This window comes from Brevibacillus choshinensis, assembly GCF_001420695.1.
GTDB classification, from domain to species: domain Bacteria; phylum Bacillota; class Bacilli; order Brevibacillales; family Brevibacillaceae; genus Brevibacillus; species Brevibacillus choshinensis.
Genome location: NZ_LJJB01000010.1, coordinates 1,132,631 through 1,363,316, shown reverse-complemented (window position 1 = coordinate 1,363,316; position 230,686 = coordinate 1,132,631). Strand labels below are relative to the sequence as shown.

At 47.9% G+C, this 230,686-nt stretch carries 201 protein-coding genes, 5 tRNA genes, 1 other RNA gene, 3 pseudogenes and 3 riboswitches (2 of these 213 cut by a window edge); of the genes and pseudogenes, 179 read left to right on the top strand and 31 right to left on the bottom strand.

Annotated features, from left to right (window positions below; all coding sequences use genetic code 11):
• A protein-coding gene (locus AN963_RS16600; RefSeq protein WP_152985684.1) for a hypothetical protein crosses the window boundary here: on the top strand, nt 1-4,798 show its 3' portion. The gene continues 1,568 nt to the left of window position 1, outside the view; the window shows 4,798 of its 6,366 coding nt (coding positions 1,569-6,366); its start codon lies beyond the left edge, outside the window; the stop codon is at nt 4,796-4,798.
• 297 nt (nt 4,799-5,095) lie between these two features.
• Nucleotides 5,096-5,341 (top strand): hypothetical protein, encoded by a 246-nt coding sequence (locus AN963_RS16595; protein ID WP_055745645.1) that lies wholly within the window; start codon nt 5,096-5,098, stop codon nt 5,339-5,341.
• 264 nt (nt 5,342-5,605) lie between these two features.
• Here AN963_RS16595 and AN963_RS32585 read toward each other — a convergent pair whose 3' ends face one another.
• On the bottom strand, nt 5,606-5,686 hold the full coding sequence (locus tag AN963_RS32585) for an IS3 family transposase (RefSeq protein ID WP_152985699.1): 81 nt from the start codon (nt 5,684-5,686) through the stop codon (nt 5,606-5,608).
• A gap of 60 nt (nt 5,687-5,746) precedes the next feature.
• Here AN963_RS32585 and AN963_RS16590 point away from each other — a divergent pair, with 60 nt between their 5' ends.
• From AN963_RS16590 to csrA, 27 genes are all read left to right on the top strand, one after another.
• Nucleotides 5,747-6,094 carry a hypothetical protein gene (locus AN963_RS16590; RefSeq protein WP_152985683.1) on the top strand — a complete coding sequence of 116 codons (348 nt, stop codon included), beginning with the start codon at nt 5,747-5,749 and terminating at the stop codon, nt 6,092-6,094.
• A gap of 280 nt (nt 6,095-6,374) precedes the next feature.
• Nucleotides 6,375-7,040, top strand: coding sequence for a tyrosine-type recombinase/integrase (locus AN963_RS16585; RefSeq protein ID WP_236708003.1), 666 nt, complete (start codon nt 6,375-6,377; stop codon nt 7,038-7,040).
• 20 nt (nt 7,041-7,060) lie between these two features.
• The gene (locus AN963_RS31980; RefSeq protein WP_236708002.1) at nt 7,061-7,291 is read left to right on the top strand and encodes a tyrosine-type recombinase/integrase; all 231 of its coding nucleotides are present in this window, start codon (nt 7,061-7,063) and stop codon (nt 7,289-7,291) included.
• 113 nt (nt 7,292-7,404) lie between these two features.
• Nucleotides 7,405-9,162, top strand: coding sequence for a methyl-accepting chemotaxis protein (locus AN963_RS16580; protein ID WP_055745643.1), 1,758 nt, complete (start codon nt 7,405-7,407; stop codon nt 9,160-9,162).
• A 117-nt stretch (nt 9,163-9,279) separates the two neighbouring features.
• Nucleotides 9,280-9,369: riboswitch (cyclic di-GMP riboswitch) on the top strand.
• Between the two features lie 643 nt (nt 9,370-10,012).
• A complete protein-coding gene (locus AN963_RS16575) occupies nt 10,013-11,863 on the top strand; it encodes an Ig-like domain-containing protein (protein WP_055745642.1) in 1,851 nt (616 codons plus the stop codon).
• A gap of 18 nt (nt 11,864-11,881) precedes the next feature.
• On the top strand, nt 11,882-14,809 hold the full coding sequence (locus AN963_RS16570) for a coiled-coil domain-containing protein (protein WP_055745641.1): 2,928 nt from the start codon (nt 11,882-11,884) through the stop codon (nt 14,807-14,809).
• Nucleotides 14,810-15,065: 256 nt separating this feature from the next.
• Nucleotides 15,066-17,336, top strand: coding sequence for a S8 family serine peptidase (locus AN963_RS16565; protein ID WP_055745640.1), 2,271 nt, complete (start codon nt 15,066-15,068; stop codon nt 17,334-17,336).
• Nucleotides 17,337-17,809: 473 nt separating this feature from the next.
• Nucleotides 17,810-18,745, top strand: coding sequence for an accessory Sec system S-layer assembly protein (locus AN963_RS16560; RefSeq protein ID WP_055745639.1), 936 nt, complete (start codon nt 17,810-17,812; stop codon nt 18,743-18,745).
• A 97-nt stretch (nt 18,746-18,842) separates the two neighbouring features.
• On the top strand, nt 18,843-19,787 hold the full coding sequence (locus AN963_RS16555) for an SLAP domain-containing protein (RefSeq protein ID WP_055745638.1): 945 nt from the start codon (nt 18,843-18,845) through the stop codon (nt 19,785-19,787).
• Nucleotides 19,788-19,833: 46 nt separating this feature from the next.
• The gene (locus tag AN963_RS16550; RefSeq protein WP_055745637.1) at nt 19,834-20,826 is read left to right on the top strand and encodes an SLAP domain-containing protein; all 993 of its coding nucleotides are present in this window, start codon (nt 19,834-19,836) and stop codon (nt 20,824-20,826) included.
• Nucleotides 20,827-21,008: 182 nt separating this feature from the next.
• Nucleotides 21,009-23,573, top strand: a complete 2,565-nt coding sequence (locus AN963_RS16545) for a S8 family peptidase (RefSeq protein ID WP_055745636.1) — start codon at nt 21,009-21,011, stop codon at nt 23,571-23,573.
• Between the two features lie 24 nt (nt 23,574-23,597).
• A complete protein-coding gene (locus AN963_RS16540) occupies nt 23,598-24,047 on the top strand; it encodes a hypothetical protein (RefSeq protein ID WP_236708001.1) in 450 nt (149 codons plus the stop codon).
• 53 nt (nt 24,048-24,100) lie between these two features.
• Nucleotides 24,101-24,201, top strand: a riboswitch (SAM riboswitch).
• 134 nt (nt 24,202-24,335) lie between these two features.
• Nucleotides 24,336-25,547, top strand: coding sequence for a methionine adenosyltransferase (gene metK, locus AN963_RS16535; RefSeq protein ID WP_055745635.1), 1,212 nt, complete (start codon nt 24,336-24,338; stop codon nt 25,545-25,547).
• Nucleotides 25,548-25,689: 142 nt separating this feature from the next.
• Nucleotides 25,690-26,706 carry a polysaccharide deacetylase family protein gene (locus AN963_RS16530; RefSeq protein ID WP_055745634.1) on the top strand — a complete coding sequence of 339 codons (1,017 nt, stop codon included), beginning with the start codon at nt 25,690-25,692 and terminating at the stop codon, nt 26,704-26,706.
• Nucleotides 26,703-27,845, top strand: coding sequence for a sensor histidine kinase (locus AN963_RS16525; RefSeq protein ID WP_055745633.1), 1,143 nt, complete (start codon nt 26,703-26,705; stop codon nt 27,843-27,845). Before AN963_RS16530 ends, AN963_RS16525 begins: the two co-directional genes overlap by 4 nt.
• A 32-nt stretch (nt 27,846-27,877) precedes the next feature.
• Entirely contained in the window at nt 27,878-28,585 is a 708-nt protein-coding gene (locus tag AN963_RS16520) for a response regulator (protein WP_055745632.1), read from the top strand.
• 69 nt (nt 28,586-28,654) lie between these two features.
• The gene (locus AN963_RS16515) at nt 28,655-29,029 is read left to right on the top strand and encodes a hypothetical protein (protein WP_055745631.1); all 375 of its coding nucleotides are present in this window, start codon (nt 28,655-28,657) and stop codon (nt 29,027-29,029) included.
• A 111-nt stretch (nt 29,030-29,140) separates the two neighbouring features.
• Complete coding sequence (locus AN963_RS16510) at nt 29,141-31,084, top strand: DEAD/DEAH box helicase (protein ID WP_055745630.1); 1,944 nt, start codon at nt 29,141-29,143, stop codon at nt 31,082-31,084.
• Nucleotides 31,081-31,851 (top strand): ComF family protein, encoded by a 771-nt coding sequence (locus AN963_RS16505; RefSeq protein WP_055745629.1) that lies wholly within the window; start codon nt 31,081-31,083, stop codon nt 31,849-31,851. Before AN963_RS16510 ends, AN963_RS16505 begins: the two co-directional genes overlap by 4 nt.
• An 86-nt stretch (nt 31,852-31,937) precedes the next feature.
• Nucleotides 31,938-32,366, top strand: coding sequence for a TIGR03826 family flagellar region protein (locus AN963_RS16500; protein ID WP_055745628.1), 429 nt, complete (start codon nt 31,938-31,940; stop codon nt 32,364-32,366).
• 116 nt (nt 32,367-32,482) lie between these two features.
• Nucleotides 32,483-32,758: a flagellar biosynthesis anti-sigma factor FlgM gene (gene flgM / locus AN963_RS16495; protein WP_055745627.1), complete on the top strand. Its 276-nt coding sequence runs from the start codon at nt 32,483-32,485 to the stop codon at nt 32,756-32,758.
• A 45-nt stretch (nt 32,759-32,803) separates the two neighbouring features.
• Nucleotides 32,804-33,295, top strand: coding sequence for a flagellar protein FlgN (locus AN963_RS16490; RefSeq protein WP_055746342.1), 492 nt, complete (start codon nt 32,804-32,806; stop codon nt 33,293-33,295).
• 12 nt (nt 33,296-33,307) lie between these two features.
• Nucleotides 33,308-34,786 carry a flagellar hook-associated protein FlgK gene (gene flgK, locus AN963_RS16485; RefSeq protein ID WP_055745626.1) on the top strand — a complete coding sequence of 493 codons (1,479 nt, stop codon included), beginning with the start codon at nt 33,308-33,310 and terminating at the stop codon, nt 34,784-34,786.
• A gap of 16 nt (nt 34,787-34,802) precedes the next feature.
• Nucleotides 34,803-35,705 carry a flagellar hook-associated protein FlgL gene (flgL, locus tag AN963_RS16480; RefSeq protein WP_055745625.1) on the top strand — a complete coding sequence of 301 codons (903 nt, stop codon included), beginning with the start codon at nt 34,803-34,805 and terminating at the stop codon, nt 35,703-35,705.
• 21 nt (nt 35,706-35,726) lie between these two features.
• Entirely contained in the window at nt 35,727-36,305 is a 579-nt protein-coding gene (locus AN963_RS16475; RefSeq protein WP_055745624.1) for a DUF6470 family protein, read from the top strand.
• 13 nt (nt 36,306-36,318) lie between these two features.
• Nucleotides 36,319-36,735, top strand: a complete 417-nt coding sequence (gene fliW, locus AN963_RS16470; protein WP_055745623.1) for a flagellar assembly protein FliW — start codon at nt 36,319-36,321, stop codon at nt 36,733-36,735.
• Nucleotides 36,736-36,746: 11 nt separating this feature from the next.
• The gene (csrA, locus tag AN963_RS16465) at nt 36,747-36,998 is read left to right on the top strand and encodes a carbon storage regulator CsrA (RefSeq protein ID WP_055745622.1); all 252 of its coding nucleotides are present in this window, start codon (nt 36,747-36,749) and stop codon (nt 36,996-36,998) included.
• A 74-nt stretch (nt 36,999-37,072) separates the two neighbouring features.
• Here csrA and fliB read toward each other — a convergent pair whose 3' ends face one another.
• The gene (fliB, locus tag AN963_RS16460) at nt 37,073-38,317 is read right to left on the bottom strand and encodes a flagellin lysine-N-methylase (RefSeq protein ID WP_055745621.1); all 1,245 of its coding nucleotides are present in this window, start codon (nt 38,315-38,317) and stop codon (nt 37,073-37,075) included.
• Between the two features lie 231 nt (nt 38,318-38,548).
• On the opposite strand from fliB, the gene AN963_RS16455 reads away from it, so the two are divergent.
• From AN963_RS16455 to AN963_RS16370, 18 genes are all read left to right on the top strand, one after another.
• Entirely contained in the window at nt 38,549-39,367 is an 819-nt protein-coding gene (locus AN963_RS16455; RefSeq protein ID WP_055745620.1) for a flagellin N-terminal helical domain-containing protein, read from the top strand.
• 131 nt (nt 39,368-39,498) lie between these two features.
• On the top strand, nt 39,499-40,065 hold the full coding sequence (locus AN963_RS16450) for a hypothetical protein (protein ID WP_055745619.1): 567 nt from the start codon (nt 39,499-39,501) through the stop codon (nt 40,063-40,065).
• A complete protein-coding gene (locus tag AN963_RS16445; RefSeq protein WP_055745618.1) occupies nt 40,052-41,923 on the top strand; it encodes a motility associated factor glycosyltransferase family protein in 1,872 nt (623 codons plus the stop codon). Before AN963_RS16450 ends, AN963_RS16445 begins: the two co-directional genes overlap by 14 nt.
• Before the next feature lie 18 nt (nt 41,924-41,941).
• Nucleotides 41,942-42,952, top strand: coding sequence for an NAD-dependent 4,6-dehydratase LegB (locus AN963_RS16440; protein ID WP_055745617.1), 1,011 nt, complete (start codon nt 41,942-41,944; stop codon nt 42,950-42,952).
• Nucleotides 42,949-44,121 (top strand): LegC family aminotransferase, encoded by a 1,173-nt coding sequence (locus AN963_RS16435; RefSeq protein ID WP_055745616.1) that lies wholly within the window; start codon nt 42,949-42,951, stop codon nt 44,119-44,121. The genes AN963_RS16440 and AN963_RS16435 overlap by 4 nt, the downstream gene beginning before the upstream one ends.
• Nucleotides 44,122-44,142: 21 nt before the next feature.
• Complete coding sequence (locus tag AN963_RS16430) at nt 44,143-45,177, top strand: DegT/DnrJ/EryC1/StrS family aminotransferase (RefSeq protein ID WP_055745615.1); 1,035 nt, start codon at nt 44,143-44,145, stop codon at nt 45,175-45,177.
• Entirely contained in the window at nt 45,174-45,854 is a 681-nt protein-coding gene (locus AN963_RS16425; RefSeq protein WP_055745614.1) for a WbqC family protein, read from the top strand. The genes AN963_RS16430 and AN963_RS16425 overlap by 4 nt, the downstream gene beginning before the upstream one ends.
• A 24-nt stretch (nt 45,855-45,878) precedes the next feature.
• A complete protein-coding gene (locus AN963_RS16420) occupies nt 45,879-46,541 on the top strand; it encodes a class I SAM-dependent methyltransferase (RefSeq protein WP_055745613.1) in 663 nt (220 codons plus the stop codon).
• The gene (gene neuC, locus AN963_RS16415) at nt 46,538-47,710 is read left to right on the top strand and encodes a UDP-N-acetylglucosamine 2-epimerase (RefSeq protein WP_055745612.1); all 1,173 of its coding nucleotides are present in this window, start codon (nt 46,538-46,540) and stop codon (nt 47,708-47,710) included. Before AN963_RS16420 ends, neuC begins: the two co-directional genes overlap by 4 nt.
• A gap of 22 nt (nt 47,711-47,732) precedes the next feature.
• Entirely contained in the window at nt 47,733-48,401 is a 669-nt protein-coding gene (locus tag AN963_RS16410; RefSeq protein ID WP_055745611.1) for a PIG-L deacetylase family protein, read from the top strand.
• A gap of 2 nt (nt 48,402-48,403) precedes the next feature.
• A complete protein-coding gene (gene neuB, locus AN963_RS16405) occupies nt 48,404-49,477 on the top strand; it encodes an N-acetylneuraminate synthase (RefSeq protein ID WP_055745610.1) in 1,074 nt (357 codons plus the stop codon).
• Entirely contained in the window at nt 49,474-50,106 is a 633-nt protein-coding gene (locus tag AN963_RS16400) for an acetyltransferase (protein WP_055745609.1), read from the top strand. The genes neuB and AN963_RS16400 overlap by 4 nt, the downstream gene beginning before the upstream one ends.
• Before the next feature lie 2 nt (nt 50,107-50,108).
• Nucleotides 50,109-51,158, top strand: coding sequence for a nucleotidyltransferase family protein (locus tag AN963_RS16395; protein ID WP_055745608.1), 1,050 nt, complete (start codon nt 50,109-50,111; stop codon nt 51,156-51,158).
• A complete protein-coding gene (locus AN963_RS16390) occupies nt 51,155-51,850 on the top strand; it encodes an acylneuraminate cytidylyltransferase family protein (RefSeq protein ID WP_055745607.1) in 696 nt (231 codons plus the stop codon). The genes AN963_RS16395 and AN963_RS16390 overlap by 4 nt, the downstream gene beginning before the upstream one ends.
• A 69-nt stretch (nt 51,851-51,919) precedes the next feature.
• Nucleotides 51,920-52,279, top strand: a complete 360-nt coding sequence (gene flaG / locus AN963_RS16385) for a flagellar protein FlaG (protein ID WP_083496962.1) — start codon at nt 51,920-51,922, stop codon at nt 52,277-52,279.
• 12 nt (nt 52,280-52,291) lie between these two features.
• Nucleotides 52,292-53,821 carry a flagellar filament capping protein FliD gene (gene fliD, locus AN963_RS16380; protein ID WP_055745605.1) on the top strand — a complete coding sequence of 510 codons (1,530 nt, stop codon included), beginning with the start codon at nt 52,292-52,294 and terminating at the stop codon, nt 53,819-53,821.
• Between the two features lie 15 nt (nt 53,822-53,836).
• On the top strand, nt 53,837-54,214 hold the full coding sequence (fliS, locus tag AN963_RS16375; RefSeq protein ID WP_055745604.1) for a flagellar export chaperone FliS: 378 nt from the start codon (nt 53,837-53,839) through the stop codon (nt 54,212-54,214).
• Nucleotides 54,215-54,223: 9 nt separating this feature from the next.
• Nucleotides 54,224-54,583 carry a flagellar protein FliT gene (locus AN963_RS16370; RefSeq protein ID WP_055745603.1) on the top strand — a complete coding sequence of 120 codons (360 nt, stop codon included), beginning with the start codon at nt 54,224-54,226 and terminating at the stop codon, nt 54,581-54,583.
• 45 nt (nt 54,584-54,628) lie between these two features.
• Here AN963_RS16370 and AN963_RS30400 read toward each other — a convergent pair whose 3' ends face one another.
• Complete coding sequence (locus AN963_RS30400) at nt 54,629-54,802, bottom strand: putative motility protein (RefSeq protein WP_083496961.1); 174 nt, start codon at nt 54,800-54,802, stop codon at nt 54,629-54,631.
• A gap of 154 nt (nt 54,803-54,956) precedes the next feature.
• Between AN963_RS30400 and AN963_RS16365 the strand changes: the two genes are divergently transcribed.
• The 5 genes from AN963_RS16365 (at nt 54,957) to cspD (ending at nt 58,714) form a co-directional block, all read left to right on the top strand.
• Nucleotides 54,957-55,766, top strand: coding sequence for a motility protein A (locus tag AN963_RS16365; RefSeq protein ID WP_055745602.1), 810 nt, complete (start codon nt 54,957-54,959; stop codon nt 55,764-55,766).
• A complete protein-coding gene (locus tag AN963_RS16360) occupies nt 55,759-56,562 on the top strand; it encodes an OmpA family protein (protein ID WP_055745601.1) in 804 nt (267 codons plus the stop codon). The genes AN963_RS16365 and AN963_RS16360 overlap by 8 nt, the downstream gene beginning before the upstream one ends.
• A 301-nt stretch (nt 56,563-56,863) precedes the next feature.
• A complete protein-coding gene (locus tag AN963_RS16355) occupies nt 56,864-57,664 on the top strand; it encodes a basic amino acid ABC transporter substrate-binding protein (protein ID WP_055745600.1) in 801 nt (266 codons plus the stop codon).
• 79 nt (nt 57,665-57,743) lie between these two features.
• Complete coding sequence (locus tag AN963_RS16350) at nt 57,744-58,424, top strand: amino acid ABC transporter permease (RefSeq protein ID WP_055745599.1); 681 nt, start codon at nt 57,744-57,746, stop codon at nt 58,422-58,424.
• 92 nt (nt 58,425-58,516) lie between these two features.
• Complete coding sequence (gene cspD, locus AN963_RS16345) at nt 58,517-58,714, top strand: cold-shock protein CspD (RefSeq protein ID WP_055746341.1); 198 nt, start codon at nt 58,517-58,519, stop codon at nt 58,712-58,714.
• 53 nt (nt 58,715-58,767) lie between these two features.
• Here the strand turns inward: cspD and AN963_RS16340 are convergent, their stop codons facing one another.
• Nucleotides 58,768-59,820, bottom strand: coding sequence for an HD-GYP domain-containing protein (locus AN963_RS16340; protein ID WP_055745598.1), 1,053 nt, complete (start codon nt 59,818-59,820; stop codon nt 58,768-58,770).
• 212 nt (nt 59,821-60,032) lie between these two features.
• On the opposite strand from AN963_RS16340, the gene hpf reads away from it, so the two are divergent.
• From hpf to argH, 18 genes are all read left to right on the top strand, one after another.
• Nucleotides 60,033-60,593, top strand: coding sequence for a ribosome hibernation-promoting factor, HPF/YfiA family (gene hpf / locus AN963_RS16335; RefSeq protein ID WP_055745597.1), 561 nt, complete (start codon nt 60,033-60,035; stop codon nt 60,591-60,593).
• Between the two features lie 213 nt (nt 60,594-60,806).
• A complete protein-coding gene (gene secA / locus AN963_RS16330) occupies nt 60,807-63,326 on the top strand; it encodes a preprotein translocase subunit SecA (protein WP_055745596.1) in 2,520 nt (839 codons plus the stop codon).
• Between the two features lie 244 nt (nt 63,327-63,570).
• Entirely contained in the window at nt 63,571-64,038 is a 468-nt protein-coding gene (locus tag AN963_RS16325) for a hypothetical protein (protein ID WP_152985681.1), read from the top strand.
• A gap of 116 nt (nt 64,039-64,154) precedes the next feature.
• Nucleotides 64,155-65,268, top strand: a protein-coding gene (gene prfB / locus AN963_RS16320) for a peptide chain release factor 2 (RefSeq protein ID WP_152985680.1) whose coding sequence is annotated in 2 segments (ribosomal slippage) — nt 64,155-64,235 and nt 64,237-65,268 — 1,113 coding nt in all. Because the reading frame shifts where the segments join, the coding sequence is not laid out codon by codon here.
• Nucleotides 65,269-65,384: 116 nt separating this feature from the next.
• On the top strand, nt 65,385-65,780 hold the full coding sequence (locus tag AN963_RS16315) for a VOC family protein (protein WP_055745593.1): 396 nt from the start codon (nt 65,385-65,387) through the stop codon (nt 65,778-65,780).
• A 121-nt stretch (nt 65,781-65,901) separates the two neighbouring features.
• A complete protein-coding gene (locus AN963_RS16310; protein WP_055745592.1) occupies nt 65,902-66,171 on the top strand; it encodes a YciI family protein in 270 nt (89 codons plus the stop codon).
• A gap of 82 nt (nt 66,172-66,253) precedes the next feature.
• Nucleotides 66,254-66,646, top strand: a complete 393-nt coding sequence (gene cccB / locus AN963_RS16305; protein ID WP_055745591.1) for a cytochrome c551 — start codon at nt 66,254-66,256, stop codon at nt 66,644-66,646.
• Nucleotides 66,647-66,937: 291 nt separating this feature from the next.
• Nucleotides 66,938-67,981, top strand: a complete 1,044-nt coding sequence (argC, locus tag AN963_RS16300; protein WP_055745590.1) for an N-acetyl-gamma-glutamyl-phosphate reductase — start codon at nt 66,938-66,940, stop codon at nt 67,979-67,981.
• 15 nt (nt 67,982-67,996) lie between these two features.
• Nucleotides 67,997-68,797 carry an acetylglutamate kinase gene (argB, locus tag AN963_RS16295; protein ID WP_055745589.1) on the top strand — a complete coding sequence of 267 codons (801 nt, stop codon included), beginning with the start codon at nt 67,997-67,999 and terminating at the stop codon, nt 68,795-68,797.
• 13 nt (nt 68,798-68,810) lie between these two features.
• Nucleotides 68,811-69,995: an aspartate aminotransferase family protein gene (locus tag AN963_RS16290; RefSeq protein WP_055745588.1), complete on the top strand. Its 1,185-nt coding sequence runs from the start codon at nt 68,811-68,813 to the stop codon at nt 69,993-69,995.
• A gap of 149 nt (nt 69,996-70,144) precedes the next feature.
• A complete protein-coding gene (locus AN963_RS16285) occupies nt 70,145-71,251 on the top strand; it encodes a carbamoyl phosphate synthase small subunit (RefSeq protein ID WP_055745587.1) in 1,107 nt (368 codons plus the stop codon).
• Nucleotides 71,244-74,486 (top strand): carbamoyl-phosphate synthase (glutamine-hydrolyzing) large subunit, encoded by a 3,243-nt coding sequence (gene carB / locus AN963_RS16280; RefSeq protein ID WP_055745586.1) that lies wholly within the window; start codon nt 71,244-71,246, stop codon nt 74,484-74,486. The genes AN963_RS16285 and carB overlap by 8 nt, the downstream gene beginning before the upstream one ends.
• On the top strand, nt 74,431-75,402 hold the full coding sequence (gene argF, locus AN963_RS16275) for an ornithine carbamoyltransferase (RefSeq protein WP_055745585.1): 972 nt from the start codon (nt 74,431-74,433) through the stop codon (nt 75,400-75,402). Before carB ends, argF begins: the two co-directional genes overlap by 56 nt.
• Nucleotides 75,403-75,831: 429 nt before the next feature.
• Complete coding sequence (locus tag AN963_RS16270; protein WP_055745584.1) at nt 75,832-76,383, top strand: DUF5317 domain-containing protein; 552 nt, start codon at nt 75,832-75,834, stop codon at nt 76,381-76,383.
• Nucleotides 76,367-77,701, top strand: a complete 1,335-nt coding sequence (locus tag AN963_RS16265; protein WP_055745583.1) for an HD-GYP domain-containing protein — start codon at nt 76,367-76,369, stop codon at nt 77,699-77,701. The genes AN963_RS16270 and AN963_RS16265 overlap by 17 nt, the downstream gene beginning before the upstream one ends.
• 117 nt (nt 77,702-77,818) lie before the next feature.
• Nucleotides 77,819-78,250: a DUF4760 domain-containing protein gene (locus AN963_RS16260; RefSeq protein WP_055746340.1), complete on the top strand. Its 432-nt coding sequence runs from the start codon at nt 77,819-77,821 to the stop codon at nt 78,248-78,250.
• Nucleotides 78,251-78,430: 180 nt separating this feature from the next.
• A complete protein-coding gene (locus AN963_RS16255; protein WP_055745582.1) occupies nt 78,431-79,690 on the top strand; it encodes an argininosuccinate synthase in 1,260 nt (419 codons plus the stop codon).
• Nucleotides 79,687-81,141, top strand: a complete 1,455-nt coding sequence (gene argH, locus AN963_RS16250) for an argininosuccinate lyase (RefSeq protein WP_055745581.1) — start codon at nt 79,687-79,689, stop codon at nt 81,139-81,141. The genes AN963_RS16255 and argH overlap by 4 nt, the downstream gene beginning before the upstream one ends.
• Before the next feature lie 155 nt (nt 81,142-81,296).
• On the opposite strand, the gene AN963_RS16245 is transcribed toward argH, so the two are convergent.
• The gene (locus AN963_RS16245; RefSeq protein WP_055745580.1) at nt 81,297-83,378 is read right to left on the bottom strand and encodes a sigma-54 interaction domain-containing protein; all 2,082 of its coding nucleotides are present in this window, start codon (nt 83,376-83,378) and stop codon (nt 81,297-81,299) included.
• Between the two features lie 199 nt (nt 83,379-83,577).
• Between AN963_RS16245 and AN963_RS16240 the strand changes: the two genes are divergently transcribed.
• Together AN963_RS16240 and AN963_RS16235 are read left to right on the top strand one after the other, a co-directional pair.
• Complete coding sequence (locus tag AN963_RS16240; RefSeq protein ID WP_055746339.1) at nt 83,578-84,717, top strand: M20 peptidase aminoacylase family protein; 1,140 nt, start codon at nt 83,578-83,580, stop codon at nt 84,715-84,717.
• Between the two features lie 31 nt (nt 84,718-84,748).
• Nucleotides 84,749-86,164, top strand: a complete 1,416-nt coding sequence (locus tag AN963_RS16235; protein ID WP_055745579.1) for a YfcC family protein — start codon at nt 84,749-84,751, stop codon at nt 86,162-86,164.
• Between the two features lie 929 nt (nt 86,165-87,093).
• Here AN963_RS16235 and AN963_RS16230 read toward each other — a convergent pair.
• Nucleotides 87,094-88,251: an iron-containing alcohol dehydrogenase gene (locus AN963_RS16230; RefSeq protein WP_055745578.1), complete on the bottom strand. Its 1,158-nt coding sequence runs from the start codon at nt 88,249-88,251 to the stop codon at nt 87,094-87,096.
• Nucleotides 88,252-88,573: 322 nt separating this feature from the next.
• On the opposite strand from AN963_RS16230, the gene ftsE reads away from it, so the two are divergent.
• The 6 genes from ftsE to AN963_RS16200 all read left to right on the top strand — a co-directional run bounded on the left by ftsE (nt 88,574) and on the right by AN963_RS16200 (nt 96,440).
• Complete coding sequence (gene ftsE, locus AN963_RS16225) at nt 88,574-89,260, top strand: cell division ATP-binding protein FtsE (RefSeq protein WP_055746338.1); 687 nt, start codon at nt 88,574-88,576, stop codon at nt 89,258-89,260.
• Complete coding sequence (gene ftsX, locus AN963_RS16220; protein WP_055745577.1) at nt 89,250-90,146, top strand: permease-like cell division protein FtsX; 897 nt, start codon at nt 89,250-89,252, stop codon at nt 90,144-90,146. The genes ftsE and ftsX overlap by 11 nt, the downstream gene beginning before the upstream one ends.
• 25 nt (nt 90,147-90,171) lie before the next feature.
• Complete coding sequence (locus AN963_RS16215) at nt 90,172-91,371, top strand: murein hydrolase activator EnvC family protein (protein ID WP_055745576.1); 1,200 nt, start codon at nt 90,172-90,174, stop codon at nt 91,369-91,371.
• Between the two features lie 89 nt (nt 91,372-91,460).
• Entirely contained in the window at nt 91,461-92,936 is a 1,476-nt protein-coding gene (locus AN963_RS16210; protein WP_055745575.1) for a S41 family peptidase, read from the top strand.
• A gap of 102 nt (nt 92,937-93,038) precedes the next feature.
• Entirely contained in the window at nt 93,039-94,307 is a 1,269-nt protein-coding gene (locus tag AN963_RS16205) for a PDZ domain-containing protein (protein WP_055745574.1), read from the top strand.
• A 432-nt stretch (nt 94,308-94,739) separates the two neighbouring features.
• The gene (locus AN963_RS16200; protein WP_055745573.1) at nt 94,740-96,440 is read left to right on the top strand and encodes a hypothetical protein; all 1,701 of its coding nucleotides are present in this window, start codon (nt 94,740-94,742) and stop codon (nt 96,438-96,440) included.
• 52 nt (nt 96,441-96,492) lie between these two features.
• Here the strand turns inward: AN963_RS16200 and AN963_RS16195 are convergent, their stop codons facing one another.
• Complete coding sequence (locus AN963_RS16195) at nt 96,493-97,425, bottom strand: flagellar hook assembly protein FlgD (protein WP_055745572.1); 933 nt, start codon at nt 97,423-97,425, stop codon at nt 96,493-96,495.
• A gap of 177 nt (nt 97,426-97,602) precedes the next feature.
• On the opposite strand from AN963_RS16195, the gene uvrB reads away from it, so the two are divergent.
• From uvrB to AN963_RS16175, 4 genes are all read left to right on the top strand, one after another.
• Nucleotides 97,603-99,579 (top strand): excinuclease ABC subunit UvrB, encoded by a 1,977-nt coding sequence (gene uvrB, locus AN963_RS16190; protein WP_055745571.1) that lies wholly within the window; start codon nt 97,603-97,605, stop codon nt 99,577-99,579.
• A 15-nt stretch (nt 99,580-99,594) separates the two neighbouring features.
• Entirely contained in the window at nt 99,595-102,462 is a 2,868-nt protein-coding gene (gene uvrA, locus AN963_RS16185) for an excinuclease ABC subunit UvrA (RefSeq protein WP_055745570.1), read from the top strand.
• Between the two features lie 94 nt (nt 102,463-102,556).
• Nucleotides 102,557-103,186 carry an HD domain-containing protein gene (locus tag AN963_RS16180; protein WP_055745569.1) on the top strand — a complete coding sequence of 210 codons (630 nt, stop codon included), beginning with the start codon at nt 102,557-102,559 and terminating at the stop codon, nt 103,184-103,186.
• Between the two features lie 33 nt (nt 103,187-103,219).
• Nucleotides 103,220-103,582: a phage holin family protein gene (locus AN963_RS16175; RefSeq protein WP_055745568.1), complete on the top strand. Its 363-nt coding sequence runs from the start codon at nt 103,220-103,222 to the stop codon at nt 103,580-103,582.
• Between the two features lie 223 nt (nt 103,583-103,805).
• Here AN963_RS16175 and AN963_RS16170 read toward each other — a convergent pair whose 3' ends face one another.
• Together AN963_RS16170 and AN963_RS16165 are read right to left on the bottom strand one after the other, a co-directional pair.
• On the bottom strand, nt 103,806-104,414 hold the full coding sequence (locus AN963_RS16170) for an accessory gene regulator ArgB-like protein (protein ID WP_055745567.1): 609 nt from the start codon (nt 104,412-104,414) through the stop codon (nt 103,806-103,808).
• A 32-nt stretch (nt 104,415-104,446) separates the two neighbouring features.
• On the bottom strand, nt 104,447-105,790 hold the full coding sequence (locus AN963_RS16165) for a sensor histidine kinase (RefSeq protein ID WP_055745566.1): 1,344 nt from the start codon (nt 105,788-105,790) through the stop codon (nt 104,447-104,449).
• A 236-nt stretch (nt 105,791-106,026) separates the two neighbouring features.
• Here AN963_RS16165 and hprK point away from each other — a divergent pair, with 236 nt between their 5' ends.
• The 34 genes from hprK to AN963_RS15995 all read left to right on the top strand — a co-directional run bounded on the left by hprK (nt 106,027) and on the right by AN963_RS15995 (nt 135,300).
• Nucleotides 106,027-106,962: an HPr(Ser) kinase/phosphatase gene (hprK, locus tag AN963_RS16160; RefSeq protein ID WP_055745565.1), complete on the top strand. Its 936-nt coding sequence runs from the start codon at nt 106,027-106,029 to the stop codon at nt 106,960-106,962.
• A 21-nt stretch (nt 106,963-106,983) separates the two neighbouring features.
• Complete coding sequence (locus tag AN963_RS16155) at nt 106,984-107,490, top strand: acyltransferase (protein ID WP_055745564.1); 507 nt, start codon at nt 106,984-106,986, stop codon at nt 107,488-107,490.
• Between the two features lie 208 nt (nt 107,491-107,698).
• The gene (locus AN963_RS16150) at nt 107,699-108,874 is read left to right on the top strand and encodes an ATP phosphoribosyltransferase regulatory subunit (protein WP_055745563.1); all 1,176 of its coding nucleotides are present in this window, start codon (nt 107,699-107,701) and stop codon (nt 108,872-108,874) included.
• Nucleotides 108,875-108,877: 3 nt separating this feature from the next.
• Nucleotides 108,878-109,525: an ATP phosphoribosyltransferase gene (hisG, locus tag AN963_RS16145; RefSeq protein ID WP_055745562.1), complete on the top strand. Its 648-nt coding sequence runs from the start codon at nt 108,878-108,880 to the stop codon at nt 109,523-109,525.
• Between the two features lie 25 nt (nt 109,526-109,550).
• Entirely contained in the window at nt 109,551-110,849 is a 1,299-nt protein-coding gene (gene hisD, locus AN963_RS16140) for a histidinol dehydrogenase (protein WP_055745561.1), read from the top strand.
• Nucleotides 110,846-111,445, top strand: coding sequence for an imidazoleglycerol-phosphate dehydratase HisB (gene hisB, locus AN963_RS16135; RefSeq protein ID WP_055745560.1), 600 nt, complete (start codon nt 110,846-110,848; stop codon nt 111,443-111,445). The genes hisD and hisB overlap by 4 nt, the downstream gene beginning before the upstream one ends.
• 1 nt (nt 111,446) lies before the next feature.
• Nucleotides 111,447-112,064 carry an imidazole glycerol phosphate synthase subunit HisH gene (hisH, locus tag AN963_RS16130; RefSeq protein ID WP_055745559.1) on the top strand — a complete coding sequence of 206 codons (618 nt, stop codon included), beginning with the start codon at nt 111,447-111,449 and terminating at the stop codon, nt 112,062-112,064.
• On the top strand, nt 112,061-112,798 hold the full coding sequence (gene hisA / locus AN963_RS16125) for a 1-(5-phosphoribosyl)-5-[(5-phosphoribosylamino)methylideneamino]imidazole-4-carboxamide isomerase (protein WP_055745558.1): 738 nt from the start codon (nt 112,061-112,063) through the stop codon (nt 112,796-112,798). The genes hisH and hisA overlap by 4 nt, the downstream gene beginning before the upstream one ends.
• A 1-nt stretch (nt 112,799) precedes the next feature.
• Nucleotides 112,800-113,558 carry an imidazole glycerol phosphate synthase subunit HisF gene (hisF, locus tag AN963_RS16120; protein WP_055745557.1) on the top strand — a complete coding sequence of 253 codons (759 nt, stop codon included), beginning with the start codon at nt 112,800-112,802 and terminating at the stop codon, nt 113,556-113,558.
• Complete coding sequence (gene hisIE / locus AN963_RS16115; protein ID WP_055745556.1) at nt 113,555-114,199, top strand: bifunctional phosphoribosyl-AMP cyclohydrolase/phosphoribosyl-ATP diphosphatase HisIE; 645 nt, start codon at nt 113,555-113,557, stop codon at nt 114,197-114,199. Before hisF ends, hisIE begins: the two co-directional genes overlap by 4 nt.
• A 151-nt stretch (nt 114,200-114,350) precedes the next feature.
• Entirely contained in the window at nt 114,351-114,920 is a 570-nt protein-coding gene (locus tag AN963_RS16110) for a GNAT family N-acetyltransferase (protein ID WP_236707999.1), read from the top strand.
• Between the two features lie 73 nt (nt 114,921-114,993).
• Nucleotides 114,994-116,928: a transporter substrate-binding domain-containing protein gene (locus tag AN963_RS16105; RefSeq protein ID WP_236707998.1), complete on the top strand. Its 1,935-nt coding sequence runs from the start codon at nt 114,994-114,996 to the stop codon at nt 116,926-116,928.
• Nucleotides 116,903-118,270, top strand: coding sequence for a sigma-54-dependent transcriptional regulator (locus tag AN963_RS16100; RefSeq protein ID WP_055745554.1), 1,368 nt, complete (start codon nt 116,903-116,905; stop codon nt 118,268-118,270). Before AN963_RS16105 ends, AN963_RS16100 begins: the two co-directional genes overlap by 26 nt.
• Before the next feature lie 174 nt (nt 118,271-118,444).
• Nucleotides 118,445-119,461 (top strand): TAXI family TRAP transporter solute-binding subunit, encoded by a 1,017-nt coding sequence (locus AN963_RS16095; protein ID WP_055745552.1) that lies wholly within the window; start codon nt 118,445-118,447, stop codon nt 119,459-119,461.
• Nucleotides 119,462-119,508: 47 nt separating this feature from the next.
• Nucleotides 119,509-120,024: a DUF1850 domain-containing protein gene (locus AN963_RS16090; protein WP_055745551.1), complete on the top strand. Its 516-nt coding sequence runs from the start codon at nt 119,509-119,511 to the stop codon at nt 120,022-120,024.
• Nucleotides 120,025-121,992, top strand: a complete 1,968-nt coding sequence (locus AN963_RS16085; protein WP_055745550.1) for a TRAP transporter permease — start codon at nt 120,025-120,027, stop codon at nt 121,990-121,992. It abuts the gene before it with no gap.
• Nucleotides 121,993-122,223: 231 nt separating this feature from the next.
• Nucleotides 122,224-122,511, top strand: coding sequence for a helix-turn-helix domain-containing protein (locus AN963_RS32375; protein ID WP_083496959.1), 288 nt, complete (start codon nt 122,224-122,226; stop codon nt 122,509-122,511).
• 174 nt (nt 122,512-122,685) lie between these two features.
• Nucleotides 122,686-123,702 carry a TAXI family TRAP transporter solute-binding subunit gene (locus tag AN963_RS16075; protein ID WP_055745552.1) on the top strand — a complete coding sequence of 339 codons (1,017 nt, stop codon included), beginning with the start codon at nt 122,686-122,688 and terminating at the stop codon, nt 123,700-123,702.
• Nucleotides 123,703-123,749: 47 nt separating this feature from the next.
• On the top strand, nt 123,750-124,265 hold the full coding sequence (locus AN963_RS16070; RefSeq protein ID WP_055745551.1) for a DUF1850 domain-containing protein: 516 nt from the start codon (nt 123,750-123,752) through the stop codon (nt 124,263-124,265).
• Nucleotides 124,266-126,233, top strand: a complete 1,968-nt coding sequence (locus tag AN963_RS16065; RefSeq protein WP_055745550.1) for a TRAP transporter permease — start codon at nt 124,266-124,268, stop codon at nt 126,231-126,233.
• A 645-nt stretch (nt 126,234-126,878) separates the two neighbouring features.
• Nucleotides 126,879-126,955: transfer RNA gene (locus tag AN963_RS16060), tRNA-Asp, on the top strand.
• Nucleotides 126,956-126,989: 34 nt separating this feature from the next.
• A tRNA-Phe gene (locus AN963_RS16055) sits at nt 126,990-127,065 on the top strand.
• Nucleotides 127,066-127,070: 5 nt separating this feature from the next.
• A tRNA-Lys gene (locus AN963_RS16050) sits at nt 127,071-127,146 on the top strand.
• Nucleotides 127,147-127,187: 41 nt separating this feature from the next.
• Nucleotides 127,188-127,263 (top strand) — tRNA-Gly (locus AN963_RS16045).
• A gap of 147 nt (nt 127,264-127,410) precedes the next feature.
• Nucleotides 127,411-129,054, top strand: coding sequence for a tetratricopeptide repeat protein (locus tag AN963_RS16040; RefSeq protein ID WP_055745549.1), 1,644 nt, complete (start codon nt 127,411-127,413; stop codon nt 129,052-129,054).
• A 66-nt stretch (nt 129,055-129,120) separates the two neighbouring features.
• Nucleotides 129,121-130,080, top strand: coding sequence for a thioredoxin-disulfide reductase (gene trxB / locus AN963_RS16035; protein ID WP_055745548.1), 960 nt, complete (start codon nt 129,121-129,123; stop codon nt 130,078-130,080).
• A gap of 223 nt (nt 130,081-130,303) precedes the next feature.
• Nucleotides 130,304-131,185: an RNase adapter RapZ gene (rapZ, locus tag AN963_RS16030; RefSeq protein ID WP_055745547.1), complete on the top strand. Its 882-nt coding sequence runs from the start codon at nt 130,304-130,306 to the stop codon at nt 131,183-131,185.
• 88 nt (nt 131,186-131,273) lie between these two features.
• The gene (locus tag AN963_RS16025) at nt 131,274-132,284 is read left to right on the top strand and encodes a gluconeogenesis factor YvcK family protein (protein ID WP_055745546.1); all 1,011 of its coding nucleotides are present in this window, start codon (nt 131,274-131,276) and stop codon (nt 132,282-132,284) included.
• A gap of 6 nt (nt 132,285-132,290) precedes the next feature.
• Entirely contained in the window at nt 132,291-133,238 is a 948-nt protein-coding gene (gene whiA, locus AN963_RS16020) for a DNA-binding protein WhiA (protein WP_055745545.1), read from the top strand.
• A gap of 50 nt (nt 133,239-133,288) precedes the next feature.
• Entirely contained in the window at nt 133,289-133,546 is a 258-nt protein-coding gene (locus AN963_RS16015; RefSeq protein WP_055745544.1) for an HPr family phosphocarrier protein, read from the top strand.
• A 110-nt stretch (nt 133,547-133,656) separates the two neighbouring features.
• Complete coding sequence (locus AN963_RS16010) at nt 133,657-133,839, top strand: hypothetical protein (RefSeq protein ID WP_055745543.1); 183 nt, start codon at nt 133,657-133,659, stop codon at nt 133,837-133,839.
• Between the two features lie 23 nt (nt 133,840-133,862).
• Entirely contained in the window at nt 133,863-134,051 is a 189-nt protein-coding gene (locus AN963_RS16005) for an H-type small acid-soluble spore protein (protein WP_055745542.1), read from the top strand.
• Between the two features lie 173 nt (nt 134,052-134,224).
• Nucleotides 134,225-134,548, top strand: coding sequence for an antibiotic biosynthesis monooxygenase (locus tag AN963_RS16000; protein ID WP_055745541.1), 324 nt, complete (start codon nt 134,225-134,227; stop codon nt 134,546-134,548).
• The gene (locus AN963_RS15995) at nt 134,548-135,300 is read left to right on the top strand and encodes a metallophosphoesterase family protein (RefSeq protein WP_055745540.1); all 753 of its coding nucleotides are present in this window, start codon (nt 134,548-134,550) and stop codon (nt 135,298-135,300) included. The genes AN963_RS16000 and AN963_RS15995 overlap by 1 nt, the downstream gene beginning before the upstream one ends.
• A 71-nt stretch (nt 135,301-135,371) precedes the next feature.
• Here the strand turns inward: AN963_RS15995 and clpP are convergent, their stop codons facing one another.
• Together clpP and AN963_RS15985 are read right to left on the bottom strand one after the other, a co-directional pair.
• Nucleotides 135,372-135,968: an ATP-dependent Clp endopeptidase proteolytic subunit ClpP gene (gene clpP / locus AN963_RS15990; RefSeq protein ID WP_055746336.1), complete on the bottom strand. Its 597-nt coding sequence runs from the start codon at nt 135,966-135,968 to the stop codon at nt 135,372-135,374.
• A gap of 137 nt (nt 135,969-136,105) precedes the next feature.
• Nucleotides 136,106-136,321, bottom strand: coding sequence for a hypothetical protein (locus AN963_RS15985; protein WP_055745539.1), 216 nt, complete (start codon nt 136,319-136,321; stop codon nt 136,106-136,108).
• Between the two features lie 244 nt (nt 136,322-136,565).
• Between AN963_RS15985 and AN963_RS15980 the strand changes: the two genes are divergently transcribed.
• Together AN963_RS15980 and AN963_RS15975 are read left to right on the top strand one after the other, a co-directional pair.
• Nucleotides 136,566-137,030, top strand: coding sequence for a copper amine oxidase N-terminal domain-containing protein (locus tag AN963_RS15980; RefSeq protein ID WP_236707997.1), 465 nt, complete (start codon nt 136,566-136,568; stop codon nt 137,028-137,030).
• Between the two features lie 377 nt (nt 137,031-137,407).
• Complete coding sequence (locus AN963_RS15975; protein ID WP_055745538.1) at nt 137,408-138,637, top strand: branched-chain amino acid ABC transporter substrate-binding protein; 1,230 nt, start codon at nt 137,408-137,410, stop codon at nt 138,635-138,637.
• A gap of 249 nt (nt 138,638-138,886) precedes the next feature.
• Here AN963_RS15975 and AN963_RS30390 read toward each other — a convergent pair whose 3' ends face one another.
• Entirely contained in the window at nt 138,887-139,021 is a 135-nt protein-coding gene (locus AN963_RS30390; protein WP_083496958.1) for a DUF4023 domain-containing protein, read from the bottom strand.
• A gap of 35 nt (nt 139,022-139,056) precedes the next feature.
• Nucleotides 139,057-140,928, bottom strand: coding sequence for a PAS domain S-box protein (locus AN963_RS15970; protein WP_055745537.1), 1,872 nt, complete (start codon nt 140,926-140,928; stop codon nt 139,057-139,059).
• A 190-nt stretch (nt 140,929-141,118) separates the two neighbouring features.
• Here AN963_RS15970 and AN963_RS31530 point away from each other — a divergent pair, with 190 nt between their 5' ends.
• Complete coding sequence (locus AN963_RS31530) at nt 141,119-141,271, top strand: hypothetical protein (RefSeq protein WP_169791927.1); 153 nt, start codon at nt 141,119-141,121, stop codon at nt 141,269-141,271.
• Nucleotides 141,272-141,333: 62 nt separating this feature from the next.
• On the opposite strand, the gene AN963_RS15965 is transcribed toward AN963_RS31530, so the two are convergent.
• Nucleotides 141,334-141,897, bottom strand: a complete 564-nt coding sequence (locus tag AN963_RS15965) for a TetR/AcrR family transcriptional regulator (RefSeq protein ID WP_055745536.1) — start codon at nt 141,895-141,897, stop codon at nt 141,334-141,336.
• A gap of 236 nt (nt 141,898-142,133) precedes the next feature.
• On the opposite strand from AN963_RS15965, the gene AN963_RS15960 reads away from it, so the two are divergent.
• Entirely contained in the window at nt 142,134-143,129 is a 996-nt protein-coding gene (locus AN963_RS15960) for an ABC transporter substrate-binding protein (protein WP_330218839.1), read from the top strand.
• Between the two features lie 66 nt (nt 143,130-143,195).
• Here the strand turns inward: AN963_RS15960 and AN963_RS15955 are convergent.
• A tRNA-Arg gene (locus AN963_RS15955) sits at nt 143,196-143,270 on the bottom strand.
• 171 nt (nt 143,271-143,441) lie between these two features.
• Nucleotides 143,442-144,443, bottom strand: coding sequence for an ABC transporter substrate-binding protein (locus AN963_RS15950; protein ID WP_055745534.1), 1,002 nt, complete (start codon nt 144,441-144,443; stop codon nt 143,442-143,444).
• Between the two features lie 172 nt (nt 144,444-144,615).
• Between AN963_RS15950 and AN963_RS15945 the strand changes: the two genes are divergently transcribed.
• The 11 genes from AN963_RS15945 to eno all read left to right on the top strand — a co-directional run bounded on the left by AN963_RS15945 (nt 144,616) and on the right by eno (nt 157,067).
• Entirely contained in the window at nt 144,616-145,626 is a 1,011-nt protein-coding gene (locus AN963_RS15945; protein WP_055745533.1) for a FecCD family ABC transporter permease, read from the top strand.
• On the top strand, nt 145,619-146,659 hold the full coding sequence (locus tag AN963_RS15940) for a FecCD family ABC transporter permease (RefSeq protein WP_055745532.1): 1,041 nt from the start codon (nt 145,619-145,621) through the stop codon (nt 146,657-146,659). Before AN963_RS15945 ends, AN963_RS15940 begins: the two co-directional genes overlap by 8 nt.
• A 161-nt stretch (nt 146,660-146,820) precedes the next feature.
• Nucleotides 146,821-148,194, top strand: a complete 1,374-nt coding sequence (rpoN, locus tag AN963_RS15935; RefSeq protein ID WP_055745531.1) for an RNA polymerase factor sigma-54 — start codon at nt 146,821-146,823, stop codon at nt 148,192-148,194.
• A 3-nt stretch (nt 148,195-148,197) separates the two neighbouring features.
• Nucleotides 148,198-148,470 (top strand): glutaredoxin family protein, encoded by a 273-nt coding sequence (locus AN963_RS15930; RefSeq protein WP_055745530.1) that lies wholly within the window; start codon nt 148,198-148,200, stop codon nt 148,468-148,470.
• Nucleotides 148,471-148,654: 184 nt separating this feature from the next.
• The gene (locus AN963_RS15925; protein ID WP_055745529.1) at nt 148,655-149,674 is read left to right on the top strand and encodes a sugar-binding transcriptional regulator; all 1,020 of its coding nucleotides are present in this window, start codon (nt 148,655-148,657) and stop codon (nt 149,672-149,674) included.
• A gap of 27 nt (nt 149,675-149,701) precedes the next feature.
• On the top strand, nt 149,702-151,063 hold the full coding sequence (locus AN963_RS15920; RefSeq protein ID WP_055745528.1) for a Na+/H+ antiporter NhaC family protein: 1,362 nt from the start codon (nt 149,702-149,704) through the stop codon (nt 151,061-151,063).
• A gap of 15 nt (nt 151,064-151,078) precedes the next feature.
• A complete protein-coding gene (gap, locus tag AN963_RS15915; protein WP_055745527.1) occupies nt 151,079-152,083 on the top strand; it encodes a type I glyceraldehyde-3-phosphate dehydrogenase in 1,005 nt (334 codons plus the stop codon).
• 99 nt (nt 152,084-152,182) lie between these two features.
• The gene (locus AN963_RS15910; protein WP_055745526.1) at nt 152,183-153,367 is read left to right on the top strand and encodes a phosphoglycerate kinase; all 1,185 of its coding nucleotides are present in this window, start codon (nt 152,183-152,185) and stop codon (nt 153,365-153,367) included.
• An 11-nt stretch (nt 153,368-153,378) separates the two neighbouring features.
• Nucleotides 153,379-154,137 (top strand): triose-phosphate isomerase, encoded by a 759-nt coding sequence (gene tpiA / locus AN963_RS15905; RefSeq protein WP_055745525.1) that lies wholly within the window; start codon nt 153,379-153,381, stop codon nt 154,135-154,137.
• Nucleotides 154,138-154,149: 12 nt separating this feature from the next.
• Nucleotides 154,150-155,691 (top strand): 2,3-bisphosphoglycerate-independent phosphoglycerate mutase, encoded by a 1,542-nt coding sequence (gpmI, locus tag AN963_RS15900; RefSeq protein WP_055745524.1) that lies wholly within the window; start codon nt 154,150-154,152, stop codon nt 155,689-155,691.
• A gap of 89 nt (nt 155,692-155,780) precedes the next feature.
• A complete protein-coding gene (gene eno, locus AN963_RS15895) occupies nt 155,781-157,067 on the top strand; it encodes a phosphopyruvate hydratase (RefSeq protein ID WP_055745523.1) in 1,287 nt (428 codons plus the stop codon).
• 179 nt (nt 157,068-157,246) lie between these two features.
• Here the strand turns inward: eno and AN963_RS15890 are convergent, their stop codons facing one another.
• From AN963_RS15890 to AN963_RS15880, 3 genes are read right to left on the bottom strand one after another with little or no spacing between them, the layout of a single operon-like run.
• A complete protein-coding gene (locus AN963_RS15890; RefSeq protein ID WP_055745522.1) occupies nt 157,247-158,074 on the bottom strand; it encodes an ABC transporter ATP-binding protein in 828 nt (275 codons plus the stop codon).
• A gap of 19 nt (nt 158,075-158,093) precedes the next feature.
• The gene (locus tag AN963_RS15885; RefSeq protein ID WP_055745521.1) at nt 158,094-159,131 is read right to left on the bottom strand and encodes a FecCD family ABC transporter permease; all 1,038 of its coding nucleotides are present in this window, start codon (nt 159,129-159,131) and stop codon (nt 158,094-158,096) included.
• On the bottom strand, nt 159,128-160,138 hold the full coding sequence (locus AN963_RS15880; RefSeq protein WP_055745520.1) for a FecCD family ABC transporter permease: 1,011 nt from the start codon (nt 160,136-160,138) through the stop codon (nt 159,128-159,130). The genes AN963_RS15885 and AN963_RS15880 overlap by 4 nt, the downstream gene beginning before the upstream one ends.
• A gap of 209 nt (nt 160,139-160,347) precedes the next feature.
• On the opposite strand from AN963_RS15880, the gene AN963_RS15875 reads away from it, so the two are divergent.
• Nucleotides 160,348-161,361: an ABC transporter substrate-binding protein gene (locus AN963_RS15875; protein WP_055745519.1), complete on the top strand. Its 1,014-nt coding sequence runs from the start codon at nt 160,348-160,350 to the stop codon at nt 161,359-161,361.
• A 111-nt stretch (nt 161,362-161,472) separates the two neighbouring features.
• On the opposite strand, the gene AN963_RS15870 is transcribed toward AN963_RS15875, so the two are convergent.
• The 5 genes from AN963_RS15870 to AN963_RS15850 all read right to left on the bottom strand — a co-directional run bounded on the left by AN963_RS15870 (nt 161,473) and on the right by AN963_RS15850 (nt 165,327).
• Nucleotides 161,473-162,717 (bottom strand): YjgB family protein, encoded by a 1,245-nt coding sequence (locus AN963_RS15870; RefSeq protein WP_055745518.1) that lies wholly within the window; start codon nt 162,715-162,717, stop codon nt 161,473-161,475.
• Nucleotides 162,707-163,231: an RNA polymerase sigma factor gene (locus AN963_RS15865; protein ID WP_055745517.1), complete on the bottom strand. Its 525-nt coding sequence runs from the start codon at nt 163,229-163,231 to the stop codon at nt 162,707-162,709. The genes AN963_RS15870 and AN963_RS15865 overlap by 11 nt, the downstream gene beginning before the upstream one ends.
• A 107-nt stretch (nt 163,232-163,338) precedes the next feature.
• Complete coding sequence (locus tag AN963_RS15860; protein WP_055745516.1) at nt 163,339-164,088, bottom strand: ABC transporter permease; 750 nt, start codon at nt 164,086-164,088, stop codon at nt 163,339-163,341.
• Nucleotides 164,085-164,846 carry an ABC transporter ATP-binding protein gene (locus AN963_RS15855; RefSeq protein WP_055745515.1) on the bottom strand — a complete coding sequence of 254 codons (762 nt, stop codon included), beginning with the start codon at nt 164,844-164,846 and terminating at the stop codon, nt 164,085-164,087. Before AN963_RS15855 ends, AN963_RS15860 begins: the two co-directional genes overlap by 4 nt.
• An 82-nt stretch (nt 164,847-164,928) precedes the next feature.
• On the bottom strand, nt 164,929-165,327 hold the full coding sequence (locus AN963_RS15850) for a YqzM family protein (RefSeq protein WP_055745514.1): 399 nt from the start codon (nt 165,325-165,327) through the stop codon (nt 164,929-164,931).
• Between the two features lie 291 nt (nt 165,328-165,618).
• Here AN963_RS15850 and secG point away from each other — a divergent pair, with 291 nt between their 5' ends.
• The 4 genes from secG (at nt 165,619) to ssrA (ending at nt 169,639) form a co-directional block, all read left to right on the top strand.
• The gene (secG, locus tag AN963_RS15845) at nt 165,619-165,861 is read left to right on the top strand and encodes a preprotein translocase subunit SecG (protein WP_055745513.1); all 243 of its coding nucleotides are present in this window, start codon (nt 165,619-165,621) and stop codon (nt 165,859-165,861) included.
• 144 nt (nt 165,862-166,005) lie between these two features.
• On the top strand, nt 166,006-168,513 hold the full coding sequence (gene rnr / locus AN963_RS15840) for a ribonuclease R (RefSeq protein WP_055745512.1): 2,508 nt from the start codon (nt 166,006-166,008) through the stop codon (nt 168,511-168,513).
• A gap of 118 nt (nt 168,514-168,631) precedes the next feature.
• Complete coding sequence (gene smpB / locus AN963_RS15835) at nt 168,632-169,105, top strand: SsrA-binding protein SmpB (protein ID WP_055745511.1); 474 nt, start codon at nt 168,632-168,634, stop codon at nt 169,103-169,105.
• A gap of 178 nt (nt 169,106-169,283) precedes the next feature.
• Nucleotides 169,284-169,639, top strand: a transfer-messenger RNA (tmRNA) gene (gene ssrA / locus AN963_RS30385).
• Between the two features lie 76 nt (nt 169,640-169,715).
• Here ssrA and AN963_RS15830 read toward each other — a convergent pair.
• Nucleotides 169,716-170,546 carry a CPBP family intramembrane glutamic endopeptidase gene (locus tag AN963_RS15830; RefSeq protein ID WP_055745510.1) on the bottom strand — a complete coding sequence of 277 codons (831 nt, stop codon included), beginning with the start codon at nt 170,544-170,546 and terminating at the stop codon, nt 169,716-169,718.
• Between the two features lie 661 nt (nt 170,547-171,207).
• Here AN963_RS15830 and AN963_RS15825 point away from each other — a divergent pair.
• From AN963_RS15825 to AN963_RS15740, 18 genes are all read left to right on the top strand, one after another.
• A complete protein-coding gene (locus AN963_RS15825; protein WP_055745509.1) occupies nt 171,208-172,347 on the top strand; it encodes a saccharopine dehydrogenase family protein in 1,140 nt (379 codons plus the stop codon).
• A 248-nt stretch (nt 172,348-172,595) separates the two neighbouring features.
• On the top strand, nt 172,596-174,194 hold the full coding sequence (locus AN963_RS15820; RefSeq protein ID WP_055745508.1) for an amidohydrolase: 1,599 nt from the start codon (nt 172,596-172,598) through the stop codon (nt 174,192-174,194).
• Nucleotides 174,195-174,226: 32 nt separating this feature from the next.
• Nucleotides 174,227-175,357 (top strand): ABC transporter ATP-binding protein, encoded by a 1,131-nt coding sequence (locus tag AN963_RS15815; protein WP_055745507.1) that lies wholly within the window; start codon nt 174,227-174,229, stop codon nt 175,355-175,357.
• Between the two features lie 14 nt (nt 175,358-175,371).
• Nucleotides 175,372-176,268 (top strand): ABC transporter permease, encoded by an 897-nt coding sequence (locus AN963_RS15810; RefSeq protein ID WP_055745506.1) that lies wholly within the window; start codon nt 175,372-175,374, stop codon nt 176,266-176,268.
• Nucleotides 176,269-177,051 carry an ABC transporter permease gene (locus tag AN963_RS15805; RefSeq protein WP_055745505.1) on the top strand — a complete coding sequence of 261 codons (783 nt, stop codon included), beginning with the start codon at nt 176,269-176,271 and terminating at the stop codon, nt 177,049-177,051.
• 35 nt (nt 177,052-177,086) lie between these two features.
• Entirely contained in the window at nt 177,087-178,154 is a 1,068-nt protein-coding gene (locus AN963_RS15800; RefSeq protein WP_055745504.1) for an ABC transporter substrate-binding protein, read from the top strand.
• A 20-nt stretch (nt 178,155-178,174) separates the two neighbouring features.
• A complete protein-coding gene (locus AN963_RS15795; RefSeq protein ID WP_055745503.1) occupies nt 178,175-179,611 on the top strand; it encodes a gamma-aminobutyraldehyde dehydrogenase in 1,437 nt (478 codons plus the stop codon).
• Between the two features lie 309 nt (nt 179,612-179,920).
• Nucleotides 179,921-182,305, top strand: a complete 2,385-nt coding sequence (locus AN963_RS15790; RefSeq protein WP_055745502.1) for a toxin Cry1Ac domain D-VI-related protein — start codon at nt 179,921-179,923, stop codon at nt 182,303-182,305.
• A gap of 59 nt (nt 182,306-182,364) precedes the next feature.
• Entirely contained in the window at nt 182,365-183,243 is an 879-nt protein-coding gene (locus AN963_RS15785) for a GNAT family N-acetyltransferase (protein WP_236707996.1), read from the top strand.
• Between the two features lie 193 nt (nt 183,244-183,436).
• Complete coding sequence (locus tag AN963_RS15780; RefSeq protein WP_055745501.1) at nt 183,437-188,170, top strand: helix-turn-helix transcriptional regulator; 4,734 nt, start codon at nt 183,437-183,439, stop codon at nt 188,168-188,170.
• Nucleotides 188,171-188,287: 117 nt separating this feature from the next.
• Nucleotides 188,288-192,307, top strand: a complete 4,020-nt coding sequence (locus AN963_RS15775) for an Ig-like domain-containing protein (protein ID WP_055745500.1) — start codon at nt 188,288-188,290, stop codon at nt 192,305-192,307.
• A 254-nt stretch (nt 192,308-192,561) separates the two neighbouring features.
• A complete protein-coding gene (locus tag AN963_RS15770; RefSeq protein WP_055745499.1) occupies nt 192,562-193,470 on the top strand; it encodes a DUF4097 family beta strand repeat-containing protein in 909 nt (302 codons plus the stop codon).
• Between the two features lie 322 nt (nt 193,471-193,792).
• Entirely contained in the window at nt 193,793-195,433 is a 1,641-nt protein-coding gene (gene nikA, locus AN963_RS15765; protein ID WP_055745498.1) for a nickel ABC transporter substrate-binding protein, read from the top strand.
• Between the two features lie 17 nt (nt 195,434-195,450).
• On the top strand, nt 195,451-196,401 hold the full coding sequence (gene nikB, locus AN963_RS15760) for a nickel ABC transporter permease (protein ID WP_055745497.1): 951 nt from the start codon (nt 195,451-195,453) through the stop codon (nt 196,399-196,401).
• A gap of 2 nt (nt 196,402-196,403) precedes the next feature.
• The gene (locus tag AN963_RS15755) at nt 196,404-197,279 is read left to right on the top strand and encodes an ABC transporter permease (RefSeq protein WP_055745496.1); all 876 of its coding nucleotides are present in this window, start codon (nt 196,404-196,406) and stop codon (nt 197,277-197,279) included.
• 10 nt (nt 197,280-197,289) lie between these two features.
• A complete protein-coding gene (locus AN963_RS15750) occupies nt 197,290-198,096 on the top strand; it encodes an ABC transporter ATP-binding protein (RefSeq protein ID WP_055745495.1) in 807 nt (268 codons plus the stop codon).
• A 13-nt stretch (nt 198,097-198,109) separates the two neighbouring features.
• Nucleotides 198,110-199,300, top strand: a complete 1,191-nt coding sequence (cntE, locus tag AN963_RS15745) for a staphylopine family metallophore export MFS transporter CntE (RefSeq protein ID WP_055745494.1) — start codon at nt 198,110-198,112, stop codon at nt 199,298-199,300.
• Nucleotides 199,297-200,064, top strand: a complete 768-nt coding sequence (locus AN963_RS15740; protein WP_055745493.1) for an ATP-binding cassette domain-containing protein — start codon at nt 199,297-199,299, stop codon at nt 200,062-200,064. Before cntE ends, AN963_RS15740 begins: the two co-directional genes overlap by 4 nt.
• A gap of 111 nt (nt 200,065-200,175) precedes the next feature.
• Here the strand turns inward: AN963_RS15740 and AN963_RS15735 are convergent, their stop codons facing one another.
• Entirely contained in the window at nt 200,176-200,610 is a 435-nt protein-coding gene (locus tag AN963_RS15735; protein WP_055745492.1) for a DUF488 domain-containing protein, read from the bottom strand.
• Between the two features lie 395 nt (nt 200,611-201,005).
• On the opposite strand from AN963_RS15735, the gene AN963_RS15730 reads away from it, so the two are divergent.
• The 14 genes and pseudogenes from AN963_RS15730 (at nt 201,006) to AN963_RS15675 (ending at nt 214,928) form a co-directional block, all read left to right on the top strand.
• Nucleotides 201,006-201,368: a DUF805 domain-containing protein gene (locus AN963_RS15730; protein WP_055745491.1), complete on the top strand. Its 363-nt coding sequence runs from the start codon at nt 201,006-201,008 to the stop codon at nt 201,366-201,368.
• Nucleotides 201,369-201,522: 154 nt separating this feature from the next.
• On the top strand, nt 201,523-201,867 hold the full coding sequence (locus AN963_RS15725) for a metal-sensitive transcriptional regulator (protein WP_083496996.1): 345 nt from the start codon (nt 201,523-201,525) through the stop codon (nt 201,865-201,867).
• Between the two features lie 164 nt (nt 201,868-202,031).
• A complete protein-coding gene (locus tag AN963_RS15720) occupies nt 202,032-202,232 on the top strand; it encodes a copper ion binding protein (protein WP_055745490.1) in 201 nt (66 codons plus the stop codon).
• 32 nt (nt 202,233-202,264) lie between these two features.
• A complete protein-coding gene (locus AN963_RS15715) occupies nt 202,265-204,706 on the top strand; it encodes a heavy metal translocating P-type ATPase (RefSeq protein ID WP_055745489.1) in 2,442 nt (813 codons plus the stop codon).
• 15 nt (nt 204,707-204,721) lie between these two features.
• Nucleotides 204,722-205,573, top strand: coding sequence for a hypothetical protein (locus tag AN963_RS15710; protein ID WP_055745488.1), 852 nt, complete (start codon nt 204,722-204,724; stop codon nt 205,571-205,573).
• Nucleotides 205,574-205,599: 26 nt separating this feature from the next.
• Nucleotides 205,600-206,220 (top strand): NAD(P)/FAD-dependent oxidoreductase, encoded by a 621-nt coding sequence (locus AN963_RS15705; RefSeq protein ID WP_055745487.1) that lies wholly within the window; start codon nt 205,600-205,602, stop codon nt 206,218-206,220.
• Nucleotides 206,221-206,285: 65 nt separating this feature from the next.
• Nucleotides 206,286-206,630 carry a heterocycloanthracin/sonorensin family bacteriocin gene (locus AN963_RS32580; RefSeq protein WP_152985675.1) on the top strand — a complete coding sequence of 115 codons (345 nt, stop codon included), beginning with the start codon at nt 206,286-206,288 and terminating at the stop codon, nt 206,628-206,630.
• Nucleotides 206,631-206,765: 135 nt separating this feature from the next.
• Nucleotides 206,766-208,667 carry a putative thiazole-containing bacteriocin maturation protein gene (locus AN963_RS15695; protein ID WP_055745485.1) on the top strand — a complete coding sequence of 634 codons (1,902 nt, stop codon included), beginning with the start codon at nt 206,766-206,768 and terminating at the stop codon, nt 208,665-208,667.
• Nucleotides 208,664-210,607, top strand: coding sequence for a TOMM precursor leader peptide-binding protein (locus AN963_RS15690; protein WP_055745484.1), 1,944 nt, complete (start codon nt 208,664-208,666; stop codon nt 210,605-210,607). The genes AN963_RS15695 and AN963_RS15690 overlap by 4 nt, the downstream gene beginning before the upstream one ends.
• A gap of 22 nt (nt 210,608-210,629) precedes the next feature.
• Nucleotides 210,630-212,213: a SagB family peptide dehydrogenase gene (locus AN963_RS15685; protein WP_055745483.1), complete on the top strand. Its 1,584-nt coding sequence runs from the start codon at nt 210,630-210,632 to the stop codon at nt 212,211-212,213.
• A gap of 116 nt (nt 212,214-212,329) precedes the next feature.
• Nucleotides 212,330-212,437, top strand: coding sequence for a YHYH domain-containing protein (locus AN963_RS30910; protein WP_152985674.1), 108 nt, complete (start codon nt 212,330-212,332; stop codon nt 212,435-212,437).
• Nucleotides 212,438-212,594: 157 nt separating this feature from the next.
• A pseudogene (locus AN963_RS15680) lies at nt 212,595-212,852 on the top strand (VOC family protein); the annotation flags it as partial.
• Between the two features lie 104 nt (nt 212,853-212,956).
• Nucleotides 212,957-213,106 (top strand): hypothetical protein, encoded by a 150-nt coding sequence (locus AN963_RS31965; RefSeq protein ID WP_236707994.1) that lies wholly within the window; start codon nt 212,957-212,959, stop codon nt 213,104-213,106.
• A 193-nt stretch (nt 213,107-213,299) separates the two neighbouring features.
• Entirely contained in the window at nt 213,300-214,928 is a 1,629-nt protein-coding gene (locus AN963_RS15675; RefSeq protein WP_055745482.1) for an ABC-F family ATP-binding cassette domain-containing protein, read from the top strand.
• A 381-nt stretch (nt 214,929-215,309) separates the two neighbouring features.
• Here AN963_RS15675 and AN963_RS31960 read toward each other — a convergent pair.
• The 3 genes and pseudogenes from AN963_RS31960 to AN963_RS31210 all read right to left on the bottom strand — a co-directional run.
• Nucleotides 215,310-215,597 (bottom strand): annotated as a pseudogene (locus tag AN963_RS31960) (DUF6262 family protein); the annotation flags it as partial.
• A 408-nt stretch (nt 215,598-216,005) separates the two neighbouring features.
• Nucleotides 216,006-216,956: a hypothetical protein gene (locus tag AN963_RS15670; protein WP_055745481.1), complete on the bottom strand. Its 951-nt coding sequence runs from the start codon at nt 216,954-216,956 to the stop codon at nt 216,006-216,008.
• Between the two features lie 103 nt (nt 216,957-217,059).
• Entirely contained in the window at nt 217,060-217,200 is a 141-nt protein-coding gene (locus tag AN963_RS31210; protein ID WP_161827290.1) for a hypothetical protein, read from the bottom strand.
• Nucleotides 217,201-217,502: 302 nt separating this feature from the next.
• Between AN963_RS31210 and AN963_RS15665 the strand changes: the two genes are divergently transcribed.
• Nucleotides 217,503-218,063, top strand: coding sequence for an NADPH-dependent FMN reductase (locus tag AN963_RS15665; RefSeq protein ID WP_055745480.1), 561 nt, complete (start codon nt 217,503-217,505; stop codon nt 218,061-218,063).
• A 44-nt stretch (nt 218,064-218,107) separates the two neighbouring features.
• On the opposite strand, the gene AN963_RS15660 is transcribed toward AN963_RS15665, so the two are convergent.
• Nucleotides 218,108-219,358, bottom strand: coding sequence for an ATP-binding protein (locus AN963_RS15660; protein ID WP_055745479.1), 1,251 nt, complete (start codon nt 219,356-219,358; stop codon nt 218,108-218,110).
• 190 nt (nt 219,359-219,548) lie between these two features.
• Nucleotides 219,549-219,667: riboswitch (SAM riboswitch) on the top strand.
• 108 nt (nt 219,668-219,775) lie between these two features.
• On the opposite strand from AN963_RS15660, the gene AN963_RS15655 reads away from it, so the two are divergent.
• From AN963_RS15655 to AN963_RS15625, 7 genes are all read left to right on the top strand, one after another.
• The gene (locus AN963_RS15655; RefSeq protein WP_055745478.1) at nt 219,776-220,795 is read left to right on the top strand and encodes a sugar ABC transporter substrate-binding protein; all 1,020 of its coding nucleotides are present in this window, start codon (nt 219,776-219,778) and stop codon (nt 220,793-220,795) included.
• Between the two features lie 72 nt (nt 220,796-220,867).
• Entirely contained in the window at nt 220,868-222,358 is a 1,491-nt protein-coding gene (locus AN963_RS15650) for a sugar ABC transporter ATP-binding protein (RefSeq protein WP_055745477.1), read from the top strand.
• A 1-nt stretch (nt 222,359) separates the two neighbouring features.
• A complete protein-coding gene (locus AN963_RS15645) occupies nt 222,360-223,358 on the top strand; it encodes an ABC transporter permease (protein WP_055745476.1) in 999 nt (332 codons plus the stop codon).
• Nucleotides 223,359-223,514: 156 nt separating this feature from the next.
• Nucleotides 223,515-224,312: an alpha/beta fold hydrolase gene (locus AN963_RS15640; protein WP_055745475.1), complete on the top strand. Its 798-nt coding sequence runs from the start codon at nt 223,515-223,517 to the stop codon at nt 224,310-224,312.
• A 122-nt stretch (nt 224,313-224,434) separates the two neighbouring features.
• Complete coding sequence (locus tag AN963_RS15635) at nt 224,435-225,097, top strand: TetR/AcrR family transcriptional regulator (RefSeq protein ID WP_055745474.1); 663 nt, start codon at nt 224,435-224,437, stop codon at nt 225,095-225,097.
• Between the two features lie 241 nt (nt 225,098-225,338).
• The gene (gene map, locus AN963_RS15630; RefSeq protein ID WP_055745473.1) at nt 225,339-226,082 is read left to right on the top strand and encodes a type I methionyl aminopeptidase; all 744 of its coding nucleotides are present in this window, start codon (nt 225,339-225,341) and stop codon (nt 226,080-226,082) included.
• A gap of 58 nt (nt 226,083-226,140) precedes the next feature.
• Nucleotides 226,141-226,338: an acetyl-CoA carboxylase biotin carboxyl carrier protein subunit gene (locus AN963_RS15625; protein ID WP_055745472.1), complete on the top strand. Its 198-nt coding sequence runs from the start codon at nt 226,141-226,143 to the stop codon at nt 226,336-226,338.
• 110 nt (nt 226,339-226,448) lie between these two features.
• Here AN963_RS15625 and AN963_RS31205 read toward each other — a convergent pair whose 3' ends face one another.
• Entirely contained in the window at nt 226,449-226,613 is a 165-nt protein-coding gene (locus AN963_RS31205; RefSeq protein WP_161827289.1) for a hypothetical protein, read from the bottom strand.
• A 176-nt stretch (nt 226,614-226,789) separates the two neighbouring features.
• Between AN963_RS31205 and AN963_RS15620 the strand changes: the two genes are divergently transcribed.
• The 3 genes and pseudogenes from AN963_RS15620 to AN963_RS15610 form a co-directional block, all read left to right on the top strand.
• Nucleotides 226,790-228,202 (top strand): sigma-54 interaction domain-containing protein, encoded by a 1,413-nt coding sequence (locus tag AN963_RS15620; RefSeq protein ID WP_055745471.1) that lies wholly within the window; start codon nt 226,790-226,792, stop codon nt 228,200-228,202.
• Nucleotides 228,203-228,387: 185 nt separating this feature from the next.
• Nucleotides 228,388-229,651: pseudogene (locus AN963_RS15615) on the top strand (CitMHS family transporter).
• Between the two features lie 10 nt (nt 229,652-229,661).
• Nucleotides 229,662-230,686, top strand: the 5' portion of a protein-coding gene (locus AN963_RS15610; protein WP_055745470.1) for an acyclic terpene utilization AtuA family protein. The gene runs 292 nt beyond the window's last position; 1,025 of the gene's 1,317 nt are visible here — the first part of the coding sequence; the start codon lies at nt 229,662-229,664; its stop codon lies off the right edge, out of view.

Here is a 230,686-nt window from a genome sequence, read left to right as displayed (position 1 = left end):
AGGCGTAACGGATACAATCGAAGTGATCGATCTACTAGCTGGAGACAGTATCAAGGTCTATGATGCAGCAGGAACGCGAGTATTGGGAACCGCGACTGTACCAACCGGAAAAAGCGTTGCGGTAGTAAGTGTAGCTCAATTAGGGCAAGCAGCAGGGAGAGTACAAGTAACCCTCACACGCAGAGGTTACTTAGAGAGCGAGAAAACTACAAAGGCATATGCAGCTGAAGAAAAAGCACCGGCAGTAAAAGAAGAATCCATTTCGATTAAAAACCTAGTGGGTGTGACGGATACAATCGAAGTGACAGATCTCCAAGCAGGAGACAGTATTAAGGTCTATGATGTAGCAGGAACGCGAGTATTGGGAACCGCGACTGTACCAACAGGAAAGAACGTTGTGGTAGTAAATATAGCTCAGTTAGGTCAAGGAAAGGGATCGGTACAGCTAACACTTACGCGAAGAGGATTCCTGGAGAGCGATAAGACGACCAAGGAATATGCTGAAGAACAAAAAGCCCCATCCCCCAGCCTAGATAAAATCATGATTACGAATAATGTAGCATTGGCAGATACGGTAGAAGTTCTAGACCTTCAAGCAAACGATGTAATTAAAGTATATAGCCAGGACGGCACAAAAGTATTGGGAACTGGAACTGTAGCCAGTGGAAAGACCAGCGTCATCGTTACAGTATCTCAACTGGGGCAAACATCTGGAAAAGTATATATTACTATTACTAGAAGGGGCTATGTAGAAAGTCTACGTGTAGAAAAGGATTACGATGGAGAAGCCAAATCTCAATCTTTGTCCGTGGACGTAATTTCCATCACAAATAAGAAAAATCAACCAGATGTGATCGATGTAAAAGATCTCGAGTTCGGTGATGTAGTCAAAGTGTACAGTGCATCCGAATTAACAGCTAGGTTATTAGGATCTGCCACTGTGCCAAGTGGAAAAACATCTGTTTCTATTGTAGTTTCACAACTTGGCCTGGAAGCGGGAACGGTTTATCTCACACGGACGCAGAAAGGAAAAATAGAAAGTGATCGAGTCCCTAAAGCTTTTACGGGAGAAGGACAACTCATTGAGGCTATAGCAAAAGTGAATGCAGCAGTTGTTTATGATAGTCAATCTGACGATGACTACTTTTCTGCTGTTGAAGCAATGAAAAGAGCATTAGAGAATCCTATTTTGGCGTTGGATTTTGGACAGCTGTATCCGGCATTCAACGATCGACAAAAGAGATTGGTCTACTCACGTATGGGTGGAAAGGCATATACAAAATCCTTTGCTACAAAAGAAGAGATCCAGGTAGCATTGACCCAAATTATTCAGATAATCTTTGATCGAGAGCCAGCGTATCAAGAAGCACAGAAATACGTAAAATTTGTAACAGTAGATTCAGATTTGGAAGCGGGAACAATCCTAAATCAACTTGTAATCAAGCTGCAAGATGGTAAGCAGTCCGATATAGCCGTTAAGATGACGGTTAGCGGAGTTGAAGGTGGAACAGAGTCAAGTCCCCGTCCGGCACAATATTTGGCAGTGGACTCAAAAGGCACATTAAAGCTGAGACAAAAAAATAATACGAATCAAGCAGTATTAGAACGCGTAATTGTAAGGTTTGCTAATCTTACGGGCACTTACGATTTGTACATTAATGTTCGTATATTGCCGACTCAAAAAGATGAAATGTATGCAGCAATCGAAAAAATAAACAAGGCGGTCTATGCGGACGGATCAGATTACATGGAACAGGAAGCTGCAGCATATGACATGCTGGAAGCCATTCAATCAGATATCCTTGATCTTAACTTTGGAACGCTATTTGAATCCTTTAGTGAGTCTGAGAAGAGATCCGTAGCAAGTAGTCTGATTACAAGAATCAAATATGTGAACCCATTTGTTTCAAAAGAAGAAATACAAATGGAGCTCACGTCAACTATTCAACAAGTATTTGACAATCGACCAGTTAGCGCAGAAACAGAGAAATATGTGAAATCAGCAAGAATAGATAGCACAATCGAGATAAATACGGATATAACCCATACGATTATCCAATTGCTCAGCACTGCTAAGCCAGATCCCTCGATAAAGGTTGAAATTGATCATATAGCAGACGCTGACTATCAAAAACTCAAGACATCCGAGTATTTAACTTTGTACTCAAACCATCGCATACTTCTGAAAAAGAAAAATACAACAGGAAAACTGGTTGTGGAGCGAGTGGTTTTACATTTCAGTAGTGGAAGTGGAAAAGCAAATTCATATCTATATATCGAAGTAAAAATCCTCCCCGAAATGAGTTCCGAAGTGGCGGAAGCCATAGCTCGTATTAATGCAGTGACTTTGAGCGATGATGCTAACTACGAAGAGCGTGTCACAGCTATCGAGAATATGCTTGAGGCTCTACAATCGCCAATACTAGGGTTAGATTTTGGAGACTCATTCAAGAATTTTACAGAAGATCAGAGAAATGATGTTGTTTCATTTATGATTAGTCAAGTGAAATACAGTCCATTTAATACGAAGGATGAAGTGCAAGAAGCCCTTACGCAAAATATTCAAGAGATAGTAGAAATGCAACCACTTCTTGATGAAAGAGATAAGTATCAGACTAATATCGGACTTGGTAACGAAATATTGGCGGGGACTGATGTAACAGATCAAATCATTCAATTATACGATGGGGAAATAAAGAACCCTAATATAATCGTCGAGCTAACCTCGGCAAAAGGTAAAGGGAATAAACCAGCACAATACTTATCCCTTTCAAATGGGAGAATCCTTTACGGTAATAGAAACGAAACGGGGGAGGTCGTCTATGAGTATGTAACGGTCCGCTTGCGTACCCAACAACGATCCGCTGGATTTGTGGTAACCGTAGGAGTTTCTCCTTCACTCAGTCCGGAGGAAGCAGTAGTAATAGCAAAAGTAAACGGTACTAAATTTACTGGAAGAGAGACACCTGAGGAACGCGAAGCAACCATTAAGCAAATGAAAAACGCTCTATCAGATCCGTTACTCCAGTTAGAAGTAAACGATTCGAGATTGACCAACTCGCAGTTACAGGAAATTCTGGGGCTCGTGATTGATCGAGTAAGTAGTTTTCCGCCATTTAAAAGTATGAGAGAAATACGTGATTACTTTAATCAGCAAGTCGTATATGTCATCGAAAGAGAATTTCTTTATGATGAAATGCTCAAATATTATTTTGCAGTTACTCTGAAACAACAAATAGGATCAGGAACAGACGTAACTAAAAAAGTAATACAAGTACGGGAAGGTCTAGAAGTGAATCCTGAGATCGAGGTTACAATAGTCAGCGCCTTTGGAGGCACGTTTGAACGTAAAGTCCCTTCTGAATACTTAAAAATTAGAAATGGTAAGGTAATCCTAGAAAAGCAAAATACGACGGACAAAATCATAAAGGAATACGTTCAACTGAGTGTAATAAAGAAGGGAACAACGACAAGTACAGGACCAGTAATTGAGGTTAGTATTAACCCAAACATAATCTCCGAGGAACTAGAGGCATTAAACAAGATTAATGCTATCCAAGTAAAAGATTACTCAAACGAAGAAGAAGTATCAGCGGCACTAGAAGCGTTGCAGCATGCCTTAAGGTCGCCCGCACTTGGATTGAACTTTGGGGAAGAGTTTGAGCGATTCTCTCAAGATGCAAAGCAGATTTTTTATTTGAATCTTGCTTTGCGATTAAAGTACGAATTATTCAGTAGCAAAGCTGAGCTGCAACTCTACCTGGATAGCGCTATTGGACGTATGGTTAATGCAGATGCTGTTAATAATGAATCTCGGAAATATTACAGACAATCGATTTTATCTAGGACATCTCAACTCGGAGACGATGTAACGAATGACATCGTACGCTTGATGACAGGTGAAGTGATCAATCCGGATATAGCGGTAACAGTCCAAAGCATCGAAGGAACCGGCGGGAATAACAAGCCAGCTGAGTTCTTGGGGCTAGATGATAACGGAAGGATCATTCTTTTAAAGGAAAATGGAACAGGGTCTGAAGTTGTCGAGCATGTTCAATTGAGGTTTGCAAATAGCAAAACGGGTACAGGCTCTGTCACTGTTGGTATACGTATCGATGTAACCATTCAACCTAAGCAAGAAAGCAGTGAAGGCGGAGAAGTAGAAGCTGTCGCAAAAGTAAATGCAGTGACAATTAGCGCTAACCCAAGTAAAACAGAACTGTCGGATGCTATCCACGAAATGAAGGAGGCCTTAGCAAATCCATCTTTAGAATTACGTTTTGGAGAGGTATTTGCCGGGTTCTCAGCGGAACAACAGCAGGATACCTATTCTCGTATGGTGTATCACGTAAAGTCTCTTCCGTTTGAAAGTCGGGAAGATATCCAGCGAGGACTTGAGGACTCGATTCAACGAACAGTTAACCTTTACATCGCGTTCGAAGAAATGGATAAATATGCTACGAATGCAGAGATATCTGGCGAACTACAAGTGGGGGATGATGTAACCGACCAGATCATACGAATGACAGATGGTGAAACCGAAAACCCAAATGTGGTGATTATGGCCTCTGATATGAAAGGTGATGGAGGTAACGAGCGGCCAGCTAAATACTTAGCTGTAGATGAGCATGGACGTATTACGTTAAAGCAGGTCAATAATAGTGATAAACCGGTTATAGAGTATGTTTATCTATGGTTTACCGTTGGTACTACGAGTGCAATTACGCGAGTGGATGTACAAATAGAACCAGCGATCTCTTCCTTGTCTACTGAGGATGAGGTATTGGAAGAAGCGTAGTAAAAAGGAGGGCGGTGAAAACCGTTCTCCTTTATTTTATTTTTTAGGCGTTCGAGCTCTGTAAATAACTGTAGGATTTTTGCTGATAAATCAATCGCGATTGTTGTTATTGAAGGAAATATGTGATGAATCAGGAAGCACATGTCCAGTGACTAGTAATGATTCCTACTCTCTAGATAATAATTCTATCTATTCAAAAGACAATCTAAGTCATAGGCAGTAAACTAGATTGGAAAAGAAAAGTACAGGAGTATATGATTCTAGCTAGCATCATCAAACAGAAAAGGAGAAGGAGAAATGGAAGCAACCGCTGCCCAAAAACGGTACGCCAAAATGCTACTAGCGCTAACCCTCTGCGGGATGTCTATACAAACCTGGCTGACACCTGCCCATGCCTTTTCAAAAGAAACAACCAGCCAGCCTGCTATCACCAAAAGCGAAACAGGAGAATACATAGTAAAGTTCAGTAACGGAGCCCCTCAGAAAACAACCAAACTACGCGCAGCCGACAACGGAGCCACTCTCGCAGACAGCTCCGACTAGCACATGCTGATCCGCCTCCAAAAGAAGGTAAGCCGTTGTTCCAGCATGTAAACCAGTTTGGTCTTTCACTTGTAGAGTCAAAAGCCTTCCAATCTGGTAATGTGGTGCTCCATTACGAGCTCAAGAAATGAACGCTTAAGCACGCTCTCGGGCAAGAGAGTTCAAGAAACCGTTATTGCGCTAACGGGGATCGATAGCTCAAAAAGCAGCGGCAGTCTAAGATGAAGTTACCCCAGTCAAGTAGACAGATATGAAAAAGGCAGTTTAAACAACCTTAGTTCGGTAATCGACCGGACTAAGGTTGTTTAGTTTCTTTTGAAAACGTTGGTGGTTATTAAAGTGAATGTAACGATGGAAGCAAAAAAGTGATAATAAAAGGGATCATGGGGCCGATGTTTAATACGTTTGTGGAATGCCGGTATCACCACCCGTCATGTTGAAGGGAATAGCACAGTAAATATACCAACAATGGTTTTCCAAGCTTCCCGTATAAAAGAAAAAGTAGAACGCGCGAACGTCCTCCCCATCAAAGGTACTAAAGTAGCAAGCGGTATTACAATCGCTACTACAGCTGGTACACCAGCAACTAAAGTTGTTGTAACAATTGGTGGTAAAGCTTTGGCTACTCAAGATTTTACTGATGGTGTTGAATTGAGAGCTCAGAAAAATGCTTCTGGCGTTCCAACAATTGACATCGTTGATGGAAATAACAACCTGATCGATATCACTAACCCAATTCGCGTTTCCCTGTAAGGATTGTCTAGAGATATGAATAAAGAGGCGAATGGCTTTTGCCTTCATCTCTAATGATGAAGAGCCTACCCCTTTCGGGGTAGGCTCTTTCTCCAGCCAATCTCCTCCACTGCAAACTACAGCATCCTTGACCATGAGAATGTCCGTCAGGCTCGGAGCAACGATGAGGTAGAGATGTGGTATGACTTTTCGGAAGTTCACGTCTGGAAGTATAGAATAACAAGCCCTGCGCCAATCAAAAGGCTGCAGGGCATTTTTGTTTTTCAGGAGGGAGATAGGAATGAACCCGATCGAAGAGTTTGAGCAGTACTTAGTAGAGAACGGGATGGCGCCAAAAACGATTGAATCTTACGTGGGCGACGTGAAAGGGTTTTGTGTGTACCTGGAAGGAATGGGCGTAGGGCCACCGACCGATCTGAAATGCTTCTACGTTTTCAACTGCAAAAACCGCCTCACGGAAAACAAGTACGCGGTGGCGACCATCAAGAAAAAGACCAACTCCCTACAAGCATTCAATCTGTTTCTGATCGACCGCAAGCTGACCACTGAACACGTCGTCACGCTGCGAATAGACAGGATCAAGGTGGCTGCTGGTAGTGAGGGTGAGGTGGAAGTCTTCTCAGAGCAGGAGGTCAACCAGCTCTTGTTTTTCGTCCAGGACAGGAGCAAAGTCAGCCTTCGCAATCACCTAATCGTTTGGCTGCTTTTGTACACAGGAGTTCGTGTAAGTGAGCTTTGCGGGATCCAATTCAACGACCTAGACTACCTCACAAACACGCTACGGGTAACAGGGAAAGGTGGCAAGTACCGAGAGATTCCGCTTCGACCTGATCTTGTCGATCTGATCAAAGAGTACATTAGATCAGATCGGCAGGAGAATAGACATCGGGACAGTCCCTACCTGCTTCTCAGTCAACGTGCAGAGAAGATGCACAAGAGGACGTAGTAAACACGCTGCTGGAAAGCTTGGAAAAGCACCTCGGTTTCAAGCTGTACCCGCACAAATTCCGTCACACCTTCTGTTCCCGTCTGCTCAAGAGAGGTGTGCCACTCACAACGGTAATCAAGTTAGCTGGTCACGCCCACATTCAGACGACTTTTCAGATAACAATAAGGAATCCGTATGTATGCCCTTCCTTCAATATTTTGGAATGTGCATTAAACAGGCTATCTAATCACAATAGTGAACGAGAATAACTCAAGAATATGTAGGAAGAATAACATTCCTTCTATTGGAAAAGTTCAATTTCATATAAAATAAATTCTATTGTCAAAGTGAATGAATATGAGGGGTATGGTGAGCTAGTTATATGAAAAGTTTGCAAGCAAAGATATTCATCGTTTTCAGTGTACTGATGATTATCACCGGCTTGATAGTCAGCTTTGTCATTTATTCCAGTACTAAGGATTTGATTATGTCCTCGATTGGAGCGCAAGCGAGGTCAATTGGGGAACATGTAAGCACGCAAATTGATGCTGCTGATTTCCAAGCAGTGTTGAATCAAGTGAAGATGGAATCTGCAAGCGAAGCGAGTCAACACAAGATTATGGCAATGACTGAATATGAAAAAATTCGCCAACTGCTGACCTTCTTTAAAAAATCCAATGGTTTAAAGTATTTGTACACGATGGCTAAAATGGAAAATGGGCAATTCATGTATATTGTAGACGGATACGAACAGTCAGAGATCAATGACGCTTCGCTACCGGGCACTGTTGAGCATAATACATATGACAATTTGACAAATATCTTTGCTACCGGACAAACACAGGTAGGAGAGTTGAATGTTAATGAACAGTATGGTGCTACCATCACAACATATGTTCCTCTTAAAGATGCGTCTGGACAGATGATTGGGATTGTCGGAGCAGATTTCGATGCAACGACTATCTATCAAATGCTTGAGGGTAACAAACGTACAGTCATTATGATTACTTCCGCGATCCTCGTGATGACTTCACTCATTAGCATCTGGTTCTCCAGAATGTTGATCAAACCTCTGCGTCAGCTTACTCAAACGGTTAAAAAGGTGCAGCAAGGAGACTTGACCGTATCCATTGATATTTGGACAAAGGATGAAGTAGGTGTACTCGGACGGGCTTTTTCAGAAATGGTGACTGATTTGAACAGAATGATTCGGGTGATTAACGCAAACTCTCATACACTGGCTAAATCCTCTTTTGAACTAGGACAAACGATGGATTCGATTGCGGGTGATACGCACGTACTGATGGAGAAAATCAATCGTGTCAGGGATGGGGCTAAGGAACAGGTTACCCATGTGCATAATACCGGAACAACGATGAAAAGAATGGACAACGATATACACAACATTACAGAAAAAGCACAAGAAGTGTACAGGAATTCTGAAGAGACTACTGCATTTTCCGAACAGGGCAAGTCAGACATGGAAATAGCAGTGAAGCAAATGCAGGATGTGAAAAAAGCACAGGATCAAGCCTTCCATGTCATCAATGATCTTCATCTCAAATCCAGGCAAATCGACAGCATCATCGGAACGATATCCGAGATTTCTTCTCGCACAAACCTTCTTGCCCTCAATGCGGAAATCGAGTCCGCCCGAGTTGGAGAGGCAGGGAAAGGATTTGCTGTCGTGGCCGATGAAGTGCGGAAGCTTGCTTTTCAGTCAACTAAAGCCACCGAAAATATTGCCAAGCTTATTATCGATGTGCAAAAGTATACAGAGATAGCTGTTCATTACGTCACAGAAGCGACTGAACTCATAAATAACGAAGGGGTTCTCTATACGCGGTCTGGTGAAGCCTTTAGTTCCATTTACGGAGCGTTCCAAGGAGTAAGCAAACAGATTGAAAGTGTTACCAAAGCTACAGAACAATTGGCTATCGGCAGCGAAACGATTGTTAATTCCATTGCCAATGTGGAGATTATCGCTTCCCGTTCCTACGAGGCAACTGATGATTTCCTGGTTATGATGGAAAAGCAGTACGCAGTGATCGAAAAGATAAACGCAACTGCCCAGGAATTTTCCGTGATGACAAGTGATCTGCATGATTTAACCCGTAAATTTAAGGTAGAGGTCGACTAACTCCCTACAGCTTTGTCTTAACATGGTAATGTCCCTGCATCCACATCAGGGTGTGGGGATTTTTTGAATCACCTTCTATATGAGTTGGGATATCCCTTAACCATATAACTCAACTTCCGTTCGAAAGAGCAAATCTATTGAAAAGTGGAGACGCAAAGCTAGAGGGGCTTCGATGCATCAAAGGCAACATGCCAGCCTGTTGCCGACAGAACTGAGCTTTTTTTTGGTAAAACGCGCCTTTGCGTTTTTCTCGAAAAGTGAATGTGGCCGCAAGCGGTGAACATAATGAATCAAATTGAACACAAATGGCCAGTTAAAATTGATACAAAAACGTGCTAAAAAGGCGCTAGCCCGTCCTGATTTGGCACGTTTTTATCATTAATATTAGTCATATAATAACGAAAATTATGATAATATAAAATTTGTATTTTCTTACTTGACATGAGAAGCCAACATTATTGGTAAAGCCAATTTTGTTGTAAATACAAAACCCACAGAAGAACTTAATAAAGACATGAGAATTTAGGTAGTAGAACGAAAGGGGAATGGGCTCACTGAATATTTTGCGCCGCAAAATTAATTAACTTTCGATAATAGCCAATCTCAAAACATCCTATTATACTAACAAAGCATTTTCGAAAAATTTGGCATCTCTCCAAGCAGCTCTGTACCAGATGTAGACTATTTCATAGTACTCTTATTATATATCGATATATACTTATGCAACCCATTACATTTTCATTAAAAGAATATAATTGCAAAAGACCAAATTCATAGAGTACATTAATAATCAATAGTAAAACACTACCTATTTTTCATATCTCCCACTAATAGAAAGGAAGTGAGCCCATTGTCTCTAGGACCAAGCAAACTCAAAAAGCTATCTATGATGTATCTAGCAATCATCATCCTACTCTTCTCGATCAGTCCACAGGCCTTGGCCGAAACTGCTCCCGCAGGCAATTCTCAGTCTAACTCAGACACAGTGGAGGAAATCTCAGACTCCACGGAGGCTACAGAGGCCGCCATTGAGTCTCTGAAGGTTACCAACGGAACAATCTCCCTGATACTTTCAGATCCCCCGCAAAAAACTCCAACCAGTAAAGATTTTGCATTCACCCAAAAAACAGATGCCGGAAAAAAACAGAAGCTTTCCGTAAGAGATTTCAAATGGGATAAAGGTTCCCATACAGCCTTCTTCTCCTTTTCACCGATCTCAGCAAAAAAAGAGGCACAAGAAGTAGAGATTGAAGCTGTCTATGAGGAATCGCATACGACCGAACAATATACGATCGCAAAAAAAGGTGCGAAGGTAGAGGCTATCTCCATATTTGTCGTTGGCCAGAACCGAGAATTAACGTTAGGCTCTAAGGATAATACGACCCTGAAGCTGGTTGCGGTCCCTACCGACGAAAATGGTTACTTCGTTTCCGGAGAAAAAGAGACCTGGAAATCCAGCAATACAAAGGTAGCAAGAATTTACAGCGGCGGAATCGTGAAAGCCGTTGGCGTTGGGACAGCAGATATTACGGTCACAATTGGCGGTAAAAAGGATACCTTCGATGATATTAAGGTATTGCCAGCACCAGCAAAGCTGAAGAGTGTAACGGCCGTAAATGGGCTTGCAACCGTTCTTTTGGATGGCACACCTTCATCCGAACCACAGAGACAAGATTTTACCCTCCGTGTAGAAGACAGTGAAGGAAGCGATGAGCTAGACATTACCGATTTTCGCTGGGACGATAAAAAGAATAAGGCCCTGCTCCAATTTGAGCGTATATCCCCATCCACTTCGACTCGGTATGCAAAAGTGTCGGTAGAGTACAAAGGGATCACGAAAAAATCCAGATCCTTTAGCATTCCCAAAATAAGCAGTGATGTGAAAACCGTAGAAATAGTGAATCAGGCTGACGATGCTGACCTGGTCGTCGGTTCGAGTGATGATGACACGCTCCAATTGGAAGCAATCGCGAAAGATAAAAGCGGAAATCCGGTCAAAGGCACGTATGTGCAATGGACCTCTAGCAACAAGAAGGTAGCTGTCGTGGATCCATCCGGGAAAGTGACAGCTTTAGGTAAAGGAACGGCTACGATCTCGGTGACGATCGACGGGAAAAAGGATAGTATCGAAGTCGATGTAAAAGCATCTGGGAATCAGCCGCTTCTTCAACTTGAGGTATTGAGTATTCCGGAGGCGTCTGCCAATGACGGCAGTATAAATGGTAAGCAAACTGTAACGGTAGAAAACGGCAAGCTCGCCAAGGATCTTTCAGCGGCTGACGTGACGATGAAGAACCTGCCAAGCGGATTGGACATCCAGCTGGATCGTATCAGTGACACCACTTTTACGATTTCCTTTACCGGACGTGCAAAAAATCACGCTGCACGAGATAGCGGGAATGATCTGCAAATCATTATTGCAAAGAACAAAGTCTTGGGTGCAGAAGCCGATGTTGTTTCGCCGAAATTTGGCATTGCTTTCTCAGATCCTGTCATTTCCGTCCCTTCCATTCCTTCCGCAACATTCGGATCGAGCCTAGATGGCCAAACGGTTTCAGGGAAAACCTTTCTAAACGTTAAGATAACCGCGACGAACTTCACATTAAAGGATTGTCATATTAAAGGCACACTCACGATCAGCGCATCGAGTGACATCACGTTGGAAGATGTAGTGATCGATGGGCCGATCATTATCGAATAGACGGGGAGGAAAGAATTAATGAAAAGAAAATCATTGCAAAAAAGCCTCTCTGTCAGTCTGTTGGCTGTCCTGGCGATCCAGCCATTCGTATCTGTCGTGCATGCAGACTTGAACATCAAAGGCAATACCACTTCAACAGGTGGAATTCAGGTAAAAACCCCTGCTACCATTCAGGTAATCGGTTCTCCCACCGTGGAGGGAACCATAACCGTGACAGGGGCGCTCACGATCGTTCCTAAACCGGAAAACATTCATTCGACCTTTCAACATGCCTCTTATCTATTGAAACCGACTGCGGCTAATCCGGTCATTGATTTTGGAGGCGTGACCACGGGCCTCGTAACGATTGGCAACACAAATGTGGGGACGATTTTAAGGGCGGATGGCATCAGCCGTATTGAGTATGCAAAAAATGTGACTCCAGGAAACGCCGAGCTGCGTGGCACACAGCTGGATGCGGCGAGAACGGGGCTAACGAATGCCGTGGTTCAAGTGGATGTAGCCACAGCATCAGCTTCCCAGACAGCTTTTGTGAGTGCAAAAGGAAATCCGGATCACCCTGTTTATAAGGATGTCACTACAGGTTTGGTGACACTCCAGAATGCAAAAACGGCAGCAGAAACAACCCTTGCGAACAAAATTGCCGTGTTGTCTGATCTAACTTCAGCAACTACGGTACTCTCCAACGCTCAGGATGCCTTGGATGCGAAAGTCGATCTTCTGGACGTGGAGACGAAGAGACTAAAGGATGAGGCTGCTGCACTCGCGCAAGCGCTAACCTTGTTGAATGACACGATTACGGGGCTGGATCTTTCCTCAGCAAATGCGGCTTTGACTGCTTATACCAATGTCCAAGGTGATGTGGAAAAGGCTGTTTACAAAGATGTGGCCAAAGCAATCTCGGATCTGGAGGCTGCACGGACTAGTGGACAAGCCGTTTATGCCAAATCGGATGCCACTTTACAAGAAGTAGTAGCAGCAACGACAGCGATTACAGACGGAAAAGCTCTGCTGGCAGACAAGCAAACCTTGCTGGTAGCCGCAACCCAACAACTAGTGAACGAGCTGATACAGGCAAAAGCGGATCTCTCGTCAGCAATGGCATCCTTTAACAAGACAGAGGTGGATAACGCCAAAGCAAGCTATCTGACGGCCGGAGGTCTTGTTAGCGATGTCGTGTACAACAATCTGGTAGTAGCGCTTGCAGTATTGGATAGCGCGGAGACGGAAGCTAACGGGTTCCTTGCAAGTTCGTCATCGACATTGGTACAACTGAAGGGTGCACGGGACAAGGTACTATCGGCGCAAACAGAAGTAACCCTTAAAACAAATGACGTAAAAACGGCCACACAAGCCTTGAAGGAATGGAATCAAGCAAAAACAGCGTTGACCGATGCCATTTCTTCCGTGAATACCACTGCGGCAGTGAACGCACAATCCGACTATAAGGGTGCCAACGGAAAAGATACCGCACAAGTGTATGCAGATGTGACGGAAGCCATAAACGCGCTCAATGATGCCAAGTCATCTGGAGAGACACTCATCGGGAAGGCGTCTGCTACCAAGGAAGAATTCCTGAATGCGAAGGATGCTATCACTGCAGCCCAAGGTGTGCTGAATGAGAAGGTAGACAAACTGAAAGTTGTCACCCAGGAGTTGAAGGATTTGGCGCAGGCCAGAGCCTCTTTGAGCGCTGAGATTACAGCAGCCGAACCACAGTTGGCAGGTGCAGCTACCTCTTTGACCAACTATGAGGCAGCACTGGGAGATAAGGCGGCTGTAGTGTATACAGATGCAGTGGCAGCCAAGCAAGATTTGAATGCGAAAGTCGACGCCGGAAAACTTGCGCATGATGAACCAGCATCCACTGTTGCTGACCTGAATGCAGCCAAGTCTGCTATTACGAATGCCAAGACTGTACTGAGCACGAAGCTGACCGCTCTCGACTCAGCTACAGAAGCGTTGGTCATTGAGAGGAACAACGCCAAGCAGGCCCTGGCGAAGGCGATCGCCGATGTGGATGTGACCAAAGCTCAGCAAGCGCAAAGTGCATATGTCGACAAGGGCGGAAACCTCACACTGGCTGTGTATAAGGATGTGACCGCCGCCATAACAGCTGTGCAGCAGGCAAAAACAGCAGGGCAAGCAATCAATCCGACTTCAGATCCCGTATCTTCTATAAAGGATGCAACAACGGCGATAACGAATGCCCAAGTTGATATAAACGGAAAAGTGACTGCCCTGAAGAGCGCTACGGACTCTCTTGTCATGCCGACGCTTACCAGTAAAGAACTGGACAAGTTTAATTTCTCTACAGTTTACTCCGGGCAGATTAATGCCGTGAGCAAAGCAATGAATACGTCCAGTTTTAAAGGCAGTAAGAAGCATTTCACGATTGATGACGGCAAAAATAAGGTCAATATCGATTTGACATGGGATATTCCGCAAAATGAGTATGCCACCACATTTGCTGCGTCCATTGGATCAGCAGTAGAGAGCGAGATTCAGCAGCATTTTTTAGACACTGGTGGAGTAAATGGGCTCATGAACCGCACGATGGGGGCCACTGTAATCTGGGATGGATCCAACCAAGGGAATACCTTTAAGATCTTTACCTTTGGTCAGCCTGGAATCGAGAAATTAACATTGTATGGGACGGACTGGCAGTATTTCTTTGATACAAATACATTTGATGCACCGAATCAAGACAAGAGCGCCAATCGGGAATTCACGATTAGCGATGGTACGAAAACGGCAACCTTCAAATGGGATTCCGATCTGGTCGATATGGCTGGTGTCCTGAAGGCCCTCAATGATAATTTGAGTGCCAATGGTGTCAAAGTCGTCGCTGTACAAGTCAATGCCTCCACCTTCCAGCTGGTTGGTACGAGGGCAGATATCACAATAAGCGTTGGGGGAACAAACAAGGGAGATTTGTTTCCCTAATAATTGAATCCCCGCAGTTTTTCCAGCCTGGAGAATTCGCGATGCAAAAGAAAGCAGGAGTGTCTCTACCATTAGGAGACTCTCCTGCTTTTCTATCTTCTCATTTCCCTTGTTTTTCAAAAGCGAATCTAAATCCCTGATATTAAAATGGAATGGATGTAAGAAATAGAATAAATTTTAAAGCTCATACACGGTTTGCAAACCCGCGAAAAAGGGAACGCAAACCATAAAATAGAGAATAGAAGGAGAAGGAGACATGAGAGAAACCGTTGCCTCATCACGTTGCACCAAAATTCTATTGGCCTTAACGCTTTTCGGGCTATCCCTTCCAGCCTGGCTGACACCAGCCCATGCCTTTTCAGACGATACAACTACAAAATATACAAATATTCCCAAAAACGAAACAGGAGAATACATCGTCAAATTCCGTAACGGAGCCTCGCAGAAAACAACCAAACTGCGCGCAGCCAACAACGGAGCCACTCTCGCAGACAGCTCCGACCAGCACATGCTGCTCCGCCTACAAAAGACATCTGATGAACAAGCACTACAATCACTAGCAACAGACCCCAATGTGGAGTACATAGAGCCCAACATCCGCATGTATGCCACTGCATCGATCGAGGATGCTTACTATTCAGAACAGTGGGGCTTGGATCAGATACAAGCTCCTGCGGCATGGGAAGCGGCGAGTGGCGATTCGCCAGTGACGGTTGCGGTGATCGATACCGGAGTCGATTACACGCACCCCGATCTAAAGGGTAGAGTCGATACGGCAAATGACATTGACTATGTGAATAATGACCGTGATGCCAAGGATGACGAGGGGCATGGTACACATGTCGCGGGAATTATTGCAGCCAAGCTCAACTCACAGGGCATTGCAGGAGTGGTGGGAAACCGAAACGTCAAAATCCTCCCTTTAAAGGCATTGGACCGAAAAGGTGAGGGCGATATGTATGATGTAGCGACAGCCATCATGGACGCGGCTGACTTGGGCGCAGATGTCATCAACCTGAGCCTGGGAGCGGAGCTGGAAAGTGGACAGAAGGCACCGAGAACATTGACAGACGCCGTCCAATACGCAATGGACAAAGGTGCCTTGGTTGTGGCAGCAGCAGGCAATGAAGCGGCCAACACTGATCGTTATGTTCCTGCATCGATTCCAGGTGTCATTACGGTGAGTGCAGTAGGCGCAAACATGAAGCTGGCCAACTTCTCCAATTACGGCTCTAGTGTTGAGCTGACGGCCCCTGGCGAGAACATCCTGAGTACCTATCCAGGAGGCAGATATGCGTATATGAGCGGTACCTCCCAAGCGACACCACTTGTCTCCGGGGTAGCCGCACTTCTCAAGGCAAGTGATCCAGGCATGAGTGTAAAAGAGCTGACGAATCGCCTTCTGGAGACAGCGACTGACTTGGGCAAGACGGGGCGGGATGACCAGTTTGGGTATGGCTTGGTCAATGCTTATCTGGCGATACAGTCCGATTCTTCCAGCACTGAGGATCCCGAGCCAACAACGGTTACTGTAAGTAGCCTGAAGGCAGACCAAAGCAAACTGTCCTTGCCTCCGAATGGGAGCGGGACCATTACCCTTACTGCCTACCTGACAAATGGCACTAAGTCAGCTGTGGCTGCCAAAGACGTCGAATGGCAAACGAAAGATAAAAAGGTCGCTGTCGTGGAAAACGGGGTCGTAACGGCTGCAGGTTTTGGGAAAACGACCATCTCTGGAGCGTATGGAGGCAAAACGGTATCCATACCGGTAGAGATTACCGTCACGAAGCTAGCTGCGTCTAAGACTTCATTAACCATGAAGCCTGATGGGACAGCGACGGTAGAGCTGACAGCTACGTATGGCGATAAATCCAAGGGCACCGTAGCAGCAGGAGACGTTACTTGGAAGTCGCAAAATAATGAGGTTGCCGAGGTACAGGACGGTGTCATCACGGCAAAGAATATGGGCAGTACGTACATCGTAGCTACGTACGGAGACAAGACGGTAAAAATCCGAGTCAACGTGAACATCACGAAGCTAGTGGCGAGCCCGAGCAAAATTCTGTTGAAGCCAGGTCATTTTTCTTCTATTAATATAGCGGCAATCTATGGGGAAGAAAATGAAGTGGTGACCTCAGGAGTGGATTGGAAGTCAAGCGATGCCAAGGTGGCGATCTATAAAGATGGACAGATCGTCGCTAAAGGCTTTGGGACGACCACACTGACTGCTACGTATCGAGGGAAATCCGTCAGAATCAGTGTGGACACGCGATTAAAGCAGCTGCAAGCAGATGTGACCCGCAAGGCACTGGAGACCGACGAAGTCTATATGCCAGAGATTAAGGCGACGTATAGCGACGGCTCCATCGAACAGGTCGAGGAAGGAATCACTTGGACATCTTCCAATGCAAGCGTGGCAAGTGTGGAGGAAAACGGAGTAATAACAGCAAAAGCAGCGGGCAGTGCTACGATCTCGGCTCAGTATGGTGGTAAAACGGTACGAGTATCCATTACAGTAGCGCCATAGAAACAAGAAAAACGCCAGACAGCAGCAAGCATGTCTGGCGTTTGGCGATTGATCCGGCTGGGTACTATTTTGTAAAAAAGGTGGCCAGCTGAGGAGGTCAGCTGGCAAGTAGATCCCCAAGAAATTCATTCAACACCATTATTTTAGCAATAGAGAGCATTTATGTAAACCTTATCTGTATATGGTAAATAATTCATATTTAATCTTACTTGTCTCCGTTAATGAAGCGGAAATGCTTCTATATAAAGGAGGGAGCTTTGCCATTCCTTGACATCGCCTATGCTTACAGGTATCCTAACAAATATTACCCATCGGTCAGAGGCGATAGCGAAGGGGCACCAGTACCATGCGGATTAGCGGGGATAACCGCGGGATTATCCCAAGTTTTCGAGGTTGCAAACGGGTGTCACTGTGCTATAGTGAATGACGAACAGAACTCTATATAGATGTAGAGAAAAGTTGGGAGAGACGTTATGCTATCCTTCTTGAAAAACTTATTGGGGAATACTCCCACACCTGAAGAGGTCAGACAGCAAGTGCAGGAAGAATCCATTCTGCCCGCTGCTACCGAACAGCAGGATCAACCACAAACGCAGAACACGTCCTCTGGAGTCGTGACAGCACTTTCTCTGCATGAATCTTGGGAATCAAAGCTCAGCACACAGGAGAGATACGCGCTATCCTTCATGGCACAGGAACTGGAACCATTAGCAGAGGGCAATATTTCCCTCGCTGGTACATCGCTTGTTCCGCATGATGCTGGGATTGAAGTGACGGCATTTGTCCGCAATAGCTCAGATCGTCCCGTAAATTTGGGTGAGACGACACTCGTGGTATTGTTTGGGGATCAGCAATTGTTTACCCGCCAACTCTTTGATTTGGCTGAAATAGGTGAGATTCCGCCGCGTTCTGCAAGACCGTGGTCGTTTGTATTTAAACGGGAGCACTTTTTACAAGTGGATGTCCTGTTGGTGAATTGGAAAATCGCCTTTGAAATGGCGCAAAAGAAAATGGTCTTGCCTCAGCAACTAGAGCTGGAAGAGTCCTGGATCAAAGCGTTGTCGGATGAGCAGAAAAATTCACTGATCGAGCTGGCTAAAGGACTCCCTTCTATTAAAGAAGGAGAAGTGAACATTCAGAGTGTGCAGATTCGTCGTGACGATACAGGGGCACTGAACGCTATGCTGTTGATTCGAAACGGTTCTGCCCAGTCTCTCTCTTTTGAAAAGCTGCCGCTAGAGCTTTATGATGCGACGGGTGAAAAAGTGGCAGAAGGTTTGTTTGAACTGGAAAGCCTGACCGTAAACGCAAATACGAGCAAGCCTTGGCTATTTATCTTTCCACCGGAGAGTATTCACAAGCAAGAGCCTGATTTTTCTCGATGGAAGGTTGGCGTGCCACAGGGCTAAGCCGCAAGGGCAGGCAAGGAGATTTGATCGGGTTTATCGAAAAGGTTATGATAGTAATGTAGCATCGTTCGCGTCCGGACGTTTGAGGAGGTAACACATGTTTTCATTCTTTAAGAACTGGTTTGGAAAAGATCAAGGCGAGCTGAAAAAGGAGCTCCAGGAAGAAGCGACGATCGACTTCAGTGAACTGAGTGATATTGAAGCCGATGTAGAAAAGGGTGCGAGTACCGCAAAACCTGCGGTAGGTAACACCGTTCATACAGAGCTGTCCTTGCACCCGATGTGGGAGCAAGAGCTTGATGCTGAGAAAAAGTACACACTGCGCTTCCTGCAGGCTGAGTTGCCTGATATGGCTCGAGGGAGTATTAGTGTGACCGGATTTAGCATGATTCCTGGACCGAGCGGACTGACGGTGACGATGTTCTTCCGCAATTCACTGGATCATCCGGTGCGCTTTAAAAATTTACGCATGGCTATTTTTTTGGACGATAAGCCTTTTGCACGGATGAAAGTGGATTTGTCTGAGATGGGAGCGATCCCGCCACATACTAGCCGTCCATGGGAGATGTTGTTCCCGGAAGAGTCCTTCCTGCATGACAATTTCACTTTCAAACGCTGGAAAGTGGTCATGAAGGCTGGTAAGAGTACACATGTATGGCCGGATCTTTTGGAGCTGGATCCAGAGATGGAAAAGCGCATGACAGAACGGCAAAAAGATCGTCTGGAATCACTGTCTCATTCGTTGCCGCCAATTCCGGCAGACACTGTACAAGTGACCGGATTTGATATTGCTATGGCAAATGACGGTAGACTCGTAGCGGGCATGCTGTTCCGCAACGGCATGAGGAACATGTACAACCCAGAGAAAATCAAAATTACCATTACGGATCAAGACGGAGATGTGGTGGCAAAAGGTTCTGTGGATGCGAGTACAGTCCGCGTCAAACCTGGTCACAGCCGCCCATGGATCATTGTATTCCCACCGAACGTTGTAAAAAAACCAAATGCTAACCTGCGCAGATGGGTGCTGAATGTAGAGTAGCACGGTAAATGAGAAACTTCTGTCGTAGGGCTGAGGAGGTTGACATATGAGTTGGTTATTGGAAAATTGGTTTGGATCGAAAGAAAGCCTGGAGCAAGTGCGTGAGGATATTCACGAGCATTTGCACAAGGAATTTTATTTGGGTGTTTCGGGGATTGATAATCCTGAGCAGTCTTCTACACGTATCGCTTCCAAAGAACTGGATCTTATGATGAACGGTCCATGGGATAACAAATTAGAAGAAGCGGAAACAGAGCTCTTGCAATACATTCACGACGAACTGCCTCCAGTTGTGCGTGATGAGATTGGGATCGTTCCTTTCTTTACACAGGTAACAGATGAGGGATATGTGGTTCTCACTTATATTCGAAATGCTACGGATCGAAGTGTGTTGCTGCAGAAGCTTCCACTGACCCTGATGACAGCCGAGGGTGAAGTCGTGGCGAAGAAGACCTTTGACTTGATTCCGTCGGGTCCAATCGGAGATCTGTGCAGCCGTCCTTTCGAATTCATGTTTCGCTGGAATGAGTTTAGCAAACTGCCAGAACAAGAAGTGCCATTGACACTTACTTATCAAAAGCCAGCATCTCCAAAAGAGGAAGGCGGGCAAGAAATGAGCCAAGGACTCTCTCAAGAGGAAACAGAGAAATATCTGAAACAAGCTAATCAGCCGACGCCTGTTGAATCCGGTCAGGTTGATCTGCAAGTACTGGATATCATGCCAGGTGAAGAAAATGGAATCAGAGTGGTTGTGGCATTCCGCAACGGTCTGGAAAAGCGCTTGGAATTCACGGAAGTACCGATCATCGTAAATGACGAACTAGGGAACAACGTAGCTCGTGTACAATACACGATGCAAAACATGAAGGTTGAGGCAAAAAGCAACCGAGTGTGGGCGTTTGACATCCCTGCTACATCCATTAAACAGGATGATGTGGATTTGACGAAGCTCTCAGCTGTCATTCCAAAAGCAAAACAAAGTAAAAAACAACCTTCTGCCAATAATGCAGTGGAGAACAACAAAGGTTTGTTGCAATAATGAAGAGACCCTTTTTGCCCACGGTGAAAAGGGTCTTTCTACCGTTCGAACATTCCAAATATTGGATATTCGAGCTTGCAAGTCCCCCTTTTGTTCCGCTATGCTAAGAAAAGAAGTCAATCACCTGAATTCCTTTTAGACTGCACAATACAGGCAGGGGAGAGAAGGAAGGACTGTTTTTCATGAGGAAATGGATACCAGCAGTATTCGCAGTTGCTGTAGGCGTCACGATGACGATCGCTGATGTCCAGCCGACGATGGCTGCAGACGCGACAAATGACCGCTACATCGACAACCAGCAGCATATATACCAGATCAGGGCAGACAAGGCATGGAAAACAGTGAACAGCAATACCTCGACGACCATTGCCGTACTGGATACAGGAGCTGACTACAACCATCCAGATCTGAAAGGAAACCTGTTGCCCGGGATTAATCTGGTCCCATCTGCGCGGTCGGCACAGGATGACAACGGACATGGAACGGAAGTCATTGGTGTACTGGCTGCCAAGGGGAATAACGGGATAGGGGTCTCGGGGGTTCTTTGGAATGCCAAAGTATTACCGATCAAGGTTCTGGACAAAAAAGCGGTTGCAGATCTCGATCTCGTAGCACAAGGGATTAATACTGCCTTGGACAGAGGTGCCAAGGTCATTCTCATGTCTGTGAGCAGTATGTCCTACTCCAGAGCGCTGACTAATGCCATTAATCGCGCAGAGGCAAATGGAGCTGTCTTGGTTGCGGCGAGTGGTAACGAGGGAAACCGGGTGGCTTATCCGGCTGCCTACCCGACTGTCATTGCGGTTGGGGGAGTGAAAAGCAACAACGAACCAATCTATGAGTCCAATTCAGGCCCAGAGCTGAATCTGATGGCGCCAGGCTTGAATGTGTATACGACGAAGCTAGGGGGTACATACGGATCGTTTAGCGGAACTTCTGCAGCTGCTCCCCAGGTCGCTGGTGCAGCTGCTCTGATCATGGCGAGATACCCCAAGCTAAAGCCGATTGATGTGCGGCAATTACTCTACCAGACGGCGACGAATCTGGGTGAGAGCGGATGGGACAAGCGGACAGGATATGGCTTGCTTAATGTGGAAAAAGCGGTCACTTCTCCGATGTCCAATGATTTTCTGGAGCCAAACAACGTGTTGTCGCGTGCCAAAGCGTTCCCTATCGAGTCGCAAATTCGTGGGAATCTAGGACCGAACGACACGGATGATTGGTTTAAAATGGAAGTCCCGTACGACGGAAGAGTAAGTCTAACTGCGTCTGTGAACTCCACCGTATCTTCTCCAATGGCTGCTACTTTTTATTCGGAGAATCGTACACCTGTTACCCATTACATCGGGAATGGAGATACGATTACGGTATCTGCAAAGGCTGGGCGAATGGATATCAGGCTGGTGCGTAACGGGGGCGTGAATGCCTTTTCCTACGTGCTGACTAGCAAGTTTAGTATTAACCCAGACCGCAATGAACCGAACGATACCATGGGCACTGCCAGACCGCTTGTGGGCAATCAGATCAGTGTAAACGGCAGCTTCCATGATGAAGGAGACCAGGACTGGTTTTCCTATTACGTCCGTGAGTATGGGCATCTGAATGTGAGTGTGACACCTGATAACAAGCGCATGGATCCTGTTTTGGCAATCGGAAAACAGGAACAAGGAAAAAGCACGACGTGGGATCCGCTGTATGACAACGGTGATCGCGATGATCCGACAGAGCGGGCACAGAAAGAAGTCTCGCCAGGAAAGTATTTTCTCCGCGTCAGCGAATATGAGCAAAATGCGGTAAATGGGGAATACCGGTTGGACTTGAGCTTTACACCGGTGAAAAAAGATGTAAATGAGCCTAATGATACCTATCGTCAGGCATCACAGCTAGCCGGCGGTACCGTAATGACAGGAACATTACCGACCGCTACCGATTCTGACTGGTTCCAATTTACTGTCAGTACGGAATCATACGTCTATATTCGAGCTCCCTTTGTTCCGGTCTCATCCGGCGTGAGAATTGCCTTGTACAATGAGAATAACTTCAACTACGCTCTGGCTTCGACCAATGAGGTAGCAGAGCTGTCCGATCAGGGGAAGGAAATTTTAGGACTTCGTCTGAAACCTGGTAAGTATTACATCCGTCTAAATAGTGGAGTTCCCTTTAAATACGATGCGTATCGTTTGACGGTGAACCAGCAAATTCTGGTTGGCGGATATCGAGATATTTCCAGCCACTGGGCACGTCCAGAGATCGTTCGCCTGAGCAATCGAGGCATTGTCAAAGGCTTTGATGATGCTACATTCAAGCCGAACCAAGCTGTGACCCGTGCGCAATTTGCGACGATGCTCATTCAAGCGATGCGTTCAGATGGGTTGCCTGTTGCCTCGTCTTATACAGGCAAAACGACCTTCCGCGATTTGTCCAAGAAGCACTGGGCTTACAACAACATGGGAATCGCCTACCAGGTAGGCATTATGAAGGGCTACCCGAACAAGCAAATGAAACCAGATCAGCCGATTACTCGTGCTGAGATGGCTTCGATGATCGCTCGTGCGCATAATGTGCTGTTGTACAAGCGCAGCACGTCCAGCTATCGAGATGTATCCACTAGTCACTGGGCATCGCCAGCGATTGAAGCACTCACATCCAGAAACTGGCTAAACGGTTACGGTGCGACGTTCAAACCGCAGGGAATCGCCACACGGGCAGAGGTAGTGGTCCTGATTACGAAAGCTTATAAATTTTAAAAGCGATATCCGGGGAGGTAATCGATGATGAAACCAGTCACAAAAGGCTTGCTGGCAGCAGCAATCGGAGGAACGGCACTGTTTGCCTCTCAGGCAATGGCAGACGGCGTAGGAGGCGTGCCAGGGTCGGTAGACGATCCTGTCGTAACGAAGAGCTACGTGGATCAGCAGATCCAGGCAGCAGGCGGTGGAGGAAGCACGCTGACTGTCGTGGAGGTAAATTCTGGACAGACCCTGTACGGTTTCGAGGGAACAGAGTTTATCGTTCGTACAGGAAAAGTACAAGCAGTAGCAGGGAACAAAGGCGACGGTCTGACTGACCTGACCGCTGGTGTAGACCTCAAAGGAGGAGCGGTTGTCGGCACGAATCATCTGCTGCTGATTGCTCGCTCTGACAACCGTGGACTGCGTCTGGCATCCAATTACGATGGCGTTTCTCACGTAATGGTGCGCGGCAAATATGAGCTCCGTTAAAAGTCTATTGACACCATAGAGAAAAACAATTATTCTATATTCCGTAATGGATACTCTTATCCAGAGCAGGCGGAGGGACTGGCCCTATGAAGCCCGGCAACCGACTAGAGCGGTGCTAACCAGCAGAACGGACATCTGTTCTGGCCGATAAGAGGATGAAGGAAGCATAAAGCGCTCAAACCTTTTCCTCCCACTTGTTGGAAAAGGTTTTTTTATTGCGTTTACGTCGATAAAATCCTGACTCGGCTACCACACTATTTGTATGAGGTCAAAGGAGGTAATTTTCTCATGGCTTTGCAAAAAGGTCGTCGTCTGTTCACATCTGAATCCGTAACCGAAGGACATCCGGATAAAATTTGTGACCAAATTTCCGATTCCATTCTTGATGCCATCTTGTCCAAAGATCCAAACGCGCGTGTCGCTTGCGAAACGTCCGTAACGACTGGTCTCGTACTGGTTGCTGGTGAGATCACCACAAACACTTACGTAGACATCCAAAAGCTCGTTCGCGGTACGATTCGTGAGATCGGCTATGATCGTGCGAAGTTTGGCTTTGACGCTGATACTTGCGGTGTAATCACTGCAATCGGCGAACAGTCTGCTGACATTGCTCTTGGTGTTGACCAAGCTCTGGAAGCGCGCGAAGGCAAAATGACCGACGCTGAGATCGAAGCGATCGGTGCTGGTGACCAAGGTCTGATGTTTGGCTTTGCTTGCAACGAAACACCTGAACTGATGCCACTGCCAATCAGCATGGCACACCAACTGGCTCGCCGTCTGACTGAAGTGCGCAAAAACGACACTCTGTCCTACCTGCGCCCGGATGGTAAAACACAAGTAACCGTTGAATACGATGGTGACAAACCAGTTCGTATCGACACGATCGTTATTTCCACCCAACATGCTCCTGAAACAACTTTGGAGCAAATCAAGAAAGACCTGGTTGAACACGTAATCAAACCTGTAGTTCCAGCTGAATTGCTGGATGCAGAGACCAAATACTTCATCAACCCAACGGGCCGTTTCGTAATTGGCGGACCACAAGGGGACGCTGGTTTGACTGGCCGCAAAATCATCGTAGACACCTACGGCGGTTATGCACGTCATGGCGGCGGTGCGTTCTCCGGGAAAGATCCAACCAAAGTGGACCGTTCCGGCGCTTACGCAGCTCGTTATGTAGCGAAAAACATCGTGGCTGCAGGTCTGGCTGACAAATGCGAAGTCCAAGTGGCTTATGCAATTGGGGTAGCACAACCTGTTTCCATCGCAGTAGATACATTTGGTACAGGAACCGTTTCCGAAGAAGATCTCGTGAAACTGGTTCGCAAACATTTCGACCTGCGTCCTGCTGGTATCATTAAGCAACTGGACCTGCGTCGTCCGATTTACAAGCAAACTGCTGCTTACGGTCACTTTGGCCGTAACGACCTGAATGTTCCTTGGGAGCAAACAGACAAAGCAGAAGCGCTGAAAAAAGATGCTGACGCACTGGCGAAATAAGTAGTAGCCGATGAAAGAGCCTAGTTTACATGCTAGGCTCTTTTTTGTACGATAAAGTCTGTCCATTTATTGGGGAAGGGCCTACAAAGGATTTTGTAGGACTATGTCGAATCTTCTTATGGGGAAGTAAGGAGGGGTTTTTTTGCCGAACAAGAGGCTCTTCCTTTTTGTGTTTGTAACCTTTTTATTTATGATTGTGACTGCTGGAATCATGGGGAATGTGTCTGGAGAAAAAAAGAATGTGCCAGAAGTGCAACCTTTTCCCCATGTTGATACGTCTAAGAGCATAAGCGTAGAGCAGAATGCTGAGCCAAACGTCACGCCCTTAAAAAAAGCAACAACAAAACCGAAACTATGGTATAGACATTTTGTGGTTGTATTCAAGTATCACCACGTCGCAAAGGGATCCGATCAGCATTATGCGATCACACCCGAGCAGTTTGCCGGGCATATGTCCTTTCTGCATGAGAATGGCTTAAATCCAATATCGTTGGATGAGTTTACACGATTTATGGAAACTGGCGATCTTTCTACTGACAACGCTGTATTGATTACATTTGATGACGGTTATGAGAGCTATTACACAGATGCCTTTCCGATCTTAATGAGCTACGGCTATCCCTCCGTCAATTTTGTCATTGCGGACCGATTGCGTGATGCTGCGGATCGAAAACGGGAGAAGATGACAACACCGCTTACTCGTCAACAGGTAAAAGAAATGCAAGGTTCAGGACTGGCTGCTTTTGGATCTCACACGTACAGTCTCCATGACGAGCAAGAACAAAACGAATGGGGAGAGCTGGGGCCAGAGACGGCTCCTGTATACCGGGAGGATCTGCAACGATTGGAAGTCGAGCAGGAGTACAGGGATCGTCTATACGTGGACTTTAGCATGTCCCGAGTCGGTCTAGGCGAATGGACAGATCATCAGGTAGACACGATTTCACTGCCGTATGGTTACACCAGCAGCATCGTAAGGGAGACTGCCCAGCAAGCTGGTTACCGCTATGTATTTACGTCCACTCCAGGAGTCGTGAAAAGTGGAACGAATCCGTTTGCCATTCCCAGGTTTGATGTGGGAGTGAGAGATGTGGATGTAACAACCCTCCATCAGCTGTTCACGAAAGCGAAAAATGAGTTTGAAGGAGAGCAATCATGAACAAGGCGATTGACATTAGCATGCTCGATGGAGTTATTAAACGAACGATTGAAACAGTGGAGACAAGTAAAACCCAAATATTTGATATAGCTGAAAATGCAAGACAGCAAGGAAACTCGTTGAAGCTGGATCTTCATGAACTGCGTCAGGAGATTTCCAAAGTCATTCAAAAGGTAGATGCGCTGGAACTGGCGTATCGCAAGACTCGTAATCGCCTGGTGTTGGTGAGTCGTAATTTTCATATGTACACGGAGGAAGACATCCGGATCGCCTATGAGGAAGCGAGTCGTATTCAGGTCGAGCTATCGATTTATCGGGAGCGGGAAAATAACTTGAAGCGCAGACGTAATGATCTGGAGCGTCAATTGCGCACGTTGGAAGTAACAATCGATCGCGCGGAAAAGCTGGTGTCCCAAATGGGTGTCGTATTAGGGTATTTGACTGGCGATCTAAGCAAGATTGGAGAGGCACTGGAGTCTGCCAAGCAGCATCAATTGATGGGGCTAAAAGTCATTCAGGCTCAAGAAGAGGAACGCAAACGTGTAGCGCGGGAAATTCACGATGGTCCAGCGCAATCGATGGCCAATGTGGTGTTGCGCTCGGAGATCGTCGAAAGAATGCTGAAAAATGAACGCATTCTGGAAGCGCAAATGGAATTGCATGAGTTGAAAGAAATGGTTCGGATGAGCTTGTCCGACGTAAGAAGGATCATTTTCGACCTGCGCCCGATGGCATTAGACGATCTGGGACTGGTACCAACCCTGCAAAAATACATACAAACATGTGAAGAACGTATCGAGTCTTCCATAGATCTGGTAGTATTTGGTGTGGAACCTCCTCTGCGCAGTTCGGTAAAGGCCGCTATTTTCCGGTTGGTTCAGGAATGTCTGAACAATGTGGAGAAGCATGCACAGGCCAATTCCGTACAAGTGAAGCTGGAATTTGTCCAGGATTCGTTGAGTCTCGTAGTAAAAGACGACGGTGTCGGGTTTGATCTGGAGAAACGATTGGCGAATGGAGGTTCATTCGGTTTGCTAGGTATGAAAGAACGCGTCCAGCTGCTGGAGGGATCCGTGGATCTGCAATCGGCTCCAGGCGATGGAACAAAGGTCATTTTCCAAATACCGCTAAAAATGTGAAAAAACATAGAACATGTACAGGGGGATGAACCATGGATAAGAGACAGCAAGAGCTCCGCATCGTGATTGTGGACGACCATCAATTGTTCCGTGAAGGCGTTAAGCGTATTTTAGAAATGGAAGACGATTTCAAGGTCGTCGGAGAAGGTGCCGATGGAGGCGAAGCTGCCGTGTTGGCAGAAGAGCATAAGCCAGACGTATTGCTGATGGATATCAATATGCCACACATCAATGGCGTCTCCGCAGCAGAAAATGTGATTACGGCGAGTCCAAACACCCGCGTAATTATGCTCTCCATTCATGACGACGAAGGATACGTATACCGCACGCTCCGCTCTGGTGCATCCGGCTATTTGCTCAAAGAGATGGGAACGAGCGATCTAGTGGATGCTGTGCGTGTCGTAGCGAGTGGTGGCGCCTACATCCATCCCAAAGTAACAGGCAAGCTGATCGAGGAATTCCGTCGTTTAAGCGAGCAAGAGGGCGCAGCAGAGCGCAGCTTTTCGATTGATGAATCGCAGGCGATTGATCCAAAAGTGATCGAATCGTTGACGCGCCGTGAGCGTGAAGTACTGCAGCTGATGGCTGAAGGAAAGAGCAACCGTGCAATCGGCGAATTCCTGTTCATCAGTGAGAAAACGGTCAAAAATCACGTCAGCAGCATTTTGCAAAAGCTGAGTGTACAAGACCGTACGCAGGCTGTTGTCATCTCCATTAAAAATGGTTGGGTGAAGCTGTAAGAAAACAGCGAAACTGCACCGTGGCCAAGCTATCCGGCATACCTTGTTACTAGAGGAGGTATGACCGTGATGGAAGAACTGGTTATTTGGTTGTTGGCGGCATATGGCTGCTCCTCTTTACTCGTGATGCTGGCTGACAAATGGGCTGATCGGATGAGTAGCAGCAATGAGCCCCCACTTGAGCACTATCGGTTATTGGTACGGGATTCCGAGCAAGTATTGGAACGAGTCATTCGACGACTCCTGTTCCGTTCTTATTGGAGTGGCAAGGCTATCCGCATCTCTTTGATTGATTTAGGTTCTTCGGATGAGACCAAGCGGATCTGTAGTACGTATGGACGCTATCCGTACTCCTTCTATTTGCTTGACGATGAGCAAGAGGGGTATTCTCAGACGGACATCATCATCGATTTGCGGCAAGAAACAAACGTGCAGAAAACGTAAGAGCGCATCCCGCGCTCTTTTTTCTTTTTCAGAAAGGATTGAAATATTTGCGCCACCTCTCTTTCTTTTTGCACACTAAGGGCAACAAGAATCGATTGGGAGGGAAGCCGTGTGTGTGAGTATTTGCTCTATATCAAAGTGGGGGGCGAGCCCATTCGATCGGCTAAGGCGTACGTCACACCATGTTTTTCTGTAGATCAATCGTTTTGGCAGGAGCGGGAAGGGTGCCAGTTGCATGTGATCGGAAAGAGCCCGTCGCTCGCCATAGCCTTTTCGTTGCGGGAGGTCGTAAATGCACGTTTGGCGGATAGGCAGGGGAGCTCAAGGGCGATGAGTGAGGAAGGACTGGCAGAATTAAGGGAGCTGGCTGTTTCGACCGTGAGAGAGACGGCTGCGTTGTACGGTCGTGAAATGATGGGAGAAAAGCCATTACAGCGAGAGTGGTTTGAGTGGGTCGTTGAAGAACGGTCTGTTGCTGTCAGCCGTAGGGGCGTTGAAGGAGCTCGGACTGGGGGATTAGGGGCTCACGAAGACGTAGGTATCAGTTCCCTCCTCGAAGGTCGAGCGCTTCTATGGGAAGAGGTAGAGACATTGCTGATGAAAAGAGATGTGTCTGGTCCTGATTTGACCCCGATCTTGCACAGGATGGTGTTGGCAGAGTCGGCCGATTGGCGACCGGGAGTGCGTTTCTCTGTGAAGAAAAGCTGGTGGAAGCACCAATTGGAACTGACATGCGACAGATGCGGTAGCAAGCGAAAGGAAATAGAGCTAACGATTTGCCATACCTGCGGACAAGGATGTGCCTACTGTACAGTTTGCCTGGGGATGGGCCGGAGCAAATGCTGTACACCGTATTTGCTGGTGCCTAGCCGCTCCGCAATCGCTAGAGAAGATGCAGAGAGTCGGCTGCGGGCTTCTCAATTACGCTGGACAGGTAGCTATTCCGCCGATCAGGCAGTGGCAGCAGAGCAAGCACGTAGATACGTTGTGAATGATCGTCCGGGTGCGACACAGTTTTTGATCTGGGCTGTGTGTGGGGCAGGCAAGACGGAGCTGCTGTTTCCCTCTATCTCAGAGGCGTTGGCAGCAGGTGGACGAGTCTTGATCGCGACTCCACGCAAAGATGTGGTGCTGGAGCTTGCTCCTCGTTTGCAGCGTGTCTTTCCTCAAGCCCGTGTCATTGCTGTTCACGGCTCCAGTACAGAGAAGTGGGAGGAAGCAGATGTTACGATTGCTACGACCCATCAGGTCATGCGGTATTATCAGCGGTTTCCACTTGTCGTTTTGGATGAAGTGGACGCGTTTCCGTACCACAACAATCCGATGCTCTACAGGGCAGTATCCCGAGCGGTGCAACCAGAGGGCAAGCTGCTCTATTTGAGCGCGACTCCTCCGCGCTATCTCCAAAAAAGCTTGGTAGCCAAACGAAAGGACTGGTTCAGGTTCGGTGCTCGTTTCTCGCTTCCGACGCTGAGTTCTTACACGCACGTTTTGTTGCCGGGACGTTACCATGGATCGGCGCTACCTGTGCCACGTGTCGTTACCGTCCAAGGACTACACAAGCGTTTAAAAGCCAGTCGCCCGATTGCTCCGTTACTCGAGTTGGTCCGGACCTCTCTTCAGTCTGAACGGCAACTGTTTTTGTTTGTCCCACGTATTGATGATGTGGAAAAGGTGATCGGCTACCTGACGAAGTTCTTTCCTGATGAGGCGTCCCAGTTGGCTGGGGTACATGCAGCAGACTCATTGCGTGAAGAAAAGGTACGGGCTTTCCGGGAAAAACGATATCGGCTTATGGTGACGACGACGATCCTGGAGCGGGGAGTGACGATTCCCCGAAGCGATGTAGTTGTGATTGGAGCAGAGGCTCCTGTATTTGATGAGGCATCCTTGGTCCAGATCGCAGGGCGAGTAGGAAGGTCTGTCGATGATCCTGCGGGAACCGTCCTGTTTCTGCAGGCAGATCGCGCTCCATCACCGCGAGCGGCAGTCAAACAGATCAGGCATATGAATCAGTTGGCACAGACGATTCGATCCCAAGTGGGCCAGACATGAGAGCAGACTCATGCGTAGCTTGTGCAGGCCGTATCGTATTGCAGGCCAAGGAGTCAGCAGCTCGTAACCTGGCCCGTCGGCTATCCAGCCGATCGCGCTACCCTGTCATGTATCGCTTGGTTGCTGGACTTTCTTTGTGTGCTGCTTGTCTGGAGCGATTGCCGGTCATCGGGGATGAGATTTGTCAGCAATGCGGACGGGAGTATATAGCAGATGGATTGTGTCAGGATTGTAATAAAATAACAGGAGAAACGCTTCAAAGTAATCGCAGTTTACTCCGATATAATGAATGGGGAAAAGAATTGCTCGGCACGTACAAATATCGTGGCGAGGAACGACTAGCTGCTTTTTACGCTAAGCTTCTGACGATAGCGGTGTATCACTATCATGCAGGGACCTCCTTTGACTGCATTGCTACAGTTCCTCTTCATGAGCAACGTTTGCAGGAGAGAGGCTTCAATCAGGTTGATTTGTTGGCAAAAAGGCTGGGTGCCAATATTGGAGTTCCCGTTCGTTCTTTGCTCCTCCGAACGAAGAGGACGGCCAAGCTCAGTCAACAGGCGGGTCGTTCAGCTCGAGAGGAAAGCATGGATGGGGCGTTTTCATGGGCAGGTGAATGTCTGGGACAAGCCGAGGCAGGATCGTACAGGATTCTGTTGCTGGACGATATCTACACGACAGGCTCCACTCTGCGGTCATGCGCCAAAACGATAGGTGAGAATGTAGGGCCTCATAGCCACATCTATTCCGTAACGATCTATCGATAGCCAGCATGCAAGATTTGAGTTATCATGGGAGCATCAACAAGTAGAGAACGGAACGAAATATAGAAGGTAAGTGAAGGGGTGTCATTATGTCTTTGGGCAAACTGGCAAACTGTTCACGTTGTGATGCACTATATGTACAAGCTGTCCGCGACATTTGTCCGAAGTGCTATCAAACAGTGGAACAGGAATATGAGCTATGTGCGCGTTTTTTGCGCAAGCGGGAAAATCGTGGCTCCAACATCCATCAGGTGAGCGAAGCGACTGGTGTAAGTATTAAGCAAATTACGAAATTTATTAAAGAAGGTCGCATATCTGTGGCTGGGAATCCAAACCTTGGGTATCCTTGCGAGAGTTGTGGTTTTATGATCCGGGTCGGAAATATTTGCGAATCCTGTATCAAAGGTCTGAAGCATGATATCACGCAGCAGCTCGAAGTGGATCAACGTCTTGAAGACGACAAATTGTCAGGATTTGCGACAGCAGCGTATCGAAGAAAGCAGGATGCTGACGAATAGTTTTGTACAAAAAAACTAATCGCGGACAACAAAATTGCCGATGATACTACTAAGAGGTATCATCGGTTTTTTTTAGACACAATTCATGTCCGGTGGTTTGAGAGGATGGTTTTCACATGCGGATTAATGAACCCAATCGAGTCGGAATGATCAATGCCTACAACAAGACGGGCAATGCTCAGGTAGGGAAAACAGGCAAGATTCCGATGGGTAAAGATGAAGTAAATATTTCCACAGAAGCGTTGGAAATGCTGAAGCAAGTGGAAGATCCGGATTCGCCGCAGCGTCGGGAAAAGGTGGATCGGTTGAAAAAGCAAGTAGAGGAAGGAACCTATCGAGTCTCTAGTGACAAGATCGCAGAGAAATTCCTGTCCTTTTGGCAAAAGAAATAAACAAGCTCTCTAGGGAAGACGAGGGAGAAACCCAACATGACGAAAATGGAAATGCTCTACGAGCTGCTCGACAACTTGATCCAGCTTCACAAAGCCATGTACACATTGTCCACGCACAAGAAAGATGTGCTGATCAAAGGGAATGTGGATGAACTGGTGGCGATCACGCGCCAGGAGCAAAAGCTGATCAAGGGCGTCACGGCAGCTGAGACAGCCCGTCTGAATGTAGTGAGAGAGCTGACGGCCGAAAAAGGCTTGACGCTGCAGGAAGGCACACTGGCTGAATTGATCAAGTTGACGACCAGTGCGGAAGAGAAGACGCGACTGACTGCCCGTCGCAATGAACTGAACCGGATTGTTTTCGAACTGCGAGATGCGAACGAACTGAATCAGCAGTTGCTAAAGCAATCCCTTTCTTTTGTAAACATGACGCTCGACCTGATCACAGATACACCGGAGGACGACTTCATTTACGGCAACCCATCCTCCGAAGGGTATCGTCAGGCAAATCGAACTTTTTTTAATAAAAAAGCGTAAAGAGGTGTCAACATGCGTTCAACCTTTCATGGCATTGAGGTAAGCAAACGCGGTCTGTTCGCACAACAGTCCGCCTTAAATACGACAGGCCACAACATCGCCAATGCAAACACCGAGGGCTACAGCCGCCAGCGTGTGAACATGGAGACGACAACAGGACTTCCATACGTGGGGATGTTTGCAGGCATCGAGCCAGGTCTCCTCGGTACAGGGGTACAAGCGGATAGCATTCAGCGTCTACGCGAAGAGTTTCTGGATATTCAGTATCGCAACGAGTTCAAGCGTCAGGGCTATTGGGATGCCCGTGCGGAAACCTTGGAAAAGGTAGAAGGCATCATGAACGAACCTTCCGATACAGGCTTGCAAAAGGTCATGGACCAAATGTGGCAGGCATGGCAGGACTTGGCGAAAGACCCCACAGACACCTCCGCACGTGCGGTTGTTCGGGAACGAAGCAAAGCTGTCGCGGATACGTTTAATACGACTTACAAGCATTTGCAGGAAGTTCGAACCGATCTGGACAATGTCGTCAATGTAAAGGCGATGGAAATCAACTCGCTCGGTCAGCAGATCGCCAGCCTGAACAACCAGATTTCCAATATCGTGCCACACGGCTATCAGCCAAATGACTTGTACGATCAACGTGATGTCTTGGTAGACAAGCTCTCCAAGCTGGTCGACATCAAGGCTACACAGTCTACGAACGGCATGGTAAACGTTACGATCGAAGGCAGGGATTTCGTTACAGGAATCACCGCGCAGCCTTTTGCTGCTGTACAAAACCCGCTAACCGGCATGAGTGATTTGACGTTGGGCGGAGGAGCATTCGTTCCGACTTCCGGTTATATGGCGGGTACGCTGGAATCACGTGATCAGATCGTTCCTAACATTTTGAAGCGCCTGGATGTTTTAGCGGTGAACTTGACGAAGGAAATCAATGATATCCACCGCACTGGTGTGAGTCTTGCTGATATTAATAATGGTACTGCTCAGGGACTATCTTTCTTTGTGGACTCTAGCACGCTTACTGCCAACGGTGATTATCCGAAAGGTGCCGCTACGATTGCCATCAACCCGGAAATCACAAAGAGCTTGGATGCCATCGCAGCTGCAAAGCCGGAAGCGGGTTCTACACCAGTGGGTAACAACGAGACGGCACTCGCGATTGCCTCTGTTAAATTCAAGACTCTCGCTGCGGGAACAGGTCCAAACGATCTTGCGGAGAGCTCCACACTAGATAACTACTACCGTTACACGATCAGCCAATTGGGTGTTGATGCCCAGGAAGCGACTCGTAATCAGGCTAACTCTGAAATGCTCGTAGGGACTGTAGATAACCAGCGCCAGTCCGTATCGGGTGTCTCCATCGACGACGAGATGGCGGAAATGGTGAAATACCAGCACGCCTACAGTGCATCCGCACGCGTCATGACAAGCATGGACGAAATCTTGGACAAAGTCATCAACGGCATGGGCCGTGTTGGCCTCTAATCGGGAGGGATAGGTCGTGTCAGTACGTGTAACGCAAAACATGTTGAATAGCAACATGCTGAGAAACTTGCATAAATCGATGAGCCATATGGATAACTTGCAGCAGCAGCTGTCGTCTGGCAGCAAGATCTCCAAGCCCTCGGATGATCCGGTTGTCGCTGCTCGGGGGATGTTCTATCGGTCTTCTTTGATGGAGAATGACCAGTACAAGCGGAATGTGGATGAGGCTCAGTCCTGGATGGATATGACGGATACGACGATGGATGAGATGGGGAGTATCATGAAGCGGGTAAAAGAGCTTCTGGTGTACTCTGGTGATGGAGCTGTTTCGCCTGATGACCTGAAAACGATGGCGTCAGAAGTGGAAGAGTTGAAAAAGCACATGGGTACATTGGCTAATCAGCAAATAAATGGTAAGTATATTTTTGCAGGTACGGATACGAATAAGGCCCCTTATGATGCAACTGCAAAAGCTGGTGCAGGAGACTTCGTCAGCACAAATAGTTCGCCTATTAATTTGGAAGTCAGTCAAAATGTGTTTGTGACTTCGAATACGAATGCACAAAACATTTTTAACTATCCTGATAATGCCAATAATATGTTCACGGTATTGAATAATATCATTACGGAATTAAGTAACGGTAGATCAGCAACTCAATTCCAGACAGCAATGAATAATCAATATGACAAACTCCTGGCTGAACGGGCTTCGCTGGGGGCAAGTGTAAACCGAGTAGAACTGATTGCAGAGCGCTTGAATACTTCAGAAGTAAGCATTACGGGCCTGATGTCTAAAAATGAAGATGCTGATATGGCAAAAGTTATGACTGATTTGAAAACGCAAGAAAGTGTGCATTCCGCTGCATTGGGTTCTGGAGCGCGTATCATTCAGCCGACTTTGTTGGACTTCCTACGTTAAAAAATAGGAGGAGGTAGTCTTATGCATATCCCGCAACTTCGGATGGAGAGTACTTTTGCTCAGTTAGGTCTTAACATCAACAAGCCTGTTCAAGAAATCAAACAGCCCCAAGCGGAAATGAATTTGAAGCAAGTGCCAGCTACGTTGAATATTGAACAAGCACGAACCATACTGCAAATTGATTCCAGTCAGGCGCGAGCCAATATTGGCATCATGACCTCCATGCAATTTAGCGACAGCCTAGCAGCCTATGGGAAGCAAAAAGCTCTCCAGGCAATCGCTGAGAAGAGTCAAGAAGGCGATCGTTTGATGAGGATTTATACCAAAGAGAACGCTATAGCCGAAATTGGACGGGAAAAAGGGTTGCGGGCACTTGAAGGAGGTTACACTCCACCAGCTGCCTCTGATGATGAAGGGGTCGATATCAGCATTGAACTCAAGCCCGTAGTGATTAACGTGCAGCGTAACGGGATGAGTATCAATCCTGTAACGAGACCTCCTGAATTATCCTATACTCCGGGCAAGGTCGAGCCATATATGATACAATACAATAGTCTGAAAATAGATGTGGTAGGCAGTCAACTGGATCAAATGATGTGAGCGAGGGGAAAACATGAACGCAAGTCAACAAGTGGAATTGGGCAAGCTATTTTTTGAAGATGGCATCCCGGGGTTTTCTCATTTGCAGTTTTTTCAGTTGATGCAGGAAGAGGAGAGTCCCTTTTTTTTGATTCAGTCGACGGAAGAGAAAGATGTGGGATTTTGGGTCATTGATCCCTTTTCCTTTTTTCCTGAGTACAAGTTTGAAATATCAGATGTGGCAAAAGGTGCGCTGCGCATAGAGGAACAATCCCAGATAGCGGTGTTCTCAATTGTCACGATACGCGGAAGCAACCAGGCAACAGTAAACCTGAAGGCCCCTATCGTGGTGAATCTGTCCAACCGTATGGGCAGACAAGTCATCCTGCAGGAAGATACATATTCCATTCGTCAGCCGTTGTTTGAGCAACAAGCTGCCGGCCGAAGGTAGGTGGTGTTTGCATGCTGGTCCTTTCTCGTAAGAAGAATGAATCTATCATGATTGGTGACGCCATTGAAATCAAGATTATCTCCGTTGATGGAGATCAAGTAAAGATCGGCATCGATGCACCACGAAGTTTGGATGTGTATCGCAAAGAGATTTTTGATGCGATTCAGGAAGAGAACCGGCTGGCGACGCAGAGTCAAGGGGATTGGGCGGCGGTGAAGGGGCTTATCCTGAACGGTCATACAGCAGTCAAAAAAGATAAATAAAGTGGGTAACGTGGCAAAGTGTACATACATTTTGCCACGTTTTTTATTGTCTTGAACTATAAGTGGAAGAACACTTAGTTTTTCAGAAAAATAGCCATACCTGCGATTGATGAAAATTCTCTTATTTTCAAGTAATCGAAAGCAAATTGGAGATACCGGTTATTGTGCTCAATTGTTTTTGCAAGTGATTGAATTAACGTAAGGATATGATCAACCTTTAAATCAGCTTTGTAGTATCCAGCAATCCCTATTAGATGCATTTTTATTAGGCTGTAATGCAAGCCAAGCAGGATATAGTTGTCCAGAAAACTGATGTTGTTCCCGTAAAAAGGAAAGGTATTTTTGTAAATGTAGTTAACAAGATAATTTTCAAGAATATAGAAGTGTTTCTGCATAAAAGGTTGATAGTAGGTATCGTGAGCATTCTGATAGTGAGTAGCTATTGTCTCAATATCGGCTGAATCATCATAATGAATTCCTTCTAGAAAAGCCTCAAAGCTTTTCAAGTAACGTTGGTTTGCACCTCCAGCATGAATACGAACATCAATGAGTTCTTTTAAGAGGCGAATTTGAGCTGTTGCTTCAATTGGAATTTGTCGTAAAGAATCACGTAAAGATCCAGCCTTGACTAGTTTTCGATAGTTTTCAATGAGTTGAGGAACATCAGAAGCTTTGTTTTGCTCTACTAGTTCTTGCAGATTCTGATAAAACAATCCCAGGACTAGGACACGATCTGTTATTGAATAGCTTCTGTTTTGTATTAGTTCGATCGAAAATATGCGTATATCCCAAAAATAGAATGGAAATTGAGTAGAGTTGTATTTTTCTGGGTCAAATTGAGAGAAGACTGAGAATTTACGGTTACCATTTCTCTTGATTTCAAAAAACTCCATGGGCTCGGGATTCAACAAGGCGAGTCGGGCAGCTTCTGGACATGACAGGTTTGCAGACATTTCATAGTTTCCGTTTACAATATTCGTTACACGCGGATAAGAGGCACAGGTTGACGAAAGGTACTCCTCACCTAGTTGTAACTGTATTTCACAAAGGAGATCAGGAGACAGCATGGGACAGCTTTTGCAATCTGACATAGACATCCTGGCATAGTTGTTATCAGTTGGATTCATTCGATTTCTTGTTACAACCTTATCCAGCTTTTTTGCCATACCAGGGACTTTTATTTTTTTGTACTTTTTATAGGTTGCCTTGTCTATTGTTACGCTCCAACCTGCACAACAAGTGTCTTCACAGGACGATCCAATACACTGAAACTGATCCATATATTTGGGGACGAGGATGAAATCGTTTGAATGAGACAAATTAAGTCCTCCTTTGAGCTATTTCACTATATGAATCGGTGATTCTCGAAAAATACATAAGAAATCGGGAAGAATTTTAAGAGAAAGAGTAAAAAAGTACTAAATAAAATGATAAACTCGGCCGATATTAAAAGTGTAAGGACATAATTGCAAACGCGCGGTTGTGATGTGTCCCATCTAATATACAGCAGTCACATGGACGTGACTGTCACACTCAAGGAGGAATTGTACATGATTATCCAACACAATATGTCTGCTCAAAACACACACCGTCAAATGGGTGTAAACTCCGGCAACCTGGCTAAAAACGTTGAGAAACTGTCTTCCGGCTACCGCATCAACCGTGCGGCTGACGATGCAGCTGGTCTCTCCATCTCCGAGCGTATGCGTGCACAAATCCGTGGTATGGAGCAAGCTTCCCGTAACTCCCAAGACGGTATCTCCTTGATTCAAGTAGCTGAGGGTGCACTGCAAACAGTGAACAACATGCTCGTTCGTATTAAAGAATTGGCTACTCAATCCGCGAACGGAACTTACAGTGATGCTGATGACCGTGCTCGCCTGGATGAAGAACTGAAAGAGCTCTCCAAAGAGGTTACTAACATTAAAACCAACACCAAATTCAATGGGATCACTTTGTTGAATGGTACCGCTTCTGTAGATATCCAAATCGGTCAAGAAGCAGGTCAAAAATTGACTCTTTCTGCAGTTGAGTTTTCCATTGTTGATGTAGAAACTGCTGTTGCAGCATGGGACCTCAATAGTGCGACTGGAGCTTCTAAAGTATTGGGTAGCATTGACGCTGTAATCAACCTGGTGAGTGCTGCGCGTTCTTACCTGGGTGCGAACCAAAACCGTCTGGAAAACACAATCAACAACCTGAACATTACTTCCGAAAACCTGACAGCTGCAGAATCCCGTATCCGCGACGTAGATATGGCGAAAGAGCAAATGGCGTTCACTAAGAACAACATTCTGACTCAAGCATCCCAAGCAATGTTGGCTCAAGCTAACCAATTGCCACAAGGTGTTCTGCAACTTCTCCGCTAATAGCAAGTAAGATGAAAGCATGGAATTCCGTAAGGATGCCCATGCTTTTTTTTATTTCTATGTATATCATATAAACGTAAGAATTTGATTAGCCGATACTAGTAAAGAAGAATGCGGAGGTGGCCAGGATCATGAGACTGTATGCAGCTGGGCAAGAATATGTTTTGGAAAATAATTCAGGTGTAGTTGAAACTGTTTTGGATATCATCAATCAGGCTGTAGAGGAGCAATCCTTAGTATTTTGTGGATTTCAGATAGATGGAGAAGAATATTATGGTGAGTTAGCTGATCTCGTTACTGAGAGAGGCGACTCTATTGAAACAATGGTGGCCATTATGCTAACGGAAGAACAACTGAAGGAGGACACATTACTCTCCGTTGAGCAGTATTTGTGTAACGCTTTGCCATTGCTCGAGACGCTTTACCATGATTTTTACAATGGTCCATCCGCGGAAACGTGGAACGACTTAGGGAAGCTTATTGAGAGTATCGAATGGATCAGTAAAGTTGCAGAATATACGGACTCTCACTCTATTTTGGAGTATCGTGAAGAGGTCAGTAATCTGGAAATGGCTGTGAATCAACAAGATACAGGACTGATTGGGGACATTATACAGTTCGAGATCATCCCGCGTTTTGAAAAAGCACGAGATGCTCTGTCGCCTGCAAAGGGAGGGAAGAGTATTGATACTAACTGAAAATATACAAGTTCTGAAGGCTCATTATCCTAGTGTTTGGAATCAGATAACAGAAAAAAAAGAGAATGAAGATCATGTTCGCATAGAAGTGACAAGAAATCAATTACCTACGCTTTCAGTACAAATCGAATCCGGTTGGAACTATATCCACAGCAAATATGATCCAGTAGCAGATGCAGAGAGATTTGTGAACACCATACAAGATGTTGACCAAAGTCAGCATGTTTTGTTTTATGGTGTTGGTCTGGGATACCATATTGAGGCATTTCTAAAGCAATACCCCGATGTTACTTTCTCTCTTTATGAACCAAATATCTCGATTTTCACTAAGTTTCTATCCGTTTTTGATCTTAGCATGTGGCAGCCAAGTAAACGATTGCTGAATGTGATGATCGAGAGAAGTGATGAAGATTTAAAATTGAATTTACGTAAATACACGCATCTTTTAGATAAGGAAGTAAAAATTATCATACTCAATAGCTATGATAGGATATACCCGGAATCAACCCGACATTTTGTAAAAGTATTCCGTGAATCTGTGTACGAGAATAAAGAGATGATAGCGACTCGTTTAATCTTTTCAAAAAGGGAAGCAATAAACGGACTGAAAAATCTACCTTATATGATAAAATTACCCAATATTTTACATGGGCATAAACAAATATTCAAGGATAAACCAGCGATTATAGTTGCAGCAGGACCGTCGCTTAATGATGAATATGATAACCTCAGAAAAATCAAGGAAGAAGGATTGGCATACATATTCTCTGTTGGTTCGGCTATCAACTCGTTGGTTGCACATGGAATTTATCCAGATGCTGCTTTCTCCTATGATGGAAGTGTAATGAATGCGAAAGTATTTGAAAAAATAATAGAGGACAACATAACGGAGATTCCGCTTATATTTGGATCAACGATCGGTTATGAGACACTGGGAAAATATCCGGGCAAGCTAGCGAACTTTTTTGTTCTTAATGATTCCATCGTGGATTTATTGATAAAGAGACAAAATGAAGGAGAACTACTAACATCACAAAGATTGAGGACAATATCGAGCATTACCATGAATGTATTACATGATATAGGATGCTCTCCAATAATCCTTGTGGGGCAAAATTTTGGATATTTGGGGGACGAGTATTACGCAAAAGGAATCGCATATATCAACCCTGCAACAACGAAAGAACAGAAAGAAACAGCGGTTGAAGTTGAAAATGTCTACGGCAATATCATTTTGAGTAGCCGTGGTCATGCAGAAATGAGAGTAGAAATGGAAGATTTGATATCCTCCATTCAGCCAGTTAATATATTGAACGCGACAAAAGGCGGTGCTCGAATTGCGGGAACAACCTTTATGCCACTTGAAGAGATTATTTCTGAAAAGCTATTGGAGCAGGAAACGTTAAATCGTAATTGGTTAAGAGACTTAGAACCTAATATAGATTATGATCAATCATATTTAATGCAACAGTTTCGGCAACTTGAGGAATCTTGCAATGATTTAAGTCGCATTTTTAATCGCTTTCGTGATCTCCTTGACGAAATGGAAGCTTACATATCTACGGGCAACGTAGTTCAGTTGGAAAAGGCATTCAATAAATTCGACAAATTATTTGACCGTTTGCAGCAAAACCAATTCAACTTGAAGATTATCCAACGAATGAACAGTTTAGGTTTTGCGATTGTTATGAAATTATTCGAGGAAGTTAGATTCCATACGAGTCCCCTGGAAAAAGCCAAGAAAGTAGTACATCAATTCTCGAAATATGTTGAGAGTTGTACGAATGATACAAAGATCATGAAGATAGTTCTAGAAGAGACGTATGGTCGCATCTATGCAGAGGAAACAGTAGTCTAACAGATTGGTGGTCGAATAATGAACCTCAAGGGTAAGAAAATACTGGTAACCGGCGCAGACGGATTTATAGGCTCTCATTTAACAGAAGAGCTTGTGAGACAAGGGCACGAAGTACGTGCGTTTGTTAACTATAATTCCTTCAATTCTTGGGGATGGCTAGATCACGCCGCATTTGAAATAAAGAATCAAGTAGAAATTTTTTCAGGCGATATTCGTGATCCACACGGTGTGAAGAAAGCGATGCAGGGTTGTGACGTGATACTTCATCTTGCTGCATTGATTGCAATCCCTTTTTCCTACCATTCACCTGATACGTATGTAGACACGAATATCAAAGGGACATTAAACATTTTGCAAGCAGCGCGTGAGCTGGAGACGGAAAAGGTAATTCATACTTCAACAAGTGAAGTATATGGCACTGCCAAGTATGTTCCTATTACGGAAGATCATCCGCTTCAAGGGCAATCGCCTTACTCTGCGAGTAAAATAGGGGCAGATCAAATGGCGATCTCCTTTTATAATTCTTTTAATCTTCCGGTCTCGATTATTAGGCCCTTTAATACGTATGGACCACGTCAATCGGCTAGGGCTGTCATCCCTACGATTATCACACAAATTGCAAGCGGCCAAAGGCAAATTAAATTGGGATCGGTTCATCCTACTCGTGATTTTAACTATGTGTTGGACACTGTGCGTGGATTTATCTCAGTTGCTCAATCTGATCAATCGATCGGAGAAGTGATTAACATCGGAAGCAACTACGAGATTTCAATTGGAGAGACAGCTCAGATCATCTCCGAATTGATGGGAGCGGACCTCGAGATCATCACGGAAGATCAACGATTGCGTCCAGAAAAGAGTGAAGTGGAACGACTATGGGCAGATAATAGCAAAGCCCAAAAACTACTGGGCTGGTATCCTTTGTATGGAGAACGTGACGGCTTCAAAAGAGGGTTGCAAGAGACGATCGACTGGTTTACCACACCGTCAAATCTGCAACAGTATAAATCGGGGATGTACAATATATGACGAAAACAGTGCAAGCCGAAACTATAGTTGAAATGTTGCAAAGTGTTTTAACTGCTCAGACAAATACGATACCGCTTCATGAGCCAAGTTTCCAAGGTAATGAATGGGCGTATGTAAAAGATTGCATTGATACCGGGTGGGTTTCTTCTGTTGGAAAGTATGTAAACAAGTTCGAATCAATGCTAGAAGATTACACTGGAGTAAAGCACGCGATAGCAGTAGTGAATGGGACAGCTGCATTACATATTTGCCTCAAGCTGGTTGGTGTCGAACGCAATGATGAAGTGTTGGTACCAGCATTGACTTTTATCGCCACGGCTAATGCTGTCTCTTACTGTGGAGCGATTCCCCATTTTGTAGATAGTTGTTACGATACATTAGGGCTTGACCCGAAGAAGCTGGATCAGTATTTACAAGAGATTGGGGAAGTACGCAAGGACGGTTACTATAACAAGATGACCGGTCGAAGAATTAAGGCTGTAATACCTATGCATACATTTGGGCACCCAGTTGATTTGGACCCGCTTTTAGATATTTGTCAACGTTACTATATAGAGATGGTAGAAGATGCTGCTGAATCACTAGGTTCTTTCTATAAAGGACTTCATACAGGGAATTGGGGTAAAGTTGCTGCTGTTAGTTTTAATGGTAACAAGGTAATCACAACAGGAGGAGGAGGAGCAATCCTCACCAACTGTGATGAATTAGCGAAGATGGCCAAGCACATCACAACGACAGCTAAAAAACCGCACGCGTGGGCTTTTGATCACGATCAAATAGCATTTAATTATCGATTGCCGAATATAAATGCCGCTTTAGGTTGTGCCCAACTCGAAGTCCTTCCCGAATTCATCAAACAAAAGCGCGCGTTAACTGATATATATGCAAATGTCATTGATCCATTGCAGGGAGTCGAGTTATTTAAAGAGCCATCGTTTGCAAAAAGCAATTACTGGTTGCAAGTGCTATTGCTAGATGAGACATATGCTGATAAACAGGAAGAAATCCTGAAGCTCACCAATGAGAAGGGGATAATGACGAGACCGATATGGACACCCCTTCACGAGATTTCCATGTATAAAGATTGTCCAAAAATGACGTTAGAAGTGGTCGGAAGTTTAGCAAAGAGAATCGTAAATATCCCGAGCAGTCCAGGTTTGGCTAAATAGACAATCAACGGGGGAACAAATATGAGCCAGATAATCAGCCATAGTTATCCTGGTTTTAATGATATAGCTATTGAATCAGCAATAAGTGCCATAAGAACGGGCGATTTTTCCGGTCGTCAAACAATGAAGTTAGCAGAGAGTAAACTCGCGTCTTTTATGGGCGGGGCTTATTCAAAACTTACAAACACGGGATTTGCGGCTCTACAAGCTGCTCTCGTTGCTGCCAATGTAAATTGTAACGACAACGTACTGATACCAACAGTTACTTGCCCATCTGTTTACCACGCAGTTCGTTCGTTAGGGGTAACGCCGATCGTTGTAGATGTGGAAAAGGAAACTCCATTAATTAGTCTTGAACAAGCAATAAGGAAAAAATCTACAAGTGGAAAAAATGTAGTGATTATTCCACAGATGTTTGGTCTCACCCAAAACGTAAAGCCTTTTTTTGAAAGTGACTTTCTAGTAATTGAAGATATTGCACAAAGATTTTCGCCAACGATCAGCCAACACGTTGATTTGACTGTGATGTCCTTCTCTCCTACAAAGCTATTTACAATGGGGTATGGTGGAGGGATTGTTACTAGACAGGAAGATTATTATGCTCGGCTTTCTGTTTTTCTAGACCCGGATCACTCAGATCATTCTTACGAGCGTGAGGTTCCATTTCGAATACATTCACCAGTATCTGACTATCAGTGTGCAATGCTAATTTCGCAGTTAGAGAGATACCAAGAGATTTTAAGTTACCGAAATAAATTAGTGGAGAAGTATGACCAAGAATTAGGCTATCCTGCAAGGCTTCAGCCAGAGGTGCCCTTTAGATATCAATTAATACTAGAGCATCATTCTGCAAAAAAGATTTCTGAAAGTTTAAGAGAAAGTGGTATCGGGGCTTGGGCGTTAGGTTCTCATTTATTACATCAGCTCTTTGAAATAGAAGGGGATTTTGAGAATGCTGAATGGTGGAGTAATAGGGTACTTTCCTTGCCACTCCACGAAAAACTAACCTTGGATAATATTTGCTATATTAGTGACGTTGTTCGGAGGTATAGATGACTAAAATATCCATACACCAGAGCCAATATATACCTTGGGCACCGTACTTTAAGAAGATCGCAATGTCTGACATATTCGTTGTGATGGACAGTGTTCAATACCAAAAAAATGGTGTGCAAAATCGAAATAAAATAAGAGATAAAAACAGTGACTATTGGTTGACGATACCAGTCACCGGGCAATTAACTGACTTCATCTCGGAAAAAAGAATGGTATCGGATAGATGGATGATGAAGCATTGGAAATCCATTCAAAGCTCATATCGCTCAGCACCAAAGTGGGGAAATTATGTCGATCAAATAGCGTTCCTTTTTGAACAAAAATATTCTACTTTATTTGAAGTAAATCAGGCTTTTTTTACGTTTTTAATGGATAGTTTAAAGATTGAGACTCAGGTTGTACTTTTATCAGAACTTCAAGTTAGCGGAGAAAAGTCAGATTTAGTGCTTAATATTTGTAAAGAGCTGTGTGCTACTGAGTATATTAGCGGATATGGCTCTAAAAGTTACCTAGATGAAAAAAAATTTGCCGACTCGGGTATCGAAATTAATTATCTTGAATCAATACCACCTGTATATCCACAAGTTCATGGTGAGTTTATCGCGGGACTGTCAATGATTGATATGTTAGTAAATTCATCTGATGACGTAATACAGGAGTATTTATTTTCTACTTAAGATATAGGGATGGAGAGAAGTTATATGAACGCCAGAGAGACAAATGTGAAGTTGTGGGATGACATCTATCACTCTTCAAACATTGGAATGTCCTATCCCAATGATGTCCTAGTTAGAGTTTCACATCGACTTTTGAATAGTGAGAAACACAAGGAAATTTTAGATTACGGATTTGGTGGTGGAGCTGATTTTATTCACTTTTGTAGAAAAGGCTACCAGGTATCCGGTGTTGAGATTAGTGAAAGTGCAATCACGCAATTGAAAAGCAAATTGGAATCTATGGGAGTTTCTCCTGATTTGCAGCTACTAACCGATGGGAGAATTCCTTTTCCAGACAATTCATTTGATGTAGTTGTTGCGTGGCAAGTTCTTTACTATAATGACTGGCCTGGTTTTTTCGCTGCCATGAAAGAAATTAATAGGGTACTCCGAAGTGGCGGAATATTTCTTGGAACCATGGGAGCGGTAGGCGACTTTTCACATACCCACAGTCGTGCATTAGGTGATCATTTATACGAATCTACTGTACCTGGCCAAGAGGGAGCAGTCGTCATCATCGTTGATAAAGACAATCTCTCCAAATGCTTCCCCAATGAAAAGTTGACCATAGGTGAATTTGGATATGATTTTGGCCAATATCACGGAAAGCATTGGATCATTAGTTACGAAAAGGGTGCCAATCTATGAGTGGCAATAAAAAAATGAATATACTTGCTCTTTCTGGGATTCGGTCTGAATACGATCTTTTGTATCCATTATTGAAAGGAATTGATAATCACCCTGACTTCAATCTAGGTGTAATTGTTTCTGGGGCTCATTTGTCCCCTTTGCATGATTATTCTGTCCGGCAAATAGAAAAGGATCAGTTTCGAATCGTAGATAGAATAGAAAACTTGCTGTACGCCGATTCTTTTTCGAGCAAAGCAAAATCGTCTTCCATCTTAATGCAATCACTTGTACAGACTTTCGTGAGAGAACAGCCTGACTTACTGCTAATCCTTGGAGACCGAGAGGAAGCAATTATCGGATCTTTAACTGCTTCTTATATGAATATACCTGTCGTCCATTTAGCTGGAGGGGACAATACGAATCCAGAAGGCGGAAATGTCGATGAGCAAATTAGGCACGCCACAACGAAACTAAGTCATATTCATCTGACCATGATGGAAGAGCATTCGGAACGAATCCAAAAACTTGGCGAAGAGACTTGGAGAGTTTTTACGGTAGGGAGCGCAGGTATCGATCGCTTACGGACAGAGCCAACTCTAAGTGTTGAGGAGATAGCTGGCCAATTAGGAGAGGGCGTCACGAAGGATTATATCGTGCTAATCTATCATCCATTAAATTCAAATGTGACGCAAGCCGTGGCAGAATTAAGAATATGCATTGAACAATGTATACAAACAGGCCTAGATATCTTCATTGGTTCTCCAAACAGCGATCCCGGCTCCCAAGATATCGTAAAAGTTCTACATGAGTATACTCATCATCCTCAAGTACATCTTTATAAGAATTTAGAGCGTAATCTATTTGTCAATTTACTGAGAAATGCAAAGTGCTTGGTTGGAAATTCTTCATTGGCCGTGCATGAGGCTCCGTTTCTTTGTTTACCATCCGTAAATGTAGGAGAGCGTCAAAAAGGAAGAATTTCCGGGAAGAACGTCCAATTTGTACCTGCGAATGAGAAAGAAGTATGGAATGCATTGCAAAAAGCATTGTACGACCATGAATATATAAGTGAACTTGAAAAGGATCAGTTTATATACGGTGATGGGTTTATGGTCGAAAAATCTTTGCAAATCTTATCGTCGCTACCTCCTCGAGAAAAATTGCTGGCGAAGAAAATTACCTATTAAGGAGAAGAGGAGACGCTCAAATATGAAAAAGGTACTTGTTATTGCTCCACATCCAGACGATGAGACCCTTGGTTGCGGGGGAACGTTGCTCAAACATATCGCTAATGGAGATGAAGTAGACTGGCTCATTGTTACTGGGATGCATGCTAAATTAGGGCATACCGAAGAGCAAATCAATCGAAGAGAACGGGAAATAGAACAAGTTAAGAGGATGTACGGTTTTAAAAATGTATACAACCTTAAACTCCCGACGACGAACCTCGATACAATTCCTATGCAGAGTATTGTCTCTGAGATAGGGGCTGTAATTAATGAAATGAAACCGGAAATTATGTACTTGCCTTATCGCGGAGATGTTCATACAGATCATAAAGTAGTATTTGATGCAGTTGTTTCATGTAGTAAATGGTTTCGGTACAGTTCTGTAAAAAGAGTGCTCGCTTACGAAACATTGTCCGAGACAGATTTCGGGATCAATCCAGATAATAATGGATTTCGGCCAAACGTGTATATCGATATCAAGCCTTATTTACATAAAAAGCTGGATATATTAAAGGTTTTTCAAAGCGAAATGGGTGCCTTCCCCTTCCCGAGAAGTGAACAAGCTGTACAAGCGCAGGCGATGGTTAGAGGAGTAGCTGCGGGATGTGAAGCGGCCGAGGCATTCATGTTACTAAAGGAGATATTGTAAAAATGAGGGCATACATCATTGCAGAAGCAGGAGTGAATCACAATGGTTCGCTAGAGATGGCCATAGAGTTAGTCAATGTTGCTTCTGCTGCGGGTGCGGATGCAGTGAAATTTCAAACCTTTAGAGCAGAGTCTTTGGTAAGCAAAACTGCAGAAAAAGCTGAATATCAAAAGGTGAATACCGGAAATTCTGAATCCCAATTTGAAATGCTGAAAAGACTAGAATTAAGTCATCAAGCCCACCAAGTATTGATACAACATTGTCTTTCTAAACAAATACAGTTCCTTTCAACTCCATTTGATAAATTAAGCTCTGATTTTCTTATTAAGGAACTTGATGTACCCGTTATCAAAATATCATCTGGCGATTTGACAAACGCACCACTTCTACTTCATGTTGCTCAATCTGGAAAACCTATTGTTCTTTCAACTGGCATGAGTAAGCTGGGTGAGATTGAAACGGCTTTAAGTGTATTGGCCTTTGGGTATACCAGATCCAGTGAGCCTACTTCCATTAGTGAATTCGATCAAGCCTATTTCTCAGAGCAAGGTCAAGAAGCGTTGAAAAAAAACGTTACGCTGCTCCATTGCACTACTGAGTATCCTACGCCTTTTCGTGATGTGAATCTTAAATCTATGGATACCTTAAAAGATGCGTTTCATCTGAGAGTTGGTTTATCTGATCATACGAGTGGTATTTCGGTTGCAATTGCAGCAGTGGCTCGAGGGGCATGTTTAATTGAAAAACATTTTACTCTAGATAAAGAATTGCCTGGTCCGGATCACAAGGCTTCATTAAATCCAACAGAACTTTTTGAGATGGTAAAGTCTATTCGCGAGGTTGAAAGTGCATTGGGATCGGTAACGAAAATCCCTACAAGTTCTGAGCGGAAGAATAAAGAAGTTGCCCAAAAAAGTCTCGTTGCAGCTTGTGATATTCGAGAAGGTGAAATATATTCTGCCAAAAATTTGACGGTTAAGCGTCCAGCAGGAGGGATTTCACCAATGCAGTTTTGGTCTTGGTTAGGCAAAAAAGCAACACGTTCTTATCAAGAGGACGAGATGATCAGAGAATGAGAGTACCTATAATTGTATTAGGGGGAGGAGGGCATTCAAAAGTAATTATGAATACCCTCCTGATGACCAGTTGTAATGTAAAAGGATTCACGACACCGGATACGCTAGACCAAATCGATTCTATTTATGGGATTATAAGATTAGGGACAGATGATGTAGTTCGTTCCATTGACCCTACTCAATATAAATTGGTAAATGGAATTGGTTCAGTTGGATATCCAGGTATTCGAAAGGATATCTTTTATTCATTTAAAAATATAGGATTTCATTTCGAAAATGTAATTCATCCCTCAGTTATTTTACCTAAAGACACTGTGCTTTTAGAAGGTGTACAGCTAATGGCGGGGGTAATTATACAGCCAGGATGTAACATTGGTGCTAACACCATCATTAATACGAGGGCTACGATCGAACATGATTGCCGTATAGGAGATAACGTTCATGTAGCTCCGGGCGCTGTCATCTGTGGTGATGTGACAATAGGAGATAACGTACATATTGGTGCAGGTGCCATAGTAATACAAGGTGTACGTATCGGAAAGAACAGCGTCATCGGGGCTGGCTCAGTAGTCATTCGAAACGTTGCAGAAGGCGTAAAAGTAGTCGGTGTTCCTGCAGAGGAGGTATAGCCATGTTGAATTGGGAAAAAATCTTAGTTACCCCTACAACGATAATCTTAAAAGCCCTTGAAATCATAGACTCAGGAGCTAAGCAAATAGGTATTGTTGTAGATGATAAACGGCGACTTCTGGGGACAATTACAGATGGTGATATTCGTAGAGGGTTGTTAAAAGGTAAAACGCTAAACGATCCTATTGAAAGTGTAATGAATCCGTTCCCAATCGTGGCTTCAGTATATGATACAAAAGAAAATATTTTGCAATTGATGAAATTTAAGCAGTTAAGAGCAATACCCGTGCTAGACGAAGATGGCTGTGTCATTCAGGTTGAGACGCTGGAAGAATTGATGCAGCCGGATAAGCGGGATAATATTGTCGTTCTAATGGCTGGTGGACTTGGTTCACGGCTTCGTCCGCTTACAGATGAATGTCCAAAACCATTGTTAAAGGTGGGAGAACGTCCTGTTTTAGAAACGATCCTAATGAACTTTATTGAATATGGATTCTATCATTTCTATATTTCTGTCAATTATAAAGCAGAGATGATTCGTGATTATTTTGGAGATGGCTCCCGTTGGGGGGTTCAAATTTCATACATTGAGGAAAACAAAAGATTGGGCACAGCAGGTGCCTTAAGTTTACTACCTCTTCGTCCGACTAAACCTTTCTTTGTAATTAATGGGGACTTATTAACCAAAGTAAATTTTGAACAATTATTAGACTTTCATACCTCTTACCAGTCAAAAGGGACCATGTGCGTAAGGGAGTTTACCCACCAAGTCCCATACGGCGTTGCTCTATTGGATAGACAAAAGCTTATTGGTATTGAGGAAAAGCCTGTACAGAAATATTTTGTTAATGCAGGAATTTATCTGCTGGATCCTACTACTTTAGATTATATTCCCAACAATGAGTTTTATGATATGCCTACTCTATTTGATAGCCTAATTAAGCAAAAATTATATACAACTGCTTTTCCAATACGAGAATATTGGCTGGACATTGGACGATTATCCGATTTTGAGAGAGCCAACATGGAATTTGCGGAGGTATTTGGATGATAGATAATAAATCTGTGTTGGCAATTATCCCTGCTCGTGGTGGATCGAAGGGAGTCCCGAGGAAGAACATCCGAAATTTATCAGGGAAGCCTTTGATTGCTTGGACGATTGAGGCTGCAAAAAAATCTTCGTACATTGATCAGTTGATTGTTTCCACAGATGATGAGGAAATTGCAGAGGTTGCAAGGGAGTGGGGTTGCGAGGTTCCGTTTTTGAGGCCTGCGGAGCTAGCTCAAGACCATACGCCAGGGATGGATCCAGTTCTTCATGCAATGGAAATGTTACCTGGGTATGATTTCACATTGCTGCTTCAGCCAACTTCCCCACTTCGTATTACAGAAGATATTGATGCTTGTCTCGAGCAATGTGTGAGAGAGGCTGCAAATGCTTGCGTATCTGTAACACATTCAGATAAATCACCATTTTGGATGTACCAACTTTCGGATTCTGGTAAACTGCTGCCTATTCTTGAAGCAGAACAGCCCGTGCTGAGAAGGCAGGATGCTCCTGATGTCTTTGTGTTGAACGGTGCAGTATACGTAGCGAAGTCATCCTGGTTGCAGCAGCATCGTACGTTTTTACATGCTGAGACAACTGGTTATGCTATGCCAAAAGATCGTTCGCTAGATATTGATACTAAACTAGACTTTACCATTGTAGAAACCATAATGAACGAAAAATTGCACCAGTAAGAAAAGTAAACTCTGTCATATATTTTTCCGATAATAATGGTAAAGGTAACCATTAGGGGAGGGAAAGTTGTGAGTATTCAAGGGAGTAACATGGCTGGGAACGGAAAAGTTCCGTATACAGACAAATTTGTAGGGGGAACTGGAAACCAACCTGGAGTTCAACCGAGTGAAACAAAGGCTCCGATTCAGGGGGAGAAAAAGCTTTCTAAGGAAGATATGGAACGGCAAGTAGAGAGTTTGAACAAATTTATGCTGTCGAGCTCCACACATCTCAAATTTACATTGCATGAGAAATTAAACGAGTATTATGTTCAAATCGTCAGTGACACGGATAACACGGTTGTACGAGAGATTCCATCCAAGAAGATGATGGATATGGTAGCGCAAATGCATGAGATGATCGGATTGCTTGTTGACGAGAAAAGATAGGAGGAGGAAACAATGGGTATTCGCATTAGCGGCATGGCATCAGGGATGGATACAGAAAAAATCGTAAGTGACTTAATGAAAGCACAACGGGAACCAGTGAACCGTTTGCAGAGAAGCAAGGCGACTTACGAGTGGAAACGTGACGGCTACCGGGAAATGAACACGCTGTTGGCCGATTTACAAAACTCAATTAAAAATCTCCGTCTTTCCAGTACTTTCAATAAAAAGACAGTATCCTCTGACAATGAAAGTATCGTATCGGCAAAAGTAGTTGGAAGTCCGAAGTTTTCGTCGTATTCTATCCAGGTTAATAGTTTAGCAAAAGCAGAAATGCCTGCAGCTGCCAGTTTTACTACCACAGGTGTGACGAATTCCTCTTCCAGTATTAACGGGAATGGTTTTGATCTCACCATCAACTCTACTACGATTTCAGTATCAAGCAATGACTCAGTAGATGCTATTAATAAGAAACTAAAGGAAGCGAATGCAGGGGCAGGGGTAGGAGTAGAAGCAAAGCTTGTGAATGGGCAAATAATTTTTAATTCCATTCAAGGTACAGACAAACTACTTACTGATTCCACGGATCCAGCTAACCCTAAAAAATATTTTACGATTAGTGCCAGTGCCAGTAACAATCTGGGCATTCCTACTGCTGCTAAAGATTCAACTTTCCGAACAGAAGGTCAAGATGGCCAAGTTGTCATTAATGGTGTTACGCAGACGTTAAAGGGAACGAATACCCTATCTTTTGACGGCGTCGAATTTACATTTAAGCAAGTAAATACAGGTACACCTATTAGCGTAAACACCAAAACAGATGAAGAATCTGTTTTTAATATGGTTAAAGATTTTGTAACAAAATATAATGAAGTTATTGACAAGATTAATACGAAAATCTCCGAACCTAGATACAGAAGCTACCAACCATTGCTTGACAGTGAGATAGAGGCATTACCTGAAGCGACAGCTGAAAAAATGCAGGGGATGGCTAAAAGTGGTCTTCTTTTACGTGACCCTATCCTTTCAAATGGGTTGACTGAACTGCGCCGTGCGATCAGCTCTCCGTTAAAAGTGTCAGGTGTAAATACTGCGTTTGATACCCTTTCAGAGATTGGAATCGGTGGACCACCAAGTGGTAAAAATGCCTATCAAGAAAACGGAAAACTTTACATTGATGAGACAAAGCTTCGCGAAGCCATCCGAAACAATGGCGACGATGTAGTGAAACTGTTTGCAAACTATAGTAGCAATACTGATCCAGCTACGAAGTATAATGAAACCGGTATCGCTCAACGTCTCTATACAAAACTGGATGACATCATGAACAAGGTCATTAAAGAAGCAGGGGCAACAGGAACCCTCTATGACGACAGTAGTATTGGTAAGAAAATTAAACAAACCAATGATGATATTGAGACATGGGAAGACCGTCTAAAAGTAATTGAAGACCGCTATTATAAACAGTTTACAGCAATGGAACAAGCGATGTCGAAATCCCAATCTCAAGGTTCCTGGTTCACCCAAATGCTAGGCAAGAGCTAACAAGGAGTGATGCAGATGTTGCAAAATGCTGCTCAGACATACCAATCAAATCAAGTAACAACCGCGACTCCTGCCGATTTGACATTGATGCTGTACAACGGTGCGCTTAAGTTCATTAAGCAGGCGAAAAGCGCAATTGAAGAAAAAAATGTAGCAAAAGCTCATGAAGCATCTCTCAAAGTACAAAACATCTTGTACGAGTTAATGTCCACCTTGAATAACGATTACCCGATCTCCAAAGAATTTGCCAAGCTCTACGAGTACATGCTCCAGCGCACAATTGAGGCGAATGTGCGAAAGGATCTTGATATCCTTACTGAAGTAGAAGATCTGTTCGTCCAATTCCGCGACACGTGGAAAGAAGCCATACAACTGGCTAAAAAGCAAGGATAAGGTATACAAATGGAAAAGATGATAGATTCTCTCATAGACCGTATGCTTGAGGCAACTCAGCGTCTCGAGCAAGCGGTGACGTTGAAGGATTCGGACCCTGAAGGATGGCTCACGATTTTGGACGAGCGTGAAGAGCTGATCGGGCAGATGCGGGAGAGCTCTATCGATGGTGCGGCACTCACCGCCTCCCAGCGACAGCGGCTGACCCAAGTCTACGAGATCAATCAGCGCCTGCTCCCTCTCATGGACGGCCGAAAGCAAGGTGTGCAAAAGCAGTTAAACAATGTTCAGCGCAGCAAGATGGCAATGAACACGTATCAAGACATGGGACCAAGCGGGTACGGGGCGTTTTTTGACCGTAAAAAATAAAAAAACGGCCGGGAAACCGGTCGTTTTCTTTTCGAGGCTCAATTCTTATGCACGAATATCAATGGTTTTGCCCAAAGACGGATGGCTAGCCTGCGCCTGAACGCTCTGCGTCGTATTCCCAAGACTCTCCAGCAGGATGGACGCTTGCGCTTGGGCAGTATCCTGCACCTGTTTCATGACACTGACGTTAACAGCTTGTTGCAATTGAACTGCATTCATAGTTGTTCACCTCTTTGCTAGATTTGCCTTTCACTCTTGTTATCGTCATTTCCTATCTTTTCCTTCACTGTCGCGACTTTTAGCCTCTGCCTTGCCGTTTCCATGTTCTGCTATACTGGAAACATCTGTTGAAAACACTAGGAAGGTGACACCATTGTCCACAAAACGCCGCTCGCTCCTCCTGATCGGAGCCGTCCTTCTCATCTTCATCCACGCGGTCTACCTGAACGGCAGTCTCGCCGATCTGTTAAACCCGACAGCCCTCGAGCTCGTAGCGCTGTCTGTCGTGATTTCCTACGCGATCAAACGCAAACACTTGGACTTGAAAAAAATCACGCGCCTGCTCATCCACGGACGGGAGAGCAACGTCGAGGACACGATCAAGCGCTTCTACTATTACGCGCTGGTTCAAAAAGAACAAGGCTACATCGCTCTCGAAAAAGAGCTCCAGCAAGAAAAGGACTCTTTCGTGCAACGCGGCAGCCTGTTGGCAATCGAGGGAGTGCCTGAGGACGAACTGCGTCTCATCATGGAAAACGAGCTAAAAGGGGAGCAGTATCGCTACCAGCAATCTGCTGGCTTTTTCCGTTTAATTAGCTTGCTTGCACCAGGAATGGGGCTCGTGGGTACCTTGCTCGGGATGACGGGGGTACTGAAATCTCTATCCGACTTCACCGTAACGGGACATAGCCTGAGCGCGGCAGTCGTTGCGACGCTGTATGGTGCCTTGCTGGCCAATCTGTTTGCCTTGCCATGCTACTACCGGATGATGGATCTGTACGACCGGGAGATGTTTGAAAAGCGTCTCTATATCGAAGGGTGCATTGGCTTGCAACGGATGGAGACACCACGTCTGTTGTTTGAAAAACTGAATTCGTTCCTGCCGGGTGACCAGAAGCTGGTGTTGATTAAAGAGTCAGGTAGCATGAAAGGAACGATTGAAAGGCAGGATCACTATGCATGACGATCGGCTGTACGATGAAAAGGAGCTAGAAAAGAGCTGGCTGCTCAGCTATAGCGACTTGATTACTTTGCTGTTCGTCATCGTGGTGATTATTGCGGCTTCTCAGACGACCAATATTCAGTCCCAGCGCGAAGAGGCTAAAAAGGAAACCGCGAAGCAGCAAGCGACGCTGCAGCAAGTCCACGAGAGCCTGGATCTGTTGAATCTACAAAAGCTGGAGCTACAGAGGGAAGTGCACGAGCTAGAAGCACAGAAAAAGTCGCTGACAGGCTCTGAGAGCGAGAAGCCAGCAGTACCAGATGCGATTAAGCCTCCGCCGCCGGTAGGGTCCGCGGAAAACGACGCAGCCATGCGAGACATGGAGACGGTCCGTACACAGCTTTCCTCTGCTTTGGCAGAACTGAATCTCGATTTTGAAGAAACGGAAGAAGGATTGCGCATCCGCCTGCCTGTTAGCATCCTGTTCTCCAGTGGTTCGGCAGATTTGAAGAAGCAAGGGCAGCAGGTCGTAGGTACTGTAGCGGGAGTGCTGCAGAAGTTTGGCAACCGAGTGCGAATTGAGGGTTACACGGATGATGTGCCGATTGCCCGTAGTCCATACAAAACGAACTGGGAGCTGTCCACAGGGCGCGCTATTGCGGTAATGCGGGAAATGGTTGATGCGTATACTTTACCTTCCTCTCGATTTACAGTAGCGGGTATGGGAGAATACAAGCCACTCGTGGATAATTCGAACGAAGAGAACCGTACGCGCAATCGTCGAGTGGAAATTATCATTTTAGCGGAAAAAGAATAATTCTATTTTTCTGCAAATAGTCCGGTTAGTAAGAAGGATTCCTGTGTATCAGATAGAAGTATATCTGACAGGAATCTTTCTTTTTTTTCTAACAACTTTTTGTTCGACATGGTCTTGTTATCTGTATCCGGATGCAAAAAAAGCCGTGTAATGAGCAAGGAATTGTTATGCCCAGCTTGTGCACAATTCCATGTGGATAATGTGGATAACTCTGTGGAGAACGCCATAAACACATGATTATGTTGTGGATATCACTGGGGATAAACCAAAATGCAGAGATAGAATCAAGGGGGTTTTTCAGGTGAAGATCGGGAAAAAGTGGTTAGCAACACTTGCGTTGACCGTAGGGGTAGGACTTTTGGTCTCAGCCTGTGGAGCGGGTGGTCAGCAAGCTTCGGGAGGCGGTTCTGGAGCGGCAGCAGGGGATAGCAAAGTGTATGTAGTAGGTACGGACGCTGCTTATCCACCATTTGAAAAAATGGAAGCGGACAAAATCACTGGTTTTGACATTGAGGTAGTTCAGGCTGTGGCGGATGCTGCCGGCTTCAAGATTGAAGTGAAGAATACCGGGTGGGATCCGTTGTTTGACGGCATTGACAAAGGAAATGTTGATTTGGGAATTTCCGCAGTTACGATTACAGATGAACGCAAACAAAAATATGATTTCTCGGATCCTTACTTTGAAGCAAACCAGTTGATTCTGTTACCGGAAGGGACCTCAGTCACCAAATTGGCTGATCTCAAAGGCAAGAAAATCGGGGTGCAATCTGCTACGACTGGTGAGCAGGTAGTGAAAAAGGCATTTGGCGATACGTATGAAGGCATCAAAGGATACGACGATACTCCGTCTGCTGTTGACGATTTCTTCGTTGGCCGTGTAGATGCTGTAGTAGCTGACAACGCAGTACTGCAGGACTATGCGAAAAAAATGAAAGACAGGAAGTTCAAGCTGATCAAGGATGATTCCTTTGAAGTCGAGCATTACGGAATCATCGTGAAAAAAGGTAACGCTGACTTGCTGAACAAGATCAACCAAGGCATGAAAACCATCAAGGAAAACGGCAAGCTGAAAGAAATCAACGACAAGTACTTTGGTCAATAACGACAGCTGCGTGAGGCAGGGCGGGTGCGTCTAATGACGGACCCGTTCCTTGTGCCTTACCTGAGTATCGAAAGGAGGTATGGGCTTGGATTGGAGCGTAGTCTATGATTATCGGGAATTATTTATTCGAGGTGTGTGGAATACGGTTCTCCTGACGACGGTAGCCGTCATCTGTGGGACCATTCTGGGACTATTTATCGGGTTGGGTAAGCTGTCGGATAAGATTTACTTGAAAGCACCGGCAGCCATTTATGTAGAGCTGTTTCGCGGTACGCCCTTGTTTTTGCAAATCTTGTTGATTCATACGGCCGTTATCCCAGGTATCTGGGGGCTATTTTTTCCGGAAGCCAAAGTACCGGAAGCTCTCTTTTCCGGCTTTGTTGCCTTAACCTTGAATGCCGCAGCGTATATCGCAGAGATCTTTCGTGCAGGGATTCAATCGATTGATCCGGGTCAGATGGAAGCCGCACGATCTTTGGGGATGACCAAAGGGATGGCGATGAGGCTGATTACCATACCTCAGGCCTTTCTACGCATGCTCCCTGCATTGGGGAACGAGTTTATTGCTCTCTTAAAAGATTCTTCCTTATTAGCAATTATTGCGACGCCAGAGCTAGGATATGCTGCATTTAACGTTGCTAAAAACACGTTTGAGCGGTTCCCGCCGTACCTCACCTCCGGAGCGATTTATTTAGTGCTGACCCTATTCCTCTCGCGGGTAGTCGTGAGAGGGCTGGAGAAACGATATACTCCTAAATAAAGGGAATGGGTTTCTGTGTTTTGGGTACACTAGAATCGAACATGCAGGATACATATCCAAATTTTTTGCAAAAGAAAGGGTTGTGCTGTTTCATGCAAGGCAAAGTGAAATGGTTTAACGCAGAAAAAGGTTTTGGTTTCATTGAGCGGGAGGGTGGCGATGATGTATTCGTCCACTTCTCAGCCATCCAGTCAGACGGATTTCGCAGTCTGGAAGAGGGACAAGCTGTAGAGTTTGATATTGTGGAAGGCGATCGAGGTCCACAAGCAGCTAACGTCGTCAAATTGTAGAAAAACATGAAATCCCCCTTGCCCAATGAAACGGGTACAGGGGGATTGGTATGTTAACTGATCATTTTCTGGATGCGTAGATGGCGATGCTGGCGCAAATCGAGGAATTGCTCGCCGCGCCGTACGAGAGGCCTCATTGGCTCGTCATTATGGATCATGATGATTTCCACATCGTCGCCACTGTTGAGAACGGCTTTGGAACCGACGTACAACAGAACGATGTAGTGTATGAAGCGGGAGACGATTAAAGGATTCAATTTTCCCGTGCAGGCTTGCTCCCACAAAACGTTGGCAGCCTCAAAAGGGGATGATCCTCTTCGATAGACCCGATCTGTGCAAATGGCATCAAAAACATCGGCCACGCTAATAATCTGGCATTCAAAAGGGATCGTATCTTTCGTGCGACCTTCCGGATAGCCAGTGCCGTCCAAGCGTTCATGATGAAGCAATGCACACAATGCCATCAGCTCGTCAGCATCTTCCATGGATCGGAGCAATTGGTCCCCGTATTGTGTGTGACGCTTCATAATGGTGTACTCTTCGTCCGTCAAATGCCCCGGTTTGGAAAGAAGCTCATCCGGAATCATCATTTTGCCTACATCATGCAGCAATCCGATTTGTCCCAGAAGATAGATCTCTTGCTCGGATTTCCCCATAATCTTGCCGATTAGTGCAGCAACTATACCGACATTGAGAGAATGACGATACGTATAGTTATCAGTGCCTTCCTTTATGTATATGAAGCGAAGAAATCCCCAACGCTGAAGCACTTGATCCAGTAAGGGGTAAAACGCATCATTAAATTGCTTTAAAGGCGGGGTCGAACCGGAAGCGATCTGCTTGAACAATCCCTCCGTTTGCTGTACAGCCATCACGTATTCGCGTGCGGCTTGCGCTTCGTTCCAATGAAGAATGGGTGTGGGCATCTCGGGCGCTTCATGGGTAGCCGCGATATGGACCTTATTGACTTGATGGGCTTCTAGTAGCCGTATATCACTCTGATGTAATTGTGCTCCAGTAGGCAAGAGCAGCAGGCCGTACTCATTGTATACGTCTTGTGCGAGTGTTGTTCCGATAATAGAAAGGGAAGGTTTCACCTCTGGCATGAGGATTCCTCCTGTGCGATATACGACCGCGGAATATGGTTGAGTGAGTGACTACTAGGGTATTATATCATAGGGAAACTAGTAAGTATTGGTAAAATTCTGTCGATTGTTGTTTGTTTGTAAAAATTTAGTATCGTTTTTTTGAAGAGAAATAGGAGGATTATTTACATTTGCGGCGAATATCTTTAAATAGACGGAAGGAGGTTGGAACCATGAAATTTAACATTCGTGGAGAAAACATTCAAGTCACCGCTGCACTTAGAGAGTATGTGGAAAAGAAAGTCGGCCGTCTCGAAAAATATTTTGAAACACCACAGCCTACCGATGCACAAGTAACGATGCGCGTTCATCGGGCAGAGGGCACGATCGAGGTAACGATCCCACTTGGCGGGGTCATTATCCGGGCAGAGGAAACACACGAGGACATGTATGCTGCTATCGATCTGGTGGTAGAAAAACTGGAGCGTCAAATTCGCAAGCACAAAACGAAACTGATGCGAAAATTGAGAATCGATTCTACTAGTAAGGTCGCTGGACGTGATAGTCAACCAGTCGCAGTGGCGCTTGCTGAAGAGAGCGATGAGGAAGATGTGGACATCGACATCGTCCGTACCAAACGATTTGATCTAAAACCAATGGATACTCACGAAGCAGTCATGCAGATGGATATGCTGGGACATAACTTCTTTGTCTTCCAAAATAGCGACACCAACGATGTAAGCGTGGTGTACCGCCGTAATGATGGCCGCTATGGTTTGATTGAACCAAAATAACGAAACTTTATAGCCTATCACTCGTATAAGACTAGGGAGTTGCTATTTGGCAACTCCCTTTACTTGTGTAGATGTGAAATGATTTGTTAAAATAGATTTTTAGAGAGAGTTTATTTTCGGAGAATCTGTATCCCTATTTGGGGATATGTGGAGCACTCTCATGAAGGGGCAGGGTATTGCCGCTTCTTGTGAGCATATGGAAGGGGTGTCCTCATGTTAGGACTCGTTAAAAAGATCTTTGGCGATAGCAATGAGCGCGAAGTCAAAAAAATGTTTAAGCGCGTGGAAGCGATTAATGCGCTGGAGACAGGCATAGCGGCACTCTCCGATGAGCAGCTGCGGGAGAAGACTGAAGAATTCAAAGCCCGCCTGCAAAAGGGAGAAGATCTGGACAAAATTTTGAATGAAGCGTTTGCCGTCGTTCGGGAAGCATCCAAGCGGGTTCTCGGTATGAGGCACTTTGACGTTCAGCTCATCGGTGGTATGGTCCTGCAAGAAGGACGCATCTCCGAGATGAAGACTGGTGAAGGTAAAACGCTGGTAGCGACACTGGCCACTTATCTCAATGCTTTGCAGGGAAAAGGGGTTCACGTCGTTACTGTGAACGAATACTTGGCGGAGCGCGACTCGACCATCATGGGTCAGCTCTACAACTTCTTGGGACTCACTGTGGGTCTGAACAAGAACGGATTAAACGCAGAAGAAAAACGCGAAGCATACGCGTGCGACATTACTTACGGAACCAACAACGAATTTGGTTTCGACTACCTGCGTGACAACATGGTGCTGTACAAGGAGCAAATGGTACAGCGTCCACTTTTCTACGCAATCATTGACGAGGTAGACAGCATCTTGATCGACGAAGCGCGTACGCCGTTGATCATTTCTGGTTCTGCAAATAAATCGACAGAGCTATATTACATCTGCTCCCACTTTGTAAAACGTTTGGAGCTGGAAAAAGATTTCACGATCGATGAAAAGCTGAAGATCGTTTCCTTGACCGATGACGGCGTGAGCAAGGTAGAACAAGCATTCAATGTCGAAAACTTGTACGATACCGCGCATATGACCCTGAACCATCACATTACGGCAGCACTGAAAGCACAAGTCCTGTTCAAGCTCGATGTAGACTACGTGGTTCAGGAAGGCGAAGTCGTGATCGTCGATGAATTTACGGGCCGTCTGATGGTAGGTCGTCGTTACAGCGATGGATTGCACCAGGCGATTGAAGCCAAAGAAGGTCTGCGCGTTCAGAGCGAGAGCATGACGCTGGCTACGATTACACTGCAAAACTACTTCCGTATGTACCAAAAGCTGTCCGGTATGACCGGTACGGCGAAAACAGAAGAAGAAGAATTCAAAAAGATTTACGGACTCGATGTTGTCGTGATTCCTACGAACAAGCCAGTGGCTCGTTTGGATCTGCCAGACTTGGTATTCAAAACCGAAGCGGCCAAGTATCGCGCGGTTGTAAACGACATTGTGGAGCGTCACAAAAAAGGTCAACCGATTCTGGTGGGTACCATTTCGATCGAAAACTCCGAACGCCTGTCTCAAATGCTGAAGCAAAAAGGCGTTCCACACAACGTCTTGAATGCGAAACAGCATGAGCGTGAGGCGGAGATCGTGGCACGTGCTGGTCAATATGGAGCGGTTACGATCGCGACGAACATGGCGGGTCGTGGTACGGACATCCAGCTGGGTGAAGGCGTAGCCGATCTGGGTGGCTTGCACATCATCGGTACAGAGCGTCACGAGAGCCGTCGGATTGACAATCAGCTGCGCGGTCGTTCTGGCCGTCAAGGGGACCCTGGTTCTTCCCAGTTCTTCCTCTCCATGCAGGATGAGCTGATGCGCCGCTTTGGTGCTGACAATATCATGAATATGATGGACCGTCTCGGTATGGAAGAAGATATGCCGATTGAGAGCCGTCTCGTTACACGTGCTGTCGAATCTGCTCAGAAACGGGTAGAGGGCTCCAACTTCGACGCTCGTAAAGGCGTACTCCAGTACGACGATGTCATGAACCAGCAGCGTCTGGTTATCTACAAGCAGCGCCGCGACATTCTAGAGCAGGAAGACCTGAGCGCGATTGCACTGAGCATGCTAAACAGCGTGTTGGAACGCAACGTCGAGCTGCATTGTCCAAAAGAAGAGGTACCAGAGGATTGGGATCTGCAAGCTCTGGCGGATGCAGCCAACAATATGTTCCTGCATGAAGAAACCATTACCGCAAAAATGCTGAAAGGCAAAGAAGCGGAAGAAATTATGGAACTGTTGAAAAGCGAAGTCTCCAAGCAGTACGCACAGCGTGAAGCTGAGATTGGCGATATGATTCGCGAATTTGAAAAAGTGGTTATCCTGCGTGCGGTGGACAGCAAGTGGATGGATCACATCGATGCGATGGATCAGCTGCGCCAAGGGATTCACCTGCGCGCCTACGGTCAAAACGATCCGTTGCGTGAATACCAGTTTGAAGGCTACGAAATGTTCCAGTCCATGGTTGCTTCTGTTGAAGAAGAAGTGGCTATGTACATCATGAAAGCAGAAGTCAGCCAAAACCTGGAGCGTCAGGATGTAATCCGCGGTCAAGGTATGGATCCAGATCAATTGCAGACCTCTGGACCTTCCGAGCGCCCGGACGAAGACACTTCCGGTGACGCAGATCCGAAAAACCGCGCACAACGCCGTGCCCAAGAGCAGGAGCGCCGCCGCAACAATAAACGCAATTAAAAACGCATGATGCGTCAAACATCCCTTCTGGCAGCGAGAGCTGTTGGAAGGGATGTTTTTTTTCTTGTTGATTCCTTTTGCGTAGACAGCGTTCGTCCCTTTCCTGTGTTCCTCGTCGGCATAGTCGCGTCGATTTGTCTAACACTGGAAAATGCCATCGAACGATTCTAGTGGAAATGATTTGAAAAAAACATAGAATCGTAAGTACAACACTTTTTCCAAATACACGATGACGGGGGAATGAATGATGAAGACGACAGTCAACGTGATGGGCATACAAGCAATAAGCATCCTGGAACGAATTGCAGTTACTTTGAAAGCAGTGCTGAGAGTCGGAAAAGAAAATAGATCCATTCAAATTATCAACGGAGATAAAGGAAAAGCAAATGAGACCCAATTGGAAGTATTCACAGCACGAGATCCGGTCTTTCCAGAAGAGCGTCTCGTATCGGAAATACCGCAGACGCTATGGATGAACGCATTTGTCGTAGATCCCAAGTCGTTGATTGATAAGGGGAAAAGAGAAGGAATCACAGAAGTGAATAATAAATACAAAAAAGTGAATAAAAATACAAAGGTTCGTAAGCGAACGATTGATTCACGTGGCTCGCATCTGACGCTCGTCAGTGCCGCCCAAGTGAAAGGAACACCCTCTCGCGAAATCCGAGACTTCAGATCGTCACCCTCACCACCAAATCTGACCTCATTTTGAAAGGGCAAGTATAATAAATAGATCACCTTCGCCCAGCCTGGCACTCTGTCTGGTTGCGGATCTGGCAAATTACGATACAATAAACATAGCTTACAGAAGAGAAGGTGATTCGCAACATGGCATTAATCGATATTGCGGACATCAAACAAGAGATGTCCAGTATGGCTAAGCGTTTAGCAGATATCAGGGGGTCTCTTTGACCTCCCTGTAAAAGAGGAGCGGATCGGTGAACTAGATGAACGCATGCTGGCACCCGACTTCTGGGATGACAACGATGCTGCGCAACAAACAATCAGTGAACTGAACGCCGTGAGAAGCCTCGTGGAGACGATGGGCAAGCTTGATTCCCAATACGAAGACCTGCAATTGATGCTCGAGCTGGTCATCGAAGAAGGAGATCAATCCCTCATTCAGGATGTGTACGACAGTACTCAAGAGCTGAAAAAAGCATTTGAGAGCTTTGAGCTGGAACTCTTGCTGAGCGATCAGTACGATAAGAACAATGCGATCCTGGAGCTGCACCCTGGCGCGGGTGGTACGGAATCTCAGGATTGGGCATCAATGCTTCTGCGCATGTATACACGCTGGGGCGATGCCAAAGGCTTTAAAGTGGAAACCTTGGATTATCTGCCGGGAGACGAAGCGGGAGTAAAAAGCGTGACGCTTTTGATCAAAGGCCATAATGCGTACGGGTACCTAAAATCAGAAAAGGGGGTCCACCGACTCGTACGGATATCGCCGTTCGATGCTTCCGGACGTCGTCATACTTCCTTTGTCTCCTGCAACGTCCTGCCAGAGATTGAAGACGATAATTCGGTCGACATTCGGACGGAAGATCTCAAGATTGATACGTATCGTTCCAGTGGTGCAGGTGGTCAGCACATCAACACGACCGACTCCGCTGTCCGGATTACTCACTTGCCTTCTGGAATTGTCGTGACGTGTCAAACAGAGCGCTCACAGATCAAAAACCGAGAGCGTGCTATGAAAATGCTGACAGCGCGATTGTTTGAACGCAAACGCGAGGAGCAGGAGAAAACAATGGCAGCTATACAGGGCGAACAAAAGGACATCGCCTGGGGCAGCCAAATTCGTTCGTACGTCTTTCACCCGTACAGCCTGGTCAAAGACCACCGCACCAACGTGGAGATGGGCAACGTGCAAGCGGTTATGGACGGGGAAATCGACGTGTTCATTGACGCTTACTTGAGAGCACAGATCAATCGATAATGAATAGGACAACGACGGCATGGGTTATCCATGCCGTTTTTTCTTTGTACACATGTATGGGGGGCAAATGATAAAATTCGAATCAAACGGAGAAGCGTCGAGGAGGAGAGAAGGATATGATTAGAAAAGCTGAGCATGTAGCCATGATTGTAACCGATATGGACAGATCCATTGCGTTTTACCAAGAAATGTTTGGCTACCAGGTACGACTCAGAGGTCAAGGACCGACACGAGAAATGACATTTTTATTTCATGACAACCAGCCTGGCTTTGAAATCGAGCTGATCCGCGATTTGACGCCGATGGGGGATTACTCTGAGCAAGGACTCGTCAATCATTTGGCGTTTACCGTAGATAATATCGATGAAGCGCTTGCGTACTATCGAGAAAAAGGGATTGAATTTAAAACAGAAAAACCCAACTCTTCTCTCGATGGCGGAAGAACGATTTTCTTCTATGGGCCAGATCGGGAACTGCTGCAATTCGTAGAACCAGGCAAGGATAGAAAATAAACAACAACCCCAAAACCAAATGCAGTCGGATATGCAAGGAAAAAGGTTTACCGGCTGATCAACAAAATGGTACCTTGGAAAAAGGGTTGTAAATAAAAGTACCTTCAAAGGGGAGAGCCACATGCTGTATGTTGCGTTTTTACCGATCATCGACCAAGAACTGAATGCGAAAGTAAGACCTGCTCACCTGGAGTATCTCAATGAGCTGTACAAGCAGGATAAAGTGTTCATGGCAGGCCCTTTCACAGATAAGGAAGGCGGTCTGGTCATTTACAAAGCAGCGTCACTCGGGGATGCACGAAAATTGGCAGAAGCTGATCCGGTAGTGGCCGAAGGAGCGCGAACTTTGGAACTGCGTGAGTGGAGCCCTCTGGAATTTCCTTTGTCCTAACTTCCTGCTTTCCCGAGGAATGAGTTTGGCGCACATGAGGCATACTTAGCGAAGAATTATCTAGTAAAGGAGGAAACAGCCCATGAAACGTTTATCACTCTCCGTGGTTGCGGCTGTACTCGTATTCTCGCTAAGTGCCTGTGGTGGTGGCAAGACAACGCAGCCGCCAGCAAACCAGCCGCCAGCAAACCAGCCGTCCGCGGAAAACCCTTCAACGGGAACGCCGTCCACGACTGCTCCGTCGGGTAGCTACGACGCCGCGACTGCCGAAGCACTGTTTAAGAACACGTGCGCAGGTTGCCACGGTCAAACGCTGGAAGGTGCAGTAGGCCCGAATCTGCAAAAGGTCGGCGCCCAATTGAACAAAGATCAGATTTTGGAAGTCTTGAATAAAGGTAAAGGCGCCATGCCCCCAGGTTTGGTAAAAGGTGCCGATGCTGAAAACATTGCAGCATGGCTCGCTGATAAGAAATAAGCGGGTTTGGCAAGGGAAAGCGTCCGAGATAATCGGGCGCTTTTTCGTATTTGAACGTGTAAGAATTTATAAGCGCAACGCTTATGAATTCTGGAGCGCATGTCAGAGTACCTTAGCGTCCGCTCCTGGCATCTCTTCGGTAAAAGCCTTCCGCTTAAACGCGGTCGCCCATCCTTGAGCAATTCTCGATAAAGGTTTTCTTACAGGTTTTTAGGGTTGTATTCTCCATGAATTTTTATTATTATTCATGTATAAAAATACAGAACATTCATTGGAGAAGGGGAGAGATCTATGATTCGGGTCGGGATAGTTGGAGCTACCGGTTACGGCGGTGCGGAATTGATACGCCTACTGGTGGGTCATCCACAAGTTCAAATCGCCAATTTGTATTCAAGTTCAGCCGAGGGGGATGCGTTAGAAAAGACATTCCCTCACGTCTCCGGTCTGGGTCTGCCAAATTTGTCACCTATCGACGCAAAGAGCATGAGCGCGGACAATGACGTTGTTTTTCTGGCTACGCCTGCAGGTGTAAGTGCTGGACTTTCCCCACAATTAATGGAGCTCGGTGGAACGAAAGTCATTGATCTGTCCGGAGATTTTCGCTTGGAGAGCGGGGAAGCCTATCGCAGCTGGTATAAACGAGAGCCGGCTCCAGCGGAATGGGTACAAAAAGCGGTGTACGGTTTGACCGAGTGGAATCAGGAGCAGGTAGCGGGAGCCTCACTCGTAGCCAACCCTGGATGCTATCCGACAGCAACATTGCTCGCGTTGATCCCAATGATGCGGAGCGGATGGGTAAAACCGGGCAGCTGGATCGTCGACGCCAAGTCTGGAGTATCTGGGGCGGGTCGCGGCATGTCTCTGGGTGTTCATTATAGTGAGATCAATGAAAGTATTCATGCATACAAAGTATCCAAGCATCAGCATACTCCGGAAATCGAGCAAGAGTTGGCGAAGCAATCCGGGGTGGAGTCATTCGTACAATTTACCCCTCACCTCGTTCCGATGACGCGGGGGATACTGGTGACGGCATACGGACAACTGGAAGCCGATGTGTCTCAGCAGCAAATTCAGGAGATGTTGGAAGCGACCTACGCGGATAAGCCTTTTGTAAGAGTACGTCCAGCTGGGAGTCATCCTCATACAAAAGAAGTACTCGGCTCCAACTACTGCGATATCGCGGTACATGTCGATGAACGTACAGGAAGAGTCATTCTGTTGTCCGTTATCGATAACATGGTAAAGGGAGCTGCGGGTCAAGCGATTCAAAATATGAATGTCATGTTCCAGTTGCCAGAGAAAGCCGGATTGCCACTCGTGCCGGTGTTCCCGTAAAGAGGAGGAGAGCGGATGCAAGGGATTGTAGTCATCAAATGTGGCGGCAGCACGATGGATCAGCTGCCGGACACTTTTTTTCAAGCCATCGCCACGCTGCAAGCAGATGGCAAGCAGATCGTCATCGTTCATGGCGGGGGACCAGCAATTAACGGAATGCTGGATCGGGTGCAGATCACACCTCAGTTTGTAGATGGATTACGAGTGACCTGCGAAGATACGCTACGTGTGGTGGAGATGGTACTGTGCGGGAACATTAACAAGGCATTAGTGCGACGACTGACACAGGCAGGAGCAAAGGCGTGGGGAGTCAGTGGCATTGACGGCCAGACCTTGATCGCTGAAAAGACGACCAAACCGTTGGGCTGGGTAGGCGAAGTGAAGCAGGCTGATACGACCATTCCGCTGGCGATCTTGGGCCAAGGCTACGTTCCGGTCATCGCTCCACTATCTGTGAGTGCGGATGGATCAGATGCGTTTAACGTCAATGCAGATGTTGCAGCTGGTGCGATCGCGGCAGCTCTGTCGGCTCAAAAGCTGGTGATGGTGACAGATGTTCCTGGCATTCTACGGCCACAGCCAGATGGAAGCAAGGCTCTCGTACAGGAGACAAGTGCAGAGGAAATCGGGCAAATGATTGAGGAAGGCATCATTACTGGTGGAATGATTCCGAAGGTTCAGGCGGCTTTGGACTCGCTGGGTCAAGGAGTCAATCAGGTCGTGATTTGTCGCGGTACTGCCGAGGACCTCTTGGCTGTAAGTGCAGGTGAGGCAGTAGGCACAACTGTTCGGACGAATGTAAAACAATCACAATAAGGAGGGGATTTTCATGAGTACAGTTACAGCTCCTGTGCATCTCATGAATAACTATGCAAGATGGCCAATCAGTCTAGTAAAAGGTCAAGGAAATCAGGTCTGGGACGACCAAGGCAAGCAGTATCTCGACTTTACTTCTGGTATCGCGGTGACATCGTTGGGGCATGTCCCTTCAAAGGTAACTGCTAAGCTGCATGAGCAACTAGATACGCTGTGGCATTGCTCCAATCTGGTGCATGTTCCCCAGCAAGGAATCCTGGCTGAAAAGCTGAGCCGCTTGTCTGGACTGGATCAAGCATTCTTTTGCAACAGTGGGGCAGAGGCGAACGAAGGGCTGATCAAAATCGCTCGCCGCTACGCACAAAAAGTAAAAGGAACGGATCGCTTTGAAATCATTACCTTTGAACAATCCTTCCACGGCCGGACACTGGCGACGCTGACTGCTACTGGACAAGAAAAGGTGAAAGATGGGTTTGGTCCACTCCCACAAGGATTTGTGACCGTGCCATATAACGATTTGGAAGCGGTAAAGGCAGCGATCACGGATAAGACATGTGCGATCATGCTGGAATTGATTCAGGGCGAGGGTGGCGTGCATCCAGCTGAAGACGCGTGGGTGAAAGCACTGCGTGAATTGTGCGATACGCACGGCCTGCTCCTGCTGGTCGATGAGATTCAGACGGGAATCGGTCGTACGGGCACATGGTTTGCTTTCCAACAGTATGGAGTGAAACCAGATGCGATCTCGCTTGCAAAAGGCTTGGGAAGCGGCTTCCCGATCGGCGCGGTCGTAGCAACCAAGGAAGTAGCGGAAGCCTTCGCGCCAGGAACACATGGAACCACATTTGGCGGGAATCCATTAGCGACAACTGCGGGTATTGCAACTCTCGATACGATGGTAGAAGAAAATATTCTAGGTCAAGTGGCGAAGATTCACACGATGATTATTCAAGAGCTGGAGCAGCTCAAATCGGCCCATCCTGACAAAGTGGTAACCGTCCGCGGAAAAGGCTTGCTGTTAGGTGTAGAACTGTCGATTCCAGCAGCAACTGCCGTCACGTATGCTCGTGAACAGAAGGGCGTCATCTTGCTGACAGCAGGACCAAACGTCGTCCGTCTACTCCCTTCCTTCATCACCACAGAAGCGGAAGTGAAGCAGGCAGTAGCTGCTCTCGGCGAAGGCTTGTCGCAGTCGTAAGAAGCAAATATTGTGTGCATTGGAAAAATGCAACGAGTGGGAAAGGACAAAAAACTCGTTGCATTTTTATAATTACGAATGTATATTAATACAAAGAGTTGCATAAATTCTCGTTAAGTGTGCCCTTTGGAGAGGAGTGGCTTTCATAGATGAGTAGAGAGAAAAAAGAAATAGGTGTAGGTTATCTCACGCTGGAGAGCGGGGAAGTGTTCACAGGAACCTTGTATGGTGCTCCGATTACCGGCTTTGGCGAAGTGGTTTTTCATACAGGAATGACAGGTTATCAAGAAGTGATGACAGATCCCTCCTTTGCAGGGCAGATCGTTACGTTCACATATCCATTGATCGGGAATTACGGGATCAACGAAAGAGATTATGAAGCAGCACAACCAGCATTGACTGGGATGGTAGTTAGCGAACTGAACTTGGAACCGAGCCACTACGAATCAACCAAAACATTGGCGGAAGCAGCAGAGGACTTCGGCTTTCCGATCCTGGCTGGCATCGACACGCGGACGATTACCAAGCGAGTTCGTCAAAATGGTCCTGTGTTCGGAGTGATGTCCGACCGTCCACTCGAGGTAGAGGAAGTCGTGGCTATGCGTTACAAGCACGCCAAAAAATCGCTGGTGGCCAACGTATCCTGCCAACAGATCGAGCGTTATCCAGGAACAGGAGAGCATGTCGTACTGGTCGACCTGGGCATGAAGCAATCGATCCTGGATTCGTTGCTCGAGATGGGATGCCGCGTGACCGTGGTTCCGTTTGACACGACGTTTGCTCAAATCAAGGCACTGCAGCCAGACGGCCTGATGTTCTCCAATGGCCCTGGTGACCCGGAGCACTTGCTTGCTTATTGCAGTGAATGGCGCAAAGCGGTAGAGCAGTACCCGACTTTGGGTATTTGCCTGGGACATCAAGTGCTGGCCCTCATGTACGGTGGCAAGACCGAAAAGCTCGCTTATGGCCACCGCGGCAGCAACCATCCGGTCAAAGAGCTGACAACCGGTAAAGTGTACCTGACTTCACAGAATCACGGGTATGTAGTCAAAGAAGAGGCGCTGGATAAGCGATACCTGGCTGTGTCCTATCGCAATGTCAACGATGGCTCGGTCGAAGGACTCCGTCATCTCAGCCTGCCCGTTTTCAGTGTGCAATTCCATCCGGAGGCACATCCCGGACCTAGCGATACATCTCACATTTTCCACCAATTCTTGCAGTCGATGCGCGTAGTAGGAGCGAAGAATTATGCCTAAATTGTCCCACATCCAAAAAGTATTGGTTATCGGTTCAGGCCCGATCGTTATCGGTCAGGCCGCAGAATTTGACTATGCGGGCGCACAAGCATGCCTCTCTCTGAAGGAAGCAGGCGTGCAAGTCGTCTTGGTGAATAATAATCCGGCTACGATCATGACAGATGAGCAAGTAGCCGACAAAGTCTATTTGGAGCCGCTGACAGTGGAATCCGTGACAGCGATTATCGCGAAGGAGCGTCCAGACGGCCTCTTGCCCACTCTGGGCGGTCAAACCGGTCTGAATCTGGCTGTTTCCTTGTCAGAAGCAGGTGTTCTCGAAAAGTACAACGTAGAACTGTTGGGTACACCACTCGCTGCTATTCAAAACGGGGAAGACCGTGAGCTGTTCAAACAATTGATGCAACAAATTGGAGAACCTGTCCCTGAAAGTGACACGGTGGAATCCGTGGAAGCAGCAATTGCTTTCGCTAATTCGATCGGCTATCCCGTCATCGTACGTCCTGCCTACACGTTGGGTGGTGCAGGCGGTGGAATCGCGGAGGATGAAGTGACTCTGCGTAAAGTGGCAGCAGGTGGTATCGCTGCCAGCCCAATCGGCCAGGTATTGATCGAACGTAGCGTAAAAGGCTGGAAAGAAATCGAGTACGAAGTCATGCGGGATGCCAATGATACCTGCATTATCGTTTGTAATATGGAAAACCTGGACCCGGTCGGAATTCATACGGGAGACAGTATTGTCGTAGCTCCTTCCCAGACGTTGACGGACCGCCAGTATCAAATGCTGCGCAGCGTTTCGACCAAAGTGATCCGTTCCTTGGGCGTTGTTGGCGGCTGCAACATTCAGTTTGCACTTGACCCGCATTCTGATCGTTATGTGCTGATTGAGGTAAACCCGCGTGTGAGCCGTTCCAGCGCGCTCGCGTCCAAAGCGACTGGTTATCCGATTGCTCGTATCGCAGCCAAACTGGCTCTTGGCTACGGCTTGGATGAGGTGTTGAACCCGATTACGGGGTATACGTATGCGAGCTTTGAACCGGCATTGGACTACATCGTCGTGAAAATTCCGCGCTTCCCGTTTGACAAGTTCCCGCTGGCTGATCGCAAGCTGGGCACGCAAATGAAAGCGACTGGCGAAGTGATGTCCATCGCTCGCAACTTGGAAGCGGGACTTTTGAAGGCGGTGCGTTCTCTTGAGCAAGGGTGCACACATTTATCCCGTCCTGAGCTTGCTACTTGGTCCCGTGAGGAGCTTTCCCTTTCTTTGCAAGAAGCTACAGACATTCGCTTGTTTGTATTTGCCGAGGCGATCCGCAAAGGCTTCACGGAGCAAGAGCTGCACAGCCTGACGGGTGTTGATCCGTTCTTCCTGCGCAGTCTCCGCAAAATCATTGATCTGGAAGTAGAATTGGCTTGCTGCGAAGGCAACGAGCTTCCAATGGATTTGCTCATGGAAGCAAAACGTCGCGGCTTCGCAGATGAGACAATCGCTTCGTTGGCAGGTCGCACATCAACAGATATCAAAGGATTGCGCAAACAGGCAGGGATTACGCCAACCTACAAAATCGTAGATACATGCGCGGCAGAGTTTGACGCGCAAACACCTTACTACTATTCCGACTGGCAAGGCGTCGATGAAGTGGCTACCTTGGCTGGTCGCAAAGTGATGGTACTCGGCTCCGGCCCGATCCGTATCGGACAAGGGATTGAATTTGACTACTGCTCCGTTCATGCCGCCAAATCACTGCAAAAGAATGGGATCGCCGCAGTTGTCGTAAACAACAATCCGGAAACAGTGAGTACGGACTATGAAACAGCAGACCATCTGTATTTTGAACCCCTGCATGTAGAAGACGTGCTGCACATCGCTGAGCGAGAGCAGGTAGAAGGTGTGATGGTGCAATTCGGTGGTCAAACAGCCATCAACCTCGCTGCCAAGCTGGAAAACGCGGGCCTGAAAGTAATGGGAACGTCTTTGACCGCAATCGAGCGTGCAGAAGACCGCGAGCTGTTCTACGAAATGCTGCGCAAGCTGAACATTCCGCATATTCCGGGGAGAGGTGTTTCCTCACTAGAGGATGCTACGGCCATCGCGGAGGAAATCGGTTTCCCCGTTTTGATGCGGCCATCGTACGTCATCGGTGGTCAAGGGATGGTCGTTGTACACGATCTCGAGGAGCTCGAGGCGACGATCAACGGCTGGTTGAATCACCCGGACAGCAAAACGTTCTTCCCGTTGCTCGTGGATAAATACGTTCCAGGCAGTGAAGCAGAAGTGGATGCGGTCTGCGACGGAGAAAACGTCATTATTCCAGGAATCTTTCAGCATGTCGAAAAAGCGGGTATTCACTCTGGCGATAGCGTGGCTCTGTTCCCAGCACCAGGTCTTTCTGACGAAATCAAACAAAAAATCGCTAGCTATACGGAAGCGATCGCGAAAGAAATGGGAGCAGTCGGCCTTATCAATATTCAATTTGTGATCGATGGCAGCACCGTATACGTGCTGGAAGTGAATCCTCGCGCATCCCGTACCGTTCCGATTACGAGCAAAGTAACTGGCATCCCGATGGTTCAGCTAGCAGTTCAAGCACAGCTGGGCGAAAAGCTGGCGGGTATGGGGTATGGAACAGGATTACTGCCAGAAATCCCGTTTGCGGTCGTGAAAGCTCCGGTATTCTCGACTGTAAAGCTCAATGGTGTCGATCCTGTATTGGGACCAGAAATGAAATCTACTGGCGAAGTGCTCGGCTTGGGACGCTCATTTGCTGAGGCGGCAGGAAAAGCTTTCGCGTTTAAAGATAACTTTTACGGTGACTGGCAAGCAGGCCATTCAGTCATCGTGTCACTGAAAGACAGCGACAAACAGGAAGCGGTCAGCAAGACCTTGGCGCAGCTTCAAACCGAGGGTGCAGCTCTGGTGGCAACATCAGGTACAGCAGACTGGCTGCAATCAAATGGGGTAGCTGTCAGCCATGTGATCGAAAGCGAACCGGAGCTAGTCGAACTGCTGCAAAAAGAAAAAGCAGCCTTTGCGTTGATAACAGCGACAATCGGAAACCGTCAAGGCCGCACAGGCTTTGCGATCCGTGGTCGTCTGGTGCAACACGGTGTACCGCTGTTTTCCGCTGTCGAAACATTTGACTTGTACGTGAAATCTATTCTGGAGAAAAGAGGTGGCTCGCATGCAGCCAGTGAAGATATTGGAACACTTACCAAACTTGCCGCTCAGCAAGCATAAAGGAAAAGATTTGCTCAGAATCGACGAGTTTAACGGTGAAGAATTGATGGAGCTGCTTCATCTGGCTGCTCACATCAAACAATTGCAAAAGCTGGGACAGCCGTTCCAGCCGTTGCAAGGCAAGACGCTCGGCATGATTTTCGACAAGGCTTCGACACGTACGCGTGTGTCTTTTGAAGTAGGTATGTATCAGCTGGGGGGCATGGGCATGTTCCTCAGCGGGAAAGAACTGCAGCTGGGACGCGGTGAGCCGATCAGCGATACTGCAAAAGTGCTCTCCCGTTATGTCGATGCGATCATGATCCGTACATTCTCTCACTCTTATGTAGAAGAGTTGGCAGAGCATGCATCCATCCCGATCATCAATGGACTGACAGATCTATATCACCCTTGCCAAGCATTGGCTGACATGCTCACGATCTGGGAGCATAAAGGAAAGCTACAAGGAATCAAGCTGGCTTACGTCGGCGACGGAAACAACGTGGCCAATTCACTAGTACTGGCAGCTGTCCTGCTGGGCATGGACGTACGTGTGGCTACTCCCGCTGGCTATGAAATGGACAGTGAGATCGTACAAAAAGCAAACGAATATGCACAACAGAGCGGCGGCAAAATGATGGTGACCCTCGATCCGGCCGAAGCAGTAACAGGTGCTGATGCGGTATACACAGACGTATGGACCAGCATGGGCTTTGAGGCAGAGAACGAAGTGAGAATGAAGGCATTCGAAAACTATCAGGTGAACGAAAATCTGGTAGCTCACGCGGATCCAAACTACCTTTTCCTGCACTGCTTGCCAGCTCATCGCGGGGAAGAAGTGACCGCAGGAGTGATTGATGGAGAGCGTTCCTTTATTTTTGATCAGGCAGAAAATCGTCTCCATGCTCAGAAAGCGATTTTGGCAGCTCTGGTGTGAAGATGGTGCTAGTTCTTTGGAACTATTTAGGAATTAAATCTAATAGACTATGAATATATGATTGCCGAATTTTGTCACTTATGTGTAAAATATAGGTAAGAAAGTCGCAAAGAAGTACGGACTGTATTTGGTCGCTTGGTCCGTATGGAGCCAGTAGCGAATCCGCCCTTTTCCACTAGAAAAGGAAAGATGCGCAGGGGCTGTAAATGGTCGCTTGGCCCCTGGGTTAGACCAGTAGCGAATCCAGCTTTCTCCACAATGCTCGAAGGGGGGAAATAGATATGAAAAAATGGTTCGCAGCAATCTTGATGGTGGTTGCTATCGTAGCGGCTACTTCCGCAAATTACAACATTGGGTAATATTGGATGAAATAAAACACCGCTTGTATTAAGAGTGGTGTTTTTTCTTCAATATATGGAGGATTGCTATATGCTACTGGATGTAATTTGTTTGTCGTTTATTGTCGCGCTAATAAGAGGCGGTAGAATTAGAGAATTTCCTAAATTCAGAAATCTTGCGTTTCTTTTTGTGAGTATCGGGTTACAGATTTGCTCCGCAATTTACCCTCCAGCTGGTGGGGTACTTATTTCAATTGCATACTTATTTATTTTGCTGTTCCTAATATTTAATCGTCACTATGAAGATATACGCATTTTCATGGTAGGATGGTTCTTAAATGCGATTGCTATTTGGTCAAACCAAGGTAAGATGCCAATAGATATAGAACAAGCTAAGAAACTTCCCTATGACTTAACTCCTGTCATTAATGGGACAAACTTTAAGCACAGTGTATTAACTGAAAGCACTAATCTGCCTTTTCTAACAGATGTTATCTATATGCCTTCTATTATCCCGAGAGTAATTAGTATCGGAGACATTTTTATTATGTTAGGTGCATTCTTGTTGGTGCAGCGTTTTATGAATAAACCAATCTCGCTATTACAACTCCGAGAAGGAAAAAGCTATGCGACTAAAAGTTGAGACCCGGTCCAAAATAAAAGCATTAATAGTACCAATTGGATTTCCTATTGCAGCAATCCTGATCTTTGCTTCATTAGTGCCAGAATGGGAACCGCGTGAGCACTGGGGAATTCTGTTTGCTTATACTTTACTAACTATTTTTTCTACGTTCGCTCCCATTCGGACCCTTAATACCATTCTTACATTAAATAATGCTGTCATTTTTTCAGGGATATTACTTTTTGGAGCATGGGTAGGGGTTTGGTCTGCAGTTGTTGAAACTTTGACGCTTGCATTTCTAATGCGTTTTAATCCGGTAAAGGCATTTGCAAATATAGGTCAATTAGTCATAACAATATGGGCTGTAGATTATTTGAAGAATGCGTTGGATTACTTATCAATATCTCCTATGATTAGTGATCTGATTATCGCTGGTGCTTACTGGTTTATTAATATTGTGCTCTGTGCCTTAGGAATATCCTATTTTTTCCAGACCGGTTGGTTTTCAACCGTAAAAAACATGGCAAAAGGAACGACTCTGACTTACTTGTTATTAATGGTAATGGCGGGAATTGGATCTCGTCTTGTGGAGCTCTATGGAATTTATACAGTAATTCCCATGATGGCTGCCTTTACTACAATGAGTTTTGTCTTCCATCAATACTACGATAGCCTCAACAAACTTCATCAAAAAGTAGAAGAAGTGAAATCCTTTAACCACCGATTCCTGACCACTATGGCCGCTTCCATTGACGCGCGTGATCGTTACACGAGCGGCCATTCCCAGAGGGTGGCGCATTGGGGTAGAGAAATTGCAAAAGATATTGGCTTGTCATCAGAGAAAGTTGAAGAAATATACGTAGGCGGCATCCTGCACGACATCGGCAAAATCGGTATAGAAGATGAGATTTTGAATAAAAAGGGAAGATTAACACCGGAAGAATACGACAAAATCAAGCAACACACGGTGATTGGATACGAGATTATTTTGCAGGCTGGCATGTTTAATGAATTGTTACCAGCGATTCGCTCCCACCACGAGCGGATTGATGGGAAAGGGTATCCGGATGGACTGGTAGGCGATGAGATTCCGTTGATGGCCAAGATACTGGCGATTTCCGACGCATTTGATGCGATGGTAGCGGATCGTCCTTATCGAAAAGGGCTGCCTGTCGAGGAAGCTCTCAATGAAATCAGACGTGGATCGGGTACGCAGTTTGATGAGGAATTGGCAGGTCACTTCATCGAAATCATCCAGCGAATGCCTCGAGAAGAATTGGAAAGTATAATTCAGCAAGAGACTCAAAGCCAAAAACAGTTACAGGAGGCGATCCACTAACGGTGCCCCTGTACCTGTTTTTTGTTTTGCGTCCTATCTGATGATGTTTGCTTGCATCTCGAGATTCAACGAGACATACTGGAAGGGAATGGTATTTTTCTGAGGGGTGAACGATCCATGATTCCAACCTATCAAGATGCTGACATGATCCTCAAACTATATGATCAATATGAATCGGAGAGACTGAGGGAAGCAAAAGCTTGGTTCACGGCCGTATTGGGACAAAAGGAAGCGATGGCACCAGGCAATTTTTGGGAGAGATTTCCTCGTGGTAGCGAAGGATTCACTCAATTTACGACGCTGTACGGATTTTTTGAAATGGTAGGTGTCTTGCATAAAAACGGTCTTATTCATCCGGATCTGTTGTTTGATATGTGGTATATCAATGGCTTCTTCAGCCGGATGTATCCGATCATCGCTTCCTGGAGAGAGGAAGGCGACATCCATATCGCTGAGAATTTTGAGCGTTTGGCGTTAGCCGAGCTGGATTGGATTCGTAAGCACAAAGGCGCAGAGTTCGTGCCGCAAGTATCGTATGCAAAGCATTGAATAAGCGAGGATGGAGCGGCCGGATGAGTTATCTTTCTAATCCGGCTTTTCTGTTTATCTCCTTTCCTTAATTTGCACGGGGAAAAAGTAGAGGGGAAAGAAGAAAAGTAGTTGTATTTTTATTAGTTCGTTTGTATAATTACTCACATAAATAAATCTTCGGAACAGGGAGAGAGAACGATGGCAAAAGATAAAATTGTGTTGGCCTACTCGGGCGGCTTAGATACATCCGTAGCAATTAAATGGCTCCAAGAAACATACAACTACGACGTAATTGCAGTAGCATTGGATGTAGGAGAAGGGAAAGACCTGGACTTCGTTCAGAAAAAAGCGCTGCAAGTGGGTGCATTGAAATCGATCGTGGTAGATGCGAAAGAAGCATTTGCCGAAGAATTCGTACTGCCTGCATTGAAAGCAAACGCGATGTATGAAGGTAAATATCCTCTGGTATCAGCACTGTCTCGTTACCTGATCTCTCGCGTACTGGTAGAGATCGCGGAAAAAGAAGGCGCAGTTGCTGTTGCTCACGGTTGCACAGGAAAAGGAAACGACCAAGTTCGCTTCGACGTGTCCTTCACAGCTTTGAACCCGGACATCAAAATTGTGGCTCCTGTACGTGAGTGGGGTTGGACTCGTGACGAAGAGATCGAGTATGCGAAAAAGAACGATATTCCAATTCCGATCAATCTGGACAATCCATACAGCATCGACCAAAACCTGTGGGGCAGAAGCTGCGAGTGCGGCGTCCTGGAAGATCCATGGGCAGCTCCACCAGAGGGTGCATACGATCTGACGAAATCCATCACAGACGCGCCTGATCAAGCGGAAGAGATCGAAATCACTTTCGTACAAGGTAAGCCGACAGCACTGAACGGCGAAGAGCTTTCTCTGGCTGAGCTGATCCTGAAATTGAACAAAATCGCAGGTAACCACGGAGTAGGCCGTATCGACCACGTAGAAAACCGCCTGGTTGGTATCAAATCCCGTGAAGTATACGAGACTCCTGCTGCGACTACCTTGATCCTGGCTCACCGCGAGCTGGAATTCTTGACGCAGCCTCGTGAAGTAGCCGCGTTCAAACCAATCGTGGAACAAAAATTGGCACAAGTGATCTACGAAGGGCTCTGGTTCTCGCCGATCCGAAATGCCGTTCAAGCGTTCATCGAAGAAACACAAAAACACGTAACGGGTATCGTTCGTGTGAAACTGCACAAAGGTCATGCGATCGTAGTGGGCCGCAAATCCGCTTCCTCGCTATACAGCCATGAACTGGCAACCTACAATGCAGGTGACCAATTCGATCACAAAGCAGCACTCGGCTTTATCAAGCTGTGGGGTCTGCCAACAAAGGTATACGCGCAAGTCAACGAAGGTGTCTTGCATGAGAACATGAACACAGACATCAAGATTTTGGACGAAAAGGATGCGATCAAGCAATGAAACTCTGGGGAGGACGCTTCACGAAGCCGACGAATCAGCTCGTAGAAGAGTATACTGCTTCTATCTCTTTCGACCAGAAGATGTGGCGCCAGGACATCGTCGGTAGCCTAGCTCATGTAGCCATGCTGGGTAAGTGCGGTATCCTGCCGATGGAGGAAGTAAGACAGATCATTGCTGGCTTGAAAAAGGTAAAAGAGAAGATCGAACGTGGGCAGGTAGAATTCCTCGTGGCTCACGAAGATGTTCATATGAATATCGAAAAGATGCTGATCGAAGAAATCGGTCCGGTGGGGGGCAAGCTCCACACGGGCCGCAGCCGTAACGACCAGGTCGCAACGGATATGCACCTGTTCCTCAGAGAAAAGCTGATGGAAATCATACAGCTGGCGATGTATCTGCAGGAAGCGATGATCGAGCAGGCAAATCAGCATCTGGATACCGTCATGCCAGGGTACACCCATCTTCAACGTGCACAGCCGGTCCTTTTCGGCTACCACCTGATGGCGTATGTATCCATGCTGCAACGGGATATCGAGCGCATGACAGAGACCTGGAACCGGGTGAATGTACTGCCGCTTGGCGCTGGTGCACTGGCAGGGACTACGTTCCCGATCGATCGTGTATTTGTAGCGGAATTGCTGCAATTTGACGGCGTCTATCAAAACAGCATGGACGCTGTAAGCGACCGCGACTTCATCGTCGAGTTTTTGGCGGATGCGTCCCTCCTGATGACTCACCTCTCTCGTTTGTGCGAAGAGCTCGTCATCTGGAGCAGCCAGGAGTTTTCTTTTGTGGAGCTGGACGATGCGTTCTGCACAGGATCGAGCATCATGCCGCAAAAGAAAAACCCGGATGTCGCCGAGCTGGTACGCGGAAAAACAGGTCGCGTCTACGGCAATCTCTTTGGTCTGTTGACGGTACTCAAAGGTTTACCGATGGCGTACAACAAAGACATGCAGGAAGACAAGGAAGGTATGTTTGATACCGTATCGACCATTCATGGTGCTCTTGCTCTTCTGACACCGATGATCCAGACCATGCAAGTCAAAACCGAGCGCATGCGTCAGGCTGTGACCAATGACTTCTCCAATGCGACTGACCTGGCTGATTACCTCGTTCGCAAGGATATGCCTTTCCGTCAAGCTCACGAAGTCGTTGGCAGAACTGTCCTGTACTGCATCGAGCAACAAAAATACTTGCTCGATCTGACGTTGGATGAATTCCAGAGCTTTTCCGACGTGATCGGTGAGGATGTATACGAAGCACTCGCCGTCGAGACAGTAGTCAATGCCCGTAACGTATTGGGTGGCACTGCCCGCAATCAAGTCGAGTCACAGATCGAATGGTACCGCAAAAAGCTGGTGGATACCCATGCGTGGGTGGATAAAAACAGCCAAAAGGTCATGATTGAATCGTTGATCGACATCGGTTCTCCGGTGCAACGAGCATAGAAAAAGAAAAAAGCGGATGGGCAAATGCCTGTCCGCTTTTCGTACAGATAGGAATTTATATTTTCCTATCCAGTATAAGTGCAGCTAAGGCTCCGCCAAAAAGCTTGGCGTAGCCAAGTTTTCTAATATGTGGGTGGTCTGAGGCACCGGCTGCCTTACCCTCTAGCCTTCAGCTTCTCCACCACCATGAATCCAAATGCGGTGAGTCGAGTTCCTTGCTTTTTAATCCCTACCTCTACACATCCCGTGCGACTGAGATAGTGTAGCTTTTGGCGTATTTGGGCGTCCGTCATGGGAACAGGGAGCATGGCATTTAACGACTGGCGTCCGATCCGTTCCTGACGTTTGGTACAGGAAGCGAGGATTTGCAAAATCGATTCGTATTCGTGCACAGAGCCATGGCGCGACAAGAAATCGATCGCATCCTCTATATCTTCTTGCTCCGTTGAGTGGAGTGGGGAAGTAGAAGCTCGGAGTATCTGTTCCGGTAAGTGGCACAGCTCCACTCGATTGCCCCCAGCAATAACGACTGCATAATGAATGAAGTTCTCCAGTTCACGAATATTGCCGGGCCAGCTATATTGCAGGAGAAGATCCGCAACTTCCGGAGCAAACGTCAGGACCTTGTTCTTCTTTTGCAGGAAATAGTTGATCAACACCATGATATCCTGGCCTCTGTCTCGCAAGGGCGGAATCTGCAGCGGCAGGACATTCAGGCGATAGTACAGATCCTCTCGAAAGGTGCCATTTTGAATCATAGCAAAGAGGTTTCGATTGGTAGCAGCAATTACCCGTACATTGACCGGGATGACCCGATGACCGCCAACTCTCATCACTTGACGCTCTTGAAGAACACGAAGCAGAGCGGCTTGAATACTGAGCGGAGCATCACCAATCTCGTCCAGAAAAATGGTCCCGTTATGAGCGAGTTCAAATAGCCCCATCTTGCCGCCTTTGCGCGCCCCTGTAAAAGAGCCTTCCTCGTACCCGAACAATTCACTCTCGACCAAGCTCTCCGTCAGTCCAGCAAAATTAACAGGAACAAAAGGCCCGTCCCGACGAATGGAATGATGGTGGATGGCTTGAGCGAACACTTCTTTTCCCGTTCCATTTTCACCAGTGATGAGGATAGTAAAGTCACTTTCGGCTAGCTTGATCGCCACTTGCTTATTTGCCTGTGTGGAGGGGCTGGAACCAATGATGTGATCAAAGGAATATTTAGTCATGAGCCCTAATTGGGTGCTCTTTTTGCGGATCTCCTGTTCCATCTGCTGTACCTTGGTGACGTCCTGAAAGGTGATGACCAAGCCCAAGACCTGCCCATCCAACATCATAGGAATTTGCGTGACGAGCAAAAAGAGATTACGGAACGGAGTCAGTTGGTTCGCTGCTTCGCCATTTGACTCTAATACGGCATTCACTTGAAATTCGGGTAGGACGTCCTGTACACGTCTCCCAATATTCTCTATGGCAGGTAGCTTCAGAATCTTTTCAGCTTCTTCGTTCATCAACGTGATATTTCCAAAGGCGTCCGTGGCGATAATTCCCTCATGAACCGCATTCAAAATCGATTCGAGCTTTTCGTTCAAGTGCCGCTCATTATTAACGGAGTCGGTCAATTTCCGTCCCATGCGTACAAAGTCGCTAATGAACTCGGCTGTGTAGAGGTTTGCCTTTTCCGGGGATAAATCCAGCAAGCGAGCGATGTCAAAGATCGTCGTCAAATCAAGCGGCCGATGTCCCAGTTCAATAATCTGATCAAAATGCGCAGGAACAAGCTCCGGCAATCCGTGGCAAACGGCGAAGTCTACCTGCTCCTTTTCAGGCAGGGGAGTACAAGCCCCGGGAACATAGGGGATGAAAATCAGATGGGAAAACCCGAGATGTCGCAGTAGCTCGATCGCACCTTCGACCATATCGATCGTATTGGAAACAAATAGACATCGGGTACCTGGTCTCAAGTCCATCAGCCGATCCAGGTTGTTCAAGTCAATTGTGCGCCTCGCTACCAGGACAGGGATATGCTCTGGGGGTTCGGGCTGGTCCGTCAAAAGCTTGATGTCCGAGAGCAGAATGAGGTCAGCTTCTTCAAATCGCTCCTTTTCGATCGCGCATAACCCAAAATGGGCATCTATCTCGATCCGGTTACCAAAAAACAGCTTTAGGCTATTTACAAAGAGATGGGATACGGTCTCCATATTGTTGATTAATAAAATACGTGGTTTTCCTTTGGTCATATGAAAAACTCCTCTATGATGCAAAAATAAGCGGTTATAGGCGGAAATATTGGATGTCACAAAATAAAAACCACCTAAATTATATCCTAAAAATACGGAATATTGTTTATCAATACTGAAAATAGAGAATAATTTTTTTGGCACAAATCTTGCTTAAATAATTCTTACCATACATCGAAGGGAGATGACAGAAACGGTGATGGATCTGAAAAAACCATTGGCGTACTTGGGTGAGCAACGTGAAAGCATTCTGCAAACGTATCAAGAGCTGCACGCATTAGCGGAGCCGAGCTGGCAGGAGGAAAAAACGGCAGCGTATCTTCGCGAAAAGCTGTTAGATGCAGGCATTCCCGTGAAACGGTTTGACGGACATCATGGCTTTATCGCAGAAATAGCTGGGTCAACTGAAGAAGTGGTGGCATTACGAGCAGATATGGATGCTCTCGTCCAAGAAGTAGATGGCGTGGTAAAGCCAAACCATTCATGTGGACACGACGCCCATTCGACGCTTGTCTGCTATAGTGCTTTAGCGATTGCGGCGAGTGGTGTGAAGCCTGCCAAAACGATCCGCTTTCTTTTCCAGCCTGCAGAAGAAAAGCTGGGTGGCGCGCTGCAAATGATGAAGGACGGAGCCCTGCAAAATGTCACGAAGCTCATGGGAGTCCATTTGCGGCCCGAAAATGAAGTGCCGTATGGAAAGGCAGCACCAGCGATTTTACACGGTTCCTCCACTTCTTTAACCGGAACGATCACAGGGGTGCAGGCTCATGGAGCACGTCCAGCTTTCGGGCGCAATGTCATCGAAGCCGCCTCGTTTTTGGTTCAGGCATTGCAAAATATCCGCTTGGAAGCAAGCTGCCCGTTTTCTGTGAAAATGACTCAACTGCAGGCAGGCGGAGATACATCCAATGTGATTCCGGATCGCGGGACGTTTACGCTGGATTTGCGAGCCCAAACGAATCAAGGGATGGACGAGTTACGCAAAAAAACAGAGCATGTGATGAAGCAAACGGCAGAGCTCATGGGTGTAGGTATAGAGTGGAACTGGAGGGGAGTAGCTCCGGCAGCGACTTCTAACGATGAGATGATCGCCATTGCCCAAAAGGCCATCGCCCACGTTCTAGGATCGGAGCAAGTGGCAAATATTTGTGTGACACCAGGGGGAGAAGACTTCCACTTTTATTCTCTGCATCATCCTTTAGTGGCCTCTACGATGATCGGACTAGGGTGCGGTCTAAAGCCTGTCTTGCACCATCCAAAGATGTCCTTTGATACAGAAGCATTAGTTTATGGTGCAAAGATCCTGACAGCCGCTATAGTAGAAGCAGCCCATTCCTAGAGAAGATTTTGAACAAGCAGGGGGAACGATCATGGAAGGCAACAAGAATCTGTTGAAGAAAAGCTTTGCGCGCTTAGATGCATACGTCCTACTATTTTGTATCCTATTGGTGTGCGCCATCGCTACTTATTTCGTACCGACGGGCGAGTTTGATCGTGTGAAAAATGGCAGTGTGACGGTCGTCGTACCTGGAAGCTATCACGCTGTTGAATCCAATCCAACCGGATTCATCGACTTTTTTACCGCGATTCAGACAGGGATGGTAAAGGGAGCACCGATTATCTTTTTGGTGTTGTTTACAGGCGGTGCTTTGGCTGTTTTGGACAAGACAGGGGCACTGAATGCGGCTATATTGACCTTGGTTCGAAAACTGGGGAATAAAGAGTGGTTATTGATCATTTTAATCACTGCGGTGTTCTCCGTGCTAGGAACGCTCGGCGTCATTGTCAACTCAGTGATTGCCTTCGTACCACTAGGAATCATGATTGCGAGAGCCATGAAATTGGATGCCATATTTGGTGTGGCATTGATCTATATTGGGGTGTATGCAGGATTCAATACCTCGATTGCGTTTCCAGGTACACTCGGCTTGTCTCAGCAGATCGCGGAGCTTCCGTTGTTTTCTGGAATCGGCTATCGGACCATCATCTACCTTTCCTTTGTGCTCGTGACGATTCTGTATATCATCCGCTATGCTCGCAAACTCCGTAAGGATCCTGCCCAAGGCATATTGGGAGATGTCCCGTTCCCGTCTGATAGCGGCTCAGCTGCTGGGGATCTGGACAGTCAGGTTCTCTTTACGTTACGTCATAAGTTGACCTTGGCTTTTACCGGGATTGTGCTGATTGCTTTTATCGCGTGTACCATCCTGTTCAAATGGGATGTCAACGAAATGGCAGGGATCTTTATCTTCATTGCCATTGGAGTCGGACTGATCAACAAAATGAGTGGAAATGACATCGCGAAGACGTTCTTGAAAGGATGTCAGAGCCTTGTTTACGGAGCGTTGATTGTCGGGATGGCCCGCTCCATTACAGTTATTCTGGAGGACGGAAAGTTCCTAGATACGATTGTCTACGGGCTTGCCACCATTCTAGAGCCGCTTTCTCCAATGGCCGGAGCAGTTGGCATGTTCTTGGGTAGTGCGGGACTGCACTTCCTGATCTCGTCCGGTTCGGGTGAGGCTGTCATGCTCATGCCACTATTGGCTCCGCTATCTGATCTCATGAACATTACCCGTCAGGTCGCAGTAGAAGCCTTGATGCTCGGAGAAGGTGTAGTCAACTGTATCAACCCTACGTCCGGAGTATTGATGAGTATCCTTGCCATCAGCGGAATCTCCTATGGCAAATGGCTGAGGTTCATGCTTCCGTTGACAGCGATATGGACCGTTCTCTCGATTGTTTTTATCATGATCGGTGTCATGATCAACTGGGGACCGTATTAAGAATTCATGCGAAAAAGCCGAACTCCTGAAAAATGGAGCTCGGCTTTTTTACTGAATCAGAAAGTATAAAACTTCTAAGCCTATCTACCAGATTCAGCAAGAACAACATTCCGCCAAAGCGCGGTCGCTCCCCTGTGAACATGCCTCGATAGTGGTTTTCTTACAAGATAGGAATTTTATCATTTTTTTTACGTGCTATGGTGGTGGGAGAAGCAGGTTTCAGATCTTCGCTCCGGTCTTTACCCACCGAACACAAGCTATCGCTCGCGTTCGGCGGGGCCCAGTTTCACCCAGCAAAGGAGTAAAGACTGTCCGCTGCACAACGATTCACGGGAAAGCGGTAAAGTAGTAGCCGCTCCGCCTGGAAACCTGCTTCTCCTGCGAGCTGTTGTGGTTTCTAGCTACCTGGTATAAGAAGTTCAAAGGATCAAAAGCTTAATTTCCCAATCGTTGCGCTTCGAAGGACATGGGTGAATCATGAGAAGAACGAAGTCGTCAATTATGTCTGTTCGGCATGTCAAGAGAGCAATTGAATAAGGAGAACCAAGCTTTCGTTCTTCTTCTTAGGCATTGTCCCGCGAAGGGTTTCCCTCAAATAAACATCGTGGAAAGCTCCCAAGAAAAGGCACGTGGAAGATCCAAAGCTGGCCGAGGAAAAAGGGGGAATAAGCGGAAGATCTTTGGAACACCAACCAAGGCGCAATGGAAAAAACGAAACACGCCTTTAAGCGTCCACCTCTGATAAGCTCCCCGAGACGACTGCTTTGGACGCGGTTTCGTTTTTTACATGTAGCCGGACAGGGATGACCCCAAATGAGTGTTCCTATGAAGCTGGAGCGTTTTCCCCTTTTTCCTCTCCTCCACTACAGTCTGATCTAATGGGAAAAAAGACGCGAATGCATTTTCGCGTATTACTTAATTCAGCGAGCTTACAGCGACATTCGGAGGATTTGAGCAACATCTTCGCTAGTGAGCTTTTTGAAGTTACCGATCGGTCCGAATGGCGTTGCTTTTTCTGCCATGACTTGCAGATGCTCGTCATTGATTTGATAGTCTGCCAGACGGGTAGGGGCTCCGATACGAGCAAAGAACGCTTCGGTAGCTGCGATTCCTTCCAAGGCTACTTCATCGTCTGTTTTGCCAGCTGGATCTACATTCCACACTTCGACTGCAAAACGAACAAAGCGAGACACATTTTCGCGGTATACGTAGCGCATCCATTTCGGGAAGATGATCGCAAGTCCTCCGCCATGCGGGATGTCGTACACTGCACTTACTGCGTGCTCGATCGAATGGGTAGCCCAGTCTGTTTCAACACCGACAGGGAGGGTACCGTTCAATGCCATCGTACCGGAATAGAGGATATTCGCACGTGCGTCGTAATCTTCCGGATTGGCAAGAACTCGCTCTGCGTTTTCAATCACGGTCTTCAAGATGGATTCTGCAAAGCGGGTCTGCAGCGGAATTTCTGGTGTATGGCTAAAGTATTGTTCAAACACGTGCGACATGATGTCGCTAATGCCGTAAATCGTCTGATCACGCGGGACGCTGAACGTGTTCTCTGGATCGAGGATGGAGAAAGTGGGGAAGGTCGTGGTACCTCCGTGCTTTTCTTGCGTTTCCCAGTTGGTTACCACGCTGCCTCTATTCATTTCAGAGCCAGTAGCTGCCAAGGTCAGAACCGTGCCAAGTGGCAGAGCAGCTGCTGGAGTCGCTTTGCGTGAATAAAAATCCCACACGTCCCCTTCGTACGGCACTCCGACAGCCACCGCTTTGGCTGCATCGATGACACTTCCGCCACCAACTGCGAGAATCCAGTCGACGCCTTCTTGTCTGCTTATCTCAATCCCTTTTTTAACGGTGCTAAGACGCGGGTTGGGCTCTACGCCAGCTAGCTCGAGCACTCGGCAACCTGCTTCCTGCAACAGAGACATTACGTTGTCGTACAGGCCTGAACGCTTGATGCTACCGCCACCGTATACCATCAGGACTGTGGAACCAAGTTGTTTCGCCTTGTCATGCAATTGGGACAGCTGTCCCTTACCGAAAATTAGTTCCGTAGGATTATGGTAAACAAAGTTATTCATCGTTCATGCCCCTTTCCAAAAATCATTCTTTACTATTGTAGCCAACCGCATGAATGTAAGCTAGCCGCGGATGTGCTGGCGGTCACTTTGGATAAAAACATGTCGGAAGAAAGCGAAAGAGAAGCTGTTTCGACAAGAAATGAGAGATTTAGTGGATTCCATCAGCGAAACAGGGTGGTATAATAGTTAGGATGGGAAATCCCGCTATTTTTGTCGATTACCGTTTTTCGAAAAATAGTCGGGTAGAGGGATAGGGGCTTTTTGTCGATTAAATAAGGATCAAGAGATATAGATGGATCTGACAATGTGGGATGTGATTGGCTTGATCGAGATGTTTGATGTATGGAAAACGTACCCCAACGGCACGAGTGCGTTGAAGGGTGTAAACATTCGAATTGAAAAAGGCGAATTCGTGTATGTCGTGGGTCCCAGCGGTGCAGGGAAATCCACGTTTATTAAGTTGATGTACCGTGAAGAGAAGCCGTCCAAGGGCCAGATCTTTCTGGGCGGTTTCAACGTAAGCCGAATCAAGGAGCGACAAATTCCCTTGGTGCGCCGCAGTATCGGCGTTGTATTCCAAGATTTCAAACTGTTGCCGACGCTCACGGTATTCGAAAATGTGGCATTTGCCATGGAAGTGATCGAGAGCAATCCAAAGCAAATCAAACCGCGCGTGATGGATGTGCTGGGCCTAGTGAAGCTGAAGCACAAGGCAAAAATGCTGCCGAATGAGCTCTCAGGCGGTGAACAGCAACGTGTGGCTTTGGCGCGTGCACTGGTCAACAGCCCTGGAATCATCATCGCGGACGAACCGACTGGTAACCTCGACCCGGAGACATCCTGGGAGATCATGAAGCTGTTTGAGGAAATCAATCAGCGAGGGACGACTGTCGTGATGGCGACGCACAACCGAGAAATTGTAAACACCATGAGAAAGCGGGTCATTGCGATTGAAGCGGGGCAAATCGCCCGTGACGAGCAGAGAGGGGAATACGGTTATGAAGATTAGAACGCTAGGGCGCCACGTCCGAGAAGGGGTCAAAAACCTCGGGCGGAACGGCTGGATGTCGTTCGCTTCAATCAGTGCCGTTGCCATTACTCTTTTCATTCTAGGGGTTTTCCTCGTCCTGGCGATGAACGTCAACTACTTTGCTCAATCGGTGGAAAAGCAAGTGGAAATCCGCGTATTCCTCGATGTGTTGGCTACCAAAGAAAACGTTACCCAAGTCGAGCAAAATATCAAGACAATCCCGAAAGTGGACACGGTGACGTTTATCCCGAAAGACGAGGGACTCAAGCAGTTTAAGGAGAGCCTCGGGGAAAAGGCGTACTTGTTTGAGGGACTGGAAAAGGACAATCCTTTGCCAGACACCTTTGTAGTCAAGACCAAAGAACCGCAGGACACATCTGTAGTCGCAGCACAGATTAAGAAATTACAGTACGTGAAAAACCTTAACTATGGAGAAGGAACCGTTGAAAAGCTGTTTGCTTGGACAGGTGCAGTCCGCAATGTCGGGATTGCCTTTATTATCGGGCTGGGCTTTACCGCGATGTTCCTGATCGCAAATACGATCAAGCTGACGATTGTGGCACGACGACGTGAGATTGAGATCATGAAGCTGGTTGGCGCCACGAACTGGTTTATTCGCTGGCCGTTCTTTGTAGAAGGGTTGCTGATGGGGATTCTCGGTGCATTGATCCCTACTGCGATGCTGGCCATTGGCTACTACTATCTGTTGGATGGGATTCAGTCGAGCTTTGAGGCTGCCCAACTGTTCAAATTGTTGCCACTGTTCCCGCTGGTTTATCAAGTGGCACTCGCTTTGCTTGCGATTGGCGCGTTTATTGGCATCTGGGGAAGCTTGGTGTCTGTCCGCCGTTTCTTGCGGGTTTAATACACGAGAATATGGGAGGAGTATCATGAGGAAGAAGATTATACTAGCACTCTTGATAACCGGTCTGGTGGCCGGATCTGCAATCCCGACGAATGTGAGCTGGGCAGCAAGCAAAGCATCTCTAGATAAAATCAATCGGGAACTGAAAGAGATTCAAAACAAGAAAAAGAGTCAACAACAGCAGGTGAAACAGGTCGAGGCAAAGATCAACGCCGTGCAGAAAGAGCAGAAAGACCTGCAAACCGAGCTAATGCAGATCGATTTGCGTCGAAACGAGACGCAGAGAAAATTGGACAAGCTCGAAAAGCAAATGGATGATACCAAGGAAAAGGCAGCCGAGGCGCAGGACAAGCTGGATGAAGCCAAAGATCGCGTGGCCAAGCGGGAAACTCTTTTGAAAACACGTGTGAAATCCATGTATGAGCGCGGAAACGTCTCCTATCTGGACGTACTGCTCGGCTCGTCGGATTTCGGTGATTTTCTCACTCGTATGGAAGGCCTGCAATTGATTCTGGAACAGGATACGCGAATTCTGGAAGATAACATGCGGGATAAGGAAACGATTGAAACGAAAAAGAAAGAAATTGATCATCAGCTGACAGTGTTCGTCGACATGTTTGACCAAGCAGAAGGTCTCAAAGCCGAATTGGACAAGCAGTACAAGCAAAGTCTGGTGGTAAAAGCGGAATTGAAGAAAAAAGAAGATGCGCTCGAAGAAGATTTGGAGCAATACGGACAGCAACTGTTGGCTTTGACCAAACAGGAGTCGGCCAAGTACGCAGAGCGTGTGCGTGCGATGAGTACTAGCTCCAGTGGCTATAAAGGTGGTAAACTGGGTCTGCCAGTTGCCGACGGAAGTTTCCGTTTCACTTCAGGGTTTGGAATGCGCTCTGACCCGTTTACCGGTCGTTCAGCTGGGCATAATGGTGTAGATATGGCAGCGCCAAAAGGTACCACGATTATGGCGGCGGCAGCAGGGGTAGTCATCTTTGCAGGCTATTCGAATGGCTTCGGTAATACAGTCATGATCAAGCACAACTCAGAAATTACCACTCTCTATGGACATATTAGGGAGGGCGGAATTAAGGTTTCTGTGGGACAATCAGTAGCGAGAGGGCAAAAGATTGCTGAGGTTGGTTCTACTGGTCGTTCTACGGGTAATCACGTACACTTTACCGTTTACAAAAACGACGTTGCTGTCAACCCGATGCCGTATCTCAAGTAGGTGGTCCGGCCTGACAAATATCGCTAGCGGAATTGGCATACACTAGCAGCATATCTTTTTGCCGGTAGCACAAAGGATGGTGACGCGAAGTGAAATGGAAAGGACGTAACGTATTTGCGCTTGTACTCGTCTCGATGGTGGCCAGCAGCTTTTTGACCATGTCCATGATGAAAACATCGGCAAATGCCAACGCGAATCAAAGTGGGGCACTCACTGCATCAAGCAGTACCATGTTCAGCGGTAAATCCGAGTATCCCCAAGAGTTCAAGAAGCTGTACGAGGCTTTTTCAGCAATCAAGAAAGATTACATCCAAAATGTCACCGCGGACCAGTTGGTAGAAGGAGCGATTGGGGGCATGGTGGGTTCACTGGAGGATCCATACAGTGATTACATGGACCCAAAATCTGCTGAAGAATTCACTTCTACTTTGCACTCGACGTTCCAAGGGATTGGGACGGAAGTAACGTTGCAAAACGGACGGGTAACCGTCGTTTCTCCATTCAAGGACTCACCTGCTGAACGTGCAGGATTGCGCCCGAATGACCAGATCATCAGTGTAAACGGTGAATCCCTGGAAGGGCTTGACTTGCATGAGGCAGTAACGAAAATTCGTGGGCCTAAAGGAACGAAAGCAGTATTGAAAGTCGTCCGTGCAGGTGTAGCGGAACCGCTGAACATCGTCTGCGTGCGTGATGATATCCCGATCGAAACCGTGAATAGTCAAGTGATTGATAAGAACGGTGTAAAAGTCGGTGTAATTGCTATTACCCAATTTTCTACGGATACAGCCAAGCATTTCAAAGAGCAATTGGCCAGCCTTGAGAAAAAAGGCATCGGTGGATTGGTCATCGATGTGCGCGGCAACCCAGGCGGCTATTTGCTGGCTGTCAAAGAAATCGGTGAGGTGCTCGTTCCGAAAAAGGGCCTGATCGTCCAAATCGAATACGGTGCACACGGTCAACAGAAAGAAGAATATCGTTCGACGACAGATGCAGCCAAACCATACCCGATCAGTCTCTTGATCAACGGCGGTAGCGCCAGCGCCTCGGAAATTTTGGCAGGCGCCCTGCGCGATAGTGGTAACTACAAGCTGGTCGGCGAGAAGAGCTTTGGGAAAGGTACCGTCCAAAGCACCATGGAAATGACAGACAAGAGCCAGTTGAAGCTCACCATTGCAAAATGGCTGACTCCGAAGGGCGAATGGATTCACAAAAAAGGAATCGAACCTGATTACAAAGTAGCGCAACCGGCTTACTTTAATGCTACACAGCTTCCTGCCGATAAGGATTTGGCTCGTGATATGGCAGGAAACGACGTGAAGAACTTGCAGCTGATTCTCACAGGCTTGAACTTGTCCCCTGGTCGGGATGACGGATACTTTGATGAGAAGACAGAGCAGTCGGTGAAACAGTTCCAGACCGCGCACAAATTGCCGGTGACGGGTAAGGTAGACGCAGCGACACGGACCCAGCTGGAAGACAGCTTGCGGGAAACGATGCGGAAACCGGAAAACGACCTGCAATTGCAAAAAGCGATCGAGGTCGTCAGCAAACAACCAAAATAATCCACATCTCGGAGGCAGGGAATTCCCTGACATTCGTAGAAATGGTTAACCACGGTAAATCGAATACCGTGGTTTTTCTTTTTTCCTTTTGAGGTGAGGTAATTGGCGATACAGGCAGACATGCTCTCTATTGCATACGGACTTGCTGGGATTTTTCTCAATCCGATTCTTTATCTCTTCCTTTTCTTCATTTATCTGCACTATCGACGGCAGATGAATCTGGAAAGGCAACTGTTCGCTGTGCGCATCCAATCGCCGCTGCTCCAGACAATACGATCGGTAGGAATGGGAGTGACAGCGGGCTTGCTGATTTCGCTGCTCGCAGGTGCTCTCGGTGTCGTGGTACAAGTACAGGATTTGTGGTTATTATGGGGATTGGCGATCTTAATGGCGCTCATCCGTTTACGATTTCTCTGCTTTGCCTATGCAGCAGCTTTGTTGACGATCCTGAATGGCATCGCTCAGCTGATTCCCACCTGGGGCTCCGTTCCTGGAATCGGACCTGTGTGGGAAATGATTGGGCATGCCAAACCATTGCCGCTTCTGGCGCTGGTGGCGATCATGCACCTGATGGAAGCCATGCTCGTTCGCTGGAATGGTGGCAGGGACGCATCGCCACTGTTCGTGGAAGGGAAACGAGGGAGAATCGTAGGCGCGTACCTGCTGCATTCTTTCTGGCTGACACCACTCGTCATGTTTGTCCAACTGGATAACGGGGCTTTGAGTGGATCGTTTTACCCTGGCTGGCCCTTCTTTTCCCCGGAGGCTTCGACGTTTGGTCTGATGCTTTTGCCGACCGTTACGGGTTTTTCTGATATGACTCAAACGATGACACCAAGGCAAAAGTCTTCGCAAATCGCCAGGAATCTGGCGGGCTATGCGATTATTCTGCTGGCATTGACGTTATTGGCCGTTTTGGTACCGCCGCTTTTAATCATCGCGGCACTGTTTGCGCTCTTCGGACATGAAGCGCTGTTTTTCAAGAGTCAGATCCAAGAGCGGCAGAGCAGCCCGTACTTTATTCAATCCTCGCGGGGAGTCAAGGTCATGGGAGTCATACCAGGCACGCCGGCAGAAGAAATCGGAATCGTACCTGGCGAAATTATCGTCAAGGTGAACGGAATCCATGTGCGCAACAAAGAAGATCTCTACCCAGCGCTTCAGGCGAACTCGGCATTTTGCAAAATGGAGGTTCTCACACACGGTGGGGAGCTGAAATTCGTGCAGTGTGCCGTGTATGCAGGGAACCATCATCAGCTGGGTATCATCGTAGTACCGGATGCGAATACGAGCGTCTATGTTGATTTGAAGCGCGCCAGTGTTGTAGAGCTGATCAAGCAACGGTTGGAAAAGCTCCATATAGGAGCATAAAGCAAAACGGGGGTGACGAAGTGCGTTTAGAGGGACGCATTCGTCGCTCTTTTTTTTGTACTTTTGGGATTTCAACACGGCAGAGGTGGGGAGAAACAGGTCTCCGATCTCCGCTCCGCCTGGAAACCTGCTTCTCCTGCGAGCTGTTGTGGTTTCTAGCCACTTGTTTTGTGGAGATTCAAGGGGGAAGAACCTATTCTCCCAATCGCTTGGGCTACAAAGGGCAAGGTGTTCCTACGAAGCTGGAGCGTTTCTCCATTTTCCTCCACTCCACCACAGTTTGATTGACCACCAAACCAAATAACGTATTTTTCTTTTACGATAGGAAACAAGAAAATTCCCGATAGAAATTTTTTTACAGAATATAGCGTTTATTCAGAAACAAAATGAACAATCGCGCGTCTCAACCTGTGAGGAAAAAAGAGGGAGTGAATGTTGAGCGTGGGAATGATTCGTAAACCTGTCATGTGTGTACTAACCGGAGCGTTAGCCGCAGTCAGTCTATATACTTCTCCAATCACAGCAATGAATGATGCAAAGGCGGCAAATCTGGCTACCGGTTTGCAGGCAACTGCCATTGTGCCGATTCCTGTCCAAGTATCTAAAGGGGTACAGCAGCTGGTTCGGTTAATACCCGAACTGTCTAGTCGCTATGTTGTGTACGGGGGAGACGTGGATGGGCCTGGTGTAAGTGGTGTGAGCGTGACGTTTGCGCCATCGGCTGCCGAAAAAGAAACAGCCACGGATCGGGCTATTTTTGAGTCGGCGACGGGCAATCTGTTGAGATTGGATCTGCAACCAAAAGAAGCTCAAAAGCCAATCGTACTGACTGATCAGCAGGCAAGAGCAAAGGCATCGGCGTTTGTGGCAGGCTTACAATCCGCAGGAAGTATATACCAGCCGAAAGGAATCACACGTGAGGGGGCTCAAACGACCGTCCGACTAGTAAGGACGTTGAACAATGTGGTGTTGGACGATGCCTACGACGCTTTTGTCACGATCGATGGTACGGGCAGGATCATTGCGTTTCGTACCTTTGATGGCAGGCTCTATGAGAAAATCGGCCTGAATGCGCTCCCTTCCCCAGCGCGAGTCATTTCTGCCCAACAAGCAGTTTTGCGCTATAAAGAAAGCCATCCCTTGGAGCTCATCTATTTACTCCCCAGTGAATATAACGGGACTGACCCCGTGCAGGCGAAGCTGACCTATGTCATCAAAGACGGCATCATCAAGCAATCACATACGGGCAGTGCGATAGATGCCTTTAGTGGAAAGCGCTTGGTTACGAATCAAAATCAGTCTGTGCAAAACGTTACCATAAACGGGACAGGAGAGAAGTGGATTGCACAATCCGAGACGCAAGCGAAGGACATCGTGAGAAAATTGATGCGTGTGGAGCCCGGGAAGCTCCCGCTCTCGACTTTCACAGAAGCTTACGACAACGGACAGGAGCGTAGCTTTTATATCTGGGGGCATTTCAGCGAGGGGACGACCGATCAAGAAAAGCAGTACAGAATCGGTCAATTACCCGTCGGTGTAAAAATGGATGAACGCCTTCACATATTGATGGAGACAGATGCGAAAACGGGTCAGCTGCTCCGACTGGTCATGAGTGAAGGTGTGATAAGCCGTTTGAAGACAGACAAAAAACGAGACTGGAAATCCACAGAAGCAGTGCTGAAGCGCCTGCTCCCGACTGGAACCAATCAAATGCGTATTCGAGACGTAGGGGATGACACGTTAACCTTGTATACGGCCGACCCGATGATCAATGGCATTCCCGTTTATCAGGAAGGACAGACCGCGGAACAAGGCATGTACACAATCCGAGTGGATTCCTCGACGGGAAAAGTAGAGGAGATTACGATTCAGCGTCCGACCGAAGTGATCGCCCCAGCCCGAACAAAAGCGTTGATGGAGCAAGGTGCTGTCGATCGATTACTAAAGGCATTTCCGCTCGAGCTCACTTACATTCACCAGACAAATCTGCAAACTGGTGCGATCACCTGGAAGCTGGGCTACGACCTTTCTTTCCGTCAGACGAGGTCTCATTGCTTCTGCGGTGTGGAGGATAAGGTAGATCTTACTGTACATGTCGATGCAGTGACGGGTAAGGTCGTTGCAAAAGAATAGAACATAAGAAAAATCCGCGCTCTTCGTGTCAGGAGAGGGCGGATTTTTATGGTTAGATCGCTTTTGCTTCATAGCCAGTAATTTGACTGAGGGATACTTTCTTACCATCGTCGAGGACGAATTCGACCAGGCCATTCTTCATGCTGACTGCCTGGATCACCCCACTCAAGCTGTTGGTAGAAGTACTACCGTCCGTGTTTGTTTGTGGGTCGTTGTAGGAGATCGTATAGCCGATCATTTGCGCGTATTGAAGCGAATTGCTCATGGCTTGATTATCCGGTTTGACGGTCATGCCCACGATTTCGTCCAATTTTACCGTGCTGCCGTTGTCCAGCTGGAATTGTGCGGAACCGTCCTTCATGGTAAACCCAGTGATCACGGCATTTTTGACTTCATCGACCGAAGTGATATCATCGGTGGTGGCAGGGTTTCCGTCCTTATCCACTTTAGTGGTGGATTTGTAAGAGATCTGGTTTCCGATCATCTCCATGTACTTAATGCTGCTGTCCAGGGCATTTCCGGTCATCCCCTGTGATTCCAGACCTTTTACATCAGCCAGCGGAATCGGATTCGTTTCGCCTGCGAGACGGAAGTAAATTTTGCCGTTGTCCATATAGACGGCCTGGATGACACCTTCCTTGGATTCCGTAGAAGTCTCACCTGTAATTTCATCTGCGGTCGTCAGGTTGTACGTAGCGGTGCGACCGACCAAGGATTCGTATTTCTCCAGTGTGAGCATGCTGTTGTTGGATTGCTCCATTAAGGAGGCCATCTTGGTCATTTTTTCTACCATGGTCATCATACTGGTCTGTTGAATGAACTGAGAGTTGTCCATCGGGGACATGGGGTCCTGATGCTTCAGCTGCTCCAGTAATAGTTTCATGAAAGCATTGTTATCGAGTTCCGTAGAGAACTCTTTTTTTCCTTTATAACTGAGGTGTGAAGGTATATTCGAACTAGTACTTACCGTCGTGTTATCAGACATGCTGGTCCTCCCTTACTGTACGGTTTTATCCGTGCGGGCATATGCTTCCACTATCAGTATCGGAAAAAGGCTGAATGGGGTAAAGACAAACATTTGTTCGAATTTCGGCTTATTTTTGTACGTATTGTGTTATAATGGAAATAGAAACCTTTATGCAATGAGGAGATGAACGAGGGAATGGAGCGTTTTGAATTGGTATCGGAGTATCAGCCGTCCGGTGACCAGCCGACTGCCATTGCTGAACTAGTGGCTGGCATTCAGGCAGGCAAGAGGCACCAGACCCTCTTGGGTGCGACGGGTACGGGAAAGACCTTTACGGCTGCACAGGTGATCGCTCAGGTGAACAAGCCGACATTGGTCATGGCGCATAACAAGACGCTGGCTGCCCAGTTGTGTGCGGAGTTCAAGGAGTTTTTTCCGAACAATGCCGTTGAATATTTCGTCAGCTACTACGACTACTATCAACCAGAAGCATACATTCCCCAATCGGATACGTTTATTGAAAAAGACTCCAGTATCAACGAAGAGATCGACAAGCTGCGTCACTCGGCGACCAGTGCTTTGTTTGAACGACGGGATGTCATCATTGTAGCCTCGGTATCGTGCATTTACGGATTGGGTTCTCCTGAGGAGTATCGGGAGCTGCTTTTGTCTTTACGCGTCGGTATGGAGAAAGGTCGGGACGAGATATTGCATCGTCTGGTCGATATCCAATACAACCGTAATGACATTAATTTTACCCGAGGGACTTTTCGCGTTCGCGGTGACGTCGTAGAGATTTTTCCAGCCTCCCAGAGTGAGCAGGCGATTCGCGTAGAGTTTTTTGGCGATGAAATCGAGCGCATCACAGCTATCGACGTTCTGACCGGAGAGATTCTGGGTCAGCGCGATCATGTCGCTATTTTTCCGGCTTCTCACTACGTTACACGCGAAGAAAAAATGAAGCTTGCCGTCCAAAGTATCGAGGCTGAGCTGGAGACCCGTCTGGCAGATCTGCGGGAAGCAGGGAAGCTCCTCGAAGCACAGCGGCTAGAACAGCGCACGCGTTATGATGTGGAAATGATGCTGGAGATGGGCTTTTGCTCCGGGATTGAAAACTACTCCCGCCATCTGACTGGCTTACCAGAAGGCCATGCGCCTTATACGTTAATTGATTATTTTCCTGATGATTTCCTTGTCCTGATGGATGAGTCCCATATGACTTTGCCGCAGGTAAGGGGGATGTACAACGGCGACCGCGCACGGAAAGACGTTCTGGTCGAGCACGGATTCCGCCTGCCTTCTGCAAAGGACAACCGCCCACTCAAATTTGAAGAGTTCGAGGCAAAGCTCAAACAAGCGGTCTACATTTCCGCGACGCCAGGTCCGTATGAGCTGGAACATTGCACGGAACTGGTACAGCAAGTCATTCGTCCGACTGGTTTGATTGACCCGACGATCTCTGTACGTCCGATCAAGGGGCAGATTGACGACCTCATCGGAGAGATCCAGGCGACGATTGCAAAAGACGAGCGCGTCCTGGTTACGACCTTGACGAAAAAAATGTCGGAAGATCTGACGGATTACTTGAAAGAAGTGGGTATTAAAGTACGATACCTTCACTCCGATATCAAAACAATTGAACGGATGCAGATTTTACGTTCCTTGCGCTTGGGTGAATTCGACGTTCTGATCGGGATCAACCTGCTGAGGGAAGGCCTGGATTTACCTGAGGTATCGTTAGTTACCATTCTCGACGCTGACAAGGAAGGCTTCCTGCGAAACGAGCGCTCCCTGATTCAGACCATTGGCCGCGCCGCACGTAACGCAGAAGGACGCGTGATCATGTACGCGGACAAAATGACCGAATCGATGAAAGCGGCTATCCGGGAGACGGAGCGGAGACGTACCATCCAAGAGGCTTACAATGAAGAGCGTGGTATCACGCCACAGACGGTGAAGAAGGCTGTCCGTGATGTGATCGAAGCTACCAAAGTGGCGGAAGAGAAAGCAGACTACTTGCCACATGAAGAATTTAAAAAGATGCCGAAGAAAGACCGCTTAACAGTGATTGCACGAATGGAAGAAGAAATGAAAGAAGCGGCCCGCAACCTCTTGTTCGAACGTGCAGCAGAATTGCGCGATCTGGTTCTGGAGCTGAAGGCCGAACTCTAAGGAGAGATTTTTTTCATGCCATTGGAACATATCGTGGTAAAGGGTGCTCGCGCCCATAACCTGAAAAATATTGATGTGGTGATCCCGAGGGACAAATTCGTCGTGTTGACGGGCTTGTCCGGCTCGGGAAAGTCTTCCCTTGCCTTTGATACGATTTACGCAGAGGGCCAACGTCGTTACGTAGAGTCCCTCTCTGCCTATGCTCGCCAATTTCTCGGGCAGATGGACAAGCCGGATGTAGATTCCATCGAAGGACTCTCGCCTGCGATTTCCATCGATCAGAAAACAACGAGCCGCAACCCGCGTTCCACAGTTGGTACTGTCACGGAGATTTACGACTACCTGCGTCTTTTGTATGCGCGTGTGGGCAGAGCTGTATGTCCTGACCATGGTATCGAAATTCAGTCGCAGACGGTCGAGCAAATGGTGGATCGCGTGATGGACTTTCCAGAGCGCACCCGTATGCAAATTCTTGCCCCGATGGTACAAGGGCGCAAGGGTGAGCACGTCAAGCTGCTGGAGGACATCCGCAAGCAAGGGTTTGTCCGTGTACGCGTGAATGGGGAAATTATCGATCTCTCCGAGGACATCAAGCTTGAGAAAAATAAAAAGCACAACATCGAAGTCGTTGTCGACCGGATTGTCGTCAAACCGGATGTGCAGTCCCGTCTGGCTGACTCTCTGGAAACAGCACTGCGCTTGGCTGATGGGAAGGTCATCGTCGATGTGATGGAGCAGGAAGAGCTGCTGTTCAGTGAAAAGCATGCCTGCCCGGTATGTGGTTTTTCCATCGGGGATCTGGAGCCACGGATCTTCTCCTTTAACAGTCCGTTTGGTGCTTGCTCCGAGTGCGACGGACTGGGTGTCAAGCTGGAAGTAGACCCGGACATGGTCGTTCCGGACGCGACCAAAACCTTGCATGATGGTGCGATCGGGGCGTGGGAGCCAAAGTCCTCTACGTATTATCAACAGCTCCTGGAGTCTGCCTGCCGCCATTTTGGAATTAAGATGGACATTCCGTATGAAGAATTGCCATCTGAACAGGCGCAGATTTTGATGTACGGCAGCATGGGGGAAAAGATCGAGTTTCGTTACGAGAACGAGTTTGGTCAAGTGCGCGAGGCTGTCGTTCCTTATGAAGGGGTCATCCCGAATCTGCAGCGTCGTCACCTGGAGACTAGCTCGGACTACATTCGTGAGCAAATCGAAGGCTACATGAGCCAAAAGCCGTGCCCGGTCTGTAAAGGCCAACGACTGCGCCAGGAGAGCCTAGCGGTAAAAGTCGGTGAACGGAGCATTTCTGAGCTGACGACCTTGTCCATTCTGGATGCGCATCAGTTTGTAGATGGATTGGAAATGACAGAAAGAGAGACGAAGATCGCCACGCTGATCGTAAAAGAGATCAAGGCTCGTCTTAACTTTTTGATTGATGTAGGATTGGACTATTTGACACTGAGTCGAGCTGCCGGTACCCTTTCCGGTGGAGAAGCACAGCGGATTCGCTTGGCAACGCAGATCGGCTCCAGTCTGATGGGTGTCTTGTACATTTTGGATGAACCGAGTATCGGCTTGCATCAGCGGGATAACGCACGACTGATCCGTACGCTGGAGCACATGACCAAGCTGGGGAATACGCTGATTGTCGTCGAGCATGATGAGGATACGATGCTCGCCTGCGACTACATCATCGATATAGGTCCGGGAGCGGGTATCCACGGTGGTCAGATCATTGCTAAGGGCACGCCGGAAGAAGTCATGAAGGACCCTAATTCGCTTACAGGCGCATATTTGAGTGGTCGCAAGTTCATTCCGGTACCGATGGAACGCCGCAAGCCGACGGACAAATGGGTCAAGATCGAGGGAGCCAAGGAAAACAACCTGAAGGGCGTCAATGTGAAGATTCCGTTGGGAATGTTCGTGGCAGTAACAGGCGTATCAGGCTCTGGGAAAAGTACGCTTATCAATGAAATTTTGCAAAAGGTGCTGGCTCGTGATTTGAACGGTGCCAAGGTCAAGCCAGGGGAGCATAGACGTATTGTCGGGCTGGAGCATTTGGATAAGGTTGTCGACATCGATCAGTCGCCAATCGGGCGGACGCCGCGATCCAATCCTGCAACGTACACGGGCGTATTTGATGATATTCGCGATCTGTTTGCGTCTACCAACGAAGCCAAGGTACGTGGCTATAAAAAGGGTCGGTTCAGCTTTAACGTCAAAGGTGGGCGTTGTGAAGCGTGCAGCGGTGACGGAATCATCAAGATCGAAATGCACTTTTTGCCAGACGTGTATGTCCCTTGCGAGGTATGTCACGGCAAGCGCTACAATCGCGAGACACTCGATGTGAAGTACAAGGGTAAAAGCATTGCTGACATTTTGGAAATGACCATCGAGGATGCGGTGGACTTCTTCCGCAACCTGCCCAAAATCGAGCGCAAGCTGCAAACGATTGTGGACGTCGGACTCGGCTACATGAAGCTGGGACAGCCGGCAACCACGTTGTCAGGTGGGGAAGCGCAGCGCGTCAAGCTCGCTTCTGAGTTGTACCGCCGCAGTACAGGACGCACGCTGTACATTCTGGATGAACCTACGACTGGCTTGCATACAGATGATATTGACCGTCTCCTGAAGGTCTTGCAGCGTCTGGTGGAAAACGGAGAAACCGTCCTCGTCATCGAGCACAATCTGGATGTCATCAAGACTGTCGATTACATCATTGATCTGGGGCCCGAAGGAGGTACTCGCGGTGGACAGATCGTCGGTGTCGGTACGCCAGAAGAAGTATCAGAGCTGGAAGGTTCGTACACAGGCAAGTACCTGAGCCCGATTCTGGAACGGGACCGCGCTCGTACGATGGCAAGAATGGAACAGCTCGTTTCGAAATAAGAATGAATAGGGTAATCAGAGAGGGGCGGTCTCGATAGGGAAGCGCCCCCTCTTGTCTTAGACAGAGGTATTTGTTTAGGTGGGAGGTGCATCGATGGACTATATCACGAATATCCTCGCGCGGTTGCCACAGCGATTAGTCGAAGTGGCACGAGACCTTTTTGACGGGCAGGATTCGGCTCACGATTGGCAGCATAACCTTCGGGTGATGGCGATGTGCGAACGGATCGGGCAAGAGGAAGGCGCGGATATGACGATTTTGGGCCTGGCTGCGCTGCTGCATGATATCGGCAGGGCTGAGGAACGAAGAACAGGGGAATGCCACGCCGAGATCAGCGCTCGCTTGGCGGATACGCTGTTGCGTGAAGAAGGCCTGCCAGATAATCAGATTGAGCTGGTGCAGCGTGTCATTCTTGCTCATCGCTTTCGAAAGGATCGGCCACCTGCTACACTGGAGGAGAAGATTTTATTTGACGCTGATAAGCTCGATTCGATTGGAGCGATCGGAGTAGCGCGTGCTTTCGCCTATTCAGGTGTACTGGGCCAACCGATTCAATCCGATCACGCAGAGCAGCATACTCCCTTAAAAGAGTATGAGTGGAAGCTGCAGCGCATCAAAGACAGACTGTTTACGGAAACGGCACAGCAGATCGCTTTGGAACGGCATCAATTCATGGTACAGTTTTTTGAACAGTGGAAAGAAGAAGTGCACGGAAACAGATAACAAGAAGAATAACCTTGGAAAGGGGAGAAGAGCATGATCCGGTGGATTATCAAGCTGCTATTAAACGGAGCAGCCTTGATTTTGATCAGCAACTGGTTTCAGTCCATTCAAGTCTCCAGCTTTGGCGTAGCTGTATGGGCTGCCCTGATTCTGGGTATTGTCAATACGCTGATTCGCCCAGTGTTGACGCTATTCACGCTTCCGCTGAGTTTCTTGACGCTGGGACTTTTCTGGTTCGTGATCAATGCGATTACATTCTCGTTGACGGCGTTTTTCATCAATGGCTTTGAAGTAGGCCCATGGCCAGATAATATCGGAATCGTGATCATAGCCTCCGCTCTCATGAGTTTGCTGGGCTGGTTGATTGATTTGGTGGTAAGTAAAACAAAGAAGTAGAAATGAACAAAGAAAACCCGCGGCTCTCGTTGGATGAGGTCGCGGGTTTTTGATATGAGATCACACGTAAGAACTATTTGGAAATTACCTCATGATTTTCTTCTCGAAGATGTGGTGGGACTGGCTCATAAAGGGCTCCACCCTTTAAAACACCTGCCATGTTTAACGTTGAAAGGAGAGCAAAGAACCCACTAACAAAATTTCGAATCTTCTTCATTGACAATCACCCTCTCAAAAATGTTTTTTCCAATCGTGAAACTAGTCGGAATGAACTGGGCATGAGAAGAACGGATTGCAAGAGAACCGCTAATGTATAGGTCATGGAGTATTGATAGGTATATCCTACCAAACTGATAGAAATTGCGCAACCTACTCCGAGCATCCATAGGACAATAAATCTATTTCTACGCTGGATGGCAGGGTTTGTAGGCGCGTAGGTATGAGCTGCAGGCGCGTGTCGATAGTTTATCGAAATAGAGAGTCCTACTCCAACCAACACTAGTAATTGAGCGTACGGAGCAGGAAGCACAGGCAGATGTTTCAATAGGTAACCTCCTGCTATCAGCAATGAGAGAGTAGCGAGAAGGCATGTCCATGGATTTCGTAAATGTACCCCACCGGTTAATAGACGGTGCAAGAAAAAGAGGCAACACAATAGCATTACCTCTCCAAATATGTGAAAAATAGCAGAAACGATGATGAGTGCCAATCCATTGATGATGTTGAGCATAAAGATTTCAATACCGTGTGCGAGTTGTCCCACAGAGTAGGTCGTATCTTCTGTCTTTAGTCGCTTCGCCAGACGCATGGATACCTTTTCAGTCCAAGTCATGCTTTGGCCTCCTACGGATGGTGCTCATTACGTTACCGACTGAGAAAAGAAATCCGAAAACTAGTGACTCCCTCTTCTGAACGTACGTGGATTCTGCCACCATAACGATCGGTAACCGTTTTAACGATGACCAAGCCCAGTCCACCTTCTCCCCCTTTTTTAGTGGTGTATCCTGGTTGGAAAATACCGGGCAGCTTGTCCTTTGGAATCGTAGGGCCACTGTTCTCAATCATCAGGTAATGCTCGCCCTCAGATTGCCCCCATTCCAAGCGAATAAATCGGTTTTGTTCCAATTCATAAGAAGTAGCTCGAATAGCATTATCAAATAGATTACCTAAAACCTTGATCAGATCGTACGTTTTGATCTGGGAGAATTGGCTGACGGTTTTGATATTCATGGAAAGCGCGATTCGTTCCGCCAAGCATACTTCCATTTTCGATTGGAGAAGAGAGGAAACAGCCGGATTTTTGATGCTTTCCAGCACTTGTGAGCTTGAGTCAACAGACTTTTCTACCGTAACGGTTTCTTGCAAAAGCTGTTCAACATATTCTTTTGCCAAATCAACATATCCTTTTTTCAGAAAGCCGTTGATAGCTGTGTAATGATTTAACGAATCATGCTTGATGGAACGGATCGCTGTCACCAGATCATGGATGCTATTTAAATAGGGAGTTCCGGTCTCCTCTTCCACGCGATTGATCGTTAAATTGAGATAAATGCGGAACAAGATTACAATTACAATAAAAAGGGCAAGAATTAATAGCTGAAATAGTAATTGAAACGTAGGCGAGTAAAATGCGAGCAAATCTGAATTGTTATCACGCAAGAAAAAAGACGTATTCAAGAACAAGATCAACAGAAACTCAACACTACCTACTAAAACGAGTAAAAACAGATAACGGTTATACCGATTCTGTGGCAACAAACCATGGATGTCGAATTTGGTGATCCGTAAGATAATCGTAATCAGTACAAAAATTCCTAAATAAAGAGCACGGATCGTAATGGTCTGCATGGTCGAGGAGAGCATTTGTTCAAAATATATCTGTTGGCTGTTGAAAATCATGATCACAATGGATTCAGATATGATCATGGAACAAATAGCAGTCATTCCTATGAAGACAGACTTTAAAATGTTGAATCGATAAAGAAATAAGATGATCGAGGCGGTGATTAAGAACATAAGTAAAACTTTCGGTTGATAGGGAACATCCAAAACGGAGAGAACTTCACCTGCGATCGAAAAGAGAATACTGAAATAAAATGCTTGTTTCTTTTTTTCGAAAACCGAGTGGTTGAACATGGCCAAACTAATAGTAAGTAATAAGAAGGCTTCGGGTATGTCCACGAGGACAAAGCGAAGTAGGAAATCCAAGGTGTTGCCTCCCCTCAGTCCGAAATTCGGAGCGCGAATGATGTCAAATTTACTGTAACCTATGTAGCGCCTGAGACCAATACATTTTCTATCTTAAGAAATAACGAGAAAAATGTAAATGATACGACAATTTCTTATCTCAAGGATTCCAAGCCCAATGGTTGTCGCCACTAGGGCGCTTTCGTTACAATAGGGGTACATAAACGGGACGGAAATCCCAAGTTAGGGGGAATCTCATGCGCAAGACCAATGTTAGTCATCTCGCCGATCATTTCAATATGTCTATCCTCAGTGGCGAAGAAGGCTTGGGACGAGAAATTACCGTAACCGACTTGAGCAGGCCTGGTTTGCAATTGGCTGGTTACTATTCCTATTATGCAGAAGAAAGGATCCAGCTCTTTGGGTTGACGGAAATCAACTTCTTTCAAACATTGAATCGAGAGAAACGTCTGGAACGGATGAACTTCCTCATGCAAGGTCAGACGCCGTGCTTTTGTGTGACTCGCAATCAGCCCGTACCAGAGGAAATGATAGAAGTATCGAATGAGCACGGAGTCCCTGTTCTACAATCACCACTAGCCACCACGACTTTGGTTGGCAAAATGACCAACTTTCTTGAAAACCGACTGGCACCGACTACAACGATCCACGGGGTATTAACAGATATCTATGGTGTCGGTGTACTCATCATGGGTTCCAGTGGGATCGGAAAGAGTGAGGCCGCCTTGGAGCTGGTGAAGCGTGGACATCGTTTGGTAGCTGATGATGCCGTCGAAATTCGGCAGACGCAAGCAGGGCAACTGAGTGGTAGTGCGCCTGAGCTGATTCAGCATTTGCTGGAGATTCGAGGTGTAGGTATCATCAACGTCATGACGATGTTCGGAGCCGGGGCTGTGCGTAATTTGAAAAACATTGAGATGGTCGTACAGCTGGAGCTATGGGAACCTCAGAAAATGTATGAGCGACTCGGCTTAGATGAAGAAACGCTCAAGATCATGGATACGGATATCCCGATTCTTACCGTTCCTGTTCGTCCTGGCCGAAACTTGGCGGTCATCATCGAGGTAGCAGCGATGAACTTCCGCTTGAAACGGATGGGGTATAATGCCGCGGTTCACTTCTCCCGCAAGCAGTCGGATGCCATCCTCGAAGATGCAGATTCCGACTTGTAATCGGGAAGAAGGAGAACACTCATGAGAAATACGACGCGTTATCCCGTCCATGGGGCCAATCCACTGTGGCAGCTCTATCAGACGGTGAGTTTTTGGAAAGTCATGAAGAACTTTATTGTTATTCAACTAGCGCGATATACACCATTTCTCTCTTGGAAAAACTGGCTCTACCGTACTTTCCTGCGAATGGAGGTCGGGCAACACAGTGCAGTGGCCTTGATGGTCATGATGGATGTTATGTTTCCTGAGTTGATCAAGATTGGACGCAACTGTGTCATCGGGTACAATACAACGATTCTCGCCCATGAATACTTGGTCGAGGAATACCGGCTAGGGGAGGTTCGCATTGAGGATGATGTGTTGATCGGAGCGAACTCCACGATTTTGCCAGGTGTGACAATCGGCAAAGGAGCCATCGTGGCTGCGGGGACTGTTGTACATAAGGATGTGTCTCCGGGAGCGTTTGTAGGAGGCAATCCGATGCAAGTTATCCGTAGTGGAAATGCTACGGGAGATGAACAGGATTAGCGGAAAAAAGACAACAATCGGTCATACTAGAGAGTGTCAGGCGCTTCACGTGCAGGCACTCCTTTTTGTTGAGTCTGGATGATCAAAGAATTTTCCGACTATTCTTATCTATGTTGACCACTCTGGCTGATCGTGGTACTCTTCTTCATAATACTTTAACTTGTTACCATATTAGCAGAGTAAAGCGTATGCAATGGAGGGAAGTACGATGGCAAAGCCGTTGGGATTTGAAAAGCCGCTGGGGATGCGGGACATTTTACCAGAATCATTGGCAAAACAACGGCATTTGGAGCGGTCGCTGCGTCAGTGCATTGAGCGTTGGGGGTACGAAGAAATCTCCACGCCGTCATTGGAGTACTACGACACAGTAGGATCTGCCAGTGCGACATTGACAGACCGGATGTTTCGATTGCTGGATAAACAGGGACATACCGTGGTATTGAGACCGGACATGACCGCGCCCATTGCCCGAGTGGTTTCCTCTCTATATAAAGATGTACCATTGCCCATTCGTTTGTTCTATCAGGCAAATGTGTTCCGGGCTCAGGAAAAAGAAGCGGGGCGAAACGCTGAGTTTTTCCAGACGGGCATTGAGCTGATCGGTGACGCGTCGGTCGATGCAGATGCTGAAGCAATCGCGCTTGCTGTTTTTTGTCTACGAGCGGCTGGAGTAGAGACATTCCGGATCGCCATCGGACACGTGGATTTTGTGGATGGCTTATTGGAGGAATGGATCGAGGACGAAGCGATACGCAATCAGTTCCGCCAATACTTGGTCGAGCGTGACTTTGTAGGATTCCGTCAACTGTTGTCCACGCTGGACCTCGATTCTGAGGCGAAGGAGCGGCTCGAGGCTCTGCTCCGATTGCGCGGTGGCAAAGCCAAGATCGATGAGGCACGTGCTCTCACGGAAAACGGCAAAGCGAGACGAGCAGTAGAAACCATCGCATCTCTGTGGGAGGCACTGGAGGCATACGGTGTAACGGAAGATTTGCTGCTGGATTTCAATCTGATTATCAATCTGAATTACTACACGGGTGTAGTTTTTGAAGGATATGCTGCTGATTTGGGTTCCCCGTTATTAGGTGGGGGACGATACGATCACTTGCTTGCACAGTTCGGACGACCGGCTCAAGCGACAGGCTTTGCCATCAAGATGGATCGATTGCTCCTCGTGACGCCTGTCTTGGAAAGTCCACCTGTTTCTCGTGTCCTCCTGTGTTATATGGAGGATCAGCGGGCAGAAGCACTGGCGGAGGCGCAGTTGCTCCGAGAGGATGGACTCGTAGTCGTAACTCGACTGGTAAAAAATCAGGCGGAGGCAGCTACACTCCAGGGAGAGCCTTATAGTAAGGTCATCTGTTTGACGAAACAGGAGGAATAAGGAATGGGTTTTTCCGATAGCTCACAGAAACTGACGATCGCCATGCCAAAGGGGCGAATCTTCGAAGAGGCTGTCCATTTCTTGCAGCAAGCAGGGTTGCAGGTGACGGCAGAACTTCAGGATTCCCGCAAGCTCGTGATTCCCGTCGAAAATGCACAACTCGAATTCATTTTGGCGAAACCTACGGATGTACCTACCTATGTTGAATACGGAGTAGCAGATGTGGGAGTAGTAGGGAAAGACGTATTGTTGGAAGAAGAACGGGATGTCTACGAGCTGTTGGATCTGCAAATCGGCTACTGCCGCATGATGGTAGCCGGGATGCCGGACTGGAAGCCGACGGAGGCACCACGTGTAGCGACGAAATATCCAAAAATCGCTTCGCGTTACTTCCGCGAGCAAGGTCAGCAGGTAGAGGTCATCAAGCTGAACGGTTCGGTGGAATTGGCTCCGATGATCGGCTTGGCAGATCGCATTGTCGATATCGTATCGACAGGACGGACCTTACAGGAAAACGGGCTCGTGGAGCTGGAGCATATTTGCGAGATTACGACACGCCTGATTGCCAACCGGGCAAGCTACCGGATGAAAAGCGAAGCGGTGGATGACATCGCGAGCAAGTTTTTAGAAGTGATCCCGAGAAGATCATAGAGAAAAGTGGAGAGGTGACACAGCGATGCGCATCATGTCGGCCAGTCAATTTGACGGAAAACGATCAGTAGACTCTGGCACCAAGGAGCAACAGGAAGCAGTCAAAGCTATTCTCTCGGATGTGCGGGAACGAGGAGACGAAGCGCTGCGAGATTATACGGAGCGGTTCGATCGCGTGCGCCTGGAGCAATTTCTCGTGAGTGATGAGGAATTCGCCGAAGCCAGCGCGCAAGTCTCCTCTGAAGTAAGAGACGCTCTCGCTGAAGCGGCTGAAAATATTCGAGATTTCCATCAAAGGCAAGTGCGCCAGTCCTGGTTTTCTACGAAGGAGAGCGGAACGTTGCTCGGTCAGATCATTCGTCCATTGAAGCGAGCAGGACTGTATGTGCCGGGTGGTACCGCGGCGTATCCGTCCAGCGTTCTGATGAATGCCATCCCTGCCAAGATCGCAGGTGTACCCGAAGTGGTCATCACGACACCTCCCGGACGAGATGGAAAAATCAATCCGGCGATTCTCGTGGCAGCACAGATTGCAGGCGTGAAGGAAATATACAAGGTAGGTGGCGCACAGGCAATCGCAGCGCTTACTTATGGAACCGTTCAAATCAAAGCCGTCGATAAAATCGTAGGTCCGGGCAACATATTTGTGGCTTTGGCGAAGCGGGAAGTGTTTGGGCTGGTTAGCATCGATATGGTAGCGGGACCGAGCGAGATCGCTGTCCTGGCTGACGAGACTGCCAATCCACGCTATATCGCGGCTGATCTGCTCTCACAGGCAGAGCACGATCCGATGTCCGCTGCGATTCTTGTAACTACGTCGCAGACAGTCGCAGAAGCCGTCGCCAGGGAAGTCGAACGACAGCTGGCAGATCTGCCGCGTCGCCAGATCGCAGAAGCGGCGATCCGTGATTTTGGGGCCATTTTAGTGGTCAATGATCTGGAGGAAGGCTTCGCTGTGATCAACCGCATTGCTCCCGAGCATTTAGAAATCATGATCGCGGAGCCATTCGAGCATCTGGGTAAGGTGGAGAACGCAGGGGCGATATTCCTCGGAGCGTACAGCTCGGAACCGGTGGGCGATTACTTTGCGGGCACCAACCACGTCATTCCGACCAATGGGACAGCGCGTTTTTCGTCGCCTCTTTCCGTGGATGACTTCATCAAGAAATCGAGCGTCGTCTCCTACAGCAAGCGCGACTTGCTGGAGAATGGGCATAAAATCGTAGCACTGGCCGAGCAGGAAGGTCTGGCTGCACACGGACGGGCAATTACCGAACGTCTACGTGACTTTGATAGCGAAGAGCAGGAGCGTGACAACGGATGAGTGAGTTGCAAAAACGAGTAGCGCAGATCGAGCGCAATACGAATGAGACCCAGATCGCCCTTTCCTTTGGAATTGACGGGGCAGGAGAGAGCAAGCAGGATTCCGGCGTGCCGTTTCTCGATCACATGTTGGATCTGTTTACGCGGCATGGACATTTTGATCTGAACGTGAAAGCAAAAGGCGACATCGAAATCGACTATCACCACACGGTAGAGGACATCGGCATTTGCCTGGGCCACTCTCTGCGTGAGGCATTGGGCGATAAAAAAGGCATTAAGCGCTACGGCAATGCCTTTGTGCCGATGGACGATGCGCTAGCTCAAGTTGTTATCGATATTAGTAACCGTCCGCATCTGGAGTACCGGGCGACGTATCCAACCAACGTGGTCGGGCAATTCCCTACTGAGCTGGTGCATGAATTTCTGTGGAAGTTTGCCCTGGAGGCGCGGATCAATCTGCACGTGATCCTGCACTATGGACACAATACACATCACATGATTGAAGCGATCTTCAAAGCACTTGGCCGCGCGCTGGACGAAGCGACGACGATCGACCCGCGAGTCAAAGGGGTCCCGTCTACCAAAGGGGTTTTGTAACATGATCGGCATTATCGACTATGGCATGGGCAATTTGTACAGCCTGAGCAAAGCGCTGGAACGTCTGGGCTATTCCTATGATTTTGTTTCCCAGCCAGAGCGCCTGAATGACTTTAGCGGACTGATCTTGCCTGGTGTCGGGGCGTTTGGCGATGCGATTGCTAACATTCGTGAGCTGGGACTGGAACAGGCGATTCATGATTATGCGGCATCAGGGCGTCCTATCCTGGGCATTTGCCTCGGCATGCAGCTGTTGTTTGGAAAGAGTGAAGAACACGGTGAACACATCGGGCTGGGGTTACTGAGTGGAGAGGCTATCCGTTTTGCTGGTGATTACAAGATCCCGCACATGGGCTGGAACCAGCTGCAGCTCACGCAAAAGCACTGGCTGCTCGACGGTGTGCAGAACGGCGACTACGTCTATTTTGTCCACTCCTATCACGTGCGGGTGGGAAGTGCAGATGAATTGCTGGCAACGAGTGACTACCATCAGGATGTGACCGCCATTGTAGGACGGGAGAACGTATACGGCATGCAGTTCCACCCGGAAAAGAGCGGAGAGACCGGGATGCAATTGCTGCGCAATTTTGCCGTGCAGTGTGAGGGGGTATTGGCATGAGTTTCATTATTTATCCGGCAATTGATATTCGCGGGGGGAAATGCGTCCGATTGTTTCAGGGAGACTATGCCCAGGAAACGGTTTACGCTGACTCTCCTTTGGAAATGGCAAAGAGGTGGGTAGAACAGGGAGCTTCGTGGGTACATCTGGTCGATCTGGATGGAGCCAAGGAAGGCAAGCCTGCCAATGCCGAGATCATCAAGGAAATCGCGCGTACGATTCCAGTTCCGGTACAAGTGGGCGGAGGAATTCGGACGGAAGAACAGATCGCCGATTACTTGGAAGCGGGCGTGGCGAGAGTCATCGTCGGTACGGCTGCGATCGAAGACGAGCCGTTTACCCAGCGTATTTTGCAAGCGTACGGAGACAAGATCGCGATCGGTCTCGATTGCCGAAATGGCATGGTCGCGACTCGTGGCTGGCTAAATACCACTGACGTATCAGCGACTGAGCTGGCAAAGCGATTAGTGTCGTATGGAGCAGAGACCTTCATTTATACAGACATTGCTCGCGATGGCACGTTGACGGGACCCAATGTGGAGGAAATCTCGGCGTTGGCAATCGCCACGGGTAAATCGGTCATCGCATCTGGCGGAGTGAGCAATCTCGATGATCTTTTGACGCTCTCCACTCATGAGAAAGACGGCGTAACGGGTGCCATCGTCGGAAAAGCGCTTTACACAGACGCATTCACCTTGGATGAGGCGCTGAATCGCATGGGGGAGCGTGTATAAAATGCTAGCCAAACGAATCATTCCTTGCCTGGATGTAAAAGACGGTCGGGTCGTAAAAGGCGTGCAGTTTTTGGGACTGCGTGACGCGGGCGACCCAGTCGAGCTCGCCAAGAAATACAGTGAAGAGCGAGCAGATGAGCTCGTTTTTCTCGATATATCTGCTTCTCATGAAGGCCGCAAGACGATGGTAGATGTGATTGAACGCACAGCTGCCAACATTACCATTCCGTTTACGGTTGGTGGTGGGATCAACAGCGTCGATGACATGAAGCGCATTTTACGCGCAGGAGCCGATAAGATTTCACTGAATACAGCCGCCGTGCTACGGCCAGAACTGATCCACGAAGGAGCGACTGTTTTTGGCTCCCAATGTGTCGTCGTAGCGATTGATGCCCGCCTCGTGGGGGGAGAGCGATGGGAAGTGTACACCCATGGAGGACGCAATGCTACAGGAAGAGATGTCGTTGAATGGGCACAGGAAGCAGAAGCTCTGGGCGCAGGCGAAATTCTGCTCACGAGCATGGATGACGACGGGGAGAAAAAGGGCTTTGGCATCGAGTTGACCAGACGGGTATCTGAAGCCGTAGGCGTCCCGGTCATCGCATCCGGTGGTGCGGGCTCTCGTGAGCATTTTTTCGGCGTGTTAACAGACGGCAAGGCGGATGCAGCATTGGCTGCTTCGATTTTCCACTATGATGAGACCTCGATCCAATCGGTGAAAGAGTATCTCCAGACCAGAGGAGTTGTGGTGCGGCCATGACAGCAGAGATCGCGTGGGAACAATTGAAATTTGATGAAAATGGCCTCATTCCCGCCATTGTACAGGATGCGGTGAGCAAGGAAGTACTGACGCTCGCTTATATGAACAAGGAGTCGCTGCAAAAATCGCTGGAGACGAAGGAGACCTGGTTCTGGAGCCGTTCGCGTGAAGAGCTGTGGCACAAAGGAGCGACGTCTGGAAATACGCAGCAGATCCTTTCCATTCGCTATGATTGCGACGGTGACGCATTGGTTGTACAGGTAGTGCCAAATGGTCCTGCCTGCCACACAGGAGCGTATAGCTGTTTTGCGGGTGAGCTGGTAGAAGGCGCACAGGAGGCTTCCAGTACAGGTACTGCTGACCGTTTTGCCATTCTCGCAGAACTGGAGCAATTGATTGCAGCCCGCGAAGCAGAGCGCCCTGAAGGCTCTTACACGACGTATTTATTTGAAAAAGGCGTGGACAAGATCTTGAAAAAGGTAGGCGAAGAGGCGGCTGAGGTCATCATCGCAGCAAAAAATCGAAGCCATGAAGAACTGCGCTACGAAGCATCTGATCTGATCTTCCATTTGCTCGTTCTCCTGCGGGAGCAAAAATTGCCGCTGGATCAGGTCTTAACCGAGCTCCAGAGCCGCCGTTGATCAATAGATACAGCCCAAACCACTCCCTTTACCAGAGAGTGGTTTTTTTGTTACTATTGCACTATCTGACTTTCGAAAGGTGTGGTGACCATGATGACAAAAAACATCATTAGCCGACGTGACCCATTTGCAAAAAAACCATCGGAAGGCAGTGAACGGTTTGTACACAGGAAAATTAATCGAATTACGACCAGTTACCAGAGAAGATATGGAGCGGATGTATGTTTGGCGTAACGATGAAGAAGCGGCTACATGGGCTGCGGGCACATCGGTAGCGATTTACAGCAATATATCGTTAGATTCATTACATGCGATGTATGACGAAAATGTTCGATCCGCCCAGTTGTCGGATAAATTAAATAGATTTGTGTTTTCCGTCTATACAAGAGAAGGTGTGCATATTGGCAGTTGTGATTACCGCGAAGTCAATCCCGTTACGCGGGCAGCCACCATCGGAATTGCCATCATGGATAAAGGATACTGGAGCAAAGGATACGGAACCGATACGCTTCAGGTGTTGCTCCGCTTTCTCTTTAACAAGTTAAACTTGAATCGGGTGCAGCTAGATACGTGGAGCGGAAATGCCCGTGCGATTCGCGCCTATGAGAAATGCGGCTTCGTGGTAGAAGGAAGGCTTCGTCAGAACGAATACGTCGACGGACAGTATTACGATACCATCATGATGGGGCTTTTGCGTGAGGACTTTTTCCGTAACAAGTAGGAGCGAGACCCCTGTATGAGCAGGGGTCTTTTCTATGAGACCAAAGCTAGTCGGGGAAAGGAGGAGGCGTAATTTGATCATTCGCTATTGGTTGTTTATTCTGCTGCTTGCTTGTGGCTGCTTGTTTCCAGCTGATGTATACGCCGAAGACAAGATCTTGCGAATTGCTTTTGACAAAGCGCTTCCTCCATTCTCCTCTTTGGATTCGAATGGGGAGATGGTTGGCTTCAATATTGAGCTGATCCGTGCCATTGCGCAGCATAACGGCTGGGAGTTGGAATACGTACCCCTTGACTGGGAGGATGCAGTGACTGCCTTGCGTACTGGCGAAGTGGACGTGCTCCTGGGCATGAAGTATACCAACCGATACGATCAGGTCTTTGATTTTAGCGAATCCTTTTTTACGATGTCGGAGGTGCTTTTGGTACCGAGCTATGATCAAGAAATTTTTACCCTGAATCAATTGAGCGAGAAGGTCGTTGCGGTCCAGCGCGCCCATACGAGTATGGATCTATTGGAAAGTGTCAGAAGAGTCAAAATGGTCGTGTCCTTTAGTCAACAGGAAGCGCTGGAAAATCTGCTTCGCGGGCGGGCCGATGCCTTTATAGGCAATCGCTGGACAGCGGAGTACCTGTTGCGAAAAGAAAACCGCTGGGATGATTTTACGATGCGGTCTGGCTTGATCAATCCGACTGATTACGCATTCGCTGTTCGCGAGGGGCATTCAGAGCTCCTGGATTCGCTGAATGAAGGATTAAATCAGCTGTATCGGGATGGGACGTATACGAGGCTGTACAGCAAATATTTTGAGCCGTACTCGCCCCATTTGACTGACTGGTGGCGCAAGGTGGTAGCTGGTCTTTTGATCGCTTTGGCTGTCGGCGTGATTTCGATAGCGACGTTTTACACATGGAATAAACGTTTGCAAGCAGAGGTAAAGCGGCAAACAGCAGCACTGGCAGACGTGCTCGCCTTTCAACGTAAAGTTCTCGATCATACGGAAAGCTCGATCCTTTCGCTGGACATGGACGGGCATATCACACTGGTAAATCAGGTGGCAAAACGAATGTTGGCTGTAAGCGACGAATCGCTAGGGTGGCATATTGTATCCGTCTTACCTCAGTTGCCTTGGGAAACGGCTGTACAAAACAGGCATCGGCAGTACGAGGGTGAGTTTTTGTGGGATCAGGAATCACAACAGATCTATCATTATTACATGGCGCCCTTTATCAATAGTACACACGAACAGGTAGGCTGGATCGTGACACTACAGGATCGGACGGAGCAAAAGCGAATGCAAGCACGTTTGATCGCTCAGGAGAAAATGCGCGCCCTCGGTCAGCTGGTTGCGGGGATAGCCCATGAATTACGCAATCCCTTAACGGCGATCAAGACGTTCGTTGAGCTGTTGCCGAAGAAAATAGATGATTCCCGTTTCCGCACGCAGATGCTCCGTTATGTCCCTGAGGAAATGGAACGGATGAATCGGATTCTCGAAGATTTGCTCGATTATTCCAGGACCAAGCCTCTCCAGACTCATAAGACCTCCGTGGATGAGCTGGTGTATTCGGTCCTCGGCCTGTTTACGAGGCGGATGGAGAGTGAGCGGATTCAGGTGTGTATCAGCATACCGGACCACTTGACGATCGATGTGGACCGAGGAAGGGTCAAGCAGGTCTTGATTAATCTAGTCCTTAATGCGATGGAATCAATGGTGGCGAGCAGCGAGAAGCGATTGAACATTCAGGCGGGAGAAGGCAACGGTGAGGCGTGGCTATCGGTCAAAGACACTGGGGAAGGCATGGGGGAAGAGCAATTGCGCAACTTGTTTGAGCCTTTTTATACCAGCAAGTCCCAAGGGATTGGGCTTGGTCTTTACGTGAGCCAAAAAATTATGCGGGAGCACAGCGCACGTATGGAAGTGAGCAGTGAGGTCCGGGCAGGTACTACCTTTACCCTGAGGTTTGAACAGGAGGACAGCGATGCAAAACTTGTTGATTGTCGATGATGAACCTTCAATATGTGTCTCCCTCTCCTTTGCGCTGGAGGATGATTATGCGGTTTGGACTGCGACGGATGCCGAAACCGCATTGGAGACGGTGCAATCGGAGCAGATCGACTGCGTCTTGTTGGATCTGAGTCTCGGACAATCGAGTGGATTGGCATTGCTTTCCCAGATCAAGACCATTCGACCACAGATTACGGTGATTATGATGACAGCATATGGAACCATCGAGTCGTCCGTAGAAGCGATCAAGGCTGGAGCCTACCACTATTTGACCAAGCCGCTACATATAGACGAGGTCAAGCTGCTCTTGGACAAGGCCTTTGAATTTCAGGCGCTGCACAAACAGGTACAGGTCTTGAGTGATGCGGTAAAGCAGCAGCAGTCGTACGCAGGGATCATCGGAAAAAGTCCTGTGATGGGCAGGGTGTTTGAACTGATCAAAAAAGTAAAGGACATTCCTTCGAGCATTTTGATTACAGGAGAAAGTGGGACTGGCAAGGAGCTGGTGGCACGAGCTATTCATTTTGAAGGGAATCGATCCTTGGCTCCGTTTTCCGTAATTAATTGTGCGGCGATCCCCGAGACTTTATTAGAAAGTGAACTGTTTGGGCATGAAAAGGGGACATTTACGGGGGCTTATCAGAGTAAAAAAGGTCTGTTTGAGCGTTCTCACGGGGGCACGGTGTTCCTTGATGAAATCGGGGAAATGCCACTCTCCTTACAGGCAAAGCTATTGCGGGTCATTCAGGACAGGGTCGTCACTCCTCTCGGCAGCTATGAACAAAAAGAGGTGGATATCCGGATCATTGCCGCGACCAATCGGCAGCTGGAGGACGAAGTGGCCAAGGGGACGTTTCGTGAGGATCTTTTTTACCGGCTCAATGTCATCCCGATTCGCACCCCGGCGCTGCGGGAACGGATGGAGGACATTGCACACCTCGTCGATCATTTTCTGCAAAGATGCACGCTCAGTATGGGGAAGCGCGAGAAAGTCTTCACCCCAGAGGCGAAAAAATGGCTCTACTCTTACACGTATCCGGGGAATGTACGGGAGGTGGCCAATATTGTGGAGTATGCGGTTGCGCTTTCCCAAGGGGAGCGTATTACATTGGAGGACTTGCCTCCAGCTTTGACAGAGCGCAAGCAGGACGTACAGGGTAGGCAATCCGAAAGAGACGGGGTGATCATTCCGAACGGTATCACCCTGGATGAAGCGGAACGGCGCGTCATTTTGCATACGCTGGAACGTCATGCTGGCCATCGAAAGAAAACAGCGGATCAGCTGGGCATTAGTGAACGAGGTTTGCGGCAAAAGCTCAAGCAATATCTCGAAATAGAATAATCATCAAAACCGGCAAAAAATTCCGCTCGGAGGGGATTTTTCTGCCGGATTTTTGTTAGGAGAACTGATTAAGGGCAAGCAATGCCGGAATCATCTGCTAACCTTCTGCTTGGCATAGATGTTGCATTTAAATACGTATTGAAAGCGATTTCATAAAGAAAGAGGGGGACATGCATGATGATAAAAAACAAGATGCTGACAATCATGTCATCTGTGCTGCTTGTATTGACCGTATCTGCTTGTGGCGGGCAATCCACAACAGCACCACAAGCGGGACAATCGGGAGGAGCGGCTGCAGGTGGCGGGGCTGAACAGAAGTTTTTGACGATCGCGACAGGGGGCAGCTCCGGTCCGTATTACACGCTGGGTGGGGCGATGGCCAAGATCTACAAAGAGAAGCTGGGCTACAACGCTTCCGTCCAATCGACCGGTGCATCCGTGGAAAATATCAATTTGGTAAAAGCCAAAAAGGCAGATGTAGCGTTTGTCATGTCTGATGTAACGACGTTTGCTTATGCTGGTCAGGAAAATTTCAAAGAGGGCGGTGCCATCAAAGATCTTCGTGCGATGGCTGGGCTGTATCTGAACTACGTGCAAATCGTGACGTTAAAAGACCGCAATATCAAGTCAGTGGCAGATTTGAAAGGGAAACGCGTCGGTGTAGGGGCTCCCAACTCTGGGGTAGAAGTGAATGCGCGTATGGTCTTGGCAGGGCATGGCATTTCGTATGACGACATCAAAGCAGACTACCTGTCGTATGCAGAAGCGATCGAGCAACTGAAAAACAATGCAATTGATGCGGCATTTGTTACATCTGGATTGCCGAACTCTACGGTAATCGACCTCAGTACAACCAAGGACGTCGAGATCGTTCCGATCAAAAAAGAAGATGTGGAGAAGATGAAGGAGCAGTTCCCGTTCTTTGTGTCGGCCGAGATTCCAGCTGGACTGTACAAGAACGATCAACCGATTCAAACAGCCGCGATCCGCAATATTTTGCTAGTGCGTAATGACTTGTCTGATGATCAAGTATACAAGCTGACCAAAACGTTCTTTGACGAGATGGAGGCATTGAGAGCGGCGCACAGCGCAGCCAAGGAAATCGATGTGAAGGAAGCGGGCAAGAATTTAGTGGTTCCCCTGCATCCAGGGGCTGAAAAATACTACAAAGAAGTCGGCGCTCTGAATTAAAAGGGCGCAAGACAAGGCAATAACGCGGTGAGGGGGAGGATTCCAACATGAAAAAATGGCGATGGCATACGTTCTTCCTCCTGATCACGGTACTCATTTTAGCGGGTTCTCATCCCTATCTCGTGCTTCGTGATTTTCATCGGCAGGAACTGATCGGCGTGGTACCGATGCGGTTGCAAGATACATTTCAATTGGAGTGGATTCATTCCGTCGAATTAACCCCATGGAGAGAGACGTACCGGGTGGCAGGTTTGTCCGGAATGGAGTTGGCCGAGACTTCTTTCCGGTCATTTGGAGCAGGAGTCCCAGCCAATTTTCAAGATCAGCATGATGTCCACTTGACTGTTCATGACGGCTGGATAACCGTTTCAGGCTTGAACGAGCAGCGCGATCAAGTGTTGTATTTAATCACGCGCGAAGACTACACGTTGTTGGTCGAAGGGAGCAAATGGAGATTGGCATCCTTATTGCCATTGGGCACTTCGCTGGAGCTGTCCGTCAAGTGGTTTCCGTGGTGGTATCGATATGTTCACGGGTTGGAGAAGAGAGGAAGTGAAGAATAGATGAGTACGCAGGTACAATTGCCGAATGAAGAAGAGATTCGGAACAACGAGAGTAAAGCGCAGGCGATCCTCCAAGAGTACGATAAGGAAGCCGGATACCGCGTTTTCTCGAAAAAATGGCTGACTGTTTTGGTCTCCGTGATAGCAGTAGCCTTTGCCTTGTATCACATGTATGCAGCTTACGCCATTCCATTTGTGACACTGAAGCACCGTTCTTTGCACGTTGCCATTGTTCTCTGTCTCATCTTTGTGCTTTATCCAGGCTGGAAGCGAGCGTCGCGCAAGACATTGTCCTTGCTGGATGGCTTGTTGGCCGTCCTCTCTATAGGAACGGCAGGATACATATTCGTCTACTACATGGATATTGTGAATCGGGGAGGTATTCCCTCAAGCCTTGATGTCATTTTTGCAACGATTACGTGCCTCTTGGTACTCGAAGCATCCCGGCGCGTTGCCGGGTGGGAACTGACGGCGATGGCAGCCGTTTTTGTGGCGTATGCTTATGTGGGGCCATACCTGCCAGGAGATTTTGGTCATCGAGGATACACCTTTAGTGACATTGCCAACTACATGTATGTGACTACCGAAGGGATTTTCGGGGACGCCACGGCGGTTTCTGCCTCGTTTATCATTTTGTTTATCATTTTCGGTGCGTTTTTGTCCAAGTCCGGAATGGGTACGCTGTTCAATGATTTATCGCTCTCATTGGCAGGCAGCAGCAAGGGCGGGCCAGCAAAAGTAGGGGTTATCGCAAGTGCTGTTCATGGCTCGATTAATGGTTCGGCCATCGCGAGTGTTGTGACGACAGGTTCGTTTACCATACCCATGATGAAGCGAGTCGGCTACAAACCGGAGTTCGCTGCTGCTGTCGAAGCAACTGCTGCGGTAGGGGGCCAAATTTTGCCTCCAATTATGGGGGCGGCAGCTTTTATCATGGCCGAGACGTTGGGAGTCCCTTACATTACGATTGCGATCGCTGCTCTTATCCCTGCGATCATGTACTATTTTGGTCTGCTCGTTCAGGTGCATTTGCGTGCTGACCGTGACAATTTGCAAGGGCTGAGCAAGCACGAGCTTCCTAAAATCAAAGAGGTGATGCGTGAACGGGGACATCTCCTGTTGCCGCTTATCTTGCTCGTCGTTTTGCTGATGATGGGGTATACGCCTACGCTGGTAGCGGTTATTACAATTATCGCGACGATCATCATTGCAGCGTTGCGTCCATCGAGCCGCATGAATTTACGGGATGTATTGCAGGCACTGGAAAACGGGGTTCGTGATGCGCTTGGAGTGGCAGTAGCGTGTGCGGCTGTGGGGATTACCGTAGGGGTATTCAGTCTGACAGGGTTGGGATTGAAGCTGGCAAATATCATTTTGATGATGGGATCTGGCAGCTTGTTTATGACTCTTTTTTTCACGATGATTGCTTCTATTATTTTGGGTCTGGGACTTCCTTCCATTCCTTGTTATATCATTACGGCCACGATGGCGGCTCCGGCTCTCTCCTCTTACGGAATTGATCCGTTGGCTTCTCACCTGTTTGTCTTTTATTTCGGGGCGATCGCCAATCTGACGCCGCCTATTGCGCTAGCGGCGTTTGCCGGGGCGGGGATTGCGGGTTCTGATCCGCAGCGGACTGGCTGGATATCGTGCAAACTAGCTTTGGCAGGATTCATTGTCCCGTTCATTTTCATCTACAAACCGGCGATGCTCATCTCGAATTCAGGTATTACTGATATTGTGTTTGCTACGGTAGCTACAGTTTTGGCAGTCATCGCACTCGCGGCGGCGACAGAAGGCTTCTTATTCACAAAGATCAACTTGCTGATGCGTGCTGTGATGATTGTTGGTGGGGTGCTATTGATCTTCCCTGAAATGTACCTGATGGGAGTGGGGCTGGTACTGATGATAGCAGCAGGGGTCATTCAATATGTAAAAAAGCGTAGTGTAAGGACAATCCAAGCCTAAACGGACGACTGAATATGCTATAGTAGTGGAGTGGGAAGTACTTTCCTGCTCCTTTTTTATATGAGAGTCATTTAAATATGGAAGAAATAACCTTTGAAAATAACTCTTGATTTCATTTTTGGGATGTGATAGATTATTCCTTGTCGCCAACGAGCGATGACAAAACATGAGAAAAGATCGCAAATTTCGCTAGAAAAAAGATCTTGACTCTNTCCGGGGAATGTACGGGAGGTGGCCAATATTGTGGAGTATGCGGTTGCGCTTTCCCAAGGGGAGCGTATTACATTGGAGGACTTGCCTCCAGCTTTGACAGAGCGCAAGCAGGACGTACAGGGTAGGCAATCCGAAAGAGACGGGGTGATCATTCCGAACGGTATCACCCTGGATGAAGCGGAACGGCGCGTCATTTTGCATACGCTGGAACGTCATGCTGGCCATCGAAAGAAAACAGCGGATCAGCTGGGCATTAGTGAACGAGGTTTGCGGCAAAAGCTCAAGCAATATCTCGAAATAGAATAATCATCAAAACCGGCAAAAAATTCCGCTCGGAGGGGATTTTTCTGCCGGATTTTTGTTAGGAGAACTGATTAAGGGCAAGCAATGCCGGAATCATCTGCTAACCTTCTGCTTGGCATAGATGTTGCATTTAAATACGTATTGAAAGCGATTTCATAAAGAAAGAGGGGGACATGCATGATGATAAAAAACAAGATGCTGACAATCATGTCATCTGTGCTGCTTGTATTGACCGTATCTGCTTGTGGCGGGCAATCCACAACAGCACCACAAGCGGGACAATCGGGAGGAGCGGCTGCAGGTGGCGGGGCTGAACAGAAGTTTTTGACGATCGCGACAGGGGGCAGCTCCGGTCCGTATTACACGCTGGGTGGGGCGATGGCCAAGATCTACAAAGAGAAGCTGGGCTACAACGCTTCCGTCCAATCGACCGGTGCATCCGTGGAAAATATCAATTTGGTAAAAGCCAAAAAGGCAGATGTAGCGTTTGTCATGTCTGATGTAACGACGTTTGCTTATGCTGGTCAGGAAAATTTCAAAGAGGGCGGTGCCATCAAAGATCTTCGTGCGATGGCTGGGCTGTATCTGAACTACGTGCAAATCGTGACGTTAAAAGACCGCAATATCAAGTCAGTGGCAGATTTGAAAGGGAAACGCGTCGGTGTAGGGGCTCCCAACTCTGGGGTAGAAGTGAATGCGCGTATGGTCTTGGCAGGGCATGGCATTTCGTATGACGACATCAAAGCAGACTACCTGTCGTATGCAGAAGCGATCGAGCAACTGAAAAACAATGCAATTGATGCGGCATTTGTTACATCTGGATTGCCGAACTCTACGGTAATCGACCTCAGTACAACCAAGGACGTCGAGATCGTTCCGATCAAAAAAGAAGATGTGGAGAAGATGAAGGAGCAGTTCCCGTTCTTTGTGTCGGCCGAGATTCCAGCTGGACTGTACAAGAACGATCAACCGATTCAAACAGCCGCGATCCGCAATATTTTGCTAGTGCGTAATGACTTGTCTGATGATCAAGTATACAAGCTGACCAAAACGTTCTTTGACGAGATGGAGGCATTGAGAGCGGCGCACAGCGCAGCCAAGGAAATCGATGTGAAGGAAGCGGGCAAGAATTTAGTGGTTCCCCTGCATCCAGGGGCTGAAAAATACTACAAAGAAGTCGGCGCTCTGAATTAAAAGGGCGCAAGACAAGGCAATAACGCGGTGAGGGGGAGGATTCCAACATGAAAAAATGGCGATGGCATACGTTCTTCCTCCTGATCACGGTACTCATTTTAGCGGGTTCTCATCCCTATCTCGTGCTTCGTGATTTTCATCGGCAGGAACTGATCGGCGTGGTACCGATGCGGTTGCAAGATACATTTCAATTGGAGTGGATTCATTCCGTCGAATTAACCCCATGGAGAGAGACGTACCGGGTGGCAGGTTTGTCCGGAATGGAGTTGGCCGAGACTTCTTTCCGGTCATTTGGAGCAGGAGTCCCAGCCAATTTTCAAGATCAGCATGATGTCCACTTGACTGTTCATGACGGCTGGATAACCGTTTCAGGCTTGAACGAGCAGCGCGATCAAGTGTTGTATTTAATCACGCGCGAAGACTACACGTTGTTGGTCGAAGGGAGCAAATGGAGATTGGCATCCTTATTGCCATTGGGCACTTCGCTGGAGCTGTCCGTCAAGTGGTTTCCGTGGTGGTATCGATATGTTCACGGGTTGGAGAAGAGAGGAAGTGAAGAATAGATGAGTACGCAGGTACAATTGCCGAATGAAGAAGAGATTCGGAACAACGAGAGTAAAGCGCAGGCGATCCTCCAAGAGTACGATAAGGAAGCCGGATACCGCGTTTTCTCGAAAAAATGGCTGACTGTTTTGGTCTCCGTGATAGCAGTAGCCTTTGCCTTGTATCACATGTATGCAGCTTACGCCATTCCATTTGTGACACTGAAGCACCGTTCTTTGCACGTTGCCATTGTTCTCTGTCTCATCTTTGTGCTTTATCCAGGCTGGAAGCGAGCGTCGCGCAAGACATTGTCCTTGCTGGATGGCTTGTTGGCCGTCCTCTCTATAGGAACGGCAGGATACATATTCGTCTACTACATGGATATTGTGAATCGGGGAGGTATTCCCTCAAGCCTTGATGTCATTTTTGCAACGATTACGTGCCTCTTGGTACTCGAAGCATCCCGGCGCGTTGCCGGGTGGGAACTGACGGCGATGGCAGCCGTTTTTGTGGCGTATGCTTATGTGGGGCCATACCTGCCAGGAGATTTTGGTCATCGAGGATACACCTTTAGTGACATTGCCAACTACATGTATGTGACTACCGAAGGGATTTTCGGGGACGCCACGGCGGTTTCTGCCTCGTTTATCATTTTGTTTATCATTTTCGGTGCGTTTTTGTCCAAGTCCGGAATGGGTACGCTGTTCAATGATTTATCGCTCTCATTGGCAGGCAGCAGCAAGGGCGGGCCAGCAAAAGTAGGGGTTATCGCAAGTGCTGTTCATGGCTCGATTAATGGTTCGGCCATCGCGAGTGTTGTGACGACAGGTTCGTTTACCATACCCATGATGAAGCGAGTCGGCTACAAACCGGAGTTCGCTGCTGCTGTCGAAGCAACTGCTGCGGTAGGGGGCCAAATTTTGCCTCCAATTATGGGGGCGGCAGCTTTTATCATGGCCGAGACGTTGGGAGTCCCTTACATTACGATTGCGATCGCTGCTCTTATCCCTGCGATCATGTACTATTTTGGTCTGCTCGTTCAGGTGCATTTGCGTGCTGACCGTGACAATTTGCAAGGGCTGAGCAAGCACGAGCTTCCTAAAATCAAAGAGGTGATGCGTGAACGGGGACATCTCCTGTTGCCGCTTATCTTGCTCGTCGTTTTGCTGATGATGGGGTATACGCCTACGCTGGTAGCGGTTATTACAATTATCGCGACGATCATCATTGCAGCGTTGCGTCCATCGAGCCGCATGAATTTACGGGATGTATTGCAGGCACTGGAAAACGGGGTTCGTGATGCGCTTGGAGTGGCAGTAGCGTGTGCGGCTGTGGGGATTACCGTAGGGGTATTCAGTCTGACAGGGTTGGGATTGAAGCTGGCAAATATCATTTTGATGATGGGATCTGGCAGCTTGTTTATGACTCTTTTTTTCACGATGATTGCTTCTATTATTTTGGGTCTGGGACTTCCTTCCATTCCTTGTTATATCATTACGGCCACGATGGCGGCTCCGGCTCTCTCCTCTTACGGAATTGATCCGTTGGCTTCTCACCTGTTTGTCTTTTATTTCGGGGCGATCGCCAATCTGACGCCGCCTATTGCGCTAGCGGCGTTTGCCGGGGCGGGGATTGCGGGTTCTGATCCGCAGCGGACTGGCTGGATATCGTGCAAACTAGCTTTGGCAGGATTCATTGTCCCGTTCATTTTCATCTACAAACCGGCGATGCTCATCTCGAATTCAGGTATTACTGATATTGTGTTTGCTACGGTAGCTACAGTTTTGGCAGTCATCGCACTCGCGGCGGCGACAGAAGGCTTCTTATTCACAAAGATCAACTTGCTGATGCGTGCTGTGATGATTGTTGGTGGGGTGCTATTGATCTTCCCTGAAATGTACCTGATGGGAGTGGGGCTGGTACTGATGATAGCAGCAGGGGTCATTCAATATGTAAAAAAGCGTAGTGTAAGGACAATCCAAGCCTAAACGGACGACTGAATATGCTATAGTAGTGGAGTGGGAAGTACTTTCCTGCTCCTTTTTTATATGAGAGTCATTTAAATATGGAAGAAATAACCTTTGAAAATAACTCTTGATTTCATTTTTGGGATGTGATAGATTATTCCTTGTCGCCAACGAGCGATGACAAAACATGAGAAAAGATCGCAAATTTCGCTAGAAAAAAGATCTTGACTCTGACATAACGAACGTGATAAGGTATAAAGCGTTCGACAAAAAATGCTCTTTGAAAACTGAACAGCGAAAGCGTTGATGAGTCTATCATTAAATGATTTGCCAGCTTTGAACCAGATACAAACTTTATTGGAGAGTTTGATCCTGGCTCAGGACGAACGCTGGCGGCGTGCCTAATACATGCAAGTCGAGCGAGTCTCTTCGGAGGCTAGCGGCGGACGGGTGAGTAACACGTAGGCAACCTGCCTCTCAGACTGGGATAACATAGGGAAACTTATGCTAATACCGGCAGGGTGTTTGANATAGGTTCGGTGTGGAAGCGTGGCAACACGTGGAGCTGACGAATACTAATCGGTCGAGGACTTATCCACAAATTCTTTAGCAAACATGCGTATTCAGTTTTGAAGGAATGACAGTTCTGTCACGTTTCTTTCATATGGAGCTGTGGTGAAGTTGGAGTTCACGCCGGTCTGTCACACCGGAGGTCGCGGGTTCGAGTCCCGTCAGCTCCGCCATTTCTTTTTTAGGAATGGCGAATCAAATAAGTATGGCTCGGTAGCTCAGTCGGTAGAGCAGAGGACTGAAAATCCTCGTGTCGGCGGTTCGATTCCGTCCCGAGCCACCATGTACGAGCCATTAGCTCAGTTGGTAGAGCATCTGACTTTTAATCAGAGGGTCGAAGGTTCGAGTCCTTCATGGCTCACCAGTTTTTACAATCAACTGAATAGTGAACATTTGTTACCACATGCGGACGTAGCTCAATTGGTAGAGCGTCGCCTTGCCAAGGCGAAGGTCGAGGGTTCGAGACCCTTCGTCCGCTCCATTTATTGTCTGTAAACACCACTGGCTCATAGCAAGTGGTGTTTTCCTGCTTTTATGCACAGAACATTTACAAGACTAGTCAGCTTGTAGGGTGGCAGCGCATCTGGTACGATACTTGGAGTGCTTCTCCTACGATGTTGGAGGTTCTATGAAACATAACAAAAGTATTTTGAAGAAAACAACTGTCGTGGACTTTAAGCAAGATGCCGCTTTTTTTGTGGATCGAGGCACGCGCTTTTTAAATCGTTACGACTATGAAAAGGCATTACGTTCTTTTCGTCGAGCGATTGAGCTGGAGCCTGCGAATGCGGAGTGCCACTGCCATCTGGCTAGTGCGCTCGCAGAGACAGGGCAGTTTGAAGCATCGAATGACGTCCTCTTTGAGGTTATAGAAAAATGGGATACCTCCATGTCAGAAGTATACTTCTACATGGCAAACAACTACGCCAACCTGGAAGATTACCAGATGGCAGAAGAAATGGCGATTCGCTACCTCCAGGAAGAGGGTAACGGTCCTTACCGTGAGGATGCTGAGGAGCTACTGGATTACATCTACTTCGAGCTCGATATGCCGCCTCGTCATTTTCTTCCGAGTGAAAAGGAAGACGTCTACAGCAAACATGAACGCGCTCGACGCAGCTTGGAAGAAGGACGCTTCTTAGAAGCACTGGACATCTTAAAAGAAATCGTGGAAGCAGATCCGTCCTTCCTTCCTGCTTGGAACAACCTGTCGCTCGCCTACTATTATGTAGGGGATTTTCAAGAATCCATGAAAACGATCGAAAAGACATTGGAGATGGAGAACGGCAATCTCCATGCCCTGTGCAATCTGGCGGTTCTGCTGTCGCACCACAATCATGCATCCGAATTGATTTCGTTGATGGACATGTTGAAGAAAGTCGTACCGTTTCACCCGGAAAATACCTACAAGCTGGCGACAACAATGGGTGTGCTGGGCCAACACGACGAGGCTTACTTCCACTACCAACGAATGCTGAAATCCGGTCGTCCACACGAGGCATGTACGTATCATTACGCAGCCATCTCTGCTTATTTAAGTGGACGCAAAGACCAGGCTCTAAAATGGTGGCAAAAGGCCAAGCAAATGGACCCAGAAGCCGGTGTGGCTGACCAATACATCCAGATGGTAAAAAACGAGCAAGAAGGGGAAACTATAAAACCGATCCCTTATCAGTACAACCCGACGCAAAAAGAGGTTTCTTGGGAACAAGCTTCCTTTACAGGCGTGGAGGATTTCAAGACCGACCCGATGATACGAGCATCCTTGCTATGGGCTTTGCAGCATGGACGGGACGAAGTGAAACTCGCTGTTCTGCAGACCTTGTCCTTGATTGGCGACGATGAAGCAGAAACAGCTGTCCGGCAGTTTTATCATTCGACAGACAATCAGCAGATGCAAAAGCTAGCTCTCCTGGCGTTGGCAGATATGGGCGCAGCGATGCCAGAGTACACACCGAAATCCGGCGCTAGCCAGTCCTCTGACGAATGGAGTACAGCAAGCGTAGAGGATGGCATTCAGCACTTCATGGTTGAAGGTGGACAGGTGGCTGCAGGCAATTGGTGCCTCCAATACTGGCAAGAGCATCAGGAGTATGCACAAGGTCACGTACAAGTGCGGAAAGCATTAGCATGGGTCGCTGCATTAGAATATGTATACGGAACCGTGAGTCAAGAGAAACAGTCACAGGCTTTCTTGGCCCAAAAATACGGCGTTTCAGTCTCAACTGTGGCGAAGTGTGTCAAAGTATTGTCGATGCTTGATTTTAAATAGATTATTACATTATAATTAGTTTAAACAAGATCAGACAAAGCTGCTTGACTTAAGGAGGCATCCTATATGAGTGAACAAAAAATCTATGACGTAATTATCGCCGGAGCTGGCCCTGCTGGTATGACGGCTGCTGTATACACTTCCCGTGCGAACATGAGCACGCTGATGCTGGAAAGAGGCATTCCTGGCGGTCAAATGGCTAATACAGAAGAGATCGAGAACTATCCGGGCTTTTCATCGATTCTGGGGCCAGACCTGTCCACCAAAATGTTCGAGCATGCGCAAGCGTTCGGCGCTGAATACGCCTACGGAGAAATCAAGGAAATCCGCGATGAAGCACCGTACAAAAGAGTTGTTACTGGAGACAAGGAGTACCTGGCAAAATCCGTAATCATCGCAACAGGGGCAGAACATCGCCTGTTGGGCGTACCAGGCGAAAAAGAATTGTCTGGTCGCGGCGTATCGTATTGCGCGGTATGTGACGGTGCCTTTTTCCGCAACAAAGAACTGGTAGTCGTAGGTGGCGGTGACTCCGCGGTAGAAGAAGCTGTGTTCCTGACACGCTTCGCTTCCAAAGTAACCATCATTCACCGTCGTGATCAGTTCCGCGCTCAAAAAATCCTGCAAAAACGCGCGTTTGATAACGAAAAGATCGAAGTGATCTGGGATACAGCGGTAAAAGAAATTCGCGGTGAAGGCAAAGTTCAATCCGTCCTGCTGGAAAACACCAAAACAGGCGAGCAACGCGAATTTACCACGGATGGCGCATTCATCTACGTAGGAATGGACCCACTGACAGATAGCGTTCGCCCGCTGGGTATTACCAACGAAGCAGGCTACGTGCTGACCGATGAAAAAATGTACACCAAAGTAAAAGGCGTATTCGCAGCAGGGGATGTTCGTGAAAAAATGTTGCGCCAAGTGGTAACCGCTACAGGTGATGGATCTATCGCTGCTCAATCCGCTCAACATTATGTGGAAGAGCTGAATGAATCGTTAAAAGAACAAAATGTCACAATCTCTTAACCTGGTTGTAACATAGGTGAAATAATTGGGAGTTAAGATAAAGTCAATGAATTGACCCCCTTATCTATATAAACAATTGTTGCGTGACTGGCATTCAGTCGCGCATCTTTTTTTTCTAAAAATGCTTGTACGATAAATGGGAAAAGCGGGGAAGGTTTCAAAAAGGTGCGAATTGGTCAGTCAATATGGTATGCTATTGACAGAATCGTAGGAGGCGAGTTGTGTGACGGAATTGGGAAACGACAAGGCCATTAATCTGCTGATTATTACTGGGATGTCAGGTGCAGGAAAAACGGTTGCTGTACAGAGCTTGGAGGATTTGGGCTACTTTTGTGTAGATAACCTGCCGCCAGTGCTGATTCCCAAATTTGCTGAACTGGTCAAACAGTCCGGTGGCAGTATTGAGCGGGTTGCATTGGTGATCGACTTACGCGGGCGCGAGTTCTTTGAGAGCTTGTCAGTCACGATCGAGAGTCTGAACCAGATGAACGGGCTTTCGTACCACATTCTCTATCTCGATGCGAGTGATACGACCTTGGTGTCCCGTTACAAGGAAACGCGTCGTCGCCATCCATTGTCGCCAAACGGTTCACCATTAGAAGGGATTCATGCTGAGCGCCGCTTGCTGCAGGAAATGAAGGGATGGGCGCATCAGATCATTGATACGAGTCAGATGAAACCGGCTCAGCTCCGGGAAAAAATCATCAACCAGTACGGCCAACAAGGCTCACCGCTTACGATTAACGTGCTTTCGTTCGGATTTAAATACGGCACGCCCATAGATGCCGATCTGATGTTTGATGTGCGGTTCTTACCGAATCCACACTATATAGAAGATCTTCGTCCCAAAACCGGTTGTGATCCGGAGGTGGCGGAGTACGTCATGAAGCACAAGGAAACGCAGGAGTTTGTGGAGAAATTGATCGACTTTTTGACTTACACACTGCCGCATTATCAACGCGAGGGCAAGAGCCAGCTTGTGATTGGGATTGGCTGCACGGGCGGAAAGCATCGCTCTGTTGCGATCGCCGAGCATTTGGGCGAAACCTTCGGAAAAGATTTTACTGTTCGCGTCAGCCATCGAGACATGGAAAAGAATAAGTGAGCATAGGATGGCAGGAAGAAAAAGGGGAATACATCCCGATAAAGCCAGGCCGCGTGTTTATGTGTAATAGGGGATAATGAGGTGAAATATGCCGACTAAGGGAATGGGGAGGCTGCAAGCAAGGCAGTTGCGTCTTGTTGTAATCGGCGGAGGAACGGGTCTGTCCGTTTTATTACGTGGGTTGAAACACGAGCCTGTGCATATTACCGCGATCGTTACAGTTGCTGATGACGGAGGAAGCTCTGGACGACTGCGTGAGGAAATGGATATGCTCCCTCCCGGGGATATTCGCAATGTCTTGACAGCGTTGGCTGATACGGAGCCGCTGATGGAAAAAGTGATGCAATATCGTTTTTCCACGGGGACTGGATTAGCTGGACATAATTTGGGAAATCTACTACTTGCAGCGATGAACGAAATAACAGGTGACTTTGTCACGGCCGTCAAGACATTGAGCGGAGTATTAGCCGTTCGGGGGGATGTATTGCCCGCGTCTACACAGTCCATTCGACTTGTAGCCGAAATGGCAGATGGCTCTCTCGTTATGGGGGAATCGCAAATACCGTTGACGGGCAAGGAAATCAAGCGTGTGTTCCTCGACCCGGAGGATGCAGTCCCGCTCGGTGATGCATTGACAGCGATTGCTGAAGCAGATGCCATCCTGATTGGGCCTGGTAGCTTGTACACAAGTATCCTGCCCAATTTGTTGGTGCGAGGGCTGTTCGACGCCATTAAAAGCTCAGCAGCACCCAAAATCTACATTTGTAATGTCATGACACAGCCCGGAGAAACGGACGGATTTTCTGCTTCGCGGCATGTAAATGTTATGTATGAGCACGTCGATGGACCATTTTTAGATACGATCATTGTCAATTCAGCAGAGCTGCCTACCCACGTGTTGGAGAAATACGCGGAAAAGGGAGCAGCTCCTGTCCCATGTGACCTGAAAAAGTTGCGACAACTGGGGCTCCACATTGTGGCGAAGCCGCTGGTTACATTTGAGGATGGTTACCTGCGACACGATGCGCTTGAGGTGAGCAAGCAGGTAGTAGCGCTCATCAAGCGCAGGCGAAAGGTGCTGAAGATAGAGAAGGAGTGAAGGTCGATGTCATTCGCCGCGCATACCAAAAAGGAATTAACGATGCAGGAGGGCGCTGACTGTTGTAGTAAGGCGGAACTGTCTGCTTTGATCCGCATGAATGGCAGCCTACAGTTCGGAGCCGGGCGGTTAGTGCTCGATGTCACTACGGAAAACGCGGCGATTGCGAGACGGATTTACACCTTGATCAAGAGGTTGTTTCAAATTCACGCCGAACTTTTGGTCCGGAAAAAAATGCGGTTGAAGAAAAATAACGTCTACATCGTAAGAATCCCGAATAAAGCAAATGAAATTTTGCAAGACTTGGGGATTATGGATCAAAGTCTTTCGTTTCTATCGGGTGTCGCTCCAGACATCGTGAAAAAATCGTGCTGCCGTGGCGCTTATCTACGTGGCGCCTTTTTGGCAGGCGGCTCTGTCAATCATCCGGAAGCATCCAGCTATCATTTGGAGATTTTTACGGCCTATCAGGATTTCTGTGAGGCATTGACCAAGATCGCCAATCGGTATAAACTAAATGCCAAGTGCATCGAGCGGAAAAAAGGGTATGTTCTCTATATTAAAGAAGGCGAAAAGATTACAGAGTTCCTGAGTTTGATAGGAGCTCACCAGGCCTTGCTCTACTTCGAGGACGTACGGATCGTCAAGGATATGCGCAACTCAGTGAACCGTTTGCACAACTGTGAAATCGCCAACATTAATAAGACGGTGAACGCAGCCACGCAGCAACTGGAAAATATTCAGCTCATTGATCAGGAAATGGGCCTGGAAAACTTGCCTAAGCGACTGCGTGAAGTAGCTGAGCTCAGGGTAGCTCACCCCGATATTAACTTGAAAGAATTGGGTGAGATGTTGCCGAGCGGAGTTGTCAGCAAATCGGGAGTCAATCACCGCCTGCGAAAAATTAACGAAATCGCTGACAAATTACGAGAAAAACAAAATATTTCGATGTAGATGCATGATATACTAAGGGATAATAGTCTCTAGAGTAAGGAGGTCCATTCATGGTTCAACAGCAGGTAGTGGTTCAATTGAAAACCGGTTTGCAGGCACGTCCGGCAGCCTTTTTTGTACAAGAGGCCAACCGTTTTGCTTCTGAAGTATTCGTGGAAAAAGAAAACAAAAAAGTAAATGCAAAAAGCATCATGGGCATCATGAGCCTCGCAATCAGTTCTGGAACGGAAATAACCATTTTGGCAGAAGGGCCGGATGCCTCCCAGGCAGTTACGAGCCTTGCCAAGCTAGTAAGCAAGGAAGAATAGAAGGAAGTCAAAGACACTTTCCCCGGCGGGAGGTGTCTTTTTTTGGTAGGGACGAATTTGCCCCCTTGGGAAATGCTAATCCATGTAAAACATGACAAGGGGGAACAAAAATGAGCAACAACCGCGACACATGCAACGAAGGCCGTGACTGCTTTGACATGGACATTGACCGCATGATCAACGAAGGTTTGGGTGGAGGAATTGTCTCGGACCAAAACGGACTGATCGAGGAGACGAGCGTCGATACAATGACGGGAGCGAGTGCAGCCAAGCAAGCTCTTGACGATCACTGAGACTTGATAAGGAGGGAACCAGAATGGATCTGACACGTGCACAGGAGATTGTCCGCTCCGCCGAAAAAATCGTTGTCCATTACAAGGGAGATAACGTATGGATAGACGAATTGGATGAGTCCACGCAGACTGCACGCATCCATACGGAACGAAATCCTGCCAGCAGTTTGAGGGTAGAAGTGGGTCAACTGGAGGAAAAGCGAGAGCTCTGACAGCAAACCAAACCGAGCGAACAGCGGGTAGTTCCCCAATGAGCGTTCGGTTTTTCTATGTTCTTTTGCTCAGCCTGTTATTGCTTGATAGCCAGCAGGCTCAAATTTGACACTGATAATCACTATCAATTATAATGATAGGTAAGAAGATACGTATCGGGGAGGGTGCCAGTGTGTTTGTACAAGTTCGAAAAACGGTAGTAACGGCAGGGAATGCAGATAAGATCGTAAGTCGCTTCAGTGGGGAAGGGATCATTGAAAAGCAGGAAGGATTCATTGACTCTACGGTTCTCGTAAAAAAAGTGATTCGTGGCGACGAAGAGGTCATGGTCATCGTTCGTTGGGAGTCAGAGGCACACTGGAAGCAATGGGAAAAGAGTGATGCCCATATCGCAGGCCACAAAGCAAACCTGGGCAAGCAAAAGCCTGAATATATCGTAAGTTCAGAAGGTGACCTATACGAAGTGAAGTCTGTGAAGAAGGCGGCCGTTGAATAATGTCGATCAAAGGGATTGCTGTTTTGTCAGATGTGCACAGTAACGTATTTGCGCTCGATGTCGTTCTGTCCGATATTGCCGAAAGAGGCATCGACACCATCGTGAATCTGGGAGACGTCTTATTCGGCCCCATTGCACCTCTGGAAACTGCAGAGCGGCTAATGGCGAATCCCAATATCATTTCGATCATGGGAAACTGCGATCGAATCTTGCTGCAGGAAGAGAGCGAGTCGCTCACGTTTCAGCAAGTGAAGCCATTGCTCACCTCCGATCACCTGGAATGGATCCGGACCTTTCGGAAAACATGGGTGTACGAGGACATCCTCTTTTGTCACGGAACTCCCTTCTCTGATGAAGAGTATTTGTTGGAGGAGGTCATCGACAGCGGAGCGGTGGGGAAAAGCCTTTCTGCTGTCACGCAGCAGCTACAGTCTACACCGCAAGACATCATTGTCTGTGGTCATACGCACTTGCCAAAGAGTGTGCAGCTACCAGATGGGAAGCTCGTGATCAATCCCGGCAGCGTAGGCTTTCCCGCTTATTTCGAGGATGCACCCTTTCCCCACGTCATGGAATCGATGTCTCCACACGCCAAATACGCTATTTTGTGGCACACAAAGCACGGCTGGAAGGTCGAGCAAGTCAGTCTGCCCTACGATTGGGAGCAGGCTAGCCGAATCGCAGAGGAAAAGGGTAGACCGGATTACGGTTATGCCATTCGCACGGGATACGCATATATCCCAGCTGAATAGTAGAAGTTCCGATAGTAAAACAACAAAACACCCGGCCAATGTGGTCGGGTGTTCTTTTCATTCTATAGATGTTACTTTTTCGATGAAGGCTCAGAAGTGATCACTTTATCGATCAGTCCGTATTCCACAGCATCAGCGGCACTGAGGAAGTTGTCGCGATCCGTATCTTTCTCGATGCGCTCCAGAGGCTGTCCGGTACGCTCAGCCAGGATACGGTTCAAGTGGTCACGCATTTTCAGGATGCGTTTTGCGGCGATTTCGATGTCGCTCGCTTGACCCTGAGCACCACCAAGTGGTTGGTGGATCATCACTTCACTGTTAGGAAGCGCAAAACGCTTGCCTTTTTCTCCGGCTGCCAGCAAGAAGGCACCCATCGAAGCTGCCATACCGATACAAATCGTGGAGACAGCAGGCTTGATGAAATTCATCGTATCGTAAATGGCCATACCGGCTGTAATGGAACCGCCAGGGCTATTGATGTACAGAGAAATATCTTTGTCTGGATCTTCCGCCTGAAGGAACAACAACTGGGCCACCACAATATTCGCTACCGTGTCGTTAATGGGGGTCCCCAGAAAGATGATGCGGTCCTTGAGCAGGCGCGAATAAATATCATAAGCACGTTCACCGCGGTTGGTCTGTTCAATGACAGTAGGGATCAAATTCATGTGCATCTAGTCTTCCTCCTCTCTTTGTAAGAATATCATACACAAAAGGTCAATGAAGGTCAAACACTTAACTGCAAGCCTTCCCTACCATGTTTGCCATCTTCTCTACCCTTAAACCTATTGCCAAAAGAAAACATTTATTCTTGTTCTTCTGCCTCAGTCAGCTCTACCGCGAGACGAAGCGTTGCCGTCATCTTTTTTCCCTGGATGATGGTGTACTCGTCGACTTGCTTGGTCTGCAGCTGATTGATGGCTTCGGCCAGCGACTGGTGGTCTTTGTAGGGCTGGATGGTCAGCAGGCATTCTTCGTCACTTGCTTCTTGATAGATCAGGAAAAAACGTTCTTCTGCCATGACTACCTCGCTCTTATAAGTTATCCACAGACTTATCAACAGGTTGTGCACAAAAACATTTGTTCGTGGGATATTATTTTTGCCCGAGAAAAATTTCGTTCATGACGTCTGTTAGTCATAGTTTGGGCATCAACGGCACTTCTTCTACATAGGAAAAGAATGGGTATGAAAAAAGGAATAAGCACATATGTGTCGAAAGTTACAAAATTGGAAGTAATTTCATAGTGAATAAGGAGTGTTTATCATGATTCAACGCAAAGTTTCCACCATGTTGCTCACCGCAGCTCTATTGACTGGCAGTGTCGCAGCAACCGCCGCTTTTGCCCAATCTGCTCCTGTACAGCAGCAAAAGATCACAGTCAACCTGAACGGCAAGGAGCTTCCTTTTCCTCAAGACATCGTAACGGAAAATGGGGTAGCGTACGTAAATGCAAGTACATTGGCGATTGCACTCGGAGGTTCTGCTGCTTGGGATACCATGAGCGAGTCTCTTCTAGTCGCAAAAGACAGTAAATATGCGCTGCGTATGTACCAAAACAGTACGTTTGCCTACAAAAACGGCAAGGAAGCGAGAGTCCCGTATGCTCCGCGTGTAACTACAGGCGCTGTGTTAGTTCCCCTCGTGTATATCGCTCAGGAGCTGGGTGCAAAAGTAAGCTATGATGCGAAGAAATTGACTTACAACCTCACGATCGAAATCAAATCGTAAGGAAAGGTACACTCTGGATGATTCATCCGTTGTCGTTGTCTCTTTGCATCTCGTATAATAGAGGCAATGCCCGCGCAACGGAGAGGAGAACCAACTATGCTAGGTACTACGTTTGCCAGCGTAGCTATGATCATCGGCTTTGTGGCTGTGGCCATTTACATTATCTGCAAAGCGTATTCCCAAAAATACAAAGAGTAGATATTATTTTCCAGAAAAATGGTCGTATCCTCTGCGGATGCGGCTATTTTCATTTGTATATATAAATTAAAATCATATGAAATAGAAAAATTGTTATTTCTGTTGCAAATTTTCTAATTTATTTTACAATGTAGTAGTAGTTCATAGTTTGTTCGTAAATAAAGAGGGGGATGAATGCTATGAAAAAACAGAAGACACTGTCAATTCTCGCAGCTACTTTTGCGTTGGGATCACTTCTCGCAGGATGTGGAGGAGGACAAGGTGCCGCTCCACAACAAAACGGTAAAACGGAGCAAAGTGGTGGCACCGGGGGCGCAGCAGGAGGCTCTTTGGAAAAGCTGGTGATCGGTGTAGTAGGTCCAATGTCCGGTCAGTACTCTGATTACGGTAGCACGGCTAAAGCCGGTGCAGAATACGCTTTGAAAGAAAAGCAAGAAGCATTTAAAAAGCTGGGCTTTGATGTACAGCTTTCCGCACAGGATGACCAAGCTGACCCGAAACAAGGGGTGGCAGTAGCACAAATGCTGATTTCCAACCCAGACGTAGTAGGCGTAGTGGGTCATGCGACGACGGGTGCTTCCATTACGGCAGCGGCTCAATACGATCAAGAAAAATTGGTGATGGTTTCCCCATCCGCTACAGGTTCCGACCTGACCGAGCAAGGCAAGAAGATCGTACACCGCATTTGTGCGCGTGACGACCAACAAGGCTCGAAAGCTGCCATTTACGCGAAAAACCAGCTGAATATCAAAACAGCTTACCTGATGCATGACAAGCAAGCATATGGTCAAGGTCTGGCTGAAGAAGTGAAGAAGCAATTTGAAAAAGACGGCGTACAAATCGTAGGCTTTGAGGGCGTAACTGCTGGCGAAAAAGACTACAGCGCGGTTATCAACCAAATCGTTGCAGCGAATCCTGAAATGGTCTACTTTGGCGGATACTACTCAGACGCAGGTATTATCGTAAAACAAGCTCGTGAAAAAGGCTACAAAGGAATCTTCATGGGTGGAGACGGCTACGACTCTGCAGACATGGTGAAAATCGCAGGTGCCGACAATGCGAACAACGTTGTGTTCACTTCCACTGTAGGTGACGTAGGAGCAACCGAAGATGGGAAGAAATGGATCTCCGACTTCGAAAGCTCTACTGGCAACAAAGTAGGGATCTTTACTTCTTTCGGTTATGATTCCATGGGTGTAATGCTGAATGGTCTGGAAGAAGCGATCAAAGCAAACGGCGGCAAAAAGCCATCTCGTGAGCAAGTACTGGATGCTGTTCACAAAACAAAAGACTTCAAAGGAAAATTCGTTAACGTGACGTTCGACGACAAAGGTGATAACACATTTGCTTCCGTGTATGTGTACAAGTACGAGAACGGACAAAAAGTATTCATCGGCGAAGCGAAGTAAGAGTCTGTTAGCCATGACCATTTGGGACATACTACGTTTGGCATCACCACCTTTGGCGTAAAGGAAGGGATCAGCATGTCAAACAATCGCAATACCCAAAATGGCGGCAACAAAGGTCACAGCAGCAAGACGCAAAAGAGCCAGAACCAAAAGTCTGAGCGTGACCGCAATCTGAACAAGCAAGATCCGCAATAACCATGCAAGTGAAAAGCCCACCCGATGGAGCATGCTCCCGGGTGGGCTTTTGTCTTAGACGCGTTGCTTGCTGGGCAAGCGCTGTTCAGGGTGATTGTATCCCTGATGCTGCTTGTTCTTGAGATCCTTTGCCTGGGCCTCGTGGATCTTGGCGACAAATTCACTTGTGCTCATCTTGGTCAAATCCATGTGACACCTCCCATAACCTGTGGCATCGTACCCCATTAGGATGACCCAATTTGATCCTCGGCAATCGGCAACGTGATTTTGACGACAGTCCCTTTGTTTTTCTTGCTGGTGATTTGAAAGCTGCCGTTGTGGTCTTTGATGATTTTGCTGCTGATCATCAGCCCGAGACCTGTTCCTTTTTCTTTAGTCGTGAAGAACGGCTCTCCCAACTTGGCAATGTATTCTTCCGATACGCCGCATCCATTGTCTGCCAGCCTTACGAGTACTTGGCGGTTGGGGAGCATACGGGTGGAGATGCGTATTTCGCCGTTTTCAGAAATGGCTTCGATGGAGTTCTTGATGACATTGATAAAGACCTGCTTCAACTGATTCTCCTCGCCGGCGATGTTCGGACATTTTCCAAACGAGGTCTGGAAGCGGATGTTTTTTAGGTTGGCTTCTGAAGCTAGTAAGGCTAATACATTTTGCAGCAGGACGACGAGTGAAAGTGACTTGATTTGCAAATTTTGTGGTTTGGATAGAACCAGTAGTTCACTGACGATGAAATTGATCCGCTCCAGCTCGGATAGCATAATGTCGGCGTACAATTTGTTGTCTTGCAAGGAGGGGGAGAGCAGCTGGATAAAGCCTTTTAAAGAAGTCAGCGGGTTGCGAATTTCATGGGCAATCCCTGCGGCCAGTTCACCGATCAAGGAGAGCTTTTCTGCTTTGCGCAGCAGTTCTTCGTTATGCCTACGCTCAGTGATATCACGGGACACCACGATAAATCCATCACATTCACCTTGCTTCGTCATAATGGGAACGCCTTTCGACTCAAGTACGATCCACTTGCCGTTGGCGCACTGAAAGCGAAATTCACAAGTCCCAGGTTTTTGTGACAGAATCAAATGCTGAAAATGCTTGATGACAAGATGGCGATCATCGGGATGGACGTCATCCAGGGTGACCTGTGACATGGGTTTGTCTCGTCCAATGACTCGCTCATGGGAAGGGGATATATAGATGACGTCACCCGCAGCGTTGGTAATCATGATGAGATCGTCCGTGTACTCGGCGATAATTCTGTTGATCCCTTCGCTTTTGAGCAAGGCTGCTTCAGAAGATTTCCGTTCCATAACATTGCGTGAGACAAACATGATATTCTCGACTTGGCCTCTCTCATTCAAAATGGGTATGCCTCTGGTCTCAAACGTTACCGAAGAGCCATCCTTGTTGAGCGAGCGGGTTTCAAATTGGACGTGCTGCTTAGTGGCCAATATTTTCTGATGATAGGCGTGTAAAATAGGCAGGTCTTCGGGATGAATGAGCTGCAGACGACTGGGAGGATGGAAGTCTTCGGCAGAGTACCCCAAATGCTCTTCAACAGAGGTCGAAATGTAGATGCGCTCCATGGACGTATTGTAGATCGTGACGACATCTTGTGTGTGATCGATCAAAAGACGGTACTTCGTCTCGCTTTTTCTGAGTGCTTCCTCGGCCCTCTTGCGATCAGAAATATCCCGTGCGATACAAGAGGAGCCAATGACCGTACCGTTTTCATCGCATACGGGGGCTATCGTCAAGTTGACATCTAGAATGGTGCCATCCTTGCGCTGACGGATGGTTTCGTAGTTGGTGAGGTGTATGCCCATTGTACGGACGGCATCGAATAATTGCTGAGATTCACGGATGAATTCGGTAGGAATAAAACAAAAAGGTGTTTCTTTCATTTCTTCGTGCGTCCACCCATAGTAATGTTCAAATGCTTGGTTGACGAGGATGAGATTGTTATCCATGTCACTGAAAGAAATCGCATCCGTCGTATTGTGGAAAAACGCGCGAAGGAGCTGATTAGACAGCAGTTGGGAAGACGCTTCTTTTTTGGATCGCTTCTTTTTCCACGGAATAGGGGATGTGAGCTTGGCCATTGTTTTATTCCCTGCCTCGCCATTGGAGTATGTAGTCGTACTATTCGCGGCGGGCAGGTATATTTCCTATCGCAAATGGTGGAATGAACTGGATCGTGTTGAAACTCACGAGATTGGCAGAATAAATGCCTTTCTGAAGAGACCAAATCCGTTATAATGAAGAGATTAAAAGTTACAGGGGGGAATATGGATGACTACGGGTTTTATTATAGCGGTGGTCATTACATTCGTTATCATTATCGGGAGCACAATCTGGGTCACGAATAAAGCATACTCCCGCAAACCTGAGCAAATCGATCCGATACCAAGCAACGAAATGGCGCAAAAAGAACTGGATCAATAGCCAAAACCATATAGAAAAGCCTGCGGCCGAATGGTTAACAAAAGCTGCAGGCTTTTTCCATGCTACAACAGTGCGCGCATGGAGCTTGTCATTTGATAGGCGAGTCGCCCCATCTCTTCTGGTGTCTCCCGAAACTGGTGCAACGTCCACTCAATCAGCAGGACATGGAGGGTGGAGGACAGAGATCGATGTGCATAGTAGTACAGCCCTTCTGTGGGTGTCTCCTTATGTTCCATCGATTGAGTCCGGGATAGCTCCTGAATAGAGTATTCGAGGCTCCGAAAGATGATTTGTCTAATTTTACGATCCCGATTGCTGATGTTGGTCAGTAGAGAAGGGGGGGCTTGTTCCTTCCACATGCGAAAAAGGGTAATGAATCTCTCCTCATGAAAGACTTCGTGCTCGTCGGTAAGCAACCAAAATTTCGCATACAGCTGGCACAAGTAATCAAACAAGATATCATCTTTATCCTGATAGTTGCGATAAAACGTCTGCCGTGCAAGCCCCGCTTTACGAGCGATCTCTGTGATGGACAGTTGCGAGTAGGGAGTAAATTCCATTAATTGCAAGAGGGCGAGGATGATCCATTCTCGTGATTGTTGGGATCGATTTCCTTGGATTTCCATGTGAAAGTGACAAATCCTTTCGTTTGTCTATTTTCCCTCTGATTTGCGTGAAATCATTTGAAAAAGAGAGAAATCTATATTAGTGTTACAATTGTAACATTTGATCTGCCGCATGCGCATCGGGAGAATAGGTAAGGAGGCAGCCAATACCGTATATAGGTCTATTTTTTTTTAAAACTTTTCATTGATAATGATATTCATTTTTAGTGAAAAAGATGGTTAGGGAGGGTATTTCATTGTTTACCAAAGGAAAAATCGTACTGCTCATGCTCATGATGCTGTCCTTGCTCGTATCGGCATGCGGCAGTCAAACTGCAGCACCTGCAACCAATGCAACTCAAACGCCAGCAGCTACGGATAGTACAACGCCAGCCGCTGAAGAAGCGAGAACCATTACACATGCTATGGGGGAGACAAAAATTACAGGAACCCCCCAGCGAATCGTCGTGTTGACCAACCAAGGGACAGAGAGCTTGCTGGCATTGGGAATCAAACCGGTAGGGGCTGTGAAATCCTGGATCGGTGAACCGTGGTTTGACCATATCAAAGATCAAATGGGTGGCGTGGAAGTTGTCGGGGATGAAACTCAGCCCAATATGGAGCTGATCGCCAGCCTGAAGCCGGATTTGATCCTCGGTACAAAGGTGCGTCAGGAGAAAATCTATTCCCAGCTTTTGTCGATTGCGCCCACCGTGTTTACAGAAAATCTGGGTGACAGTATGATTGAAAACTTTGAGCTGTATGCAAAGGCAGTGAACAAAGAAGCAGAAGGTGCAGCTGTACTTAAAGCTTTTCATAAAAACATAGACGAAGCGAAGACAAAGCTCGGGGACAAAACCAAGATGCAAGTATCATTGGCTCGATTCCAGCCTGGCAAAGTAAGAGTCTATTACAAAAACAACTTTGCCGGTGTCATCCTCGAAAAGATCGGCTTTGCACGACCGGAAGCACAGAACAAGGATGAATTCACTGCGGATATAGCAAAAGAGCAGATGGCTGTACTCGACGGGGATGTTTTCTTCTACTTTGCATCCGATCGTGAAGGGGACGATGGAGCGACCCAGACAGTAAAAGAATGGCTCAGTGATCCGCTTGCTCAAAATATGGATGTGACCAAGAAGAATCGTACCTATCAAGTAAACGAGGCAATCTGGAACTCTTCGGGTGGAATCATTGCGGCGAACCTGATGGTCAAAGACATCGAAAAGATTTTCGCAGATATCAATCAGTAGAGGTGGCTTAGTAAGGGGAGTAAAACAAAAGAAGACTGGAATCATCCAGTCTTCTCTCAAGTTCTATGGTACGCCTGAAGGGAATCGAACCCCCGCACATGGTTCCGGAGACCATTGCTCTATCCACTGAGCTACAGGCGTGCAGTATGGAAAAGCGATACTTACCTATTATAAGTCATTTAACGAGCCAAATGCAAACAAAAAACCTGCTTTTGGTTCAATTTTTTCGTGAGGGTGAACTCATGTAAAGAAAGGATGGGGCAGCCGCGTCAAGACGACTGCCCTTCTTGCTTTGCTTCTTGGCATCGCTTTTTATTTGGTGAAGTGCTTCACGATCTCGTCGAGTAACAGATTGGCAGACAACAAACCGCCGCCGGTATTCCAGATGACTTCATCTACCTGAAATACCTGATTGTTTTTCACCACACTGAGGTTTTTCCAGAGAGGATCGTTGACCCATTCGTCGCGATTGGCAGCCGCGGCTTTATCATCGTAGTCGGAGACCCAGTAGAACAGGACATCGCCGTCTGCTTCTGTCATTTGTTCTTTGGCGATCACTAGCATGAATTCGTCTTTATCTTGGGAAGCTGGACGGGCAAATCCGAGCTGGTTGAACAGCACGCCCGCAAACGTATCTTTCATATAAAGACGAACTTTCCCTGGGAGGAAGCGAACGATGGAGACCTTGGTCTTGGTCTTATCGCCTAGCTTGACTTTGGCTTCTTCCACTCGTTTGTCAAACGATGCCATGAGTGCATCGCCTTCTGCCTTTTTGTTGAGTGTTTCTGCGTACAGCTGGAAGTTGATTTTCCAGTCGCCAGTCAAGTCTGCGGCAAAGACGGTAGGCGCGATGGAGGAGAGCTGGGAATAAATCTTCTCTTGGCGTACCTTGTTTCCGATGATCAGATCCGGTTTCAGACTGGCGATCAGCTCGATGTTGGGCTGTGTTTCCTCACCGAGATCCGTGACCCCTTGCATTTTGTCCTTGATGTGGTTGTACCATGGTTCACCTTGCCAAGATTTGACTGCACCTACAGGTTTGACGCCGAGGCTGAGTAGCGCCTCCGTGCCTTCGTTGGTGAGAATGACGACACGTTCGATATTCCCTTTGATCTCGGTTTCTCCCATCGCATGTTTGATTTTCCGTACTTCACCGCTGTTGTCGTTAGAGGATGGAGTAGGGGGAGTCTGTGCTGGCGCTGGTTGATTATTCGTGGCGTTTTGACCGCCACCGCCGCAACCTGTAACGAGCAGCATGAGAGATAAACCGACGGAGCAGAGTGCCTGAAATGCTGGCTTACGATAGGCAAGCATGATGAAAGACCTCCTGAAATTGATATTCATTATCATTTATTCAAGACATACTGTATAATTAAGGAAATGTCTTGTCAACGATTATTTGATAATAATAATCATTTTCATTGACTACTCCCAAAAAAACAGCTTACAATGAAAAAAATGTAATTGGAGAAGGTAGGGAACAGCCGTGGAATCTCTTTTGCGCAGCCGCTTTCAAAAGTCGGCTGTCCTGATCATAGGAGTCATCCTTTTGGGTATAGCGATGGTCGCTAGCGTGCTATACGGCATTCAAAATTTTCGGATTACGACTGCGATCGAAGCGTATACCAGCTTTACCGGCAGCAATGAGCACCTCATTATTCAGCATACGAGAGTACCTCGTGCCATTACGGCTGCATTCGTCGGAGGTAGCCTGGCGGTTGCAGGCGTTCTGTTACAAGCCTTGACGCGTAATCCTTTGGCTTCTCCCTCTGTGTTTGGAATCAATTCCGGAGCGGCATTTATGATTGTCATCGCCTTGTTTTTGTTTGGGTCAATGTTTTCCTTTTCCCAATTGATGTGGGTCGGGTTTTTGGGAGCGGGCTTGACGGCCATGATTGTGTACATGCTAGGGTCTGCCGGGCGAGGGGGCATGTCTCCCCTAAAGGTTACATTGGCTGGAGCGGCCGTTGCCGCATTCGCATCCTCGCTTACCTCTCTCTTTATGCTCATCGACAACAAAACGATGGAAGAAGCGCTCTATTGGTTGGTAGGATCTGTGTCAGGAAGGGATTTACGCCATGCACAGATGATCATCCCGTATTTGGTGGGTGGCTGGATCTGTGCAATATTGCTGGCAGGATCTCTCAATCTGATGGCGCTCGGCGATGATGTCGCAAAAAGCCTGGGGCAAAAAATCGTCTGGGTCAAGGCAGGGATCGTGCTGGTGGTTGTGCTCCTCGCAGGTGGCTCTGTTGCACTGACAGGCCCCATCGGCTTTGTGGGAATTATGATTCCGCACATCTGTCGCTACCTGGTTGGCTTTGACCATCGCTGGGTCATTCCGTACAGCGTCGTGCTAGGAGGTATATTTCTCTTATTAGCTGATCTAGTCTCACGATTCTTGCTGATGCCGGAGGAGGTTCCCGTGGGGGTGGCGACGGCTGTGATTGGCGTGCCATTTGTCATTGCCATTGTGAGAAGGAGGGCGCATGAGTAGGTATACAATCGTTCGCAGTCAAAAGCCAGTGTATTCGTTTCAGTTGGATGTACGCTCCATCACGATTCTCTGTTTGTTGATTGCGCTGTTGGTCGGCGTGATTGTCACAAGCATTGGACTGGGAAGCATTCGCATACCCGTGTCAGAAGTGTTGAAATCGTTGGTCGGAATGGGCGATAGCACTTATCAGCTCGTCGTGGTCAATTTACGTTTGCCCCGAATATTGGTATCGGTAATGGTGGGAGCGGCCTTGGCTGTCTCGGGTGCCATTTTGCAAGCACTGGTCCGCAATCCGTTGGCTTCGCCTGATCTGATCGGCACGACAAACGGAGCGACAGCAGCGGCGGTAGCGTTTATTGCCTTTTCCAATGGAGCCTACAGCATTCACTGGTTGCCTTTGGTAGCGCTGGTCGGTGGGTTCTTTGCGGCATCCCTGACGTATGTGACAGCCTGGAAAAGAGGACTGTCCCCGTTTCGCTTTGCCCTGATCGGGGTCTCGATCTCAACGGCGATGGGTGCGCTATCTGTTTACTTCATGATTTCAGGGCCGTTGTATTTGGCTTCCCAGGCACTCGGCTGGATGTCGGGAACGGTATACGGAACTTCTTGGGATCATGTGTTTGCGCTATTGCCGTGGATCATCGGCTTTCTGCTCATTACCTTGAGCCAAGCTCGGACACTCAATGCTCAGGAGCTGGGAGATGATGTCGCGAAAGGCGTGGGGGTACGAGTAGAGAAGAAACGACTTCTCTTGATTGCGGTCAGTGTAGCGCTAGCGGCAGCGGCAGTCGGGATCGCAGGCGGAATTGGTTTCGTCGGGCTCATGGCTCCTCATATGGCACGCAAGCTGGTTGGCTCCTCGTATGGAGCATTGCTGCCATCGTCTGCTCTGTTAGGCGGAATCTTTGTCTTGCTTGCGGATTTGGCAGCCCGTACTCTTTTTGTACCGCTGGATGTTCCTGCTGGTGTATTTACGGCGGCAATTGGAGCTCCCTTTTTTATGTACCTGCTGTATCGGAGCCGTCAAGAATAGGCAGCAGCACGATGCGAAAGTGACCTTTTATCAAAAGGTCACTTTTTTCCGCTAGGTAATCAATTATTGGCAGGAAAATTGCAAGAGAGAACGAATATAATGGCTATATAGACGAGAAAGAACAGCAAGAGGAAGTGCGGGAGAGGAAAGGGGCGAGCTTCATGAACATGGGACTTGGATTGTTTCAAGAACAGACGCTGAAGTTAGTGATGACGCCAGAGTTGCGTCAGGCAATTACCATATTGCAGTATTCCGCCATCGATCTGATTTCCTACTTGCAGGAGCAGGCAAACGAGAACCCGGTCATTGATCTGGAAGCACCTCGTGAAATTGCCACGGCAAAAGCGGAAAAGCCGACACCGGAAATCGACTGGAAGGAAATTGTAGGGAATCGGGCATCTGGCGAGTACACTGTATCCAAAAATGAAAGCACTTACAATCCTCTTGATTATGTTCAGCAAGGTGCGGATACCTTGTATGAGCATCTGGAGAGCCAACTAGGGTATGTAAAAGGATTTTCACCGCTGCAAAGAAAGATTGCCCTGTTTTTGATTGGGAACCTGGATGAAAAGGGCTATCTGGAAGTCACACTTGAGGAAGCGGGCGAAAAGCTGGGGGCAGAGCTGCTAGAGATTGAAGATGTGCTGTCCGTTTTGCAGCATTTTGACCCGGTAGGTGTGGCAGCGCGTAGTCTGGAGGAATGTTTGCTGCTGCAGCTGGAGCATCTGGCACTCGATGATGAAAAGATTGTGCAAGTGGTGCGCTTCCATCTGCAGGACCTGGCGGATAAACGCTATCAACGTATTGCTGATAAAGTGGGATGTACGCCACAGGATGTACAGACGATGGCAGATCTGGTTCGTACCCTAAATCCACGTCCAGGTGCAGCGTATTCCCGTGTAGAGACGCGTTATGTCATTCCGGATGTGGCCGTAGAAAAAGTAGGGAACGAGTATGTCGTCCTAGTCAATGACATTGCCACGCCACGCTTGAAGATCAACAGCTTTTACGAAAAAATGTTGAGCCAGCAAAAGAGTCAGGAAGAAGCCAAGCAATTTATCCATGAAAAGCTCAATGCAGCGATGTGGCTGGCGAAAAGTTTGGAGCAACGCAGATTGACGCTGATGCGAGTGACGCAGGCCATCGTGGAAATGCAGCAAGACTTTTTCGATCGCGGCGTCCATTATCTCAAGCCGATGACGCAAAAGGAAATCGCTGAACGGGTAAACCTGCACGAATCCACCATCAGCCGGGCAACGAGCAACAAATACGTTCAGACGCCACGGGGTATTTTCGAGCTGAAGTATTTCTTTACCTCCGCACTTTCCACCTCCAATGGAGAATCGACTTCATCGGAGAGCGTCAAGCGTAGGATCAAGGCTCTGATCGAACAGGAGGATCGGAAAGCACCGCTGTCTGATCAAAAGCTCGGAGAAATGCTGCAGAGTGAGGGTATTGAAATATCTCGCCGTACGGTTGCGAAATATCGGGAAGAAATGATGATTCCGTCCTCGGCGAAACGAAAGAGGTTTTAGTGGTTGGGAAATGAAAGGGCGTTTGACATAGTCCTCTATGGAAGGAAAAAATGTCATCTGTGCGACGAGGTGGAGCTCATGATCCGCGCTTTGGCGGAGGAGCTCCCCCTTCGTTTGCAGGTGGTTGATATTGAGAGTAATCCATCTCTTCACGAGGAAATGATGCTGGTGATTCCGGTTGTCGAGATCGACGGAGAAATCGTGTTTCGCTCCATCTCGCACGTAGTGACGTTCCCGGAGCTCAGGCAGGAGCTGATCAGTCGAGTAAACAGGTAAGCACTCTCCCCTCGCCATGGGCATGGGGAGGTCTTGCAAGTTTCTAACAATTATGCTACATTCGTGTTGTAAGTGAAGTTTCTTTTTTTTGCATCGACCGGGACATAAAATGTATATAGAGGGACAAAATAAGTCCCGATCAAAAATCCGATTCATACATCTACTCAAGCAAGGAAGAAGGTACATGCGCCGATTACTGGAGTTGCAACAAAAGCTGGTGCCCGACTTGATTCAGGTGTTGCGTGAGCGGTACATGCTACTGCGCTCGATCTATCATCTGCAGCCGATTGGACGCAGGGGGTTGGCTCAAGCCATGAATACCACCGAGCGGATTTTGCGAGCGGAGGTAGACCTGTTAAAGGAAACCGGGCTGCTACATGTGACCGCGGCTGGCATGAGTCTCAGTGACGAGGGAATTCGTGTGCTGGACGATATGGAGCCTTTGGTAGGTGAATTGTTTGGTCTGACAGATCTGGCTGAACGCCTGCAACAAAAGCTCGGTATCGCGGAAGTCATCGTCGTTCAAGGCAATGCTGACCTATCACCGTGGGTCAAGGAGGAGCTGGGACGCGTAGGGGCACGTGTCCTCAAGCAGGTCGTACAAGAAGGCGACATCGTCGCTGTGACAGGAGGCTCTTCTATTGCTAGTGTAGCCAAACATCTGTCTCCATCTGCAGCGTTTCGCACCGTACAATTTGTACCTGCGCGTGGCGGATTAGGAGAACGAGTGGAGCTGCAGGCCAATACGCTTGCCTCCGCGATGGCGGCCAAGACGGGAGCTTCCTACCGTCTGCTACACGTACCGGATCGTCTCCATCCAGAAGCCTTGCAGACATTGGTCAAGGAGCCACAAGTACAGGATGTCCTCACGCTCCTGCGCGACACGCGGATTGTCTTGCATGGTATCGGTGACGCGATCACGATGGCGAGAAGGCGTAACTACTCCGAAGAAGAGCTCCAGGAGCTCGATGCCACTGGGGCAGTATCCGAAGCATTTGGTTACTACTTTAATGAAGCAGGAGAAACGGTCCATCGCATGCCGACCATCGGTTTGCAGCTAGAAGAAGTGCATAAAGCGGAAACGGTGCTCTCCATTGCGGGGGGCGAGAGCAAAGCAAAAGCGATTCTTTCCTTTGCCAAGCAGTCGTGTCAGAATGTACTTATCACGGATGAAGGGGCTGCCAGGTCTCTGTTATCCACATGACTGTAAGTAGGAAGGAAGTTGATTGGAATGCCTATGGCAGCGATGCTCCCGATTCTCTCGCTGATCGCAGGTATCGTGCTCAGCTTGACGATCGGATTTCCGCTCGCGCTGGGGATTGTTTTCGCGATCTTGGTCACACTGGTTAGTGTAAAAAGGCTCGGATATTCTTGGAAGCAGCAATTCGCATTTGGCTGGGATGGCGTCAAACAGACAAAGCCTGTGCTGATGATCCTGTTTCTCGTGGGTCTCTTGATTCCCCTGTTGATGATGGGAGGTACGATTCCCGCCATCATTTACTACGGGCTTTCCATCGTCAATGTGAGCTATCTGCTGGTTCTAGCCTTTCTTATGACAGCCGGAGTCAGTTATCTGCTCGGTACGTCGGTAGGAACCTTGAGCACCATCGGATTGTCCTTGATGGGAATCGCCCACGCGGCTGACATCCCAGCTGGAATGGTGGCTGGCGCACTGATATCCGGTGCGATGGTCGGCGAGCGTTTTTCGCCCATTTCGAGTAGTCGTTTGCTCGTTTTGGCCAACGTCGGAATGACAGAAGCTCAGGATAGGCAGACCCGCCGTCCAGCGTTGTTGACCGCCGGGATTTGCGCCGTGCTGTTTCTCATTTTCGACCTGTTTCGTACACAGTCAGGCTCGAGTGACACGATTGGGATGTTTCAGGAGCTATTGGCAAGTCACTACTCCATTAGCTGGCTGCTGATGCTTCCGTTGATTGTACTGATTGCCTCCTTTTCCTTTCGAGTAAAGGCGGTTACGGCCTTGCTCTACGGAATCGTAGCCAGTGCCATTCTGGTCTTGCTGACGACATCGATCGATGTGCGTACATTCGTTACTTCCGTGCTCACCGGTTACGAGCTACATTCCGGTACATCACTGGATGAGCTGGTACACGGTGGCGGAATGGTATCGATCCTCAGTGTGTTGCTGCTGATCATTTTGGCTGGCTTCTTGAATGGAATTTTAAATAAGGCTAATCTCTTGACCCCCATCGTCGAAAAAATGATGGGCAATACAAACAATAGAGCAGTCTTGGTAGCAAAGGCAGCTGCTTTGTCTCTATTGGTCGTCATCATCAGCTGTAATCAAACCATCCCGATTCTCGTGCTAGGCTCTACGCTCCTCGCTCGTTTCTCAAAGCTGAGCAATGGCCGTGAGCTTTTAGGAAAAACGATGATGGATACCACACTGGTTATGCCGGTCCTGATTCCTTGGAATGGGCTGGCGATGGTGATGGCGATTACGCTGGGCGTATCAACAGCACAGACATTGCCGTTTCTGTTCTTTTCCTTACTGTTGCCGATTGTCACGATATTCTCCTCCCGTACCTTTTCGACGGAAGGGGGATTACTTTCTAATAAAAAAGCGATATAAGCAGGAGGTATTACTATGGTAAAGGTTGGTATTAACGGTTTTGGTCGCATTGGTCGTAACGTATTTCGTGCAGCACTGAGCAATCCGAATGTAGAAATTGTCGCAGTGAATGACCTGACGGACGCGCAAACACTGGCGCATCTGTTGAAATACGATACCGTTCACGGTGTTCTTGATCTGGATGTAGAAGCTGGCGAAAATACGCTGATCGTGGGCGGAAAAGAAATCAAGGTACTCGCTGAGCGTGATCCTGCACAACTGAAATGGGCAGAATACGGCGTGGAGATCGTCGTAGAATCCACTGGTCGTTTCACCAAACGTGAAGACGCAGCGAAGCATCTGGAAGGCGGAGCGAAAAAAGTTATCATTTCCGCACCAGCTACCAACGAAGATATTACCGTAGTAATGGGCGTAAACGAAGACAAATACGATCCTGCTGCACACACCGTGATTTCCAACGCTTCTTGCACTACGAACTGCTTGGCTCCTTTTGCTAAAGTATTGAACGACAAATTCGGCATCGTGCGCGGCTTGATGACGACCGTTCACTCCTATACCAACGACCAGCAAATTCTCGATCTGCCACACAAAGACTTGCGTCGTGCCCGTGCAGCAGCAGAGAATATCATTCCTACCTCGACTGGGGCGGCAAAAGCAGTTGCACTCGTCCTGCCTGAGCTGAAAGGCAAACTGAACGGTTTCGCTATGCGCGTACCAACTCCAAACGTATCGGTAGTCGACCTGGTAGCTGAGCTGAAAACGGACGTTTCCGTTGATGAATTGAACCAAGCGTTGAAAGAAGCAGCTGAGGGTCCACTCAAAGGCATCCTGGGCTATTCCGAAGCTCCACTGGTATCCTCCGACTATAATGGCAACCCAGCATCCTCTACCATTGATGCACTCTCTACTATGGTCCTAGAAGGAAACATGGTAAAAGTAGTCTCTTGGTACGATAATGAGTGGGGTTACTCAAATCGTGTCGTAGACTTGTGTCATTATGTTGCGCAGCGCGGCTTCTAACACGTAAAATAGAAGTGTTGTGGAAAAAAAGGGAGAGCAATCTCCCTTTTCCCATATCTTTTTTCCGAATAAAAAGCCAATGATTTGGGAGGATCGTTCATGAACAAGAAATCTATCCGCGATGTTGAGCTGGCAGGCAAAAGCGTTTTCTGCCGAGTCGACTTCAACGTGCCAATGCAGGACGGGATTATCACCGATGATACGCGCATCCGTGCTGCCGTGCCGACCATTCGATTCCTGGTGGAAGCAGGGGCAAAAGTAATCCTGGCAAGCCATTTTGGCCGTCCTAAAGGGCAAGTAGTGGAAGAGATGCGTCTGACCCCGGTCGCTGCCCATTTGACTACCCTTCTGGGCAAAGACGTAAAGAAGCTGGATGATTCCATCGGTGCAGAAGTGGAAGAGGCAGTGAAGAAGATGGAGGCAGGAGACGTCATCCTGTTGGAAAACGTACGCTTCCATGCGGGAGAAGAAAAGAACGATCCAGAACTCGCGAAAAGCTTTGCAGCACTTGCTGATTTGTTTGTGAACGATGCTTTTGGAACAGCGCATCGCGCACATGCCTCTACAGCGGGAATCGCAGATTACATACCGGCTGTGGCAGGACTCTTGATGGAAAAAGAAATCCGCTTTATGGGTGGAGCTCTTTCTCGTCCAGAGCGTCCGTTCACGGCGATTGTCGGCGGTGCGAAGGTCAAAGATAAAATAGCAGTCATCGAAAATTTGCTAACCAAGGTCGATCATTTGATCATCGGTGGCGGAATGGCAAATACGTTCCTCAAAGCGCAGGGTTATGGCATCGGTGCTTCTTTGTGTGAGGAAGACAAACTGGATTTGGCGCGCACGCTGATGGCACAGGCGAAAGAACGCGGTGTGCAGCTGCTTATGCCAGTGGATGTCATCGTAGCTGACCGTTTTGCTGCGGATGCGGAAAAACAAACCGTGAGCATCGATGCGATTCCAGACGGCTGGATGGCACTCGATATCGGTCCTAAAACCGTGGATCAATACCATCAAGTAATTGTCGATTCCAAAACCGTTGTATGGAACGGACCGATGGGCGTATTTGAAATGGATGCCTTTGCAGGGGGAACGATCGGCGTAGCGAAGGCGATGTCCGAATGCTCTGGTACGACCATCATCGGTGGTGGAGACTCGGTTGCAGCCGTAGAAAAAGCAGGCGTAGCCGAACAAATGACGCACATTTCCACAGGCGGTGGTGCTTCCCTAGAATTTATGGAAGGAAAAGAACTGCCAGGCGTAGCGGTGCTTGCGGATAACGAATAGGGGGAGATCTCTTGAGAACACCAATTATCGCGGGGAACTGGAAGATGTTCAAAACGATTGCCGAGGCTTCTGCATTTGCAGAGGAAGCCAAGGCAGGCAGCACGAAGGCTGGGGTGGAAAAGGTAGTATGTGCTCCTTTTACCGCACTACCTGCATTGGGTCAGATCTTCGCCGGAACGGATATCGCCTTGGGCGCACAAAACATGCATTTTGAAGAGCAAGGTGCATTCACTGGTGAGATCAGCCCGAGCATGCTGAAAGAAATCGGTGTAAAGTATGTGATCCTTGGACATTCCGAACGTCGTCAGTATTTTAATGAAACAGATGAGACCGTCAATAAAAAAGTGCTGGCTGCCCTGAAGCATGATCTTTTGCCAATCGTGTGCGTAGGAGAAAGCCTGGAGCAGCGGGAAGCGGGCCAGACTGCTACCGTCGTTCGTACACAGACAGAAGGCGCTTTGGCTGACTTGGAAGCAGCACAGCTCGCGAACGTCGTGATTGCCTACGAGCCGATCTGGGCAATCGGAACAGGTAAGTCTTCTACAGCGGAGGATGCAAACGAGACGATCGCGATTGTTCGTCAGGTCATCGCCGAGCGTTTTGGTCAGGAGACAGCAGCGCAGGTTCGCATTCAATACGGTGGCAGCGTCAAACCGGAGAACATCGCCAGCTACATGGCTCAGCCAGATATCGACGGAGCATTGGTTGGTGGGGCGAGCTTGGTTGCAGATAGTTACTTGCAGCTCGTAAACGGAGCTTCGCAGCAATAGGAGGAGAAACAGATGGCACATCGGCCGAAACCGGTTGCGTTGCTGATTGTAGATGGCTTTGCCCTGCGCAATGAGACGTATGGAAACGCGGTGGCGCAAGCGAAAAAACCGAACTTTGACCGTTACTGGAATCACTATCCCCATGCAACTCTGGAAGCGAGCGGGCTCGCGGTTGGTTTGCCTGAGGGACAGATGGGCAACTCTGAGGTTGGTCATCTCAATATCGGAGCAGGACGCGTAGTCTATCAAGATTTGACCCGTATCACCAAATCGATCCGGGAAGGTGAGTTTTTTGAAAATGAAACCTTGCTGGATGCATTCCGTCACGTAAAAGAAAACAACAAGCAGCTACATCTGTTCGGATTGCTGTCCGACGGTGGCGTGCATAGCCATATTACTCACTTGTTCGCGATTCTTGAGATGGCGAAGGAGCAAAACTACGATCGCGTCTACATTCATGGCTTTTTGGATGGACGAGACGTATCGCCAGACAGTGCCGTAGGGTACATCGAACAGCTACAAGCTAAGATCGCCGAAATCGGTGTAGGGCAAATTGCTACGGTGCAAGGTCGCTATTATGCCATGGACCGCGACAAGCGCTGGGAGCGGATCGAAAAAGCATACCGCGCAATGGTTTACGCAGATGCTCCGCACTATCAGGACCCGATCGAGGCAGTCAAGGAATCGTACGAGAAGTCGATCATGGACGAATTCGTCATGCCAACGGTGATCGTTGACGATCAAGGTGCACCTGTTTCTACGATTCAAGACGGGGATGCTATCATTTTTTACAACTTCCGTCCTGACCGTGCGATTCAGATCTCGCAGGCCTTTACCAACGAGGATTTCCGTGGATTTGATCGGGGAGAGAACCATCCGCGTGATCTGCATTTCGTCTGCTTGACTCATTTCTCTGAGTCTGTAGGCGGATATGTAGCTTACAAGCCTTCCAACCTGGACAATACGCTCGGTGAGGTCCTTTCCCAACAAGGTCTCAAGCAGTTGCGCATTGCCGAAACGGAAAAGTATCCACACGTTACGTTCTTCTTTAGTGGCGGGCGTGAACAGGAGTTTCCTGGTGAGACACGTATTCTCATCCCGTCTCCAAAAGTCGCGACTTACGATTTGCAGCCAGAAATGAGTGCGATCGAGCTGACGGATGCGGTGGTAGCAGAGATTGAAGCGGACAACTTTGACGCGATCATCCTCAATTTTGCCAACTGCGACATGGTAGGTCACTCTGGAAAAATGGAGCCGACTATCAAGGCAGTAGAAACCGTAGACACATGCCTGGCACGTGTGGTTGAGGCGATCACTGCAAAAGGTGGCGTCGCGGTCATTACGGCTGACCACGGCAATGCCGATCTGATGCTGGATCCAGACGGACGCCCGATTACTTCGCACAGTACGTACCCAGTTCCGGTCATCGTGACCAAGGAAGGCGTGACGCTGCGCGAAGACGGAATTCTGGCTGATCTTTCGCCGACATTGCTCGCGTTGTTGGGCGTTCCACAACCTACAGAAATGTCAGGCAAATCGTTACTTGCAAAATAGCTCGCTCTGGCACAAACTGAAATGGTGCCTACTGTAAGCTACGAATAAATGTGGGGAGACCCGCAAGAAAAAAAGGAGATGGATGAGAAATGGCGATGATTACTGACATCTATGCACGCGAAATTATGGATTCCCGCGGTAACCCAACTGTGGAAGTCGAAGTATATTTGGAAGACGGTTCTATGGGACGCGCTGCTGTTCCATCGGGTGCTTCTACCGGTGCTTATGAAGCGGTAGAATTGCGTGATGGCGACAAATCACGTTACTTGGGCAAAGGCGTACTGAAAGCGGTCGAAAACGTAAACGAAATCATCGCGCCTGAGCTGATCGGCATGGATGCACTGGATCAAGTCGGTGTAGATATGGCGATGCTGCAGCTAGATGGTACAGATAATAAAGGCAAGCTGGGTGCGAACGCGATCCTGGGCGTGTCCATGGCAGTAGCTCGTGCAGCTGCAGATTCCTTGGGTCTGCCTTTGTACAACTACTTGGGCGGATTCAACGCAAGAACGCTGCCTGTGCCTATGATGAACATCCTCAACGGTGGTAAGCACGCAGACAACACCGTCGACATTCAAGAATTCATGGTGATGCCTGTAGGAGCAGAATCCTTTAAAGAAGCGCTGCGCACAGGTGCGGAAATCTTCCACTCCCTGAAAAAAGTGCTGTCCGAAAAAGGTCTGAGCACAGCTGTTGGGGATGAAGGTGGATTTGCACCAAACCTGAAATCCAACGAAGAAGCGATCACAACCATTCTGGCTGCGATCAAAGCAGCTGGCTACGAGCCTGGTAAAGACGTATTCCTCGCACTCGACGTGGCAGCGACTGAGATGTTCAAAGACGGAAAATACCACTTCGAAGGTGAAGGGGTAGTAAAAACTACCGAAGAAATGATTGCGTTCTACGAAGATCTGGTGAGCAAATACCCGATCATCTCCATCGAAGACGGTCTGTCTGAAGATGACTGGGATGGCTGGAAAGCACTGACTGAGAAACTGGGCAGCAAAGTGCAGCTCGTAGGTGATGACCTGTTCGTAACCAACACGGAACGTCTGGCACGTGGTATTGAAACAGCGACAGGAAACTCCATCCTAGTGAAAGTAAACCAAATCGGTACGCTGACAGAGACATTCGAAGCGATCGAAATGGCGAAACGCGCAGGCTACACAGCTGTGATTTCCCACCGTTCCGGTGAAACCGAAGACTCCACCATCTCTGATATCGCAGTAGCGACCAATGCGGGTCAAATCAAGACAGGTGCGCCTTCCCGTACCGACCGCGTGGCGAAGTACAACCAATTGCTCCGCATCGAAGACGAGCTGGGAGATACCGCCCGTTTCGGCGGACGCGATGCCTTCTATAACCTGAAAAAGTAAGAATGCGAAACGCATAAGACTAGGGCTGTATTCACGAGTTTAACTACCGTGAATGCAGCCCTTTTTCATGAATCGAGTCGAAAGCGAGGAATTGCTCCTTTTTGATTTTTCTCCTACAGAGACCAGGTTGAACAAAAATACTGCTCCCAGTAAAGGAGCAGTATTTTTGTGTGCAGATATTACGAGAGCATAGCAGGCTTTCTTTCCAGGACAGCAGCTGCCAAGCGACTTTTGCTGTATGGAATGCACATCGGAGTACCATACAGCGGGTCATTCGTGATCTGGCAATCCATATCAAATACGGTACGCACGAGGTCAGTAGTCAAAACGTCGTCTGGCGAGCCTTCTGCCACGACAGTCTGATTGTGGACGGCGACAATGTGATGCGCATAGCGGCAAGCGAGATTCAGATCATGCAATACCATGACGATGGTTCGCTGCTCGGTTTCGTTCAGCTCGAACAGCAGATCAAGAATTTCGATTTGATGGGACATATCGAGGTATGTCGTTGGTTCATCCAGCAAGATGGTCTCCGTACCTTGTGCCAGTGTCATCGCGATCCATGCACGTTGACGTTGTCCTCCTGAGAGGGAGTCGACAGGGCGATTGGAGAGGGCGGTAAGCTGGGTCGCTTCGAGTGCGCGCGTCACCATTTTTTCATCTTCCTCGGACCACTGCTGAAGCCAGTTTTGGTACGGATAACGACCTTGCTTGACTAGCTGCAGGACAGTCAGACCCTCCGGAGCGGTCGGCCCTTGCGGCAGAATGGCAAGGCGTTTTGCTACTTCCTTGGTCGAACGCTTGGCGATCGATTCGCCTTCTAGCAGGATCGCACCTTCTTTTGGTTTGAGCAGGCGGGCCAAGGAACGAAGCAACGTAGACTTACCGCTACCATTGCTTCCGATAAAGACCGTAATTTTTCCGCGGGGGATATTCAGATCCAGCGCTTCGATGATATTGCGCTCTCCATAGGACAACGTGAGCTGACGGGTTTCCAGAGCTTGCATAATCACTCGTCTCCTTCCACTAGCGATTTCGATTTTTGTATAGCAGGTAAATGAAAAACGGGGCGCCGACTGCCGAAGTAAAGACGCCTACGGGAACTTCGATGGGAGTAAAAGCCATTCGAGCAACTAAATCAGCGCTCAGTACGATCAAGGCACCGATGGAAGCCGAGAGTGGTAGGGCACCTCCAAAGGATGGACCGATCAATTGTTTGGCGATATGTGGTGCCAACAAAGCGACAAAGCTGATGTCGCCACCGACGGACACCGCTGTTCCTGTCAGGGCTGCGCAGATCATCAGCAAGGTAAAGCGATCCCACTGGAGGATGCTCCCCAGACTCGTGGCGATATCGTCACCGAGCTGCTGAATGTTGACGCGTCGCGCGAGTACGGCTGCGACCGCGATCAGGATGACCACCCAAGGAAGAATCATGAGCACGTCGTTCCAGTCGACCCCATAAATGCTTCCGGTCAGCCAGAGCAATGCCTTGTTTTGCAAAAGGAACGGGCTGAACATGATCAGTATCGTAACGACAGCGCCTGCAGCAATCTTGATTCCGACCCCAATCATCACGAGACGGAGCGGAGTAACGCCTTTTTTCCAAGCCAGAGCGTACAAGAGCAACGTGGTAAACAAAGCGCCAAGGAAGGCGATAGGTGGCAACCATTTAATGCTGGCTGTTTCAAACAAGAGCAAAAAGCCAACAGCCGCGATCGACGCGCCGCCGGAAACTCCGAGAATGTCCGGAGCGGCCAACGGATTGCGGACGATGCCTTGCATAATTGCGCCTGCAGAAGCCAGTGCTGCTCCGACCAGAATGGCGATGATGATCCGTGGCAAGCGAAATTGTTGCACAATCAAGGCATCTTGCTCCGAGCCCATGCCCAGGAGTACTTTGAGGACATCTAGTGGGTGAATCTTCATTTCACCCATTCCCAAGCTGATGACGGCCACACCGATGGTCAAAAGGAGTGCGATGAAGCTAAATAGTAAGGATTTCTTATGTAGTTGAAAGGAAGTGAGTCGCTTACCAACTCGTAGAGCTAGGTACTCTTTCATCCTTTATCCAGCCCCTTTCGTGCGACATAGATGAAGAACGGGATGCCGATCAGGGCGGTCATGACACCAATAGGTACTTCAGCAGGCATCGCGATAAAGCGAGCAGCGATATCCGCCATCAAAAGTAAAATGGAACCGAGTAGTCCGCTGTACAGCATGATCCAACGTGTGTCGATTCCCACGAGGTAACGTGCCAGATGAGGCGTTACTAGTCCAACAAAGCCGATAGGTCCAGCGACGGCAACGGCACATCCGGAAAGGAGCACGATGACGACTCCGGTAGCGATTTTGACCAACAGGGTTCGTTGTCCTAATCCTTTTGCTACATCGTCCCCCATGAGCAACGTCTGTATCGGTCTAGCCAAAACAAAGGCGGCGATCCAGGCGATGACCATATAAGGAAAGACAGTTGCCAAGTACTCCAGCTTTCTTCCGCCGACGGAACCAGAGAGCCAGAAGAGGATTTCGTCGGTTGCCTTTTCATTCAATACCATCATGCCGTGGCGAATGGATGAGGCTAGAGCGGTAATCGCAGCCCCAGCCAGAACGAGTTTGACAGGGGTTAGTCCATCTCTTCCCAGAGATCCGAGCATGTAGACAATCAGTCCGGCGACTGCTGCACCGAGGAAGGATATCCAAGTAAACTCGGTCAGGGAACTAATGCCGGCAAAGGTGACCGCAAACACGACGAAGAGGGAAGCACCAGCATTAAGGCCAAAAAGTTCGACGTCAGCTACAGGGTTTCGCGTCAAGGATTGGAGAAGGGTGCCTGCGATTCCCAGACAAAAGCCAACAGTGAGTGCATTTAGTACGCGTGGTACACGGACTTCCTTAATGACAATGTGCTCATTCGTACCATTAAAATGAGTATAAGCATCGATTGCGGTTTGCCAGCTCGTATCGATCACACCAAAAATCAGGCTGGCATAGCTGAGGTAAGCGAGAAGCACAAAAGCACCGGCTACTCCCAGAATTTTAAGAAAGTTATTCGACAATACAGAATTCATGTGGACTACATCCTTATCTTTCTGTGTGTTCTCATTAGAGTAAATACGATTTCATAGATAAGTTTAGATGTAGGAAGGGTATGTGTCAATGACGTTGATAGTCATTATCAATTTGTTGTTGACTTCTAACAAGCATGAATGTAGGATAATCATTGTCATTGAATGTAATTCTCAATCTCATTCTCGATATTGAAAGGGGTCTTTTCATCATGTTTTCTCGTACATATCGGACCGCAGGCGGTAAAGCGTTTTTTGCTGTCCTGATGGCCCTGTTACTGGTAGTCACAGGTTGCGGTGGAGGGCAAACGTCCAGCGAACCAAAGCCTGCTGAACAAAAACCAGCTGAACCAGCTGCTGGCACATCCAACGCTTCTGACCAATCGTATACTGTAAAACACGCTATGGGTGAGACGACCATTAAAGGCACACCTCAGCGCGTAGTTATGCTCACAAACCAAGGCGAAGAAACATTGGTCGCGTTGGGTGTTAAGCCAGTAGGTGCTGTAGGTTCTACTGTTGATCCTACGAAATTCTTTGACTTCATCAGCAAAGATTTGGAAGGCGCGAAATTGGTAGGTACTGAAGGTCAACCAAACCTGGAAGCTATTGCTGCACTGAAACCAGACCTGATCTTGGGTATGAAATTCCGTCATGAAAAAATTTATCAACAACTGTCTGCCATTGCTCCTACCGTGTTCGTGGAAGAGCCACGTGGTGACTGGAAAGCAAACTTCTCCCTATACGCAGAAGCAGTTAATAAGAAAGCAGAAGGCGAAAAAATCATCGCTGACTGGAACAAACGCGTTGAAGACTTCAAAGCTAAAGCGGGCGACAAGCTAAAAACACAAGTATCCGTAGTTCGTTTCATGCCAGGTAAAGTGCGTATTTACTACAAAGACACCTTTACAGGTGCAATCTTCAAAGACCTCGGCCTCGCTCGTCCAGCTGCTCAAGACAAAGACGAGTTCGCTGCAGAAGTAACAAAAGAGCGCATTCCAGAGATGGATGGCGATATCATGTTCTACTTCACGTACGAAACAGGTAAAGGAGATGCATCCAAGCTGGAACAAGAATGGACCAACGATTCTCTCTGGAAAAACCTGAATGTAGTGAAGGCAGGGAAAGCATTCAAAGTAGATGACACCATCTGGAACACGTCCGGTGGCGTAATCGCAGCAAACAAAGTACTGGATGAGCTGGAAGGCTACATCATCGGTAAATAAGGGAATGAATGAGAAGACGACGGGAGCGAACGGGCTTTGGTCGTCTTTTTTGTATCTAAACATAAAGGCACACAAGACAGTTTAAAGTCTTGTGTGCCTTTACTTATCACCTTAGCCAGCCATATTGTTGATTGTCCCTCTTGGATAGAAAACGTTAACGTGATCGATGTAGATCTTACTGTCGTTGGTTCCATTGGCGACACCGGAGAAGACGATTTTCAGCTCGTATTTGTCATTCACTTTATATGTGTAGATGGTCTGGCCTGCGACATTGGCTGTGCTTTGCGGTTTACCCAGTGTATTCACGACATCAGCCAACGAAGCGTATTGTAGCTGATAGTTGTAGGAGCGGATGTCCACGATTTGCATCCCTTTATTGAAGCCAAAGACGAGACCACGATCCCTGTACGTATTGTATGTGATGCCGTTGACATAAGAGACAGTATCAGGTTTGCCCCACTGTTTTTCTAGGGTGTCAAAGACGTCTTTTTCCACACGGTACTCACTGCCCAGTGTTTGACCGTTCTTCGCTAGGTCGCGGATGTTTTGCATCAGCTCTGTCGTGTTCATGTCTGCCATCAGGTTTCGATTGCCTTGTGGATAGTAGACATTGTAACGAACAAGAACAAGCTTGCTACTGTCAGATGAAGAAGGCTCGAAGACGAATTTAACCTGGTACTTATCGGTCACATCATAGGTGTAAATTTGTTGGCCTCCAAATTCACTGACGCGATTCGGTTTTCCCCATTTTTGTTCGATCTCAGCGAAAGTGATCTTTTGGATGTTTGGATCAAGCGAACGGATATCTACGATTTGCATGCCCTTGTTGTAGCCGAATACGACTCCGCGCTTTTCGTAGGTCGCGTAAGAGAGCCCGTTGACATAATCGGTGCGATCAGGTGCACCCCAAGCCTTTTCGACATCATCAAAAACCGTCGTTTCCACGGTGTAAGGAGCATTGATGACCGCTCCTTTTTCCGCTTGCTTGCGTATTGTGTTCAGCAGCTCATCTCCCTTTGGAGCTACAGGAGCAGTAGGGGTCACGCCATTGTTGGGCTGTGGAGCTGGATTTGGTGTAGATGGGGTAGGGGATGCTCCGTTGGATACCCCAGGTAATGCTGTCGGTTGATTGGTTTCAATGAGTGTTGCTCCCATCCAGCAAGTAGCGACGAGGATGGAGCAGATGGCCAATCCTTTGCCTAAGTGGCTGAAGCGATGTGCTTTTACAGTGTGCTCCATGTTGTGAGCCTCCTTGGATCGTATGGTAGTAAGTATTTTGCGTTTGGTTTCAGGCGGCATTTCCATATCAGGCAGCTTGCTCAGTTGTTCGAGCAGTTGCTCGTCTTTAGATGGCATTTCCGATCATCTCCTTTCCCTCCAGCTCCAATTTGTCTTTGACTGCTTTCATGGCACGGTGCAGGGTGACATTGACCTTGTTTTCCGACCAATTGAGGATTTGGGCTGTTTCCTTGGCAGACAAACCTTTGATGCCTCGTAGGATGAGCACCTCGCGATAAGTGGGTTTCACCTGCCGTATGGCTCGATAGAGGGCTTGTTGTTCTTCCTGAACATCCAGAAGCTCCTCTGGTGTTTTTTCATCTGACGTCAGATTCGAAAGCCACATGTCTGGAAGCCAGCTGCGCAGCCGTTTTTTTCTTGCGTGATCAATCGCTGTGTGACGGGCGATCGTCAGGAGCCATGTCTTGGGCTGGGACCTACCCTCAAATGACCCGACAGCGCCAAGTGCTTTGAGAAAAACGTCCTGAACCAGATCGTCTACGTCTCGGCTGCCGGTGTAATAAATGAGAAACTTATAAATATCGTCGCCATAGCGCAGAAACCATTGCTCGATCAAGTCGTTTTTGTCCATAGCTGAACCACCTTTGCTCTTTCTCCTTGTAATTTGACGATCCGAGCAACATTTCATTACAGTTCACGAAAAAAAACTGCCGAGATGCCCGGCAGCTGGTGGAAAGTCTATGAGGAACGCAGGATGGAATCACGTGTAAACCAGAGGCGATAGCTCAACAGGCTGATCAGCACGGCAGAGATCGCTGCGGAGGAAGAAAAGCTGAGCATGATCAGAATTTGGTAACGGACTGCCTCAATAGGGCTCGCACCCGCGACAATCATCCCTGTCATCATCCCGGGAAGTTGGACGAGTCCGATGGTTTTCATCGTATCGAACGTGGGGATCATGCTCGCTTTGACTGCACGCTTCAGCACGCCTTGAATCGCCTGGCGTGGCGTAGCACCCAGACTAAGCAACGATTCGATTTCTCCGCGGGAGGTTTCTGTTTCACGGTTCATATGATTCAGAAAGAGGCCGCAGACAATCATCGAGCTACCAATTATCATGCCACTCAACGGAATCAGGTATTGCGGAGTGGGAGAGACCAAGCCGAGAGAGACTAACAGCCCCATCGTTATGACTTCTGTTACGCTAAGAGCACAAACGATCCGCCAGAAGACACCAGGCAAGCGTCCCCCACGACTGGAGGCGTTCCATGATGCGACGCTGACCATCATTAGAATCACGATGAAGATGAACCAAATATTTTCGGAATGGAAAATAAATTGAAGGACGTATCCAATCAGTAGGAGCTGGACGGTGGAACGAATGGTTCCAATGGCGATTTCCTTCTCCAGGCCAAGCTTTTGCCAAATGGATAGTAAGAGTGCAATGAGGACGAAAGCAAACGCGAACCACATGGAGTAATAGGTCAAGACAGTCCCTCCCTTGATGCGGCAGCAGGTGCTGTCTGGTGGTTCAGAAAATCACGGGCTGCCAAGGATTGCGGCGATCGAAAAAAGGCTTGGCTGGGGGCGTCTTCCTCTAGCTGGCTGTTCGCCATAAACCAAATACGATTGCAAGCGCTTTGGGCTTCGTCTAGATCGTGTGTGATCCAGAGTAAGGTAGTGCCGGTACGGGTATGCAGATCGACGAGAAGCCGTTCTGCAGCCTGTTTACTGATCGCATCGAGTGAAGAGGTGACTTCATCTAATAATAGGATAGAAGGGCGTAAGAGTAGGCTGCGGATAAGGGCTAAGCGTTGCTTTTCTCCGCCTGACAGCTGCTGAGCGTTTTTGCTCCAATCGAGATGATCCATGGCAAGCTGCTCCATATAATTGCGAGCCAGCTGATCGTCAAAGGGGCGCTGATGAAGTACGCTCGTGATTCGCAGATTGTCTTCTACAGTGCCCGGGAGCATCACAGGTTGTTGTGCGACATAGCTCATCGTCATCCGCCACGCTTCAGGTTCCCATAGGCTCACGTCTTTATTTTGGAGACGAATCGTGCCTCGATCTGCTTTGTCCAAACGTCCCAATATTCGGAGCAATGTACTTTTGCCTTGGCCTGATTTGCCGAGGATACCGATGATTTCAGGTTCGGTAATACTCGCCGTGAAACCTTGAAACAGCCAGTGTTCGGGGAGGGTGGAGAGTTGTTTTCCCACGTTTTCTAGTTCCAGTCTAGTCGTCATCTGCTGTCTTTTACCTCCTTAATGCCGAAAACACCGAAGAGGACGAGTCTCCGGTGTTTGTTCGTTCGGGCCATCTATGTACTTATTTGTGTTCAGACAGCCATTGGGCAACCGCTTGAATTTCCGGTTGTTTCTTCAGCATTCCTGGAGGCATGCCGCCTTTACCTTCTTTAATGATCTTAGCGATATCATCCGCGCTGTGAGTTGCACCGACTTTAGTCAAGTTCGGTCCTACGATCCCTTCTAGGTTTTGACCGTGACAGGAAGCGCAATTTTGTTTAAAGATGGCAGCCGCATCAATGTTGGCAGTAGGTGCTCCACCGCCGCCTGCAGCTTCTTCCCCATGTTTTGGTGGGAAAATAATCGATCCTACGAGTGCAATGAGAAAAACTAGAAACAAGATACCAAACGAAGTAAAAAAGGCCTTCGCGGAATCAATTACGTCGTTTTGATTCATGTCTTTTTTGTTGGACCCAGCCATCTGACAAAGACCTCCCAAAGCAAGTTATAAAGGTACAACTGCAATTTTACGGCAAAATCTTGACAGTTGCAAGGCGACTCATAAACCGACAAAGAAAGTACACATTTTCCATTTTATACACATAGAATCCTCATTTCTTCTATATATTATTCCCCGGCATACGTTGGAAGCATTCTGGTAGAACTTCTCTGAATATGACAGGGATGGCGGCTTGCTGATAGCTTTTAATTATGATAAAGTAGATGTATTGGTTTTTTACCGCCTTGGAAATAAGTTTTGAGGTGAATGAAGATGGCATTGGCTGCGAAAATTTTACTTGTGATTGCAAGTATTGGCTTAATTATCGTCGTGTTGTTACAATCTGGTAAAAGTGCCGGCCTTTCGGGAGCGATTGGTGGCGGTGCTGAGCAACTCGTGGGCAAACAAAAAGCTCGTGGGATGGACGCACTTTTGGGTAAGCTGACCGTTGTATTTGCGGTAGCTTTCATGATCTTTGCGATTTTGCTCGGTTATTTCTTGAAAACAGGAGCGTAATAGACGAATGGCCAAAAGGCAGCAAGTGCGACTTGCTGCCTTTTTCTCTATTCCGATTGCGACGTGCGTGAGCGGTGAATACTACATAGTAATAAGTGAAAAAGGAAGCGCGGTAATGGACCACGCAAAAAAGGAGGTTTGTGGATGAAGGATCAAGATATCCTCGCGTTCATGCGGGAACAAGCGTATCACCCGATGACCGTAAAGGAATTAGAAGAAGCATTCGGGATCGAGGATGCCGGTTCGTTCAAGGAATTGGTGAAGACACTCAATGCGATGGAAGCGAGCGGTGAAGTCATACGGACGCGAGCAAATCGCTATGGCGTTCCTGAGAAAATGAATTTGGTGCGAGGTAGATTGCAGAGCCATCCGAAAGGCTTTGGTTTTGTGATTCCGGAAACGCCGGAGATGGAAGACGTCTATGTACATGCCAATGACATGAATGGCGCTCTGCATGGCGATACGGTATTCGTAAGGGTAGAGAAGGAACCAGGTGGCAATCGACTGGAAGGACGTATTATTCGCGTCGTAGAACGGGGCATCAAGCAAGTCGTTGGTACGTTTAAGGATGAGCAGCATTACGCATTTGTCATTCCTGATGAGAAAAGGATTGGCAAGGACGTGTTCATTCCGAAAAATGCCTATAACGGAGCAGTAGACGGACATAAAGTAGTGGTAAACATCGTCCGCTATCCAGAGGGGCGGGTAAACCCCGAGGGAGAAGTCGTAGAAATTCTGGGACATAAAAATGATCCGGGGGTCGATATCCTGTCGATCATCCGTAAGTTTAACTTGCCAGAAGCTTTTCCTGATGACGTATTGGAAGAAGCAGAAGCGGCACCCGCTGAAATCTCCGAGGAGGAAATTCAGGGACGTCGTGATTTGCGTGACCGGATGATGGTCACAATCGATGGAGCAGACGCCAAAGACTTGGATGATGCTGTGTCACTGGAGGTTCTCCCGAATGGAAACGTGCGATTGGGCGTCCATATTGCGGATGTGAGCTACTACGTCAAAGAAAAATCTGAGTTAGATAATGAAGCGTATCGCAGGGGTACGAGCGTCTATTTGGTCGACCGTGTGATCCCGATGATCCCGCACCGTTTGTCCAACGGAATCTGCAGCTTGAATCCTCAGGTAGATCGACTGACGATTTCCTGCGACATGGAGATGGACAAAGACGCAAAGGTCGTCAAGTACGACATCTTCCTCAGTGTGATCCGCACGAATGAACGGATGACGTATGCAGATGTACGCAGCATTTTGGAAGATAAAGATGAAGCCCTGATCGAGAAGTACAGCGAGCTCGTCCCGATGTTCCAAGAGATGGAGAAGCTGGCGCTCAAACGCCGTCAACAACGGATGCAGCGTGGTGCGATCGACTTTGACTTCCGTGAAGCCAAAATTTATGTGAACGAAGAGGGAACTCCGACAGATATTGGATTCCGCACTCGTTCCATCGCAGAGCAAATCATTGAAGAGTTCATGTTGGCTGCCAACGAAACAGTGGCCGAGCATTTCCACTGGATGAAACAGCCGTTTATGTATCGGGTCCATGAAGATCCAAATGCAGAAAAGCTGATGGCTTTCATGGAGTTCATCACCAACTTTGGCTACTCGATTCGTGGAAAAGGCAATTCCGTTCATCCACGGGCTCTCCAGCAGCTGCTGGAAGAGGTCAAAGGAAAGCCGGAAGAAATCATCATTAGTACCGTGATGCTGCGCTCGATGAAGCAAGCGCGCTACGACGCGGAAAGCCTCGGTCACTACGGTCTTTCCACGGAGTTCTACACGCATTTTACTTCTCCGATCCGACGCTATCCGGACTTGATTGTTCACCGCCGCATTCGCGACTGGATCGAATCGGGAAATCAGCTGTCAGAAAAACGGACGTCGTATTGGACAGAGCACATGCCGTTAATCGCCGAGCATGCGTCCCAGCGCGAGCGTCTGGCAGTGGATGCAGAACGTGAGACGGACGACCTGAAAAAAGCGGAGTTCATGAAGGAGAGAGTCGGCGAAGAGTTCGAAGGCGTCATTTCGAGCGTCACTTCGTTCGGGATTTTCGTCGAGCTGCCGAATACCATCGAAGGCTTGGTGCACGTCAGCTTTTTGACGGACGACTACTATCACTATCATGAGAAGCTGTACGCCCTGATCGGAGAACGGACCGGAAAACAGTTCCGTATCGGGGATCTGGTGCAAGTACGCGTAGCCAATGTCAATGTAGACGAACGGATCATTGACTTTGAAATTGTAGGAATGACCAAGGCAGCAGGCTTCCGCGGTAGCCGGGAACGCACACCGAAAGTCATCGACGGACGCGGAGGAGAGCGCAGAGGCGGTGCGCGTGGCAAGCAAGCTGGTTCTCGTTCAGATCGACCGGACCGTCAAAAGGATAAGGATAAAACCCATCCTGCAGCCATCCGCCAAAAGTACAAAGACCGTCGGAAAAACGAAGGGAACAAACCTCCTCGTCGTCCAGGTCAGCGTGCCGCGACGAATCCAGGTGAGGAAGTCGTTGCCATCGGAACGGGAGAGAGCACAGATACACCAACCCAACGCGAGAAGGGCTTCTGGGAAGATCTCGTCCGCTCCAAGAAAAAGAGCCGGAAAAATGTTGCGAGCAGTGTCAAACGGAAGCGCCGTTAAACAGTTGTGTAAGAGCTTGTTTTGAGGAGCTTGCCGGGTAAATGGCTTGCCACCATGGTTAAAATTTGCTAGACTTACTCATACAAAACGCAGGAAAATCGCAAGTGAGGTGATCTCTATGTCAAAAGACAAAGCCGGGACCAAAACAGTAGCCCAAAACCGAAAAGCACGCCACGATTACCACATCGAGCAAGTATTCGAAGCGGGCATTGAGTTGACCGGAACGGAGATCAAATCCGTGCGAGCCGCCCGCGTCCAGCTCAAGGATAGCTTCGCCCGTGTGCAAAACGGCGAGCTGATGCTGTACAACGTACACATCAGTCCGTACGAGCAGGGCAACCGCTTTAACCATGAGCCGGAGCGGACACGCAGGCTGCTGATGAGACGTCTGGAAATCCTGAAGCTAAACGGCCTGATTCGCGAGAGAGGCTATTCCCTCGTCCCGCTCAGCATTTATTTGAAGGGCGGTTGGGCAAAAGTCGAGCTGGCGCTGGTCAAAGGGAAAAAGAACTACGACAAGCGCGAGGATCTCAAGAAAAAGGATGCTGCGCGTGAAGTGGAACGCGCTTTGCGTGAGCGGCAAAAGGCGTAGGGAAGTGAATCGGATTGCATAAGCTGGTTTTCGTTGGCATGCTTGGCAGGAATCGACGTTGAGATTTGCTTGTCCGATGTGCTATAGTTAAGGAGCAGTAAACAATGTTAACAACACAGTCTAGGTGCGGAACGCTTTGGTTGTCTCTTCACCTAGACTTTTTGTCACCTCTTACCCTGGGGGCGTTCTGGATTCGACGGGGATGGTAGAGCATGAGAAGCGAGCCGGGGGGTTGCGGACCTCGTCACCAACGCAAACGCCATTTAACTGGCAACAAACAACTTTCTCTCGCTGCTTAATAACCAGTGAGGCGCTACCATTCCATCGCCCATGTGGCATGACTAGCGCTCAACTTTAGTGGGATACGCCGGAGGCTTCCGCCTGGAGCCAAAGGAAGAAGATCAATCAGGCTAGGTGTTGGGTCAGCGCGTCACTCCGCGAATCCACCACTGAAATCTAAATGAGTGACTGCGCTCGGAGATGCTCATGTATCGCTGTTTTCGGACGGGGGTTCGAATCCCCCCGCCTCCACCAAATACATAAAGTGAATCCACCTGAAAAGGTGGCTTTTTTTGTTTTTATAGGCAAGTAATCCGCCTTTATCATGTCCTCAGCGATTCATGATTCCTTTTTCGCTTGTGTAAACTTCTTCGAAGACGGACACTTTTTTTGTACGATATACGACATAGGTTAGAGCCATACTGACCGTACACAATAAAATGTTGAACATGCCTGGGTCGTATGCGTGTTGTATTTTTATTACCTGTAGCAGGGGAGTATCCCCCAAGAAAATCGATAACAACATATTAATCACCGCATGAATCCAGGTAGAGGTAAAAAGAGAGCCTGTTTTCGTGTATACATACATGAAGCTCATACCAGCTATTAACCAGCCTACGACTTCGTCTGCACTGTTAAAACCCTTGATCAGAACATGCTGCATCATAAAGACAAGTTGCGAGATCAATAACATTTTCCAATAAGGTAGGTGCTTTAGCTCCCAGTAAAAGTAGGCTCGATTAAAAATCTCTTCTTGATAGGCTGCGACAAGAAGGGTGATAAATAATGCGGCGAATGTCAGATACCCGTCTACAGTCAAAAATGCTTCTATCTGTACGGTAAATTGAATATCAAATACCTTTGTAAAAAGGATTGACACGAGTGATAGGAGAAGGATTGCTGATAGACAAAAAAGGGCAGTCTGTTTGTTTACTTGTAATCGAAGCAAAGAAAAAGGAAGCTTTCCTAATTTTGAAGCGATGATCATTTCAACAGCGATTAAAATCAAGGAAGCAATTGTCACAAAAAGGGCGTATGAATAAGGCTCCTCGGGAGTTATCGAAAGGTTTAATGCTGAAATAACGACTTTCACCAAGACAAAAGTTGCAGCAACTAACAGAAGTAAGGCAAGCGTAAGACGTGCATAAACATTTTTCAACATGCTCTGTCTCCTTTCATAAACCAAATTATCGCGTCTAGAAATCACGGTACAGATAGTCACCATGAACACCACAATGTTATACCTTCGATCAATGACGTGCCTCCTATCCTCTTATTTTCAGTTCAAAACGATCAAAACTGGTAAATCGGGTTCTAGTCGTTGTTAGTATCATAAATAGGAAAAATTGTTTGCAAAACTAACCTGGGGTCACTCCGCGAATCCACCACTGAAATCTAAATGAGTGACTGCGCTCGGAGATGCTCATGTATCGCTGTTTCACCCATTCGGGTACTGACGTCGGACGGGGGTTCGAATCCCCCCGCCTCCACCATACATACCCACAATTTTGATCTTGAATAATCTCTCAGCTACATAAGTCTTGAACATGCCAAACAGTTATCACAGGATATCCTCCGTGATGACTGTTTTTTTGTTGTTCAGATCAAAGAAAAAAGGCACCAGATATCCCGACTGATGCGGAACTTCATCAAACTCGATGAATGATGATGGCATCGTGTTATCAAAACAGGACAGGCAATCGCCCGTTTTGTGTCAAATTCGGTTGGCATAATAGTTGCTATTCAAGAGAGTGTATTCATGCTGGGATTAGTGAGAGCGTTGAACAACACTGTTGCGTACAAACGATAGCGGAGGGATTCTCTTGGACAGAGTAGTTGTATTAGGTGCGACAGGCACCATCGGCAAAGTAATTGTCAAAGATCTGGTAGAAAGTGGAATCGACGTCGTTGCGGCCGACCTGGATCAGACGAGACTGAAGGAACTGGAGACATGGATCGGCAAAAAGATCACGACCACTACGCTGAATATCAGAGAGTTGGAAGCGACGAAAGATGTATTGCGGCAAGGAAGGGTTTGCGTCAATGCAACAAACTACGTCTTCAATCTGGATGCGATGAAAGCGGCTTCTGCCGTTGGCGTCGACGTGCTTGATCTAGGCGGACTGTTTAAAATGACGAATGAACAATTGAAGCTGGATGCCCAAATGAAGGAAGCGAATATTCTCGCGATTACGGGGATGGGTTCCGATCCGGGCTCTTCAAACGTTTTTTGCCGTTACGGTGTAAACGTGCTTGATTCAGCGGAAGAAATTCATATCCGCTATGGTTCTACATCTTCAGGGGCAACATTTGCCTTCGCAGCGGATACGGTCATCGATGAAGCGGTCAAAAACGCCATGGCAGTCAAAAACGGTGTTCTGGTAGAGATTCCGCCCCTGGCAGATGAAGAATTTACGCATTTTCATAAAGATTTGGGCATCCAAAAAACGTATTCCATCATTCATTCCGAACTGGCCACACTGCCCACAAGTTTCCCGGGAGTGAAAGAAATCACGTACAAAGACACGTGGGACCCGGCGACCATCGAGAAAATCAAAATGCTCGATGAGCTGGGGCTTGTGGACACAGCGGAATTGGGGGACGGCACGGTCCCACGCAGGCAGCTGGTTTCCTTGCTCGGCAAGGTGCTTTCCAGAAAAGAAAAGCCCGTCTGGGGCAAAGATTCGCTCTTGGTCGAAGTCGTCGGGAAGAAGGATGGCAACGATGCACGCGTTCGCTTGGAACTGTTGACGGGCTATCATGAGGAATGGGGCGTGAGTCCGACTCAGTATGCCACAGCGATTCCTGCCTCCATCGTTTCCCAGATGCTGTTGAAGGGCGAAATTACAGAGAAAGGTGTAAAACCGCCAGAGCTGTGCGTTGATCCTGAAGTGTTCCTTTCATATTTGAAAAAGAAAAACGTCGAGCTTTATTTCACATACAGCGAGACGAAAAAACAGTAATCGTTTTGGAGAGACAGACCCCTGAGCCTCACCAAAGGCAAGGGGTCTGCAACATTTGCGTCGGGACTTGCTGATGCAAAATGACATCGATGCAGGATGGCATAACAGATCGTTGAATGCCCGTTGAATCTCGGAAAAACAGCGTGCTTTTACGATTTAACAGATGAAACGGATTGGATTTCGTCTTCTGTCATCTTGGTACGAATATTGCTTTTTACTAGGAAAACTGTTGTTGAGGGGGCAAGGAAATGCAGCACACTGATCAGCTCGATATGATCATCACTAGCAATGCAGTGTTTACAGGTGTTGAAAATGCGCCAAGACCGGCTGCCATTGCCATTAAAGGGAACAGAATCGTGGGAGTTGGCGCCGAGAATGAATGGGAAGCACTCATCGGGCCAGACACGAAGATTTATCGGTTTGAAGACAAACTTGTGATGCCAGGGTTTAACGATATGCATCTCCATGTTGTCCCTGCTTGTCTGATGGAGGATCATGTAAACCTCCTTGGGGCACGTTCTGAGACGGAAGTGGCTGAGATGGTCGCGGCGTTTGCAAAGTCTAGGCCGGATGACGAGTGGGTGCAAGGCTACAGTTGGTATCATACGTACTGGGATGAGCCGAAACTGCCGCATCGTTCGACATTGGATGCGGTCATCCCGGATCGTCCGGTCTTTTTGTTTCATGCGTCAGGCCATACGGTGTGGGTGAACACGAAGGCGCTGGAGATACTCGGCATTGACCGGAATACACCGGACCCACCGCATGGAGAGATTGTGAGAGACGAGGACAACGAGCCGACGGGAATACTTTATGAAGCGGCGGCCAGTATGGCTTCCCGACAGGCGATGAAGCTGCCGGCAGACAGAAAGCGGCAAGTGTTCGAGACGTTTCTGGGCCATGCAGCGACGTTTGGTGTTACCTCGGTCACCGATATTTTCAAAGTGACCGACATGGAAATCAATGAGCTGCCGCTTTACGAGGAGTTTGAACGGGAAGGCAGGTTGACCACCCGAATACACTTTTTGATTGGGCTTGAAGACGATATCGAGCGTGCGAGGCAGCACCGGGACAACTACACATCCGGGACACTGAGATTTTCCGGCCTGAAAGAATTTTTGGACGGGGTGGTAACGACACACACAGCCCTGCTTGTGGAACCGTACGCGGATTTGCCAGCGACGTGTGGCCCCAATCCTCCCGAGACGATGAAGGAATACGTTCTTGCCGCCGATAAAGAAGGATTCCGCATTCGCTTTCATGCAGTCGGAGACGGTGCCGTCCGCCACGCGCTGGATTTGTTTGAGGAAGCGCAGCGAGTCAATGGGACACGAGACGCCAGACATACGATCGAGCATATCGAAGTGGTACATCCCGATGATATTGGACGATTTCAAAAACTGGACGTGATTGCTTCCATGCAGCCGGAGCATATGGGCCTGATTAACAAGAGCCACTATTTTTCGTGCATTGGTGAACGACAGCAGTACACATTTGCCGTCCGATCACTGCTGGATGCTGGCGCGAAAGTGGTGCTCAACACAGACTATCCGGTCGTCTCATTCAATCCGATGCTGGAAATCTATCGAGCCGTAACAAGAATCACAAACGACGGTGAGTTGTTTAACGGGAAAGAAGCGATCACGTTGGCGGAAGCGTTGAAAGCGTATACAGTAACAGCGGCCTACGGCGTTTTTCGGGAAGACGAGTTGGGTACGCTGGAAGCGGGCAAACTGGCTGACCTGATTGTTCTTGACCGCGATTTGTTCAACGTACCAGCGGAGCAGATTAAAGACGTGAAGGTTGGGTTGACCATCATGGATGGCAAAGTGGTATACGAAAAATAGCCTGCATGCAAAAGAAACGGGAGAGTGTGTTGATGACAGCCCATTTGGACATAAAAAGCGCGCAAAAATTTTATAAAAAATACAAAGCTGTAGACAACGTCAATCTATCGATCAAAAAAGGGGAATTTGTCACTATTTTGGGGCCGAGCGGTTCCGGAAAGACGACGCTGCTGAAACTGATCGCGGGGTTTGAAGAGCTGAACGATGGCGCAATTTTTTTGGATGGTCAGGATATCACGAAAAAGAAAGCGTATGACCGCAATATCGGCATGGTTTTCCAAAATTACGCCCTGTTTCCGCACATGACGGTGTTCGATAATATCGCCTACCCTCTGCGCCTGCGTAACGTTTCGAAGGCGGATCTCAAAGCGCATGTAAGCCGGGCGCTTCAGACCGTCAGACTCGAAGAATTTTCTTCACGCTATCCAAATCAGCTTAGCGGTGGCCAGCAGCAGCGGGTTGCGCTCGCCAGGGCCATTGTGTTCAATCCCCCGCTCCTGTTGCTTGACGAACCGCTTGGGGCGCTGGATAAAAACCTGCGTCACCAGATGCAATATGAAATTAAACATATTCAGCAAAGCCTGGGTATTACTACGGTCAATGTGACGCACGATCAGGAAGAGGCACTGACCATGTCGGATCGAATCTGCGTCATGAACAAAGGCCGCATCGAACAAATCGATACGCCGGAACGACTGTACAATCACCCCAAGAGCAAATTTGTTTCCAGTTTCATCGGGGAGATTAATTTGCTTCAAAGTGAGCTCATCCATACAGAAGCGGGTTTGGCCGTGGTGAAGCTGCTGGACGGCCAAGTTGCCAAGGTGAGAGTGGAACAGCCGGACGTTGCAGCACAGTCAGCGGTATGGATTGCGATTCGGCCAGAAAATATCCATGTCGTCCGGGATGGAGCGGTTTTTACGAACATGCACGAATTGACCGTGCTGGAAAAAACATATGTCGGGGAGTCGTTTCGAATCGAAGGGACGAGCAAAACGAAGGAAAGGCTGACCATCAAGCTGCCTTATGCTTCATCAAGGGAGATTGCCGTTGGCGATGAAATCCGGGTCGGCTGGAATGCCGATGAGGCAGCATTGATAGGTGATGAGACAACATTGAAACCTGAAGATACCGACATCAGGGGAGCAGCCAAAATATCCTAAGGGGCGCATTATCCATGAATAACGCAGAAGTGCACATGACGACAATGCCGTTGAAAAGAAGAGTTACCCTTTCAGCAGTGCCGGGCTTGCATTGGCTTCTCGTTATCATTCCGGCATTGTACATGTTGCTGCTTACATTTTTCCCAATTCTCAAAATAATGAAACTGGGCGTGCATAACGGAGAATCCTACACATTTCAGTATATCCTTCAGGTGTTCACCACACCGGTTTATGTAAAGGTCGTACTCTACACATTTAACGTTTCCCTAATTGCTACCATCGCCAGCTTGCTATTTGGCTATCCGATTGCCTACACGCTTTATCAGATGAAGTCGGAGAAATGGAAAAGAGTGATGCTGGCTCTCATTATGATCCCATTCTGGATCAGCGTTCTCATACGTACGTTTACGTGGGTGATCATGCTCCAAGACACTGGGCCGATCAATTCGATACTGAAGGGGCTCGGCTTGATCGACGAACCGCTGCATCTCCTCTATTCCATGACCGGAAACGTTGTCGGCATGGTTCATTACTTGTTTCCTTACATGGTGCTATGCATTTATTCGGTCATGCAAGGGATTGACCAGCGATTGCTCCAGGCGGCGGAAGGCATGGGGGCTCGCCCTTGGAAAGTGTTTCGCGACGTTTTGTTCCCGTTGTCGATTCCAGGCGTAGTGGCAGGGGTACTGATTTGTTTTGTATTCAGTCTCGGCTTTTTCATTACGTCAGTCATCCTGGGCGGCCCGAAGGACATGATGATTTCCAATTTGATTGCGAATTTTATCAACGTGACATTGAATTGGCATTTGGCGGCCGCACTGTCCATCATTCTTTTGGCTTCGACGATCATACTGATACTTGTACCTATTCTTATTTTCAGAAACCATTCCGCGATAAAAGGGGTGATGTAAGTGTGGCTTAGACTTCTGGCAGCCCTCATTATGATTGTGTTTCTGGCCCCTATCCTGCTGGTGATCCCGTTATCGTTTACATCTGTGTCGTACTTCCAACTGCCACCGCCCGGATATTCGCTGGACTGGTATGAAAAAGTGCTGAATAGTCCGGTATGGATCGAGGTATTTTCGCGGAGTCTGTTCATCGGGGGCACGACGGCGAGTGTATCGGTTATTTTAGGCACAATGGCCGCGCTGGCCTTTGTTCGTTTACATTTTTGGGGCAAGAAACTGTTTGTTCCCTTGATACTCTCGCCGATGGTCGTTCCTGCTGTTGTGGTTGCGATCGGGCTGTATCGTTTTTTTGCTCCGTTCAAGTTGACGGATACGTATACAGGGATGATTTTGTCAAACGCGGTCATTGCGATTCCGGTCGTATTTACGACGGTAGCCTCTAGCTTGAAGGGGGTCGACCACAATTTGGAATTGGCCGCCATGGGACTGGGCTCCACGCCCGTTGGTGCATTTTTCAAGGTTACACTTCCCTTGATTAAACCCGGAATGATCTCGGGGGCGCTGTTTGCCTTTTCGATCGTGTTTGATGAGCCGATCATTTCGCTTTTTATGGCGGGGGCGGGTACGAAAACATTGCCGGTCAAGTACTGGGAAAGCTTACGAACAAGCATCGATCCGAGCATTGCAGTTGTGTCGACCGTGTTGATCGTGATGACCGTGGCACTATTCCTCATCCAGGGATGGATCTCGTCTCGATCTGCAAAAATGAGCTACCAGAAAGAGTAGTATCATTCGCTTAGACTAGAAAAGGGGGAGTTAATGTGTTGAAGAAGATCGGCAACATTGCATTGATTACCGTTTTAAGCAGTTCGTTATTCGCTTGCAGCAAAGCAGACCCGGCGAACACATCAGGGCAAGGTGCAGCAGAGGTGCAGAAGCTGACTATCGTGGACTGGGATTCGGAATTGATTGAGATGCGTAAAAAAACGATCATCGAACCGTTTGAGCAAAAATACAACGTGAAGATCGAAATCGAAACACCACCGGATTACGGGAAGCTGAAAGCGATGGTTGACAGCGGCAACGTAACGTGGGATGTCGTGAACGTCGACTCGTTCTTCGGCAAATTGGCTGGTAGCCAAGGGTTGTTTGAACCGCTGGATTACAACATCGTCAAAAAAGACGGGTACAACGAGCAAAGCGCAAGCGAACATTTCATCGCTTCGGAATCGTTTGCGACTGTGATCAGCTGGAATACTACGAAAATCGATGCGGCGCATGCACCGAAGACGTGGGCTGATTTCTGGGATGTGAGCAAATACCCTGGCGGTCGTTCCGCATATAAATTCCCGGCCCCAATCCTGGAAATGGCCTTGCTTGCTGACGGTGTACCTGCCGACAAGCTGTATCCATTGGATCTGGATCGCGCATTCAAGAAGTTGAACGAAATCAAGAAGAATTTTAAAACATGGTGGACGAACGGAGCGCAGGTGCCGGATCTGTTGGTCAACGGAACGGCAACCATATCAACTGCCTATGACGGCACGATCACGTTGCAGAAGCAAAAGGGGACGCCCGTTGATTTCACGTATGAAAACGCGATCCGCAGCTATGAAGGCTGGGTCATACCGAAAGGCACCAAAAACAAAGATCTGGCAATGAAATTTATCGCTTTCGCCACTTCTCCGGAAGTCCAGGTCGAATTCGGGAAAACAGCGAGATATGCCCCAGCGAACCAAAAGGCAATTGACCTGTTGTCGGAACAAGACATGCAGCGTCTTGGCGTCACACCCGAGCTACAGAAAAAACAGATTATGGCCGACGATTCATATTGGATCAAGAACTTCGATCAAGTACAAGTGCGCTTTGAACAATGGCTCTTGGAGTAACTAGGAGGGGGAATCTGTAAATGACGCAAAGAAAAGAGATTTTCATAAACGGACAATTTGTTAGTAGCAGGAGCGGGCGATATGATCGCATCATTAATCCTGCGACAGAGGAAGTGATTACAGAAGTCCCCACTTGCACGGACGAGGATGTCGATCAGGCCGTAATAGCCGCCAAGGACGCTTTCGACTCGTGGAAACAAACGACTCCGGGGGAAAGAAGCACGGCTTTGTTGAAGCTGGCAGATCGGATTGAATCGCATGCGGATGAGCTGGCAACGATGGAAACGCACAATGTCGGGACCCCGATTCAGTTTTCAAGCCATCTGATCGAGTTCATTGTCGATAATCTGCGGTTTTTCGCTGGAGCAGCACGAATGATGCAAGGCCCTGCATCCGGTGAATATATGGCCAATTACACCAGCATGCTGCGCAGGGAGCCGCTCGGCGTCATTGGGTCCATTGCGCCATGGAATTTTCCGCTGGCGATGGCCATCTGGAAAATTGGACCAGCGCTCGCCGCCGGGAATACTGTCGTGCTGAAGCCCTCGGAGCTTACGCCGTTAACCGCGTTGAAGCTTGCGGAATTGAGCATGGGCATTTTGCCGCCGGGCGTGTTGAATGTCGTTACCGGCATCGGCACGGAGGCGGGAGCCGCGCTTGTCCGTCATCCGGACGTGAAAATGGCGGCGCTTACCGGAAGCGTTCGGGCCGGGATGTCCATTGCGAAGGAAGCCGCGAACACGATGAAAAAATTGCATCTGGAGTTGGGCGGCAAAGCGCCATTTATCGTTTTCGATGATGCGAACCTGGATGAGGCCGCGTATTGGGCGCTTGCCAGCGGTTTTTACAACAGCGGTCAAGATTGTACGGCAGCCACGAGAATCTATATTCAGGAAACAGTGTATGACGAATTTATCAGCAAGCTGATTCCTCATGTGGAAAGCACGGTGATTGGAGATCCGCTGTCACCGGACACCTTGATGGGACCTGTTATTTCGGAGGCTCATTTGATGAAAATTGATCAAATGGTAAAGCGTGCTGTCAATGATTCGGGGTGTACGGTATTGACAGGGGGCTCCCGCATAGATCGGCCAGGCTTCTACTACAAACCGACCGTCATCGCAGGTGCGAAGCAGACAGATGAAATCATTCAGGAAGAAGTGTTCGGTCCTGTCATGACTGTGACTCCGTTTACCACCGATGAAGATGCCATTCGGCTGGCAAACGACTGCAAGTACGGCCTTGCCTCCTCGGTGTGGACGAAAAATGTGGACCGTGCCATGCGGGCGAGCAAACAGCTGGATTTCGGTGAAGTGTGGACGAATACGCATCTTTTCCTGACGAGCGAGATGCCGCATGGCGGACACAAGATGACGGGTTACGGATCAGACTTGTCAATCTATGCGGTGGAAGAGTATACCCGTTTAAAGCATGTGATGATCAAGTGTGAGTCATAAGTTGCGCATCGATGTCGGGAATGTTTTTCTGAGTTACCTATTCTTTGAACTTACGAACAGTTGTCGCAGGGTGTCCTCTGTGATGACTGTTTTTTTCTTTGCATGGAACGAACAGAAGCAAGAGAGCGTGAAGGGGAGGAAATCCCACTTTTATGGGTAGATTTCCGAAAGATATTTCGATAATCCATACTATTTTCCCTATAATCGCGAAAAAACCAACTTTGGTTAGTATTATTTGCATTCCCCATTTTGCTACGATTGCCACGGTTATTTACATTTGTGTGCGAAAAAGGGGAGCGAAGAGCGAAAATGAGCAAAAGGGATCAAAAGGCAAGAACAATCATGACGGCGGTCGTGTCCACCGGCGTATTTCTTTCGCTGGTCAGTCAGGCATTCGCCGAAACGGCGAGTCCGGCAAAGGCCATGCACATGTCGTATGCAGAGGAAACGGCCGACTCTTTTGCAGTAAGAAACGCAACCGGTGAACCGACTGCAAGTGAATCAACCGGTACGATAACTGCTGCTGAGCAAGCGAAAGAGACGGGCACCGAGAGCGTGCGGGAAGAAATTGAAGAGTTCACGGCAACGAACGGATTGATTACCGTTACGCTAGGCGAGATCCCGGACGAGGCTCTTTCACAGAGGGACCTTCGATTCACCCTGTCTGTCAACGGCACGCGCCCACAGCGTATAAGTGCAGGTAGTTTTTTGTGGCTTCCAGAAGAACGGAAAGCATTAATCAGTTTTTCGCCTATACGGGCTGCCAAAGACGAGAAGACTGTGACAATTGCGATGAAGTATCACGAGGCAACAGCGACCCAAACGTTCACAATAGCGGGCAAAGACGCTGAGGTGGACCGCGTGGAGATCTTCGCGCTGGCTAAAGATGAGCAACTCTATACGGATAAAAAGAACGACAGATCGTTAAAACTGATCGCCGTAGCGTATGATGATCTGGATCGGGTGGTCACGGACAATGTCAACTGGCGGACCGCCGACAAGAAGGTGGCAACAGTCAATTATCTCGGAACGGTAAAAGCAAAAGGAACAGGTGTAACAGAGATCATGGCCAAGATAGGCGATGTGGAAGCTGATTTCGAAGTGTCGGTGAACCAAGCAGATCTCCCTGGAAAGCAGCCGGAATTGTCAGTCCAAAAAGAGACCATCGAAGAGGCGGAGGCCAATGATGGGAGCATCACTTCCAAACAAACGATCAAGCTGAAGAATGGCTCGTTCCGCGACGATATCTCCGGGGAAGATGTCAAGGCGAAGAACCTGCCGGAGGGGCTTGGCATAACAGTGGAGCGGGAATCAGAGGACGAGCTTACTGTATCGTTTACAGGCAAAGCGAAAAAACATGCGCAAACCGATGGCAGGAATGATGTCAGCTTTACCGTTGACAAGCGGAAAATCAAGCGGGCGAAAGCGGATGTCACTACGGAGAATTTCACAATCAGGTTCAAAGATCCTATCATCGTCAGTCCGCCTGTCGATCCGCTTCCCCAGCCTGATTACCTGGCCATCGCCCGCAAAGCGGTAGCCGGACTGTTTACCGATCACACCAAAACGGCGCTGAAGCCCGGTATCACGCAGGAAACGATCGACGCCGCGCGAAACAAGGTGGAGCGGTTGGACAACAGCGTACCGGATAAAGCCGGCTTGCAGGAAGATGTGAAAAATGCGCAGAAGTTGTACGATCAGGTCCCCGGCGGCGGAAATCCGGAAGAAGCGAGACAAGCGGTGGAAGCCCTGTACACGGACTCTGACAAGGTGAGATTGAAGCCCGATGTGACGGAAGCGATGATCGATGCCGCCAAAGCAAAGGTGGATGCAGTAAGCGACAGCGAGCCGGAGAAAGCCGAACTGTTGGACTATATTGAAAAAGCGAAGGAACTTTTCTTCGGTCCAAGGATTCTGCGCAAGGAGGATGCGGAGATCTATTTGGGAATTGGAGCTGAAGATTCCCTCTCAAGTATAACGTTGCTTGACGACGTGCAATCGAGTGGTCCTTTCAAGCACAGAATGAGCGAGTACGTGGAAGCGTATATGAACAATAAGCCTGGCAGCTTCTCTTATGATCCAAATACGGACCAATTTAACGTCATCGTGGACGGAGCAAACGCCGGATATGTCAAATACGGTTATGACGAAGATACACTCTCTGTCTTAAAGGATGAAGAAACGAGGGGGGTAACATTCGAGGCTACGCCAGATGCTTCAGAGGGAGATACATCCTATCTTACCTTTACTTATACAAATGGCGAGATCACTACCGATCATGTGGAGATTCCGGTCTATTTTGACGCAACACTGCCCAAGCTTTTGCCGCCAGTGCAGCAGGCAGACAACGTATTTACGCTGCAGGCCAGCGAACCGCTTGACGAGAAATTAAGCGGTCAGTCAAACAATTTTTCCAGGCTTTTTGATCGTGTCGAGATTGCCCTAAACGGCGATTTTACCGATACCTCTTCTGGGAATGTCAAAGATTTCGCCGAGGCCGTATTGGTTACCGTTTCCGGAGATGAGATCACCGTGAGTTTACGATCTGATTTTATCGATCAGCTCGGACAGGCTCCAACAGCAGATACCCAAGTCAGATTCACTACGAGGATGCTGCGTGACCGTGCAGGGAACAAATTTGATCCTAGCTTCAATTCGGTTACCGCCAAGTGGAAAATCGGAAGTCCGGATTAACACAGAAAAACGTCTCGATCGGGATATGCCCTTTATTCGGGTAAAAGGAGAGAGCACCAGTGTACCACCTTATCGAACTAGCATCAGCAACCGCACACCCGTATCAATCCATGCTCCATCCCAAACATCACGACCTGCTGCGGAATTTGAACGGAAGATCAGTCTGGGCATTCGGCGCGGTCTGCGACAGTCAACCTTTTGGTCTGGTGGCAGGATATTACGATCCAGAGCGTCAGCGAGGCGAGATCGCCTCTCTCGTGGTGGCAGATGGCTATCAAAAACAGGGAATCGGCCGAGCTTTACTCAGACAGGCGGAAGAAAAAATCAGAGAGCAGACCGGGCAATTTACCGATTGTTTTTCCATCATAAAAGCCGATGATTTCGACTGGCTTGACCGGTTTTTTCGCGAGGAACAATGGGAGCCGCTTCGGACGAACATCCAGCTGTATACACTGGGATTGCGGGAAGGCGAACTGTCCGAGCTGTCCTGGCTGGAAAAACTATCCTTACCCGCCGGATTTTCCACGTTCTCCTGGGGGGAGCTGACTGCGCAGGAAAGGCAACAGGTGGAGCAAGGCTGCGGCCGCTGGTACCAACCCATCCTCTCTCCTTTTATCGATGAACAAAAAATCGACCTTCATTACAGCCTTGGCCTGCGATACGAAGATCAGGTGGTCGGATGGATGATTGTCCAACAGCTTGCAAGCAATATGCTTCTGTACAAAACGCTGTTCGTCCAAAAACGATTTCGGCAAAAGGCACGCGGTATCGCCTTGCTTGCAGAGGTAATCCGCAGGGCACACAAGACATTTCCGTTTGGCATGTGTTTCGTGGAGCAGGGGAATGAATCCATGCTGCGGTTCCTTAATCGGCGTCTGGAGCCGCAGATCTTGTACAGAAAGCTCTCGGTTTCGACAAGCAAGCGCCTGGATCGCTAAAAGCAGGTAAACCATCCAACTTTACATCCACCCGGAAAAACCTAACCCAACAGTTAGGTTTTTCTTTGTCTTTCATAAACTTTTCCCAGTTTTCACAAGGTTCACAGTAGATGAATGATTAGAAGATATATATAATTAAAAATTATTAACCCGCGGAAGAATCCTTAATGGCCTTTGCTGAGGAGTTTTTGAGATGATTGCAATCCCCGGATACACCCTTCACGAACTGATATACCAGAGCGAAAAAAAGAGTATTTACCGAGGCGTACGCAAGGCAGACGGTCGGCCGCTCATCATCAAGGCTCTTACGGGAGACAAGATTACCACTAGCGATACCGCGAAGCTTATGCACGAATATGAAGTGACCAAGCATTTGAACATCCCGGGAATTATTAAGCCGTTGTATCAGGAACAGACAGGCGGAACCGTTGTGCTGGTCATGGAGGACAATGGCGGCATCTCGCTGAAAACCTACCTGCAGATGAGCCGTCCCGCACTCCCCGTGTTTTTCCCGATCGCCATGCAGTTGAGCGAAACATTGATGAAATTGCATCGGCAAGGCGTGATTCATAAAGATTTGAAGCCGGAAAACATTATTATCAACGAGCGCACCGGACAGGTTTGTATTATCGATTTTAGCCACTCCACACGTCTCCTTGGCGAAAGCCATAAAAGCTCTCCCGTTCCTTCCTTCGAAGGAAGCCTGCCCTATATGTCACCAGAGCAGACAGGAAGAATGAACAGAGCGATTGATTTCCGCAGTGATCTGTATTCGCTTGGCGTGATCTTTTATGAAATGCTGACAGGTCAGCTCCCGCTGTATGCCGAGACAAAGATGGACTGGGTTCACGCCCATATTGCCAAAAAACCGATCTCCCCCCACCATCGGATGCCCGAACTCCCGCGGATCATTTCCGAGATGATAATGAAGCTGTTGTCTAAAACGGCGGAAGAACGATATCAGAGCGCGTACGGGCTTTTTTCCGACCTTGCCAACTGCCGGGAGCAGTGGGAAGCAAGAGGCGACATCACAGGGTTTACGCTGGGACAAATGGATGAATTAAGCCAATTTCAAATTCCATCCATGCTTTATGGGCGAGAAGAGGAAGTGACTCGCCTCCAAGACGCATACAAACGGATCAAGGCAGGTGCAACGGAACTCGCCCTGATTTCCGGTTACTCCGGCATAGGAAAAACGGAGTTGGCTTTGGAAGCGTACCGTCCTGCCGTATCGGAAAGGGGATACTTTATCGTCGGAAAGTTTGATCAACTGCAGCAAGAGATTCCATTTGCTCCTTTGATACAAGCCTTTCAAGACCTGATTCGACAGATATTGACGGAATCTGCGGAAAAAGTCGCCGATTGGAAAAAGAAGCTGCTTCGCGCTCTCGGACGAGCCGGTTCGGTAGTGACGGAAGTAATACCGGAAGTGAAGCTGATCATTGGGGAACAGCCCATGGTGGAGGAATTGCCACCTGCAGAAGCGCAAAATCGTTTTCAACTGATCTTCCGCAAATTTGTCCAAGTATTTTCCAGCCGCACTCATCCATTGATTATATTTCTTGACGATTTGCATTGGGCAGATCAAGCTTCGCTAGATTTTCTCCGCCTGCTGATAACCGATCCGGGTAGCCGCTATTTGCTGCTTACAGGTGCTTATCGGGAGAATGAGGTCAGTGACGAACATCCGTTGTCGCAAATCATTGCCGGATTACAGACGAAAGGGGTTGCCATCAGCCAGATTCAGATGCAACCGCTCACTTTTGACCATACGCTGAAGCTGATTGCGGAAACGCTGCACTGCGAGAAGGAACGGGCGCGCCCGCTTGCGGAAGCGGTTTACCGGAAAACGGCGGGCAACCCGTTTTATTTAAAGCAGTTGCTGCAGGCGATGCATAAGGAAGAGCTGTTATCTTTTTGCACAGACAGTACCCAATGGACATGGGACCTCGCCGAGATCGAGAAGAAACAAAGCTTTGCCGATGTAATCACCTTGATGATCGAGAAAATTGAAAGGCTTCCTGAGGATACCAGAAATGCGCTCCGATTGGCCGGCTGCATGGGAAACAGTTTTGATCTGAAAACCCTTTCGCTGGCAGCGGGCGAGTCTCTTATTGAAACCGCTCGTCAATTGCTTCCAGCCATCACGGCGGGGCTGCTTCTGCCGTTGGACGATTCTTATACCTATCTCTATGAAGACCATGGTGACGTTACACAGACGATAGAGGCCGATTTAAATGTCTCATTTGCTTTTTTGCATGACCGTGTTCAGCATACGGCCTACTCACTTATTTCCGATGTTGAGAAGAAAGAGATTCATTTCATGATCGGCAGAATGATGCTGGAAACAGCAGATTCTCGTCAGTTGGATGAGAAAATCTATCAAATCGTTCATCACCTTAACATGGGCAAAGACCGTATCACCTCTGAAGAGGAAAGGCAAAAGCTGGCGGAGCTGAATTTGCAGGCGGGGCTGAAAGCGAAGGGATCGACCGCTTATTTCGCCGCGTTAAACCATTTTCGCGCTGGACTCGGTCTGTTGTCAGACCAAGATTGGCAGGACCGTTATGAAGTGGCCTTCCAGCTTCACCTGCACCGGGCGGAGTGCGAGTATCTGTGCTCCCATTATGAAACCGCTGAGGAACAGTTTGTCCAGCTCATGCAGAGGGCCCTGGATAAAATCGATCGCGTCGAGGTGTATCGGATCCGGATTGCCCTCTATATCAATCTGGGCAAGTATGTGGAAGCGATCCAACTCGGCCTGCAAGGGCTTGGAGAGTTCGAGATGTCGATTGCGTACAAGCCAAAGCTGGTCACGATTGTTCAGGAGTCTCTCGTAACCAGATGGAAGCTGAGCAAGCGTATGGATGAGCTTGCCCACCTGCCGTACGTCAGCGATCCAACGGTAAAAGCGATCATGGAATTGATTATGGCGATTGCCGCACCTGCCTTTTTCGTCAACAAGGAAGCATACGTTGTCTTGATGTGCAGATATATCCGCTTGGCGCTTGCCTATGGAAACACGGAAGCTTCCTCGGCGGCATATGCGCTGTTCGGATTGGTTCTCAGCTTGGGCATGGGGAACTACAAGGAAGGGGACCGCATGGGGGAGATCGCCCTGCAGGTGATGGAGAAACACCCCAACACTACATTCAAATGCCGCACCTTTGTTACGGCCGGCGGTGTGCTGAGCCAGTGGGTACGCCATCCCAAGGAGTCGGAACAGTACCTCGCCAAGGCGTTGCAGTTAGGCTTGGAAAGCGGCGATTTTATCTTTGCCAGCTATGCCATGGGGACACATGTCAATGCCTATTATGCATGGGGCTCCCTGAACGGCTTGGCGGAGATTGTTGGGGAATATCTCGTTGTTTTGAAGCAGCTAAACGAAGAATTTGTGCGGAAAAACTTTCATGTCTATCTGCAAGTGGTGCGTAACCTGCAAGGCAAAACCCATCATCGTTTTACGCTGAACGACGATCAGTTTGATGAGGAACAGTTTTTGCAGGACATCCAGAATGAGGAGACGCAGATAACGACTTTTTACCAATACTATACCTATAAAACACAAATCTATTTCTTGTTTGGAAATTATCGGGAAGCGATCAGATTTGCCGAGAAAGCCCAGGAATACCTGAAATATTCCACGCACCTGCTGCATGTGCCAGAGTTGGTCTTCTATCAATCGCTGGCTATTACGGCTGAATGCGGATCTTTCACCCCTCCTGAGCGAAGCAAGTACCTAAAGGTCTTGCGCAAAAATATCCGGCAAATGCAAAAATGGGCAGAAAGTTGCCCGGACAACTTTGTGCATAAATATCTCTTGATGGAGGCGGAACGGGCGCGGATTGACGGAAGAGATCAAGCCGCGATGGATCTGTACGATCGGGCAATCCAAGCCGCAAAGGAACAGCAATACGGACGAAATGAAGCGATCGCCTGCGAGCTGGCTGCTGCCTTTTATCTGTCCAAAAACAAAGAGAGATTTGTCGGAACTTATCTAATCCAATCCTTGCAAGCGTTTCACCAATGGGGAGCGACGGAAAAAGTGAAGCAATTACGGGAAACATATCCCCAATTGCAGCAGGAGCAGCTCACTGATAGCCCGGAAGAACTGCTTCGATCACAGGATGAGAAGGGGTTCTTTTTCAACAGTACCACCACGAAGACGGGCTCGTCACCGGAAATGGATCTGGAGACCTTCCTGCAAGCGATGCAGGAGTTTTCCAAGGAGACCGATATGCCCAAGCTGCTAGATTCCTATCTCGACACCGCTATCAAAAGCGCAGGCGCGGAAAAAGGATTGGTGCTGCTGGAGAAAGATGGCGAATTGTACGTAGAGGCGGGAGTAGAGGCCAATGGGTTGGTCGAATCGATAAAAACGGCAGTCTCGTTGGACGAGTTTGACGATATTCCGGCAGCGATCATTCATTACGTGGCCAGAACGAGGGAGTCCGTGGTTCTCAGCGATGCTAGTCGATCCGGTATATTTGAACGGGATGCTTACGTGAAGCAGCATGGCCCCCGCTCCATTCTCTGTATCCCGATCCTGTACTCGGGCGTGTTGGTAGGAGTGCTATACCTGGAGAATAATTTAACCACCGACGCGTTTCATGCGGATCGGCTGGAGTTTTTGGAAATGCTCTCTTCCCAGATGGCAAGCGCCAAGTTGTTGCGTTTTTCGGCAGCAGCGATGGGCGGGAAAAGGGAAAACGTCAGTGTCCAGCCGCTGCTTGAACCGCTTACCGACCGCGAACAGGAGATTTTGCAACTGATTGCGGGCGGCTTGTCCAATCAGGAGATTGCGGAGAAGCTCATCCTTTCTGTGGGAACTGTGAAATCATATATTGTTCATTTATACGGGAAATTGCAGGTAAACCGCAGGGTGCAAGCGGTGAGCAAGGCGAAAGAACTGGGGCTGTTAAAGTAAAAGATAGAGAAAATTGCCCAAGTCTCAAAAAACCTAACTTTGGTTAGGTTTTTTTGTTTTGTCTATTTGCTATGATCGTTCCAATTTGCAAGATTTGGCTGTAAGGGGGAATAGAATGTGAGAAAAACACACGGGCCGCTACGATCTCTTGTACTTTCCATCTTGATATTGATTACCCTATTTTATAGGGGAGGGGTAGTCGCCTATGCGGAAGAGATGCCGCTGGATCAGGCGATGGCGGTTACCAATCAGATCCAGGAGTTCGATCTTGGTGCGTCAAGTGACGACATCGGCCAATCATTTGTCGCCGGAAGAAACGGAGCCTTCCAAAGTGTAGCTTTCTATTTAAAAAAGAAAGACACCGGAGCTTCTAACATCCTGCTAAAACTGTACCAGGCGGATACGGCTGGTTTTCCAACAGCTAGTCCGTTGCGCCAGGTGTCTATGTCAACAGACCTTGTATCCGATGATTGGGATTGGGTTGTATTCACATTTGACACCCCGATTTCAGTGAGCCAGGGGCAGCACTATGCTGCGGTTCTTCAGGCCGGATCGGGGGTAGCGGTCGGTATGGTCAAAGGAACTATCTATAAAGAGGGAGTTTGTCTGGTGGGGAATAGCGCCAAACAGGACGCTACGCTGCCGTTTATGACGTATGTGGCCCCTCCAAGCGGAATGGATCAAGCAGCTGGTGGAAACTATACTGGTGACTTCATTCCAGTTGACATTTATGAAAAAGCTGCTCAAACTTTTACCCCCGGTCAAAGCGGGTATTTGACGCAAATATCCCTGTTTATGGCAGATTATCGTGAAAGTGAAACTGAAGACCTGAATGTAACCATTCAGACCGTCAACCCAGACGGATTGCCTTCAGGAGTGATTCTAGCGCAATCCATGTTGAAGGGGCCCATTATGGAAAGTAACTGGAAGGAAGTTGCATTTCCTACGGCACCTCTCGTAGAAGCAGGAAGACCGTATGCCATCGTGTTGACGTCAAACAATGATCAGATTAATTCCTACGCGATTGCCCATGCGCGTTCAGATGTTTACGGTGGAGGCAGGATCTTTATTGACTATGGCTCGGGCTGGGATATTGGGCGAGGCAAGGATTGGGACATTCTATTTCGCACCTATATGGTGCCGGTGGTGGATAGTCAATTGCCCTCAGCTATTTTATCGATGACCGCCGATTATTCGGAGCAAGCCACGCTGAATATGGAAGCTATGGACTCCGGGACGGCAAGTTCAGGTATAAAACAGGTAAGCTACCGCATCAATGGTGGCGACATCCAATCTCAAACAGGCGACAAAGCCACGATCAGCATCACGGAGGACGGGACTTTTCTTGTTGAATACTGGCCAGAGGATAACTCCGGAAAAATTGGCCAATCGTATTTCGCGAATGTTCATGTTGACAACAAAGCGCCCATCGCCACTCTCACTCCGTTTGGGGACGGGATGACGGTGAAGGGGAAGGTATCATTGGAGGGAACGGTTTCAGACAGTCACCTGTTCGATTGGGTAGTGTCTTTTTCCGAAGCAGGTAAAGAACAATGGACAGCGATTGCCAGAGGGACAGGTGCTGTAACGGAGGATCTGCTGGCTGAATGGAATACGGACAGGGTGAGCGAAGGGGGCTATGACGTAAGGCTTGTGGCCACAGATCGCGCCGGCAAAAGCACAGCTTCCAAGATTCAGGTCCAGGTCAAACGAGACGCTACCGCTACTCCTGGCATTGATTCCGTAGATCTGGCGTGGCCCACTGTGGAAGGGGCGGTGAAGTACGATGTGGCTAGGGGGGACAACGTCATCGTTTATACAGGTTCCGCAACGTCCTATAAACACGAACGACTGTCTCCCAATACAACATACACCTACAACATTTACGCAAACTTCCCGGATCATATCTCGATTCTTTTGACGACACTGACGGTTAAGACCCTACCAGGCGTGCCGGTAACCGGAGTGACGCTGGATCGGGACGAACTGACCCTGAAAGCAGGCGGAGCTTCGGGAACTCTTACGGCAACGGTAGAGCCCGCTGATGCGACTAACAAAGCAGTAAGCTGGACTTCGGATGACGAGAGTGTTGCGAAGGTAGAGAACGGTATAGTTACTCCGGTCAGTCCGGGAACGGCAACGATTGTCGCAATGACCGAAGATGGATATTTTACGGATTGGGCGGAGGTTACCGTACAAGCGGCTGATGTGCCGGTAACCGGAGTGAAGCTGGACAAGCCATCGCTCGCCCTGAAGGCAGGCGGGGCGACAGGTACATTGCAGGCAACCGTCCAGCCAGACAACGCCACAAACAAAAACGTAAGCTGGTCGTCCAGTAATCCGGAAGTGGCGACAGTGGACAACGGAGTAGTGACACCGCTCAAAAAAGGCACCACCACGATTATGGTAAGGACTCGTGACGGAGGGTTTGAGGCTTCCACTGTCGTAACTGTAAGGACTCCGCCTGTTACACCTCCCGTTACACCACCGGCATTAAGCCTGGAGGAACAGATCCGCGTGGCTAATCTTGAGGCAGCTCGGGTCATTGCCAACACGACGGACGAAAACACGGTCGAACAACAAGTCTCAGCCAGCGTAAAACGATTGTCCGATCTGATCGCTGCGGGCAAGCTAAAGCAACAGACAGAACTAGAATTGATCACGGATACAGCTAACACCGTTTTTGCCGCGATGATGGGCAAATGGAGCCAAGGCATCGGTGACGAGGATCTGGTTCTGGAACAAACCCATTCTCTGCTTGCCAAAGCATTCCTGCCGGTGCTTGACGACATCGCAACACCGGAGCAGACCGAGATGGATAATGCAACCGCCACGTTAGCCCAAGTCATTGACACGGTAATTGCCAAGCTGGGCAAACAGGATATTTCCGACAAATGGGCAAACAAGCTGGGCGAAACCTTTACCGCGCTGTTGGACAAAGTTGGCATAAGCGAATCGGATGACCGTCGTATTGAGGAAATGGCAGACAGGATCGAGCACTTTGCCTCGGTGATAGAGAAAATAGAAACGTCGCTGGACAACAAAGCATCGTTGTTTGAGCTGGAGAAAACTTTCCGTATTAAGTTGATCGGCGATCTGGAATCTCGCACGGAGAAAAAGGCGAAGCGGGCAGATAAGGAGCAGAATCCATTTGCAACTCTCTCCCGCGAAACAGTGAAGGCATTAGCCAAGAACCGTATCAATCTTGCCGTTGCAAGCGAAGATGACAGGGGAGTATGGCTGTCTTACGACCTGTTTGGACAGCATGACAACGATGCGTTTACCATCTATTTCTTCGAACTAGATAACCTTAAAACGCCAACCAATTTGGCTCATGCCAGTGATAAGTATCAAATTGGTCTGGAAGCTGGAGGAGAGGAAATCACCCAATTTGACAAGGGAAGCGTTCGCATCACGTTGCCTTACGAGACCAGGTCAAAATATTTGCTAGCCTACCGATACGATGAAGAGAAAAAATCGTGGAAGCTTTTGACCACTTCCAGCGGAAAAAAGGTTGATGTAAAGAAAAAAGGCAAGCAAGCCTCCTTTGACACTGAGCAAGTTGGCAGCTTCCTGGTGGCGGATGCAGGGGTGCAAAGCATTTCTGTCACGCCGAAACGGGCAAGTCTTCTGCCTGGAGAAAAGCTGCAGTTGACAGTTACAGGCAAACTATCCGACCGCAGCAAGCAAGATTTGACCAGCGCGGAGAGTGGAACCGTCTATGATTCCAATAGCAGCAGCATCACCGTTGATGAAAACGGCTTGATCCAGATTGCAGAAGATGCGAAGACAGGAGAGAGAGCCAGCATTACGGTGAAGAACGGCAACAAATCAGCCAAAGTATCTACTACAGTGGCAACGGTAAAACGTATTACGGTGACAGCCAAAAAGAAATCAGTGAGACCGGGCGCCACTTTGCAGCTTAACGTCACCGCTAACCTGAACGACCACAGCAATCGCGATGTTACCAAAGCAAGCTCAGGAACCACTTACAGCATCAAGGAAGCGGATTATGCCGAGATCACCGAGGACGGTCTTCTAAAAATAAGCGAGGATACACCAGCCGGAACAAAGCTAATCGTGCTTGCCGAGTACAATGGCTTCACAGGGGAATGCACAATCTCTGTGAATCAATAATCGTGCATCATCCGCCAATCTGAAAAAGCGATAAACCTGGCCAAGTGACGGTCAGGTTTTTTGCCATTGCTCTCTACCACGGTTTTGCCACTCTTTTTCAATCATAATATGACGTCGGTGTCAATTGACCTTAGGTCTTACCTACCATCAGCCGACGGCCCTTTGATTTCCATTTCTTCTCAGTGCTACACTTTTATCAGTACAGTTCAACTGAAAAGGGAAGCGGACTATTACCTATAAGGAGTAATGAGAACATGAATAGGAATGGACTTATCGGCGTCGTGTTGATCGCCTTGGGAATTTGGTGGGGGATATCCGTTTGGGACTCTGGTAAAGGATTTGCGTGGAATCTGCCTTTCACCGAAACGAAGGAAGTCAACATCGAGCAATCATATGATGCAAGCAGCATAAAAGAGATAGTTGTAGACGTTTCCAGCACGGACGTTCATGTTGTCCGTGGAAGTTCGGAGAAAATCGAAGTGCAGCTTCACGGCCAAGCGAGCCCAAAGATGGCAGATCAATTTCGGTTGAAGGGCGAAAATAAGGGCACTGAGCTTCAGATCGGCGTCGAAAAGCAGGAAGGGTTTCGAATCGGTTTCGGTTACGAGAGCGTCGCCATGACGGTCGAGCTGCCTGAGAAACAATGGGATGAGATAAAAGTGAAAGTAGGCAGTGGAGATATTACTGTAGAAAACGTAGAGGGAAAAACAATTGATGTCTTCACGAGTAGCGGAGACATCAAACTGGAAGATAGCAAAGCTTCGGCCATCGTGCTGGATACGAGCTCAGGCGATATTCAGGCGGAACAATTCAAGGCTGATAAAATGAAAGTTCATTCGGACAGCGGAGACATCTCTCTCAAGGAGGGGGAAGCCACTCTGGAAGGTGATGCGGAATCAGGAGATATCGACATCGAATTTGTAGAGTTGTTGCATGATGCCGACTTATCCACCAGTAGTGGCGATGTGAAGATCACGTTGGAGCAGGAGCCGAAATCGCTGAAGGTCGATTACAGAGGGGGCTCAGGAACCGGCAAAGTCAGATGGGATGGTTTTCAGGCAACAGATGATGCGGAAGACGACAACATTATCAAAGGCACGTTCGGCAGCGGTGCTACCATGCTAAAAGTATCCACAGGTTCTGGAGATTTCACGCTCGACTAACTGATAATCAAGAAGATATCAATAGAATGCAAAAAAGCGACAAGTAAAGCTGTCGCTTTTTCTTATGATTGAAAAATGGACGGGATCATAGCAGTAAGGAATTATCTCACTCCCTGCCTTCAGGTGGTGCTTTTGGATAATGATAAGGAGATGATCGGTTTATAAAAAATAGCGTGCGAAAAGACAGGGCAGATTGAGAAGAGAAGGTACTTATATAGGAATAAAAAAAAGATGTTGCAGTTCGTCAGGGGATAGATTAAGCTATCTAAGTAATTGTGATTATCATTATCAATTAATAGTGCCAGCAGGGAGATGAACGATTATGTTTAGCAAGTTCAAAGGGCTATATGTTCCATTACTTCTAGTCCTGCTATTTTCTATCATGCTTACTGGATGTAAGACTGAATCAAGTCAACCTTCCGAATCCTCTGCGAAGACTCCGGAGTCAGCTACCAAAACAGCGGATAAGACTCTGACTATTTCATGGCCAAAAGATATCGGGCCATTGAATCCGCACGAGTATACACCAAATGAGTTTTTTGCCCAAGGGATGTACTACGAACCGTTAATCGATTATGGAGAAGGCGGAAAGCTAGTGCCGAAGTTGGCAGAGTCTTGGGATATTTCAGAAGACGGTAAAGAATACACGTTCCACTTGCGAAAAAACGTAAAGTTCACCGATGGATCAGACTTTGACGCGAAAGTGGTTCAGAAAAACTTCGACACCATTTTGAAGAACCGTGATATGCACAGCTGGTTGGGCCTCATCAGCCAAATTGACAAAACGGAAGTAGTCGATGCCAACACATTTAAAATTACGTTGAAGAACCGCTATTATCCAGCGCTCCAAGAGTTTGCTGTTGTACGTCCTTTGCGTTTCTTGGGGGATGCTGGGTTCCCTGATGATGGTAACACGGCGAATGGAATCAAAAAGCCAATCACCACGGGACCATGGGAGCTCACAGAATATAAAAAAGATGAAGTGGCCGTGTTTACTCGAAACGAAAATTATTGGGGCACGAAACCGAAGCTCAACAAGATTGTCGTAAAAGTCATTCCAGATGGCGAGGCACGTGTGCTTGCGTTGGAGAAAGGTGATATCGACCTGATATACGGTGAAGGTGTTATCAGCCTCGATTCCTTTGTGAGCCTGAAGAAATCTGGAAAATTTGAAACGACCATCTCTGATCCTGTAGCAAGCCGGGCGTTGATTGTAAACAGTTCAAAAGGTCCTTTTGCCGACCTGAATGTACGTTTAGCCTTGCAGCATGCAGTAAACAAAACGGCGTTGGTGGATGGAGTAACAAACGGCGTTGAAAAGGCTGCAGATACGATCATCTCCAGCAACTTCCCATATGCCAATATCGGATTGAAGCCTTTCGATTACAATGTGGAAGAAGCTAAGGCATTACTGGACAAAGCAGGTTGGACACTCCCAGCGGGCAAAACTATCCGTGAAAAAGAAGGAAAGCCTCTTGAGATCGAACTCGTATATATGGGGCCAGACCAGATTGAAAAGCCGATGGCAGCAGCGATTCAATCAGATTTACAACAAATAGGTGTATCTCTTAAGACAACAGGTGTGGAGAGAGAACTGCGCAACAAACGGATGGAAAGTGCCGACTTCGATTTATTGTTCTGGAATACATACGGCGCTCCTTATGATCCGCATTCGTTCGTTTCGACCAACTACGAGCCAGGCTATGGAATTTTTGAGTCGCAACAGGGCTTGCCGATGAAAGACGAACTTCACAAACAGATGAAGGATGTTTTGCTGACCGTTGATGAAAAAGAGCGTCAACAGCTGTATACCTCCATCTTTACGACGTTGCACGATCAAGCGGTATACTTGCCTATTTCCTATTTGACCAATATCGCTGTGTATCCAAGTTATGTGAAAGACTTGAAATTCCCGGCGCACCGTGACGAAACGCCGTTTGATACGCTGGATATCCAAAAATAAGATAAGGTGTTCCTACTATGAACATATCCCTTTATATCCTGAAAAGACTCGCAGCGATAGTCCCCATTTTATTGGGGGCTACGTTTGTTTCTTTCTTGCTTTTGCATCTTTCGCCTGTAGATCCAGCAAGAGCCTACTTGTCGGTATCCAATATAGTCCCGACAGAGGAAGCGCTGCGGGCAGTGCGCGCCCAATTAGGTCTGGACCAGCCTTTTTGGACGCAATACGGGAGCTGGTTGTGGCATCTGTGTCAATGGGAATTCGGCACATCCTTTTTCAGTAAATTGCCAGTTTCGCAGGAGTTAGCAGCGAGGTTACCGATCACTGCTTCATTGGCTTTGATAAGCTTGGTGCTTGCGATACTCATCAGTATTCCTCTGGGTATTGCTTCAGCGCTCCGTAAAAATCAACTGATCGATCACATCTGTCGCTTACTCGCTTTCTTAGGGGCATCGGTTCCGCAGTTTTGGCTGGCTTATCTATTGATTTACTTCATGTCAGTGAAGTTGGATTGGTTCCCGTTTCAGGGGGCTGATACTTGGCAGCATTATGTGCTTCCAGCTCTTACCCTAGCATTTGCGCTGATTTCCACCTATTCACGATTGTTGAGGACTGGATTACTGGAGGGCTTGGAAGAACCTTATGTTCTTTATGCACAGGCTAGGGGGCTCGGAACAGTGGCTGTGGTAGGAAGGCATGTGCTTCGCCACGCGATACGGCCAGTTGTGACCGCGGCAGGGATGAATCTTGGTAAACTGTTTGCGGGTACCGTAATTGTGGAGCAAGTTTTCGCAATGCCAGGGATGGGCGGTTTTTTCCTGGAGTCTGTGTATCATCGCGATTATCCGGTCATTCAAAGTTATGTCTTGGTAATGGCTGTAGTCTTTGTGATAGGTAGTCTGGCTGCAGATGTGATTCAAGCCTTCTTAGACCCCCGTTTGACACAAGCGAATGGGAAGGAGGAGTGAAGATGGCTAGCATCAAGCGAATAGTAGGAGGAGCCCCCAATCGCAAAATAATCATTTGGTTTTGTGTGTTACTGCTAGCGCTGATTGTTCTCACCGGACTTTTTGCCCCGTTGCTTGCTCCGAATGATCCGAATTTTGTTGATTTAAAACACAAACTGGAGAGTCCGTCCGCAGCTTACCCACTTGGTACGGATCAATTAGGGCGATGTGTATTTTCAAGGCTGTTATACGGTACACAAGTTTCTTTGAGCCTTGCTTTATTGATTGTATCTTCCTGTCTGGCAATCGGTCTGTGCATCGGTTGTTGCGCAGGTTTTATAGGCGGCAAGCTCGATAGCGTAATCATGCGCGTGTGTGATGCTATCCTCGCATTCCCGTCCTTGATCCTCGCCATTAGTCTCATTGCGATGTGGGGAGCAGGGTGGAAGCAGATGGCGATCGCCCTGATTATCGTACAGTCTGTTTACTATGGACGGTTTATTCGTGGATTGGTACGAGATCTGAAAAAGCAAAATTACATAGTCGCAGCCAAAATATGTGGGACACCGACCATTCAAATCCTTCTACGCCATATCATTCCGAATTTGTTGCCATCCCTGATCGTAGTCGTGACGCTCGAAATCGGCTGGGTAATCATGGACATTTCGGCCTTATCTTTTATTGGATTGGGTGTGCAATCTCCTACTCCTGAATGGGGGGCCATGATTAATGAAGGCAAATCATTCTTGCGCAGCGATCCTCGATTGATGATTGTGCCTGGGTTGATGATTTTCGCAATGGTAGCTCTACTTAATGTTCTCGGAGAAGCCTTGGGAGAGAAAAAGGGATACGCAAAATCAATCCGAAAACTGGCCAAGGCAGTGGGCAGCGAAAGGTAGGATGATAACAATGAATGAGCGAGACATTTTGCTTGATGTGAATGGGTTGAATGTACAGATTCAGACGGACTATGGACTGGTGTCCACTGTACGAGATGTGTCCTTTCAGATCATGGCCGGTAAAGTACTGGGGATTGTGGGTGAGAGCGGGTGCGGCAAATCTATGACGTGTCTTGCTATTCTCCAGTTGCTCCAAAAGCATGCTACTATGGAGGGCAGCATTCGTCTACAAGGACGAGAGTTGATAGGTATGACTCCCAAGCAGATGCGTAAATTGAGAGGACAGGATATTTGCTTCATTATGCAGAATCCGATGAATGCCTTTAATCCCGTCCTGCGTATTGAAAAGCAATTTGTGGAAACCATCAGAGCTCATACCTCTGTGTCGAAGATCCAAGCAAAATATGTAGCGATTGAGTGTTTGAAGCAAATGAACTTATCTGATCCGGAAAAAGTATTGGGGCAGTATCCATTTGAGTTGAGCGGAGGTATGCTGCAGCGTGTGATGATTGCGTTATCCATCGCGATGAGACCTGCGCTCTTGATTGGTGATGAGCCGACTACCGCGCTGGACAATGTAAACAGACGGACGGTCATTGACGCATTCCGTAAGATCAAGAAAGAAGGGGAGACAGCGATTTTGCTGGTTTCTCATGATTTGGATGTGATTGGCGAGCTGGCTGACGAAGTGGCTGTTATGAAGCAGGGAGAGATTGTGGAAATCGCTCCCGCAACACAGCTTTTTACCAACCCACAGCACGAATATACGAAACTGCTTCTAGATGCTAGAATGACCGTTGAGAGCAGAATTGGATAGGAGTCGAACGGAATTGAATGCTATAGCTAAAGAAAATCCTTTCTCAAACCGTGCCGTTTGGCTTTATGCCGTTGCCTTTGTTTTCTATGCAACGAATCATATGTTAATTATCGCATTGCCATTTTTCTCGCAAAGCTTGGGTGCTGGGCGATCGGAAATTGGGATGATCATGGGCGCCTATATGTTTGTCTCGATGTTCCTTCGTCCATTGGCAGGAGCAGTCGTGGATCGATACGGCTCGAAAAAGATTTTTATGGTTGCACTCATTTTGAATGCGCTGGTTCTCGCTTCTTACACTTTGGAAAATCTGTGGGCATTTGCATTCATGCGCGCGTTGCAAGGGGCGATATTGGCCTTCTTCTCCATGACCATCCATTTGATCATCATGGATTTGTTGTCTGATAAAATGAGGGGCCAAGGCTTGTCCTTGTTGTCATTGGCATCGATGGTACCGTATACGTTTGTGCCTGCTCTTGTGTTGTACATGAAAGATGAAGTCTCCATGACGAGCATGCTACTGATCTTTGCTGGATTGGGCTTTTGCAACATCCTGATGGGGACGCGCCTTTATCGGGATATGCATGTTCACTTGGCAAAAAACACAGAAGCCAACGGAGAGGGCTCACGAGGCGAAAAAGAAAAGAAGTTTGCCAAATCACTGTTCGTTCCGTCGATGATTATGTTATTGGCATCTATCGTATTCAGTGTGGCGCCAACATTTTTGCCACTATACCTGGAAAGCCGTGGCTTGGGTTCCGCTCCACTCTATTTCTTGACGGAGACAGCTGTCTTGATCGTCATCCGTTTTTTTGGTCGTAAATACATCCCTTCCACGGGAGCTTTTCCAAAATGGCTAATCGCTGCTCTTATCGTTTGTTTTACACTTTCCCCGTTATTGCTGTCATGGTCGCTATCTACCCCTGTATTAATTTTGTCGGGGATTTGCAACGGACTGGCCTTATCCCTTTTGTATCCCACGCTGATGACGTACATATCGTTTGTCGTCCCAGAAGAGAATCGGGGTTATTCCATCGGATGGTTCATTGCAGCAGCTGATTTCGGGACATCCTCTGGAGCTTTTTTCATGGGATGGATCGCGGATGCGCTTTCCTATCAGGCGATGTTGGGAGCAGCGGCGATTGTAGGTATGGCTACATTCATACTTGTCCTACTGTATCGTTCGCAAAAGGCGGTGGTACATTGAGTCTTTTGGTTGTGAATCAAGTAACCAAAACCTATGCCTCATCCGGATGGTTCCGATCAGCCAAAGAGGCGGGTTCAGGAGTGACCGATGTTACTTTTCAAGTAGAGCCGGGAATGTGCTTAGGAATTTTGGGAGAGAGTGGAGCGGGAAAAAGTACGCTGGGGAAGATTGTGCTTGGCCTTCTCCCTCCTGACAGTGGCAGTGTAGGGTTCCAAGGAATGGATTTGTACCGTACGGATCGTCAGACAAGAAAAAGACTACGCCGAGATCTACAGGTCGTTTTTCAGGATTGCTATTCCTCCGTTAATCCGAGAATGACGGTCAAACAGATCATCGGAGAACCTCTTCGCAATTATGAGCGGTTATCTGCAAAAGAAGAGGAGCTCATCATAGCCGAATTGCTGGAGACTGTAGGTCTTGCTGCAACAGATATGGAAAAAATGCCTGGTCAGATGAGCGGTGGGCAGCTTCAGCGAGTGAATATTGCCAGGGCCATTGCCTTGAAACCAAAGATGATTGTGCTTGATGAGCCGGTAAGTAGTCTGGATATGATTGTACAGAAACAGATCTTGTATCACCTCAGAGAGCTTAAGGAAAAGATCGGTCTTTCCTACTTGTTTATTTCCCATGATGTTTTAGCCGTGAACGTCTTGTCTGACAAGGTTGCCATCATCGATCGAGGCAGAATTGTGGAAACGATGGAAACTTCTAAGATGTTTCAATGTGTGCATCCTGCCTCGAAAAGGATTATCCAAGCTAGATAGCTGAAAGAGGGTAGCCCTAGTAAAAGGATTGATTTGGCAATGAAATCGTCAATAAATGAGAAAAGCAACCGTACTCGCGTGCAGTTGCTTTTCTTTTTACTATATTCTTATTTATAAATGCACGATCTCAATCCGACTATCAAAGTCCTTCAAATACTCCACAACCAATTTCCGATGGCAATGATGAGGCTTCTCTTCGCTGCACATGAAACACGGAACCTTGTCGCCCAACCATTCATTCATCGTTGCTTCTACTTTTCGTTCAGCCAACAAATCCACGAAGGTCTTCTCAAACTCAGCCCAGGGGATCTCTTTTTGCTTGATCGCCTTTAATAGCTCTTCCGTGGGGGCCAAAGAAAGTTCATGCAGATAATCGATATGCAGTAGCTCCAACACGTAAGCGAGATCGTCCTTTTTGGCGTACCCAGCTAGCTGGGACGTATTTTGCAGACGGGTATCAATTACGCGTTCGACTTTGTGGTGCTGTAAGGCGGCGGTAAAGTCACGCAGCGATTTTTTGGAGAAACCGATCGTCGTTAGTAACATGTTCGTCTCCTTTATCTACCTTTACGCATGTCTCCGCTTAGAGTCATGCAGGCTGTCATAGGTTTGTTTTCAGACAAAGCGGATATCCAAATAGTTTTATATAGTTGGACTCACCACCGTTTTCTGTACTATGAAAGTGCAGTTGCGGACTGAAAGATATATGGTCTTTTTAATGATATTTTAAATTATAATATTCTGTCAAATTGAGATTCTCATAATTGCTTACCGGAAGATTACAGCTTATCTGCAGCGTTTTTCCTGGACTCACTAATCATGAGAAGTAGGGGAGAAAAATAAATTACAAAAAAATAACAAAATATGGTTTTTAAACAAGCTATTTAATGATAAAATATCTTGGTGTTTACAAAAATGGCAAAGAAATGGAGGTTTCTGTTATGCATTGGTATTTGGATGTATTAAAGCAATACGTAGCATTTTCAGGAAGAGCGAGACGTCAAGAGTATTGGATGTTTATGTTGTTTAGCATCATTATCTCCTTGATTCTGGCGGTTGTGGAAAATCTCATTGGTATTCCTAACGTATTAACTGGCATTTATTCCTTAGCGGTTTTATTGCCTTCTCTGAGTGTACTTTTCCGTCGACTGCATGATACAGGACGAAGTGGCTGGTGGGTTTTGATTTCGTTTATCCCTTTCATTGGTGCGATTATCCTGTTAGTATTTGCGTGCCTCGACAGCACGGGAGATAATCAATACGGACCGAATCCAAAAACAGGAGCAAATAATACTTCTGTTTAATTGGTATCAAGCCTCCACTGAAATCAGGTGGGGGTTTTTTTCATCTAGAAATGGTCTCCATGGTTGGACGTACGACTTGGACAGGAACGACCCTATTGTGAAAAATAGGGGGTGGGAGTATAATGGACGCATAAAGGAGATGATTGGAATGAGCATGGACATCGAACAAGTGGATCCAACAACCTCTGACGAGTCGTCTTGTTGTTCTCCAGGAGAAACAGAGCGCAAGAGCCATCACTCCGATAAGGTGAAAAATAGCCTGATCAGCCGCTTGAATCGGATTGAAGGTCAAGTTCGTGGCATCAAAGGGATGATCGAAAAGGACGTATACTGTGATGATGTGCTGAATCAGATCGCGTCGGTTCAGTCGGCACTGAATGGAGTAGGGAAGCTCTTGCTCGAACATCACATGAGAAGCTGTGTCATCGAACGAATTCAGGAAGGCGACACAGATGTGCTAAACGAACTGCTGACGACGATGAATAAACTGATGAAATAACGAGTAGACAGAAAGACAGCAGCCAAAGGAAGCTGCTTTTTTCTTGGGATGAAATATAGGGTACATAAGTATCCTAAAAATATCGTTGACACCACATAGGGTCGGGGGGTATATTATATCCAAGAGATCGATGGGAATGAAACCCAATCAAAGGAGCGATTATGATGAATAAAATGACGTTGCAAGTTGAAGGCATGAGCTGCCAACACTGTGTCCATTCCATTGAAGGCGCACTTACAGAAATCGGAGCGAGCGGAAAGGTCAATCTCGCCATGAGTACGGTTGAGGTAATGTATGACGAGGGCAAGATCTCTCTAGAGACAGTAAAGGAAGCGATCGAGGAGCAAGGCTACGAGGTTCTGTAATCCAACGAAAATGAGGAAAGGAGTGAAAGTGAATGCAAGCGACGGCAATAACTGAAAACAAACAGATCAATCTGCAAATCACAGGCATGACGTGTGCGGCATGTGCTATTCGGATCGAAAAAGGCTTAAACAAACTAGAAGGCGTAGCCACAGCAAATGTAAACTTCGCCATGGAAAAAGCGAGTGTCACCTATGACCCGGCTAAAGTCGATGTTCAACGGCTAGAGGAAAGTATCAAAAAGCTAGGGTATGGCACGGCGAAGGAGACGGTAGATTTTCAACTGGAAGGGATGACCTGCGCTGCCTGTGCGAACCGGATTGAAAAGGGACTGAGTAAGCTGCCCGGTGTGACGAAAGCAACGGTCAACTTCGCGATGGAAACGGCTCATGTAGAGTACGCTGCGAGTGAAGTGTCCGTGGCGGATATGCAGAAAAAGGTGGAGCAGCTAGGCTACAAAGCCATTTTGAAAACAGGCGATGACGCGAGCACAGTCGATCATCGTGAAAAAGAAGTGAAGCAGCAAAAACGTAAATTGCTCCTCTCGGTCATTCTCTCTTTCCCGCTTTTGTGGAGTATGGTCGGTCACTTCTCGTTTACGTCTTGGATCTACATGCCAGAAATTCTCATGAATCCATGGCTGCAATTGATTTTGGCTACTCCGGTTCAATTTTACGTGGGCAGACAGTTTTACGTGGGGGCATACAAAGCACTGCGCAATGGCAGTGCCAATATGGATGTACTGGTGTCGCTAGGGACATCGGCTGCATACTTCTACAGTTTGTACCTGACGCTCAGCTGGTTTACCGACGGTGGAAGTGCTCACCATGGTCCATCCCTCTATTACGAGACGAGTTCAGTTCTGATTACACTCGTGATTATGGGCAAATTGTTTGAATCTCTGGCAAAAGGTCGGTCGTCGGAAGCCATTAAGTCGTTGATGGGACTGCAAGCCAAAACGGCGTTGGTCATGCGTGATGGTCGGGAGATGTCTATTCCCGTAGAGGAAGTAATTGTCGGGGATATCGTCTTGGTTCGCCCAGGTGATAAAGTACCGGTGGACGGGGAAGTCATGGAAGGGATGTCGTCCGTAGACGAATCGATGCTAACCGGAGAAAGTATTCCGGTATCCAAGAAGCCTGGTGACGCCGTCATAGGTGCGACAATCAACAAAAATGGTATGCTGAAAATCAAAGCAACTAAAGTGGGAAAAGAGACAGCTCTCGCTCAGATTATTAAAGTCGTAGAAGAAGCGCAGGGTTCGAAGGCACCGATTCAACGGGTCGCAGACGTCATATCGGGAATTTTTGTTCCGATCGTTGTCGGGATTGCAATTGTCGCGTTCCTGGTCTGGTATTTCTTCGTGACACCCGGTAATGTCGCGGATGCATTAGAAATTGCCATTGCGATTCTGGTGATTGCTTGCCCTTGTGCACTTGGTTTAGCAACGCCGACCTCTATTATGGCGGGATCTGGACGTGCGGCTGAGCTCGGTATCTTGTTCAAAGGCGGCGAGCACTTGGAGATGACCCACAAGATTGATGCGATCATTTTAGATAAAACAGGAACGGTCACAAAAGGAAAACCGGAGCTGACGGATGTTCTGGTCGATGGCGACGAAATGGAATTTCTCAAGCTCGTGGGAGCAGCGGAAAAAAATTCGGAGCATCCACTTGCAGAAGCCATTGTGGCAGGAATCCAGGCAAAAGGAATTTCTCTTCCAGCTACAGAAGCGTTTGAAGCGATCCCAGGCTTTGGTATCAAGGCTGTGGTAGAAGGAAAAGAGCTACTGATTGGCACGCGCCGTCTCATGCAAACATTCGAGGTAGATGCCAAAGACTCATTTGAAACGATGTCTCGTCTGGAGGAAGACGGAAAAACAGCCATGCTTGTCGCTATAAATAAACGGTACATGGGTATAGTAGCAGTAGCGGATACGATCAAAGAAACGTCCAAAGATGCTGTCAGTCGGTTGAAAGAAATGGGCATTCAGGTCGTCATGATCACGGGAGATAACGAACGGACAGCAAAAGCAATCGCCGCCCAGGTCGGCATCGATCATGTACTGGCGGAAGTACTGCCTGAAGGCAAGGCAGAAGAAGTAAAGAAACTGCAAGCGCAAGGCAAAAAGGTAGCGATGGTCGGGGATGGAATCAACGATGCGCCAGCACTCGCAACCGCCGACATCGGAATGGCGATCGGCACAGGTACGGATGTGGCCATGGAAGCAGCGGACGTGACCCTCATGCGCGGCGATCTTTCAAGCATTCCGGATGCGATCTATATGAGCCGGAAGACCATGCGCAACATCAAACAAAATTTGTTCTGGGCACTCGGTTACAATACGCTCGGGATTCCGATTGCGGCTATCGGTTTGCTGGCACCGTGGGTGGCAGGAGCAGCCATGGCGTTAAGCTCCGTATCTGTTGTGCTGAATGCACTTCGTTTGCAACGAATCAAAGTTCCACAAAAATGAATGGAGAGATCAGCGATGAAGAAAAGAATGACGATGATTGCCGGAGCATTGACTTTCACCTTGCTACTAGCGGGATGTGGTAGCACCGAAGAAGCGAACCAGATGGGCAGCCACGGAACAAATCATACCCAGGGAGAAAGTCACGCAGGACACAATCCTGCACAAACGGCCCCTGCGGATAACCTCAAAGCTTCGTTTACCTTTGCCACAGGGAGTGCAAAAGCAAAGGAAGAAACGGAAGTTCACGTGCAAATCAGCGATCAGAATGGGACGCCCGTAAACGAATTTGAGATCAATCATGAGAAGCTGCTTCATCTGATCATGGTCAGTGACGACCTCTCGTCTTTTAGCCACATCCATCCCGAATTCAAAGGAGACGGCAAGTTCGCCGTACAAACTTCCTTTCCGAGTGGTGGGAAATACAAGATGTTCGCGGACTTCAAACCAGCCGGCGGATCTGGAACAACATTGAGTGAATGGATGAATGTGGAGGGAACTGCAGCTGAGAGAACGGCTATCACGCCGGATGCGAAGCTGATTAAAGAAGTGGACGGTAAAGAAATAGAGCTGTCCTTGAGCAATGCGAAAGCTAACGAAGAGGTCACCTTGACCTATGAGATTCGCGATGGGATTACCAAAAACGGAATTCAGGACCTGGAGCCATATCTGGGTGCAGTCGGGCACGTCGTCATTCTCTCAGCAGATGCAGAACAGTATTTGCACGTGCATCCTTTGGATGAAAAAGCGTCGGGACCAAAAGCACAATTTGCGACCTCGTTCCCGCATAGCGGCATCTATAAAATCTGGGGACAATTTCAACATAAAGGCAAAGTCATTACAGTACCTTTCGTAGTTGAAGTCAAATAACAACAAAAGGAGAGAGGCGAAGTCGTATGGGAGAGATACGAAAAATGGCCGTTGCTCCAGCGATTCAGGCCGGGGGAAGTCTCTTTACACCTGAGCAGCTTTCAATCATCGGTGCGGTGACAGGTCCAGATGCCAAAATAGAAATGACGTCCTTCAAGCAGCTGTATCTGGAAGTACCGGCTGAACGATATGAGGCAATCAAAGAAGAATTCGAACGTGGTGGACTTGAAGTGTATCCGACGGGTTTTGCGACGAAAAGCCTGATCGCTTGTCAATTTTGCAAAGGAGCGGAAGAGGCAGGACTAGAAACCGCTCGCAGGATCAATCAGGCGATCGCAGGGATTGAGACACCGACCCCAATCAAAATCGGGTATGCGGGGTGTGCTCTGGGCACGAGCGAGCCTTTGTTAAAAGATATCGGGATCGTCAAAATGCGAGAAACCTTTGACATCTACGTGGGTGGAGAACCCAAAGGTCTGAAAGCATCCTTGGCGAAACTGCTTGTATCAGGATTGCAGGAGGAAGCGCTGATACCGATCTTGACCAAGATCATCAATCATTACAAGCAGCATGCGAAAGGGAAAGAAAAATTCAGCAAGTTCGTTGATCGTATGAGTCTGGAGCGATTGAAGAAGCTGGCCAGCTAAAAAATAGGCGCATGAACCAGTAACCACATATAGCCCATGTTTCATACACCTATGGTATAACGTCGATGGGTATTCGCGTACGTGACGTATGTACCCGTTCGTTGATGCTGGAGGTAGAAAACATGGATGATTTCAAAAATGAGCTCAAAAAGTTAAAGGTGGATAAAGTAAGAGGGGGAGAAGTAAAGCCTTGGGAAAGTGCTAACCAAAATGATGCGGTGATGGTCCGCGGAAGATGTGGCGGTCGCTGTGGTGGAGGCAGGTGCCACAACTGCTCGTGCAGCTGTTCCTGCAGTTGTAGTTGTAGTTGTAGTTGCAGTTGCAGTTGTAGTTGTAGTTGTAGTTGCAGTTGTAGTTGCAGTTGTTCTTGCAGCTGCTTCTTCTCTTGCTTCTTCATTTGCTTTGTCTAGTATTCAGCCCCTGCCAAGGCAAAATGTGCCGGCGGGGGCCTTTCTCTTTAAGAACTGGCATGACGGACAAATAGCCTTACATAAGATTACGATGAAAGCGATCGAGGAAAACGGCTTACGGTTAGGAGGAGTGACATGACAAATTTGGCCTCTTCTATGCGTCTGAAGGTAAAAAGGGACACGTTTTTTCTCCCTGACCCGGAGGGCAGCGTGTATTTCCGGAACAACGTAGGCTCGTTTCGTATGGAAGGAAGCATGATCGATCAGTGGGTAGAACAGCTGTTGCCCATGTTTAATGGGGAGCACACGCTGGAAGAGCTGACAGATGGATTACCGGACGAATACCGTGATCAGGTGTTTGACATTGCACGGAGCTTATACCAAAACGGGTTTGTCCAAGATGTAAGCCAAGACCGGCCCCATCATTTGCCGGAGAAGGTTCTCGACCAGTATGGCCCGCAAATCGAATTTCTGAGTAATTTGGCTGATTCGGGTGCGTACCGTTTTATGGGCTATCGACAGTCAAAAGTAGTAGCAGTAGGGTCTGGCTCATTCTTTGTCTCATTGGTAGCGTCGCTGTTGGACTCTGGCTTACCCAAGTTCCACATGCTGATCACAGATGCTGCGCCAACGAATCGACAGCGGATAGAGGAGCTTGCTGCACATGCTCGGAAAATGGACCCGGAAGTGGCGATCGAGGAGCTGGCGATGCCACAGAAGAACGGTAGCTTTTGGCGGGAGGCAGTGCAGCCATTTGATGCCATTCTGTACGTGTCACAGACGGGGGATATCGAAGAATTACGATTGCTTCAAACGATTTGCAAAGAGGAAGGCAAGATGTTACTACCTGCTGTCATGCTGGAACAGGTAGGTCTTGCAGGGCCACTAGTCGATCCGAACTCCGAGGGATGTTGGGAGTCGGCATGGAGGCGGATCCACCAAACTGCGTTAGGAAAGGAACAGCAAGTCCAGCCCTTCTCTGCAACAGCAGCAGCGATGCTGGCGAATGTAGTCGTTTTTGAATGGTTCAAAGCCGTTGCGGCCGTGACCGAGTCGGAATTGCGAAACCGGATCTTCCTGCTTAATGGGGAGACGTTGGAGGGGAGCTGGCATTCCTTTACACCGCATCCGTTCGTGACAGGGCAAACGCAAGGGAAATGGATAGAGGATTTTGAACAGCAGTTGGATTTGACTGCAACAAAACAGGAGGCAAGCGGGCTGATCTCTTACTTCAGCACGCTGACATCGGCCACAACAGGAATTTTTCATCGGTTGGATGAGGAGGACTTGATTCAGCTTCCGTTGGCCCAATGCTTGATTCAGGTACCTGACCCGTTGTCGGAGGGACCGGCAAAGCTATTGCCCGAGATGGTCTGCTCAGGTCTGACCCATGAGGAGGCGCGAAAAGAAGCAGGGCTGGCTGGTATCGAGTCGTACGTTGCGCGCATGGCGGGGGGAGTCGGTGTCGGAGCGGGTGAAACAGTAGCGGAGGGTATTTGCCGGGCATTGCAACAGTGCTTGTCAGAGGAGCTGAGCAAACAACTACAGGACGAAGAGCCTACGGTTATTCCGATTGTGCTGAGTCAGGTAGAGGATCAGCGTTGTCAATATTATGTGCAAGCTTTGACTGCTATGCAAGAGGCTCCAAAGGTTGGTCTGGGAGCAAACGTGCTCGGATTTCCCGTTGTCTGGGTCGGGACGAATGAATGCTGGTATGGAAGTGTTGGCTTGAACGTCACCTTGGCATTGCGTAAATCGCTGCAACGGGCCCTCTTGCAGAAGCAAAATCAAACAGAATACTTCACTCCGCAGGTCGAGAAGGCTTTTACGGTACAGGTGCAAGAAAATGAGCCGCAAAGCCTAGTCATTTCGGCGTTTGAAGAGGAGGGACACCCAGAGCTTTTGGAGTCTTCCTTGCAGGTTTTAAAACAGAATGGCATGCGGCTCGTCTTATGCGATTTGGCGCTGGAGTCCTTTTTGAAAGAGGAGCTGGCAGGGGTGTTTGGTGCATTGCTGCGAGAGGAGGAATCTCGTTGAGCGCGGTAGTGATGGTGGTGGGCGCTGGGCAGTTGGCTGATCTTGTGTGCAAAGAGTTGGCTGGCCACTACGTCGTTGTTCGTCAGACCGAATGGAAGACAGGCGTTCCAAAAGAGACGGATCTGGCTCTCGTCTTGCACGATAACTGGCAGCCTTTTGTTCATATGGAGGCGGAAAAAATGTTGCAGTCAGCCGGTGTCCCTTGGCTGCGGGGCTTCGTTTCTTTTGGCGAAGGAGTAATCGGACCGCTGGTGCGTCCCGGGATACCGGGTTGCTCTCAATGCGGGGATATGCGGACACTCATGGCGGGTCATGACCGAAAAGAAATGTGGGAGATGCATCAAAGGCTACGCGAAAATGGAGGAACGCCGAAGGACGTGTGGGCCACGCAGAACGGGCTTTTGCAAATGTCTCATCTGCTCGTGGCTCAGACGCAGAAGATCTTGCGAGGGGATCCTTCTCTGGCGGAAGGGCATTTGTATTTGCTCAACCTGAAATCGCTAAAAAGCTCTCGGCATTTTATTTTGCCTGATCCGACGTGCAAGGTGTGTGGTCATTTTCCGGAGGACACTTCGGAAGCAGCACGCATTTCGTTGCAGCCTAGTCCGAAGATCAGCCCCTACAGCTATCGCTGCCGTTCCATGGATGATCTGAAAAAAGTGCTGAACCAAGATTATCTGGACTACAGGACAGGCTTTTTAAATGGAAAAATACGAGACCTCGTGTCCCCTTTTGCGGATGTGAGCGTGAATCTGCCGTTGTTTCGGGGAGACGAACCTACAGCGGGACGGACGCATTCGTTTGCAGAGAGTGAAATGACTGCGATATTAGAGGGCCTGGAGAGGTATTGTGGCATGTCACCTCGTGGGAAGCGGACGGTGATTCGTGATACCTTTCGCAACCTCAGGGATCAAGCATTGGATCCCAACACAGTCGGACTGCACACAAAGGAACAGTATGAGATGCCTCGTTATCCATTCAAACCATTTGATCCAGACCGCACCATGAGCTGGGTATGGGGGTATTCGTTTTTGCAGGAACGCCCGATTTTGGTGCCGGAGCTTCTTGCGTATTACAGCCTAGGCTACGGAGATGGATTTGTCTTCGAGACTTCCAACGGATGTGCACTCGGTGGGAGCTTGGAGGAGGCGATTTTCTACGGCATTTTGGAGGTGGTCGAGCGCGATTCCTTCCTGATGACGTGGTACGCGAATTTAGCTCTCCCACGTCTTGATCCTTATTCCACTCATGACCATGAATTGCGCTTGATGCTCGACCGACTGAAAGCAGTAGCTGGATACGAGATTCATTTGTTTAATGCGACGATGGAAAACGGGATTCCGAGTGTGTGGACGCTGGCGAAGAATACGAAAGAACAGGGGCTCAATGTGATTTGCGCGGGTGGAGCACATCCTGACCCGATACGAGCAGTGAAAAGCTCGATCTACGAGGTGGCGGCGATGCTGCTGACACTAAACGATAAATTTGAGGCAAATCGGGAAGAGTACGTGCAAATGTTCCATGATTCGTCTCGAGTACGGAAGATGGATGACCACTCCATGTTGTACGCTCTGCCCGAAGCGGAGGAACGTCTACAATTTCTCCTCGATGATCAGCGGCCATTGCGTACATTCGCAGATGAATTCAAAGCTTGGGAGTGGAATCACGATTTAACGGATGACCTCAGGGTGATTCTTCAGAAATTTAAGCAATTGAATGTAGATGTCGTTGTGGTAGATCAGACGACGCCTGAAATCTTGCGGAACGGACTGCATTGCGTAAAAGTGCTCATTCCAGGGATGCTGCCCATGACGTTTGGACACCATCTGACTCGTGTGACCGGACTGGATCGGGTATTGCGAGTGCCGATGGAATTAGGGTATGTGACAAAGCCATTAACATCTGAAGAGCTCAATCCACACCCGCATCCGTTTCCATAAGTCGTGACGAGGAGGGAACAGGATGAGCCTAGAGGCATTTTTGCACGAATTGCATTTCGTCACAGACAAGGCCAAACCCGTGGAATACGAGGTGGATTGGGAAGACGCGCCGCTGTCCTACAAGCTCTACAGAGGCTTGCCTGCGATTCCGCTCTCCTCTGAAGTACCGCTGACACTAGAGGATCGAGTCGTGCCAGCAAAGCCTGACCTGTACGAGCTGGGGCATTTTCTCTGGTACGTATTTGGGCTTACTCAATTTAGTCAATCCGGAATGGAATTGGACCCGTTGGGGAACGTTTATGGACCGCCGATGCAGTCGTCTCGGCGGTTCGTTCCCTCGGGGGGCGGGCTGTATCCGAGCGAATTGTACGTCTACCTGAAAACGGAGCAGTCTTGCGGCATTTATCATTATGATGTGGCGCACCATCGACTCGTGCTGCTGAGAGAAGGTAATTTTGATTCGTATGTGGCGCGAGCACTTGGCAATCGCTGTGACATTTCCCGTTGCTTTGCTACCGTTTTCGTCTCGACGATGTATTGGAAAAACTACTTTAAATACCACAACTTTGCCTATCGTCTGCAAGGATTGGATGCGGGTGTTGTCATCGGTCAGCTGCTGGAGGTGGCCAAACGGTTTGGCTACGAGGCGGGGGTGTACTTTCAGTTTCTTGATCAGGCGGTCCATCATTTGTTAGGGGTATCTGAACAAGAGGAAGGTGTCTATGCGGTCATTCCTCTGTCGGTAGAACCGGGGATCGAATGGTTTGCGAACAGCAAGGAGACAGAAAGGTATATCTCTTCCGCTGAATTGTGCGAGGAGTTGGAGGCTGTTGCGCACGAGCACTACGTCCGGTCACGCAAGGTAAAAGAGTATCCGATGCTGATATGCATGAACGAAGCGTCCCGATTCGATTCAACCCGGCAGTTCAGGTCGATTGGAAAAGAGAAGAGCGATCGGGATGATCGGAGCCATGTGGTAGCACTTCCACCCGTCAAAAGGCTGTCGTATGATTTTGCCTCCGTCTGCAGGAAACGGTATTCCCCGGAACGCGATTTCGTATTGGGCAAGGTGGGCCAAGAGCAGCTAGCTGCTTTGTTGCACGAGGTGGCTATGTCTTTTCCTTATCGCAATGATCTTGATGCAGAAAGGGAGGAGCCCGAGTCACGTGTCTCCCTGTATGGATGCTTGTACAATGTGGAAGGCATCACCGATGGTGCCTATCACTACAATTGTGCTGCTCATGCTCTGCAGTCGGTACGTCATGGAGATCATCGGCTCTGGCTGCAGTACGCAATGTCACTTGGCAATGTGAATCTGATTCAAGTACCGATGTGCTTTCATGTGGCTGGAGATCATGATCATCTCATTACGGCCTTGGGGTATAGAGGCTATCGCGTGCAACAGATGGAAGCGGGAATGCTCGTGCAGCGATTGCTTGTGGCAGCCACTGCCTTGGGGTGGGGGGGACATCCATTGCTCGGGTATGATGTGAACGCCGCTGATGAGCTCTACCAGATGGCTCCAAAGGGGAAAACGAGTTTGATACAAATTCCCGTGGGGGCGTATCGTCATCGCCCGCGGTTGCATGGGAGCTTGTATAGCTAGTCGCCTCCATGTGAGGTGACTTCTTTTTTGTTTAGCAGTAAGTGGAGTGGGAATATCCTTTTTTTATACAAATTTAGTAAAGTAGTGCTAGATAATCTTGTGTGAGGAGGATTGCGATGAAATACTTCTATCGTTTCATTTTGGCCTGTTCGATTTTGGTGATCCCTTTCAGCGTAGCGGATGCCCATCCGGGACGGACCGATAAAAACGGGGGACATACTTAAATCAAGACTAAGTTGAAAAAATAATAGAAAAATCACAGGTTCTTACTTTATAAATATATACACATCGTAAGAGTAGCTTTCCCTTAGCCCAAAACCATTCCAAAAAGAACCTCCCTAATGTATAAGGGAGGTAAAATTTTGAAGTAATTATTTTTTTGGCTTGATCGATAGCCGCTACGCACCTGATGGTTCGGCAAACGGCCGCCCGGGCGGTGCTGTCGTGTACTGGCACGTCGACGAAGTAACAGCAACTTTCGAGAATCTGCTGTCTATGGGAGCGAAAGAGTACGAGGCACCCACAGAGCGCGGTCAGGGGTTCGTTACTGCCTCCGTGGTTGATCCCTTTGGGAACATCCTAGGCATTATGTACAATCGGCACTATTTGGAGGTTCTGGGTTCAACCGGAAAGGCGTGACTCAGCTAGATAGGATTGGTGCCGAGGCTTGATTTTTTATCTTTTATCGCCTATTGTTAAGAGGGTTAAGTATTTATCTTAATCTGAGAAAGGAGGCTAAAGTGATGTACACTGTTTTCGCGAATGCACCGCAATTGGTAAAATCACCTATTTTGCTTGGGGATTTGCTTGCAATGGGACCAGTCTGCCCTTTTTTAGGCAAGCAAATTTCATATCGAAAACAGGTGCCGGTACTTTTAGCCTACTTCCAGTAACATTTGCAACATAAATTTACTATGATTGCAGATTTCGTTCATACAACGTAAATGAAGACGCCGGTATTATTCGGCGTCTTTTTTGCGTTCTCAAAAGGAGGAAAACAAGATGAAATTGTTCTTATGGATTCCAGGTTGGCGAAATGGTGATGAAAGGATGGGATTCTACTATATCAGGAAAGAGTGATCGTACATGTTACTGCAACTAAATGAAATCAGCAAAAGCTACGGGGGCACGCCGATGCTCTCTGGAGTGTCTATGAAGATTGAAACAAGTGAACGGATTGGTCTGATCGGGGTGAATGGCGCCGGAAAATCTACCCTTCTACAGATCATTGCAGGTGAACTCCCTTATGACCGAGGAGATGTTTATCTCGCAAAGGGCGCAAAAATCGGCTATTTACGCCAAAATAGCGGGCTGGAATTGGACAATACGATTGGAAAAGAAATGCGCGGTGTTTTCACCGATATGCTCCAGGTAGAAAAAGAGTTAAGAGAGCTGGAAGGACAAATGAGCGACCCTGCATGGATGGCGGATGCCAAGAAATATGAAGAAACGATGAGGCGCTACGCTGCAAAAGCGGATTGGTTCTTGCAGAATGGCGGCTATGAAATCGAGGCAAAAATCCGAGGAATTCTCCATGGGATGGGCTTTGGGAGCTTTTCGCAAGATACCCCGATCCATACGCTAAGCGGAGGCCAGAAAACAAGACTGGCACTTGCAAAGACGCTGCTCAGTGAACCGGATCTGCTGATATTGGACGAGCCGACCAATCACTTGGATTTTGAGACTCTGACATGGCTGGAAGGGTATTTACGCTCATATCCCGGCGCGATCCTCGTCGTTTCACACGACCGGTACTTTCTGGACTCGCTCGTCACGGTCATTTATGAACTGGAAAGAAACGAAGCCCGACGCTACACAGGTAATTACTCCAAGTACGTGATCGAGAAGGAGAAAAATCGAGAAATTCACGCTAAGAAGTACGCCATGCAACAAGAACAGATCGCCAAGATGGAGGAATATGTTGAGCGACATATTGTCCGTGCCACCTCTGCGAAAAGCGCAAAAAACAAACGCAAGCAGCTGGATCGATTAGAGAGGATAGACAAGCCTCTCGGGGACTTAAAGCGGACAAAGCTGTCGTTTGATATCGGGAAAACATCTCACAAAGAAGTATTGCAAGTTCGCGATCTCGAGATCTGTTTCGGAGAAAGCAACGATCGCAAACCGTTGCTGAAGAATATTAGTTTTCAACTGCGCCGAGGCGAAAAGGTCGCTCTCATCGGTCCCAACGGTATTGGGAAGTCAACGCTGTTAAAGACTATCATCGGCGAATTCTTGCCGGACAGCGGAGAAGTAGTCTGGGGAAAGGAGGTGACGACCGGATATTACGACCAGGAGCAATCTTCCCTGCAACTCCATGCAACGATTCTGGACGAGGTGTGGAGTCATTTCCCCCAGATCGAAGAGGCTCGGATTCGGAGAGTGCTCGGAAACTTTCTGTTTTCGGGTGAGGATGTAATCAAGAAAATAGCTTCGCTCAGCGGCGGTGAAAAAGCACGTGTCGCGCTGTCCAAGCTCATGCTGGCAGAAGCGAATGTCATGGTGCTGGACGAGCCGACAAACCATCTGGATTTATCCAGTAAGGAAGTTTTGGAGTCCACGCTGACGAAGTATGAAGGCACCCTTCTTTTCATATCCCATGACCGGTATTTCCTTAACAAACTGGCGGACAAAATCGTGGAGCTTCATTCAGATGGCGCTATCGTCTATGAGGGAAATTATGAAAGCTACGTGGAGTCCAAAAAACGAAAGTAGCACCATCCTATTATTAATCAATCATACAGAACGCCTTCCTACTGGTAGATCGGCTTCAAAACCTGCGCGGGATCAGGCTAAATCATTATTTTCGCGGAACATTATCTACTTTTGCAGGAGCCACTCATCATTGAACTAAGGGTTCGTTAGTTCAATAACAACAGCGGCAGTCTAAGACTTTATTTTCAGGTCTTAGGTCGCCGCTGTATCATTTATTGGGTTCAGTCTAAAACTTTATTTTCAAAGAACATATATCCAACTTAATCCATATATTTAAATAGCTGAATAGTTAGTATAGAACCAACTACATATATGATAAATTCTTTAGACCGAATAGATGTAGCGAATTGACCTTTTCACAAATTACGTTTGCGCTAAAAATTACATCTGTTCGAATAATTTAGCGTGAAGTCGCACGTTTTCTATTTTTAGTTGCTTATTCAAGAGTTCTAGTTCTTTTATTCGTTCTCGCATTACTTCAAGCAATGCATCCTTACTTTCGTCCCGCATAATGTGTTTTAAATTCTTTGATAATGATACCTGTTGCTGCTGGCTACGAAGCATTTCTATTCTATTGCGGAAATCAGGGGAATTATATAAATAAGATTTAGACACACCTGACTGGTTGGACACGGTATTGAAGTTAATCCGCTCTTTTTTCTTTATTAATTGCTTAAGAGCAAGTTCGACCTATTCAGATGTATCTATGCTTTTTTTGTGTGCCAGGGCTACAATTGCATCAGTTGATCGTATGTGTTTCATTTAAGACATCCCGGTCTCCTTATTTATTTGGGCATCAAACAATATTTTTTTAGCATTTTCTGAAAACGATTGTAGCTGTCGATCAAGCGTGTCCAAGCTGTTGGTAACGCAATATACGGTGGCACTAATCAGGTTAGGGGCAGCGCAATCAAAGATACGCTCGTCCAAGTGGTAGGGGAGAGCAACGGATTCTATTACGGATCTTCCAAAGATGCAAATGGGAAAAATCTTGTAGGGTTTGTAGCCAAAACAGTAGTGAAGTAAAACGAAAGAAAGCTCCCGGTACCATACCGCGGAGCTTTCCCTATCTAGCAATCAAGGCATCAAATTGAAATGGGCCATCCTCGTCTGCAGCAGTTCTAGTAAAGCACTCCATGCCTTCCCTTGCTCAGATTCTTCCTCCCCAGCGTATTGGTGTTCACTCGGGAAGAGAGAATAGTATGCGCCTAGCTTGTTTTCTCCCAGTTTATTGATAAAAGGATGCTCTAAATAATAAGGGAGCTTCTCCTGCTCTTTGCTAAGAAGGATCACAGTAGCAAGCATCACGTCCTTCTTGGCAGTCGTGTCTTTGAAATAAACGTGCAGGCACGGAGGGTTTCCTTCCTCATTAGTGCATGCGGCAGATTCGAATTTCAGTTGACTCATAGCTTTTTCCGGCAGTTGGATACGATACCCCATGGGGCTGTCGTACGTTTTCATCAAGGTAAAGCTGTCCTCGATGCTTTTTTCGTTGATCGATTCAGGTGTATTCCAGATCCCGACGGATTTTTCAGAGACAGGTCCAAGACCTTGGATGTACCATTGGCTGCCTTGCTGGACGACCGTGACCTCGGCTTGATCTGTACCATATGTCCCCGTAGAAGTCACCAAATCAAATTCCACCTGGAACTTTTGTTCGAGAGGCTGCTCGCCATCTACCTGCAGTCGTTCGATTCGGTACTGTTCGACCCACGGGCTCGACGCTCCCGTGACCCAGTGAAAGCTTTCCATCGATGCTTTGGCCCCTTGCTTTGCATTTTGGGTAAACAGCGCATATTGCAGAGCGCCGTTTCTCATTTGGACAGCTTTTGCCCACAGCTCGACAGTATCCTGCGCTGTAGTTGGGACAATGGCGCTCTCCAGCAGCTTGAGCTGCTCTGCCTGGGAAGTTTGACTGGTGCTCTGCTTTTCCACGGCGAGGGCCGCTGTAGGCTGGCCAGACAGAGGGGCAAACGAGCAAGTCACGAGCCCGATGGCTAGAAGGGACAAGAAATATTTTTTCAGCATTTGTAAATTCCTCTCCTTAGCGCTTAAGTGGCATGGATAGTGCCTTTTTCATTTCATGGATAAAGACGGGGAAAGGGGCTGTTCGTAACAGCCCACAAGATTATTATTTTTTTGGCGTGTATTCGAATTGCAAGAACAGCCCGTTGCTCTCCGCTTGGAAAGTCGTCTTCCCGTTGTCCCAATACTGCGCGTACGTATTGGTCAGCTCTGTTTTTGAAAGGGTACGGCGCAGATCGACCGTCACATTGGAGACACCCACCTCTTTTTTTTCGTCGATCTCCCGGATCTGATCCAGCAGGCTTTCAGGGGGTCAACAACTTCCCATCGCTACTCCAAGAGAGCTAGGAGTTGTTGAGAAGAATCCAACAGCAAAATGAGAAGAGGGAAGAGGAGTAGTCAAAGGGGTGCCGAAAACGTTTTCGGCAGCCTTTATTCTTTTTCAGAAAAGGAAATGCTTTCAATCAGGAACCAAATCCTGTATGATAAACCGTGTGATTACGAAACAAAATATATGAATAAGTTTATTTATTAGGAGGCATATTTATTATGACAGGAAAACCACATATCGTCGGTATTTCTGGAAGTTTGCGTAAAGGCTCTCTGAATACGATGCTGCTTTTGAATGCAAAAGGCTTCTTGCCTGAACATTACACATTCACGCTGGCAGACATTTCACAGCTACCTCACTACAATCAAGATCTCGAAGCAGAACTGCCTGTATCGGTGCTTCAGCTGGTAGAGCTATGTAAATCTGCGGACGGGTTTTTGATCAGCTCTCCAGAGTACAACTGGTCGATTCCAGGTGTTCTGAAAAATGCCCTGGATTGGCTGTCCCGTCAAGCTGTAGGCACACCACTCGCATCGAAACCTGCAGCCATCATGGGAGGAACACCGGGCGGTTTTGGTACTTCCCGCGGACAACTGCATCTGCGTGAGCAAATGTTTGCTCTCAACCTAGACGCGGTAGGTCGCCCAGAGGTTTTGGTTCCTCAGCTTCACACGAAGTTCGACGAGGCTGGTCAGTTTTCCGATGAAATGGGCAGAAAGCTGCTTCAGCAACTGGTAGATAACTTTGTGCAAAAAGTAGAACGCAACGTACAGGCGTAAAAAAAGATAAAAATATCCCCATATCCGCTACAGGGTATGGGGATTTACTCTTGATAGGGAAAGATGATGGAGAATTTCGTACCTACATTTGGCTTGCTGTTCACAGTGACGGTGCCGCCGAACGTGTGGATGACGTGATAGGAATACGTAAGGCCCAGGCCCGTTCCGCTAGATTTTGTGGAAAAGTAGATCGACCCCAAACGCTTCATTTGTCCTTCGTCCATCCCCACCCCGTTGTCTTTGATGACCAGGATCGCTTTGCCTTCCTCGACCATCAGCGAGAGAAACACCCTTCCTTTTCGCACATTGGCACAGGCCTCAATCGCATTTTTGATGAAGTTGACGAGCACTTGCTTGATTTCGTCCGGGTTGGCCATGATCGTGACGGAAGTTTCGGGTGTCCGGACTTCCAGCTCCACATTGTGCAAGATAGCGAAAGGTGACATGACTGCTCGCATGACCTTTAACATGTCCGCGACGTTTACCTGCTCATAACGATTCGTCAGAGGCTTGGAAATGGCCAGATATTCGGAGAGAATCATTTCCGTTCGCTGGATTTCGTCCATACAGATCGTCATGTACTGGGTATTCTTGGTTAAGTCCGTCGGGTTTTCCTGCATCAAGCGCAAGAAGCCTTTTACGGCAGTGAGCGGGTTGCGCACCTCATGAGCGAGTGATGCGGCGACGTGACTCATCGTTTCGATTTTTTCGTTTTGTGCGTGCTTGATGAAAATTTCCTTGTCTGATACTGATTTGCTGAACAGGTACATCAGTATCCAGATGCCGAGAGAATTCTGCAGCGGAATAACGATAAAGTGGTACGTCAGATGTTCGACAAAGTAGTGGGGAAAATACAAATAGGTAAGGGATAGAGCGATGATGGAGAACAACATGCCCGCCATAATCGTGAATAACGTTTTCCGGTGAGTTGTTTTATACGATCGGTACATTAGCAGAGACACCGTAAAGGAAAAAACGGAAATGACCAAGGCGACGACGGACCCTTCGCCCCCCAAATATAACCGGTAAATGACAAACTCGCCAAGCAAAAGAAGACCTGTCTGGATACCACCGTAAACAAGTCCAAAGAACATAATCACATACCGAATGTCAAAAATGACTCCGTCTACGACGCTGGAGGCAAAAGTCATCGCGAGGAACAAGCTGATTGAACTGGTGAAGAGGATGAAACTCCTGCTGTAATTTCTCATCTTGTCTCGGTAGTAAATATTGAACAAAACAAAGGGAATCAGGACAAAGAACATTTGAAGGATGACTTCTTTTATTAGGCTCATCGGGCATCTCCACCGCAGACTGACTCACTATCATTTCCCGATATTTCGACACATGATAGCCTAATCCCTCCCAGAATGTGGGGGGATTTTGTCAGATGAACGCTAAATAAAAAAAGACCTAGTTGACAGGTGCGAATGCATTGATTATAGTCTGTATATAATAAATCAAACGTTTCGAAAATAATAACTACTCTTATCCAGAGAAGGCTGAGGGAATGGCCCTATGAAGCCCGGCAACCTAGCACGTGAGATGTTTCTTGCGCGCCAAGGTGCTAACTCCAACAGGTAGAGGTACCTGACAGATAAGAGGCGGGAAATCGCACTGATTTTAGCCTCTTTCTGATGGAAAGAGGCTTTTCTGATTGGCAAAAAACACGACCTTTTCTACGACGAGTCAATTACAAAGGGGGATCATCCATGAAAAAGAAATTTGGTCTGCTCGTAACATTAGCACTGACAGCTTCTCTCGCTTTGACTGCTTGCGGCAACGGCGGTGGAGCCGGAACAGCTACTCCGAACGGCGCGTCGGGTGAGAAAACAAAGAAAATTGCGTTGATTATGCGTCAAAATGTTGGGACTTTTTCGGCACAGTACATTAACGGGGTCAAGAAAGAAGTGGAGAAGAACGGCGGCGAGCTGACCGTATTCAACGCGGATACCGATCTGGCGAAGATGGCTTCCAACCTGGATGCAGCAGTGAACCAGCATTTCGATGGCATTCTGATTGACCACGGTACAGCAGAAGCTTTGCAACAAGGTGCACAAAAAGCAGTAGACAAAAAGATTCCTGTCGTGCTGTTTGATACGGATATCAAAATTGCAGGTGTACCGACTGTAGCACAGGATGACCAAAAGCTGGCTGAGCTGAGCCTGGAGAAGCTGGCTGCGGACAACGGTAACAAAGGAAACATCGTGAAAATCTGGGTAGCGGGCTTTGCTCCCATGGAAAAACGCCAAATCACGTATGATGCTTTCCTGAAAAAGTACCCTGATATCAAAGAAGTCGCGGCTTTCGGTTCGGCTACCAACAATACCGCCCTGGATACACAATCCCAAATGGAAGCGATCCTGAAGAAGTATCCGAACAAAGGCGACATTACGGCCGTATGGGCAGCATGGGATGAGTTCGGTAAGGGTGCGACACGTGCCATTCAACAAGCTGGACGTACAGAAATCAAAGTCTACTCTATCGACTTGAGCGATGAAGACCTGCAAATGATCCAAGAAGCAAATTCTCCTTGGACGGCAACAGCTGCGGTAGACCCATCCAACATCGGTCGTATCCAGGCTGAGACTGTGTTCAAGAAGATCAAAGGGGAAGAAGTACCAGACAACGTGAACCTGAACCCTGTTCTCGTGAAACAAGAAGATTTGCCAAAGGACAAAAAAGTAACGATGGCTGATCTTTCCCAATATGTACAAGAGTGGGGCAAGTAAGATCGGATAGAATGGTTGGCTATTCCCGTTGAACGCTCAACGGGAATCTTCCTTATCTAGGGGGTGTATAGAGTGTCTACCTTACAAATGCAAGGAATCGAGAAGCAGTTTTCCGGTGTGCCTGCGCTTCGAACCGTTGATTTCGAAGTGAAGGCAGGCGAGGTTCATGCCTTGCTCGGAGCGAATGGGGCGGGGAAAAGCACCCTGATGAAAATTCTAACGGGCGCGTATCAGTTGGACGGCGGTACCATTTCAATCGATGGACAGCCAGTCCGGGTCCAATCCCCACAGGATGCCAAGGCATTGGGAATTCAATGTGTGTATCAGGAAGTCGATACGGCGCTGATCCCCTATCTGAGCGTGGCGGAAAATATTTTGCTGGATCAGCTCGTCCAGGCAAATGGCTCAGGACTGATCAGTTGGCAGCGTCTTTACTCCGAATCGGAGGAGCTGTTGCGCGGGTTCGGGTTCACCATTCCTGTGAAAATGACCGTCGAAGAATGCTCACTGTCGGAAAAACAGCTGATTTTGATTGCGCGAGCGACCGTGCAGAAAGCCAAATTCGTTATTTTTGACGAGCCGACTGCGCCGTTGAGCACCAAGGAAAGCGAGCGGCTGTTTCAGATCATCGACCAGCTGAAAAAAGCGGGAGTCGGAATCATTTATATTTCCCACCGCCTGCCGGAAATCTTTGAGATCTGTGATCGAATCACCATCATGCGTGACGGGCAGCACGTGATTACGACGGAGACGGAACAGACCAACATGGATGAAGTCATCGGTCACATGCTCGGAAAAAGCTTTGCCGAGGAATTCCCGAAAGCAATCGTCCAGATCGGTGAGCCACTCCTCGAGGTGACAGGAGCAAAAGGTGGAAAAGTACGCAACGCCGATCTGACGGTACGCGAAGGGGAGATCGTCGGAGTCGTAGGCTTGGTCGGCGCAGGGAAAACCGAGCTGGCACGCTTGCTGTTCGGAGCAGATGCGGCAGAAGCTGGGGAGATCAAGATAAAAGGATCAGCCGTACGGATTCGCACCCCGAAAGACGCCGTCGACGCGGGAATCGTCCTCGTACCGGAAGAACGACGCAAAGAAGGCATTTTCGTCGAAGAGTCCGTCAAAAACAACCTGTCTGTCGCGACTATTGCCAAATGGTCTCCACTCGGTTTTATCCGCAGTGGAATGGAAACGGCACAGGCAAAGGAGCTGGTCCAGCGTCTGGGTGTCAAGACGGCGGATATTAGCCAGTTGGTTGGCTTCCTCAGCGGGGGGAACCAGCAAAAAGTAGCCATCGGAAAATGGTTGGAAACAGATGCGAGTGTCTTTATGTTCGACGAACCGACCAAAGGAGTCGATATCGGGGCGAAGAGCGATATTTATCGGTTGATCGGGAAGCTAGCCGAACAAAAGAAAGGCGTCCTCTACTTCTCCTGCGAGTTTCAGGAGGTCATCGGGATCTCAGATCGGATTCTCGTCATGTTTGAGGGCAGGATCGTGAAGGAATTGAGTCGTGAGCAGGCTACCCAAGAATTGATTATGTATTACGCAAGCGGAGGTGAGTAATATGGAAGGAAAGAAATTTAGCCTGTTTGATTTTGTATACAAGTACGGAACGGTAGCGGTGATCGTCATCGTCATGCTGTTCTTTAGCCTGACCAACCCGTATTTCTTTACCTATGACAATATTACTGATATTTTACGGTCCATCTCGATTGTGACATTTGTCGCGATTGGTGTGACGTTTTCCTTGATCGTCGGTGGCTTCGACCTCTCAGTGGGGTCCACGGTTTCTTTGACTACAGTCGTAGCTGCTTCCATGATGGTGTGGCACGAGCAAGGTATTTTTATGACACTGATCGTTCCTATTGCACTGAGCTTGTTGGTCGGTCTGATCAATGCGCTGTTAGTGGTGAAAATTCGCATTCCTGATTTGCTCGCGACCTTGGCGATGCTCTATATCGTAAACGGGATTCATATGACATATTCTAAAGGGTATTCCATCTACGCAAACATGCCGATGGAGGATGGCTCGACGGCGCCGGGCAAATTCCAGGAGTGGTTCCTGTGGCTGGGACAAGGGGAAATCGCCTCTGTGCCGGTGCCTGTTATTTTGACGTTCTTGCTCGTGGTCATCACGCATATTTATTTGACCTATACGCGTCAGGGACGGATGCTGTACATGACGGGCGGAAATCTGGAAGCGGCGCGCCTGTCGGGCATTCCGGTTGATCGCTATCGGACGCTTGCTTATGTATTGTCTGCCCTGTTTGCTGGGCTGGGCGGGATGCTTCTCGCTGCGCGGATCGGTACCGGTCAGGTCAGCAGCGGAGGCTCGATGCTGATGGATGCCGTCGCTGCTGCGTTCGTAGGTTTCTCAGTTTTTGGAGCAGGGAAGCCGAACGTCTTTGGTACCTTTGTCGGCGCGATCCTGATCGGGGTGCTGCTGAACGGAATGACAATGCTCAACCTGCCGTACTACGCCTACGATATTATCAAAGGGGTCGTACTGGCACTGGCTTTGGCTGTGACGTACTACCAGCTGCGTCGGAAGAGAAAAGCATAGACTCGGGATGGAAAAGCGAGACTCGGGATGGAAAAGCGAGACTCTTCTATAATAGAAGGGTTTCGCTTTTTTTTTCACCAATACGCCAAATTCATGACAAGACAGCGCTTTCTGCATGCCAAACCCTCCACTATAATACAGGGAGGGGGAATATAAGTGATTCATTATAAGGTATACATACAGAATGAAAATGCAGAGTGGGTGACCTTTGTGCACGGCGCAGGAGGGAGCTCATCCATTTGGTATAAACAGATCAAGCCGTACAAAGAGCATTTCAATATTCTACTGGTGGACCTGCGTGGGCATGGGAAGTCAAAGGATCTCAAACGAAAAGCTTTTGTAGACTACACGTTTTCTGATGTGGGCAAAGATATCGTGGACGTGTTGAATCATTTGCAGATTTCTTCCTCTCATTTTGTGTGCATGTCGCTCGGGACCATCATCGCTCAATCGATTGCAGCGAAATATCCATCCAGGATCAGATCGATGGTGTTGGGGGGTGCAGTGACTCGCTTGAACGTCCGCTCCCAGGTGCTCATCACGCTCGGAAATTTGGTCAAGCATATGGTCCCGTACATGTGGCTGTACCGCCTGTTCGCCTGGGTGATCATGCCCAATGAGCGTCATCGGGAATCGCGCTCTCTTTTTGTGAGGGAAGCGAAAAAGCTGTGCCAAAAGGAGTTCAAGCGCTGGTTCAAACTGACGAGGGGAATCAATCGATTTCTCCATCATTTGCTGGCGGACGAGCCTCCGATCCCGACCCTGTACATCATGGGGGAGGAGGACTACATGTTTCTCCCTGCTGTTCAGGCCCGAGTGAGCCAGAGAAAGTTTTCCCAGCTCCATTTGGTAACGGACTCTGGGCATGTCGTCAACGTCGATCAGCCCGAAGAGTTTAATCGCCTTTCCATCCGGTTCATTCAGGACCAGCAACCAATGGAGCGAGTAGGGTAAAAGCAATCGGATCAAAACCAACCATGCACAGGTTGGTTTTTTCTTCGTCTAAACTCGTTATAATAGGAAGAAAAATCAATTCGCTGTAGGGAAGGCGAAAATGAACAAAGGACGGTACTGGAATGGCAAGAAGAGAAATTCAAGTAAAGCGAATGCTACAGTATTTTGTAGACGCGACGGTACAGCTCATCGAAGAAGAAGGCATCGAGAATGTCAGCGCGCGCAAAATCGGGGATAGGGCAGGCTACACCAGCTCGACGATCTACAATTACTTTGACGAGCTTTCCCATCTGATTTACTTTGCTTCCATGCGTTTTGTAAAAGAATATTTGCAAGAACTCCCGGAATATCTGGAGCGAGGGCAGACGTACGTGGAGAAGTACATCCTTAGCTGGGAGTGTTTTTGCAAGCATTCTTTTGAAAAACCGCAAATCTACTATGCTCTCTATATTGCTGATCTAGGGAAGAGGACGGACGAGATGGTGAATCATTACTTTTCCATTTATTCGAGTGATCTGATCGGCTTTACGGATGAGATCAAGCCGATGCTCTACGACTCGGACCTGACCTCGCGCAGCAAAGCGTTATTGGAGCTGGCTAAAAAAGAACAGGACGTCGATGACCAGACGATTGAGGAAGTCAATGAAATGGCTGTGCTCATCTGGGAAGGGATGATGACGACTGTCCTGAACAAGAGACGAGATATGGAGCCAGGGCAGGCCGCAGAAAAAACGATGAGGTACATCCGTAACATAATGAAAGCGATGGGACAGGGTGCAAGCTAGGAAGTTTTTTCACTTGACCCTTTTTTTCATGGGCTCATAATAGGCTTCTCACTTTTAATGAACGCGTTCATATTTTGAACTTATTAACTCAATCTCGTTTCGGTAAGGGCGGGATTGGTGTGACAAATGAAGGGGAAAACGGATTTCGATTTGTCACCGTTTGCTCTCAGGCGATTTGTATGACGTTTACCAATAAATAGGATATCATGTAGATATTCTTTACACGTGGGAGGATATCTACATGTCCATTCAAAATGAAATGGATTTGATCTGTCTGAAACGAGTCGGCAGGATCGTGGCAGAGGCGAGAGAAGCGATGTTGCAAGCAGTCAAGCTAGGTGTGTCAACAAAAGAACTAGATGAGATCGGAAAAGATGTGTTAACAAAATACGGCGCCCATTCTGCACCGAGGCGAGAGTATGAATTCCCGGGATACACCTGCATCAGTGTCAATCACGTGGTCGCTCACGGCATACCAGATGGCTATCGGCTGAAGGAAGGCGATCTGATCAACATCGACGTGTCAGCGGAGCTCGATGGATACTATGCAGACACGGGGGCATCGATAGTGGTCGGTGAAGGAGATGCCCGCAAGCAAGCACTGTGCAAATGCGCAGAACAGTCATTGTATAAAGCGCTGGCATCGGCTAAGGCGGGATCAAAACTGAGCCAGATTGGGCGCATCGTCCAAAATGAAGCGCGTCGCAACGGTTTTACCGTAGTGAAAAACTTGACGGGGCATGGGATCGGGAAGAGTCTGCATGAGGAACCTACCCATATTCTGAATTACTTTGATAAGTGGGATAAAAGATTACTCACGGATGGTTTGGTGATTGCCGTCGAAACGTTCATCTCGACGGGGACGGAATACGTAAAAGACGGCAAAGATGGCTGGGCGCTGATCACGCCAGATAAAAGCCTGGTAGCTCAGTACGAGCATACGGTTGTCGTGACTAACGGGCAGCCGATCATCTTAACTGCCTAGCCTGGTAAAATGGAAAGCCAGATAAATGCTAGAAGACGAGATTGGGGGAGGAATACGTATGAGTAAAGTAGTAGCAAGCATGGCAGGTAACGTGTGGAAAGTGCTGGTCAAGTCAGGAGACACAGTAGTAGAGGGACAGGATGTGGTGATACTGGAGTCCATGAAGATGGAGATCCCCATCGCCGCTGAAGGGAATGGTACCGTCAAGGAAGTGAAAGTCAATGAAGGAGACGTCCTCATCGAATTGGCAAACTGAAAAATAGTAGAGGGACAGGAAAGAAAACAAGCTGGGGGTCAATGCCAGCTTGTTTTTTTCATTGGAATGTATAATGACAACAACATCTCTATGAGCAGCAGGCAGTTCTGTTAATGATAGTCAAGTAACATCCCATTTCTTATGAATACCCCGTCCACTTCATCGTGCAAGGCGATCATGCCGTCTGGTGTGTCCATCGGGGAAGCCAGAGACGCCCCCAAAACGATAGAGCAAATCGCAGCAGCTATGGCGCCCGCAATAACTAATTCTTTCATGGATAGGTTCCTCCTTCTGGAAGGTTTGTTTGCGAGGATCTCTTCCTTCCGATCTGCTTGTTCCCTTACTATAGATAGTATTTGGTTTCTGGCTTCTATACTAGTCTTTATTTACAGGAGAAAGGTATCTTTGGATGGTACAATTGTAAGTAAGAGATTTGAAAGGAGAGGGTGGAATGCTGCAGCATAACCTCAACCAGGAGCTGGAATGGTTCCAAGCGATCATCCATTCCATCCACGACGGTGTTCTCGTTATTGATCGGGAAGAGATCGTCCGTCTGATCAACCCAGAATATACGCGAATCACAGGTGTACGACCCGAAGTCATTTTAGGTCAACCGCTGCGATCAGTCCGGCCAGGAGCTCAGCTGGCAGACACACTGCGGGATGGAAAGACTCGTGCAGGTATTTATCGTAAAGAAGGAACCACCGAATATGTCGTGGACATGGCCCCGATCCTGCTTCAGGGAGAGATTGTCGGAGCTGTCTCTATCTGCAAGGGACTGACCGAAGTTCACAAGCTCTCTTTGGAGCTGGAGAAAAATAAAGAGAAGCTCCTGCAGCTGGAGAAGGCGATGGGCTCTCTTTACCAGACGAAGTATACCTTTGACCACATCGTAGGAGCACAAAGAGGACTCAAGGACATCGTTCACATCGCCAAAAAAGCAGCCGATTCCAAGCTACCCGTGTTGATTACAGGAGAGAGTGGGACCGGAAAGGAATTGTTCGCCCAATCCATCCACAACGAAAGTAAGAGAGCTCATCGTCCCTTTATCCCGGTGAATTGCGCTGCGATCCCTGCCGCTTTACTCGAAAGCGAGCTGTTTGGCTACGAGGAAGGTTCTTTTACCAACGCGAAAAAGGGTGGGAAGACGGGGCTGTTTGAGATCGCAAATGGAGGAACGATCTTTTTAGATGAGATCGGGGAGCTTCCTTACGATTTACAGGCCAAGCTGTTACGCGTTCTGCAAGAGCGGTCAATTCGAAAGGTAGGGGAAGTCAGGGAGCGCGAGATCGATGTGCGTGTGATTGCTGCCACCAATCGAGACCTCAAGCAGCTGGTCGAGAAAAAGCTTTTTCGTGAGGATCTGTACTATCGCCTGCATGTCCTGTCCATTCATATTCCCGCTTTGCGTGAACGACGGGGAGATATTCCGGAGCTGGTTGCCTCTTTCCTAGGTGCATCCTCCGATCATGGGCAGCCTCGCTTTGTGGTTCAGGAAGAGGCTTTGCAGCTCTTGCAGCAGTACGATTGGCCGGGGAACATTCGGGAGCTGAAAAATACGGTGGATTACAGCATCTGTATGGCGGAAGGTACGCAAATCCAGCTGAACCATTTTCCAGCCTATCTGCAGCAGGTGAAGCGGTCCTTTCCTGACTTTTCCCAAGCTGCACCCAATCCTACTTTACGAGATGTAGTGGATGATGCGGAAAGCAATTGGATACGCGAAACGCTCAAGCAGTTCGGCGAGGATGTAGAGGACCGGAAGAATGCGGCAAACGTACTTGGTATATCTCTGGCCACCCTCTACAACAAGATGCGAAGATACAATCTTTCCTCCTCCAAGGATTCTAAATTTTTAGAATAACATTCTAAAAATGTGTAATGCGAGATTTCCTCAACTGATCAGTGCTTCTGTGCACATATTCCAGATAGCGATTATAAAAAAATAGAATTGCCTTAAAAAGAAAGCGCTTCATAAAAGCGTTTTCTTTTTTGGTATGCGGCTTGCATAACTAGGTAGCGAAAACAAACTAGATGGGAGGGTTGTAGATGTTAGCGTTATTTGGTTTTTTGACGGTTGGACTCTTTCTCGTTTTGATTATGACAAAGCGAGTGTCCGTCATGGTCTCATTAATTCTCGTTCCACTTGTTTTCGCCATCCTCGGCGGGTTTACTCCAGAGATGGGGAAGATGATGCTCGACGGAATCACGAAAGTCGCGCCAACGGGTATCATGGTCGGCTTTGCCGTCCTGTATTTTGGCTTAATGATTGATACGGGTCTGTTTGATCCGTTTATTTCGAGGATGATCAAGCTGGTCAAAGGGGACCCGATGAAGGTCGCGATCGGAACCGCCGTGATCACGATGATTGTGGCATTGGATGGGGATGGGGCATCGACGTTTATGATTACGATTTCCGCCCTGCTGCCGCTCTACAAACGCTTGGGCATGAGCCCTCTCGTCCTATCAGGTATTGTCTGTCTCGGGGCAGGTGTCATGAATATCGCGCCATGGGGCGGACCTACAGCGAGAGCGATGACAGTCCTGCATACAGACTCGGCTCAGTTGTTTAATCCGGTCATACCTGCGATGATCGCGGGCATTATCTGGGTCTTGTTTGCCTCTTATTGGCTTGGCAAAAAGGAGCGTACCCGCCTTGGGATTATCGATCTTAGCGATTCAGAGGCAAACGTACAATTGGGTGCTGAACATACCAAACGCCCACAGCTGTTCTGGTTCAACTTGATGTTGACGATCGTGCTGGTTGTGGCATTGATAAAGGTTTGGCTGCCGCTCCCGGTATTATTCATGATCGCCTTTGCGATCGCACTTTTGATGAATTACCCGAAGCCGCAGGAGCAACAGGAGAGACTGACCAGCCACGCAGGAAACGTGGTCATGGTCATTACGATGATCTTTGCAGCCGGTATTTTTACAGGAATTCTCACGGGGACAAAAATGATCGAAGCGATGGCTACAGCATTGGTCTCCATTATTCCGGATGCACTCGCCGGTTATTTACCTGTACTCGTGGCGATTACGAGCATGCCGCTCAGCTTGGTCTTTACACCGGATGCTTATTATTTTGGCGTTCTGCCGATTCTCAGTGAAACCGCCAGCAATTTTGGCATGGATCCACTGATGATCGGACGTGCAGCGATTTTGGGTCAGATGACGACGGGCTTCCCGCTGAGTCCATTGACAGCGTCGAGTATCGCTGGGCGAGCATCAGCGCTTTATTTTTAAATGGGCATTTGGCACGACCATCGTCATGACCATTGTCGCCCTCGCTACAGGTGCCATTACATTATGAGGTGATCAAAATGTTGAGAATCGGTTCTGGAGCAGGATTCGCCGGGGACAGATTGGAACCCGCCGTCTTACTGGCTGAACAAGGAAAGCTAGATTATCTGGTGCTGGAATGTCTGGCAGAACGCACGATTGCGTTGGCACAAAGGAGAAAGCTGCAAAATCCTGCCTTGGGCTACGATTCCTTGTTGGAAAAACGGTTGGAGCTGCTGTTGCCGATCCTAAAGAAAAACGGTGTGCGGTTAGTGACCAATATGGGTGCAGCCAATCCGGTTGCCGCTGCGGAGAAGATCGTCGAGATTGCCAAACGACAAGGCATTGCAATCAAGGTAGCGGCTGTGACAGGTGACGATGTGTTGGAGCAGATGCATCCCGAGCAGCGAACGCTGGAATCCAATGAGCCATTGTCTGTCTATGGTCAGCTGATTTCAGCCAACGCGTACATCGGAGCGGAGGCGCTCTTACCCGCATTGGAGACGGGGGCTGATATCATTGTTGCTGGACGCGTAGCCGATCCTTCTTTGTTTTTGGCCCCAATGATGCATCACTACGGTTGGTCGTGGCAGGAGCAGGACAAACTGGCGCAAGGTACGGTGATCGGACATCTGCTAGAATGCGCAGGACAAATCACAGGAGGATATTTTGCTGATCCGGGAAAAAAGGATGTGCCAGGACTCGCAGAGCTGGGTTTTCCTTTTGCCGACATCGACCAGGATGGAACAGCGGTTATCTCCAAAATAGAGGGTACAGGTGGAGTCATTCATCTGGGGACCGTGAAAGAACAGCTGCTATACGAGGTCACGAACCCTTATGCCTATCTAACCCCGGATAGCACAGTTGACTTTTCGTCTGTCAGATTGCGGGAGATCTCGCCAAATCGCGTCGAGGTATCCGGAGGAAAGGGCAAAGAGCAACCTGCCACACTCAAGGTAAGTGTCGGGTATCACGCAGGCTTTATTGGGGAAGGGGAGATTTCCTATGGAGGCTCTCATGCACGTGCCAGAGCGCAGCTAGCCGGAGAAGTCATATGTGAACGATT

What these genes read in the sequence shown, in the direction of transcription:
- AN963_RS16595 (WP_055745645.1), top strand. Translation starts at nt 5,096, where the DNA reads ATGGAAGCAACCGCTGCCCAAAAACGGTACGCCAAAATGCTACTAGCG.
- AN963_RS16585 (WP_236708003.1), top strand. Translation starts at nt 6,375, where the DNA reads ATGAACCCGATCGAAGAGTTTGAGCAGTACTTAGTAGAGAACGGGATG.
- AN963_RS16580 (WP_055745643.1), top strand. Translation starts at nt 7,405, where the DNA reads ATGAAAAGTTTGCAAGCAAAGATATTCATCGTTTTCAGTGTACTGATG.
- AN963_RS16570 (WP_055745641.1), top strand. Translation starts at nt 11,882, where the DNA reads ATGAAAAGAAAATCATTGCAAAAAAGCCTCTCTGTCAGTCTGTTGGCT.
- AN963_RS16565 (WP_055745640.1), top strand. Translation starts at nt 15,066, where the DNA reads ATGAGAGAAACCGTTGCCTCATCACGTTGCACCAAAATTCTATTGGCC.
- AN963_RS16560 (WP_055745639.1), top strand. Translation starts at nt 17,810, where the DNA reads ATGCTATCCTTCTTGAAAAACTTATTGGGGAATACTCCCACACCTGAA.
- AN963_RS16555 (WP_055745638.1), top strand. Translation starts at nt 18,843, where the DNA reads ATGTTTTCATTCTTTAAGAACTGGTTTGGAAAAGATCAAGGCGAGCTG.
- AN963_RS16550 (WP_055745637.1), top strand. Translation starts at nt 19,834, where the DNA reads ATGAGTTGGTTATTGGAAAATTGGTTTGGATCGAAAGAAAGCCTGGAG.
- AN963_RS16545 (WP_055745636.1), top strand. Translation starts at nt 21,009, where the DNA reads ATGAGGAAATGGATACCAGCAGTATTCGCAGTTGCTGTAGGCGTCACG.
- AN963_RS16540 (WP_236708001.1), top strand. Translation starts at nt 23,598, where the DNA reads ATGATGAAACCAGTCACAAAAGGCTTGCTGGCAGCAGCAATCGGAGGA.
- metK (WP_055745635.1), top strand. Translation starts at nt 24,336, where the DNA reads ATGGCTTTGCAAAAAGGTCGTCGTCTGTTCACATCTGAATCCGTAACC.
- AN963_RS16525 (WP_055745633.1), top strand. Translation starts at nt 26,703, where the DNA reads ATGAACAAGGCGATTGACATTAGCATGCTCGATGGAGTTATTAAACGA.
- AN963_RS16520 (WP_055745632.1), top strand. Translation starts at nt 27,878, where the DNA reads ATGGATAAGAGACAGCAAGAGCTCCGCATCGTGATTGTGGACGACCAT.
- AN963_RS16515 (WP_055745631.1), top strand. Translation starts at nt 28,655, where the DNA reads ATGGAAGAACTGGTTATTTGGTTGTTGGCGGCATATGGCTGCTCCTCT.
- AN963_RS16505 (WP_055745629.1), top strand. Translation starts at nt 31,081, where the DNA reads ATGAGAGCAGACTCATGCGTAGCTTGTGCAGGCCGTATCGTATTGCAG.
- AN963_RS16500 (WP_055745628.1), top strand. Translation starts at nt 31,938, where the DNA reads ATGTCTTTGGGCAAACTGGCAAACTGTTCACGTTGTGATGCACTATAT.
- flgM (WP_055745627.1), top strand. Translation starts at nt 32,483, where the DNA reads ATGCGGATTAATGAACCCAATCGAGTCGGAATGATCAATGCCTACAAC.
- AN963_RS16490 (WP_055746342.1), top strand. Translation starts at nt 32,804, where the DNA reads ATGGAAATGCTCTACGAGCTGCTCGACAACTTGATCCAGCTTCACAAA.
- flgK (WP_055745626.1), top strand. Translation starts at nt 33,308, where the DNA reads ATGCGTTCAACCTTTCATGGCATTGAGGTAAGCAAACGCGGTCTGTTC.
- AN963_RS16475 (WP_055745624.1), top strand. Translation starts at nt 35,727, where the DNA reads ATGCATATCCCGCAACTTCGGATGGAGAGTACTTTTGCTCAGTTAGGT.
- fliW (WP_055745623.1), top strand. Translation starts at nt 36,319, where the DNA reads ATGAACGCAAGTCAACAAGTGGAATTGGGCAAGCTATTTTTTGAAGAT.
- csrA (WP_055745622.1), top strand. Translation starts at nt 36,747, where the DNA reads ATGCTGGTCCTTTCTCGTAAGAAGAATGAATCTATCATGATTGGTGAC.
- AN963_RS16455 (WP_055745620.1), top strand. Translation starts at nt 38,549, where the DNA reads ATGATTATCCAACACAATATGTCTGCTCAAAACACACACCGTCAAATG.
- AN963_RS16450 (WP_055745619.1), top strand. Translation starts at nt 39,499, where the DNA reads ATGAGACTGTATGCAGCTGGGCAAGAATATGTTTTGGAAAATAATTCA.
- AN963_RS16440 (WP_055745617.1), top strand. Translation starts at nt 41,942, where the DNA reads ATGAACCTCAAGGGTAAGAAAATACTGGTAACCGGCGCAGACGGATTT.
- AN963_RS16435 (WP_055745616.1), top strand. Translation starts at nt 42,949, where the DNA reads ATGACGAAAACAGTGCAAGCCGAAACTATAGTTGAAATGTTGCAAAGT.
- AN963_RS16430 (WP_055745615.1), top strand. Translation starts at nt 44,143, where the DNA reads ATGAGCCAGATAATCAGCCATAGTTATCCTGGTTTTAATGATATAGCT.
- AN963_RS16425 (WP_055745614.1), top strand. Translation starts at nt 45,174, where the DNA reads ATGACTAAAATATCCATACACCAGAGCCAATATATACCTTGGGCACCG.
- AN963_RS16420 (WP_055745613.1), top strand. Translation starts at nt 45,879, where the DNA reads ATGAACGCCAGAGAGACAAATGTGAAGTTGTGGGATGACATCTATCAC.
- neuC (WP_055745612.1), top strand. Translation starts at nt 46,538, where the DNA reads ATGAGTGGCAATAAAAAAATGAATATACTTGCTCTTTCTGGGATTCGG.
- AN963_RS16410 (WP_055745611.1), top strand. Translation starts at nt 47,733, where the DNA reads ATGAAAAAGGTACTTGTTATTGCTCCACATCCAGACGATGAGACCCTT.
- neuB (WP_055745610.1), top strand. Translation starts at nt 48,404, where the DNA reads ATGAGGGCATACATCATTGCAGAAGCAGGAGTGAATCACAATGGTTCG.
- AN963_RS16400 (WP_055745609.1), top strand. Translation starts at nt 49,474, where the DNA reads ATGAGAGTACCTATAATTGTATTAGGGGGAGGAGGGCATTCAAAAGTA.
- AN963_RS16395 (WP_055745608.1), top strand. Translation starts at nt 50,109, where the DNA reads ATGTTGAATTGGGAAAAAATCTTAGTTACCCCTACAACGATAATCTTA.
- AN963_RS16390 (WP_055745607.1), top strand. Translation starts at nt 51,155, where the DNA reads ATGATAGATAATAAATCTGTGTTGGCAATTATCCCTGCTCGTGGTGGA.
- fliD (WP_055745605.1), top strand. Translation starts at nt 52,292, where the DNA reads ATGGGTATTCGCATTAGCGGCATGGCATCAGGGATGGATACAGAAAAA.
- fliS (WP_055745604.1), top strand. Translation starts at nt 53,837, where the DNA reads ATGTTGCAAAATGCTGCTCAGACATACCAATCAAATCAAGTAACAACC.
- AN963_RS16370 (WP_055745603.1), top strand. Translation starts at nt 54,224, where the DNA reads ATGGAAAAGATGATAGATTCTCTCATAGACCGTATGCTTGAGGCAACT.
- AN963_RS30400 (WP_083496961.1), bottom strand. Translation starts at nt 54,802, where the DNA reads ATGAATGCAGTTCAATTGCAACAAGCTGTTAACGTCAGTGTCATGAAA.
- AN963_RS16360 (WP_055745601.1), top strand. Translation starts at nt 55,759, where the DNA reads ATGCATGACGATCGGCTGTACGATGAAAAGGAGCTAGAAAAGAGCTGG.
- AN963_RS16350 (WP_055745599.1), top strand. Translation starts at nt 57,744, where the DNA reads ATGGGCTTGGATTGGAGCGTAGTCTATGATTATCGGGAATTATTTATT.
- cspD (WP_055746341.1), top strand. Translation starts at nt 58,517, where the DNA reads ATGCAAGGCAAAGTGAAATGGTTTAACGCAGAAAAAGGTTTTGGTTTC.
- AN963_RS16340 (WP_055745598.1), bottom strand. Translation starts at nt 59,820, where the DNA reads ATGCCAGAGGTGAAACCTTCCCTTTCTATTATCGGAACAACACTCGCA.
- hpf (WP_055745597.1), top strand. Translation starts at nt 60,033, where the DNA reads ATGAAATTTAACATTCGTGGAGAAAACATTCAAGTCACCGCTGCACTT.
- secA (WP_055745596.1), top strand. Translation starts at nt 60,807, where the DNA reads ATGTTAGGACTCGTTAAAAAGATCTTTGGCGATAGCAATGAGCGCGAA.
- AN963_RS16325 (WP_152985681.1), top strand. Translation starts at nt 63,571, where the DNA reads ATGATGAAGACGACAGTCAACGTGATGGGCATACAAGCAATAAGCATC.
- AN963_RS16315 (WP_055745593.1), top strand. Translation starts at nt 65,385, where the DNA reads ATGATTAGAAAAGCTGAGCATGTAGCCATGATTGTAACCGATATGGAC.
- AN963_RS16310 (WP_055745592.1), top strand. Translation starts at nt 65,902, where the DNA reads ATGCTGTATGTTGCGTTTTTACCGATCATCGACCAAGAACTGAATGCG.
- cccB (WP_055745591.1), top strand. Translation starts at nt 66,254, where the DNA reads ATGAAACGTTTATCACTCTCCGTGGTTGCGGCTGTACTCGTATTCTCG.
- argC (WP_055745590.1), top strand. Translation starts at nt 66,938, where the DNA reads ATGATTCGGGTCGGGATAGTTGGAGCTACCGGTTACGGCGGTGCGGAA.
- argB (WP_055745589.1), top strand. Translation starts at nt 67,997, where the DNA reads ATGCAAGGGATTGTAGTCATCAAATGTGGCGGCAGCACGATGGATCAG.
- AN963_RS16290 (WP_055745588.1), top strand. Translation starts at nt 68,811, where the DNA reads ATGAGTACAGTTACAGCTCCTGTGCATCTCATGAATAACTATGCAAGA.
- AN963_RS16285 (WP_055745587.1), top strand. Translation starts at nt 70,145, where the DNA reads ATGAGTAGAGAGAAAAAAGAAATAGGTGTAGGTTATCTCACGCTGGAG.
- carB (WP_055745586.1), top strand. Translation starts at nt 71,244, where the DNA reads ATGCCTAAATTGTCCCACATCCAAAAAGTATTGGTTATCGGTTCAGGC.
- argF (WP_055745585.1), top strand. Translation starts at nt 74,431, where the DNA reads ATGCAGCCAGTGAAGATATTGGAACACTTACCAAACTTGCCGCTCAGC.
- AN963_RS16270 (WP_055745584.1), top strand. Translation starts at nt 75,832, where the DNA reads ATGCTACTGGATGTAATTTGTTTGTCGTTTATTGTCGCGCTAATAAGA.
- AN963_RS16265 (WP_055745583.1), top strand. Translation starts at nt 76,367, where the DNA reads ATGCGACTAAAAGTTGAGACCCGGTCCAAAATAAAAGCATTAATAGTA.
- AN963_RS16260 (WP_055746340.1), top strand. Translation starts at nt 77,819, where the DNA reads ATGATTCCAACCTATCAAGATGCTGACATGATCCTCAAACTATATGAT.
- AN963_RS16255 (WP_055745582.1), top strand. Translation starts at nt 78,431, where the DNA reads ATGGCAAAAGATAAAATTGTGTTGGCCTACTCGGGCGGCTTAGATACA.
- argH (WP_055745581.1), top strand. Translation starts at nt 79,687, where the DNA reads ATGAAACTCTGGGGAGGACGCTTCACGAAGCCGACGAATCAGCTCGTA.
- AN963_RS16245 (WP_055745580.1), bottom strand. Translation starts at nt 83,378, where the DNA reads ATGACCAAAGGAAAACCACGTATTTTATTAATCAACAATATGGAGACC.
- AN963_RS16240 (WP_055746339.1), top strand. Translation starts at nt 83,578, where the DNA reads ATGGATCTGAAAAAACCATTGGCGTACTTGGGTGAGCAACGTGAAAGC.
- AN963_RS16235 (WP_055745579.1), top strand. Translation starts at nt 84,749, where the DNA reads ATGGAAGGCAACAAGAATCTGTTGAAGAAAAGCTTTGCGCGCTTAGAT.
- AN963_RS16230 (WP_055745578.1), bottom strand. Translation starts at nt 88,251, where the DNA reads ATGAATAACTTTGTTTACCATAATCCTACGGAACTAATTTTCGGTAAG.
- ftsX (WP_055745577.1), top strand. Translation starts at nt 89,250, where the DNA reads ATGAAGATTAGAACGCTAGGGCGCCACGTCCGAGAAGGGGTCAAAAAC.
- AN963_RS16215 (WP_055745576.1), top strand. Translation starts at nt 90,172, where the DNA reads ATGAGGAAGAAGATTATACTAGCACTCTTGATAACCGGTCTGGTGGCC.
- AN963_RS16200 (WP_055745573.1), top strand. Translation starts at nt 94,740, where the DNA reads ATGTTGAGCGTGGGAATGATTCGTAAACCTGTCATGTGTGTACTAACC.
- AN963_RS16195 (WP_055745572.1), bottom strand. Translation starts at nt 97,425, where the DNA reads ATGTCTGATAACACGACGGTAAGTACTAGTTCGAATATACCTTCACAC.
- uvrB (WP_055745571.1), top strand. Translation starts at nt 97,603, where the DNA reads ATGGAGCGTTTTGAATTGGTATCGGAGTATCAGCCGTCCGGTGACCAG.
- uvrA (WP_055745570.1), top strand. Translation starts at nt 99,595, where the DNA reads ATGCCATTGGAACATATCGTGGTAAAGGGTGCTCGCGCCCATAACCTG.
- AN963_RS16180 (WP_055745569.1), top strand. Translation starts at nt 102,557, where the DNA reads ATGGACTATATCACGAATATCCTCGCGCGGTTGCCACAGCGATTAGTC.
- AN963_RS16175 (WP_055745568.1), top strand. Translation starts at nt 103,220, where the DNA reads ATGATCCGGTGGATTATCAAGCTGCTATTAAACGGAGCAGCCTTGATT.
- AN963_RS16170 (WP_055745567.1), bottom strand. Translation starts at nt 104,414, where the DNA reads ATGACTTGGACTGAAAAGGTATCCATGCGTCTGGCGAAGCGACTAAAG.
- hprK (WP_055745565.1), top strand. Translation starts at nt 106,027, where the DNA reads ATGCGCAAGACCAATGTTAGTCATCTCGCCGATCATTTCAATATGTCT.
- AN963_RS16155 (WP_055745564.1), top strand. Translation starts at nt 106,984, where the DNA reads ATGAGAAATACGACGCGTTATCCCGTCCATGGGGCCAATCCACTGTGG.
- AN963_RS16150 (WP_055745563.1), top strand. Translation starts at nt 107,699, where the DNA reads ATGGCAAAGCCGTTGGGATTTGAAAAGCCGCTGGGGATGCGGGACATT.
- hisG (WP_055745562.1), top strand. Translation starts at nt 108,878, where the DNA reads ATGGGTTTTTCCGATAGCTCACAGAAACTGACGATCGCCATGCCAAAG.
- hisD (WP_055745561.1), top strand. Translation starts at nt 109,551, where the DNA reads ATGCGCATCATGTCGGCCAGTCAATTTGACGGAAAACGATCAGTAGAC.
- hisB (WP_055745560.1), top strand. Translation starts at nt 110,846, where the DNA reads ATGAGTGAGTTGCAAAAACGAGTAGCGCAGATCGAGCGCAATACGAAT.
- hisH (WP_055745559.1), top strand. Translation starts at nt 111,447, where the DNA reads ATGATCGGCATTATCGACTATGGCATGGGCAATTTGTACAGCCTGAGC.
- hisA (WP_055745558.1), top strand. Translation starts at nt 112,061, where the DNA reads ATGAGTTTCATTATTTATCCGGCAATTGATATTCGCGGGGGGAAATGC.
- hisF (WP_055745557.1), top strand. Translation starts at nt 112,800, where the DNA reads ATGCTAGCCAAACGAATCATTCCTTGCCTGGATGTAAAAGACGGTCGG.
- hisIE (WP_055745556.1), top strand. Translation starts at nt 113,555, where the DNA reads ATGACAGCAGAGATCGCGTGGGAACAATTGAAATTTGATGAAAATGGC.
- AN963_RS16100 (WP_055745554.1), top strand. Translation starts at nt 116,903, where the DNA reads ATGCAAAACTTGTTGATTGTCGATGATGAACCTTCAATATGTGTCTCC.
- AN963_RS16095 (WP_055745552.1), top strand. Translation starts at nt 118,445, where the DNA reads ATGATGATAAAAAACAAGATGCTGACAATCATGTCATCTGTGCTGCTT.
- AN963_RS16090 (WP_055745551.1), top strand. Translation starts at nt 119,509, where the DNA reads ATGAAAAAATGGCGATGGCATACGTTCTTCCTCCTGATCACGGTACTC.
- AN963_RS16085 (WP_055745550.1), top strand. Translation starts at nt 120,025, where the DNA reads ATGAGTACGCAGGTACAATTGCCGAATGAAGAAGAGATTCGGAACAAC.
- AN963_RS16075 (WP_055745552.1), top strand. Translation starts at nt 122,686, where the DNA reads ATGATGATAAAAAACAAGATGCTGACAATCATGTCATCTGTGCTGCTT.
- AN963_RS16070 (WP_055745551.1), top strand. Translation starts at nt 123,750, where the DNA reads ATGAAAAAATGGCGATGGCATACGTTCTTCCTCCTGATCACGGTACTC.
- AN963_RS16065 (WP_055745550.1), top strand. Translation starts at nt 124,266, where the DNA reads ATGAGTACGCAGGTACAATTGCCGAATGAAGAAGAGATTCGGAACAAC.
- AN963_RS16040 (WP_055745549.1), top strand. Translation starts at nt 127,411, where the DNA reads ATGAAACATAACAAAAGTATTTTGAAGAAAACAACTGTCGTGGACTTT.
- trxB (WP_055745548.1), top strand. Translation starts at nt 129,121, where the DNA reads ATGAGTGAACAAAAAATCTATGACGTAATTATCGCCGGAGCTGGCCCT.
- AN963_RS16025 (WP_055745546.1), top strand. Translation starts at nt 131,274, where the DNA reads ATGCCGACTAAGGGAATGGGGAGGCTGCAAGCAAGGCAGTTGCGTCTT.
- whiA (WP_055745545.1), top strand. Translation starts at nt 132,291, where the DNA reads ATGTCATTCGCCGCGCATACCAAAAAGGAATTAACGATGCAGGAGGGC.
- AN963_RS16015 (WP_055745544.1), top strand. Translation starts at nt 133,289, where the DNA reads ATGGTTCAACAGCAGGTAGTGGTTCAATTGAAAACCGGTTTGCAGGCA.
- AN963_RS16010 (WP_055745543.1), top strand. Translation starts at nt 133,657, where the DNA reads ATGAGCAACAACCGCGACACATGCAACGAAGGCCGTGACTGCTTTGAC.
- AN963_RS16005 (WP_055745542.1), top strand. Translation starts at nt 133,863, where the DNA reads ATGGATCTGACACGTGCACAGGAGATTGTCCGCTCCGCCGAAAAAATC.
- AN963_RS15995 (WP_055745540.1), top strand. Translation starts at nt 134,548, where the DNA reads ATGTCGATCAAAGGGATTGCTGTTTTGTCAGATGTGCACAGTAACGTA.
- clpP (WP_055746336.1), bottom strand. Translation starts at nt 135,968, where the DNA reads ATGAATTTGATCCCTACTGTCATTGAACAGACCAACCGCGGTGAACGT.
- AN963_RS15985 (WP_055745539.1), bottom strand. Translation starts at nt 136,321, where the DNA reads ATGGCAGAAGAACGTTTTTTCCTGATCTATCAAGAAGCAAGTGACGAA.
- AN963_RS15980 (WP_236707997.1), top strand. Translation starts at nt 136,566, where the DNA reads ATGATTCAACGCAAAGTTTCCACCATGTTGCTCACCGCAGCTCTATTG.
- AN963_RS15975 (WP_055745538.1), top strand. Translation starts at nt 137,408, where the DNA reads ATGAAAAAACAGAAGACACTGTCAATTCTCGCAGCTACTTTTGCGTTG.
- AN963_RS30390 (WP_083496958.1), bottom strand. Translation starts at nt 139,021, where the DNA reads ATGGATTTGACCAAGATGAGCACAAGTGAATTTGTCGCCAAGATCCAC.
- AN963_RS15970 (WP_055745537.1), bottom strand. Translation starts at nt 140,928, where the DNA reads ATGGCCAAGCTCACATCCCCTATTCCGTGGAAAAAGAAGCGATCCAAA.
- AN963_RS31530 (WP_169791927.1), top strand. Translation starts at nt 141,119, where the DNA reads ATGACTACGGGTTTTATTATAGCGGTGGTCATTACATTCGTTATCATT.
- AN963_RS15965 (WP_055745536.1), bottom strand. Translation starts at nt 141,897, where the DNA reads ATGGAAATCCAAGGAAATCGATCCCAACAATCACGAGAATGGATCATC.
- AN963_RS15950 (WP_055745534.1), bottom strand. Translation starts at nt 144,443, where the DNA reads ATGCTTGCCTATCGTAAGCCAGCATTTCAGGCACTCTGCTCCGTCGGT.
- AN963_RS15940 (WP_055745532.1), top strand. Translation starts at nt 145,619, where the DNA reads ATGAGTAGGTATACAATCGTTCGCAGTCAAAAGCCAGTGTATTCGTTT.
- rpoN (WP_055745531.1), top strand. Translation starts at nt 146,821, where the DNA reads ATGAACATGGGACTTGGATTGTTTCAAGAACAGACGCTGAAGTTAGTG.
- AN963_RS15925 (WP_055745529.1), top strand. Translation starts at nt 148,655, where the DNA reads ATGCGCCGATTACTGGAGTTGCAACAAAAGCTGGTGCCCGACTTGATT.
- AN963_RS15920 (WP_055745528.1), top strand. Translation starts at nt 149,702, where the DNA reads ATGCCTATGGCAGCGATGCTCCCGATTCTCTCGCTGATCGCAGGTATC.
- gap (WP_055745527.1), top strand. Translation starts at nt 151,079, where the DNA reads ATGGTAAAGGTTGGTATTAACGGTTTTGGTCGCATTGGTCGTAACGTA.
- AN963_RS15910 (WP_055745526.1), top strand. Translation starts at nt 152,183, where the DNA reads ATGAACAAGAAATCTATCCGCGATGTTGAGCTGGCAGGCAAAAGCGTT.
- gpmI (WP_055745524.1), top strand. Translation starts at nt 154,150, where the DNA reads ATGGCACATCGGCCGAAACCGGTTGCGTTGCTGATTGTAGATGGCTTT.
- eno (WP_055745523.1), top strand. Translation starts at nt 155,781, where the DNA reads ATGGCGATGATTACTGACATCTATGCACGCGAAATTATGGATTCCCGC.
- AN963_RS15890 (WP_055745522.1), bottom strand. Translation starts at nt 158,074, where the DNA reads ATGCAAGCTCTGGAAACCCGTCAGCTCACGTTGTCCTATGGAGAGCGC.
- AN963_RS15885 (WP_055745521.1), bottom strand. Translation starts at nt 159,131, where the DNA reads ATGAAAGAGTACCTAGCTCTACGAGTTGGTAAGCGACTCACTTCCTTT.
- AN963_RS15880 (WP_055745520.1), bottom strand. Translation starts at nt 160,138, where the DNA reads ATGAATTCTGTATTGTCGAATAACTTTCTTAAAATTCTGGGAGTAGCC.
- AN963_RS15875 (WP_055745519.1), top strand. Translation starts at nt 160,348, where the DNA reads ATGTTTTCTCGTACATATCGGACCGCAGGCGGTAAAGCGTTTTTTGCT.
- AN963_RS15870 (WP_055745518.1), bottom strand. Translation starts at nt 162,717, where the DNA reads ATGCCATCTAAAGACGAGCAACTGCTCGAACAACTGAGCAAGCTGCCT.
- AN963_RS15865 (WP_055745517.1), bottom strand. Translation starts at nt 163,231, where the DNA reads ATGGACAAAAACGACTTGATCGAGCAATGGTTTCTGCGCTATGGCGAC.
- AN963_RS15855 (WP_055745515.1), bottom strand. Translation starts at nt 164,846, where the DNA reads ATGACGACTAGACTGGAACTAGAAAACGTGGGAAAACAACTCTCCACC.
- AN963_RS15850 (WP_055745514.1), bottom strand. Translation starts at nt 165,327, where the DNA reads ATGGCTGGGTCCAACAAAAAAGACATGAATCAAAACGACGTAATTGAT.
- secG (WP_055745513.1), top strand. Translation starts at nt 165,619, where the DNA reads ATGGCATTGGCTGCGAAAATTTTACTTGTGATTGCAAGTATTGGCTTA.
- rnr (WP_055745512.1), top strand. Translation starts at nt 166,006, where the DNA reads ATGAAGGATCAAGATATCCTCGCGTTCATGCGGGAACAAGCGTATCAC.
- smpB (WP_055745511.1), top strand. Translation starts at nt 168,632, where the DNA reads ATGTCAAAAGACAAAGCCGGGACCAAAACAGTAGCCCAAAACCGAAAA.
- AN963_RS15830 (WP_055745510.1), bottom strand. Translation starts at nt 170,546, where the DNA reads ATGTTGAAAAATGTTTATGCACGTCTTACGCTTGCCTTACTTCTGTTA.
- AN963_RS15820 (WP_055745508.1), top strand. Translation starts at nt 172,596, where the DNA reads ATGCAGCACACTGATCAGCTCGATATGATCATCACTAGCAATGCAGTG.
- AN963_RS15815 (WP_055745507.1), top strand. Translation starts at nt 174,227, where the DNA reads ATGACAGCCCATTTGGACATAAAAAGCGCGCAAAAATTTTATAAAAAA.
- AN963_RS15810 (WP_055745506.1), top strand. Translation starts at nt 175,372, where the DNA reads ATGAATAACGCAGAAGTGCACATGACGACAATGCCGTTGAAAAGAAGA.
- AN963_RS15795 (WP_055745503.1), top strand. Translation starts at nt 178,175, where the DNA reads ATGACGCAAAGAAAAGAGATTTTCATAAACGGACAATTTGTTAGTAGC.
- AN963_RS15790 (WP_055745502.1), top strand. Translation starts at nt 179,921, where the DNA reads ATGAGCAAAAGGGATCAAAAGGCAAGAACAATCATGACGGCGGTCGTG.
- AN963_RS15780 (WP_055745501.1), top strand. Translation starts at nt 183,437, where the DNA reads ATGATTGCAATCCCCGGATACACCCTTCACGAACTGATATACCAGAGC.
- AN963_RS15770 (WP_055745499.1), top strand. Translation starts at nt 192,562, where the DNA reads ATGAATAGGAATGGACTTATCGGCGTCGTGTTGATCGCCTTGGGAATT.
- nikA (WP_055745498.1), top strand. Translation starts at nt 193,793, where the DNA reads ATGTTTAGCAAGTTCAAAGGGCTATATGTTCCATTACTTCTAGTCCTG.
- nikB (WP_055745497.1), top strand. Translation starts at nt 195,451, where the DNA reads ATGAACATATCCCTTTATATCCTGAAAAGACTCGCAGCGATAGTCCCC.
- AN963_RS15755 (WP_055745496.1), top strand. Translation starts at nt 196,404, where the DNA reads ATGGCTAGCATCAAGCGAATAGTAGGAGGAGCCCCCAATCGCAAAATA.
- AN963_RS15750 (WP_055745495.1), top strand. Translation starts at nt 197,290, where the DNA reads ATGAATGAGCGAGACATTTTGCTTGATGTGAATGGGTTGAATGTACAG.
- AN963_RS15735 (WP_055745492.1), bottom strand. Translation starts at nt 200,610, where the DNA reads ATGTTACTAACGACGATCGGTTTCTCCAAAAAATCGCTGCGTGACTTT.
- AN963_RS15730 (WP_055745491.1), top strand. Translation starts at nt 201,006, where the DNA reads ATGCATTGGTATTTGGATGTATTAAAGCAATACGTAGCATTTTCAGGA.
- AN963_RS15725 (WP_083496996.1), top strand. Translation starts at nt 201,523, where the DNA reads ATGGACATCGAACAAGTGGATCCAACAACCTCTGACGAGTCGTCTTGT.
- AN963_RS15720 (WP_055745490.1), top strand. Translation starts at nt 202,032, where the DNA reads ATGAATAAAATGACGTTGCAAGTTGAAGGCATGAGCTGCCAACACTGT.
- AN963_RS15715 (WP_055745489.1), top strand. Translation starts at nt 202,265, where the DNA reads ATGCAAGCGACGGCAATAACTGAAAACAAACAGATCAATCTGCAAATC.
- AN963_RS15710 (WP_055745488.1), top strand. Translation starts at nt 204,722, where the DNA reads ATGAAGAAAAGAATGACGATGATTGCCGGAGCATTGACTTTCACCTTG.
- AN963_RS15705 (WP_055745487.1), top strand. Translation starts at nt 205,600, where the DNA reads ATGGGAGAGATACGAAAAATGGCCGTTGCTCCAGCGATTCAGGCCGGG.
- AN963_RS32580 (WP_152985675.1), top strand. Translation starts at nt 206,286, where the DNA reads ATGGGTATTCGCGTACGTGACGTATGTACCCGTTCGTTGATGCTGGAG.
- AN963_RS15695 (WP_055745485.1), top strand. Translation starts at nt 206,766, where the DNA reads ATGACAAATTTGGCCTCTTCTATGCGTCTGAAGGTAAAAAGGGACACG.
- AN963_RS15685 (WP_055745483.1), top strand. Translation starts at nt 210,630, where the DNA reads ATGAGCCTAGAGGCATTTTTGCACGAATTGCATTTCGTCACAGACAAG.
- AN963_RS30910 (WP_152985674.1), top strand. Translation starts at nt 212,330, where the DNA reads ATGAAATACTTCTATCGTTTCATTTTGGCCTGTTCGATTTTGGTGATC.
- AN963_RS31965 (WP_236707994.1), top strand. Translation starts at nt 212,957, where the DNA reads ATGTACACTGTTTTCGCGAATGCACCGCAATTGGTAAAATCACCTATT.
- AN963_RS15675 (WP_055745482.1), top strand. Translation starts at nt 213,300, where the DNA reads ATGTTACTGCAACTAAATGAAATCAGCAAAAGCTACGGGGGCACGCCG.
- AN963_RS15670 (WP_055745481.1), bottom strand. Translation starts at nt 216,956, where the DNA reads ATGCTGAAAAAATATTTCTTGTCCCTTCTAGCCATCGGGCTCGTGACT.
- AN963_RS15665 (WP_055745480.1), top strand. Translation starts at nt 217,503, where the DNA reads ATGACAGGAAAACCACATATCGTCGGTATTTCTGGAAGTTTGCGTAAA.
- AN963_RS15660 (WP_055745479.1), bottom strand. Translation starts at nt 219,358, where the DNA reads ATGAGCCTAATAAAAGAAGTCATCCTTCAAATGTTCTTTGTCCTGATT.
- AN963_RS15655 (WP_055745478.1), top strand. Translation starts at nt 219,776, where the DNA reads ATGAAAAAGAAATTTGGTCTGCTCGTAACATTAGCACTGACAGCTTCT.
- AN963_RS15645 (WP_055745476.1), top strand. Translation starts at nt 222,360, where the DNA reads ATGGAAGGAAAGAAATTTAGCCTGTTTGATTTTGTATACAAGTACGGA.
- AN963_RS15635 (WP_055745474.1), top strand. Translation starts at nt 224,435, where the DNA reads ATGGCAAGAAGAGAAATTCAAGTAAAGCGAATGCTACAGTATTTTGTA.
- map (WP_055745473.1), top strand. Translation starts at nt 225,339, where the DNA reads ATGTCCATTCAAAATGAAATGGATTTGATCTGTCTGAAACGAGTCGGC.
- AN963_RS15625 (WP_055745472.1), top strand. Translation starts at nt 226,141, where the DNA reads ATGAGTAAAGTAGTAGCAAGCATGGCAGGTAACGTGTGGAAAGTGCTG.
- AN963_RS31205 (WP_161827289.1), bottom strand. Translation starts at nt 226,613, where the DNA reads ATGAAAGAATTAGTTATTGCGGGCGCCATAGCTGCTGCGATTTGCTCT.
- AN963_RS15620 (WP_055745471.1), top strand. Translation starts at nt 226,790, where the DNA reads ATGCTGCAGCATAACCTCAACCAGGAGCTGGAATGGTTCCAAGCGATC.